Origin of the sequence: Lysinibacillus sp. FSL K6-0075 (assembly GCF_038592945.1) — a bacterium.
GTDB lineage: Bacteria > Bacillota > Bacilli > Bacillales_A > Planococcaceae > Lysinibacillus > Lysinibacillus fusiformis_F.
Genome location: NZ_CP151947.1, coordinates 692,059 through 922,744, shown reverse-complemented (window position 1 = coordinate 922,744; position 230,686 = coordinate 692,059). Strand labels below are relative to the sequence as shown.

Below are 230,686 nucleotides of genomic sequence, written 5' to 3'. Positions count from 1 at the left end.
TAACCCAGTTTGGATGTGTTCTAGCGACATTGTCGGCAGCAAGGTCTGTCAATTTTTGTCCAGACATTGTTACACGATAAGGATTCATCCATGCATGCAGCTCCATACCCCGTTTATGCGTTTCGTCTATCATTATCGCAAGAGGATCGTAACCAGGATTTGTGCCTTGTTTTTTACCTGTTATGTAAGATGACCATGGCGCTAAATCAGACGCATACATTGCATCATTTGTTGGTCTTACTTGATAAATAACAGTATTGAATTTATTGGCTTTTAGTTGATCCAATGTTTGGCGTGTCCAAGCCGTGTACTGCTCCTTTGTCATACCTGCTTTCATATCAAGATTGAGAACGGTTGAAATCCAGACAGCCCGCATTTCCCTTTTCGGCTGTGTCGTGCTCGCCTTCGCTGTATTTACAGGGATTGTCGATAGGCATAATACAAAAATCATCGCGACTAAAGTTAAAAGTTTCCATTTACTATTATTCTTTCTCATATTTCCTCCATTTGCTATTTTTCTATTTTAGTATATGATAAGTGCTCGCTATATGCACGTCTTCGTAGCAAGTTCACCTGATGAAATAAAGCAAATCATACATTTCACTTTTATGCCAAGTTTAATAGATTCATTTTATAATTTCCATATTTTTAAATTTGACCTAGTTTTTGTTTAATTCATTCTTTACGCATAGAAGGACTTTATGCTACAATCAACACAACTTATATAGAACGGAGGGTATTCCAATGACAGCTTCAATTAGACTACGATTTCACATTACTAATTAAATATGTGTACACTTTGCCTGCTGTGCAAGGGAAATGGAATTAGGTCTAGTCTGTTTTAGGAATACTGGAAAAGAGGGGACTTCTACTCCCCTCTTTTTTTGTTGTCTTTTAACTTTCCACACAGGCACTACTGTTAGAAAGGGATGACGAATTTGGAACATTGGAAACGTAATACGATACTTTTTTTAAGTAGTCAAACGATTTCACTTTTTGGCTCTGCACTAGTGCAATATGCCATTACATGGTATATCACGCTTACAACGCAATCAGGCAGCATGATGACCATTGCGATTATTTGCGGCTTTCTACCAACCTTCTTCTTAGCACCTATTGCTGGTGTCTGGGCAGATCGCTATAATCGCAAATGGCTTATTATTTTGGCAGACGGCATGATTGCCTTATCCACGCTAATTTTAGCGATTTTATTTTTAATCGGCTATGATGAGCTTTGGCTACTATTTGTTATCTCAGCCGTACGTGCAGTTGGCGCGGGTATTCAAACACCAGCTGTGGGCGCTATTTTACCGCAATTTGTGCCTGAAGAGCACTTAATGAAGGTCAATGGCGTAAATAGTAGCATTCAAGCTTTTATTATGATTCTTGCACCTATGGCAAGTGGTGCATTATTAACAATGGCTTCCATTGAATCCATTTTCTTTATTGATGTGACAACAGCGGCTATTGCCATCGCTATCTTCTTATTATTTCTGCATATTCCTGCACATGCAAAAGCAACGCAGCCACAAACAACAGGCTATTTTAGTGATATGAAACAAGGCTTCATCTACATTAAAGAGCATGCTTTCTTAAAACAATTGTTCTTGTTCTTTGCCTTTTTCATGCTGCTTGCTGCACCTGCTGCCTTTTTAACACCTTTACAAGTTACACGTAGCTTTGGTAATGATGTATGGCGTTTAACTGCCATCGAAATGGCCTTTGCCATTGGTATGTTAATCGGTGGGATCGCAATCGCAACATGGGGTGGCTTTAAAAATAAAGTGCATACGATGACATTATCTGCTTTATTATTTGGTCTTTGTACAATGGCTCTCGGAATCATCCCTGTTTTTTGGCTGTATCTTGTGATCATGGCCATTACTGGTATAGCCATGCCAATCTTTAATACACCCGCAACGGTGTTATTACAAGAAAAAGTTGAAAGTGATTATATGGGAAGAGTATTTGGCATTCTTAGTATGATATCTACCTCTATGATGCCGTTAGGAATGCTAATTTTCGGTCCAATAGCTGATATTATTGCTATTGAGTGGCTACTCATCGGTACAGGATTATTACTCTTCATCCAAGGATTTTTCCTTCTGGGCAGTAAAGTCTTATTAAAAGCTGGCAAACCTACTCTCAAGCATATGGATGTTGACACGCTAGAAAAAAAGTGAAGATTTCGTTTTGAGATAATTGTTGTTGATAAAAAAACAATTAAAACTTAGCTTATAAACAATCTTAAACGCATACAGATTTTCTCGACGCTAAAAAAGCTCTACTAATATGTAGGGCTTTTTCGTCTTTATCCATCCAAAGATCTGCATATTATAATTTGCAGTTTTTACATGTTGTTGAAAAAAGATCATGTCACTAGCAGAAAAAGACCTTTTAGCAAGGTGAGGGATTGATTTCCGTTCCGCCAGCGTCCTTTCCAGGGGGCGTCCGATGAGCCGCTTCACTCACTTGCGTTCGCTCCAGGGTCTCCTCTGTGACGCTAAATCCCCTAGGAGTGACGCTGGCTCCACTCCAATCAACCATTCTGCAAAGTGTCTTTACTTTTTTCATACTAGCATAGCAATCAAATAGCCCAATAACTGTATTCTTAGGGGGATAGGCCCTTTATTTTCAATGTGGAGAAGTGATGCGTGACATCATAAAGAGTAGTGAACACCTTCACTTTATTAGAAAACCTTTGTTAAAAAGTTAAATATTTATTGGTTGGAGTGGAGGGCTACTTGACTCCCGTGGGATAGCGAGACAGGCAAAACTCTAAACGGAGCGGTAGCGGAGGAAGCGATTCGGCGCTCGCTCACAGGAAAGCAAGTAGCCTGCAACGGAAATTCATTTTCACTTTTCACAAAAATTCTATTGATTGTTTTGTTTTTCAACACTATGAAAAAATTGCATATTATAATATGCAATTTTTATTCCTTTAAAGGAATTTAAAGATATGTATTAGGAAATAGGGCTTCTAGAATTCCTCTGTGCATTTTTCACCATAACTTCATACACTTTCAATAAAACAAAAATACGGGCTTTCAATCTAGTTGAACTAAAATCTATTATCATTAAATATAATAACGATGAATAGGACGTCCTACGTTTCCATATTGTATATCTACTTTTAATAGATTCTGCTTTTCTAAAAAGTCTAGATAGCGTCTAGCTGTAACACGTGCTGTCCCTATATAAGTTGATACCTCCTCCGCTGATACTGCCTCGCCACTTTTCTTTATATATGCAAGTACCTTATCTAAGGTAGCTCGATTAAACCCTTTTGGGAGCTCTTCTATAAGAATGGCATCCATTCCTGTTGTTGATACTACAACTTGCTCGGGAAGACGTTGTTGCATTAAATGATCCACATCATGTTGAGTTAAATCTTGCATACCGCTTATTTTCTTTCTATAGTTTTGGTAATTTTTTAAAGTCTGCTCAATCCGCTCAAACGTAAAAGGTTTCATAATATAATCATAGACACCTAAGTGTAAAATTCGCTGCACAGTGGGCATATCATTCGCAGCTGTTACCGCAATCACATCAACATGAAGATGCTCCTCTCGGATTTTCCCTAACGTAATAATGCCATCTTGCTCTGGCATAAAAATGTCCATAAAAACAAGCTCTGGATTTAATTGTTTAATTTTTTGAATCCCCTCAATACCATTGCTAGCATAGCCGACTAATGAAAATCCTTTGATTTGCTCAATAAATTGCCTGTTCACTTCTCGTACCATTGGATCATCTTCAATTAATAAGACATTTATTACATCCATCTATACTTCTCCTAACTCAAATAAAATTAAGAAACTTGTTCCTTTCATAAATTCACTCACAACTTCAATATCTCCATTGCCCTTTCTTACAATTTCATATACTAAATGCAAACCAATGCCCCGATTTTCACTAGCCTTTGACGAAAATCCATTTTCAAACATACGATCCTGCACCTCTTTGGACATGCCAATCCCATTATCGGAAACCGCTATCGCTAAGACTCCATCATGCTCGTCTACAGAGATGGCTACATATTTATCTTCCTTAGAAAGGACATTTAAAGCCTCAAAAGCATTTTCAATTAAATTGCCGAATAATACAACAAAATCATGATGATCTAATAGAGGTGGAAAGCGTTTAAAATGACTTTTTCGATCAATTTCAACCTCGATCCCCAGCTCTTTGCCATAGCTTACTTTACTTAATAACAAACCTGAAATATTTTCATTATGAAAGCGTTCATTTAAAAACTTCGTCAATGAGGCTTCATTTTCAGTAGTCACTGTAACATATTCAAGTGCTTGCTTTGTATGTCCCAATTGCAGTAGTCCTGCAATCGTATGAATCTTATTTTTATGCTCATGGGTTTGCACACGTAATGCTTGAACAAAAGCCTTTACACCCGTTACTTCCTCCGCAAGCTTTTTCACAGCTGTTAAATCTTTAAACATAGCAACTGCTCCGACTAGCTCTCCATTCACAATAATGGGTACACGATTACTTAAAATACTATGATGATTAATGTAAAGCTCTTGATCATAAACAGGTGTTGCTGTTTCAACAATTTCAGGCAGACGGGTGTCAGGCAAAACATCATAAATCTTTTGTCCAATACAGTCCTCTATTTTCCTAGAAACCCCTAAAATATCGGCCGCTTTTTCATTAAAAATGGTGATATTCATTTCCTTATCAACGGCTATTATTCCCTCATGCATGGCATTAAAGGTTTCTGTTCTTTCCACATACATTTTTGCAATTTCATGAGGTTCAAGCCCAAACATTTGTTTTTTTATATGTCGTCCGAGTGTATATGCACCGAAAATACTGAAAATCAGCGATATAACAATCGTTATCATAATTTCACGCTCATAACTTTGTAACATTTCCAGAAAATCTGGTAATGAATAGCCAACTACTACAATGCCCACTTGTTCCCTTTTATCATTTATAATTGGCACGAAAGCGCGTATCATAACACCGGATTCTCCACGTGCCTTCGATACATAATAATGTTCACTAAACGCTGCGTTTAAATCCTGCGACTCACTGCGCTGTCCTAATTCCTTACTTACTGGGTGTGATAGTTTAATACGTTCCATATTCATCACAACAATATACTCGGCCTTATGAATCACTCTAATGCCATCTACAATTTTATTAATATTTTTTGCAGCTTCTTTTATGTTGTCATTTTCCAAATGTACACTAAGCTCTGGTACATTTGATACAGTTCTTGCCACAAGCATTGCCCGCTGACCAAAGTCTTTTTCCTGTTCAGATAATAGGTTACCCAGTAAAAAAATACCACCTAGTAAAAAGGAGAGTGCAATGATTAAAAATGTCACTAACAGTATTTTGCCGTTCACAGGCATTTTCATCATTAAAAATTCCTTCCTTTCAAATTTGCATTCTCAAAATCAGTGGCATACATATCGATTATATGTTTTTAAGATTATCTGCAAAAAAATCTTTTGACAACACCTTTAGTCTATATAAGTAGCAGAAAATATTGAATTTAATGAACAATATTACAAATTGACAATTTAAAAAGAACTTTTTTATCACTCTATATTTTTGTATTATAACAATAATTAATTAACTATAGCGTACCATAACAGAGATAGTTATTGATATTACTATATTTATATGTAAGGATACGCAAATGTACTTAATGAACGTTATGTTTCTTATTTTCTAAATCTCTTTTTTCAAGAAGTATTCGCTATGATGATTCTATTGAAAGCGATATCAAAGAGAAAATTTAGAAAAGAGGTAGCAAAAAATGAAATTACTGAAAAATTTGACTGTTCAGGTTATAGTGGCTATCATCCTTGGGATAATTGTCGGAGCCATTTTCCCTGAGTTCGGTGCCAGCTTAAAAATCTTAGCAGACCTATTCATTAAATTAATTAAAATGTTAATTGCCCCAATTATTTTCCTAACAGTAGTTATTGGAATTGGCAGTATGGGAGATATGAAAAAGGTCGGGAAAATCGGAGGGAAGGCATTACTTTACTTCGAAATCGTTTCCACAATTGCCCTAGCAATCGGAATTGCTGTAGCTTTAATCGTAAGTCCTGGTACAGGCTTGGATACATCAGGTGCATCTGATGCTGATATTTCGAAATACACAACTGCTGCGGCTGAATCTGAGCAGGGCTTGGGTGCATTCATTTCTAGTATTATTCCAGAAAATGTAGTTGGTGCATTGGCAACTGGGCAACTATTACCAGTTCTATTCTCTGCTGTTTTATTTGGCTTAGCAGCCGCTTCAATCGGTGCACCCGCAAAACCAGTCATCACATTCTTTGAGCAAGTAGCAGAGATATTCTTCAAGATCGTAAGTATGGTGATGAAAATATCACCAATCGGGGCTTTTGGTGCAATGGCCTATACAATTGGGAATTTTGGTTTAAAATCTCTAGGTAATCTAGGTCTATTAATGGCTGCCGTATATATTACAATGTTTTTATTTGTTGTCTTTATTTTAGGTACCATCGCAAAATTCTTTGGATTCAACATCTTTAAATTTATCGCTTACATCAAAGATGAAATTTTCTTAGTCATTGGGACATCCTCTTCTGAATCAGCTCTACCATCTATGATGCGAAAGCTTGAAAATTATGGTTGCTCGAAGCAGGTTGTAGGTTTAGTTGTTCCTACTGGGTACTCCTTTAATCTAGATGGGACTTCCATCTACCTATCAATGGCTGCCTTGTTTATTGCACAAGCATATGGAATGGAACTAACTTGGATTCAAATCATTACACTACTCGGAATTTTAATGATTACTTCTAAAGGTGCAGCAGGCGTAACAGGCTCAGGTTTTATCACATTAGCAGCAACTTTGGCTGCCTTCCCAATGATACCAGTGGAAGGAATAGCACTTTTAATCGGTGTTGATCGCTTTATGTCTGAGGCTCGTGCTGTAACAAATTTAATTGGTAATGGTGTAGCTTGTGTTGTGGTGTCAAAATCTGAAAAAGAGTTTGATGTAACGATGGAAGAACGTGCACTTCAAGGAAAAACCACTATTTCTTCCTAAGAAAAATGGTTGTGATGATAGCCATCGCCGTTTCCTCTATCACCCAAAATGTTTACACTCTAGTAAAAAAGTGAAAGTTAATAGTAAGAGGTGATAGTGTATGACTAATAAAAAACAGGCGAAAACACGTAATACGAACAACCCTGATGTATTGGATACAGATAAAGAAAGCATTTTTGATAAACATGAGGACATGAAAACAGTTGATCCAATACCTGTCGAAGAATTGAATGAAAAAGTGAAAGATGAACAACATAAATCCAAAACAAAGGATTCTTCCGCAACAGATAAGCGCTATCGATCATGTAAAAGTTGAATTTTAAATTATCGTGTTTCAAAATGAATAAACATATAAAGTCGACCTAATCCATTATTATAATAGGTCGGCTTTTTATATACTTTTTGTTAAAGGGGGTAAATCATGAGTAATATACCAATTATGAAAACGGAGAGGTTACTATTAAGACCTATTACACCTCAGGATTTAGAAGCAATGTATGACTACTCTTCCCGTGAAAATGTCGTGCGTTATGTGACATGGCAAGCACATACAAGCTTAGAGGATACAAAGGCTTTTATGGCATTAATTTTTGATGGTTATCAGCAAGGCAATCTGATGTTATGGGGTATTGAATATGCAGGAACAATTATTGGAACAATCGATTTTGTTACGATGAATGACACTCATAAATACGCGGAAATCGGTTATGTGCTTTCTGAGGATTATTGGAACAAAGGCTTCACAACAGAAGCAACGAAAAAACTCATTGACTTCGGTTTTAATGAATTAGATTTAGTACGTATCCAAGCACGATGCTTTGAAGAAAACATTGGCTCCCAAAAGGTTATGGAGAAATCAGGTATGCAGTTTGAAGGGTTATTACGCAAAAGTATGTTTGTTAAGGGTCAATACCAAAATGTGAAAATGTACGCTATAACTGATGATGATGATAGGAAACTCTAGCAAATAAAGCCTTGCTCCGTATGCAAGGCTTTATCATGACAACCATTTTTCTACACAATAAATCTTTTTAGCTGTTGCATCCAGCTTTACTTGTTTCCCTATCGCTATTGGATGCATAGGGTGTGTATGACAAATATCCACCTCTGCTAATATAGGAATTTCTATTCCATCCAACTGTTCAAGTAGAATATCGTAGGGTTGTCGCCCCGTTCCTAAATCATCATAGCATTCATGTTTCCCCAAAATAATCCCACTAACTTTGTTAAAGACACCATGCAATTTCAGCATAGCAAAATTCTTTTCAACAACAGCAGCATTTTTTAAGCAGTCCTCCACTAATAAAATGTCACCTTCCAAAACTTCAGGGAAATAAGGCGTACCAATAAAACCATACATGGCATTAGCATTCCCACCAATTAACCTCCCTTCAGCAACCCCTTGCTGAATCGCTAACCATTCATTCTTTTTGAGCTGCTTATCGACTGTCTTCTCTAGCCAATTAACAGGTTCATCTGACCAATAAGGAGGCATTGGAATTTCATATGGTAATGCTTGCGGCTTCAAGAAATAATGCTCAAAAAATTTGAAGGTATCATTTACTAAAGGTTCAAACTCGCCAAAGGAAGGTACGAGGGCTGGACCATAAAAAGTTGATATACCCGTCTTTGCATAAAGTGCCAGTAGAATGACCGTTGCATCCGAATAACCTACAACAATTTTTGGGTGTTGACGAAAAGCCTCATAATCAATATAAGGTAGCATGCTATTGGCATTGGTGCCCCCGATGGTAGACATAATCATATCCACATTTGGGTTGCGTAGTAACGCATTCAATTCTTCTGCTCTTTCCTTTGGAGAACCTGAACGATAATAATCTGATTTGCCAGTAAGAGAACCTGTCACGATTTGAAAATTTTTCTCCTCCAGAAACGTTTTAGCACGTTCATAACGTTCCAAAGCCGTCACCGTTGCTGGTGAGGATGGTGAATAGATGCCGATGTTTATTTTTGAAGTCATACGCTAGTTCCTCTCCCAATCAATAGTTTTGACATGTAATATTCATTGATATATTGTCCATCTACATACAGCAAATCCCTCTTCGTTCCCTCAATATCAAAGCCCATTTTCTTATACAAAGCAACACCCGACTCATTATTTTCCATAACGGTTAGTTCTAGACGATGTACACCATTATCCATTGCCCAATTTTCTACATGATGAAATAAAGCCGTTCCAATCTTTCTTCCTCTATAGTCACTATGTATGCCTATGACAAGATAAGCACGGTGAGCAATTCTTGTCGGCTCATTGCCCTGTACAATTAAGTACGCCACAACCTGTTCATCTATTTCAGCTACGAACAAAGCCGAGTGTTGACTATGATGTAGCTTGTCTATATACTCCCCAAATGGCTTAGGTGTTAAATTGCGCTCACCTGGTCCAAATAACATAAAATTCGATGCCTCTGCATTTGTCATAACAGCTATAATTTGTTCACTGTCATGTCGGGTTGCTTCTCGTATAATCATGTTGAGCACACTCTCCTTCTAAAATTTCGTCACCTGAATCCACATTTCTTTTGTATTCATTTGGATATTCCCACCGATAGGGAATGTAAAAATCGGCTGTGTATGACCAAAATCCACATCATATAATACAGGGATAGTTTTTAATAGTGGATGCTTGTCTAAAATAAAATGTAATTGTTCTTCTGTCATAGCGGAAGCTCGTTGAAATCGACCTATTGCCAATCCTTTAATTGGAGTCGTTGCTTGCAATAATGACGTGAGATCACGTGCAAAAATAGCAGGATTCACAAGCTCATCATCCTCTAAAAATAAAATACAATTCGATAAATCAGGCATGTAAGCTGTTCCTTGCAATAAATTTAATGTGCATAAATTACCACCATAAAGCTGCGCACTCACTTCCCCTTCCGAATAGACCTTCCAGCCGGCTGCTTCAAAATGACGATTTTCCTGATCTATATACCATGCATCATCACTCCAAACGCTAGATGCTACTAGGGGAAATGGATTCTTCTCCATTAAACATTTTTGAAAATAGGACAGCTGATATTGTTGTGCTTGCGCCATACGAAAGCTAGAAAAGTGTGGCCCTGAATAAGTGATAAAATTGCATTTTTTAGTAATAGCTATAGCTAAGGCCGTGATATCACTAAACCCACAAAGTATCTTCGGATTTTCAGCAATCATTTGATAATCTAAATAAGGTAAAACCTCATTACAGTTGTATCCACCAAGCACCGTCAGTATTGCTTTCACCTGTGGATCTCGAAAAGCTTCATGTATATCCGTAACACGATGCATGATGGATGAAGATTGCTGCAAATCACACTCAAAAATGTGGTGACCAAACGATATGCGAAACCCTAATCTCTCCAGTATGGTCTTCGTTTGTTCAACCATCTCTACTTTTAAAATTTGGGCACTTCTACTTGGAGCAATAACACGTATCTCATCACCCCATGTTAATTTTGCTGGTATTCTCATATTTTCTATGTCCCTTCTAATAGGTTTGAATTTTAGCTACTAATTTTTCATTCCTAAAATGGAGCGACTCTGCATCAATGAGTGTATATGCTGGTAATGTAGGATGATTTCCTGACCAGCGATCAAATGCCCACTTTCTCTCTTGATCATCATAATGAGGACAATAAGTACCTGCTAATATTCCTAAGCCCTTCCATTCCTCAAAATCATTATTTGTGTTTTCACTATAGCATTTATCAAACCAACACATGGCCCCAGCACTGATACCAGCTAATATTACCCCTTTTTGATAAGCTTCCTTTAACAATTCATCAAAACCATATTCTCGCCACTTTTCAAGAAGATAACCTGTATTCCCTCCACCCACATAGATAATATGCTGCGCTAGTACTTTTTCTCGGATATTTTTATCAAGCATATCCTTTTGCAAAATATGTGTTGCTTCACAATGATGGAACGCTGCATAAAATTTCTCGATATATCCTTGTGCATCCTTACTTGCGGTGGGAATAAAACAAATTTTAACTCGTTCATTTACTTGAACTTGACGTAAAATGTATTCGTCGATAATTGACGGGTTTTGCTGAGAAAATCCTCCGCCTGATAGGGCAAAGATTTGTCTTGTCCGTTCATTATTTTTTCTTAATTCATATACAGCTTGTTCATGTCCAAATCTTTCTAACGTCCGAACTTTCTTCATCCCTAATTTTTCAAGTAAGCAACAAGATGCCTTGTTAGCCGTTTGTGTTTCTGCCACAATAGATGCTATATTCAGATAATTCAACCCCTCCTCAATTACCTGTGTAAGCACTTCAAAAGCTAACCCCCTCCCCCAAAACTGAGGTAAAAATTGATAGGAAAGCTCATATAAATCCTTATCATGGTATTCATCGATCGAGACAAGACCTATAAATTCACCTGTCGTCTTTAAAGTGATATATAAATATGTATTAGGGAATGGTGCTTCTAGCATGCCTTTAAAAGATGCTTCTATATAGTTGTTTGATGGAACACCCCCGAGAAAAGTTCGAACTTGTTTATTAGAGTAGAGTATATGTATATCTGTGAAATGCTCTGGTTGTATTCGTTCGATTACACAGTTAGTTGACATGATTTTCATTACATCTAGCCCCCTTCTTTATGTCAAAGTTTAATCTAACTCTCTGAATGAAATCAAATATTTTTTCCAATTTTTCTTAATAATAGAATAAAAAAGTAGTGACCAGCATGAATTGCTGAATCACTACCTATATTATTGTCCGTATTGTTCAAGTAAACGTTGCGTATTGATTGATTGTTCAAGTGCCTTTTTCTCTTTTGTCCAATAGATCAAATATTGTGCATCACCTATAGGAAAAACCATTTGCTGCAACTCTTCATCGAGTTCAGAACTAATGGCCACTTTTAAAATTTCCACCTCATATATAGTCTTATCCTTCATTTTATAAACAATATGATAAGCTGGCTTTTCTTCAAAAATAGTCCTTTCCTTTTTGGAAAGCTTCCTTACATGACTTAATGGATATTTCTCAATAAAATGTTGTGCTTCATCGCCTGTAGCACGAAAAAGTGATTGGTCTCCTTGAAATAAATCAATGTCGTCAATTTCTGTGGCATGATCTAGAACAAGAGAGATTGCCTCATCTTCACTTTTTTCTCTGTTTTGCATGATAAATCCACCAATTAATAATATACCAGCAAATATAACAAGTCTCCATCTGCGTTTTGTCATTTGCTCTTACCCATTCAATGCCTTTTTAACAAAACGATTTATATCCACATCAGCGCCTATAACAAGCATAATATCTCCTAGTAAAATCTTGTCACTTGCCTGTGGAGATACAATAATGTCAGCTCCACGCTTGATTCCTACAATGTTGATGCCATATTTAGCGCGAATATCCAAATCCATAATGGAGTATCCTGCAATCGCATCATTGGCCTTTAATTCCATAATGGAGTGTTCATCTGATAGCTCTAAATAATCTAGTACAGTATTTGATAACATATTATTGGCAATACGAATCCCCATATCTCGCTCAGGATGGACGACAAAATCTGCGCCAATTTTACGTAAAACCTTTTCATGGTAATCGTTTTGAGCCTTTACCGTAATTTGCTCAACACCAATTTCCTTTAAAATGATGGTTGTTAATATACTTGCTTGAATATCTTCCCCAATTGCTACAATTACGTGCTCAAAATTACGAATGCCTAATGAATTCAGTACCGACTCATCGGTTGAATCTGCAATAACAGCTTGTGTAGCAATGGAAGCAAACTCATCTACACGCTCTGAAGAATGGTCAATCGCCATTACTTGTGCGCCCTGACTCATTAATTCACGAACAATACTTCCTCCAAAACGTCCAAGCCCTATGACTGCAAACTCTTTTTTCATCATAAAAATCCCTCCGAAAACTACTATACCACCATTGTAGCGTATTCTCTGCGATATGTATTGTCAAAACAAGAGCCTATTCGTCAATGTTGGACAACAAAAAAGACGAGGACTTAGATCCCCGTCTTCAACATATCGTTATTATTCAGCGTTACGCATCTCATCTAGCACGCGGTTTACACGTTTTTCTAGCATTTTCATACCACTACCACCAGCTTGCATATGACGCAGCTGACCATCTTTATCGAACACAAAATACGCTGGTACATATTGGTTTTCAAAAGCATCTGTTAGTTTCATTTCACTGTCTACAAAGATTGGTTGCACAATATCATGCTCTGCTGCTACTGCTTTTATTGTATCTAAATCAGTATCTGCCTCAGAACGTGGCATATGTACTGCTACAACGTTTAATTCATCTTTATATTGATCGCGGAAATTGTTTACGTCTGGCATTGCTTCTTTACATAAATGGCAGCTTACTGACCAGAAGTGAATTAAAGTTGGTTTTTTGCCTACTAATTCCGCTTTTGATACTTCACCATTTAACCAAGTCGTTGCGCCTACTAATTCAGGCATTTGTTCACGAAGTTTCATAAAAATCCTCCTCTAATAGATAGTTTGTCTTCAGATATTTAGCTAACGGTCTAAAAAATCTTTCCAAAAAGAAAAATTCAGTTAAAAGTCCCCACAAACTTGTCGTGGGGACTGTTAATTTGTTGCATAATGACTGGACTCTATTTAAATTATAGAGTTGCTTGGCCTGGACGCCAGTTAGCTGGGCAAAGACCACCCGTTTGTAGTGCTTGAAGTACACGTAGTGTTTCATCAACATCACGGCCGATGTTGTTATCAAATACTGTTTGGTATTTTAATTCGCCTTCTGGGTTGATGATGAATAAACCACGTAATGCGATACCTTCTTCTTCAATTAAAACACCATATTCTTTAGATACTTGATGGTTAGTATCAGCAGCTAATGGGTATTTTAATTCACCAAGACCATTTTGCGTGCGGTCTGTATTAATCCATGCTAAGTGTGTATGGATCGTGTCAGTAGAAACACCGATTACTTCTGCATCTAAGTCTTCGAACTCGTCATAACGATCGCTCATTGCAGTGATTTCAGTTGGACATACGAATGTAAAGTCCATTGGATAGAAGAAAAGAACTGTCCATTTATCTTGTGCTTTAATATCTTCTAATGATACTTTACCAAATGATTTGTCTGAAAGTACTGCTTCCATTGTAAAGTCAGGTGCTTGTTTACCTACCATGCGTTCTGCCATAATAAATCCCTCCGAATAAATATGTAGTTTATATATTCCATTCGCACTAGCGAACTCGTCTTCTACGATAGCAGAGTAACCGTAGTTTTTCAAACAAGTAAACTCCGCCCGTTTGGATGATTGAAATCGATTGACAAAAATTCGTCAAATCCATCAATGGAATTATCGCTACTGTCTTTCTATCAGCTATTTTTAACAATAATTTTCTACACTATACAATTTTTTTCTCAATTAAATTTATACCTCTTTTTTTAACATTTTATAGCTATTTTTTTCACGAAAAACGATTGCAAATTTTTTATTATTATGTATAATTGTAATGGTTTTAGTAAACTAAAAGTTTCGTTAAAGTAAACTTCATATTTCGAAAGTTTATCATTGCTAAACTTCTCTTAGGAGGGAAAAGATGCAAATAGGAGCAAAAATTAAAGCGCTTCGTTTAAAAAAAGGTCTTACCCAAGAGGAACTTGGAGAACGTACAGATTTAAGTAAAGGTTATATTTCCCAATTAGAACGTGATCTAAACTCACCTTCTATTGAAACATTATTTTCAATATTAGAAGTTTTAGGGTCGAGACCTAAAGACTTTTTTGATGATGAATCACCTGAACAGAAGGTTGTTTATACAGAGGAAGATCAATCTACCTATACGGATGAAGAAAAAAAATATGAAATTCAATGGCTAATTCCTACTTCGAATGAAAAAGAGATGGAACCCATTTTCTTAACCTTTGCCGCAGATGGCGAGTTCAAACAGTTTGAGCCTTCGCTCTCTGAAACATTTATTTATGTGGTTAAAGGACGTATTCGTCTCGTTTTAGGGAATGAACAGTATATCGCAAGTGAAGGCAATGCACTTTATTATGACGCGACAGACCATCATCAGATTTTTAATGCACATGATGATGAAACAAAAATTTTACTTGTCGCAACAGATTCTTATTTATAGCTTAAGGAGGCGCATCCATGACAACAAATTCAATTATCCGCTTTGAAAATGTTTCAAAGTCATATAGTGACGGTACCGTCGTTTTAAAAAATATCAATTTGGAGCTTGAAAAAGGGAAATTTTACACACTCCTTGGTCCATCAGGTTGTGGTAAAACAACCATTTTACGAATTATTGCAGGATTTACGGAACCTACAACAGGGGATGTATTTTTCCATGATAAAAAGATTAATGCAGTTCCTGCCAATGAACGTCAGGTTAATACTGTTTTTCAGGATTATGCGCTGTTCCCTCATTTAAATGTTTTTGAAAATGTCGCATTTGGCCTACGTATTAAAAAGCTCCCTGAAAAGGACATTAAAGAGCGTGTGGCTGAAGCCTTAAAGTTTGTCAATTTGGCAGGCTATGGTAACCGTGAAATATCTGAAATGTCTGGTGGACAACGACAACGTGTGGCGATTGCACGTGCCATTGTCAATGATCCTGAAGTAATTTTACTGGATGAGCCACTTTCAGCTTTAGACTTAAAGCTACGTACAGAAATGCAATATGAGCTTCGTGAACTACAGCAACGTCTTGGCAAAACTTTTGTCTTTGTTACACATGATCAAGAAGAAGCACTTGCAATGAGTGACGAAATTTTTGTCTTAAGTGAAGGACAAATTCAGCAATCAGGTACACCGGTGGATATTTATGATGAACCGATTAACCGCTTCGTTGCTGACTTTATAGGTGAATCCAATATTGTACCTGGTGTAATGATTGAGGATTTCAAGGTTGAATTTGCTGGCAAAGTTTTCGAATGTGTCGACCAAGGGATGAAGCTAAATGAAAAAATAGACATTGTCATTCGACCAGAAGATTTAGAAATGACAACGGTTGATAAAGGAAAACTTGTGGTAAAAGTGGATACACAATTATTCCGAGGCGTACATTATGAATTATCAACATACGATAAAGATGGTAATGAGTGGTTAGTCCATTCATTGAAGAAAGCAGAAGTAGGGACTGAAATTGGCTTAGACTTTGATCCTGAGGCGATTCATGTAATGCGCTTAAACGAAACAGAGGAAGAGTTTGATAAACGATTAGAATCGTATGGGGACGATGAAGATGCAAACTAAAACATCGAAATCAGCGTTATTTCCATATGTGTTATGGATTGCCTTTTTCGTTATCGCGCCGATTGCACTCGTTGTTTATTATTCCCTACTTGATTTACATGGCAACTTTACGCTCGATAACTATAAAGGATTCTTTTCTTCTGTTTACTTAAAAATGACTTTGAGCTCGTTTTGGTATGCATTTTTAATTACATTCTTTACATTATTAATCTCATATCCAACTGCCTATTTCTTAACGAAGACAAAACATAAACAACTTTGGCTTCTGCTTATTATTATTCCTTCATGGATTAATCTTTTATTAAAAACATATGCCTTTATCGGCATCTTTGGGTTATACGGCCCAATTAATGCATTTATCGAAGTATTTGGCTTCGATCCAAAGCAAATGCTCTTTACTGATATTAGCTTTGTTTTTGTATCGGTCTATATTTTTATTCCATTTATGATTTTACCGATTTTCAACTCTTTAGATCGATTAAACCCAACGCTCATTTATGCAGCACGTGATTTAGGTGCTTCGGCTTTTACAACCTTCCGTCGCGTTGTTTTACCCTTGACAATGGATGGCGTTAAGTCTGGAATTCAAGTTGTCTTTATCCCAGCACTATCCCTTTTCATGATTACTCGCTTAATTGCGGGGAACCGTGTCATTACTCTAGGTACAGCGATTGAACAGCAATTCCTTGTGACACAAAACTGGGGCATGGGTTCCACTATTGCTGTATTCTTAATCTTATTCATGGTGATTATTATGCTAATTACGGGACAAAAGGATAAAGGAGGTCGCGTACGATGAACAAACTATCTGCATCAGCCAAAGTTTATTTAACAATTGTCTTTATCGTTCTCTATGCACCAATCCTCTATTTAATCTTTTACTCGTTCAATAGTGGCGGTTCCATGAATCATTTTGAATCCTTTACTTTAGAGCATTATCAAGCCGTTTTCGAAGATTCACGTCTTCTTGTTATATTAATAAATACGGTCATCGTGGCATTACTTTCTGCTCTCATTTCTACTATTATTGGTACGCTAGGAGCAATTGGTATTGTGACGGTTAAGGATTCAAAAATGCGTAATACTTTACTATCCTTAAACAATGTCTTAATCGTCAGTCCAGACGTTATCATCGGGGCAAGCTTCTTAATTTTATTTACAATGGTTGGCATTAAACTGGGCTTTGCATCTGTGTTATTAGCTCATGTCGCATTTAGTGTACCGATTGTTGTACTAATGGTTTTACCCAAACTACTAGAAATGAATAACTCATTAATCGATGCAGCATTAGATTTAGGGGCAACGAAAAAGGACGTTATGATGCGTGTCATTCTTCCTTATATTCAGCCAGGTATTTTTGCAGGCTTCTTCCTTGCCCTTACGTATTCATTAGATGATTTTGCCGTGACGTTCTTCGTAACAGGTAATGGCTTCAGTACCTTATCCGTAGAAATCTATTCAATGGCCCGAGCAGGAATTTCTCTAACGGTGAATGCGATTTCTGGATTAGTATTCTTTGTTACGGTTTTAGTTGTTGTTGGTTATTATTTCATTACAAGTCGTACGAGTAAAAGAATGGAGGGGCAACGATGAAGTCATTAATTCAAGCTACCATCGCCATCCTTGTCGTTTCAGCCCTTTTATTCTATGCGGCTGACGCCTTAAGTGCAGGCGGCGGTAAAAGTGGAAAAGACACGTTAACCATCTTTAACTGGGGAGAATATATTGATCCCGATTTGTTAAAAGCATTTGAAAAAGAAACAGGCATTCATGTCATCTATGAAACATTCGATTCCAATGAAGCCATGATGACAAAGATTCAACAAGGCGGAACAGCTTACGATATTGCTGTGCCTTCTGAGTATATGATTGAAAAAATGAAGGAAGAAAATTTATTGATTCCTTTAGATAAAACGAAAATCCCTAATTTTAAAAATATTGATCCTTACTTTTTAGATTTACCATTCGATGATAACAATAAATATTCTGTCCCTTATTTTTGGGGAACTGTAGGTATAGTCTACAATCCAAGCCTTGTTGGAGACTTAGACTTCTCTTCTTGGGACGATTTATGGGACCCTTCCTTAAAACGAAAAGTGTTTTTAGTGGATGGTGCTCGTGAAGTCATAGGGATGGGCTTAAACAGTCTTGGACATTCTCTGAATTCACTAGATGATCAAGAACTACGTGAAGCTACTGATAAATTAATCACACTCGCACCAAATGTGAAAGCTATCATTGGAGATGAAATTACGCCATTAATGATCAATAATGAGGCGACTGTAGCCCTTACGTGGTCTGGGCAAGCAGCAGACATGATGTATGAAAATGAAGAGCTAGACTTTGCAGTACCTGAGGAAGGCTCAAACTTATGGTTTGATAACATGGTCATTCCCAAAACATCGAAAAATATCGATGGTGCCCATGCCTTTATCAATTTTATGCTAAGTGCTGAATCTGGTGCTCAAAATGCCGATTTTGTAGGCTACTCAACACCTAATATTGCAGCTATGGACTTAATGGATGAAGAAGTTGTTTCTGACGAACGCTACTATCCTTCTGAAGAACAACGCGATACATTAGAGGTCTACAAAAACTTAGGACCAGATTACTTAGGGAAATACAATGAATTATTTTTAGAATTTAAAATGAGTATTCGATAATTAAACTAGCGAATTGGTTTTCACACCCATTCGCTAGTTTTTTTCTGCTTATCTAACTTTCTATTAAATAAGAACCTTTACAATGGATTATTTGCATTATTATATTTAGAAAATAATTTATCTGGATTTCGAGGATTCCTACATCATTTGTTATGGAGTAGCTTTGCATCTAGATATTGTCATCTATCATGCACAACTTTATATTGTTTTATCGAAAAACAAGCCATGAAAGTGTACTTTTTATATTACATAACCTTCACTCAGTATTTCTGATGCCGCTATATCATCGCTAGGATTTATAGCCAACCTTTATGTCATTACAGACTAACTCACATTTTTTTATTCTCTCTACATAAGCGAAGTTCATCCATTGTTGTTGCAACTTAGGAGCTATAAAATTTTCCACCTCCCATTCTACAGCTTCATTTTCATCCATTTTTATTACAAAAATGGATTATTTCGCAATTCGTAGATGCCCGGACGAAAACTTTTGTGGAAAACCATTCTAAATATAGAACCAGTTCTACAATCTTAACTATTAGCCAAGCAATAATTCTTTATGATAGACTGTACTATATTTGATTACAAAAAAAGGGGGTTCATTCGATGACCCAGCAGAAGTCCAATAAGGCGGCTTTGTATATTTTAATGTTTAATATGTTTATCGCAATGGGGAGTATTGGCATAATTATTCCTGTCATGCCGGAGTATTTAAAAATATTTGGTGCAGCAGGACAAGTTCTAGGTATGCTAATTGCAACGTTCGCCTTAGCTCAATTCGTATTTTCTCCTATTGCTGGGAACCTTTCCGATCAGTACGGTCGAAAAAATTTAATTATTTTCGGTCTCATCGTGACAGGTCTTGCACAAATCGGTTTTGGCCTTGCTACAGATGTATGGATGCTCTTTTTAGCACGCTTTTTAGGTGGCCTAGGTTCCGCTTTTGTCGCACCTCCTATTATGGCTTTTGTCGCTGACGTCACAACCTATGAAGAACGCGGGAAAGGGATGGGGATGTTGGGTGCTGCCATGTCTCTTGGTTTTATGATAGGGCCAGGAATCGGTGGTTTCTTAGCAAAGGTTAGCTTACATTTTCCATTTTACACTGCTGGAGCTGCAGCCATCCTAGCTTCTATTTTATCTTACTTTTTATTACCATCTACCAAACCAAACACTGCACAAAAGAAGCAAAAGCAAGACAATCTGGCGAAGCAAATGGCTCGTTCCATACATATGCCTTATTTTGTAATGCTTATCATTATGCTGGTGTTCTCATTCGGAATTGCAAACTTCCAAACGACATTGTCATTATTTGTGACAGAAAAGTTTAATTACACACCTGTGGACATAGCAATTATATTAGTTGTCGGTGGTGCTTTTGGGGTAGTTGTACAAATGTTTATTATTACACCACTATTCAATCGCTTCGGTGAAATGAAGGTAGTCCTTGTCAATTTATTTATTGCATCTGTTGCTATTTTCTTCATATTATTTGTTTCTGGCTTTGCCCTTATATTAGTTGTAGCAACGATTTTCTCTACAGCAACGACATTAATTCGTCCAGCTGTTAATACACTCATCTCAAAGCTTGCAGAGAAAGAACAAGGATTCGCTGCGGGCTTGAATAATGCCTATATGAGTCTTGGTAATATGATTGGACCCGCTTTGGCTGGTTTATTATTTGACTGGAATATGAATAGTCCATATATTTTCGGATCGATCATATTATTAGCTTGCTTCTTCCTTGCACTCATCTGGACATTGAAAAAAGCACCTCATTTAATGCATCCCGATACAAAATAGTCTGAAAAATCATTGACTATTTTTAGCAGTATGTTACATTAATGTTGGTCAACGAAATTGAATGATTTTAACCACTAGGGGAGTCTTTAAAAGGCTGAGACGTATATGGTAATATACGGACCCTTTGAACCTGATCTAGTTCACACTAGCGGAGGGAAGTGGCGCTACTTGCTGTTGTCACTATATACACGCAAGGCCGCTTCCTATTGTTTAAAGGGAGCGGCCTTTTTATTTTTCCTCACGAACTTTATCAAAAGGAGTGAACTTTATGTCAATTCGTAAATTAACAGTCATGGCTTTATTAGTAGCTATTGCTGTTGCAGGCTCTACTTTCGTATCTATCCCAACAGGAATCGCACGTGCTTACCCCGTTCAGCATGCTATTAATGTGATAGGAGCCATTATACTTGGACCCGTACCAACAGTAATAGTTGCCTTTGTCACTGCCGTCATTCGAATCCTTACCGGAACAGGCTCTCTATTAGCTATCCCTGGTAGTGTCATTGGCGCGTTCTGTGCGGCCCTTGCCTATAAATATAGCAATAAAATGTGGTTAGCTGGCATCGGAGAAGTTGTGGGAACTGGCATTCTTGCTTCACTTATTGCCGTACCTTATGCAAAATTATTCATGGGAACATCTGTAGCAGCATTCTTCTTCCTACCTGCCTTTTTAACATCAAGTACAATCGGCGCCATTCTAGGTGTTATGGTTGCTAGCAGCTTGCGTAAAACGGAGCTAGTAAAGAGGTTTAATTCTTCTCTTTATTGAGGGGGGTGGCCAAGATTGGAGCGCTTTTCTTCCTTCTATGAGCGGCGATGGCCTTGGTTGGAGCGCTTTCCGTCTCCTTATGAGCGGCGATAGCTCAACTTAGAGCGCCTTCCATCTCCTTAGGAGCGGCTGCGACTCAATTTAGAGCGCCTTTCTTCTCTTTAGGAGCGGCAGGGACTCAACTTAGAGCGCTTTTCTTCTCCTTAGGAGCGGCTGCGGCTCTATTTAGAGCGTCTTTCATCTCCTTACGAGCGGCTGCGACTCAATTTAGAGCGCCTTCCTTCTCCTTACGAGCGGCTGCGGCTCTATTTAGAGCACCTTCCTTCTCCTTACGAGCGGCATTGACTCAACTTAGAGCGCTTTCTATCTCTTTATGAGCAAAGCTCCCACTTTTTAGATCATCTTGCCACTCTCTACAAAGGGGACAACTCTCTATTCAAACAATACAAAAAAGCAGTGCAAAATCTAATATTTTGCACTGCTTCCACTATTTTAAGATCGTTTTTTCATACCTTTTAATAACTGTGCCACATTTGTGTCTTCTGCCTGTATAGGTTTTTCCTCAACCAGCGGTTCTTTCTTCCTCGCATTCGTTAGGAAGTTCCAACCAAAACGTCTTATGGTAATATCCATAAAGAATAAAAGCATACTTGCTAAGAGAAGCCATGTAGCAATATTTTGTCGATCCGCTCCTTTTGTTGTAAAGTCTCGGAATACATCTTGTGGTTCCTTTAAAACCGCGCCTCCTGTTTGTTGAGTTAACTCTTCTATCAGTTGATCATTGACAGGAAGTAGTTCGTATTCGGAACTATAAGGAACACTTAGTCCTGCCTGATAAATGGCCTGCTTTTCATCTGCTACACGGAAGAATATTAATCCAGGTTCGGCTTGTACTACAGCTCGAACTTGGGAGGCCGAAATGGTTTCAAGTTGTGTTTCTAGCTCTTCCCCAGCCTCATTAACTGCTACAATATCTAAAAATGCAGCTTCGTTTGTAGGGTCGGTAATCATAAAGGAACCATCTGCTTCCAATCTTACATCATAGGCCACATCATTATAGCTTGGTAGCATTTGTGAAATAAGTGTTTGCCAGAATGTTCCCCAATCCTGCCATCTTGCCCAATCTCCTGTCCATTTACCCGTTGAATCAGATGTAAAGGCAAAAGTTTTACCGAGACCATATTGCCACTGCGCTAACACAGGATCATCCTTCTCGCTTTCTGCCACAACAGTAGTCCCCTGTTTTGCCGTTGTGCCAATGTAAGCATTCATTTGTGGGACACCATTGGCAAACAGCGAATTCCATCCTGCTGCATTATAAATCGTGGGATAGAATGGATTATCCTCAATGTAAGTGCGAGAAATCATAGCTGTTTCACGAGATAAAATAGAAGGAATCGTTTGCTCATCTATGACATCATAGAAACGGCCACTGCCCATGTCACTAAGCGCTTCTAATAAGTTCGCATCGGCATCTTGTCCAATCGCTACTGTCGATAAAGTTATACCGTTTTCTTTTCCTTCAGCAATTAGATCCTCGTAATTCCCTGACTGTGATTGCCCATCTGTTAAGAGAATAATATGCTTACGTTGCAGTTTTAAATCAGCTAGATTTTCATAGGCTTTAGCTAATGAACTGTAGATTTCTGTTCCACCACCAGGTGTTACGGATAAAATAGTATCCACTGCCTCTTCTTTACTGCTAAGAGGTCCTGTCTCTATAATCTCCCAAGGACGATCATCAAAGGCAATAAATCCTAATGTATCCTCATCTCGCAACATCTCAACAGAACGTGCTGCTGCTTCTTTAGCAAGCTCTAGCTTCGAGCCTTGCATACTACCAGAACGGTCAAGTACAATCACTAACCCTAAGGAAGGTAATTGCTCTTTGCCCTTAATTTCCATTTCCACTGGCAATAAGGTTTCAATCGGTGTTTTAAAATAGCCGCCTAGACCAAAACTATTTTCTCCTCCAACCATGGTAAAACCAACACCAAAGTTTTTGACTGCTTGCTCAATAACACTCATTTTTGCCTCACCGACTAAATGACCTGGCACATTGTCGAAAATAATAGCATTATACTGCAAATAGCTGGACAGTTCATTTGGTAGACTTTGAGGATTGACAACATCATAGGCAATAGATTGACTGCCAAGTGCTGCTGCGATAGGTGAAGCTGTTTCATAACCATTAACGATTAGTAAATGTGGTTCACTTTGTACCATTGTGACACTAGTTAACTTATTGTTTTCAAAAATAGCATCCTGACCAACTTGAACAACTGCCTCATATTTTACAAGTCCTTCAGCTGTCGCTGCATGTTTATAGGTAAACACATTCGTGCCTTCAGTCAGCTCAACTGCCTCTCGATGAATAAGCTCATCATTTTCATATAATAACAGCTCTCCTTGGCCTGCAGTCGTTGCATGAATTTCCGTCACTAATTGTTGCTGCTCTCCCACATAAGCAACCTGAGGGGATACAAAGCTTTTTAGTGACACATCATTGACAACTGGTTGACTAAAAGGTCTAACATCCACACTAATATTGGAGCCTTTCAGCTTCGTGGCAAATTCTAAAGCATCGCCTTTTGTCTCATTACCATCTGTTAATAGCACAAGACGAGTTGCTTTTTTCGGATCGATAATACCTGCTGCAAGCTGTAGACTTTGTTCAATATTTGTTTGATCGGTTGCTTTAATTTCTGTAAGTTTTGGTACTTCCTTTAAAGTTTTAGACAAAATGGCTTCTGTTTGTAAAGTGGAGGAAAATGAATAAATGCCTGCAAGCTGTGGTTCTTTTTTTGATTGTAGGCTCTCCTGTATAAACTGAACCATTTCATCTTCTGTGCCATTCATGGAAGCAGAACGGTCAACTAAATAGACGATTTGTTCTTCTTTTATTGGTAATAATAGATATGGACCTGCAAGTGCAAAAACTAAACAGCTTACTGCTACTATGCGAATAGCAAGTACAACAATATGACTTTTTTTGAGTCGCTGCCGTTCACGAAAATAAGTCCATCCAAAATACAAGAACAATGGAAGGAGTAGCAACAATACTAATGGCATATCAATTCGTAAATCCACGACGTCGTTGCACCTCCCACTCTGAAACAAGTAATAATAAAATAATCACAATTAGCCAAGGTACGAAAGAGGTCATCGATACTTCTTCTTTCCCATTATCTGAGATATCACCTAATGTAAAGCTTGTTCCTTGTTCAATGACACGTTCTTGGGCTTGCAATTGCACAATCAATTGTTTTTCTTCATTATTTGAACGTATCATATAAATGCCTGGTTGTTTTGGTGCAGTTAGCATGCCCTTCGTAACAGTCGAAAGAAACTCGTCTTCTTGCGAATAAACATTCCACTCTCCTTGCGCTAAAGCTACTGCACGCTGTTCATTGGGTGAAAAAATCCCAAGTGAACCAACTGTTTCTGTTAGCTGCTGCTCAGTACTCCATAGAAATAGAGGGAATGATGGATGTAATGGCCAATCTGTATCGGCAATATCCGCTAAAACAACGATATCTCCTTTAGGGGAGCGTTGGATGAACGGCTCTTCTCCAACAGAAGCAATCGTTTCAAAGTCCGCAAAGCCTGGATAAACAGCACTAACATAAACATCCTTTAGTTCGCTAAAAGCAAACAATGCATCACTTCTAGTGCTTACCAAGCCATTTGCTTCTACTTTTTCTGCATCGTCACGACCAAATAATACAAGGGGTTTGTCCATCTTTTCTAATAAGGCTGTTTGGTTTGTGATTACTGTAGCATCCTGATTGTCAGCTACTTGTAATGATGGAACGATTTTCACCCCATTACTGACCGTTTGAAAACCTTTTTGTATCAATTGATGCATACCTTGATCAACAACAATTTTAGAAGTAGTTGTTTGTAGTAAAACGGTTTGTTGATTGTCTACAGCATAATCATCTTTTGCATCAATAGTAGCTGTCATCGATTTTGCTAAAGGCAAATCTTTGAATGTTTTCGTAATGGCTTCATTTGGAGGCACAACGACACTTTCTGCTACCAGCTCCTCGCCCTCTGCATTTTGCAATGCTAGTGTTACCTTATGCTCGGTATTGGTATCATTATGGAGTTGTACAAGTGCCAGCGTAACTTGTCCATCTGTCGTAGCAGCAAAGCGTGTAATAGCGATATTTGTTAAGTCTTTTGCAGCACCTCTTACTAGCCATTTCACAGAACCCTTGTCCATCGGTAATTGTTTTTTATCAAGTGTATCTGTAAAAACATAGATAGAAGTTGGTGTATCACCCACAAATGCCTGTGCTACATCCAGTGCCTTATTCATTTCAGCTGTTTCATAGGCTACTTGTAAATCTTGAATAGCTTTTTTTATTTCATTCGTGTTTGTTTCTTGCTGTAAAACAGCTTTTGGAGCGGCACCAGTTGTAATCAATGTAACAGGTCGACCATTCAGCTCATCCATCAAGGTCAGCATTTCCTGTTTATGTGTGTCAAAGGTTGATTGACTCTTGCCTGCCAACATTGTAGCTGAAGTATCTACAATAAATATGGTTTGTGCACCCACAATGGTTGATTTCTTTACATATGGATTCATCAGTGCCAATACAAGTAGCAGCAACGCTAGTAGCTGTAAATATAGTAGGGCATTTTTTTGTAAATGCTTTAAATAGGGCGATACACGCGTTTCCTGCATAATCTCCGACCAAAAAAGTGTCGAAGAAACAGTTTGCTCTGTATATTTTTTTCGAAAGAAATAATAGAGTAGGACAATGACCGGGATGATGGCCGTCCAGCTAAATATAATTTGACTAAAGCCCAATACGGCTCACCTCACCTAATCCAATGTGCTTTTAATAATTGCTGGAAAATTGCATGTTGCAATCCATCTTCCACTTTCAATTGTAATTTTCGAACACCAAAGCGACGACAAATGGCATCAAATTCTTCTTCATGTAATACGCGTCTTGCATGATAGGTCTCTAGTACTTTAGAGGACATCGTCACATTCACATCATTACCTGTTTCACGGTCAAGCAGGCGTACATCACCCGAATAATTTGGTGACAGCTCTTCTTGCGTCACAATTTGCAAAATGCGAACATCCCCAGCATAGCGTGGTAGCCTTTTCAATAGCTGTTCCCATTCCTCAATTGGCTCTAATCCATCTGTTACGATGAATAATACGGTACTATCTTTAGGCAAAGCTTTTAGTGCACTCTGGGCAAAACGATTAGAGTAATTAGCTTCCTCTATATCTGTTACTACCTGCAAAAAAGCTCGGCGATACATGGCACCTTTCCGTCTAAAGGGTGGTTTCACTTCATCTTGAACAATAGAAAAGGATAAACGGTCATCTCGACCTAATACCATTAAACCGAGGGAGGCTACGATTTGACGAGCAAATAGCCACTTAGCATGATCCCCCATTGATTTGGTAGCATCTAGTAAAATATGTACACGCATCTCTTGCTCGTCTAAAAACCTTTTAATAAAGTATTTATCTGTACGAGCAAAGACGTTCCAATCTACTTGGCGTACATCATCTCCTAAATGGTATTCTCGAAAATCCGAGAAATCAAGGGAGGCCCCGAAGCGTTGTGAACGATGCGAGCCCTTATGTTGCCCGCGTAGTTTGGAGGCCGTCGCTACTTGAAAGCGACTGATTTTTGCTAACCAGTCTTCGGGCAATAAGTATTTGGCTGTCACTTGCCAACACCTTGCTGAACCTTTTCTAAAATAACATCAATCACATCATCTGCTGTTTTTCCTGAAGCCTCCCCTTCATAATTCAACAGCATCCGATGACGTAAAACGGGCTTTGCAACAGACTTAATATCCGCTACAGAAACATGGAAACGTCCATTCATTAGAGCTCTCGCCTTTGCTAATTTGATTAAGCTCTGCAAGCCACGTGGGCCACTGCCATACATTGCATATTGTTTAACCTCATCAAGTGCATCAGCTCTTTCAGGATGCGTAGCCACCACTAAATCCGTTGCATACTCCAGCATTTCATCAGCAACCATCACTTCTTTCACCATTTGCTGAGCTTCAATAAGAGCCTCCGTATCCATCTGCTTCTGTAAACCAATTTCCTGAGCACCTGTCGTTCGCTTCATAATTTCCATTAGTTCACTTTTTTCAGGATAGGGTACAAGAATTTTACAAAGGAAACGGTCCATTTGTGCTTCTGGTAATGGGTATGTTCCTTCCATTTCGATCGGGTTTTGTGTTGCCAACACAAAAAATGGTTTCGCCATTTTTTTCGTATCCCCTAATATCGTTACCGTTTTTTCTCCCATTGCTTCCAACAAGGCACTTTGTGTTTTCGGTGTTGCACGATTTATCTCATCAGCCAATACCATTTGGCTAAAGATTGGCCCAGGTTGAAACGTAAATTGCTGCTTCCCATCGGGTGTACGTTCAATCATGCTCGTTCCTGTTATATCTGCTGGCATAAGATCTGGTGTAAATTGAATACGTGAAAACGACAGATCCAGTACCTCTGAAATCGTCCGAATTAACATCGTTTTTCCTAAACCAGGTAAACCTTCTAACAATGCATGACCATCCGCTAATACTGCATACAAGGTATAATCAATTGCTTCTTCCTGTCCGACAATGAAACGATGAATTTCTTCTTTAACTTGTTGTAATTTCGTACTCATATCTACATACTGTTGCTCCGTAAAGGCCATTTTTTTTCCTCCTACTGCGACTCAATTGACGTGAAATAAGATTGCACGACATTTTGTAAATCCTTCGGTAATTGCAAACGCTCTGAACTCTCTAAATAGCTGTCTTTATAAGAGCCAATTACTTCCTCATAAGGTCGAATAGAACCCTTTGTTATCGGGCCATTTCCTTGTTGCTCGGATACATGAGAACCGTCTCCTAATGCACCACCATCTACGGATGTCTCACTAGACCCACCAATTCGATTCGGTGTCGTTAACAAATTCCGACTGCCTTGGCCACTCCCTGCTCCTTGACCACCTTGGCCTTGACCCTGTCCTTGTCCTTGTCCTTGCCCTTGACCCTGGCCTTGACCCTGGCCTTGCCCTTGACCTTGACCTTGCCCTTGCCCTTGCCCTTGACCCTGGCCTTGTCCTTGACCCTGGCTATTACCATTTTGCTGTTGAGAACCGTTTTGAGCATTATTCTGACTAGACTGACCTTGTTGATTGCTGGGCTGGGCATTACCAGATGACTGTTGATTATTTTGATTGTGACTGTTTGCATTATTGGCACTGGCAATCGCATTTTGTAAGGAGTTACTCGCTGGTTTACCAAGTTTACTCATAGCGGTTTGTGTAGCATTTGCATTTTCTGTGAGCTCTTGCTGCATTTGGGCAAGCTCTTCTAGCTGCTCAATTTCTTCCTTCGACAAGCCTTGTCCTTCGGCAGCTCCATCTTGGCTAGCCGTTTGCTTATCTTTTAATTGCTGCTCCTTTAGAGCTAACTCCTTTTGCTTCTTCACAACTTCCCGTAAAGCTTCTTCTGCTGTTTCAGCCTCTTTTAAAGTATTTTGAAGTTCTTGCAATTGCTCTTTTACTTCTTTTGTTTCAGCCTTTTTCTCTAGTTCAGCAACTTCCTTCTTCATATCTTCAATTACAGCCTGCTCCTTTTCAACCTCTATTGCTTCGATTTGTGTAGCTGCTGGGAACATATAAAGAATGGCTAGTACAACTGTTGTGCTAAATAGTCCAATAAATGCCTGAGGACGAAATAGATTTTTCTTTCGAGCCTTGAAATCTGCAAAAGCTTTTTCAGCATTTTGCATAGCTTTCGATAATAGTGATTGAACAAGAGGATCCTGATCATCTTTAAATGATAATGCTGTCACTAATTCATTATGTGAAAAATAATGATCGAGTGTGTGCAAAGCCTCTTTCTCGTTGACTCGTTTCCACCATATATAAGCAATGGTTGCAACAATAACAGTAATGAAAACTCCTAACGCTATTTGACGATAATAGGGCCAAACAAATAGTCGAGAAATAAGTACGAGAGAAGCACTCGAAAGCAATGCCAAAAACAAACCGTATTGTGCAATGGGAATGCTTCTTTCAAGAGTTAATCTCGATTTTGCACGCTGAATATATTTTCGTAATTGCTTACGACGCTCCATAACTATTCCTCCTCATCGATTACTTTTCATGTTGGCACGTAATTTTTTAATGGCGATTGTTAGGCATAAAACGATAATCAAGATATACGCTATTAAATAGGTAATCCAAACAGGTAATTTCACGCCTGAAAGTTCGCTAAGCCCATCTCCCATTTCCGGAGAGATAAGTGTCAGCATCAAAGCACCTGGATTAATAGACGCCCAGAAATAGGTCATAAAGGAGGTACCTGTTCCAATGGTGTTGCCCATTTGATGAAAGGCCATTGTTAAAAAGAAGAAGAATGCTGTAATACCACCCAAGAAAATGATTGAGCCATATGTGGCAATCATGGCAACAATGGTTCTTTTTGTAATTGTGGAAAACATCACGCCTATGCTACCAATGGCTACTACAGTGACTAAATAGAATAAAAATATAGAAATAAGCTGTGAAGGCGACACACCACCGAATAGAAACACTAAGCTATATAGTGGCAATCCCGCTACCAGCATCAATACTAGAAATGCTACAGAAGATAGTAATTTTCCAACAACAATTTGTGTAGAACTTTGTGTCGTTGTTAATAAAATATTTAATGTTTGCTTTTCGCGCTCACTACTGATGGCACCTGCAGTCAAACTTGGTGTAATGAAAAGAACTAATGCCATTTGTAAAATGGTTAGCACAGCAAACATCATAAAGCTTGTCTCTGGTCTAAAGAAGCCCCTGCCAGTAAATTCAGTTGTAAGCAATAAAAACCCTGCAATGAAAATACACAATACTGCTAAATAAAACATTAAACCTGAAAAGCTTTTAAAAGAACGGAAGCGTAACTTCAATTCTTTTACAAGTACTGGATTATAAAATCTTTCCATCATTGATTGTCCGCTCCCTTCGTAATCGCCATAAAGACATCCTCTAAATCCTTCTCTTCTTCACTTAAAGCATAAATCGGTAAATCGGCAAGCATCGCCTTTTTCAGCAATGCCACCTGCTCTACATCTGTTCCTCGATAATTAAAGGCTATTTCTAAACGATTGTCGATGACATCAAGAGATGAAATTTGAGGATCTTCCTCTAAAAATGCACGTACTGCATCCAGTTGATCTGTCACTTTCAATACAATACGCTTTTCTCCCTGTAGCTGAGCCTGAATCGCAGCTACATTGCCATGCGCAATTAATTTACCATTATCAATAACACCGATTTCATCACACATCTCAGCAAGTTCTGGCAAAATATGCGACGAGATTAAAATTGTTTTTCCCATGGACTTTAAATTCCGTAAAATATCTCGCATTTCCACACGAGCACGTGGATCTAGTCCTGATGCTGGCTCATCTAGAATTAAAACCTTTGGATCATGGATAAGTGCACGGGCTAAACATAAGCGTTGCTTCATACCACGTGATAATAAATCAACATATTCGTAGCGTTTATTTGTTAAATTCACTAGTTCTAATAGTTGTGGAATTAACACTTGACGCTCTGCTAATTGGATACCGTAGCTCGCTCCATAAAAATCTAAATATTCATCTACTTTTAACTGATCATATACACCAAAGAAATCGGGCATATAACCAATTTGCTTACGAACTTCTTTTGGTTCCTTCACTACACTTTTGCCATTTATTAGAGCATCACCTGAAGTCGGTGACAATAGTGTAGCTAAAATAGAGAAGGTTGTTGATTTACCTGCTCCATTGGCGCCAACAAATCCAAATACAACGCCTTCTTCTAAAGATAAGTTTAAATGATCTAGTGCTGTAAAGGAGCCATACCGTTTCGTTAAATCACGAATTTCAATCATTATTTTGCCACTCCTTTCAGCTCTATGTCTGGTAACTTCGTTTGTTCCCCTGATGGATCGGGACCATACTTTAATTCAATGCGAAGCTCTCCTTCTTGATTAAAGTAAGTTGAAATTTTATCAGTAAACACTTGCTTTGTATCAACCAATGGCTCATATACATTCGTTTCATTATTCCAAATGGAAAGCTGCATACGTGCGACATCCTTATTAGAAATTGTCAGCTCATTAAATGATTTAATAACATCCATAAATTGATCTGGCATGGCCATCGTTACTTCGTACAACCCTTCAGATAGGTACCATTTGTTCAATTCTTCCTCGATCTTTTCATAATACCCATTTGCTGATAGTGGCTCTACTGTATACGAGAAGTTGTTGCGCTTCATTGTAAATGGACCTGATAGCTCTACTTTTCCTTTAAATGGCTGAACAAGCATCGTAATCGGTGACATATTGGCACTTGTTTCTAATTCAACCCCTACAATAGCTTGATCTGTCCAAGCAGTAAGTATTGGCTGTTTATCATTTTCTACAAGCGGCAATGCTAATGTTTTCATTCGTTCAATACGCATTGGGTCTACCTCACCCTTTTTCGATGGGTAACTATAATTATAATTATTGAAGATAGATGGTTTTTGAAGAACCGTTGTTTTCAGTTCCTTATTGATCTGTAATGTTCCGTTTGCTTCAATATCACCCAGTTTTACTTCTTTCACACCAGAGATTAATGTGACATCTTTTAATGCGAACGGGAAATTATTTTTAACTGTTCCTGTTAGTTTTTCATTTTTCAGTGTTATATCTATATCCATCTTGCCAATATTTTGTGCTGATGTTTTTCCACCAAAGGACTGCACAGACCAGTAGCTTAAATCACGTAATGTTAGCGTTGAACCGCTAGCGTTTTCTTTTATATAGGAAGATTCATGTAATGGCCCCATCGTGCCTGTGAAATTATTGTAATTTCTTAATGCAACGGCAGTTGTATTTTGATCAGCATTGACTACAAAATCCCCACTGCGATTCGTTAGAATGGACTCTACATAATAGCCATTTACACTACTATCTTCATTTACTTTATAGAATGCAGATTGTTGCACTTGTGGCTGAACAATACGATCCTTCGCTCCGACAATAAAGAGAACAATGGAAAGGACAACAGAGATGGACGGAATAATCCACCATGCATGCTCACGCTTGTCCGCTTTTTTCAAGACAAAATAAAGCATTGGCCCGATAATTAAAATATAAAGAATAATGACAATTAGCATATAGCTCACAGATACTTCGAAGGATGGAAATAATTCGTTAATGTTACGAAGCTCATAAGAGATTTGATCGAGAGGAGATTGCCCCTGTCTCATCATCCCTTGCTGTGAAATACTTTGAATATTGATCACTTTAGCTAAAAGTGCTGCATAGCCATCCATAGAAGCGAGTGGTTGATCACCTAAAGAGAAGGTTGTTTGAATAACTTCCCCGCTACCCACTTTTTTCTTTGCTGCTAACACTGCATTATTTTCTGTTAATACAGGTAAGCTTCCTTCACTACTAGTAGCTGAGTAAATCGAAATCGGCTGAGTAAAAATGCCGCCTCCTGACAGTTTAGTTAAAGCTTCTGCAGAAATCGAAGTCATTTCTTGTGATAATGACAAAGGTAAATATTCTTTAAAAATACCTGCAGTTGCATCGATTTGGTCAGCAGCACCTAGAAGTAAGGTACCACCATCTTGTACCCATTTAAGTAATGCTTCTTGTTGTTTCTGTGTTAAATCAGCAATCGCCACTTCATCTACAACAATAACATTGGCCATAGCAAGTCCTTGTGAATCTTCTGGAAGTGTATAATCTTTTAATTGATTGATATTGAATACTTCCACATTGCTTTGAGCTACAAATGTTGATAAACGTAATAGCGCTGAAAGTCGATCACTTTTATCTGTTAATGTATAAATGAATGTTGATGAGGGATCTAAAAAATTTGATTGCAGACGCTTTGTTCCTTTATAGGCAATCTTTTTTCCTTTTTCAATGTTTCCCTCATAAAAGGCAAATAAATCTGTGTCCGAATAACTATAGTCAGCTAAACCATTTAGATAGAAAGTAAATGTCTTTTCCTCTCCTGCTGCTATATCAATTGGAACGACGAGTGCTGAAGCAGCCTCATAAGAGTTGGCTGAATTGATCGCCATATCTCCAGAAAAGTCAGCTCCATTATTTTTCACTGTAACTTGTAGTGGCACTACTGATTGATATTTCGCTTTTCCTGAAATACCTGCTGTTGCTTTGACCTCTAGCGTAGCAGCAGCGCTCGCCTGTGTTGTAGGCAAGATAAAGCTCATTACAAGCATAACTAGTAAGGTCAGTGCCGTCCATTTTGTCTTTTTCAAAAGCTCAACCCCTTTTTATGTAAATAGATGGTTACATAATTATACGATTTAGATTGCATTTTGTTCCATTTCTTATGATATCTTCATGAATATTCATAAACTCTTAAGAATTCTACAATGCAAAAAGGCAGCTCCAAAACAACCTAGAGCTGCCTGATTTTCTATTTAGTATAATCAAACAAACACCGTGCATGATCCTGCACCACTTCAACAAAAGCCTCTACCTGTCTCAATTCAAAGGAGGATTCGTAGCCAATTAGCCAAGTATCACGTGTAAGTCCAAATTCCTTTTCATTATTTGTCAGAGGTATTTTATGAATGCCGTCGTGGTCATTTAACGTAATAGAAGGTAAGATCGCATAACCGATACCATTTAAAGCCATTTGCTTACAAATTTCAATTTGATCCACTAAAATTTGTTTTCTAGGATTTGAAGCAAAATGCTGCTGCCACCATTGTTGAATTTCTTGATAATAGTTGGAATCACTCTTATATTGAATAAATGGACGGTCTGTCTTTAACACATCTTCAATTGTTTTAACCTCTTTGTCCACTAAATATAGAGTATCTCTGAAAAGGTGGATCTTTTCTCCTTTCCAGTCAACCTGGCCTCGTACAATGCCTACATGTGCCTCGCCCTCATAAAGTGCTTTCACAATTTCAGAACTCCAGCCCGTCATCAGGGATATTTTAGCCTCAGGATATTTTGCTACAAAATCCTTCAAGATTTTTGGTAGCCAGTTTTGACCAACGATCGATGCACAGGCAATTTTCAATGTCCCATTTACTTTTGTTGTTAAGGATTGTATGGTTTCAAAAATCTCTTCCTTTTTAGCCAGCATTTCCTTTGCATAGGCTATCACCTGTTCGCCAGCGGGTGTTGCTGTAAGACCTTTCTGTGAGCGAATAAATAACTGTGCACCCCAGTCTTTTTCAATCGTTTGCAATCGTTGTGAAAGGGCTGGTTGGGATAAAAATAGACGTTCTGCTGCTTTCCGCATATTACGTTCTTCAGCTAAAATTTTTAAAATTTCTGCTTCTGTTGCCATCAAACAATAAACCTCCAATACAAGCAAAGAGGGCCTCATGATTTTCATCTGAGTTCCCTCTTAAGCTACTACTCTTTTTGATAAATATATTTTTTCAATTGCTTCAAAATAACACGTCTTGTTAATATCCCTGCAAATGTACCATCTTCGTCCACTACACATAAAAAAGCGTGGTTAATGACTAAATCCAAAGCACGCTGGAAAGTATCCGTCAGCTTTAATACAGCGATCTCTTTTTCCATAATAGTGTCAACCTTAATATCAGGTAGCTTTTCATATTCTATATGCTCAAGTCCAAGAATCGATTCGGTAATCATTTTCATGCTTAGTAAACCTTGAAGTCGATATTTCAAATCTAATACAGGTATGGACGAGTACCCTGTACGTGTTAGTACAAGGAGTGCATGTTCCGCACTATTTCCAATTTGTACATGCGCAACTTTTTCAGAGGAAATGATAAACTCACTAATTGGCATTGCTAATAAGTCTTTGCTGTTAGTTGAAATCATGAACTTCTTCTCCTTTTCTGTCCTCACTGTGTAGAACAGTCCTTCCCTTTCATCATATCACAACTTTTCTATGTATGACCATGACCAGGCCGAGAAGAGTTTTTCACGAACAATGAATTATTTTAGCCCATACAGCAAAAACTTAGTATATCTTCATTCAGTCAAGCTTTTTATGACTGAATGAAGATGGTTTCTATCTAGTAGCCAGCCTTACTCCAGTAATAAAAAATCATGATTCCTAAAAAAAGCAAAAAAATTGCATAGACCCAAACAATTGGGTTCAACATCGTTGCATACTCTTCAACTGTTTCTGAAATCGGGGTATCATTTTCAGATTTCCGTTCAGAAGTCATTTTGGCTATTTTTAGCGTATAGACAAACGAAATAGCAGAAATGATCACAATGGCAATAATTGCTGGTATTAACCACATACCCATTGGCAAAACTCCTTTCTTTACCCTTAGTATGCGTCAACCCAGCTCTCTGTTATGCAAACATTTTTAGAATGGATATTGATTGAGCCACTGCCCACCATCCAATGTCACACATTCTCCATTCATATAACTTGCTTTGTTAGACATCATAAACGTAGCTAAATCAGCAATTTCTTCCGGTGTTCCTATACGACCTAGCGGAACAGAATCTAGTGTACGAGCTGCCGCTGCTTCTGATTCCCAAAGCTTATCGGCTCCACCAGTACGCTCGATTGGACCTGGTGCAATCGCATTAACACGAATTCCATACTGTTTTCCCCACTCGACAGCTAGCGTTCTTGTCAATGATAGTACCCCCGCTTTGGCCGCAGCAGAATGGATCACACCAGCGCCCGCATTCCAAGCATAAGTCGCCACCATATTTAATATAGACCCCTTGATTTTATGCTCAATCCAATACTTGCCGACTACTGAAGAACAGTAGAATGTACCATTTAATACAATATCCACGACAGCCTTCCAGCCATTCGGTGATAAATCTTCTGCACGTACAATAAAGTTACCTGCAGCATTATTCACAAGCCCATCCACTTGACCAAATTTTTCTACAGCAAATGCGAGCATAGCCTCAGCATGCTCAGGTACGCGTACATCCATTTGGAATGTCTCGATAGAGGGACCAGCCTCCGCTATAAATTTCTTTGCCTCTGCTAATCGTTCTTCGTTACGTCCCGTTATGACAACATTAGCTCCCTCAGTGACGAATTGCTTAGCCATATACAGCCCCATGCCACTTGATCCACCCGTAATAATAATAGTCTTCCCTTGCAACATTCCATTTCCCCCTTTGTTAAAAATGAATGATGATTCACTAAAATTTTACTATATATTCTCGAATATGTCATATTAATTCTATAGATTGCTAGTTTATTTTCTAAAAAAATATAAGAGAGCTATTCATTAGTTTGAACAGCTCCCTACATAGTGTTGAAAAACAAAACCATCAATAGAATTTTTGTGAAAGGTGAAAATGGATTTCCGTTGCAGGCTACTTGCTTTCCTGTGGGCGAGCGTCAAGCAGCCTTCCGCATTAATCCACACAAATAAATTGAAAGTGCCCACTACTCATTTTATTGATAGTTGTTGTGATTAATAATTCTTCACATTGAAAATAAGAGTCTATCCTCTCTCTAATCATACAAATAATGGGCGATTTTGTTCCCTACTGCTAGTATGAAAGAGGAAAAGACACTTTTGCAGAATGGTTGATTGGAGTGGAGCCAGCGTCACTCCTAAGGGATTTAGCGTCACAGAGGAGACCCTGGAGCGAGCGGAAGTGAGTGAAGCGGCTCATCGGACGCCCCCTGGAAAGGACGCTGGCGGAACAGAAATCACCCCCTCGCCTTGCCAAAAGGTCTTTTTCTACTAGTGACATGATCTTTTTCCAACAACATAGAGAGAGCCATTCATTAGTTTGAATAGCTCTCTTATATTATTAAAACTCATACGTATAGGCCATTTTGTATAGCTCCATTAATTCTTCTTTGGTTGGTATCTTCGGATTATTCCCAGGGCTACCACTTGCAAGAGCATCCTCAGCCATTTTAGGTATGGCCTGATAATAAGCATGCTCCTCTATTCCCCATTGCTTTAAATTGCCTATCTTCATATGCTTACACATTTCTTTAATGGACGTAATGGCAAGCTGAGCAAGCTCTTCTTGTGATAAACTTTCTTTTGTTTTATTAAAAAACTGTCCTAAATCTGCTAATCGATCTATACAAGCTTCTTTTGAATAGTCTAGTACAGCTGGTAAAAGCATCGCATTGGAGATGCCATGTGGTACGTGGAAAAGTGCACCAATCGGACGCGACATTCCATGTACGAGGGCAACAGAAGCATTTGAAAATGACAGCCCTGCCTGCATCGAACCTAATGACATGGCTTCCCTCGCATCAACATCATCCCCATGTTCATAAACCTTTATCATGTTATTAACGATTAATTCCATGGCAGATAAGGCCAGCACATTCGAATAGGGGTGAGCTAAGCGCGATAAATAGCTCTCAATGGCATGGCTCAATGCATCTATTCCCGTTGCTGCGGTAATTGCAGGAGGTGAAGTAATCGTTAAAATAGGATCCACAATCGCAATAGTTGGCATAAAAGCTGGTTGCTTAATCATCATTTTTACATCACTTTTTGTATTGGTAATAACAGTTGCATCTGTTGCTTCAGAGCCTGTACCCGCTGTCGTTGGTATCGCAATGTGTGGAATTGGCGGATAAGCTGCAACCTTTGCCATTTTCATATAATCTCCTATGTAGCCGCCGTTTGTAGCCACTACTGCAATCGCCTTTGCCGTATCAATACAGCTACCACCACCAACAGATATAATGACATCACAGTTTTCTTTCTGCAAAAGCTGCAAGCCCTCTGCTACATACGTATCAACCGGCTCTGTTGTCACCCCTAAATATGAAACGACTTCCATCCCTTGGGTCTTTAACAGCGTATAGCATTGCTTGACAAAGCCTAAGCCGTCCATGATTGGGTCACTAATAATTAATGCCTTGGAGCCTAGTTTTTTTGCATACTCTCCTACTTCTTCAAATGAATCACGACCATACACAATCGTTCCTGGTGAATGAACGGTAAAGATGGTTTTTGTTTGAATCATATTTTCCCTCCTAAGCTATTGAGCTGTATAGCCACCATCTAATAGAATGGCTTGACCGGTTAACCCCTTTGCTACATCACTTGCTAAATATAATGCAAGCCCTGTAATTTCCGAGACATCAAGTAAACGTTTTTGCGGTACAAGTGGATATAACACTTGTTCAAGTACTTCCTCCACTTGAATACCTCGTGTTTTTGCTAAATCCATAAACTGATTACGTACTAATTCCGTATCAACATACCCCGGACAGATGGCATTAACCGTGATTCCATCCGTGGCCACCTCAAGTGCGGTTACCTTGGTAAGTCCAATTACACCATGCTTTGCTGCATTGTAACCAGCCTTACCAGCAAAGCCAATCACGCCATTGATGGATGCCATATTGATAATACGACCAAATTGATTTTTCTTCATATGTGGTAACGCATACTTCATCGCCACAAATGGGGCAACCACCATTACTTTTTGCATAGCCTCAAAAATTTCTGTCTTAAAATCCTCAATAAGCGATACATGTTGAAATCCTGCATTATTGATTAAAATATCTAATGTTGAGAATTTTTTAATCGTAAAATCAATGGCTTCTCGTATGGCTTGTTCTTCTGTCACATCACATATAAAGGAAGTTAAAGAGGGGTTTTGTGAGACGGCTTCCTCTAAAAGCTGTTCATTTTTATCCGTAATCACTACATTAGCTCCTTGCTCAGCAAATGCTTGTGCCATGGCAAGGCCGATACCACGAGCTGCCCCTGTAATAAAAACCGTTTTTCCTTGCAAACTACATCCCTCCCTCTTTTTTAGAAAAAGAGCTGTATGTCTCTACAGCTCTTGGTTTTATTAGTCGTTATTGCTAGGGAATGCAAATGTTGATGCTGTGGATGCATTGCCTGCCATCCATCGCTCTGAAATTGTCTTTGTTTTTGTAAAGAATCGTGCTTGATCTGGGCCAAACATATGCCCCTCGCCAAAACGAGAGCCTTTAAAACCAGCGAAGTTATGATAGCCAACTGGAATAGGAATTGGTACATTGACACCTACCATGCCAACATCAATTTCTGTTGTAAATTTTCGAGCTGCTAGTCCATCATTGGTAAAGATTGTGACACCATTACCTAGCTCATGCTTATTTATAAGTGCAATAGCTTCCTCCAATGACTCAACACGAACAACATTACGAGCTGGGCCAAATATTTCTTGCTCATAAACTTCCATGCCTGGCTTTACATGATCTAATAATGTAGGTCCTACATAAAATCCTTTAGACTCTTTGACAATGTCAAGTTTTCGTCCATCGCAAACTACTGAAGCTCCTTCTGTTTCTCCTCGATCAATTGCAGCAAGTATTGCTTCTTTTGATTGTTGAGAAATAACAGGGCCAAAATCTGAATCAGGGTTTGTATATGGGCCTACCTTTAGATTAGCGATCTTTTCCTTCAGGATCTCCACTAGACGGTCTGCAGTATCTTTTCCTACAGGCATAATGGTAGATATCGCCATACAACGCTGGGATGCTGCCCCATAAGCTGCTCCAATAAAGGCATTAGCTACCTGTTCAAGATCAGCATCTGGCATCACGACCATATTATTTTTACCACCACCAAGTGCTGTTACACGCTTTCCATATTTTGACCCTGTTTCATAAATATACTTTGCTACTGGTGTTGATCCAACGAATGAAATCGCTTGCACAGTTGGGTTTTCTAAAAGTTCGTTGACCGCATCTTTATCACCATTGATCACTGTCCAAATGCCATCAGGCAACCCAGCTTTCTTCCACAGCTCACTAACATACAATGCTGTCATTGGCACACGCTCTGATGCCTTTAAAACAACCGCATTTCCTACAGCAATGGCCATACTCGTTTGTGCTAGAGGCACCATGATTGGGAAATTGAATGGAGAAATTGCCGCCACAACCCCTAATGGATATTTTGCAGAATAGGCATTTATTTGACCTCCAACATTAACAGAGTATTCTCCTTTCATTAAGTGAGGCGCACCGATGGCTAAGTCGACAGATTCAAGTCCTCGTGTAATTTCACCTTTGGCATCTTCAATCGTTTTACCGCTTTCAGTACAAATGATTTGTAATAGCTCCTCCATATTTTCAGTAACAAGGTTACGGAACTTTAGCACAATTTCTGCACGCTTAGCCACTGATGTATCACGCCAAGTTGGAAATGCTGCTTGAGCTTGCTCGATTGCATCTCGTGTTTCTTCTACTGTTGCAAGGGGAACCTTAGCAATGACTTCACCTGTTGTTGGATTAAATACCGACCCAAACCGGCCACTTTTCCCTTCAACCAATTTACCGCCAATAAAATGTGTTAATGTTTTAACCTCTTGCGCTGTTGTCATATCCATTTCCTCCTCTTAAAATTGTTCTAGTTTACATTTTTCTTTTAAGCTTAAATAAGCAGCAGACATATCATTTTCGCCATAGCCCTGCTGAGCAATTTCACTGTAAAGATCCACCAATTTTTCACCGATTCGCAGAGATACGCCAGCTTCATCTGCCATTTCCTTAGCTAACTTCAAATCTTTTAATAATAGATTTGTCGAAAAGCCTGGCTCATAATTATCATTTTTCATATATTCCACATAATTGCGTTCATAAATACGGCTTTGCCCATAGCTATTACTTAAGACTTCATATAGGGTGTCTGCCTGAATACCCATTTTTTCGCCAAGTACAATTGTTTCAGCGACCGCCTCTGTGTAAAAGCCAATCATTAAGTTATTGAGTAATTTAATTCGCGTTCCTACACTTGAAGATGTGCCCAAGTGATAAACATTTTTCCCGACTATTTCGAATATTTTAGCAGCACTTTTATAATCATCTGTGTCACCACCAACCATAATGGTTAATGTCGCATTGACAGCCCCAATTACACCCCCACTGACAGGTGCTCCCAAATAACGTAATCCCAAAGCTTTAGCTTCTGAATGTAACGTATCATTCAATTCGGGATTAACAGTACTAAAATCAATCAGTAGGCTTCCCTTCTTTGCATGTTGTAAAATTCCTTGCTCGGATTGAAAAACCAATTCTACAACGTGAGGGGTAGGCAAACTGGTCATAATAATATCACATTGTTTCGCAATATCCATAGCTGTCTCAAGACCGATACCACCTGCTGCTACGAATTGTTCCATTGCCTTTGTATTTGTATCGAAGCCATACACCTCATAATCTGCTCTTAATAAGTTAATAGACATTGGTAAACCCATATTCCCTAAGCCGATAAAACCTAATTTTTCCTTCATTGTGACCTCCCCCAATTCTTGAAAATACAACAGAAAAGCTTGATGATGCACTAGCCAACTTTCATTTTTTAAAGTAACATTAATAACAAGATATTTTAATGACCGCGGTCACTGACTTCGGTCAATTAAATCATAATCAATAGAAATCCATCTCGTCAATTAAAAATTCGATATTTTCAGAATATTTTTTATGGAAAATATTTCACAATACTTAATATAGGAGGTAATAGTTGACAATGGGAGCACTCACAAGCAGACAGAAAAAGGCATTGGAAACACGTGAAAAATTATTGAAAACCTCTTTAGATTTATTTAATAAATATGGTTATGAACATGTATCTGTTGAACAAATTACGAAGGCTTGCAATGTTTCAAAGGGTACATTTTATACACATTTCCCATCTAAATATGATGTTATTTTAGAAAAATTTATGGAACTTGATCATTTTTATAGTACGGTTGAAAAAAAGATTGATGGTACATTATCAGCAAGTGAAAAAATACTATTAGTGTATCAAGAGCAAATGAAGTATTTAACAAATGTGGTGGGAAAGGATTTATTACGTACAGTATATACCGCTGCCATGACAAACCAAGTAGAACAGGATCATTATTTAATTAATCCCCAACGTAAGATTTTTCAAATAATGAACACATATATCGAGGAAGGCATTCAACAAGGCGAATTTAGACAAGATGTATCTGCCACTACCATACAATCAATTATTCAGCGTTGTATGCGTGCCAATGTTTATGATTGGTTAATACATAGTGAAGATTTTGACCTCGCCTCTGAGATGGCCCAATTTACGGCAATTGTCTTAAATGGTCTTAAAAACGACAAATAAAAAAGTAGCACTTCATCTATTTTGCGATGAAAGTGCTACCTGTTTTCTAGCTGACAAAATATTGTTGTACAATGGTTTCAACGGGTAATGGTTTATTATACAAATAGCCTTGCCCTTTTTGACAACGATGACGTTTAAGAAAATCGACTTGTATTGGTTCTTCAATACCCTCTGCAATGACCTCTAATCCTAAATTATGAGACATTGAAATAATGGCCTTTATGATGGCTTCATTTTTGTCATCCTTTGCTATATCTGCAATAAATGACTGATCAATTTTAATAATATCAATTGGATAACGCTTGAGATAACTTAAGGAGGAATAGCCTGTACCAAAGTCATCCACTGATACATAAACACCTAATTGCTTCAGTTCTGTAAGTATCGAAAATGTTTCATGAACGTTTGTCATAGAACTTTCGGTAATTTCTACTTCTAATAATTCAGGTGGAACATCATATTTTTTTAAAGCTGTTTTAATTTTTCGCGCAAAGTTTTCTTTTCTAAACTGTTTTGGAGATATATTGACTGCAACACGTACAGGACGGTATCCCTTCGATTGCCATTCTCTTTGGTAACGACATACCTCATCAATAATCCAATCACCGATTTCAATAATTAAACCTGAGGCTTCTGCAATAGGAATAAATTGTGCAGGTGATACAAAACCAAATTTACGATTATTCCAACGCAGTAATGCTTCAAAGCTATTGATGCTATTATTTGCTAAATCCATTTGCGGTTGTAAATGGAGACTAAGCTCATTAAATTCGATCGCTCTACGTAAATGTGCCTCCATCAATGCTTCATTTGGAAAAATGGCTGTCATATCTTCACGGTAGTAGCGGTAATGCGATCGACCATGTTCTTTAACAGAAAATAAAGCTTTATCTGCTTTCCGTACAAGTGTCTCGATATCTTTACCATCTGCTGGACTAAGTGAAATCCCAATCGACACGCTAATAAAATATTCCTGTCCATCTATCATAAAAGGCTGTTTTAATACGTCCATGATCAAGTTAGCAGTTCGCTCAATTTTTTGGATAGTTGCATCTTTTAGTACAAATATAAATTCATCACTATTATATCGGTATAGCGAACATTTTGAGTAGCAAAGCTCCCGTAACCTGTGACTAAACATACGCATCAACTCGTCTCCCTTGCTCTCACCAAGGGATTCATTAAACTTTTTAAAACGGTCAATGTCAACTAAAATAAGGGCTGCTTGCTTATGCTCCTGTTTTTTATCATTTAAATGTTGTAGCCAATGTTCCTTAAAAGCTTTTCGATTCCAAATACCTGTTAATTCGTCCATCAGCGCTAGGTAATAGAATGCTTCGTGATCATTCATAAATGAATTAGCATCTTTAACAAATAAGTGTACACCTACAACTTCACCATTATAGTACGTTGGATGCGTTCTTAAATAAAAGGGCTCTTTACTAAGCAATTGACCCTTTAATAAACATTTAGGCATGCCAAACGCTGAACCTTCAATTGTTTTAGTAAATAATAATTTGAATTCATTAAGATATTTACTTTCTAATAATGAAAAAATATCTAGTCCAATTAGACTGTGCTGCTCTCTCGATAGTAGAGCAGTAGCAGCAATATTTTGATGAATGATTCGACCTTGTAAATCTGCCGTTAACACTGGACTTACATGTTGTTCAATGAATTGTAAATAGGGCTTCTCTTCAAATGGTGTTGCTCGAAGAATAATGGCAACCATTGATTCAGAAAAGTGCTGAACATGAAGCACGAATGTTTTCTCTTGAAGACCAGTACCTAATTTTAGGACATGCTGTTTATTGAATTCTTGATTTAGAAGTTCTGACAATTGCAGCCAGCATTGCTTTGTAAAAAAGTTCTCCGCGTTTTTGGCTGTTATATCCTCCAGCTCAATCAATGACGATAGCTTTTCATTAAATTCAACGACCTCAAACGCTGTCGTATCAACTTTTCTCAAACAAGCGACTGCATCAAATGGATTCAGTTGTATGAGCTGTTGATAATCTGCAAATGGCGCTACACTTTCTCTACATTTTTTCATTCTATCCCTCACTAAGTAGCGTGTTTGCTCTATTCTTCATCTAGCGTAGGCTTTAATGCATCCTTCAAGAAAATTTCCTGGCTATTTAATGGATCTTCGCTGCGATCAAACTCTTTGTAATGATACTTACCATTAGAGTCTTGAATACGTGCTTTGGCAGTATCCATTAATTGTGCATTCATTATGTCAATAATACGAGTTTTTGCTTCACTTGCATATACAGGGAATAAAATCTCTACACGTTTAATCATATTGCGTGTCATCATATCTGCGGAGGATAAATAGACTTTGTTTTCCCCATTATGATGGAACCAATAAATACGAGAATGTTCAAGGAAACGACCAACAATACTTGTTACGGTAATGTTTTCACTAATACCTGGGATACCTGGCCTAATACAGCATATACCACGAATAATAAGCTCCACCTTTACACCTGCAATCGAAGCCTCATAAAGCTTCATCATTAAATCCTTGTCGGTTAGTGAATTCATTTTTGCACGAATAAAACCATTACCATATTTTTTATGACAGGCAATTTCCTCATCCATTAAACGAATAAACTCATCTCGTATATCAAATGGTGCCACGACTAAATGATTAAAGGTAGGCTTTTCTGTATAGCCACTTAAGTAATTAAAGAAATTTGTCGCATCAATGCCAAACTCTTTATCTGTAGTTATTATGCCCATATCCGTATAGATTTTTGCAGTAGCATCATTATAATTTCCTGTACCCAGATGGACAAAACGTTCAATTTTGCCATGACGACGACTAACAACTAGTGTGATTTTGGAGTGTGTTTTTAGGTTATTCATACCATAAATCACAAGACAACCCGCTTGTTCTAATTGTTTTGCCCAGTGTACATTATTTTCTTCATCGAAACGGGCCTTTAGCTCAACTAATACTGTTACTTGTTTACCGTTTTCAGCGGCAAGCTTTAACGCTTGAATAATCGGCGAATTCCCACTTACTCGATATAATGTTTGTTTTATTGCTAACACATTCGGGTTGACAGCTGACTCAGAAATAAAATCAACAATAGGGGCAAACGATTCATATGGATGATGGAAAAATATATCTTGTTGAAGTGCTTTTTCAAAAATATTTTCGTCTGACTGTAAATCTAAAGGTGGCTGTGGGATAAAGCTTTCATATTCTAGATGCTCACGACCTACAGAAATACCTTTGACAAAAGAGAACATAAATGTTAAATCCAACGGTCCATCAATATGGAATACATCGGATTCTTCTATTTCAAATTCATCTAGTAAGTATTGCAGCACTTCCTCGTTCATTTCTCCAACTCGAACTTCTAAACGGCTACCTACTCCCCATTTTCGCTTTTTCAGCTCTTTCTCGATCTCCACTAAAAGATCTCGAGCACCCTCTTCATGGATAGTTAAATCCGCATTTCTTGTTAAACGGAAGGCTTGCGCTGATTTTACACTATAGCCATAAAATAGTTTTTCAATATGAGCTACTATTACATCCTCCAATAAAACAACAACTGTTTTCCCTTCTTCAGATGGTACTTTAATATAGCGATCTAAAACAGATGGAACCTGGACAATCGCCACTTTTTCACGACTTTCAAGATCTGTCTCATCCTGCTCTATCAGTACTAGTAAATTTAAGGTTTTACCTAGCAAAGTTGGGAAAGGACGGTATGCATCCACTGCCACAGGTGTTAAAACTGGGAAGATAGTTTCTGTAAACATTTCATTGATAAATGATTTTTGCGTGCTATTTAAATCTTTCATGTCCGCAATATGTACATTATGTTGTGGCAGTAAATCGTAGATTAAATGTCGATATACCTCAGTTTGTCGACGAACTAATGCTTGTGTACGCTCTGCGATTTTAGCCAGCTGTTCTTTCGGTGTTAATCCAGATTTATTTTCGGGCTTATGAAAACCAGCGCGTACTTGGTCCTGTAATCCTGCAACACGCACCATAAAAAATTCATCTAAATTTGAACTAAATATAGCTAAAAATTTTAAACGCTCTAGCAGAGGATTATTAATATCCTCTGCTTCCTCTAACACTCGCTCATTAAAGGCAAGCCAGCTTAATTCGCGGTTATTGTAGTATTGAGGCTTTGCAATTTCCTCTAACAATAAATTGTAGTTTTCGGAAAACTCTTCCTCATGTAGCTCGTTTTTCGTTACTTCAGTTGTCATCCATTGTTCCACCCTTCTTCAATAAAATTGATTTTCATTGGGATTTTTAATGCACGTTCTAAATGCTTCCTATGTCGATTGGCTTGATACTTTTCAGCCTCAGCATTCTTTTTTACATAAATATCAAGCTGAACATGATCTTCTTCCGTGTGCATCTCAATAGCATGTACGATATTGCGCTTTGAAACATTTAATGCATAGACAAATTTTAATAACGCTCCGAAATCTCGTATTTTGCGATATTCCTCTCGACTCATCCATGTTGCAAATGGAGCAGCAAATCGTTCGAAATAATCCTTATTTTTATAGGAGGCAAGAAGTGCTAGTTTTACTTTTTCTAAATGATTTAAACCATCAATGGATTGATTCGCAATTAAGTAAAAGGTATGTTGGCTTGAAGAGCTCAGTTCAATATACTCTCCTATATTAAAAACCTTCGCAGCCTTTGTTAATAAATGTAAATCTTCTGGGTTATAATGCAAGCACCCTAAATGACAACATTCACGATACAATTGATCTGCCAAATGCATTAAGTAATCAACTTCCATTTCACTCCGACCATATTGACGTGCTAATCTTCTAGCATTTCCTTCAAACACATTGTATTTATCAAATGCCTGTGCATCTGTTTGCAAAATCCGTTGAATAATGAGACCTTCACGTAAACCTCGCTTTGTCAGTTGAAATGACTCACTACCAACTACCTCCATCAACACTCTAAATACCTCTAATGCAGGTACAATGATATCTGCACGATCAGATGACAGCCCATCCAATTGTTTCAATTCTTGAAAGCTTAATTGCCCTAAAAATAAGCTTAAATCATCCAAACTTCCCTTTTTCATTTCGTAACCATGAACACTGGCAATAGGATAATCATGCTTTTGTTGATGTATTTGCGCTATATTCCGCGCACTACCACCAATGGCGATAATAGGTAAAGCAACATTCTGGATCCAAGGGAGTGTTTGGAATTGCTCTTTTACAAAGGCAATGAGCTCCTTTTTTTCACTACTATTGATAATGTCACCTTTTACAAAACGTTGCTTTAAAGAAACTGTCCCAAAAGGAAAACTATGTGATTGCTGAATTTCTTTATTTTCAAACAGCGTAATTTCGGTACTACCACCACCGATATCAATCGTCACGGCCGATTTCGTCCCCATGGAATAGGCAACAGCAACGTAGCCAAAATAGGCTTCTTTCTCTTCTGATAAAAGCTCAATTTGGATACCAGTTCGTTCTTTCATTTCCTCAATAATTTTATCTCGATTAGTGGCTTGTCGGATAGCAGCAGTCGCAGCAGCTTTCACATCGGTTACTTCAAAATCCTCAAGCATGGCTTTAAATGTTAATAAAGTTTCTGATAACACTTGAATACCTTCTTCAGACATCTCTCCTGAGGGCTGTATATATGTACGCAAACGTGCTACCGTTTTAATATTTCCAAGCTCTCGAAGTCCCTCATCATTATCATATTGATATAATACTAATCGAATAGTATTGGAGCCGATATCAATAATAGCTGTTTTTAATTCATTCAAATAATCACATCCTTCAAGCATCTACAATTTATTTTGTTCATAATATTTGGACATATACAAAAAAGTCGGACCCTCTTAATTAAGGCATCCGACTTTACTTTCATTTATTTATACTTGCAGGATACCCATTATTAAAATTGTGAAGTATCATGTAAGCCATGGTGTTTACAGAATAAGTTGGTCAACACGTAAAATGAGCTCTGCAATTTCTGGCTTACTTATTTGATCCTCTGCCCCTACTTGATCACCTTTGTGACGAAGATCATCCGTAATTAGACTTGAGAAAATGATGACAGGAAGCTTTTGAAGATCGGGATGCTCTTTGATTTTTCGTGTTAAATGGTGGCCGTCCATTTGCGGCATTTCAATATCAGTTACCACCAATTGAATATGCTCAGCTATATCACTACCACTATTTGCAATTCCCTCTAAGTATTCATAAGCATCGCGACCATTTTCAAAGAATTCAACGTTGTCATAACCAGCTTCACTCATCGTGTCGAATAGTAATTTACGTAATAACGGTGAATCTTCTGCAATTAAAATTCGCTTTCCAGATCGCTCACGTTTGCCGAGCTTTTTAACAGATTCTACACTAATACCTGAAGCAGGATTGATGTCCACCATAATTCTTTCGAAATCTAGTAATAGAATCATTTGTTCATTCTGTTTAATCACACCAATTACTTGTGATGTTCCTCCTTGATACATATCCGAAGGCTTTTCGATTTGATTCCAAGAAATACGATGGATTTGTGTTACATTATCTACATGGAAAACGACACGTTGTTTATTAAATTCTGCCACAATATATTTTTGTTGTGGATTACGCTCAGCACCTTGAATCCCTAATACTCGTAGCATATCTACAACAGGTAATACCTCACCTCGTAATTGAATGATTCCTTCTACATGCGGGTGCGCGTGTGGGATAAATGTTACTGGGATCGGTTGAATAATTTCTTTTACTTTAATCACATTGATACCGAATTTATTGTTTGCTACTTCAAATTCAACGATCTCTAGCTCATTTGTGCCACTTTCTAATAATATTCCTTTATGTTCCAATGCAACCCCGCTCCTTTCTCTACATCTGTTTATAATTCAATTGTATCATAGGCAATACATTTCTCCTACTTGCTATTTCCATTTTTATCATTAACTTTTAGATGTACCAATAGACCAACTACAGTCATAACAATCAATGTTGATAAAGCTACGCGACTAGCAAGAGTACCATAATCCTTCATCCACAATGTAACGGTTCCATATACTGCTGGTCCGATAATGGATGACACTTTACCTGAAAAGGCAAATAAGCCAAAAAATTGTCCACGTTTCTCGTTTGGTGATAATTCAATAATATATGTCCTAGATGTTACCCACATTGATCCAAGAGATATACCAAATAGACTACCAGCAAGCCAGAACATCCATTGTGCTGTGGCAAAAACAGCGAATACCAACGCAACAATCATAATAAGCGAAACAATCGTTATAGCACGTTTAGCTCCTATTGATTTCGTAATATAACCAAATGCAAGGGAACCAATTATTGTGGACACCGTAGATACCAAGTAAAGAACGATAAATTGCCCAGAACTAAAGCCAACAATTGTTGTCGCATAAACAGCCATCATGGCAATCGTTGTAGCAATGGCATCATTTAAAAAGAAATAAGCAATCATAAAGGTAAAGATTGCTTTATATTGCTTCATCTCTTTAAATGTTTGAATGATTTCTTTATAACCATCTAAAAACTTTAAGGATTTCCGCTGTGATTTTGGAATCGGTGTATCTTTATTAATTAAGAATAATGGCAATGAAAAGAGTAAATACAGGATGGCCGTTGGAATAAATGCTCGATGAAAATCGCTATTACCAACATACAAATAAACAAGTAATCCAAAAAGTGTACCAAGATAGCCGATGGCAACACCATACCCTGAGATAAGCGGCATCTCTTCTTTTGTCCCTAAATCTCCCATCATGGAATCGTAAAATACTAAACTTGAATTAAAGAAAAATTTTGCTATAACAAAACTTGCAACTACCAAAAACAAACTAAGAGGCACACCAGAGTAATTGACATTGGTTTGTACATTCGCAAATATGCCCATCATAAACGTAAACAGAATAGATATGGATGCAAACCATACAATAAATCTCTTTTTATAACCTGTGTTATCAATCCAAACACCGAAAAGTGGTGAAAAGATAACGAGTAACAAGCTTGCAATGGCATTTGCATAGGATATAAAGGTGCTCGCAACTTGTTGCATGACTTCATTCGTTCCTAAAACCTCATCCATGTAAAACGGGAAAAATATTGTATTTATATTTGAAGAAAAAATTGTATTCGCAAAATCATAAAATGCCCATGAAAGTATCGGCAAAGATAAATAAATGGCTAATTGACTTCGATGTTGTACGTCTATTGCTGTACTCTTCTTCATAAAACCCTCCCCTCCATTCTCTATAATAATCAATTAATTTCTCTCTGTAATAAAAAATACCTTTTTTTAAAGAAAATTAATATTATTTACAATATAACAGTAATTTCACTGAAAAATAACTGCCAAATGGTCGATACTTGAACACTCGTTTCCCATCGTTTTCCGTGTAAATCAAAAAAAGGTGGTTGATTTCCGTTCCGCCAGCGTCCTTTCCAGGGGGCGTCCGATGAGCCGCTTCACTCACTTGCGTTCGCTCCAGGGTCTCACCTGTAACGCTAAAATCCCCTAGGAGTGACGCTGGCTCCGCTCCAATCAACCATTCTGTAAAAGTGTCTTCTCCTGAACAAAATAGCCCATTATTTATATGATTAGAGAGAGGATAGGCTCTTATTTCAATGTGTAATGACACCCCCCTCCATAAAGAGGAGTGAACACCTTCACATTATTTGAAAACCTTTGCTAAAAAAATTACATTTTGGGGGGGTGAAGCGGAAGGCTACTTGACTCTCGTGGGATAGCGAGATAGGCGAGCCCTTGTATGGAGCAGTAGCTTGCAACGGAAATCCATTTTCACCTTTCACAAAAATTCTAATGATTATTTATTTTTCAACACGATAAAAAGGTATTCAAGCCCCTCGCTTGAATACCTTTTTATCATTCTATATCTATCGTCACCCATTCAGAGGACCATTGTTCAATGGCTTTTAGCACAGGTGCAATAGCATAACCTTTTTCCGTAAGTTCATACTCAATGACGACTGGCGTGGATGGAATTACTGTACGTAGCACAATTTGCTCAGTCTCTAACTCCTTTAAACGTTCCGTTAATACACGACTACTAATATTCAGCTGATTTTTAATGGTTGAATACCTTTGTGGACCATCCAGTAGCTGATAAATAAGTAGGGTATTCCACCGATGATTTAATATCATGAGTGCTTTTTCAAAACGTGGACAAATATTTTTTTGATCCAAATGACTAACCCCCTTTTGTAATTAGTTCCTATTTAACAGTATATCACTTTTTTTAAAAAACCTGTTCTAAAAAAACATTAAGTTACTTGACAAAAGTTATTTTTAAAAATAAACTAAGTTACGAATTGTAAGTAAAAGAAAAGGAGTTACTCTATTATGCAAACTATTGGTTCAACTATTTTACGTGTCGTTCTAGGCATTATTTTTGCCGTGCATGGTTTTCAAAAATTCCAAGGCGGTATCAGCTATACAGCTGACTTCTTTGATAGTCTAGGTATACCAGGATTTATGGCGTATATCGTGGCGATTATTGAATTAGTCGGTGGAATTGCTATTATTTTAGGTTTAGCAACAAGAATTTTTGGTGCTTTACTAACCATTACAATGATCGTGGCTATCTTTACAGCAAAGCTTAGTATCGGCTTTATCGGAGCTGATGGATTGGCTGGTTATGAATTAGATTTAGCTTTAGGAGCCATCGCTCTTTACTTTGCTTTAGCAGGAGCATCTAGCTTCTCCTTAGATTCTCAACTTTTTGGTAAAGAGTAAATAAAAAAACCCGAAGTCTCCCATTTATAAGGGGGCTTCAGGTTTCTATCCATAATTGAATCGTTAACTATTTATAATACTTTAAGAGTGCTTGTGTACCATTATCACCATAGCCTTCTGCGATTAATTTCTCATACATTTCATAGGCTAACGCTAGTCCAGGTAATGTGATGCCCATTCTGTTTGACTCATCTAAAGCTATTTTCATATCCTTTACAAAATGTTTAATATAAAAGCCTGGTGTAAAATCTTCTTTCATCATGCGTGGGGCCAAATTACTTAAAGACCATGACCCTGCTGCACCTGACGATATCGATTGTAATACGGTAGGTAAATCCAATCCTGCTTTTAGTCCATAAGCTAATGATTCACACACCCCAATCATACCAGAAGCAATGACAATTTGATTGCACATCTTTGTATGCTGCCCTGCACCTGCTTCACCTTGATAAACTATATTTCCTCCAAATTGCTTCATAATTGGCAATACCTTGTCATATGTATCATGATCGCCACCAATCATGATAGACAAAGTACCATTTTGTGCACCAATATCGCCACCAGAAACAGGGGCATCTAAAGCCTCAACACCGATCGATTGAGCATGCTTATAAATTTTAATTGCTAAGGATGGCTCTGAAGTTGTCATATCAATGACAATGTTGCCTTGTTCAGCTGTTTGGAAAAGGCCATTTTCCCCAAAATATACTTCCTCTACATCTGAAGGATAGCCTACCATTGTAAAGGCAATTTCATGATTTCTAAATGCTTCCGCAGGCGAGCTTGCCCATGACGCCCCTAAAGCAACAAGAGGCTCTGCTTTTTCTTTCGTACGCGTATAGACGGTTACTTCATGACCATTTTTTAATAAATGCTTAATGATACTAGCACCCATTACACCAGTTCCAATAAATGCAATACGTTTCTTTGTCATATGTACATGCTCCTTTGTTTTAGAATGTATGCACTCTCAGTGAGAGTTCAACTCTATATCTTTTCAGTTTAGGTGAATGAATGAAATAATTCAAACTCTTCCCACAACTTGTACTAAAATTTATATGTAAGGCATATATACCGAATAAGCAAAAAAAAGAGAGCAAGTGATTGGGGGATCACTGCTCTAAAGGGGGAAATGAGAATGTTGCTGTGTTCATAGTAAGTTATTCCCCATTGAAATGCATTTTAAACATATATGTTAAAATGTTTTTACCCTGAATACTGGAACAATCTTTTTAGTCTTCTTGGTCTTTTTCTTCTTCAAATGCCATCTGTCTATAATAAGTATTCATTAACTGATCTAATCTGCGACTCAGTTGAATGGTTTTTGCATTTTGCAACCCGTTTTCTACACCTGAGCGAATCATCATCTCACGAGTTTGTTCCATTTGTTTCAAGAGTAGATTGACCATTCATACAACCCTCCACACACAAATAATCATACCATTATTATACATTTATATTTCATTTCTTACAGCATTAACTTACGACAATGTTCGACAAATTAACTTCTTGGAATTTCAGTATAAGTATAGATAATCCGTCCATTTTGCTTGGCCTCACCTCTGAAATGTTTAAATAATGGATGCCTTACAAGTATTTCGCGAAATTCGTAAAATTCTTCCTTTTGAATTTCAATACTTTCTCTTTCCCCATTTTGTAATTGTTTAAGCATATTTTCGTATTTTTCCATTTACTTTATTCCTCTCTTTTCATTATTTGTGTAATAAATTATGAATTATTTAAAAAAAGCTTTACGTTTACCAATTTTTCATGCAAACTGTATATTATTAGTCGATGAAGGAGCTGACTGTCTGTGAAAATAGCTGAAGTTGGAAATATTATCGAGTTTAAAAATGGTCTCCAAGGTATTGTAGAAAAGGTAAATGAAAATTCGGTGATTGTTAATTTAACATATATGGAGAATTTTGATTCCCTAGAAATTGAAGAGAAAACGGTCGTCAATCATAAACGTTATAAAATTTTATATACTAATGAAGCTTAATAGTCTGAATAGTCCCTTTTTGTCTTAATAGATGATAAGGGACTATTTTTTTGATAAGATTAAGGTATGGAGGTCGAATATGCTAACAAATTCGAAACAAACAATACTATTTCTCCTTTCTTTATTATTCGTTTATGGCATGCTTGCTTTTACCTTTGCTAACCAAGCGGTATTTTGGTACATGTATGCATTCACTCTACTAGTATGTATTGCCATTGCCATCTTAGCTGGCTCCATTGAAGATCAATTACCTACATGGCAATTTTTACTCTTTGGTATTGGATACGGTACCATCACATATGGTATTATTCGCTTCGGTTACTGGCTCGCTCCATATATTAATAATAACTTAGTACAATCCGTTCAAAAATTTTTAGCAAGCTATGGACCACAAAATATTTGGCACTATGTTTTACTCGTATTTATCGTTGCCATAGGTGAAGAATTATTTTGGCGTGGTTATATCCAACAGCAGTTAAAACGCTTTATGCGCCCAACGTTGGCTGTCATAGTTACCGCAGTATTATGTGCTATATCAATTGCCCTAAGCGGATTCATGCTTGGTGTCATTGCCGCACTTGTAACAAGCATTATTTGGGGCTTCTTATATGAATGGCGTAAAAGTATGCCACTTGTTATTGTAGCTCATGTCGTTTTTGTACTATTATTATTTTTAGTGTTGCCTTTAACATCATAACATTAAAATTTGGAAACATTTTATCTTTACTGACGTTTAATTTAGAAAAGGAGGGTTTTTTATGCAAAAAAAATTAGTTTCTATTCTTGCATTATTACTAGCAGCCATATTAGTTGTAGGTTGTAATACATCTGATAAAACAGGGGATTCAGATGCTCAACAAAATGAGCCATCTAATACTGGTGCCGATCAAAAACCATCTGGAGATGATACAGCAGGTGAATCAAATGAGGAAGAAGAAGATACTCCTGCATCAAATGATACAAATACAGAGGATACTTCTAAACAGCCACAACAGGATGTGAAATACGTCCAAAATGGTGTAGATAAAACAGAAAAGGCAACTGAATCAGCAAGTGTTAATCAAAGCTATAAACTACAACAGCTTCCTGGTTTTACACTGACACAAGAAGAGCCTGGTAAAGACATGTTAGTGTCAAATGATGATGATGAAGTGTTTATGCGTATTGAGACGATTGAAGCTTCACAATCGAGCTTTGAAGAAGTAAAAACAACTATGCAAGATTATATGAATGCTGTGGGTGATACAGTAGCATTAACTGCTGATGAATTAGCTGCATTCAAAGATATTCAAAATATCGAGGGTTATGTTGTAGACTACGATACTGAGAAAGTAATTGGGGTTGTTCTTGAAAAAGATGGTCTCATTACAAAATTAACAATTCATGATAATGATGAACAAGATTTAACAGATGCTATGCTTAATATGGCAGCAACTATATCTAAAAAATAATAAAATGCTAAGGACGATAGACATGGTCTATCGTCCTTCCCTTTCTACAAAAAAAGTTGTCTCAAATCAATGAGACAACTTTTTTAATAAGATAAATCCTTTATAGAAAGGCCTATTTTCTTCAACAACATAATAGCTTGTTCTTTTTCTTCTGGTGAAAGCACACTCATTAATTCATGCAAATGCTGTTCGTGTTTTGGGAACAGCTCTCCCATAAATGCTTCACCTTCTGGGGTGATTTCTGCATACGTAACACGACGATCAGCAGGACAAGATACTCGTAATAAGTAACCTCTCTTCTCCAGCTTGTCAATGACATACGTAATAGACCCACTGGCTAACAAAATTTTATTGCCAATTTGCTGTAATGGCTGTCTTCCTTTATGATAGAGAAGCTCTAGAACAGCAAATTCAGTTGGGTTTAAACCATTATCCTGAAATAATTGATGTGTTGTCTCATTAATTGATTTTAGTGCACGTGATAATACAATATATAATTTTAAAGATTGTTTTAGATCTTCTGACGGCATATTCTTTTCCTCTCACTTCGCTCTTTATACATGACATTATAGCGACATTAGAAAAGCATTGTCAAAAGCAATATACGATTTAGAAGGTTTTGTTGCTCATTATGCAACCATTTTTACTCTCTTTATGTTACTAAATAAGCAGAATCTTTTGTGGATACTTCCATTGTATCCATCTGATTAAATGTGTAAATTGGAAACTGCAGATGGAAGCATGTCCCCTTCTGTAATTCGCTACTAACGCCTATTACACCTTCATGCTCTTCAATCACCTTTTTCACGAAAGCAAGGCCCAGTCCTGTCCCTGTTGATTTTGTCGTGTAAAAAGGCTGGAATAGGTTTTGAAGTGTCGTGCTGTCCATGCCAACACCTTCATCTTTTATCATAAGTTCGACAATCGCACAGTCAATCGTTGCCATTTCGACGGTAATCGTACCGCCATTATTCATGGATTCCATTGCATTTTTGATCAGGTTCATCAGCACTTGCTTTAATCGATTCTCGCTGCCGCCAATATATACTTGATTAGAAGTAGAAATATACTGAATCATAATATTTTTCATAAGTGCATCTGGTAGCATAAACTCAATGACTTGCTTTACAATATGATCCAGTTCCAATAATTCCACTTTCATCGTTGTTGGCTTGGACAATACTAAAAGTTCGGATAAGATTTGTTCCATCCGTTGAAGCTCACTGTCAATAACAGAGAGATACATGCGTGATTCATCATCAGCATTCAACTTTAGTAATTCCGTAAAACCTTTTAAAGAAGTTAATGGGTTACGAATTTCATGCGCAATACTCGCAGCCATCTGTCCAACAACATTTAATGCTTGCTGATGCTCGACTTTATGCTGAAGTTGCTTTTTCTCTGTTTCATCATTAATAACAGTGACAATAATATTATTGTATTCATCAAAGATACTGGAAATTTCATAATAGCAAGTTCTGCTCACTTGTGTTTCATCGACTACATGAATGCTTGCATGTTTTTCACCCATTAGTTTAGATAGGTAGGATGTAATTTGTCCTTTTTTCAATGTAAATGAATCGAATATATGTTGATGCGCTTTATGAAGGAGCTGCGAATTTTCAACTTTCAGAAACATTTCTGCATATTTATTAAGCCCAAGAATAATACCGCTAGCGTCACTAACAATGACAGCATAAGGTAAGTAATCATAGGCATTAAAAGATTGCGCTCTCTCATGTGCTTGACTAACATATAATTTATGAGCAACATCATCATTTAATGTTGAAATTTGCGCAACGATTTCTTCTGTATTGGGATCGTAAAAACATTTGAAAGATAACATTTCGTAGTCATTTCCAACTGTGCGAATATTGAAAATTTCTTCTGAACGTAAATCATTTTGTAACTGTTTGACGAACTTAGTCCATTTAAAATTAGATGGCTCGTCCATAGCTAAATAGCCAATATACGTTAAATTAAGATTAAAAAGTTTGATAGCAGCCTCATTGACGTTCAAAATTTTCCCTGCTTTATTGAGTATAAGTGTTGGTGACGAAGTACTTTTCATAAGATTTCCAAAACATTGATTAATATCATTTTGCTTCAACTTTCTCACCGAACCTTTCAAAAGAGTAAAAAACCTCTAAATCGAATTTTGAGTCTTTACTATACTTTATGACCGCACGATTCTATTATTACAAAATTTAGTAAATTTAAGTATTTTAAATTATTTCACGAACCGTTCACAAAATAAATAGGTAAAATGAATTATATTGTATGTCAGATACTTGACTGCTACAATAGGATGTTGAAAGGAAGATTATTGCATGAATACTATTTTAACTACTTTAAATGCAAAGTATATTCACACAAATTTAGCATTGCGCTATTTAAAAGGCGCAGCTTTACCGGAGTTTAACCCAATTATAGCAGAGTATACTATTAAAGATCCTGCTTTTAATATTGTATCAGATTTATTCCAAAAAAAACCTGATATTGTTGGATTTAGTTGCTATATTTGGAACATCGAAGAAACGATTCACGTTATTAAAATGTTAAAAACGGTCTGTCCAAATGTTAAAATTTTGCTCGGGGGGCCTGAGGTTTCTTATGATTCTCACCATTGGTTACGTCGAATACCTGAGGTAGACTTCATTGTGATGGGTGAAGGAGAAACTTCATTTAAACAATTACTGCGCTACTTCCATGGTGACATATTACTGGAAGATGTTCCTGGTATCTGTTATTTAGAGGGCGAGAAAGTCAAGATTCACGCTATGCCACCTAAAATTGATTTGCGTGAATTACCAAGTCCTTTTCGTTTCGAGGAGGATCTTCCCTATCTAGGTAAACGAATTCAATATATTGAAACAAGTCGAGGCTGCCCATTTAGCTGCCAATTTTGTTTATCTTCTATTGAAGTGGGCGTCCGATACTTCAACCGTGAAAAAATAAAAGAGGATATTCGTTTCTTAATGGATAACGGAGCTCGAACAATTAAATTCGTGGATCGTACCTTCAATATCAGTCGTAGCTATGCTATGGAAATGTTCCAATTTTTAATTGATGAACACAAACCTGGCGTTGTGTTCCAATTTGAAATCACGGCCGATATTATGCGTCCGGAAGTAATTCAATTCTTAAATGACAATGCACCAAAAGGTTTGTTCCGTTTCGAAATAGGTGTTCAATCGACGAACGATTTAACAAATACTCTTGTGAAACGTCGTCAAAACTTTGAAAAACTAAAGCGAACCGTAACAATGGTGAAAGATGGCGGAAAAATAGATCAACATTTAGATTTAATTGCTGGATTGCCAGAGGAAGATTATGCAAGCTTCCGTCAAACATTTAATGATGTTTTTGCAATGCGGCCAGAGGAATTACAGCTTGGATTTTTAAAGCTTTTACGCGGTACTGGTCTTCGATTAGAAGCTGAAAAGTTTGGCTATACCTATGTGGATCTATCTCCTTACGAAATCTTTTCAAATAATGTTCTAACATTTGATGATATCGTTCGCATTAAACATGCTGAGGATGTGCTTGAGAAGTATTGGAATGATCACCGTATGGATCATACGATTGAATACTTAGTGACAGAGGTCTTTGATACACCATTTGATTTCTTCCAGAATTTCGGGACGTATTGGGAAACAAAAGGCTGGTCTCGTATTGGCCATCAGCTGGAAGATTTATTCCGCCGTTTATTAATGTTTTTAGAAACTATTGAAGATGTGAATTTAAACATTGTCCAGAGTTTAATGCAGCTTGATTATTTAATGGCTCAGCAGTTCCAACCACGGAAGCTATGGTGGAATGAACGTCCAACAGAAGACCAACAAAAGGCCCTTTATCATGCCTTACGAGAAAATCCAGCTATCGCTGGTGAGGAATTTGCTAACTTTAAGTTATCTGAAAAAGAGTTGTTTAAGCATACCTTGATCATCCCCCATTCTCTTGACTATCAAGATTTCATAAATGGCAAAATTGTACCAAAAAATGGCTATCTGTTAACCTATTTCCGTCACGGTCAAGCGCCCTATTTTGCAACAATCTACTCTAAATAATAAGAAAAGCTAGTCCTGTAATAATTATCAGGACTAGCTTTTTTTCTTACTTAAAACATTCTTAAATCCTCAAAGTAACAATAAAGACTGTAAAATTTGTTCTTTCTCCATATCATTCGTTCCGTTAGTTAAGTATTCATAGCTAGCCTTATCAATATAGGCTAAATTACTTAAACAAAAACTGTTAAATCTTTGTAAAAATACCCAAAAAATGAATTGTTCAATCAGGAAAAATAATTTTAAATTTTTTGAATATTTTATGACAACTTCATGTTTTTATACTTTTTATGGAGTATATGATGGGATGATTTCCTATTAAGCATCATATACTCCTTAAGATTTACCCTATAATTACTCGTTCCTTTGGATAGTGGAAGCCTGATTTTTTACCTCTTCCTCCACCCCCAAGTGTGTAAAGGAATGAAATTAATCCAACTCGACCAATAAACATTAAAATAATGATAATGATTTTACCAATCACTGATAAATCGGATGTTATTCCTAACGACATCCCACATGTACCGAACGCTGATGTGATTTCAAAAATAATCTGAATAAGGGATGCTTGTGGCTCTGTTATAAGCAAGATAAGGGTTGCAACTAACACCATGAAAAAGGCTAATAAAATAACGACAAATGACCTGAAAACATCAATTAAATGAATTTCTCGACCAAATACTTGAATATCCTCTCTTCCCCTAGCAAAGGTAATTAAGAATAAAATGGCCAAGGCAAAAGTTGTGGTACGAATCCCTCCACCAACTGAACTTGGTGAAGAACCGATGAACATCAGGAAGCTCATAAATATATCGGTTGCTTCGCTAAATGTCGTGACATCATAAGTTGTCAATCCAGCCGATCTTGTTGATACGGAATGGAACATCGCTGAAAATAGTGCTTCATGCCAAGACATTTCCTTAAAAGAATGGAAAGATTCAAGGAGTAAAATGACAAGCGCACCAACTATAAATAAAATGGCGTATGTTGAAGTAGTAATTTTAGTAAACAAACTAAAACGAAAATTCTCGCGTCGATTAAGTAAGAAAGTCTTCAATTCAATTAATACTGGAAAGCCGATAGCTCCTAATACGATCAGTACCATGGTAACCATTTGTACAAAATAATCATCATGGAATGGGAGTAAGCTCATTCCCGTAATATCGAAACCACCATTTGTTGTAGCAGAAATAGAAGCAAAAATTCCATGTAAAAAGGCTTCTTCTAATGTATCAAAGTAATTGGTAAAATGTAGCGTTAAAATAATCGTACCTGCTAATTCAATGCCAAATAAAATTTTTAAAATTTCGCGGATTAATTTAACAACACCAGAGACACTGTACTGGTTATGATCTATCATGATTAACTGGCGCTCACGCATGCCAATTTTTTTCCCAACTAGCAACCACACAAAGGTACCAAGTGACATAATACCAATGGCGCCTAACTGTAAAATAACAAGAATCATTATAAGCCCAAAGGTCGTATAAGTTTCCGAAATATTAATCGTCGTTAACCCCGTGACACTTACTGCACTGACTGCCGTAAACAAACTATCTAAAAAAGAAACTTTTACACCTTCTTGATGAACGCCTGGAAGCCGTAGTAACAGGAAGGAAATCGCTATCGCTATAAAATAATAAGAAACAAGTACCTGAAATGGTGTGACTAGTTTATTTGATGATTTTTTCCAAGGCACTTTAACAACTCCTCCCACATATGATGCCCAACTAGATAGATTATAGTATAGAAAAAATACATAAAAAAAGAAAGAGGAATAGTGATAACTATTCCCCTAACGTTCATGTACTTATTTTTTATTTCGAACACCGACTAAATAGCCTGCAAATGCAATACCTACTAGGACAATCCAGAAGGTTAACTCCCATGCAGTGGAATGTGGAAATTCCTTAGGTAATATCCCTACCTTTTCATGAGCCAATGTTAAGACAACCAGCTTCACACCTACCCAGCCAACGATTAGAAATGCCGCTGTTTCAAGTGAAGGATAATCATTTAATATTTTTACAAACCATTGTGCTGCAAAACGCATCATAATAACGCCGATAAATCCACCAAGGAGCATCACAATAAACTGCCCGCCATTGATACCGCCAATATCAAATCCGCCTAAGTGTGGCAAAGTTACAGCAATTGCAACGGCTGCCAGCATCGAATCAATAGCAAAAGCAATATCTGCCGCTTCTACCTTTAGGACGGTTAACCAGAAACCAGAACCCTTTTTTCCAGCTTTTTCAGTTTGTTCTTCTTCTTCATCCTTATGTTTACGCAAATCATATATATTTTTCGCAGACATAAACAATAGATAAGCAGCACCAACTGCTTGTATTTGCCAATAATTTACCAATACCGTAATAACAAACAGCGCGGAGAATCGGAAAATTAGTGCCCCAAATAGTCCATAAAATAACGCCTTTTTTTGCTGCTCTTGTGGTAAATGCTTGACCATAACAGCCATTACTACCGCGTTATCAGCTGCAAGTAACCCCTCTAATACAACTAGGACAATTAATACCCAGCCATATTGTAATAAAATTGCTTCCATTCTAGTGCCTCCTCTAAGCTCTATATACCCACTATGACCATTTCATCCAAGTACAAAAAGAAAAAAACCCCTGCCCTAATTCAGGCAAAGGTCTCGCTAAGTAAATTCATACCTTATTTTCTTTAAGGTACATTAATCTACACGTCATACGTATAGAGCCATTCACTATCACACCCGATGGTAAGTACCATGTCTTGACGAATGTGAAACCAGGTAAAGTTAATTGCCTGTTAGCTACTCCCCTTTGACAAATTGTCGAAGGTATCTTCTTTCAAATATTATAGCACTATCATTTACAGCTGACAAAAATATCTATATGTTTTTCTTTACTTAATCTGAATTTGATAGCTCTTATCTTCTTTATGTGCTAAATAAAACTCAATCATTCTTGGCATCGTCTGTATAAAATCAGGACATGTAATATCGCCTTTTTGTAAAATATGATGTGCTTCAGTCGTGTCAAATGTGGCATTCCATGTTAAATAATCTAATGTTTCTTGTTCGACACCTAATTTTTTCCGAATAAAAGGAAGCTGTAATGATAGTTTCGCCAATATAAATGGTAAACGTCCTTTTGGATAAGAGTTCGTAACTAGTTTCACCATTGTACGGTATACTTCCTGTACAGGGTGAGGATTTGGATCAGTTAAATGAAGTGTCTTCCCTTCTGCACCCTGCTCGTTTACCAGAAAAGTAGAGGCATTTAAAATATAATCGACTGGCACTACATTAATCGTCGATGTAGATTGACCAATATACGGAATAAAAGGTAAACCCTTTAAACGTTCCACTAAGTTTAAAAAGAAATAAGGGCCATCAAATTTAATGGTTTCACCCGTTTCGGAATGCCCCCGCACAATTCCAGGTCTAATAATCGTCAATGGTAATTCTGATTTTAAATCCTCCACTCGAAGCTCAGCCTCATATTTTGTTTCCTCATAGTGGTTTTTAAATGCTTTAGGTCGGATCAATTCATTTTCACGCAGTAGTCCCTCTCGTATACCAGCCACATAGGCAGTACTAAAATACATATAGCGTTGTAAATTTGGTAAGGTGCGGACAAAATCATTCACCATTGTTGTCCCATGAACATTTACTTTCCACGCAATATCACGTGGCACAGCTAAATCATAGATTGCGGCTAAATGCCAAAGCACTTCGATTTGCGGTACAATTTCTTTGAGGGTTTGATTGTCTAATCCCAGATTTGGTAGTGTAATATCGCCCTCCACGATACGAATCGAACAGTCAGGAAACTCCTCTATCAGTTTGTTTTTTTCCTTTTGTGCCTTGATGATTTCACCTGTCAACACGATTGCAATCACTTGTTGCGTCTGTTTCTTTTGGAATAATGCTCGAATTAGTTGACTCGAAATGAAACCAGGAAAACCAGTAAAAAAATGAACCTTCATCTTTCTTTCCCCCTTGAATCTAGCGCATCTTTCTTGTTTCTTTATCCATTAAACTGTAGATAATCGGTACAATATACAGCGTTAGTAATGTTGAAGTCACAAGCCCTCCGATTACAGCAATTCCCATTGGTTGGTTCATCTCTGTTCCTTCTCCAATGCCAAGTGCGAGTGGTAATAGCCCTAAAATAGTCGTTAACGCTGTCATTAAAATTGGACGTAGACGATCTTGGCTAGCGAGTAAAATTGCCTCATAAGCTGGCATACCCATTGCCTTTTGCTGATTAATATAATCGACAAGTACGATGCCGTTATTCACGACAATTCCAACAAGCACTAAAATACCAATAACAGAGGTCACACCAATTAAAGTATGTGTTGCGAACATAGCGATCGCCACACCAATGATCATTAATGGGACAGTAAACATGATAACAAATGGATATTTAAATGACTCAAATTGAGCCGCCATCACAATATAAACAAGCACGATTGCTAGCATCACTGCTAATAGCATATCATCGATTGCACTATCATAAAGCTCTCGATCCCCACTGAACACAACTTGAGTGGTAGGTGGCAAATTGACATGTTCTAATGCTTTATCTACTTTTGCAGAAATTCCTCCCAACGATTCCTTTGTTTCATAATCTACAAAAAAGGCCACTGCTGCTGCTTGATCAGAACGACGAATGGATACGGGACCCTCTTGTATAGATACAGTAGCCACTTCCTCTAATTTTACAAATAAGCCTGCTGGCGAACGAAGCTGCATAGCTTTTAGCGCATCTATACTAGTATTAAATGTCTGTCCATAGCCTGTATAAACGGGTAATACTGCGCCGTCCTCAGTAATTAATTGGGACGTTAATTGACCTTTTGTCATTTGATTCACGGTTTGAGCGATTTGTGCTGGAACAAAACCGTAGTCTTTTGCTTTTTCTCGATTAACCTCAATTTGAATCTCTTGAACAGTATTATCTAAATCTGTAGAGACATTTGTGACTTGCTGAATCGCTAGAAGTTCCTGCTGCACTTTCTTAACAGTCTGCTGTAGCCTTTGTTCATCTGAGTCTGTTAAGCGGAATGTTAAGGTGTGTGGTGACGAGCCTGTAGCTGTTGATACATTCAAAGTAATTTCTGCTTGCTCTCCAAGCTCTCCCTGTATATCTTGTTCTAGCTCTTCCACAAATTCGAAAATGGAACGTTGCCTTTCTGCTAATGGCACAAGTTTTACATACATTTCAGCTTGGTTGGCGCTAGTTTGTCCACGTGCCTGAGATTGTTGTGTACCGCCAATTAAACTAACATAAACATCCACATCTTTTTCCTGTTTCAAACGTTCCTCAATTTGCTTAACAATCTTTTCTGTTTCCGATACAGCAACACCTTTTTCAAGATTGACACTTATAGAAGTGAAGCCCTCATCGGTAGGCGGTAAAAACTCAGTACCTATTCGAGTCAGCCCAAATAAAGATAGACTAAAGCAAACTACTGTGAAAATTAGTATGAGCATTCGATGCTTTAATACCCAGACAATTGAATTTTTGTAATGCCGATAAAATTTGGACTTACTGCGTTCTACATAAAAATTACTGTTTTTCATTTTTAAAAGTCGACTTGCTAGCATCGGCACGACCGTCAACGCCACTACTAGAGATGCAATTAAGCTGAACGAGATTGTTAAGGCGAACTCTGTAAAAATTTGACCAATCAATCCTTCGATGAACATGACAGGAATGAATACTGCTATTGTTGTTAAAGTGGAGGCTGTAATCGCAAGGGCTACTTCCTTTGTTCCTTCCTTTGCTGCAGTAATGGGGTCCTTTTCTAATCCTAAGTGTCTTTCTATATTCTCAATAACGACTATGGCATTATCCACAAGCATACCAATTCCAAGTGCTAAAGCTCCTAATGTCATAATATTGAGGGAAAAATTCGCAAAAAACATCAACACAAATGTCACAATAACCGAATAAGGAATGGCAACACCAATGATGATCGGACTCTTTACACTACGTAAAAAAACAAATAGGATGAACATCGCAAATAATCCACCTAATAGTAAGGAAGAGCCGATGTTGCTAATTGCTAAATCTACATAATTACCTTGATCAACAAGAATATCTGCTGTGATTCCTTTATACTGTTCTTTTTTTAGTAATGCCTCTAAGGCCTTCTGAAACTCCTTCGAAACCTCTGCCGTATTTGCACCAGATTCCTGTAAAACAGACATAAGGACTGCTGGATGCTCATTAGCACGTGTTGTTGTAAGAGATTGTTGTTCTGTCCTCTCGACGGTTGCAAGATCACCAACGGTTAGCAATTCGCCCGTTAAAGGGTTCACCGAAACAATTAAATCGGCTATGCTTTCAGGTGATGATAATGTACTCACAATACGTGTTGATAGCATTTTGCCATCATCTGTTGAAACAGGCTCACCAGGTAGCGACACATTATTCGCTTGAACTATTTGCATCACATCTGTTTGTGTCAAGCCTTTTTCAACTAACTTTGCTTCGTCTAATGTTATTTGGATCTCTTCAATCAATTTGCCAGAAACATTCACACTGGCAACACCCTCTGTCCGTAGCAGCTCTTTCTCTAAGTGCTCAGCTAATAAACGTACATCTACTTGATTATTTTCCGCACGTAAAGACAGCTGAATAATGGGAAATTGAGACGGATCGAATTTTAGAAAACTAGGCTTGCCAGCATCATGAGGCAGTGGGGTCATATCAATTCGCTGTAAAATATCGAGTTGGACCACTTCCATATTAGTGGACCAGTTGAACTCAAGCACAATTAAATTGGAGCCTTCTTGTGAGGTTGATTGGATTTTCTTGATGCCAGGTAAGGTGGCAAGTGTAGCCTCTAATGGCTTCGTTATCTTCTCATTTACCTCCGTCGGGTTTGCCCCAGGATATGAGGTGACAACCACACCAATAGGAGGATTTAACTCTGGAATCAATGTAATCGGTATTTTTAATAATGAGACACCGCCTAGTATGATGACAAAAAGCATAGTAACAATCGTAAAGACGGGTCTTTTAATGGAAAAATGACTAATATTCATATAAAAACAAACTCCTTTTTCTACCTCTTCCTTTCTATGATAGCCGAAAAGGATATTATTTTATAAATAAGCTAGGCTCCCTTTAGCGAAATACTATCCTTAAAAGAAACTTACATTTCCTAATAATGTATATATTCTACAAACAGTGTCAATTTTCCTTGCAAAAAAACACGAATCGCAAAATTGTCGATTCGTGTTTCATGATTATAGAAGGCTATAAAGTTTAATGTTTTCGTTTTTATCGGCAAACCATCGCATAGCAAACTCATTTTCAAATAGGAAAACAAGATTGTCAAAACGGTCCTTCACGAGCATGGAGCGACCTGAGGACATAGACTCTTTAACATCCTCTTCATTTTCAATCCAACGTGCGATTTTGGAACCAATTGGCTCCATTCTTACTTCCACATTGTATTCATTTTTCATACGATGCTCAAATACTTCAAATTGTAATTGACCAACTGCTCCAAGGATAACTTCTTCTGTATGCAACGTTTTATAGTATTGAATGGCACCCTCTTGTACTAATTGTAAAATCCCTTTATGGAATTGCTTTGATTTCATAACGTTCTTCGCTGTTACACGTACGAATAATTCTGGTGTAAACTGTGGTAATTTTTCAAATTGGAATGTTTTCTTGCCACCTACAACAGTGTCTCCAATTTGGTATGTTCCTGTATCATATAAACCAATAATATCTCCGGCAACTGCTTCATCTACTGTTTCACGATCATCTGCAAGGAACTGTGTGGATTGCGTAACTTTAAAGGATTTCCCAGTACGAGATAATGTCATATTCATTCCACGTTCAAATTTACCAGAAACAATACGTACAAAGGCAATACGGTCACGGTGGGCAGGATTCATATTGGCCTGAATTTTGAAAATAAAACCTGAAAATTCATTATGCTCCACAGGATCAATGAACTGCTCATCTTCAGTAATTCTAGGCTGAGGTGTCGGTGCAAATTGTAAGTATGTTTCAAGGAAGGTTTGAACACCAAAGTTCGTTAATGCTGAACCAAAGAATACAGGTGTTAATTCCCCACGACGAATTTTTTCCTCAGAATACGCATTCCCAGCTTCATCTAGAAGGAGAATATCGTCCATTGCTTGTGAATAATAAGAAGTCACTTTCATTGGATGCTCCACAGCAAGCTCTCCATTGTCATCTATTGGTAAGAAACGTTCAGCTTCATCTGTACGGAATTGTTCAATGCGTTTATTATAACGATCATAAATACCAAGGAACTCTTTACCCATACCGATTGGCCAGTTCATTGGATATGCGTTGATACCTAGTACCTCTTCAAGCTCTTCAATCAACTCAAGTGGTTCTTTCCCTTGACGGTCTAACTTATTAATAAATGTAAAAATCGGAATGCCACGCATTTTACAAACCTTAAATAGCTTTAAAGTCTGAGCCTCGATCCCTTTGGCAGCATCCACTACCATGACAGCACTATCTACAGCCATTAATGTACGATATGTGTCTTCTGAGAAATCTTGGTGACCAGGGGTATCCAAAATATTCACACGAGAGCCGCTATAATCGAATTGCATGACGGATGAAGTAACCGAAATCCCACGTTGTTTTTCGATCTCCATCCAGTCCGATGTTGCAAACTTACCTGTTTTTTTCCCTTTGACTGTACCTGCATCACGAATGGCACCACCAAAAAGTAAAAGCTTTTCTGTAATCGTCGTTTTCCCAGCATCAGGGTGACTGATAATGGCAAAAGTACGACGCGATAGTATATCTTTTTCTAAATTTGAATTCATCTCGTCATTCTCCTTTTTTCATACTTAATAATAATAAAAGAAGACTTGCCTTTCGTACAACCTTTTTACATGAAATCTCCAAAAAGAAAACCCTCTAGTTACAACTAAAAGGGTTTCCTAATCACTTAGCTTTCATCATACGAATTTTAATCGGCCAGCTTCTATCGCAATTTCTGCATCACTATGTGGGAATTTTGTATTTTCGATAATTTGATAATCCTCATGCCCTTTACCAGCAAAAATAATCATGTCACCAGGTTCAGCAATTTCAATAGCATGGCGCACTGCTTCTGCACGATCCCCAATACAAGCATAATTGTCATGAAGCATACCTTTGGCAAGATCGCCTGTAATACTAGCATAGTCTTCATAGCGTGGGTCATCTGTTGTCAAAATGACATATTCCGCAGCTGACGCTTTCTCAGCCATGGCAGGACGCTTCGATTTATCTCGATTACCCCCTGTTCCAACTAAGAAAATAAGCTTGCCCTTTTTATAAGGTTGTGCAGCTTCAATCGCCTTTTCAATAGCATCTGGCGTATGCGCATAATCAATAAAAATTTGTACAGGTAGATCTGAACATACTTTCTCCATCCGACCTTTAACTGGTGGTAGTTGCTCAATTTGCTCAATAATAGACTCCATTGAATAGCCACGACCATAAAACGCAATCATGGCTGCCAATACATTATAAATGTTAAATTCCCCAAGTAAATTCATTTTTACGCGATAAATTCCTTCGGGCATTTCCACGTCAAAAGATGTCATATAATCGTGATACTCACAGTTAATGGCACGGAAATCAGCCTTTTCATTTTTTAAACCATATGTCCACACTGGAAATGGTGTCATGGCGGCATACCGCTCTGACCAAGCATCGTCAGCATTCAACACAACAAATTTATTTTTTTCTAAATCTTGTCCAAGTTGGGAGAATAATAAGCCTTTTGCATGGCCGTATTCCTCCATCGTACCATGGAAATCAAGGTGATCATGCGTTAGATTCGTAAAAATAGCGATATCATAATCAACACCTGCTAAACGCCCAAGTGCTAACCCATGTGATGAAACTTCCATTGTCATTAAACGACAGCCTTCCATTTTTGCTCGGAAAATCATTTGTTGTGTCGATAACGCATCACTCGTTGTATTGGCTGATTCATATAAAATACCATTTAAATTAAAGCCAATTGTGCCGGATAAGGCCGATTTTTCGCCCATACCATGCATAATATTTTGAATAATTCCTGTTACGGATGTTTTACCATTTGTTCCAGTTACACCAATCATCGTTATGTCCTTAGAAGGATAATCAAAGAACTTTGCAGCTAGTAAACCTACTGCGCGATCTGTATCTTGCACAATCACTTGTGCAATCGTTTCTCCTAGCGGTAATTCACGCTCCGTTACAACAATTGTTGCGCCGCCATCTACAGCCTTTTGCGCATAATCATGCCCATCTACTGTATAACCTTTGATACAAACAAACATGCTATTTGGTTGCACACTTCTTGAATCTACTACGATATCGCTAACCTGATCTGGCAGCACGCCAATTATTTTTTTCAAAGGTAATGCGCTTAACAATTCCTCTGCATACATTTCATAGTCCTCCAATCAATCTCTACACTCATATCATCACCCTTAACAATCGACAAAAAACGACAATATGAATTCCCCCACATTCTATTGAACTTATTTTACTACTTATTTCATGATAAATAAAATGCCTCAGTTGTGTTTTTTCAACGAAAACGCTTTCATTTGAACAAAAAATCATGTTTTCTTCAAATTTTTATTTATAATCACCAATCGGCATTTTTCGACATAACGAGAAAGGTTTATTTAGAGAACAATCTTCTATGCATATGAGACTTATTCTTAAAATGGAGGCATCATAAGATACCCCCATTGTTAGGCTATTTCATAATTGAACGCACAATTTTCACTTTTTGTTTATATGGTGGGAACAGCACATTTGTCTCCAGTTTGGAAGATTTCTTTAAAATAGATTTGGGGTGTGTAAAGTTTTCAAAGCTCGCTTTGCCATGGTATGCTTTCACGCCTGATGGACCTACACCACCGAATGGTAAATGTAAATTCCCAACATGTGTGATGGTATCATTAATACAGCCTCCACCAAATGGTAATTCTTCTAAAAAGTATTGCATTGCTTTTTCATGTTCTGAGAAGAAATATGCCGCTAAAGGCTTCGGTAATTGGCGAATTTGATGAATGGCAAGTGGCAAATCATTATACATCATAACAGGTAAGATAGGACCAAACAGTTCTTCCTGCATCGAAGGACTTGTCCATTTTACATATTCGACGATTGTAGGTTCAATATATAAATCATCTCGATCCATTCGTCCACCATATGTAATGGCATCACGTTCTTCCACGATTATTTGCTGTAAACGATCGAATTGTTTCAAATTCACAATACGACCGTAATCAGGGCTTTTCAAAGGATTTTTGCCGTAAAACGAACGAATCGTTTCTTTTAAAATTTTCATAAATCGGTCATAAACAACTTTGTGGACAAGTAAATAATCGGGGGCCACACATGTTTGTCCAGTATTTGTAAATTTGCCCCATACAATACGCTTTGCCGCTACTTCTAGGTTTGCTGTTTGATCGACAATCGCTGGACTTTTCCCACCAAGCTCTAAAGCAACTGGTGTCAAACGTTCTGCAGCAGCTTTTGCTACTACTTTACCGACGGCTACACTACCTGTAAAAAAGATGTAATCGAAGGAAGCATGAATAAGTGCCGTAACTTCTTCCTTTTCACCTTCAACAACACGTACGTAGGAAGAGGGGAACGTTTCCTCAATGATTTTTTTCACAATGGATGCTGTGTGTACAGATGTTTCTGACGGTTTGACGATTGCTGTGTTGCCTCCAACAATGGCACCAATTAGAGGCTCCATTACAAGTTGGAATGGATAATTAAAAGGCCCAATTATTAATGTAACTCCATACGGCTCACGTACAATGAAGCTCTTGCCCATTTGATATTGTATCGGCGTTTTGACTGCTTCTGGTTCCATCCATTCTTCCACATGCTTTACCATATATGAAATACTATCTAATACAATGCCAATTTCTGTCGCATATGCTTCAAATTCGCTTTTACGAAGGTCTAAGTGAAGCGCATTCAATATTTCTTTCTCATATTTCAAAATTGAAGTTTTTAATTTCTTTAATTGCTCTTTTCTAAATTTCACACTTTTTGTTGCGCGTGAAAAATAAAATTGACGTTGCGCTGTAATCATATTTTCCACATCTTGTGACGTAAAATTCATCAATAAAGCACCCCTTTTTTAAAATGGCATACATAGTTTTTTCATTTTGAAACAAACTATCTTTGTCTATACGATACAACATCGAGAGGCAAAAATCCTCTTTCTACATCGAGGGGGTGAAATGGCATATGTGAAAATGAAATGTTTTAGTTTTTTCATCTCGGGAAATATACAACTACATATTAAAACCGAAACGGGGGCGTAGATGAATGACAACAACAACAGGAACATGGTGGGAGTCCATTTTTTCTGGACCATTATCGCATGGAATTTGTGAAGAAAAAATAATGCTATTGCAAGATGAAGCTTTCTTATATCTCTCTACAATACCTGTGGAGAATGAAGAAAATCCAGAAGGAAATTAAAAAATAGCGCATTATAGGATGCCCCTATAAATGCGCTTTTATTATTTTAATTAACAATGAATACTTGCTGCAATTGTTCTAATTGTGCTTCAAGTCTGCTGATGGCCTCTTCCTCAATTGCAAAGCCACCCTCTTCCAAACGAATGATCTGTTTATCCACAATGTAAACAGAATTAGTAATGGATGTGGCTCCTAGTACAGCTAAAACTGGCTTTAGTGCATATTCCAATGCCAATAAATGGCTGATTGATCCTCCTACAGCTATGGGTAGTATGGCCTTATCGAGCAAGGCTTTTTGCGGTAGTAAATCCAAGTAAGTCTTCAAAATACCTGTATAGGATGCTTTGTAAATAGGTGTAAGGATGACAATAAGATCTGCTTCCTTAATCTGTTCATTTTCAGATTGTATTTCCTTACTTGAAAAATTCGCCGTTAATAAATCAGTAGCTGGTAGTTCATGTACATAATTTGAGTGAACCTCTATTCCTTGTGTAATGAAATGATTTTCCACCTTTTCATGAATAGCCGTAACTCTTGAATTTTTTGAATTACTTCCATTAATAATGACTGCTTTTGTCATCTTACCCACTCCCTTTATCATTGTTAATAAAAAAGGCCCCTATTCTACAATTCGACGGATAACCGTTTTGTAAAATAGAAGCCTCTAGATGTCTAGTTAACTTAAATACCTAGTATTCTTATAAAATTAATTTAACATAAATTTCTTGAATGTCAACAGCTTTTTATCATTGGTGAATGGCTTTCCCAAAAACAGCTTTTGCCACATCACCAATATGCTCCGACACTGTCGGATGTGGAAAAATCATTTGTGCAAGTGATTGAGCGGTACCACCAGCATTTTTTGTTGCTAATAGCGCATTAAGCATTTCTGTTGCACCATCCGCTACTACACAAGCACCTAAAATTTGACCATTATCCTTGGATGAAATTAGCTTCACAAAGCCTTCTGTATTCCCCTCCATTAATGCCTTTGGATTAGTCTGCAGTGGCATTTTTATTACAGTATATGGCGTTTTGACCTGCTCTTCTAATAAACCAAATGTGGCAATTTCAGGATGTGTATAAACACATCGAGGGATGCACGATTGATCAATTGGTATTGGCTGGTTGCCCACAATATAATCAACAACGTAAATTCCCTCCGCACTGGCAGAATGCGCAAGTTGATAACCACCCACTAAGTCACCAATCGCATACATATTCGGCAGGCTTGTCTCAAAATGCTTATTGACTGCGATTAACCGACCATCAAAAGTTAATCCTAATTGCTCTGCAATTTCTGTATTCGGACGACGTCCAGTTGCAAATAAAAGGTTTTCATATGTATAAGAGCCTTTAGATGTATGAATGGTATTGCCTTCAAATTTTTCAAATTGGAAATCTGTCACAAGTTCAATACCAAGCTTCTTCATTTTTTCTCGAATCAGCGGTCTTGCTTCAGCCTCTTCCGTTTGTAAAATATCCTCGCTATGATTAAGCACTGTTACCTTAGTACCGAGGGGTGCTAAACTAAAAGCCATTTCAATTGCAATTACACCTCCCCCAATAATTGTTAACTGTTCTGGAAGCTCTTCTATATCAAAAAATGTGTCTGTCGTATAGTAGGTAGATGTCTCTAACCCTTCAAATGATGGGACAAAGGGTTTACTGCCTGTGGCTAAAATAATATCTGTAGCCGTTATTGTCTCGTTCTCGATTGTAATTGTTAAATCCTTTGCGACTGAAGCTTCACCACGATATAAAGTAACATGATTGCTGACAATATAATGCTCAATGTTTGTTAATAGTTCATGAATAATTGTATCTTTCCGCTGCATTAATCGAGGAAAATTAATTTCCACTTTGGGCACTTCTATTCCCCAGCTATTCCCCCGTTTTATTTCCTGCACAAGTTTACTATGCTCCAATAAAATCTTTGATGGTATGCAGCCAACATTATAGCAGGCGCCTCCCAATTTATCTCGTTCAATTAGCGCGACTGTTTTGCCATTCTTTGCTGCATGTATGGCTGCTACATAGCCACCTGGTCCCGCTCCAATAATAGCAATATCAAAATTTTCCATAATTTTCACCTCATGTACCACCATATCATTTGCAAATTTTGAATGCAATGACAGACATAGTAAAAGCCTCTCATTCAATGAAAGGCTTTTGACTTACATAGTATTTACTTCTCTTTCACGGGTATTCGACTGCTCTCCGCGGGTATTTGCTTCCCTTTCGCGGGTATTCGACACTCATTGCTCTGTTTAATAAATATTTCGTTGCCAAAATCGTTGCTGGGCAATGGCAGCTACAAACTTTTTCGGGAAATCTTTGTTACCTGTCGCTAACACGATGCCTGGTCCTACATTGGCATTCGACATATTGAAGAAGGTTGTGCCAGTTGCAGCAAATCCTATGGGCTTAAAGTGACGATATGCTTCATTTATATAATTGACGATATAAGTATTGAATTTCGCCTGATTACTTGCTTTTACCCCAACAACATATAACGAGTCGAATAATACAGCATCGGTTGTAATAAATGTGTCAGTAGCCGTTAATTGCACACCATTATTCCCTGTCACAACACCTAGTCGATCAGAGATGATGCTGTAGCGTACACCTTGTCTTGTTAAATATTTCAATACTTCCCCGACTTCATTTGCATCAAAGCCATCACCAATTAAGACACCTACTTTCAGTGTATAAGGTAGTTTAATGGTATTGGCTTGGCTCAGTGCAGGTGAAGAGGCTGTTACCTTGGACTGCTCTCCGCTAGGACGATTTACACCAACATTGTCTGCCACTGTGGTAGCCATTGCTTTATCTACATGGACAAACATATCCACTACTTGCTGACGAACTGATTTACTCTTCACTTTACCTACTTCGAAGCTAAAGGCATCAATAATATGTTGTTTTTCAGGTGGGGACATGCTATTCCAAAAGAGCCTTGCTTGTGAAAAATGATCATCAAAGGATTTACTACGCGCTCTTGTGATTCGTCCCTCAACCTTTTCTTCATAATGAACATATCCACCTTCTCTTGCAGTAGAAGTGGCTGGTGTATTATTGGCTAGTGAATTTTTATGATAGCTTACCCTACCTAAATTAATCGTCTGTCGGCTAAAGCCATTACGTTGATTGTTATGCACAGGGCAAATCGGACGATTAATAGGAATCTCTGCAAAATTTGGTCCCCCTAATCGAATCAACTGTGTATCTAAGTAAGAAAAGAGTCGACCTTGTAGCAGTGGATCATTGGTAAAATCGATGCCTGGCACAACATTACCTGGATGGAACGCAACTTGCTCTGTTTCAGCAAAGACATTATCCACATTGCGATTTAAGGTCATCTTTCCAATCTTCTTCACTGGCACTAGTTCCTCTGGCCAAAGCTTTGTCGCATCTAAAATATCAAAATCAAATTTAAATTCATCCTCAGGTTCTAGTATTTGTATGCCTAACTCAAACTCTGGATAATCTCCAATTTCGATCGCTTCCCATAAATCTCGTCGCTGAAAATCTGGGTCCTTCCCAGCAATTATCTGGGCTTCATCCCAAACAAGAGAATGCACACCTAACACAGGCTTCCAATGGAATTTAACAAATCTTGATCTCCCCTTGTCATTGACGAAGCGGAACGTATGCACGCCAAAACCTTCCATCATACGAAAGCTTCGTGGAATGGCACGGTCAGACATCACCCACATTACCATATGTGCAATTTCCTGATTACTGGCTACAAAATCCCAAAAAGTATCGTGTGCGGAGGCTGCTTGTGGCATATCATTGTGTGGCTCAGGCTTTACAGCATGAATTAAATCGGGAAACTTAATGGCATCCTGAATAAAAAAAACAGGTATATTATTACCGACTAAATCATAATTTCCCTCATCCGTATAAAACTTCGTTGCAAACCCACGTACATCACGAGCTGTGTCCATTGACCCTAAGCTCCCTACCACTGTCGAAAATCTGACAAACACAGGTATTTTCTTTTTCGGATCCTGCAAAAATTTCGCTTTCGTATACTCTGCCATGGATTCATATAATTCAAACTCGCCATGTGCTGCAAAACCTCTGGCATGTACAACACGCTCTGGAATACGCTCATGATCAAAATGGGTAATTTTTTCTCTAAGATGAAAATCCTCCATAATTGTCGGCCCACGAACACCTGCCTTTAACGAATCTTCATCATTGGACACCCTTAGTCCCTGATTCGTTGTCATTTTCGTGCCCTCATTCTCGACACGAAACGGCTCAAGTTGATGATCCTTTGCGTTTCCTTCTACATTATTGGATTGATTTGACTTTGAGTTATCCACGCAATCCCCTTTCATACATGTACTGATTTCGCTCCATATACACTATATGTTTTTGAAAAAGAAACATGCCTTCATTTCGACAAAGCATTATGTAAAGATAAAAACAGGCTTCTATTTGATCATAGAAAACCTGCTAATCTTAAAATATGTATCGTATCATTTCATGTATGTTACAGTATGGATTGTCACGGCTCTCTGACTCTCGGAGAGCCATCATGTCTGTGCAATTTTTAATCGCTACCTCATGTCGTAATGCAATGGGGGCTATGATGGCTTCATCAGCCTTATGACGGAAATAACGACTCACACCAAGGTGCTGTTCCATTTTGTCATTTAAGACCGCACGGGGATATTTTTCTGTACTGTCGACTTCCTCAAAATGCAACAGTAACCACAATTCAAATGCTTCATTTGTATAGGCAATATGAATATTTTTTTCCTCGCAAAATTGATTGACTTCCTCTAATTGCTTATCGGTTAGATCATCCTTATCAAAAACAATCCACACCTCATCAAAGTATTGATAGCTGGAATCTCGATAAGCATGTTGGGCAAGCTTGATTGCTGATCGTTTAACATTTTTTATTTTGACACTAACCATTTTAGAACGCTTTAAAATACGCATTTGTTCAAAATAAATACGTTCAGTTTCACCTTCACAATAAATTAAGATGGTTTTACGCAGTGTTCGGCTCCCTTGTTGACGTACTCTCACTGCTCAGATACCTCCGCTTCTTCTAAATATTGTTCGGATAAATACTCATTAATGACAGGCGTTGCACCAAATTCCCCTTTCATATACCGTTTCGCATAAGAAAGATCCCCACGTTTCTTTTGTAAATCTGCAAAATCAAATAAGGAGTATAGTTCCGATTCATTTTTAAAGCTTTTATTCACAAACCAAATTTGATCGGATCGTAGTGGCTGATCAAGTAATTCTATTTCATGACTCGTCACGACAAATTGATTACTGCTATTGCGTTTGCTATTCATAATAGCCATTAAAAACTCACAAATCGATACATGGAATGCTGTGTCGAATTCGTCTATAAAAATGGTTTTTCCTTTATTATAAGCATCCACCATCACACATGCTAAATGTAGCATTCGTACTGTGCCCTTAGAATCCATTGTCCAATTAATTGTTTCTGTCCCTATCGGTTTACCTGCTTCATCAAATGATAAGTAATGTAGATCAATATCTACTTCTTGAATCACCTCAGGTGTATCAAACTCGTAGCCAATTGTATTTTTCTCTCTGCGTTCCACACGTCTAGCCGTAACATCTTGAATGGAAAGGTCTGCAATTTTAAGAAGTTTGATCACTTCTTTTTTAAAGGGCTCCTCTTCAAGTTTACGAATAAGGGGATGACTTGATAACCGATTTGCTTCATCTAGAAACAGAATTTTATGTAAAAACCAATCGAATATCTTTAATGCATCAGGATCATTAAAAACATGCAATACGGATAAAAAGGCTGTATTGTTTCGTGTGTACTTTGTCAATTCCTGCGCTGTTGTTTGGGCTGTTTCATAAGAATATTCTGTACCGTCCCATTGTCTGACAAACAGTTCTTCCTTCATTGACCTATTCGTTTTCACAAGACGTTCATAAAGAACTTGAGAAGCATTATACTGTATTTCATAATCATACAAAGCTCCGTCTAAAAAAAGCGATATCATAAACTCTGTTGGTTTGTCTTGCTGTCTTCCTAACTTAAATGGTTGATAGGGTAGACGTAATTGCTTTACATTATTTAAGTTTTCAAAATTAAAAAGCAAGGAACGCAATACTTTAATAGCCGTAAAAAGATTGGATTTCCCACTTCCATTTGGGCCAAAAATAAATGCACTTTTTACAAGACGAAGTGTATCAAACTGGATTGTGTGGGTATCCTTCCATTTTCGTAGGCGACTTCCCGCAACCATTGAAAATAACGTATCATCTTTATAACTCAAACAATTTTTCACTCTAAAATCTACAAGCATATGTAAGCCTCCGTCCGCAACCATTTCTTTAATGAATTATTATACTATAGACATAGAAAAAGACATATTACTCAATGTAATACTAATTGAATGCAAAACATTGCTTTAAATGCCTTAGATTCAGTCATATCAAGGGTTTCCATCTTATATATGTTAAATCAATAATGCAGAATAAAGCATAATGAAGTATGTTTTTGGGGCTAAGTGGGGCTAGTTTGGGGCTAATAAAATTCGGTGAGCGTGTGTACAGGAATAGGTGAGTGAGATTGTGGTAATTTACTTCAATGTTTTTTGTTTTTAGCATAATAAAAAAACGTCCCACATTAAATAGTGGGACGAAGAAAAAAAATTAGCTATTCTATTTCTTTTTTTATTGTTTTTTCAAATAAATATTCAACAAGAGAGCGACTTACCTCGTTACTACCGAATCTATCTTCGGCAATATCAACAATTAAATCTTCGGCTTCTTTTTCCCCAAAGTTTAGTTGGTAGCCATTTATTTCTAAAAAAACGTCAAGACAAATTAATGCCGTCCTTTTGTTTGCATTATGAAAGGCATGTGCCTTAGTAATCCCCCAAACTAACGCAGCTGCTTTCTCAATAACTGAAGGATACAATTCAAAATCACCAAAGCCTGCATCCATTTTATTCACAGCAGACTCTAAGGATCCTAAATTTTTTACACCTGTAGTTTCTTTGGGTGCAAATTGGGCTACTATTTCATGTAGACCAATAACTTCTTGCACACTTAATCGATTAATCATCTATGAACTAAATTTTCATATGCTGCTTTCCTATTAAGAATACTCTTAATTGCAGCTGCCTTTACATGATCATCTAAATTTGCATTTAGTGCAACTTCATATGGGGAACGTCTGATATGAGCTCTCGTTTCTGATGTTGAAGGTCTCATTCTTTTTGTCGAATACTGCTGAATACTACCTGCTATTTTAAAGTATTTTTTCTTCATAACAGTAGCCTCCTCTAATAGTAATGACATACTGTGACCTCCTTTCTAATATAAAAGAAAAGGAGAATATTTGTTACACAAATACCCCTTCTATATAAATTTAACACTTATTAGGGTTTTTGGGTAGTAAAAGTTAATTGAAGTATCTCCATCTTTCAGAAAATAAATACAGAAGATGTATTACACTATATATGAATAAAGAGGCTTATTTAATGCCTGTTTTGTTCACAGATATTAAACTAATCCATTTTTTAAAACAAAAACACCTGCCGTAGCAAGTGCTTTGTTTCTCACTTCCTAAAGTTAGAGTCTGCCTCTAATTTCACGTAACTATCAGACACATCAAGCTTTTATTTCATCGGCAGTTGTCTTGCTAGGTTGTCCTGAGGGTTCATCCACTTGTAGATCTCTAAGTACTTTAACTATTTTTTCTAATTCTTCGACTTTCTTTTTCATCTCATATATATAATCTTCCCCAATCCGTGCAATTACTCCGTAGCGATCATAATCCCAAGCTACGTAATAAATTTCTTCTTTTTTCTTTGTTGGTTCCCATTTAGCAAAATAACCGTCATTTAACTCATTTTGCATAAGTTGTACCTTTTCTAACGCAATAGAAATATCCAGTACCACGTCAGTAATACGGTTGAAATTAGTTAAGTGTTGTGAATGTACCTGCATATCCTCATTCTCCTTTTTCTTTTAGTTTTTATTTGTTTGCTCTCGCCTTTAATAGTAATTGTTTATTATGGTCAGACATGACACACCATTCCTTGGCTGTAACTTTCATGTGTCCTCACTTCCTTCTCATTAAAATACTTCTGTTGGTCTATCCCGTTCAGTTAACCAGTTGTAAAACGGTACTGGACGCTCTCTATCAACCGTTTCTTCTATAGATGATGATTTATATTGCTTGTTATTAGACCGCTCTACGGCCTTGTTAAATGCTCCTACAAATACGGCTCTAAGTGTTCTTGCTACAGTTAAAGTACCGTTCGTAATATCACAGATAATGTTAGCTAAAACGTTCTTAGCGTTCACAAAATCACGTATATTGTTTATTTTTGTAGCTAGTATGCATTTGTGTAATTGGTCTTTAAGATTGTCCTGCATAGGCAATGAGTACATAAATTCAAATAGCATTTGTTGATACTCATTCATAAACGCTTTACATGCCGCTGTTCCAACATTAGCCTGGTTATAAGCATCTTGTAATGTAACAACCACATTTTGTTCAAAATGCTTGACAGGGCTTTCACTCGTTTCTAATTGATAAGGCAAAATAATATAGATGTTTGCACCACGTCCTCCCTTTACCTTTGTAGTTGTCTCTCTCTTGATAATGCCTAGTGATTCTAATTTCTTGATAGCACGATAAACTGTCTTAGTGCTGATTTCTAAGCTGTCAGCAATTGTGGAGGCTTTCAGGTGACACACTCCAGGATAATTAAGAGAGTGTGAAGCAAGTTTGAAAACGATGGCACGCTCAGCTGGTGTTAGGTCATAGTAATGAGCCGCAATGTGTTCCTCAACTGCTGTGTCCATGTCTGCTACTGATTCAAATGTTGTGTATTGTGCTAAATATTCAAATGCCATCGTTTTCACCTCGCTTTCACTTACAAGTGTCAAACAAACAACGACTACGAAACGTAGTCATTAAAGAAATAATAAAACGACTACGCTTCGTTGTCAACCACATTCCGTTGTCATAATAAAAACACTTTTATATACTTAAACTAAAAAGAAAGATAAAGGTGAGTATTATGAGAGTAAAATCAACATTAAAAATAATTTTAGATGAACGTGGTATTTCTATTGGAAAATGTGCTGAAATGGCAGGATTAAAGAAGGAAACTGTACGCAGGATGTATAATGACACAACAATGCAGTATCAACGTGATACATTAGGGGCTTTGTGCAAAGCATTAAATGTAGAAATTTCGGATATTTTATCACTTGAGGACAATGAAAAATCTAATTGAGCTTTAAAAATAATTACCTCCAAAAATTTTATTTGTTGTTTTTTGTAAAAAATATTGCAAATCCCTAGAATTAACAAGTAATTTTAGATTGTAGAATATTTATAAAAAATGGAGTGAATATTTTTGAGAAAAGTAAGAGGTGTAGAGGCATTAGTAAATTATCTTAAATCAATCAATTGCCCTATGGGAAAATCAACTATTTATAATTTAATGAGAACTAAGAGTATTCCATTTAATAAGCCAACACCAGGCGTTTTACTTTTTGACTTAGACAAAATAGATCGCTGGCTCGATGGTGAATTATAAAAACAAAAAGGACGCCCAATAATTCGGGTGTCCTTTCACTATTTATCAATCTTATTTTTGATTTTTAAATTATCATACCTTTTATTATTTAATTCATCCCTTCTAACTGTTATCCCACCCACTGTCAAATCCTTTAATTTGATTTTTCTTCCGTATTCTCTAGACAGAATACTTTCAATTAACGGCAGCAACTTTCGAACCTTTTCTTCTGTCATTTTGAAATCCTTAAATCCATCCACATCTATCCCTCCATTCATTTTTATCATTGCCAATTATTAAGTTGTATAAAATAAAAAACACTCTCAGCTTATTTCCCAGCTGAAAGTGCTTTACTAAAAATTTATTTCTTCTTTGTATAACATGTCACCCAACGTCCCTTTTCATTTTTGTATGTAGAGCATTCATACTTTGCTTCAATTTCTTGATTTAATTTCTTACGTTTTTCAAGCATTTCTTCAGTAGGTATTACCCATGCAGGTTCTAATAACTCTGACAAGCCCACAGGGGTAGGAATCTTCTCTCCGCCTATTTCAAGATGAGGAACTACCACCTTTATCCCTAAATCTATTAAATATACTGGTTTATCCAACCTAATCACCTCTAAATTATATATGAAATTTAAAGGTTTACTATTACAAAAAGCAACTACATTCCTGTAGCTGTTAGATTATATATTTAATTATTAAGAGCATGTTTAAAGATTAAAAGAATAAATGATTAATATTCAAAATGTAAGGCTTCACGCTTACTTCCCCATTGGATTTCAACATTTTAACGGTAGGACATTACGGTGGGACAAGTTAAAAAGAATATTAAAGTCAATATCTGGCCAAACTAAAAAATCTGCAAATACGAATATGACTATTGCCGTGACAAAGTCACTTTTAATTGTTGATTAGACAACACTTATTATTCATTATGCATTTAGTATAAAGGATGTTGGTTTTAATGCGTTCCAATAATTTAATATAAAATAAAACGGAACAAAATATTGATAAAACCCACTTTTAATGATATGTTTTATTTGTTCCTTATGAACGGAGGTAAAATTAAATGAAACAAATAGAAAAGCATTTACCTAATTTAGTTAAAGCTGCTTTTGAGAATGATAAAGAAATTATTGAGGCAAGTACACTGAGTATAATGCGCATTTTAAAAAAAGAGAGTCCAGAAATCGCAAGTAGAATTTCTGAAATATTAGCTAATTATAGAGCAGGCGCATCACTAACAAGAGCATATGGACAGGACCCTTTACCGAAAGATGAGGAGTCATTGAATTCCTTAGTGAAATTAGAAGATAGTAGTGTACTACCTTCTGAAATATTTTTATCTGACATGTACAAGAAAACAATCGAAGAATTTTTACAAAACAGAAATCATATGAAAGAGCTATTAGAGTTTGGTATAAAACCTACTAATAGCATATTACTTTATGGTCCACCTGGTGTCGGAAAAACTTATTTAGCAAAATATCTAGCTCACCAAACGAACTTACCACTTTTAACACTTGATCTTTCTTCAACAATTTCTAGTTATCTCGGTAAAACTGGGAAAAATATCAAAGAAGTTTTAGATTATGCTAAGAGATCACCTTCCATTTTATTAATGGATGAATTTGATGCTATAGCAAAGAAAAGAACAGACGCTAGTGATTTAGGAGAATTAAAACGTATAGTTAATGTACTTTTAAAAGAACTCGAAACATGGCCATACGATTGCATCTTGGTAGCTGCTACTAATCATCCAGAAATACTGGATGATGCCATTTGGAGAAGGTTCAATATAAAAATTGAAGTAGAAAAACCAGATAAAAAGCTAAGATTTCAACTATGGAAATTTTATCTAGATAGAGGTGTTGTCGAAATTGATAAAAAGTTTTTGAATTTTTTAAGCTCTACATTTGAAGGTATAACTCCAGCCGACATAGATCAAATTAGTACTCATTCACTACAGAAGCAAATCATTTTTGGCGGAGATATAAAGATAAATGTCTTGAAAAGCTTTATAGATACAAAAATAAGTACTGGCAACATCCCTAAATCAAAATTAGTGAACTCAATAAAAGAAGAATACGGTAAATCTATCACACAAAGAGAAATTTCGGAACTAACAGGGATTTCTTTAACTTCAGTTAATCGATATTTGCAAGAGGGGGATAAATAATGAGTGATAATTTAAGAAGACCAATACTAGGTCGAGGTGAAAATCTGGTTGAACCTATTAATAAAAATAGCGCTGGAGGTCCTAAAGAATTTCCTAGATCTTATGAGGAAGCAAAAAAATTAGTAAAAGAAGAACTAGTAAAAGTGAAAAAAGATATCGATTCTATTCCATTTGAAAAAAAGATGGATGAAGTAGTAATTGCAGTTCGTCTTAATGAAAAGTTTCTCGCAAAATCTTACACTCCCAACAGTTTTTTCGGGGCTTTAGATGTCGAAAATGTTGGATCAAGAAAATGGATTACGGATTCAGGAAAAGAAAGTAAACTTAACTTCGTAAAAATCCAACCTAAAAATATCGATAACGGATTAATGTTACTCGATTCTATTAGATCAAAAAGCTTTAAAGAAGATCTACGAAAGATAGAGGAAATTAATTTACTCAATAAAGATGAAGTGGCTCTCGGATTTGAAGATACTTGGGATAACGGAAGGGTCGAGCTCGTGCTACACCCTTATGAAGAAGCAGAAATTGTTTTAGATAAATTGTTCACTTTATTAAACATCTCTAAAGAACATCGAAGCAAGATTAAATACAAAGCATATGAACACGGACCAATCTTTGTCAGTATCAATTTATCAAGAGAAGATATAAATTTACTGACAGATTTCAACCCTTTAAGAACTGTTCATCCTATGGATTTTGAATTAAACTCTGTCTTTACTGACCTAATTCCTAATAAAGTTAATCCACCAGTAAGCACTGTTACACCAGTTAAAAAGGTTGGTGTAATTGATGGCGGTGTTAATATACAGAATCCATTCTTCCAGCAATCTACCACTCAATACTATGAGGTCGATTCTTTACCAAGTGATAGTTTCATGACTCACGGAACTAACGTATCTAGCCTAATTCTATATGGTGATTTACAGAATTTCCAAGATGGGGTTACTGTTCCAAGTCCAGTACTTGGAGTTGAGAGCATAAGAGTTTTCCCAACATCTAATCCTTCTGATGTAGATTTATATGAATCTATTGATTTAATTGAAAAAGCTGTACCTCAGTTAACAGATATAGATGTTTTTAATGTTTCTGTAGGTCCAAAAGGAAGTATTCTCGATGATGATATTAGTAGATTTACAACCGCATTGGACCAATTAGCTTACGACCATAGAAAGCTGTTCATTGTAGCTGTAGGTAATTCTGGAATGAGTCAAGAACCATATAATAGAATAGAATCACCTTCAGATATGGTTAATGGCATTGGAGTGGGCGCCTATCAGATTAATGTTGATGGAAATTATTCGAGAGCACCATATAGTTCTATTGGTTTTGGGCGTGAAGGCTGTAAAATCAAACCCGACTTTTGTGAACACGGTGGTTCAGCTCTCCACCCTATACAAGTTTTAGGAACAGAAGAATACGCTATGCAAAATGTTCAGGGGACAAGCTTTGCAGCTCCGATAGTCGCAAGAAAGGCTGCAGAGTTAATGTTAAAAAGTAATGATATTGGCGTTTTAACTGCTAGAAGTTTATTGACACAGGCTTCATCCAGTGAAATTGATGAGATAGATCACGAATTTGGATATGGTATCTGTGCAAAAAATGTGGATGATATTCTGTTATGTACTCCAAATAAAGTAACAATTGTCTATAATAATGAAATGTCAGTAAGAAACTATGCAAAGTTAAAACTACCAGTACCACAAACATGTGGTGCAAAGAAAATTAAAATATCTTGGACAGTTGTAGTTGTCACTCCGCCGAATCCATTATTTGCAGAAAGTTATACATCTACTGCGATTGAGGATGCACTGCATCCACACGAAGATAAATATAATTTATACAAGAATAGTAGAACTCTGAAAAGAAATATAATAACAGATGCTGATTCTATACAAGAGTTATTAGATGATGAATGGAAACTAGGCTCTATACCAGCTAGTGTGACACCAAATAAATTTGCCACAGAATCTGAAAGACGTGATGATTTAAAGTGGGATACAGTAGCAAAAAGAAGTAAAGTTTTCCAAGCGAACTCCCTAAAAAACCCTTTTTTAACATTCCACGCTCTAGATAGAGATACTGATAAAAAACGAGTACGATATAGTGTTGCTGTAACAATTGAGGCAATAGAATACCAGGGTGATTTATATCAAGAAATCCTAAGTGAATACCCAGTACTTCAACCAATTAACGTGAGACTAGAACAAGAAATTAGAACATCTATTCAAGGTAACTAACGATTATATAAGGCAATCAAAATATTACTTTACTTATTAACTTTAAACCTTGCCACAGAGATCACTTTCGTGATCTCTTTTTTATTAATTTTCAAGTACATGCTAATTTTCAACAGAAAATTCCAATAAAAAACACCTACCGAAGTAAGTGTTCTATCCACTCAACACCTTATCAATTTTAGAAATTAACTCTAACAGTCTATTATTGCATCCGACTCGTACACTAGATGTTTTATAAGCTGGATTCTCTACTATACTTATTTCTACTAAATCTGCACGTTGTATTAACCTAAACTTTTTACTTCCTCTTTTTGTCTCTTTATATTCTGCATTTTTAAATCCCACTGAAACATGACTTAATTGTCCATCCCTTACTAAGTTGTATAAGAGACGATTTTCATGGTTGTTTTCTAATTCAATACGAAATGACAAACCTTTTTCATCTTCGAATAATGTAAGTTGTCCAGCTTCTGCACTAGCAAAATCTAGGGAACTCAAGTGAGAATATCGAACCGTTTGATTCCGCTTTTTTATAGAGTCTACAAAGGCACCTGGTAGAAACTGTTCGTAAAATCTTCCTTGGTCATCATGGATACACGCTCGTTCATTCCAACAAAGCGCGTATCCACTAATAACTAAAGGTTTTGTCATGGCCGTTTCATAACCTCATTTGTGATTTGACCGTGAAAATCAATAATTCGTTCAATATGGCCTTCTCTAATACGTGGATCAAATTCCAGTGTTACAGGAATGGTAAATCTTTTACTTGGTTGGTTCGGATAAGATGGATTTTGTGAAGCAGCTGCTACCTTCTGATACTCGCTATCAATGATGTTTTTAATTTCATTACTAAAATGACTTGCTGAACGCTTTATCTCGCCATACTGTTTCAAAAGGTCGAAATATTGCTTTTGTGCAGTTAATACTTTCTCAGCCATTTCATCGAGCTTACTTTTTGAAGTGTTTAATACTAACTCCATTTCAGTTGAGATTTTCGATACATCATACAGTTCAATTGATTCAACAGCTTGCAAATTCTTAATTTCAGTTTCTTCATTGGATATTTCACGTTGTAATTTCTCAATTTTCCTTGCACATTCTTCTGTAGAAAGTTTGTTAAAGAATCGTTTAGGATTAAGTAAACTATAGCTATTATTTAATTGAATCCCTTCCAATTGTTTAATTTCTTCCTGAAGCTTTTTAATTGCTTTCTTCTTTTTTTCTATTAAAGCTGGCTTATCATCCACTAACATTAGTAACTCAGCAAATGAAGGTACCATTTTTAAAAGGTCTTTGCTTTTAGATTGCAATAACAATTCTGCTTTACTTAATTGTGGTCTTTTTGGACCGTCAGCCGTAAACATTCCATTTTTAAGTAGTGACAGTGCTGTTGTAAAGGCATGTGTTTTCTCCATATATTCCTTTTGTGCCTGTTGGCGCATATTCTCATTCTTGTGTTGTATTAATTTACTAGAGGCATAGTATTCTTCTTCAATCTTTAAAAATGCTTCTCGATCTCTTTTAGGTAATTTATCGACTAATGCTTTATATTCAATCATCCTTATTTCATCTCCTTGAAATTGGAGCGTGTGCACAACCATACACGCTCATTGTTGGGTTATTTCTTCAACACTTTATTAATCTTAATAATTAGTGCATGTCGCTTTTCATAAAGCTCTTTTTCGCGTTTAAACGTTTCAATAGTAGCTGCACGTGACTCAGTAAACTTTGAAGCATATTCAATTCGATTCATAACTTTCACCTCCTTTCAGGACTTTGTCACAACGGAACACTGTGACAAGTGTGACAAAATGGTACACCTCTCTAAGTAGCATGAAATCAGGATTTTACTTTGCTCACTGCCTTTGTCACACTTAAAAATTTTTCAAAAATTAATTTGAGGCGCGCAATTACATGCTCATACGGTCTACAGAAAAATGGCCAAAATTATAATTTGGTAGGGGGGGCTATCGCCCAAGTGTGACAAAAAATAAAAGCCCAATAACATACACATCACTGTGCTGCTACTGGACTTCATGAGTCTCTATGATTATTTAACTTTGAATTGATTGATAGTCTTGCAACCTGATCGTGTGCATTGTACTTCTAAGTCACATTGGATATGTACAGCACCAGCTTCATATTCACGTGAAGCTTTTAATAATAGCTTTCCGCATTTTGTGCATCTTAGTTCTTTCATAAGTTCACCTCACTATCTTTTAAGTATTGAGAGAATCATGCGTGTGTAACTATTTCATTTTTTCATCACGCCTATAACGTTCACCAATTAATGTTAGATTGTTTATCACCGCTTTCCTTAAGGTTTCATAAACCACCTTCTGAGACTGCTCAAAATAGCTTATAAACAACTTTCTATCTTCTACACTAATTAGTTCACATATCTCCTTGAAACGCTTGTATTGAAGCCGTATACGTTCTAAACGTTTCTTATATGATGCTTTCTCGTCAATAATCATAAATGACAGAATATCCGCCCTACTCGAAAGAGATTGATCGTTATCATACATAGACACGCCATAACTAAATTCATACAGCTGAGCAAAGTGTGCTGCTTGTCTTTTCTCCAAATAGTTTGCTAGTTTGTTGGCCTGAGCATCCATCCACAATGAATACATATACTCCCTAACTTTATGTTCTAGTTCTGAAACAAAATTATCTGAATTACTTTCAATTGCATAAGGTGTGTTAGCTGTAATAAGCGCTAATTGTTCACCGAAAGCTTCCGAAATAATAGTTTGATTCATGCAGCACAACCTCCTTTCAACTAAACCTAGCAGGATAGTTTGTTAGAATTAAATGTTCAATTTCCACACCTGTATCAAGATTTAAAAACAATGAAATCTTTATCATAGCTGTATCTCTAATCTTTGTGTAAGTCATTGAACTTATTGGTGGATCAAACTTTAAATTGTAGACATGATAATCTGTCAAGTATTCGCTATTAGCTGACAAATACCTTGCTTCAATTAGAAAACGTTCTGGTGTTGGTAATCTCTCAATAGCACGTTCAATCTTTTGATGAAAGGCAACATTATCATTATCTGAATTCTCTGCTGCTAATTTGGAAATTCGATATCGTGCCAATTCTTTTACAACAGCTTTACGAATTTTTACTTTCTCTGCTCTTGTTAAGTGTTTTAATAGTTCCATTGATATCATCCTCGCTTCTTACTTTTGATAATCTATATTTCAATCACTCCAATCAAAATTATCTGGATCATTCCCATCTTGTAACCAACGCTGGAACTCTATTTCTTTATCTCTCGGATCATATTGAGGCTTTTGCTTTGGTTGAGAAAGCTTTTTATCAGCATTCATTTTTATAGCCAGTTCCATAAATCTCTCACGAAGCTTTTTGGCTGATAGTACATTTGTTTTCCAAAATGAATCTTCTGTTACCCAATCCATGACTTGTTTAGCCTGGTGCTTATCAACTTGATCTATTTCAATAAGCTTTCGCATATCATCAGCCCAAGATTGCATGTTGGACTTTTTAATCAAATGAGATATTCCAGCTTCATTTGCAACCACAGAAACTTTCTCATGAAAGTAGATTGCCATTTTGTAATAGGTACTGTCCTCGTCATATTTTTTTTGACGAGTAGTATTTATATCTTTTATATCTTTTATATCTTTATTACATCCCTCAAATCTGAGGGTTCTCTCCATCAAATTTGAGGGTTCTCTCTCTAAATCTGAGGGTTCTCTACTTACAGAACTGTCATTTTTGAGGGTTCTATTTTTATGGAATTTCTTTGAGTTTTTCACTTTAAAAATATTTCCATAGGGTGTTCGCTTTGTGGTTATATATCCTTGTTTTTTTAATGTTGAAATATTCCGTTCAACTTTCGCCAGACTGTAACCTAACGATTCGGACAATTCAATATTTTTAACAGGTCTACCGCCAAGGACAATGCCGATAGTTTCATCATTCTCAACAATTTCTTTTGTAACTTTAGATATTAACCACAAAAACTCCCATAAAGCGGAACCAATTTTTTCGACATGTTCTGGCTCGAGTAGACCCGTGAAAACTGGAAAAAAGAAATTATCAGACATCGTCACCACCACCTTGTCAATGCCTATATTGCTTAAACTGTTCAGGTGCTCTTTTATTCATCATTTTCTAATTCAAGCTGCAAAAATGCTTGTGTAGCTTGCTCATGAGTTATGAACCCTTGCTTAAGGGCAAACATTACTTTACTTATTTTTAGGTTTTTTTCCGTTAAAACTGCTAGTTTGTTTCCTTGAGGGTCTAGCTTCACCCTAACTTGAGCACCTTCATAAATTGACGAACCGTGATTCCATATCTGACTTGAATCGTGTTCAACAATTTTATTTAATATATCTTTAATAGTAATAGTCTTGTATTGGTCATCCTCCTTTACTTCGATAAGATCACCTTCTACTAAATCCATGTACGAATAACGGCCATGGACTTTGTGCACTAAGGAAACAATATCCACTCCAAAATACACAGTTATACGTCCAATTAAATATTCTTCATTCATTTTTCTCGCCACCTTTAATTTCACTCGTGTTAAAATCACTTATTCCTATACACACGCTTCGCCCAAGCATATTTTAATTACCATTCACTTGTAATCTCACTTATTACTTCAAAAGCCTGTCTCGCTGGCCACCAGCGTTTACGATTTTTCTTGACCTCAATGGCTCGCATACGAACATCACATACAAGTTCACTTTCTAAAAATCTTTGTGACATGTTCGTTAGTTCTGCCATTTTGTTTAGATCGATCCACCACAATACTTCTCTTATTTCTTCATCAAGCCGCTTTTCGATATACTGCCGAATGGCTTGCTTATCAAGATTTATTTCAATATTCGCTGGTAACATTTATTTTCACCCTCACCATTCTTTGTATTTCTTAGTTTTTAACTAAAAAAAATATCCTCAATTGTTATTTTAGAATTTTTTCGACTAAACACTTCATAAAACAATTTCATTTCTTTGTCTTTAAAAGCACTAATTCCCTTCTCTTTATTTCTATACGTAACCTCAGAGATATTCAAGTATCTAGCCATTTCTCCCTGTGTCAAACCTAACATTTTTCTATAGCCTACTATTTTATTCATTCTCTCACCCCTTATTTTTCTTTGTATTTCTTAGTTTAAAATAAACTTCCTAAAAACACAATAAATTCTTTGTATTTCTTAGAAAATTAATTTATCATTAAAAAAAACAATTAAAGGAGATTAAAATGGAGCAATCATATGACTTGAAAGAAGTTGGAAAAAGAATACGAAAAATACGAATTTCTTTAGGTTTAAGCATGGAAGAATTCGCTAAAAAAATTGACGAGAAAGCAAAAAGCGGAACGGTTAGTAATTGGGAAACGGGAAAAAATTTGCCTAATAATGAACGCTTAAAAAAGATTGCTGACTTAGGGAATATAAATGTTGAATATCTTTTAAGTGGGAATCCTTTTGATAATTTATCTATAGAGGAGCAGAATAAATTCATTGAGAGTCAGGTTGAATCATATTTACTAGCTGAATTCAAAGAAAAACATTATCCCCAATTAGAAAGCTTTTTGGAGGTACCTGGGAATTTTTATGTAAATCAATATAAGTTAAATAGTGAAGATAAAAAGTTATTATATAATGTTGCAATGGCTTTATTTGGTGATAGAGAAAAAAACTATCCTTCTGACGAACAAATAAAAAAAGAACATGAAGAAGTTCTCCATCATATAGCTCAGCAACGAAAAAGTTAAATAATTATTCACACTCACCTATTCCTGTACACACGCTTCGCCCAAGCATGAAAGGAATGGACAAGGTGAAACTATATAAATCAGCAAAAGAACCTGAAATATATCACTATTTCAATGCAAATAAAGAAAAACTGTGGATGTATCGACATAAGTATTATGATGCTGCTAATAAACGGAGAGAAAAGAAGAAAAGTGGCTTTAAAACAGAAAAAGCAGCATTGAAAGCCCTGTTGGAAGTTAAGGCTCAAACGCTGCGCGGTGAAACAAAGTATATTGAAAATGATAACCTAACTGTTGGCCAATGGCTAGATATTTGGTACGAAACGAACCATAAAAAGTGGAAGGTCAATACCCGTCTTCAAAGAGAAGCTGCCATTCGCCTTCACTTAACACCTATTTTAGGCCATTATAAACTTCAAAAGCTTGATAAAATTACTTATGAACGCGAATTTATCAATAAACTAGATGGACAGTTTAACCAAAGCTCCATTCGATTGTGGCATACAATTTTCAAAATAGCTATGAATGCAGCTGTGGAGAATGAATTAATTTCACGTAATCGCATTACAAAAATATCTTTTGCTACAGTAGAAGAAGAAAAACAGGAATTGAATTATCTCACTCCTGACCAACTAGTTACATTCCTAGATGACGCAAAACAAAATGAAAGCATCACTAGCTACAGTTTTTTGTTGACTATCTCCTATACTGGTATTCGTAAAGGTGAAGCTATGGGTTTGCAATGGAGAAATATCGACTTTGTTAATAATACAATTAAAATTGAACGTACCCGCGATGATCGAGGAGCTCGCTCACCAAAAACGAAAAATAGCTATAGAACAATTTTAGTTGATCCTGTAGTTATAAAACAATTAAAGACATATCAAAAATGGTGTAAACAAAAATTGTTATCGTATGGGAAAAAGCTAAACGAAAATGACGAAACATATGTATTTATTTCTGAATATACCGCTGAACCTGTTCTAGCTGGACAATCAAAAAGAATTGTCGACAGAATTACTAAAAGAACATCGCTTCCTAAAATAACTGTACATGGTTTACGTCATACACACTGTACCGTTTTGTTGAATCGAGGAGTAAATGTGAAGGTAATAGCTGAAAGATTGGGTAACACTGCTGATATGGTTTATAAGGTGTATGGCCATGTATTAAAAGAAATGGAAACTGAATCTGTATTGTTATTTAGTCAAAGTTTACAAACAATTGGGGCCAAAGGTGGGGCTAATCAATAGAAAAACGGGCTAGAAACATTGATACAATAGGGTTTCTAGCCCATGCAACATATTACTCAATGTAATATGCCCACATACTTTATTGCCTTTATCCACTATTTTGTTGAATTTCTGCTAACTTTTCATTTTGTAGCGCATGCAATGTACGTTCGATTCCTTCTGCAAATGAAGTTTTGGGCTTCCAACCAATGGCATTGGCTAATTTGTCATTATTTAAAAACGAGTGTTCAATATCTCCTTCTCGTGCTGGGGCATATTGAATTTCAAGTGGATGATTTAAATGTTGGAGCAGTAAGATGACTTGGTGAATAGACCAAGCCTCATTGGTGGATACATTATACGTACCTTGTAAACGTGCAGATACACCTGCGTAAATAGCATCTGCAATATCATCAACATAAATGAAATCACGCGTTTGTTCACCATCACCATAAATCGTAAAAGGTTTACCTGCCATACTGCTTTTTAACATACTTGGAATCACAGCTGCTTCACCTTGCATTTGCTGTCTTGGACCGAAAACATTGGCAAATCTATAAATGAGAACGGGCAAACGATAATCTTTTTGCCATTTCTCACAGTAGGTTTCGCCAATGCTCTTATTTAATCCGTACATAGATATTGGTTCACAGACATCTGATTCTTCTAATGGAGGATAGTGACTATCTCCATAAACAGCTGCTGAGGAGGCAAAGACAAAGTGCTGTACCTTATACTTGGATGATAAAAAAAGCATTTGGCTGAGCCCAACTATATTGGTCAAAATATCCTTTACTGGCTCCTGGATAGACTGTTGCACGCTCGTTTGCGCTGCACAATGGACGACCACATCAAAGTTTATTTCCTTAAAAAGATGCTCGCAAACCTCATCCTCAACATTTAACAGATAGGATTTATGCTCAAAGTCAACATTCCGTAAATGCCCCGTACTTAAATTATCAATAATATAAACCGTTGCACCTTCTTCAAAAAAACGCCTACCTACTGCACTGCCAATAAAACCATAGCCACCTGTCACTAATACATTCATCCTATCGCCCCCAAAAACAATATGATGATTTATATGCAGTAATTACTAAAAATATGCAAGAAACTTATTTGTTGGTAATTTTTCACAAATTCTTTTTACAAGATTGCTTCATTAACAAGTATCTATCTTGGGCTATATAAAAAGCATGCTTGAAGATTACTTCAAACATGCCCTAGCTATCTATTTTTAAGCTGGATTAATTTCTAATTCAACCGTTACTTTAATATCTTTCCCAACAAGAACGCCACCAGTTTCTAATGCTGCGTTCCAAGTTAGGCCAAAGTCTTCACGATTAATTGTTGTTTCAGCTTCAAAGCCATATACTTCTTGACCCCATGGATTTGTGCCTTTTCCATTAAATTCTGTATCAAACGTTACTGATTTTGTAACGTCTTTAATTGTTAAATCACCAGTTACTGCATATTCATCGCCTGCTTTTTTAGCAATGTTTGTAGATTTAAACGTAATCGTTGGATATTTTTCTGCATCAAAGAAATCTGCTGCTTTTAAATGATTATCGCGGTCTTCACTACGTGTATTAATGCTCGCTGGATCAATTGTAAAACTAATAGTAGCAGTTGTTAAATCTGCAAGATCTGCTGCCTCAATATCTGCTGAGTAACTGTCAAATACACCTTTAACTTTTGATACCATCATGTGCTTTACTTGAAAGTTAATTGCTGAGTGTCCTAAATCAATGTTCCATTTTGCCATTATAAATTCCTCCAATTGGTTGATTTTATCTCGATTTCGAGATATATTTTAAAATATGAAGCAACTACAGTTTTTATGTTACCCAAAATTGGTTAGGGTAAACATTTGTAGTTACTTATTTGTTTACATCTTAGCTTATAAAAAGTTTTAATTACTTTCTGTAACCTACTATATATTAATAATTTAGTTACGTCAAGTAATTAAAATAAATTTTTTATACATAAAAAGGATGTCCGAGTCATCGGTACATCCCTTTCTATTCTTTCCCTCAACGTTTTACTAATTTGCCTTGCACGACAAAGCGATGATCATCACTCATGACAGCATCCTTACATGTAGATAAAGTAAGGATTTTATCGTCTGGACTTATATCAACATCCATCTGAATAGCAGACCGCTCCTGTATTTCCTCCAAAAATTGTTGATAAGCCTCCCTGCCAGTAAAGTCAGTCTCAATATAATAGAAATCAATCGTTGTCTCATATGCAGCAAAAACCTCAATATCATAGCCCTCATATAAGGTATCAAGGTATAGGATTGGATGTTCATCTGCATAGTCTTGCTTTAAGTAATTTTTAAGACTTCCAAACATTGTATTATTCTTCATAGCATGTCCATACAAAACCGTGTTTTTGTCCATTTCCAGTATATTATTTCGATAATCCATGAACACACTCCCGGCCCGACTCTCCTGATCTTTATAGTTATGATTTAAATAAAAGTCATTGTTATCAGCTTGTAATATTGGATTATTAAGTTTTGTCCCATCCACTGAAATCCACCCAACAATATGAGAATTGATCGCTAATAAATCATGAAACTGTGGTCTTATAGGTAACGTGGATACATCATCTGTCGTTTGATTTTCCGTCATTTGATCTGCTGGCTGTTCTTTAATAGCTGTCAATGTGGCTTGATAAATGGCTTGTACTTCCTTTAACGATTTTGATGTTTCATAATACGTATAGAGGTACTTAGCAAGTGAAAAAGCCGAAAATAAAAATATTGCTAAATATACAAGTGTTAACAACTTTGATGCCTTTTTTTTCATCCGATCACCATCTTATATCCCCATTGGCATCATATAATAGCCAAGCTGTTTATCTTCATTAAATATCGCGTCAACTCCATAGACTTCTTTAATCACTTCTTTTGTAATAACATCACGTGGAGCACCCTCTGCGAAAATTTGACCTTCCTTCATCAAAATAATATGGTCACTATAGCGAATGGCTTGGTTAATATCATGAAGCACCATAATAATCGTTAAACCATGCTGCTCGTTTAATGTTTTCACCAGTTCTAACAATTCAATTTGATAGTAAATATCCAAATAGGTTGTGGGTTCATCTAAACACAATATTTCTGATTGTTGTGCTAACGCCATCGCAATCCATACACGCTGCCTTTCCCCACCAGATAATGCCTCTAAATTGGTTGTGCCTTTATGTTGTAAATTTGTACAGGCAAGTGCCCATTCAATTGCTTTCGTATCTTCATCGTGATTTTTTTTCAGCATTGTTTGATGAGGTAAACGACCGAATCCTACTAATTTTTCTATTGTTAAATCTTTTGGTATATCATTTTGCTGATACACGATGGCCAGTTTTTTAGCAAATTCCTTTGGCTTATAGTGCAGTAAATCTTTATTTTCTAACGATACAGTCCCTGCTTTAGGTGAATGAAGGCGAGAAATGACACTTAATAATGTTGATTTCCCACAGCCATTCGGACCAATGATAGTCGTAATTTTACCTTTGACAATTGTTGTTGAAACACCATTTAAATGGTTACGTGTATTATCATGCGAAACAATGATGTCTTGTATATCCATGTTCGTCACTCTTTTCGTAATAGGAATATTAAGAATGGGCCACCGATTATTGCCATAATTGTGGAGGCTGGAATTTCAATAGGTGCAACAATTGTACGGCCAATCGTATCTGCCAGTAAAATTAATAGTGCACCTGCTAATGCTGTGAATGGAATGAGCACGACATGATCATGCCCAACCAATCTTCGAGCAATGTGAGGTACTAGGAGACCCACAAACGAAATGACGCCTGCCACCACAACTGATACAGCTGCTAATAAAACAGCGACAGCTGCAATGAGTAACCGCGCACGAGCTACTTGAAACCCTAAACTTTTAACTGTTTTGTCTTGCAGTACTAGCAAATTACACCAGCTATATAAAGCAAATGCACCAATCAATCCAATTGTCCCATATGTCACAATTGTAGAGACATCTTTCCATGTACGCATCGTTAAATTAGAGCCAATCACACTGGATGCTGATGTATTTAGAGAACCACCCAAGCTAATAAGTGCCTCTGTTAATCCTGTAAACATAGCGTTAATGGCAATACCCACTAAAATTAGTTTAAGCGGACTCAGGCCAGATTTCCAGGAGAGCGCAAATACAAGCGAACAAGCCAATGCACCACCCATAAATGCTAAGACGGGTGTCATAAAAAATAATGTAGGGAAAAAGGCAATGATAGAAAGCTGTACAAATGCTGCACCAGAAGATATTCCGATTACCCCAGCATCAGCCAATGGATTACGCATTACGGACTGTAAAAGCACCCCAGATACTGAAAGTGCCGCACCTGCAAATAATGCTACAATGATGCGTGGGAAACGTAAATCTCGAATTGCCTCCATTTGACTATTTCCTTCTTCAAATAATGCTCCTATAAATTCAAAAAAGCCCATTTTAATGCTACCTGTTGTGGCTGAATAAACGACTGTCACAAGTAATAAAACAATTACAATTAAAAAACTGACGATTCTTTTTGTCATATTGGACTTCCTTTTTCTATGTTTAAATTCTATAAAGATAAGAAAAACGCTCTATGATAAGTACAAATACTGATCATACGAGCGACAATTCTAATTACTATTTACGATAGAAGATTTCCATCAGTTGTCCTAAAGCTTGTGGTACTTGTAAGGAGGCTGTCGTCCCGAATAATTCTTCCTCTAAATCATAGACTTTTCCGTTTTTCACTGCATCAAAATGTTTCCAAATATCATTTGTTTTAAATTCCTCATCGAACATTTTCACAACTTCATCTGGCATACCATGTGATAAACGTAAAATAATATCAGGATTACTGTTATGTAGATACTCTGTATTGGAAGATAAATATTCAGCGTCCTGACCTTCCATTACATTGATTCCCCCTGCTCGCTTAACAAGATCACCTGCGTAGGAATTTTCAGTTGCCACTAAATAGCTCCCTGGAATACCAAGTAAGATTAAAACACGAGGGCCTTCTTTATTTGCCGCAACACTTTGTACCGCTTCAATATTTTTCTGTAGATCCTGTACTAGGCCCTCAACTTGTGTTACACGATTATAGCGTTCACCAAGTGTTGTGATTTCCGTAAACATGGCATCCACACTTTGAAAATTTAAAAAGTCGACAGGGATATTCAATTGTTTAAACTTATCCTGCAAATCGTATTCTAATGTCGATACAGATAATACTTCTGTCGGATTTAATGATTTCACAATTTCCATATCAGGCTCCATTGCATTGCCGATAGTCGGTAGACCTTCAAAACGTTTTGCTAATTGCTTTTCCGTTTCTGGTACAGCGATCGCATCCAAATCCAGCTTATCTAGAATATCTGCCACCACAACTGTTCCAGCAATGATACGTTGCTCACTCTCTTCTGTTCCTTGTTCTTCTTCAGCAACCGTTTTCTCCTTCACTGCTGGCTTGTCACTGCCACTACAAGCTGCAAGAAGCAGAGATAGTAATGTCAACAACAGTAGCCCTATTTTCCAATCCTTTTTCATTGTGTCATCTCCCACTTATTTTTGCTTCACTCTGTCATTTTTTATTTTTTTAAGACGTCGAATGAGTAGCCAGCCTGATACTAGGCAAATAACGATAAGCAATATAATTTTCACTATATTTAACGGTTCAATCTGCTGGGGTGTCGTAGAAGTATTCATTACCTTTTCAGTTGTGGCTTCATCTTTTATGTCTTCCTCTGGTTCATCTTCTTCCCCTTTATCCACTGATTCATCAAGTGTCCGATCAAATGCTAATTTTTCATCCAGTGGCACAACGAGCATCGTCTGGGAAGTTGGTTCTTCTGATTTAGCAGAGTTTGTTTCCTCCACAATAGTGGCTTGTATAGATGGTTTTTTCACTTGTTCTTTCACTACTCGATTCGCCGCTTTATCACTGACAACGGGTTTAGAAGCTGTTACTTTAGAGGGCTTATCTAAAACCTTTGCAACTTGTGTTTCATCAAATACTAACTGAACAAAATATTGATGGTGATAAGAAATGTCAAGAATATCGATCTTTACCCACATTCGTAATGCTTGTGCTAAATCTTCAACCTCAAATTCCACAATCCGTACATTATCTAAAAGTGAAAGCTGTTTAGGTTCAACTTGCTCCCCTTTATAATCTACCTTTAGCCCTGTGACCCAAGCTGATTGTAAAATCGTCATTTGCGCATAGTATCTACCATCTTTTTCAATCACTTTTGCCACAGGCTTTACATAACTATTCATAATAGAAGGTTCTTGTTTACCATCTACCATTAAAACATAATTTAAAGCCCATTCCTGACCCGTTATTTCCTCAGCATCTATTTCCTCCACTACTTCTTTATCGTCTTCACCTTGCGAAATATTTGGTGATAATGTCTGCATGTTTAGGTGAAGCTCTTGGGAAAACGAGGCATATTGTTCTTCTGTTGCAAGCTCTACACTGCCATTGATGATAATTGGTTGTTGTAACGCTAAAACATCAAACTGAACTAAATTTTCTATTTTATCCAATGTGAAAGAAAGATCATGGCCTAGCTGTTCGATATGTATATCGCTGATAGGACTTAGCTCTTCAAGAGCCATTGTTAATTGATAGTGCTCATTCTTAACTGAGAGCATTGCTACATCTTTAAAAAGGCTTCCTTCAAAGCCTTCGATAGGAGAAAAACTTAGTTCAACTTGATAACTACCATCTGCGATAGCAGAATCCTCAGCTTTTGCTTGTAGAAAAAGGGACGGAGAAAAAAAGAACAATATAATTGAAAAAATAACCACTAGGCAAAGGTTACTTCTCTTTTGTGTCATTACATGCTAGCCTCCCATTTCTTTAAAAGCACAGGAACTTCCTTCCCCATAAATGTGAGAAAGGAAGTTGCTGTTAAGATCATTATTTATTCAAGTATTGCAATGAGCCATTTAAAATTTTCGCCATATGTGAACGTTTTAATGGGCTATTCGCATCGATAACAGTTTTACCATCTGCAGTAGGTGAACCAGTCATGACTTTACCTGCATACAGAAGTGCAAAGGCTTTTTTCGCTTCTTCATCTTTCACTTTTGCTCCATCAGCATAGTAAGTAAGACTTGGGTCACCAAAGTTCATTTCTTTACCTGCTACATGTGTTACTGTACGATAGATCATTACAGCCGCTTGTTGACGAGTTAATGTATCATTCGGATTAAAGTTCGTTGCTTTTTTAACAATTCCTGCTTCAGCTAATGCATTAATTGCTTGTACTGCTTCAGCGCTAAGTTTACCTGTATCTTTAAACCCAGCATCTTTTGTAGAAGTTACGTTCAATGCACGTGCCACCATTAAAGCAAATTGAGAACGTGTAATATTGTCGTTTGGTTTGAAGTAGTCTTGACCTTTAACAATTCCTAAACTGTAAAGTGATAAGATTGCTTCTTTATTTGCATCTTTACTAATATCTTTAAATGGATTTACAACTGGTTTTACTGCACCTTCGACAGCAAAGCTAAATTGTACTGTATGATTTGAATCATATTTCACACCTTGTGCTGGCTCATCAACAACGATGTGTAATTGAGCATTCACAAGTTTCTTTAAATCTGCTACTTCAAATGAGTATGTGCGTGCATTTGTAGCATCGTCTTGTTTCACTAAAGTTGCTTCTTTGCCCTCTACAGTGAAACCTTTTACATATTGCCCTTGAGGGAATGTCATTGTCACGATGTTTTTACCGTCTTTAGCAGAAATGCCTACTTTTGGTGCAATATATTGTTTCATGATCGATTCTTCTGTTGTACCATTTTTATAAACAGTGACAGCTACTTCGTTCACTTTAACTTCTTCTTTTACTTCTTCTTTAACATCTTCTTTCACTGCTTTTAAATCAAATTCATACCATTTGTCCATATTTGCAGAAGGAACGACTACATGGATTTTTGCTGATTTAACTTCATCAACAACCACAGGGAAACTGTATGTAATTGTGCCGTCGCTATTTTTCACTTCAGTTGCATCTACATATTTATCGCCCTGCTTTGTTTGTAGACCCGCAATCATTGGTGCCGATTTTGCTGTAACCGTTAAAGTTGCTTCAAATTTCCCGTCTTTTTCAACGATTGAACCCTGTGGTACTAGATGAGAACTAATAGCAGGCTGATCTTCTGTTGTACCAGGTTTGAAGATTTTGAAATTGATAACTGATGCCGTTTTGTCAGCTTTCGTTGCTTCTGCTTTTACTTCTGTATTTGTTGTTACTACCTCTGCTGCAGATGCAAAGGATGGAACTGAAAGAGATGCAGCTAGCAATGAAGCTAGTACTATTTTAGTTGCGCGAGATTGACGTTTTTTAGCCATTTATTGACCCTCCGTTTTTGTTTGTAGTTTTTTTCTATAAAGTAAAAATGCTGACCCCACTAAAGCTACAATTAATAGGTAAGGTGTTGCATCACCTGTTTGTGGATTCGACACTTGACTTTCTGTAGTAGAAGCTGTGGACGCTTTGGATTCATTTGACGTTGTTTGTTGAGTCGAAGCTGTAGAGCTAGCAGTCGATACGGCATCAAATACAAGCGACACGCTATATTCATGGTGATAATTAATATCATCAATATCAATTTTCATGGATGTTACTACTGGTTGGGATAAATCTTTAACCGTGAATTGTACAGTACGTGTGTCTGCCGCTTTATCTTCACTGACAACAGTTGCGCCACCAGGCGGTTGAAATTTTGTAATCCATGCACTGTTTTTTAGGGTAATTTGCACAGTAGCTGTGCCATTTTTCACCGTTACGTTTGCCGGTTTTACAAAATAGTCGTTTGCAATAGATGCAGAGTTACTATCAGGTTTATTGACCTGATACTTTATCGAATGTGTGCCATCAGCCAGTTGAGCAGATGCTTGTGTCAGCCCTAAGTTAACAACGACAATACTAACAAGCATGATCAACATGAGCATTTTCTTCATGTGTTGCACGCCTCCTTTAGTCATAGTAAAACATCATAATTGAAAAAATATTCGTATGAAAGCACTTCCACCTAAACGAAAATTATTCTCAATTACGATTCTACTCCCAAGAATAATCGCTGATACCAGTGTATGTCAACTGTTTAACCAAATTAGTCCTCAATATGTCAAATTTTCCTCCTAATAAAAAGAATATAACCAAAATATGGTTACATTCTAAGGGTGATGTATTCATTTAATGCACAAGAAATATTTTTTCAATACTTACTAATGGTTACCCATTCTCTTAATTAAAGATTTTGTTAGCAGCATAGATATTGTTTATAATCTGTAAAATATGGTGATTGACCATCACTTTTATACGTTTTAGATGTTATTTTGCAAAAACCTCAAAAATACCAATCATAATTAGTAGCCATCCTGATATTGCTGTAGAGTGCTTGCCAATATACGTTTTTGATAGTAAAGAGCCACATCTACTTCCCACCCCAACTGTGATAAACGAAAACACGCCGATGGAAATGACCGTCCAAAGGGCAGAGATGCCATTTGCACCTATTGCAATACCCCCTGCTAAACAGTTCGCTGATAATACGAAACCAAGTGCCATTGCCTCACGCGTTGAAATCACTAAATTTTTATCTTCATCAAATAATTCAGGATTGCCAGCTATCCGTTTATTAGAAAAATTATTGGACATTAACGTCCATACACCAATGACACACAATAGTAAACTTCCTAATAAATTGGCAGTATGCGGTGAAATATACTCAACAACTGTGCTACCTGCTGTTACTGCGACATATGTGACAATCATTGACATAACAGCAATCACGGCATTCGATAAAATTGGAATTTTAACTTGTTTGACACCATAAGCTAAGCCGATCCCCAAGTTATCTAAATTCGCAGCGATTCCTATTAGAATAATTGTAATCCAATGCATACTAAGCCTCCTCGCACCCCAGTCTCCATTTTCACCTATCATATGTCATCAATAGAAAAATTTATGGGCAGCCCGATATAGACTGCACGGCCAATCCCATGATTCCCGTAATGATTTGCACAGCATCCATTTGACAAAAGTAACAACTTGTTTTTAAAATAAAGTTGTTACTTATTTATTTTTTAATTTTTACAATAATTCAAGAGTTGATGGAGAGGGGAAATTTATGAGATATCTAAGATTATGGAAAATTGGTTTCGCTTTAGCCTGCCTACTAGTTTTATCTGCATGTGGTTCAGCAAGTGAGGGTACGCAGAATAATAATAGAAATGAAATCAATTTAGCCTATGTTGAATGGGATACTGAGGTTGCTTCTACACATGTAGTAGGACAAGTATTAGAGGATTTAGGATATAAGGTAACATTGACACCTTTAGACAATGGGATCATGTGGGAGGCACTTGCAAACGGAGAGGTTGACGGTATGGTATCTGCCTGGTTACCGCAAACACATGCCCCACAAGTAGAGAAATACAAAGATAAAATAGAGAATTTAGGTGAAAATCTAACTGGTGCTAAGATTGGTTTAGTCGTTCCAAGTTATATGGATGTCGATTCTATTGAAGATTTAACAAACCAAGCTAATCAAACAATTACAGGAATTGAACCAGGAGCTAATATGATGGCTACGACAGAAAATGCCTATAAGGAATATAAAAATCTGGAAGGTTGGCATGTATTGACCTCGTCTGCCGGTGCAATGACCGCAGCCCTTAGCCAAGCCATCTCCAATAATGAAGAAATCATCATCACAGGTTGGTCACCACACTGGATCTTTAACGCCTATGATTTAAAGTATTTAGATGACCCGAAAGGTTTATATGGGACGGAAGAATATATTGGCACTTTTGCCCGTAATGGCTTGAAAGAGGATGCCCCTGAAGCCTATCGTGTCCTTGATCGTTTCCACTGGACTGCTGAAGACATAGAAAGTGTGATGTTTGATATTATGGAAGGTATGAGTGCCACGGAGGCTGCTAAAAAATGGATTGATAACAATCAAGATAAAGTAGCCGAATGGACGAAAGATTAAAAGTATAATGACTAAAAAAAATCCATTTACTAATGTCTAGTAAATGGATTTCATAATGTAGACAGCTACATTCTATTATAGAATGAACCATCTGAAATTTTTAACGTTCCCAAAAAATGAGGGGGGTTTCAGGAGCGTAATCATGAACTAGCAAACTTCTGGAGAAAAGTAGCTAAAGTTCATCCTCTCTACACTGTATTGTAGTCGAGGAATATTCTTTATATGATAATGATAATCATTATCATTTATTTTGTCAACATATAAATAAACTTTTTTTTCGTAGCATTCTCCCACTTAACTTAAGACGCCTTCGCTGTATGATAAAGAGGTTGAAATCCCTTTTTCATTTGTAAAGCCAATCTCGCAGTCTAAAAGACTACCAAACATTATGGCAATGGCATTTGAAAAAGCCGCCGCCTGTAAAATACAAACAGCAACTTCAACTATAGTAGCTGTTATCATCTGTGCAAGCTACAATAAATAATTTAATTGTCTATTAATTTTTATGACAGCTTTTTTTCGGAATGCTTTTTTCAAAAAAATTTAAGCTAATAAACAGCGATTGGCCCATAAGGTCCTTCGATAATTTCTATTTTTGTTTCAAAAATATCTGTCAAAATTTTTGAGTCCATAACCTCTTCTACTGTCCCAAAAGCAGCAATTTGTCCATCTTTCATAGCACAAATTCTATCAGAATATTTGGCTGCAAAATTTATATCATGCATAACAGTCAGAATTGTTCTTCCAAATTCATTGGCCGCGCGTCTCAAATGCTCCATCATTTGAACAGAACGAGCAACATCAAGGTTATTCAAAGGCTCGTCTAAAAGTACATATTCAGTTTCTTGGCATAAAACCATCGCTACATATGCCCTTTGTCTTTGGCCACCAGAAAGCTCATCTAAATATCGATTTTCTAAATCCGTTAAATCTAAGAAATCGATATATTTAGAAATAATCATCTCATCCTCTTTAGTTAATCTTCCCTTTGAATAAGGAAAGCGTCCAAATCCAACTAGTTGTCTAATCGTAAGCCTAGTGACAAAATGATTTTCTTGTCGCAATATAGTTAAAATTTTTGCTAAGTCTTTTGATTTGGATTCAGAAATATTCATATTTGCTACCTGAATTTGACCTTCTTCCATATCCAAAAGTCTTCCAATCATCAAAAGTGTCGTAGACTTTCCGGCACCATTTGGTCCAATTAATGAAGTAAAACCAGCTTTTGGTATTTCAATATCCAAAGGTCCAATTTTCACCTTATCAGTATAGAACTTTTTAACATTATCAATTTTTATCATAAAGCCCTCTTCCTTAAAATCACAGTTAAAAATATGATTCCACCAAATAATTCAATAATAACTGAAACTACACCTTGAGCATGGAATACATGATACATCAAAAAGTATGCACTCGTTATGATCAAAAAGCCTATAGCAAGAGCCATTGGAAAAATATATCGATGATCATAAGTCGATGCTGCCTGATAGCTTAGAGTGGCTACTAAAAAGCCATAGAAAGTAAGTGGTCCAATCAAAGCCGTTGAAATGGACATTAAAATGGCAACTAATACAAGTGTATAAATGACACTAGGTTGATATTTAACTCCAAAAGTAGTAGCAACATCCTTGCCTAATGATAATATATTCAAATTCTTAGAATGAGCAAGAAGTAATATCGCTACAATGATTACCATAGGAATGACAATAGGAAAATAGGCAGAATCCGCATTATTAACAGAACCAAACAATCTCGCCTGTAAAATATCAAACTCTGAAGGCGCAAGTAGTCTTCTCATGAAAGTTGACACAGAATTTAGCCCAGTCCCTATAATAATGCCAACTAAAAGCATCAATTGTAAATTTCCATATTTACCGGAAAGCAACCATCCATACAAAATCAAACTCATCAAGACCATAACAACAACCTGAAATAAAAATGATCCAATACCACTAAAATTTATTAATGCACTAGCACCAAAGAAAAAGATTGTACTAGTATGAATTGTTGAATAAAGTGATTCGAAGCCTAACAGCGAAGGCGTTATAATCCTATTATTTGTAATCGATTGAAAAGCAACAGTCGACAGGCTCTGACAAACTGCAGCAATAATCATGGCGACAAGGGCTACTATTCGTCTCATTACAACAGGAATAAATGAAGGCGAATCTATTGGAACCGGATTGTTATACACTAAAAGTCCATATGAAGAAAGGATGCCTAAAGCAATCAATGTTATCAGTATAATCCAATAGCGTCTTTCCTCCTTCTTAGTACGAAAAGCCCTAGCTGATCTATTTTCATTCTGAAGGCTAGCATCGATTTCGACATTATCTTTATTTCTATATTCGAATGTGGTCATCGTAGCCTCCTCGGTTTTCTTTGTCTCAATAAAATCGTTATAAATACGACCGATCCTACTGTTCCAAGTATTAAAGAAACAGGTACTTCAAAAGGCATAATAATTGTACGGGAAATGATGTCACAGGCAGTTATAGTCCCCATTCCAATCAAACATACCCAAGGTAAATTACTTCTAAGATCATCGCCTCTAAACATTGACACAATGTTTGGAACAATTAACCCCAAGAAAGGTAAGTTTCCAATAACAGCTGCAACAATTCCAACTGCAAAAGAAATAAGGGCTGTCCCCAAAAGAACAATCCTATTGTAATTAACGCCAAGGCTTGTTGCGACATCTTCACCTAGTCCAGCTAAGGTTAATCTATTTGCATAAATAAAAATAAGCAAAGTAACGATCACAATTAGCCATAAATATTCATATCTTCCCACCTGAACGGCCGCAAAAGAACCTACAAACCAAGTTTCAATGCTCTGCGTCATTTGAAAAAGAAGTCCCATAAAAGTGGACACTGCAGAAATGACTGCTCCAAGCATTAATCCAATAATTGGAACAATTAAAGACGAACGAAGCTTAACTCTTCTTAAAAATAAAAAGAAAATCATCGTTCCTATAAAAGAAAAAATGATTGCACCAGTCATTCTTTGAACTAAAGTTGGGGAAGGAAATAATAAATAAACTAGGAGCAGTCCTAATCCTGACCATTCAATAGTCCCCGTTGTAGTAGGTTCAACAAAGCGATTCTGTGTAATCAGTTGCATGACGAGTCCCGCCATTGACATTGCAGCTCCTGTAAGCATCAATGCAGCTGTTCTAGGAACACGAGTTATGAAAAACATCTCCATTCCATCCTCTTGTCCACGTATATCATAAACTCCAGTAAACAGTGATATAATGCCTAAAATAATAACAACTATAATCGCTAATATAAAAGGTTTTGTACATATCTTATTATGGTTATAAAACTGGGGTTGAGAAAAATTCTCAACCCTAGAAATTATATTTTTTGGCACTATTTCATACTCCTTTACACTACTTAGCTAAAGTATTTGCAAGATTTTCAAATAACTCTATATAAGTCTGAATTGATTCATTCGTGTAAGTATCTGCCGGTGCATAAATAATCTGTTCTTTAGAAACAGCCGTTGTTTTTTGGAGAGCAGGTGCGTTAGCAATAACATCCTGGGCAGGCGCTGATGTTGCTGCATCAGATGTTGCTGCATCACGGTCTAATACGAACAACCAATCCGGATTACTTTGTGCAATTGCTTCAACAGAAACTTCATCACCTTTATGATCAGTCGTAGAATCAGCAACTTCTAGTGCTGGAGCCCAACCGAAAATTTCATACATTGGTCCCCACACACGTCCAGAATGTGGAGCTGCAAAACCAATATCCCCACCAGAAACAATAACACTCATCACTTTATCTGTTCCATTATAAGCAGATTTTGCATTTTCGATTACTTTATCAAAATCAGCTACCACTTGTTTCGCTTCTTCATTTTTATCGAAAATTTGTCCTAAAGCAATTGTAGAATTTTTAAGTCCATTTACTAAGTTTTCACCAGGCGTTGCAGTTTCCTCAGAAACATCAACATTCAGATCAATAACAGCTGCATTTGGCACTAATTTTTTGATATCTTCATAAAAGCCAGCAAACCTTTGACCAATAATTACTAGCTCAGGGTTTGCAGCTGCGATAATTTCAAGATTTGGTTCGCGGTGATTTCCAATATTTTGAACTGAATCGTCCTTTACATATGGTGAATCCGCAGGCATTACATCCTTTGGAACAGCTACTAGTTCAATATTCCAATCAGCTAACGTTTCAAAAGTTCTATTATCCAAAGCAACTACATTCTTTGGGTTTACAGGAACAGTAACAGTTCCATGGGCATCAGTGATTTCAACCGTCGTAGGCTTAGCAACCTCTTCACTTCCGTTATCTTTAGGCGTTGACTCTTCGTTCGTTTTATTACTTGAATCTGAACAAGCTACTAGCATCAAAGTCAAAACTGCCAAAATACCAACAAATTTTAAAAACATAGATTTCTTCATACATATACTCCTTATACTGTAATTTATTTTGAAAATGATGACCTCTATAGATTGAGTTGGATTGTAGTTGCTTGCCATCCTAATCGCTATTGATAATCATTTTCATTTGTTCGTCCTGTGGAATAGTATAGTGATTAATTATGTGAAAATCTTGTGAAGGATATAAATTAATAAATAAAGTTACATCAAGCATAAATTGGATACAAAAAAGGAAAATATGTTTCTGCCTCTTCAATACCTTCAAAAAACTGTTTGCTTACTCGATTTAATAGAACAAAAAAAAGAGCAAAACGGTTGAAACTGTTTTACTCGTTTATTTCGATTATGTTTAATATTGCTTACTGTGACAAACTGCACGATACCTATTATCTTCTTGTTACTATTCAATCATTGAATAACCTCTACCATGGATTGTTTGAATATATCGATCTTTCTTCTCGCATTTTAGCTTTTTCCTTAAATACCCAATATATAAATCCACTACATTTGGATTGACAGCTAAGTCATATCCCCAAACCTGATTCAATAGCACTTCACGGCTCAATATTTTATTTTTATTTTTGATTAAAAATACTAGTAAATCATACTCGCGCTTAGTAAGCGGGAGATTTTCGCCACCTTTTGCCACAATATTGCATGATGCATCAACGAAGATATCCTTAAACCGATAGAAATCAGTCTCGTTTGTCTGGATAACGTCCCCTCTTCTTAGAATAACTTTTATCCTTGCTACTAATTCTTCTTTTACAAACGGTTTTCTTATATAATCATCTGCGCCTGCTTGCAATCCGGCTATGCAATCCTTGCTAGACACATTATCGGTAACAATAATGATCGGTGTCGTTTTAACAGCCCGTATTTGTCTGCAAATTTCGGGTCCAGATATACTTAACGAATCCCAATCCAATACGATAATATCCCAATCTTGCTCATATACTATATTTAAACCTTTATTTTCATTGTGAAGTGTTAAAATGAAATAGCCTTCTTGCTTTAGCCCGCTTACAATTTTTTTTGCCAAAGACCTTTCATTCTTAATTACCAACACCTGCTTCACTTATGATTCACCTCTACTTCATTACATAAATAATCTATTACAAAAAAATATTGGATTTATCAATCTTAAATTTCTCAAAAAACTATTATAACAAATTCATAGGATAGATTTATTTACAATACATATGTAAAAATACTAAATATAAATTAGTCCCCTCACGGTAAAGCCATTATAATTATTGTATATCCTTCTTCATAATTTTTACAGTAATATAAACATAAATTTCAATTAGAAAAATCATCTCACCTTTTAATATCTATAGGCGTGAGATGATTTTATTCAAACTTTATTATAAAAAATTACTCTTTTTATAAAGCTACAATTACCATGTTTCGTCATCTTTTATTTGTATGGCACGATCACATATTTCCTTTATATCGGCTTGATCATGAGAAACAAGCAAACAAGTAATATTTGTCTTGTGTAAAATTTGTTTAAGTTCCCTGCGAATAGATGACTTCAAATGAGCATCTAAGCTGCTAAACGGTTCATCCATCAGAAGTACTGAAGGTTTTGGGGCAAGAGCTCTTGCCATTGCAACTCTCTGTTGCTGACCGCCACTTAGTTCATGAGGATAGCGGTTTGCATATTCCTTCATCTGCACTAGCTCTAACATCTCTTCCAGACGTATGTGACGTACTGATTTCTTTAATTTATGGAGACCAAAAACGATATTCTCAGCAATCGTCATGTTCGGAAATAAAGCATAATCTTGAAAAATCATACCAATCCCACGTTTTTCAGGATTGACGAAAGTATGACTATCTACTATTATGCGACCATCAATAGAGATTTTTCCATTCTCAGGAATTTCAAGTCCTGCTATCACTCTAAGGAGCGTACTCTTCCCACTTCCACTTGCTCCCAAAACACCGACAATCTCGCCTTGGGATACAGTGAATGATAACTCATTAATCACTGCTGGCTGGCCTCCATTGAAACGGAAAGTTAAATGTTCTATATTTACATAACACATAAGATCATTTCCTTTCAGGATTAAGTATAAATAGTACAGAAACTAATCCAATTACTATTAACAATAAAGATGGCAATGCAGCATCAAATATGCGTTCATCCGTCGCGTATTGATATGCTTTAGTCGACAACGTATTATAATTAAAAGGTCTAAGTAATAAAGTAAGTGGTAACTCCTTGATGATTTCTACAAAGGTTAAGATAAATCCACTGAGCAACGATCCTTTAATCAATGGAATTTCTACTCTAATAAAAGTTACAAAACTATTTTTCCCAAGTGTTCTGGATACTTCTGAATATGCTCGTGGCATTTTTTCATACCCTGCTTCTAGCGCATTATAGCCAATTGCCATAAAGCGAATTATGTATCCAGTAATTAACATCACTAAAGACAAACTAAGTACCAGTACACCATCACCTTTTCCTATAGCTATATAAAGTGGATTAAGCAAATCATCCAATGAGATGAAAACAGCCAATACTCCAATTGCAATAATTGCTCCTGGCACAGAATACCCAGCTGTTAAGAGACGTGTCAAAACCTGCATAAAAGTAGAATCAAACATTCTGGCAGCCCTAGTAGATATAAGTGCAACCATAAGAATGATTACTGTACCTATAGATGCACCTGTAATAGTATTTAGAATCAAATCAAGAAAATCAGCATTTAGTTGGATACTACCATACTGAATTGACCAAATAAATAATTGAATAATCGGAGCCAGAAATGAAAGTATAAAAATAATCGTGCAAAATATAGTTACTCCCCATGCAGTGAATCCCTTCAGTTGTTGAGGATTAAGTAAATTGCTCCTTTTCGTAGTATTCACATATCTCCTATTTCGGCGTAGGAAGCGTTCAACTATAAACAAACTAATTACACCTAGCATGAGCCAGGCAGCTAACTTCATAGCAGATTGTATATCATACATACCAAACCAAATTTGGAAGATAGCCGTTGATACCGTTTGAACACCGAAATAATTAGCTACTCCATAATCGCTCAAAACCTCGAATATAATTAACATCATTCCTGCTATAATAGCAGGCCTTGCAAGCGGTAGAATCACCTTAAAAAATACAGAAAGAGGTCTATGTCCTAGTAGCCTTGCATTTTCAATAAATGATGCACTCTGATTCTCTAAAAACACTCTTGTCAATATGAAGATGTATGGGAATAAAAATAACGTTAATATGAAAACTGTTCCACGGACTGACATAACCTCAATAGTACCAGGCGATAATATAATGTCAAAATGATTACGCAGTGTCGCTTGAATAATTCCTGTATAACCAGTCATTGAACTATAAGTGTAAGCCGCAATATATGGTGGAATAGCAAGTGGTAGTACAAATGCCCACTTAAAAAAATTACTTAAAGGAAACTTATAACAAGCAACAAGCCAAGCAAGCACAACCCCGATTATTCCAGCCAAAAAGCCAGTATAAAGTACTAGTTTTATTGAACCTAAAATATAATCAGTTAGAAAAAACTGTTTAATTTTTCTCCAATTTTCTGTTGGAGGAAAAAACATCCCCGATAGTACATAAAAGATGGGCAGCAATACAACTGCTGCCCCTAAAAAACTAGTGATTGTCCATCCATTAATATGTTTCCTAACAAAACTATGAAGCAGATTGAACTTCATTTGCTATTTCCAGCCTACTTTATTTGCTATTTCTACAGCTTTTGGATTCAATTCACCATATTTAGCAAAATCAACGTTCTGATGTTTGAAAGAACCCCAGCTTTCCAATAACTCAGGGAGTGTTGCTTCACTGTTGACTGGGAATTCAAAATTAGCCTGAGAAATTTTTGATTGAGACTCAGATGCTGTTAAAAACTCCAATAGTTTAACTGCATTATCTTTATTTTGGCTATGTTTGACGAGACCCGCTCCACTAATATTGATGTGTGTACCGCTTGTTTGTTGATTTGGGAAAAATACGCCAATCTTTTCTGCAACTTTTACTTCTTCAGCATCCTCTGAAGCTGCAAGCTGACCCACATAGTACGTATTCATAAGAGCAACATCTCCTACACCTGATACAATAGCTTTCGCTTGATCACGATCGCCACCTTCTGGTTCACGAGCAAGATTTGCGACAAGTCCTTTTGCCCAATCTTCAGCCTCTTTCTCACCCATAATATCTACAAACGAAGCAAGTAATGATTGATTGTACAAATTTGTCGATGATCTTACGGCAACCTTACCTCTCCATTTATCTGACGCTAAATCTTCATATGTAGACAAATCGCTTGGATTCACTCGGTCCTTGGCATATACGATTACCCTAGCACGTGTAGATAAACCAATCCAATGATTTTCTTTGTCACGTAAATCAGAAGGAACTTGCTTATCTACAACATCAGATACAACTGGTTGCAATATTCCTTCTATTTTTGCAGAATTTAAGATACCACCATCTACAGTTACGAACAAGTCTGCAGGCGTACTTTCTCCTTCACGTTTCAGACGCTCGATTAATTCAGGAGCCTTTCCTTCTACTACATTTACCTTAATACCCGTTTCCTTTGTAAACATATCGTATAGTTCCTGATCAACATCATAATGACGAGCAGTATAAATATTAACCTCACCACCGTTTTCGGTAGTTTTAGATTCGGCCGGTTGTGTAGTCTCCTTCGTCTTAGTATCTTCAGTGTTATTTTTTGCTACATTTTCTGAGCCACAGCCTGTCAAAATCGCTATTAAGCTAATTAGCAAAAATGTTAGTAAAAATGAACTGCGTTTGTTGAACATGTTTTTTCTTCCTCCCTAACTAAATTATAGATGACAATAATTTTCATTCTCATTTATATTTAAAAAAATATATTCATCACCAAATTGAAAGTGAGAATCATTATTACTTAGGTCATCTATAAAATATACTAACAAGGAAAAATGAGAAAACGCTGTGAAAATTAAAATTTAATCAGAATTTAAATTCCCTATACTATTCCCAACCTACTCTTTCAAAAATTTCAGTAGCTTTTTTATGGAAATCACCAAGAATTTCTATATTAATAGACTGTTGTTTAAAATCCCCCCAGGTTCTTAGAATTTCAGGCATTTCCGCCTCTATATTCACTGGGAACTCGTAACTACCTTGAGTAAGCATTGTTTGTCCCTCGCGACTCGTTAAAAACTCCGCAAGTTTAATTGCATTTTCCTTATTTGGAGAATGTCTGGCTAATCCGATTCCGCTAATATTCATATGAGCTCCTGTTGTTTCTTGATTTGGAAACAAGACACCTAGTTTACTCACAATTTCTCTTTCCTCTGAATCTGACGATGCTGACATTTGACCTATATAATAGGTATTCATAATTGCCACATCTCCGACCCCTGTTGCAATTGCCATGGCTTGCGCTTTATCCCCTCCTTCTGGATTCCGAGAGAGATTTCGCACAATACCCTCTGCCCACTTTTCAGCCTCTTTCTCTCCAGATAGCTCAATAAAGGAAGCAAGCAAAGATTTATTGTATAAGCTTGACGAAGATCTAACTAACACCTTTCCTTTCCATTGACTATTCGTCAAATCCTCGTAGGTAGTTAACTCGTTCGGATTTACTCGTTCCTTTGCATATACAATAACTCTAGAACGTGTGGCAATTCCAACCCAATTGTTGTCTTTGTCTCGCCACCCCTTAGGAACATTCCGAAGCAAAGTATCCGAAGTAATTGGTTGAAGTACCCCGCTTTGCTTAGCAAAATTAAGGACACCTCCGTCAACAGCAATGAATAAATCTGCTGACGAATCTTTCCCTTCTTGTTTCATTCGTTCTATAAGTTCCTCTGCTGTCCCTTTAACTTCTTTAACTTGTATACCTGTTCGATTCGTAAACTCCTTAAAAATTTCGTTATCAATTTGATAATGCCTTGCCGTAAACACATTGACTATTGGCTGCTCATCCTCTAAGCTTTCTCCTCTTATTAATTGGAAAATAAAATAAATTGTTATGAATAAGATTGAGGAAACCACTATTAAGAATCTCTTCTTAATCCGCTGTTTCATTGAAGTCAACCTCCTGTTTATTTAGTTGAGAACGACTTGTAAATGAGATAGTCACAGTCGTTCCTGTTCCCTCCTTACTTTGGATAGACATACTACCGTTATATCGATCTACTAGTCGCTTAGCAATGGACAAACCTAGACCTGTCCCTCCTTGCTTCCGACTACGTGCCTTTTCAACTCGATAAAAACGATCCATTACATATGGTAAATCCTTTTCAGGAATACCTATCCCATAATCTTTAACTGTAAAAACAGCCTCATCTTTATGTATAGAACCTGAAATTCTTATAGGTGAACCTTCTGTAGAATATTTAACTGCATTATCCAGTAAGATCGTTATCAATTGTTCCAAATGCCTTTCAGAAATGAATACCTCATAACCCTTAAAATTAAAAAAAGCTGTTTCAAATGTGAATTTAGGGTAGAGTTGTTCCCATTGGCTGATTATATGAAGAATTACCAGATCCGCTCTAAGCGTTACATCAACAGATTCTCCTTCTTCTTTCTCTATTCTTGTTAGAGTAAGTAGTTCATGAACAAGTGTCTTTAGGCGGGTTAACTCATAATAAGAAATGTTCAAAGACTCCTCTAAAGCTTCGGGATCATCCTTACCCCATCGAAGTAAAAGGGACAAATGTCCATCCATAATGGCGATTGGTGTTCTTAATTCATGTGAAGCATCCTCTACGAATTGGCTTTGTCTAGTGAAAGAAAGCTCGACTTGATCCATCATATTATTAAAGATTTTCATTAAAGTGGTGATTTCATCTTCCTTGTCAGGAACATTCATTCGTTCCTGCAGTCCTTTACGTTCGACGTTTTTCATCGTCTTTGCCATAGCCTGAAGGGGCTTCAATAACTGATGCACAAGTAATCCTCCACCTAAACCGCTAAGGATAACCGCCCCTATACCAGATACAATAAATACACGAAATAAAGCTTCCGTCATCTTCTGGAATTGATCCATATTTTTTACGATCTCGATTGTTCCATTAAACGTATGAATTGTAATTGGGCTTCTCATCACAAGTAAGGAATGTTCATATTCATCGACAATGATGATTTCGGTTTCCGCCTTTTGCACTGGATTGATCCAATTTTCAGGGATACCTTCAGACACAGAGATTACCTTATTCCCTTGCTGATCAATAATTCGTATCATTTGATCATTCTGGTTATGTTTGTTTAAATAGGTTCGAACTTTGGGCAGCTCTTCTTGAGTAAAACCAATCTCCCTTTCCAGCAAACCATTCAGGATGCCATTCATATGTTGTTCCACCTGTTTTTTCTCTTGGGCTATCATCCAGTTTTCGACGAAAATATATTGTATGGCATTATAGGCTATGAAGAGTACAAAAATAATGAAAGCAGACCAAAGAGTTAATATCCATTTAATAGGAATGCGTGACAGCTTATGCTTCAATATAAATTGAATCATTTTTTCATAATATAACCAATTCCACGCAAAGTTTGAATATAACTGGCTTTTCCTTGCTCGTCGATTTTATTACGCAAATATCGAATATACACATCCACTACATTAGTATCAACCACAGTCTCAAACCCCCATACTTTATCAAGGAGTTTCTCTCTACTCATCACACGATTAGCGTGTTCCATAAGTGCTGCTAACAAATCAAACTCTCGCTTAGTTAGGCCAATTTCATCGTTCCCTTTCTTGACAATTCTCAAATCAGAATTTAGGTACAAATCCCGAAATGTTAAAATAGCTTGGGGGGCTTCTGTGGCTTCTCTTCTAAAAATAACTCTCATCCGAGCCTTAAGTTCTTCAATTGAAAAAGGCTTGAGCATATAATCGTCAGCACCGCAATCTAGACCAGTTACTCGATCCTTAATACTATCTTTGGCTGTTAACATAATGACTGGTGTATTTTTAGCAGTACGAATCTTCCGACATACTTCCATACCATCCATTTTTGGTAGCATCAGATCCAGTAAAATAACGTCCCAATCTTCAGCAAGTGCAAGATTTAGCCCAGTTACCCCATCATAAGCTAACACCACTTCATTCTTTTCACGTCGCAGCTCCATTTCAACAAAGCGTGAAAGATGCTGTTCGTCTTCAATAAATAATATCCTCTTCATTTCGTTTATTCCTCTCTCAAAGTTTCCTACTAATCTAGTTTAAATAATTATATATATAATGAGAATGGTTTTCAATTAGTGCAATTAGTATAACTATTTATCTCCAGATCTAAAGAACCTATGCTAGCAGGTAGCATAGGCAAAATTAATTGATTCTACAGCTAAGTGAAAATATTATCTTTTAGTCAAACCATTTCTTTCCCTACTACCTTCTAATTAACATCGGTTTAACAATAATGACAAAAACCCTTATAACTACTATTTTCATATTTATGAAAGAAAACTTTATTAAGAGCCAACAGGTGCATTAGTTTAACAAGAATTAAACAACTTTAATATCATATTAAGCAACATAATACGATTAATTTAATTCGTTTTTAAACAACTTTTAAGAGCCTTATTACATATCAAATGTAGTAAGGCTCTGTTTATTATTGAGAAATTAAAAACCATTATTATCTTTTTACATCTAGGGTTCCCTGCGTACTAACGGTTCAGATTAAATCTAAGATTTAAGATTAAATAGAGAATACATTAAGTTTAAAACGCAGAAATTGACCCTTATAATTAAAAAACTACCCATTTTGATATTAGCCTAATCAAAATAAGTTGGTTTGATTTAATATAAATGTATTTTAATTTAATTACTTTATAAATCTTGCCTCAAACATATATTGATCATATAATTTACCACTTTCAAACTGGATTATTGCATCAAGAACGGACTCTAACATTCCAATTTTCCAGATAGTCTCTATTACTGGAACTGTTCCTACTGTTTCAATAGTTCGTTTATATTTTTCTAACTCTAAACTTCTTTCAATCAGTTCTTTAAACGCCTTAAGGGTATTCCCTTCATGCTCAAATGGTCGCTGTAAATTAATATCATTTAATTCGTCTTTATACTTTTTAGTTGTTTGATTTCTCATTTTTTTAGCTTGATCTGCTTGAATTTGCATTGGTCCGTAACGAAATCTTGAGCGCCATGCTACAAAAGTTTTTACTGGAACACCTAGTAACTTAGCACCATCCCACTTCTCCAATTCTTTTTCTACACAAACTTCATACATAACATCCTTTAAAGGCTTCCCGAATTTTTCTTCTACAATGATTTTGTAATCCAAATCTATCACTCCTAAACCATTCGTAATTTCATTAAACCTTTTTTGATTCAAAGTACAATTTTAAATTACTTTTTCTTAATTTATTAGCTTCTTTAATTAAGTTGATTTTTTTCTCATGTATTTTTTTTAGTGAGCTTATTGCATTTTCTACGATTGCCGGAGCATTATTTCCTAAGTTTGGTAAATTCTTATTTAAATATTCATATATAGCTTTTTTTTCAATATCGGATGGTACGGTTGGCGCTAGAGGCAACTCGAATGGTGATTTGGTATCTACCAATTCTTGAGGCGTATTATATAGAAACTGAAAAGCATTTTGTAGCATCCTTCGTTGCCTTTCATCAGTCACCTCATAGACCCCTTTTGAATCAAGAGTAATTCGATCAAATTCAACCATTACTAGTTTGTCTGGTTTTCTATTTTTTGTTCTGTAATACAACATAACCTTTAAGACGTCCTGTTCTGAAAGCTCCTTTATTTCTTTGAATCTCCCATTTTTAGGGTTAGGAACCTTATAAATTTTATTCTCTTTTGAAATATACAACCATTTTATACCACCCATAATCAATCCCCCTAAAAATAATAGAACATTTGTTCTTTTTTAGAATTATAACGAACAGATGTTACACGTTCAATTTATAAATAACTTATTTGACTTTATCTTTACAAAACTTTCAAATAGAAGAAACTCTACTAATTGACATGCAATTTAGTTAAAAAACTAAAATTGGACATTCGTATAATCAATGCTTTGGAAAAAAATCCACGAGGATTAATACCTCATGGATTTCGTTTTAAGTAAAATAATATTTTTTGCTTCAAGTGTTACTTCTGCATATCTTTAGGTTAAGCAACCTTAATAGATCGTAAAGTTAAAACGATTACGATATCATGTAAATCAAAAATAAATTCATCTCCTTCTATATGTTATTGATAATCATTTTCATTTGAATGTTCTATGGAGAAGTATAACTTTATTTTATGTGAAAATCCTGTGAAGGGTAAACTTGTTACATTACTAAAGAAGCTAGGAAAAATCGATGTATTTTGAAGTATCATTAAGGAATGAAAGAATAATTAATAAACCTATTTGTGTGGGGAGACAACGAATAACTGAACAAACATCTTATTATGCTAAAAATAAGTTTTGTATAGCTAAAGAGGAGTAGGTTGAACTATTTCTAGTTCATATTAACATTTCCAAATCAAAGGTTATTTTTAAAATAATTGATTCTTCATCGTAACTCTTGGCTGATTTTATAGTAATTCAATGATCAACTATTTTTGTGACATTTAGTGTAGCTCTCTTTCTGTACTTGGTCAATGGCTATATACTTACTGCTTCAACCCCATCTTGACATCACCTTTAATACTGTACAAAAGTTGAAACGCCACTATCACCAAAATGGGACTTGCCAATCAATGTCGTGTCGAGGAGTCTATTGGAGCTATGCTCACTTTGGACATTTTAAAGAAGAAGTAAACATCAAAGAATACGAAAAGTTAGAAGAGGTAAAACAAGAAATAAAGGAATTTAAAAAGCTGCTACCTGTAAGATACAGACAGCAGCTTCCTAGCCTTTTTGAAATTGTCTTTTAACAAGCGGCTTTTTAGATTATTGAACTACTTCCGGATGGAATCCATCTTTTTGGAAGTAATCATCATGTGACCAAATATTTAATTTTGCATCCTGTGCTTTTTGCTGAATAGCTCTAAAGGCATCTTCAAATGTGTTGTTTGGCTTATGAATATAACGTACAACTGCTAGACCTTCCTTTAATAAAGATTCCTGCAATAACACATCATCTACAAAAACATAAGCTAATAAGCGATCATAATTGTCTGTTTCTGGTCCAACATCATAGACCGCTTCAATTTTTTGAGCCTTTTCCAATAAATTGATCGTGTACTCTTTTGCTTGTTCAGCATATGGCTGGGCGCCACCTTTATTGTAATTCATTTCAGGTGTATCCACCATTAACAGACGAATTTTTCGTTTCTCATCATTAATTGTCGCCTGAATCGTATCCCCATCATATGCTTTAATATAGTCTATCTCAAAGCGTTTATTTCCTGTTTTTTCTTCCACTTGTTCAATGGATATAGTACCTTGCTGATCTGTAACTGATTTTGTATCTTGATCTTCTGCAGGAGATCTGCCAAATATCATATACAATGCTACAGCCAGAATAATCGTACCACTTGTTATTAATGTTTTTATATCTTGCATTTTCATGTAGTAGGCCCCTCACAACTCATCATCTTTTCTTATACCTACGACTCGTATAAGTTGTGTAACTCATCATCAGGAAGACAAAAAGTTTCACGATGTTTCTATTGTAAAATATCAAGCTACTACATTCAAGCTATCACATTGTCACAGCTACCCAATGATTAGGAGAAACCTCTACTAGCTGACTATTTTCTACCTCATAACGTACTTTTACATCTTCTGCATGTTCAGCATCGCTATATTTCTGCTTCTCTATTGCAGGATCTGGAATAGGAATGGAGCGTAATAATGCACGTGTATAAGGATGCTGTGGATTAGCATATAGCTCTTCACTTTCTGCCAATTCAACAATTTTCCCACCATACATGACCGCAACACGATCACTGATATGCTTCACCATGGATAGATCATGGGCAATAAATAAATAAGTCAAACCAAGTTTTTGCTGTAATTCCTTTAATAAATCAACAATCTGCTTTTGAATAGAAACATCCAGTGCTGATAAGGGTTCATCACAAACAATAAAGTTTGGCTCGACTGCTAATGCTCTAGCAATCCCAATTCGCTGACGTTGACCACCTGAAAATTCATGAGGATAACGCATCGCATGTTCTTTCTTCAAACCGACAAGTTCAAGCAATTCCTCTACTCGTTGTCGTCTCTCTTCATGTGTCTTCACCAGACCATGAATATCAAGAGCCTCTCCAATAATATCTAAGATTTTTTTGCGAGGATTTAACGATGAATAAGGGTCTTGGAAAATAATTTGCATATGACGACGCATTGCCTTTAGCTGTTTTTTCGTTAGTCTTGTTACAGGTATTCCTTGATATAGAACCTCGCCATTTGTAGGCTGATGAAGCTGGAGAATCGTCCGACCTGTAGTCGATTTACCTGAACCAGATTCACCAACCAAGCCTAATGTTTCACCAGGATATATATAAAATGATAAATCATTCACAGCTTTCAGCGTTTGACCACGGCCTAATGGAAATTCTTTCGACAGATGGGTTACTTCGATTAAAGGCTTATGTCGATCGATACCTGGCTGAATAGTAGCAATCTCTTTTGGTTGCTTTTTCTCATGCAGCTTTGGTAACGCATTCAATAATTTCTGGGTGTACGGATGCTGGGCATTTGCAAAAATTTCTTCCGTTGTGCCCTGTTCAACTATTTCTCCTTCTTTCATCACAATGATGCGATCACACATACCTGCAACAACGCCTAAATCATGTGTAATTAAAATAATAGACGTCCCCATTTTCTTTTGCATGTCGCGCATCAATTTTAGAATTTGAGCTTGAATAGTAACATCCAGTGCTGTTGTTGGCTCATCCGCAATAAGCAGTGATGGATTACAAGCAAGTGCCATAGCGATCATCACACGTTGACGCATACCACCTGAAAATTCATGGGGATATTGTCGATACCGTTCTTCTGCATCTCCAATACCAACCAGTTTTAATAACTCTATTGTTTGTTGATAGGCTTCGGTTTTTGACATTGACTGATGCTTGATTAAACTTTCAGCCACTTGATCTCCTATTCGAATAGTAGGGTTTGTGGATGTCATTGGATCTTGAAAAATCATACTAATATCTTGTCCACGAATCCCTTCCATTTGTTTTTCACTAAATTCAGTGAGTTCTTGCCCTTTAAACACAATAGTACCAGATTTCAGAAATGAAGGTGGAGATGGTAATAAACGCATAATGGAACGAGCCGTTACACTTTTCCCGCTACCAGACTCTCCTACAATTCCGAGTGTTTCACCTTTATTTAGATGGAAGCTAACGTCCTTAACAGCTTCGAATTCTGTCTCCCCTGTGATAAAGGACACGCGAAGATTATTGATTTCTAAAAGCTTTTCATTCATTCGACCCATCCTTTTTAAAATTTGTGATTGACTTACTTACAAGTATAATCCATACTTTACAATACTGATAGGAATTATACAATATAATGCTGAATATTTTATTTACGTTTGGAGGAAATGCATGGTTACTTCAAAAAATCATTTAAAACCTGAGAAATTTATTTTCTTTTCTACGGTTTATCAAAAACTAATGCATCAAAAGCCTTATCATCTCATTCTTTTTCTTTTAAGTATTTTAGTTCACCCTTTTACATACTTTATCTATCGGAAAAGAAAACATTCTAACACTTATGATCAGGCTTTTGCATTGCGTAGTCAATACTATCTAGAGCATGGGCTGGTTGCACAATGGCAAAAAGAATTTGAGCAACAAGAAATAGCAAAAGCTACATTTTTTAAAGATGCTGTATTGGAGTCACAAATTCAGGCAACAGCCAAGCAATTAGCTCAAAGAAAACTACAACAGCTAGTGGATCAAGATTTACAAAAAGAGGGCATACAACAACTATCCTATGACCAATTTTTTAATCAGCAACTAACAAACAAACGTTTTGTAGCCCTTACCTTTCTACCAGCTGTTTTATTTTATGTAGTACTGATCTTATTTGCGAATCCATTTCTGCAATTTATCATTGAACGTATTTTACAAAGCTTCATTGTGATTGTTGGTGTGGCTACATTAGTGTTTACCATTTTATATTTATCACCATTTGATCCAGCAAGAAACTTACTTGGAGTTGAAGCAACACCTGAGCAAATAGCAAACTTTAATCGCATTCACGGTTTGGATCAACCTTATTTATCGCAGCTTTGGAACGCATTATCTGGCCTATTTACATTTGACTTAGGTACATCCTTTGCAGGTAAAGAAGATATAACACACAGCATTGCTACAAAATTCCCTGTCACACTTGAAATAGCCGTGTTGTCATTGTTAATGGCTATCGCCATAGCTATTCCAGTCGGTATTATTTCAGCTGTTCGTCCAAATTCATATTTGGATTATACATTTATGTTCATTGCTTTAATCGGCTTATCCATTCCAAGCTTTTGGCAAGGTTTAATTTTTATTTTGACATTTGCTCTAAAGCTACAATGGTTTCCAGCCACCTATAACCCTCATAATTGGTTATCGCTCATCATGCCCATTATCGTCTTGGGAACATCCATTACAGCATCCATTGCTAGGATGACAAGGTCGAGTATGCTTGAGGTGATTCATGAGGACTACATTATTACTGCAAAAGCAAAGGGCTTAAATGAATTCAAAGTCATTTCAAAACATGCCATTCGCAATGCCATGATTCCGATTATTACGGTGATTGGACTTCTTTTTGGGGGTATGTTGGGAGGCGCATCTGTAACAGAAAAGGTATTCAACATTAGTGGGATTGGCAGCTATATCGTCGATAAGCAATTTATCCCTGATATTCCGGCCATTCTTGGCGGCGTTGTTTATATCGCCATCACCATCTCGATTGTCAATTTATTTATTGATATCATGTATGCCTTTTTTGATCCACGCATTCGCTCGAAAATGAAGAAGTCTTAAAGGAGGATCACCTGTGAAAAACATCTTACATGTCAAACTACTTTTGAAGATTACACAGGAATATGTCAATTCTCATTTTACTTTTGTCTTTTCCTTACTGTTTTCTTTACTATTTCTAGCCTATAGCTATAATTTTTCCAGCAATAGCTGGCGACCTGTGGTTCTGCTCTTTTTTGTTATTTATGCCATTACCACGGCATATGTTGCCTTCGTCAATTTACGAATTAAAAAGGATTTAGCAAAGCATGGTGACATTCAAAAAAGCACTCGAATGTTTGGCTATCCCCTTTTAGTAACGATACTGTCAGGCAATATTTTTTCGACATCCTTTGCATTTATGCTTGTGTCAAAAAGAAAGACTGCAGAATATACTTTTGCTGCTTATGCCTTTATCACACAACTATTTATCTTAGGTATTGCAGCGTTGAATTTATTTAAGCCATATGTAACAGATACCTTTTTACTGGCAATGGGCGTTTTTTTGGTACTCTCGCTTCTTTATATCGTGATGGCCGTTTTATGTACAAAATATGTCACAGCAACTGAGGCACCAAAATGGATGCTCATTCCAGGTATTGTCCTGCTATTGGCCACTTTCACTGGTAATCTATTTGCGACTTTACTAGGATATAGCCTTATTCAAAAGGCTCGAAAGGCTAATCCATCTTCTATTGAGAAGTGGCAAAAAATATGGGAAAAGATTTTACGCAATACGATGGCTGTGTTCGGCTTATTCTTTATTATTTTCATGTTTTCGTTGTCCGTTACAAGCTCTTGGACTTTTGACTATGACTTCGCTACGGAAAATAACTATGGAGCATTGCTACAAACACCGACATTAGAATATCCACTAGGTACAGATAATTATGGCCGAGATTTATTTTCTCGTATTGTATTTGGAGCACAAATATCGTTAATCGTCGGATTTTTCTCAACGATTATCCCCGCAGTTATTGGTGGAGCATTAGGAGCATTTTCAGGCTATTATGGTAAATCCACTGACAATATCATCATGCGGAGTCTCGATATTTTATATGCCATTCCTGGGATATTGTTAGCCATTGCAATTATCGCCGCTTTTGGTGCTAATACGGTGAATCTCATTATTGCACTTAGTGTTGGGGCAATTCCAACCTATGCTCGTACAATGCGGGCAAATGTTATGCAGCTTGCCAATTATGAATTTGTAGAATCGGCTAGAGCTTTAGGTGCATCTGATGCTGCTATTATTTTCAAGCACATTGTTCCCAATTCTTTAGCACCCATGATTGTGAAAGCAACATTAACGATTGGCGGAGCTGTTATTTCAACAAGTAGTTTAAGTTTTTTAGGGCTAGGTATTGAGCCGCATATTCCCGAATGGGGCAATATTTTAAAAGTTGGTAGTACGTACCTGGAGACACATTCATATGTCGCTATTTTCCCAGGTCTTTGTATTATGCTTCTTGTCCTCTCCTTTAACTTCTTAGGAGACGGTTTACGAGATGCTTTAGATCCAAAAACAAATTAATCGGAGGTAACTATGAAGAAATTACTTGTATTTTTATTCGTTGCAGTACTAGCTTTAGCTGGCTGTGTACAAACAAAAACTGACGTAGAAGGCAGTAAAGATTCAAAAGATAGTGACAAGAGCAATGGCAAGATTGCCATTGAAGTATTAGGAATGGCAGCTTCTGAAGAAGATATGAATATTGTACGTGACCAATTAGTAAAAAATGGTTTTGACGTAAAGCTAAATATTCAACCAGATTACGGTTCTTTCTCTGCTCAAAAAGAAGCAGGTAACTATGACCTTGCCCTATCAAGCTGGACGACAGTTACAGGGAACCCTGACTATGCTGTTCGTGGTTTATTTAAAACTGGCGGTGACTACAGTGTGGTGGCAGATTCAAAATTAGATGCATTAATTGATGAAGCGAGCACATTGACTGGTGAAGAAGCAGCAGCCAAATATAAAGATTTAGAGCAATTATTAGTATTTGATCAGGCTTATATTGCGCCTTTATATATTTCCAATAAGTATCAAGGGATCTACTCTGAACTAGTAAACCCTAAAACAGTTCTTTTACCAAAATCTCGTGCACAAGTTTGGGAAAAAATCGAATTTAATGATACATCTAAAAATGCAACAGAACCTTTAATTTTACACCAAACAATCAATTCTCTTACTTCACTTGACCCAATTAAAGGGAATGATGGTTCAATCAACACATTAAACACAAATATGTATGTTCGTCTTGTTAACTTAACAGACACAGATGAAGTTGTTTCAGATGGTTCACTATCTTATAACCATGTAATGGCTGAAGGTAATCAAGAATATTACTTCATTTTACGAGATGATATCCACTTTGCAGCTGTGAAAGATGGTGCTGCTGTTGATACGGGGGAATTAGTGTCAGCTGAAGATGTAGTCTTCTCATTAAATCGTGCAAAAGATGCTAACTCAGTACCAGATCACCGTACTTATAGCATTCATGAAAATATTGAAACAGTGGAAATCGTTTCAGATTTAGCTGAATTAAAAGATAAAAAAGTATCTGGCTCTGAGCAATCCGTTTTAGATGCATTATCTCAAAGCCTACCTGCTTCTGTAGCTCAGTTAGCAAAAGAAAAAGGTACTGTTAATAATGCGGCAGGTGCATACCAAGTTGTTAAAATTACAACACCTACACCTTTCCCACAAGTATTAAATTATTTAGCACACCAATCTGGTGGTATCGTGTCTGAAAAACAAGTAACAAGTATTAATACGTATGATGTGGCTAACTACAACCCTGACAAGGACATTGCCTATGGTGATCAAGCTACTGTAACAGAGGGTTCAGCAACATTCAATAACCAGCTATATGCAAGTGGTCCTTACATTTTAGTGAAGAAAAATGATTATGAAGCACAGTTTGTGAAAAACCCTGCATATCGTGCTGGCAGTGAATACGAGCCAAAAATTGCTAAAATCAATGTCCGTTTCATCTCTGATGTTGATAGTGCCCTATCTGCATTACGTAATGGTGAAATTCATGTTCTTCAAACAGTACCAGAAACGAAACTGGATATTGTAAAATCAGATGCTAAATTAACATTAAATACGGCAGATAGTAATGCTGTTTCCTACCTACAAATGAATACATCTGGCCGTGCAGTTTCTGATTCAGCAGATTTACGTAAAGCAATTCTATACTCTATTAACCAAGACGAATTTATTAGCTATTACCAAGGCAATAAAAAACCAGCTGTATCTACAGTCTCTCCATTAGTTGATACTGGTTTAAAACTTGAAGCAGATAGCGACAAGGTAAAAGAATTTGTAAAAGCATATAACGATAATAAGTAGTACAAATTAGAGCCTTCTCAAAATTTGAGAAGGCTCACATGTTGTTGAAAAAAGATCATGTTAACGGCAGAAAAAGCAACTTTGCAAGTGAGAGGTTGATTTCCGTTCCGCCAGCGTCCTTTCCAGGGGGCGTCCGATGAGCCGCTTCACTCACTTCCGTTCGCTCCAGGGTCTCCTCTGTGACGCTAAATCCCCTAGGAGTGACGCTGGCTCCACTCCAATCAACCATTCTGCAAAAGTGTCTTTACTTTTTTTCATAGGAGCATAGCGATTAAATCGCCCATTATCTGTATTCTTAGAGAGAGGATAGGCTCTTATTTTCAATGTGGAGAAGTGACGCGTGACAACACCTCCTCCTAAAGAGTAGTGAACACCTCCACTTTATGTGAAAACCTTTGCTAAAAAGATTACGTTTTTTGGATTGGAGTGGAAGGCTACTTGACTCCCGTGGGATAGCGAGACAGGCGAGCCCCTGCACGAAGCGGTAGCAGAGGAAGCGGCTCGGCGCTCGCCCACAGGAAAGCAAGTAGCCTGTAACGGAAATTCATTTTCACTTTTCACAAAAATTCTATTGATTGTTTTGTTTTTCAACACTATGAGAGCCTTCTCAAAATTTGAGAAGGCTCATTTTTAATAGTAGAAACTCATTTTATATTTCATTATGTGATTTTGGTTTTGGCCCTAGCTCTTCAGGTTCGATATCAGCAAATGTTTCGCCTTCCTCTTCTAAATCACGCATACGATGTGCAATACGTGAAGCCGCTGAAGCTGCTATACTACCAACCAAATCATCTAAGAACGTGTTGACATGATGTCCAGGTTCTGTATCTAGTTTTTTGATAATCCCTATTTTTTGCTTGTCTAAGTGACCAAAAGTGGTAACGGCAATGCTGCCATATGTAAAAACAGATCCTAGTGCGATTGTTTCGTCTACACCAAATAAACCTTCATCTGATTCGATAATTTGCTGTAGTGGTGAAGATAATAATTTCTTCTCTGCTAATTCATCTAATTCAATTCCTACTAATAAAGCATGTTGTACTTCTCGCTTACGTAATACACGTTCAACAGAATGAACACAATGCTCCAGTGTTAAACCTTCATTATAGGTTTTTTGCATTTCGTAAACAATTTGCGCGATATCCTCTATCGCTACACCTCTACGAATTAACGCGGCTTGAGCTGCCTTTGCTACTTCGTCAGAGTGCACACGAATACTTTTATTATGCATAATTAACCCTCATTTCGATTTTTATTGCTAGTATAATGCTAGCCCAACCTATTATACCTTTACTTACGTAATATGGTACAATTTTGTTACAAACATAAGAAGGAGTGTCATCATTGGATAAGGGAACAGTACAGGATTTAACATTTTACAGTGAGTCATTACAGGAGGAATTACAGCTCTATATTTATGTTCCTGCAAATTATTCTCCACTATATAAATACAATATTTTAATCGCATCAGACGGTAAAGACTACTTCCAACTTGGCGGTATTACAAAGCTAGCTGATGAACTGATTGATGACTATGAAATCGAAAATTTAATTATTGCATTTGTTCCTTACAAAGACATAAAAGATCGACGACATAAATATATTCCGAGCGGTGAGCAACATGAAGCCTATCTTCGCTTTTTAGCACATGAGCTAGTACCGTATTTAGATCGTGAGTATGCCACTTACCAAATGGGTATGAGTCGTGGAGTGATTGGTGACTCTATGGCTGCTACAGCTTCCTTAATGGCTGCTTTAAAGTACCCAAGCATCTTTGGCAAAGTCATTCTACAATCACCATACGTTGACGCTGATGTGTTAAAGGCTGTTGAAAATTTTAAAGATCCAGGGTCCATTTCTATCTACCATATTGTCGGCAAAGGCGAAGATCAGGTTGTGACAATGGATAAAACCATCAAAGATTTTTTAACACCTAATCGTCAATTGCATGATCTCATGATCAGTAAAGGGTTTACTACATTTTATGACGAGTTCGATGGCAATCATACATGGAAATATTGGAAACCAGATCTTCGACGTGCATTAATCGAAAATTTCAATTAATATTAGGCGATTCAAATTACGAAAACTGAAATTTCTGTTATACTTAATTAGAAAAATTGTTTATTTTCGGGAGGTAATGGACTATGAAGTACGGTATTGTGGCATTTCCATCAAAAAAATTGCAAGATTTAGCGAACACTTATCGCAAACGATACGATCCTCATTATGCGAAGATTACACCGCATATGACATTAAAGGACAGCTTCGATGCGTCTGAAGAAGAGATTCAAACCATCGTCAAGCAATTAGATGAACTTGCTGCTAAATATGCACCTTTAAACATTCATGCATCTCGCATAAGTTCGTTTTTCCCTACAACAAATGCGATTTACTTCCGCATTGAACCAACAGAACAATTAGCGGCATTCCAACATGCACTTCAAGACAGCATCCCTAAAGGGGAAATGAAACATGTATTTGTTCCTCATATTACAATCGCTCAAAAAATGTCAGCCTCTGAGCATGACGATATCTTTGGACAATTACGCATGACAGGCGTTGATGAAAAAGATACAATTGATCGCATTCATCTTTTATATCAACTAGAAGATGGTTCATGGACAACATACGAAACATTCCGTTTATCTGGAGCTGAGTGATTGTTGTATAACGTAAAAATTGTTGAAACAAAGCAAGAACACGATGATGCCTTTGCTATTCGCAAAAAAGTGTTTGTTGAAGAGCAAGGTGTTCCGCTTCATCTAGAATGTGATGCTGAGGATGCAACTGCAACACATTTCATTATGTATGATAACGATGAGCCTGTAGGAGCAGCACGTTTACGCAGTATTGACAACAAAACAGCTAAAATTGAACGTGTTTGTATTTTACAATCTCAACGTGGCAAAAAATTGGGCGCTTTAATCATGAGGGAAATGGAGAAGCATGCCATTTCTATCAATAAAAAAACCTTAAAACTTCATGCACAAAGCTATGCTATTCCCTTCTACGAAAAGCTGGGCTTTACAGTTACCTCACCTGAGTTTATGGATGCAGGTATTCCACACCGTGCTATGGAGAAGAACATTTAATGAAAGGGTGTTACGATATTTACAATGTCGTAACACCCCTTTTTTAAGAGACGAATTCGCTTGCCACCATTTATCTACTCTATCGTAACAAGCAGCATTGCCAAGTAGATATGCCATGCGCTACTTCATCATTCTAGTGATTTTATCTAAATCTAGTGATGCGCCATCTTGAATAATAGATTGTACTAATTTATCTTCTAACTCTTGCGTAATCGATCTGTTAGATATTTTAGCAACACGTCGTACAATTTTTCTTACTTGTTTTTCACTGGTAAAATCCGCATGTTGAATGGCATTGGCTAATGCGAAGATTTCATCCATCGATACACCTGTTTTTTTCTCAATCGAATTAAAAAACGAGCGATGCATGTTTTCCCTCCTATCATTAAAACTCAATATGACCTTGCATCTTGCACGAAACATTTCGCAAATGGTGGAGGCCTTAACTTTATTTAGCATTTCCTAAATAAAAGCTAAAGCCTTTATTATGTTCATCAAATTAGATGTAAGTAGCGCCAACAATAATTAATAGAATGAATAGTACAACAATTAGAACAAATGTAGAACCATAACCATAGTTGTTGTTGCCTCCAGAGTATCCTCCGCAATAGCTATTGTTCCACCCACCAACGTTAGTTCCATACGGTTGTGAGCCCCAGCCTTGGTATCCCATAAAAGCACCCCTCCCTTCTACAACCTATAATATGTTTCGGTCGTAAAAATGGGAGGGGTATTCGTCTAGTCAATATTTCCTTTTGGTCTAAATATTAATGCACCAATAAAGCCAAACACGATAGCAGCACTGATTCCTGAGCTTGTTACTTCGAACATGCCTGTTAATACGCCAACAAGTCCATGCTTCTCTGCCTCTGCTAGGGCACCATGGGTTAATGAATTCCCGAAGGATGTAATGGGTACTGTAGCTCCTGCTCCAGCAAAATTAATTAGTGGCTCATATAAACCCATACCATCTAATATGGCACCGAGGACAACTAACGTACTTAGTGTATGCCCTGGTGTTAAATTGCCAACATCCATTAATAATTGGCCTATGACGCAAATAATGCCTCCAACAATAAATGCAAATACAAATGTCATAACCATGTTTTTTGCCTCATTTCATCGTAATTTCTATTGCATGTGCCGTACATGGAATTGTCTCGCCTTGCTGATAGGACAGAGGAGATAATAACGCCCCTGTTGCTACTAGTAATACACGCTTATAGCTCCCTGCACGCATTTGTTGAATAACATAACTAAAAAAAACAGCTGCTGAACAGCCTGCTCCACTTGCACCCGACTGGAATGCTTCATCCTGTCCATAAAATTCGGCACCTGCATCACGCAATAACGTGAGCTCTTCATTTTTCACGCCATTTTCAACAAGCATTCCTTTCAATAGCTTTAACCCAAGCTGTCCTAAATCACCTGTTAAAATTAAATCGTAATGATAAATTTTTTGGTTTCTTTGTTGTAAATGAGATTGAATCGTTTGAAAGGCAGCTGGTGCCATCGCTGCACCCATATGGAAAGGATCATCCATACCATAATCAACGGACTTGCCAATTGTTGCTGCTTCTATTGAAGGATACTCCTCGCGATGCTTCCCAATTAGTGCATATCCAGCAGCGGTTACAGTCCATTGAGCTGTTTGTGGTTTTTGCGCCCCATAATTGATGGGATAACGAAATTGACGTTCAATTGCATTATGTTGACTGGAGGCACCTGCTAATGAAAAATTAGCAGCACCTAACTCTGTTAACAGGCATGCAATAATGACTGAAGATACTGATGTGGCACAAGCCGAAAATAGTCCAATAAAGGGGATTTCTAAATCTCTAGCCGCAAAATTAGTCGGTGTCATTTGATTGACTAAATCCCCACCCATCAAATAGGCGATATCACCTTTTTGTACGCCCACTTTTTTCATAGCAAATTCACAGGCTTCTTCGATCATTTTGCGATGCCCCTGTTCATTTGTTTTCATTTGCCAACGTTCATCATCATAAACAGAGTCAAAATATTGACTAAAAACACTCCGATTCTCTAAAGGACCTGCTACCACTCCACCCGCTAAAAGAGAGGGCTTCGTTTGAAATACAATTACCATGAAACCACTCCTATCGTCACAAGGATGTATTTAATAAGCGCTACAAAAAACGCGGACACTACACCAAATAAAACAACCGACCCTGCTAATTTAAATAAATTTCCGCCGACTCCCAATACTAACCCTTCTGAACGATGCTCGATAGCCGCCGAAATAACGGCATTCCCAAAGCCTGTTACTGGTACTGCCGATCCTGCTCCAGCAAATTGACCAATTCTTTTATAAAGACCAAGACCTGTCAAAATCATGGCAAAGAAAACCATCGTTGCAACAGTTGGATTTCCTGCTGTTGCCTCCGTAAAATTGAAGAAAATAATATAAAAAAGAGACACAGCTTGACCAATTGCACAAATAAAACCGCCAACGAAAAAGGCTTTTGCTATATTTTTTAAATAAGGGGGCTTGGGTGTAACATTTTGCTCTAACTGTTGATATTGCTCTTTTTCCATTTATGTCTCCTCCTTTGCAAGCTCTATTAGTTCTGTAATTTTATCGCTCAATTTATTATCTTCCACTTGATCCTTTTTTATTTTATTGGCTTCATAAAAAATTTTATAATCAGCGGAGACAAACACATCCTTGTTTGGATATTTCTCTTCAAGTTTTTTTTGCAACTTTTTCTCTAGCTTAGTCTTTTTCCACTTTTTCCATGGTTCAATTTGTACTGCAACAAGCATACTATCGTCATATTGGATAACCGTCGAACGATCAACATAGTCTTCTTCTTTTATAAGGGCTTCGACTTCACTTTCATTTTGCGGCGACCCATAGACAATAAATTTTTCCTTTTCAGCACAACCATTTAACAGCGATAAAACAACTAAGAGCGGTAACGTCATTCCTAGTAGCCTCAAGTTTTACCCTCCTTTTCTTTACAGTTTCTCCACACATAAAAAAACTATTCATTCAAAGATATACACAAAAGCCCGAGTCCAGTTTTCAAAAGTACATATTGTAGAAGTAGTAACAAGGAAAGGGGGTGACAATATGGGTTGTGGTAAGCCAACAAATCCTATTGGACCAATCCATTCAGCAGGCTGCGTTTGTGACGTAGTTCGCGCTATTTTAGATATTCAAAATCAAGCGGTGCGAGATGAGTGTTCTCCATGTACAGCTAACTGTTTCTTAGAGCCACTAGGTGGGATTGTTAGTCCTGCACGCTCTCAAGCAGATACACGTGTATTCATGTTAATTACGAAAGATGGTACTCCTTTCAAAGCATTCTTTAACTCTCCAACAGCAGATCCTTGCATTTGTACATCCGTATTCTTCCGCGTAGAAGATATGTTTGATGAATGCTGTGCTACTTTACGTGTTTTAGAGCCATTATGTACATTTGACTCTAGTGAAAGTACAGTAGACTTACTAAGCAAAGACGGTTGTTGTATAAACATGAAGAAAATCTGTAAAGTAGATGACTGGAGCTCAACTGATAGCTGTATTACTGTAGACTTATCTTGCTTCTGCGCTGTACAATGTATCGCTGATGTTGACTTAGGGATTTGTGACTAATTCTTTCACCTTTGACACACACACACATAAAAAAAGTGTACGGCATCCTCTGCTGTACACTTTTTTATGGTATCGGAAAACAAAACCATTCATAGAATTTTTGTGAAAGGAGAAAATGGATTTCCAAATTAGGCGAAGGTGTGCTAATGCCATTTTCTTTTTTCAGCAACATGAAAAAAGAAAATATCACTAACAGAAAAAGATCTTTTAGCAGGGTGAGAGGTTGATTTCCGTTCCGCCAGCGTCCTTTCCAGGGGGCGTCCGATGAGCCGCTTCACTCACTTCCGTTCGCTCCAGGGTCTCCTCTGTGACGCTAAATCCCCTAGGAGTGACGCTGGCTCCACTCCAATCAACCATTCTGCAAAAGTGTCTTTACTTTTTTTCATAGGAGCATAGCGATTAAATCGCCCATTATCTGTATTCTTAGAGAGAGGATAGGCTCTTATTTTCAATGTGGAGAAGTGACGCGTGACAACACCTCCTCCTAAAGAGTAGTGAACACCTCCACTTTATGTGAAAACCTTTGCTAAAAAGATTACGTTTTTTGGATTGGAGTGGAAGGCTACTTGACTCCCGTGGGATAGCGAGACAGGCAAAACTCTAAACGGAGCGGTAGCGGAGGAAGCGATTCGGCGCTCGCCCACAGGAAAGCAAGTAGCCTGCAACGGAAATCCATTTCTACCTTTCACAAAAAATCTATTGATGGTTTTGTTTTTCAACACTATGAAAAGGTGTACAGCATCCCCTGCTGTACACCTTTTTTATAATGTTGGCAATTTTCTTCCACGCCAAAGTATTTGCTGTATATCTTCAAAATGAATGATTTCCTGTATTTTTAATTCTAATGATGTAAGCATTAAAGAATCACTCTGTACATCTGAAGCAGTACCAGTTAATTTTCTACCATCCTTTAAACAAACTAATAATGGCTGGTAGGCTCTCTGACGAAATGGCTTTTCTAAAAATTGGAGCTGTTTCAGTAAATACGGATCTATTTGTACATCATCTACTGTATCATTTTTTTCTTCAGCCGTTTGCTCATCGAACATATTGTCCTTTACATATACAGATGTACTTTCATCCAAATCAAGTTCATGTAACACCTTAGAAATATTCAAAAAATATGATGGTGACTTTATAAACAAGCGTGGTTCTTGATCCACTTTACTCACTTCCCTTTTTTCCATACAATATGCGAAAGTAAGCAAATTGGTTCTTAGCCTATTTGGCTTAAAAAAACTGTCGCTAAGCCCAAGTAAATTAAAATACTTGTAATATCATTTAAAGTTGTAATAAATGGTCCTGATGCAACAGCAGGGTCTATTTTTAGTCGATGCATTAACAATGGTATAAATGAACCTGCTAAAGTCGCCACTAAAATGGAACCACAAAGTGCTGCTCCTACTAACATACCTAGGACAAGTTCATGTTTCCAAAAATAAACGATCCCAATCACAATTAATCCACAAACAACGCCTGACATTAAGCCAGTACCTGCTTCACGTAAGAGTAACTTGAATTTACTATGTTCCTCTACGTCTCCTGTTGCAATCCCTCGAATCGCCACGGCTAATGCCTGTGTTCCACTATTTCCTGACGTTCCTGAAATTAAGGGAATAAAGACTGCAAGTAAGGCAACCTTATCTAAAGTATCCTCAAATTGGCCCATTAGGTTAGCTGTTAACATTCCTAAAAACAGTAGAACCACTAGCCAAGGCAAACGTTTTCTTGCTGCTTGGAATGGTGTTACATCAAATTTATCCATATCCGAAATACCGGCTAATTTAGAGTAATCCTCAGAAGCCTCTTCATCAATTACATCAATAATATCGTCAACCGTGATAATACCAAGTAATTCCCCTTTATCATCAATAACAGGTGTCGCTAAGAAATTATAATCCTTCATAATTTGTGCGACTTCTTCTTGGTCATCACCCACATGTACCATCACGACACGTTCATTCATAATGGAACGAATAAGTGTATCCTCGTCTGCAATTATCAAATCTCGTAATGATATGACACCCGTCAGACGATGCTCTTCATCCACTACAAAAATATAATAAACAGTTTCTGCATCGGGTGCCTCTTTACGCAAAATGGCCATTGCTGAACGTACTGTTGAATTTTCTGGTATAGCGACGTATTCAGTTGTCATGATAGAACCAGCTGTATATTCATCATAGCTTAGTAGCTCATTAATATCTTCAGCCGCCTCTTCATCCATCATTTCCAAATAGCTTTCGCGCTGTGCCGTATCTAGTTCGTTTAAGACATCTGCCGCATCATCTGCGTACATATGAGAAAGCATTTCTGCACCGTACGATGGATCCATTTCAGCTAGATATGCTTTATACTCATCATCTTCGATATCGATTGCCTCAAAAATATCAGCCATTTCTGTCGGAGACAAGAACGAATAGATGATCTTCCTTATATCAGGTTCCACCTTTTCGTAAAACGTTGCCTGATCATATGGATGAAGTTCTAAAAACTCATCACGGAATGCGTCAATATCATGTGCTTCTAGCATTTCTCGTAGATGTGCCTCATCAAATTGCACATCATCCTTTTCATTTCTTTCCTCTATCATGCTTGTCCCCTCCTTCCGAGCTTTCAATCATTTTACGGGCAATGCCGTAAATCTACCTTCTATATAATAGAGTGTATTGTACCTTTTCTGCAAACCCTTTTTTAAGTTATATTCATGAGTAACTGGGCAGAATTTTATAAATTTCAATAATACGCCTAAAAACATAACGATTTCTATTTTACTATACCTTACCTTTGTCACTTTGTTATGAATTAGGTGTAAAAATAATCTACTTACTATATCCTTTCGCCTCAGGATAATTATCGCTGACGCACAGATAAACAATACGTCCAATTTTCCCCTAGCTCTCGACCTCAAATCATACGACATGTGACAACTGTTAACGATCTCCCTCGTGAAGAAAGTCGCCAGCTCAATCTAGATCAAAAAATGATAAGGAGATGCTCGTTTGTGCGAACATCTCCTTCTATCAAAAATTTATGCATAAGCTTCCTTCAGTAACCTTTGCATGTCATCATTTAGCATACATGTAAATTGTAATGGCACACTCGTTAAAGGATGTTCCATACTCAATGATACACAATGTAGTGCTTGTCGATCAATCTGATGACGGCTACCACCATAAAGGTCATCACCAACAAGTGGATGCCCAAGATGCGACATGTGCACACGAATTTGATGTGTACGCCCTGTATGCAATTGAAGTCGTACATGTGTCATTGGTTCAGCATCGACTATAAAGTGCTTTAGAACCGTTACATCTGTATGCGCATATTGCCCATCTTCTCGTACTTCTCTTTCAATAATACTGGCTTCTTTACGTCCAATTGGAGCTATAATCGATTGAAAATTGTGTTCGACATGTCCATGGACAATCGCTTCATATTGTCTTGAAATTTCCCTATTACGCTGAGCTAGACCTGTTAAATGATGAATATGAGCATGCTTAGCAATACAAAGCAAGCCTGATGTATCTCGGTCTAGCCTTGTAACAATATGAGCCGTAGAGGCCAATCCTTGCTGCTGAAAATAGCCACAAACTAAATTAGCAATGCTGTTGGTCGGATGCTCACGTGAGGGAATCGTACTTTGGTGTGCTGGCTTATTGAGCACTAAAATGGCATCGTCCTCGTAGACAATGGTCAAATCGCCATGCTCGACAGCAAGACCATCACTTTTTACTTCAGGAGGAAACGTCACTTTCACACAATCTCCAGCTTGCAGGATATGCCTCACATTACGTTCGACACCATTCACAGTCAACATGCCACCATCGAACTTAATAGCGGTTAGGGCTCGCTTAGAAATACGCCACTCTTGTAGAGCTTCTCGTAATAATTGGCCATCTTTCTTAGCCATAAATTGCAATGTAAAGCTTGTATCCATGTTATTCATTTGCGACAAACGATTCATGCACTCGCTCCCAAAATGGGAATGGTCGGAAACGGGCAAAACGTACTCTTTCATTTGCTACATTAAACGCTATGGCTTTGACATCACCTTGCGTAATTTGCAAGTGATCAACAGTCATATTAAAATTCTGTTCATTTACAGGACGTAACACACAATGGTGGTGTGCTGGCAAGATTAATGGTGATCCTACTGTCCTGAAAACACGGTTATTAATTGAGGCAATTTCAGTGACTTGGAGTGCCGCTAATGTGGGATGTATGATGGCTCCACCAAGTGCTTTATTGTAAGCCGTACTCCCAGAAGGAGTGGATACACAAAGTCCATCTCCACGGAAACGTTCAAACTGATTGCCATTTAATTCAACATCCATCACAAGTGTAACATCTGGCGATTTGACTGTTGCTTCATTTAAAGCCAGATACGTATTTGATTCGGCATTATGATGCTCCACCTTTACTTCTAGCAGTGGATATTCCACAACATTAAAATCCTTTTTAGCAATGGACAAAACTAGTTTTTCTAATTCAGATGGTTTCCAATCCGCATAAAACCCTAGATGGCCCGTATGAATACCAACAAAGGCTACCTGGTCTAATAAATGAGAGTAGCGATGAAAGGCATGCAAAAGCGTGCCATCTCCTCCAATCGAAACAACGATTTCTGGCGTCTCTTCATCATATGTTAAGCCAAAATCCTGTAAATAGGTTTTAGCAAGTTCCATCAGCTCGTTGGATTGTGCATCTCTACGTGATTGAATCGAAAATTTCATTGTGCGTCACGCTCCTTCTCTGTTAGTAAATTAGGATTCGATGCTTCTTTATATTCGCTAAAGTAGGCCTGTGCCTCTTGAATCTCACTACGAATGGATGACATTTCCTCATCCAACCGAAATGCTGCCTCTGCAGCACTTTGCAAGCGATTCTTAATTTCCTCTGGGAACATGCCCTTATATTTATAATTTAAAGAATGCTCTATTGATGCCCAGAAATTCATGGCCAGTGTTCGGATTTGTATTTCCGCCAATACTACTTTTTTTCCTTGAATCGTTTCAACAGGATACTCCACGATCATATGGTAGGAGCGATAACCACTAGGCTTATTATGTGTAATATAATCGCGTTCTTCCACTACGCGCATATCTTTTCGCTGACGAATAAGCTCTGTTACCGTTGCGATATCATCAACAAATTGACACATAATCCGAAGGCCAGCAATATCGCCAAGTTCATCACCAAGTTGTTTAGAAGGCTCAAAAGCTAATCCTTTTTCTAACGTTTTATCATATATACTTGCTAAAGGCTTAACACGTCCTGTGACAAATTCAATTGGTGAATTGGCATTAACAATACCAAATTGCGAACGCATACCCTTTAATTTTACTTTTAATTCATCTACTGCTTGTTTATAAGGACTTAAAAATATTTCCCATTGTCCCATTGTAAAAACCTCCCGACATTCGGTATCGAACACCACCGTCTGTTCGTTTTGTCTTTCTATTCAGCGAGAATTGCCTTGAAGTGTTGCTCCACTGCTTGGACAAATTCTGCCCCATAATTGTAATTTCCTTCAATATTATACACGAGCATTTCCAATTCCTCGTAGAAATTTGTCAGCTCAATCGCTTCTTCACCAATTCGTAGTAATGGATTTTTCCCTTTTTGTAAAATATGTACAAGATTCTCCCAACTACTCGGTGGAAAACGCAAGTAATGATAGTCGTCACCTGCATCAAGTAAATAAATAAATGCAAAATCATCTGAATCTGCAATGAGTTGTCCAGCAGGTTTTAACTGTAAATTTACTTCATTGTCGTTTAAACTAAAATGAAGTTGATCTTGTTCAAAGTTCGATGTTTCTATTGTATAAATTTTACGCACGTGCGGTTCCCCTTTTCGTTGTACTCTTCCTCTTATTTTAGCACACAGGGTAAATAGTTGCAGTGTGTAAATATTAAATCAAGCGAAACAACGGATGAAAAATAAAAAATAAATAGGTGACGATAAATGACACAAGAAATTGAAATTGAATTTAAAAATCTATTAACAAAACAACAATACGAGCAATTATTACAAGACTTCCACATTAGCCAAAATGCTATTCATCGTCAAACAAATCATTATTTCGACACACCTAATCAAGCCATTCGCAAACTACAAAGTGGTCTTCGTATTAGACAAATTGATGATTATTACGAATGTACGCTCAAAGAAAAAAATGCTGAGCATGCACACCTTGAAACAACGGATGAAATAACAGCAATACAGGCGCAGCAAATGTTAGATGGCAAAGGATTTTATGCTCAAGAGGTAGCTAAAAGATTAGCTCTCCACCATATTCCTTTAGAACAATTGCATGTATTTGGTTCACTCACTACAGATCGTGTCGAAATTCCATACAAAGAGGGGCTTCTTGTTTTTGATCATTCTTTCTATTTGCAGTGCGACGATTATGAGGTAGAATATGAAGCAAAAGATGCAATAAAAGGAAATAAAATTTTCGACGAATTTTTACAGCAATATGGTATTGAAAAGCAGGCTACTGATAAAAAAATTGCCCGTTTTATGAAAGCACTAAAAGCACAAAATTTATACAAGTATAAAAAGGAAGGTGTCTGACTCCTTGGATATTCAATCATTAAAATCTTTACTTGAAATTCAGGCATTGCAAACACTTGGATCTAGTGAGGGTTCATCAACAAACAATTTGACAGACAATGATTCTATTTTTTCTGACATGATTAACGAATTATTAGGAGAAACTTCGACAGCAAGTAATGCCAAATTAGCAAGCTTGCTTGCTTCAGGCACATCAAATACTTCAAATTTCGTCAATCAACTGGCTACTTCGGAACAAGGTACATTAGAATCCTTACTTTACAAAGGCTCTAATGCTGTGTTTATACCTGAATCAGTCAAACAAGCATTAGCAAACACATATGCTAATACAAAGCTTGATTCCTATGTTTCAGATGATGTAATAGGTTCTACAGCTTATGCCAATTCACTAGCAGGTGCAAATGAATATACAGCCATTATTGAAAAAGCAGCTGCTACTTACCAGATACCCGCGAAGCTTATTGCAGCTGTTATCAAGCAAGAATCTAATTTTAATCCAACCGTAGTGAGCCATGCGGGAGCGCAAGGCTTAATGCAACTCATGCCCACAACAGCACAATATTTAGGTGTGACGAACGCTTTTGATCCAGAGCAAAATATTATGGCTGGAGCAAAATATTTGCGTCAAATGCTAGATAAATTTAATAATGATCCTACTCTAGCATTAGCTGCCTACAATGCTGGCGCATCTCGTGTTACAAAATATGGAGGTATCCCTCCTTTTAAAGAAACACAGAATTATGTCAAAAAAGTGATGAATTACTTTACAGTGTAATCGCATCTTTCCTGTTATCCATGCTTTTTCCAACAAATTTCACCCATTGTGGTGAAATTTGTGCTTTTGTAGCGAACAGCAATTCGAAAGAGCTCTTTGTTTGTGTTAACGAAAAGACGTTGATAGAATGAAGGTAGTCACAAGAATTTCACATTTTGATGAGGATGAAGTATACAAAGTGGTACTTTACGATATAAAGAATTAAAGGAGCATATAACTTATGAGTCGAAAATACACTGTTCCTTATGAGGAGCTGGGAGCTGAAAAACTGTCAGAACTCATTCATGCGTTCTATAAAAGAGTTGCTCAGCATCCTGATCTTATTCCAATCTTTCCAAAGGATTTAACAGAGACAGCCCGTAAACAAATTCAATTTCAAACACAGTATTTAGGTGGACCAAATCTTTTTACTGAAGAACATGGACATCCGATGATGCGTGCACGTCACATGAATTTTCCTATTACACCTGACCGCGCTCAAGCTTGGCTAGAGTGTATGTCAGAAGCAATGGATGAGGTAGGTTTGGAAGGGAAGTTCCGTGAAACTTATTATCAACGTTTAGTATTAACAGCTCATCACATGGTTAATACGCCAAATGACGATGAGGGGGAATTGTTACGTGAATAATATTCAAATGTTGCAAGAGCCAACGCCAACGATTTCTACTGCAAACAAGCCAATTGAATTGTATATTTTCGTAGATCCACTTTGCCCTGAAGCTTTCAGTATGCAAGCAACTCTTCGTAAATTACAACTTGAATACAACCATTACTTCACATGGCGCTTTGTTTTAAGCACAGAACTTACTTCTTTAAACTGCTTAAGTAAACGTGTCAAAGGTTGTATCTCAGGAATCGAACTTGATATTAATCACCCTGTTTTACCTTCTATCGCTATTAAAGCAGCTGAATTACAGGGGAAACGTGCAGGTGCACGTTATTTATCAAAACTACAAGAATATGTATTATTAAGTCATCAAGATGTAAACTCCTATGCAACGCTTTTAAAAATAGCTGAGGATGTTCAACTCGATATGAATGAGTTTACTGTTGACTTTGGTTCAAAGGAGGCAGCACGTGCTTTCCAATGCGATTTATATATTAAACGCGAAATGGAAGTGGAAGAAGTACCAAGTATCGTATTTTTCAATGAATGTATTGAAGATGAGGGACTAAAAGTTAGTGGTAGCTATTCCTATGAAGTTTATGAACATATTTTACAAGAAATGCTGAACGAACAGCTTGTCCGTCAGCCATTACCATCAATAGAGGACTTATTTTCTAAATTCCATACTCTTTCTACAAACGAAATAGCTTTTATCTATTCATTAACAGAGCAAGCAGCAGAGCGTGAACTAAAGAAACGCATGCTGCAACAAAAGCTCGAACGAATCCAAACTACTCACGCTACGTTATGGCGTCTTAAATAATACAATAAACCAAAGGGACTCCAATCATCATGATGGAGTCCCTTTCATGTTGTTGAAAAAAGATCATGTCAATAGCAGTAAAAGACCTTTTGACAAGGTGAAGGGTTGATTTCCGTTCCGCCAGCGTCCTTTCCAGGGGCGTCCGATGAACTGCTTCACTCAATGCGTCTCCTCTGTGACGCTATCTACAATGCTGAAAAAGTGTCATTTCCTTTTCTTTCATACTGACAGTAGAGAAGCGATGAGTGACAACACCTCTCCAAAATGAGTAGTGTACACCTTCTCCTTATTTGGAAATCGCTAAAAAGTTAACGTTTTCGGCGCTCGCCGACAGGAAAGCAAGTAGCCTGCAATGGACTTCCATTTTTACCTTTCATAAAAATTCTATGGATGGTTTTGTTTTTCAAGATAACGCAAAATACAAAGAAGCGCCTCTATCCTCGACCGATAGAGACGCTTCTTTTTCACAAAGGGGATGGGAGAAATGTTCACGTTCAAACAAAGGGGTGTATGTTTGTTTTGTGATTTATTTCACAAGAATTACTCTATCATGGAATAATATATTTAGCAATGAAACCAATACTAGATTCACAAATTTGTCAAATAGAAAGCGATTACAAACAGTATTTTTCCAAGATGCACACTTTTAAACTATTTAGAAATCAAAAAAAATCATTATTCTTTCATTTCAAATCACACGCATGCTAAAAGAAAAAGGGCTGTAGGAATATTTCCCCAGCCCTTTTAATTAATTATTCAACAATAATTTTTCTAATTCATTTAAACGCTCTTCAAATACTTTACAAGCATCTTCAATTGGCTTAGCTACGTTCATATCAACGCCTGCTGCCTTTAACACTTCAATAGGGAAATCAGAGCATCCTGCTTTTAAGAAGTTATTAATATAACGTTCTACAGCTGGTGCACCCTCCTCTAAAATTTGTTTACTCAATGCTGTAGCGGCTGATTTACCAGTCGCATACTGATAAACATAGTAATTATAGTAGAAGTGTGGAATACGAGCCCATTCTAAGCCAATTTCCTCATCTACCACCATATCATCACCGAAGTACTTTTTGTTTAATTCATAATAAACCTCTGTTAAACGATCTGCTGTTAATGACTCACCATTCTTATCCATTTGATGAATAAGATGTTCGAACTCTGCAAACATGGTTTGTCTGAATACAGTACTTCTGAAACCATCTAACCAATGATTTAATAAGTATATTTTTTGTTGAGGGTCATCAATTGTTTTCAGTAAATAGTCATTTAATAGCTCTTCATTGCATGTAGAAGCAACCTCTGCCACAAAAATAGAATAATCTCCATAAACAAATGGCTGGTTGTTGCGTGAATAATAACTATGAACACTATGGCCAAATTCATGTGCTAAAGTAAATAGATTGTTCACGTTGTCTTGCCAATTCATTAAAATATACGGATTCGTACCATAGGCGCCTGATGAATAGGCTCCACTACGCTTCCCTTTATTCTCTAAAACATCGACCCAACGGCTATCCAGTCCATTTTGGACGATGTTTTGATATTCTTCCCCTAATGGAGCTAAAGCTTTTACTAAAATATCTTTCGCTTCATCATAAGTGACCTTCATTTCCACCTCTTTAACAAGTGGCGCAAATAAATCCCACATATGCAATTCGTCTACACCTAATAATTTCTTACGCAACGAAATATAACGCTGCATAGCTGGTAAATGCTTATGAATTGTTTCCACCAGTTGATCATATACATTTTCTGGAATGAAATTATTAGACATGGCTGCGTGTCGTGCAGATTCATAATGACGAATACGTGCACTCACATTATGCTTCTTCACGTTACCTGTTAGCGTCGCCGAGAACGTATTTTTAAACTTGCCATATGTTTCATACATAGCTTTAAATGCGCCTTCACGTACTGAGCGATCCTTGCTCTCTAAAAACTTGATATAGTTACCATGCGTAAGTTGTACCTCTTCCCCCTCTTCATTTTTCACATGAGGGAAAACCATATCCGCATTGTTTAACATGCTGAATGTATTCGAAGCTGTACCTGTTACCTCAGACATTTGCGCTAGCAATGCCTCCTGTTCGGCTGGTAATACATGTGGACGTGCCATCGTAATTTCTTTTAATGATTGCTTATATAGTTGTAGGTCTTGATTTTCTGTTAAGTAGCCTTCAATCGTTTCTTCACTTAATGATAAAATTTCTGGCGTTAAATAGGAAAGGCCAGCTGAGATACTCGTTGCCAATGTTTGAATACGGCTGTTCATATCTTGATAAAAGCTATTTGTCGTATCTTGATCATAGCGCATATGTGCATATGTGTAGAGCTTCATTGCACGTTCATATATATGATCATGATACTGCAAAGCTGCTAATAATGCCTCTGCCCCATTATTTAAAGTACCTGCATAGCTAGGTGCCTGTTTAGCAAGCTCTGCAACCTCCTTCAATTCCTCTTCCCAAGCTGCATCTGTTGCAAAGATATCCTCTAAACGCCATGTTAATTCTTCTGGTACTTCTTTTCTAACCAAAACCTGATTACTGTTACTAGCCATGTATGCCAGCCCCCTTTATATGTGCTTTTTTCCTTTTACTCTCATATTTTCTCAGTATATTGTGGCAATTGCAAATAAATGTACATAGACTTGCTCACAATTATCTAGTGAACCATCTTCATGATTCATTCGCTGAAGAAGTTGTCCATAATTTTGAATAGCTCTTACTGCTTGTTCGGTTATTTCTAACTGTTGCTGACATAAAAAGTTTTTAATCTGATGCTTGGTTAATTCAAATGGTTGACGTCCTAACTGTTTACTAAAATACAACAGCATCGTTTGCCATTCACTCGTGAATAAAGAGATAGACGCTCCTTCTTGCACTGGAATACCAATGTATGGCGGCATAGCAGTAAGAGAAAGATTTAATTCATAGCAATTGCGTAAAAATGGATCTTGTGCCCCCTTCTTATTATGTAAAAGACGACTATACGCAAATTGCCTACAAGTCTGTTTATAGAGCTGCCAATAGCTTTGAAATTCTTCTTTGGTAATACGCTTTGGTATATAAAAAGGAAAATGCTGTTGATTGACCGGAATTTTTTGTACTTTGCCTATGAAAGTATGCCCGTGAACATGAAGAAGATTCGTCCAATAAATAAAATGGGCTGTCACCGCGTTGTACGTCAGTAAATAAGGCAAATCTGTTGTCGTTGTTATAAATGCTTTTTGCAGCAATGGGGAGATTCTAATTTTTCTGATGCCGTTGATTGCTTCTTTGCTTTGAGGAGTTTGAAAAAGCCAAATAGCTTGTATATCGTTTTTTTCATAGCCCATTGTTCGTTGATGCCATTTTTCATGAGAGATTGTGCTACATTGAAATTCAACTGCGAAATGCCCCTCATCGATTGTAACGAGCAAATCAGGGCGCTGAGAAAGCTGCTTTAAAAATGGCTCTAGTTCCACCTGATGTCCATGTTTTTTGAACCACTCATATAATTGCATTTTACCTTGTAAATGTAGTTTAGATTCACCTTCTGCGAATAGCTGTGAACATTGATTTTTAGTGAAGTGTGCAAAGTGGGGAATATTATAGTTACCTATTTTCAATTGAACTTGTTCCAAACATTGAGGACAAAAAAATTTCATCTGCCGCCTATATCGCTGTAAAGCTTTCCTCGTATATTGATATGGGAGAAATAGCTGCTGTTGATTGTTATAGGCAATAAGCATATAATCAGCTCCTTTTTAGCCAACTATAATAGAATTGGGTTGCATGAACAAAAATAAAGCCGTTTTTTCTTGAAATTTTAAAAATGCGACCTTATTCAGAAATCCGTGATGTTGAACGCATAAAAAAGGACTGTAGCAAAACTCGATTCTTTTACGAGTTTCACTACAGTCTAAAATAATTAGGTGATTCATTGCTTATGCAAAGTATTTTCGAACTGTTTCAAAGCAATTGAATTCCATAATTTTTTCACCGTACTCCTCTAGACGATGAATTGTAAAATTGGATGGTGTTAAAAATTCCTTGATAACTGCATTTCTATCATGACGATTTAAATCCTCATCTGCGTTTCCGAAATCAACAACTAGATAGTACCAATTTTCATATTTGAATAATGAGGAATCCACTAATTCGTCTGTCATTCGTTTTGCGACAGGGATTAACTCATCAATATCTTTAAATTTATAAACATAAATGTCTGTATCCATAAATAATTCTGACTCATCCATGTCACCAAATTGAGTTAGTTGGCTAAGAAGATCCTCTCCAACTTCATCGAATGGTGCAAACATATCTTTGTGTTCATCAAAATTCGAATGACCATCTAATGTTTCACCGTCTTTTAAAATATGTGCACGTGTGACAATGATTTCTAAGCCAACTTCAGATGCATTGATATGAATCCAAATCGGACCCTCTACATCAAAATAATCCTCCGTGTTTACTTCATCAATCATATCCCAAAAAAGTTGCTCACCCTTTGCTCGATTGTACCAAATTTCTTCACGACTATAGCCGCGATCCTCTATATCATTGTACGTAATAAAGAGCTTGAGTGTATTTTCATTTACACGTTCGATGTCCACTAGACCTCATCTCCCTTCACTGTCATATGTCGAAAAACAGTTTTGTTTCATTAGTATGCTTTTATTCTTTGTTTTTAACCTTCATACTGCATTTGTTTTTCAACCTTTGACCACACTACAGTAAAACCATCGAGTAACCGTAAACATGAATTTTTGTATTCACAGTTGTCTCTAACTCTATTGTATGCTGTTCTGTCATAAAATGAAAAGGATATACACCGTTTCACAGAAGATATTTGAATTATTGAAATTGTAGTAAACTATTTAACTTAAATCAAGTTTAACATACTTTTACGGAAATATATGACTTTTCCCTATTAATTATTATACTTCATATAGAAGGTTTTACAGAAGTAAAACATAAAAAAAAGATGTCACAACATGCATTCCACATCTGTAACATCTATTACATATATTATTCAGAATAGAAAGGTTTAATTCACCATTCGTTGCGCTTCTTGTAATTGATATGCTCGAACTTTTCGAGGTAAGAAACGGCGAATTTCATCTTCATTGTAGCCAACCTGTAGACGTTTTTCATCTAAAATGATTGGTCTACGTAATAAGCCAGGATATTCCTGAATTAATTCATATAAACGTTGTAATGGTAAACTTTCAACATCCACATTTAATTTTTGGAATATTTTTGAACGAGTAGAAATAATTTCATCAGTTCCGTCTTCTGTCATACGTAAAATTTTTTTTATTTCACTAATGCTGAGCGGTTCAGAAAATATATTACGTTCTGTATATGGAATTTCGTGCTCCTCTAACCAAGCTTTCGCTTTACGACAAGAGGTACAACTTGGTGATGTAAATAGGGTTACAATCATTCTGACACATCCTTTCATTTCGAATCATTATCTATAAACCAGAACCAGTGTGTTAAATTAGAATTAATGTAATGTAAAATACACAGTACCATTATACAGTACTCCGCTGTATTTGAATATAGTTCCAATAAAAAAAGTCTGAACCTATCCCTAAATATTCTGTCTATTTATACAGCTTTTTAATGTAGTGTATTTTCTTCAAACTTATGTGCTACTACTACCATTCCCACTTTTCAAGCATTTTAAACATCCAAACATCTATCTTACTTGTTCTCATTTAAGAAAAATAAACGAGAAAATTGTCAATTCGACGTGTACACCTCAACAATATTTTAATAAAAAAATTTATATTTATAACAAAATTACACAACAAAAAAAGCATATAATTTTTTCTCGAAAAAAAACACCGTCAAAAGTCTGACTTTACATAAAGAAATCTTTATAATATAATTCTTTGCAATCAAATCAATTTGAACAATTTAAATTGAGAAAAACGCTGACGAAGAGTAGTACATGTGCTAATTCACGTATAGAGAGTCTGTGGTTGCTGCAAACAGATCGTGGAGGCATGTGGAATGGACTTCCGAGTTAGCTTTGTGAACGCTTCTTAAAGCTAATAGCAAAGCTCGTCCCTTCACGTTACGAAGCTGAGTGGCCTTTTTAGGCAAGCTGGGTGGTACCGCGGATTCAAACATCATTCGTCCCTTCATTAGAAAAAATCTAATGAGGACGCATGATGTTTTTTTGTCTTCATCAAACAGATTGAAAGATGAAGGTAACGCTGCTGACAATTGTCACAGAATTTGAATTCGAGGAGGAAATTTTAATGACAACTATTTTTTCTGGCGTACAGCCTACAGGTATCGTAACTTTAGGGAACTATTTAGGAGCATTCAAGCAATTCCCTGCACTACAAGATGAAGGAAATGCGATTTATTGTATCGTTGATCAACATGCCATAACTGTTGCACAGGACCCTAAAGAATTACGAGAAAGTATTCGTAAGCTAGCTGCTACCTATATTGCTACAGGCATTGACCCTAAAAAATCTACGTTATTCATCCAATCAGAGGTGCCAGCGCATGCTCAGGCAGGATGGATGTTACAATGTGTTGCGTCTATCGGAGAGCTAGAACGCATGACACAATTTAAAGATAAATCACACGGTAAGGAAAGCGTATCTGCTGCTCTTTTAACATACCCACCTTTAATGGCTGCAGACATACTACTTTATAACACAAATATTGTTCCTGTCGGCGATGATCAGAAGCAGCATATCGAGCTGACTCGTGACCTAGCAGAACGCTTTAACAAACGCTTTGGTGATGTTTTAACGATTCCAGAAATTCAATTACCAAAAGCAGGCGCTCGTATTAAATCCTTACAAGAGCCAACAAAGAAAATGAGTAAATCAGATCCAAATACGAAAGCGACAATCCGTTTATTAGATACGGCGAAAGAAATTGAGAAAAAAATAAAATCAGCCGTTACAGACTCTGACGGTATCGTTGCATTTGATGTGGAAAATAAACCAGGCGTTTCAAATTTATTGACAATCGAATCGGCTATTTCAGGTATAGCGATTGAAGATTTAGTCAAAAAATATGAGGGAATTGGGTATGGTGGATTCAAGCAAGGTGTAGCAACAGCAGTGATTGAACACCTAACACCTATTCAAGAAAAATTCTATCATCTAGTAGAATCATCCGAATTAGATGTCATTCTAGATGAGGGTGCTGAAAAGGCGAATGCGATTGCCAGTGCTACATTAAAACGTATGGAAGATGCCATGGGTCTTGGTCGCGCACGTCGCTAAACTTACGGCTTGTCTGAGGATCGATCAAAGCCTAGATCAAGCACAACTGCACAGATGATAATACAGGCTCCTACCGCCATATAAAATTCTGTTGTTTGAAAAATAAACTTGAAAACAACCTTCCATGAATAACCTAGTGTGCGGTAATTTAAATACAATATGAGATTCCCTACTGAGAGGATCATTAAGCCATAACTTACTAAAAATAAAAAGAGACGAAACATCGTAGTGGCATCCTTTCTATTTCTTCTTACTTATCATTTATTCACAAAACTATAAAAAAAGACGTCAGCCATTTAAATTCGGCTGACGTTTTTTATGTTTACATATTAGGCTTCATATTTTTTGAATAGAAGACTTGCGTTGTGACCACCAAAACCAAGAGAATTACTCATTGCGTATTGAATACTTGCTTCTCTTGCTTCGTTTGGAACATAATCTAAATCACATTCAGGATCAGGATCTTTTAAATTGATTGTAGGAGGTAAAATCCCTTCTTTAAGGGCTAATGCTGTGAAAATCGCTTCCACACCACCAGCTGCTCCTAATAAGTGACCCGTCATCGATTTTGTAGAGCTCATTGCAAGCTTATACGCATGCTCACCAAAAGCAGTTTTAACAGCTTGTGTTTCAAATAAATCATTGTATGGCGTACTCGTACCATGAGCATTAATATAATCAACTTGTGATGGCTCTACGCCACCATCTGTTAATGCTTGCGTCATCGCACGTGCTGCACCTTCACCCTCTGGAGCTGGAGCCGTAATGTGATGTGCATCACCTGTTGCACCATAACCTAAAACTTCAGCATAGATTTTGGCACCACGAGCTTTTGCATGTTCATATTCTTCTAAAATAACGATACCTGCACCTTCTCCGATAATAAAGCCATCGCGGTTTTTATCGAATGGGCGACATGCTGCTTGTGGGTCTTGATTTAATGATAAAGCTGTATTGGCACAGAAGCCTGCCACAGCCATTGTTACGATTGGTGATTCAGCACCACCCGAAATCATGACATCTGCATCCCCACGTTCAATTACTTTAAAGGCATCCCCAATAGAGTTTGTACCCGAAGCACATGCCGTTACAGAGCAAGAGTTAATTCCCTTTGCACCAAAGTGAATAGAAACTTGGCCCGAAGCCATATCAGGAATCATCATTGGAATAAAGAATGGACTGACACGTCTTGCACCACGCTCTTGGAATGTTAAAAATTGTTGTTCATATGTTTCCATTCCACCGATACCAGAGCCAATCCATACACCTGCACGTGGAGCTAGCTCTTCATCAATTGTTAGCTGTGCATCTTCCATTGCCATAATGGAAGCAGCTAATGCGTATTGTGTGAAACGATCCATTTTACGTGCTTCTTTACGATCAATATATTTTTCAATATCGAAGTCCTTCACTTCTGCTGCGATTTTTGCTGCAAAAAGATCTTTATTTAAACGTGTCAGCTCACCTATGCCAGATTTACCAGCTTTAATGTTTGCCCATGTTTCTTCGATGTTATTTCCTAGTGGTGTAACTGCGCCAATTCCTGTAATTACTACTCGTCGTTTACTCATTGTCTTACTCCCCTCAAGCATTTTTCCTACTTATTTTCCCCATCTCATGGCTACGGCACCCCATGTTAAGCCGCCACCAAAACCTACAAGGACTAATAAATCATCCTCTTTAATCTTACCTGCTTCGAGCTCATCTACCAAGGAAATCCCAATAGATGCTGCTGAAGTATTTCCGTATTTATGAATCGTTTTTGACATTTTTTCTGGTGGTAGCTCTAATCGTTCACGAGCAGATTCCATAATTCGTATATTTGCCTGATGCGGCACTAAAAAATCAACATCTTCTTTTGTTAATCCCGCTTTTTCTAATACATTAACAGCCGATTCACCCATTTGACGCACAGCAAACTTAAACACTTCACGACCATTCATCGCAATTGTGTCTTGCTTCGATAAGTAAAGATTCTTTCCGCCTGTACCGTCTGCACCAAGTTCGAATGATAAAATACCTCTACCTTCAGATACTGGCCCAACGATAGCTGCACTAGCACCATCGCCAAATAATACAGCTGTATTACGATCTTCCCAATCAACGACTTTCGACAGCTTTTCTACACCTACTACTAAGACATATTTATAAGCATTCGCCTCAACAAAATGCTTTGCTGTCACTAAGCTATATATAAATCCTGCACATGCTGCTGCTTGATCCATCGCTGCAGCATTCACTGCTCCGAGTTGTTCCTGAACCATACAAGCTACACTTGGAAAATTTTGATCCTGTGTGACAGTTGCTACAAGAATTAAACCAATTTCCTCAGGCGTAATCCCCGCATTTGCAATAGCTTCTTTTGCAGCAGCTACTGCTAAATCTGAAGTTTCCTGATCATCTGCCGCAAAATGACGTTCTTCAATGCCTGTTCGAGTACGAATCCATTCATCCGAAGTATCCATTATTTTTTCCAAATCAAAATTTGTAACGACCTTCTCAGGAACATATTTGCCTATTCCTATAATACCAGCGTTCATATAGCAACCCCTCAGCTTTCTTACTATCAATTATTAGTAACTGGTCATAATTATAACGCATACAAAAGGAAAGACGCAAGATGATTTAAATTTTATGTGTATGAGGGTGGTGTTGTTTGATTATCGAGGTGAAGGAATTTGATGAAATGAGGGCCTTCTATTTTAGAGGGTTTATTATCCTTTGTTGAGCAGGTTCTTTAGTTTTTGGAGCGCTTTTAGTGAACCTAGAGCGGGGTTCACCTATTTTGGAGCGCTTTCCATCCATCTTTGAGCGGGGCCCTTCTTTTTTGGAGCGCTTTTTATCCATCTTTGAGCGGGGTTCTCCCTTTTTGGAGCGCTTTCCATCCATCTTTGAGCGGGGGCCTCCTGTTTTGGAGCGCTTTCTATCCATCTTTGAGCGGGGGCCTTCTTTTTTGGAGCGCTTTCTCTCCATTTAGGAGCGGGGCCCCTTTTTTTTGGAGCGCCTTTCATCCATCTTTGAGCGGGGTTCTCTCTTTTTAGAGCGCTTTCTATCCATCTTTGAGCGGGGGCCTCCTGTTTTAGAGCGCTTTCTATCCGTTTAGGAGTCAAGTCCTAATTATTGTGTAAAATTCTATACAGAAGTTTTCAACCTAGCGTTTATTCATAGCTCTTGATCGATGTAGCCAAATTTTGTTTATCCATTTAACAACACTACCATTTTTTTGCCCGTAACTTCCATGGGTTTATATCTCCACAGGCAGTAAAGGCTGTCAAAGGCTCTTTTCACTTTGATAGCCTTTACTGCTTGTGGAATACTCCATGAATGGAAGATACGTTGAAAAAAACTTGTTCTATTTGGTTAAACCTTTTTTCTTTGAGTAAATCGTTTCTTGATACTGCATTAAAATAGCACCTACCAATCGAAAGGCAGACTGCGTATTTGGAAAGATTCGTATGACCTTTTCTCTTCTACGCACTTCTTGATTTAATCGTTCAAGTGAATTTGTACTTCGAATATGACAGCGTATATCTGCTGGATAATTCATGTATTGGATGGTATCTTCGAAACCTTCATCTAAGATAGTAAGAGCTTTTTCGTACTTTGGATTATTTCCAAATTGGTCCATTAATTCATCTTTAAACTTTCGAATATCTTCAAGGGTTACGGCTTCAAAAATGCGCTTCATCATCATTCGGATATCAACGAAGTCTTTTTTAGGAAGCTTCTCGATAATATTTCGTTTAAAATGCACATTACATCTTTGCCAAGCAGTACCGATAAACTCACGCTGTATCGCTTTTTGAAGCCCTTGATGAGCATCTGAAATCACTAGTTGAGGTGATTGAAGTCCACGTGATTTGAGTTGTTTAAAAAAAGAGCTCCAACTATCAAAACTTTCAACATGATCCACACTTAAACCGATAATTTCGCGTTTATTTTCTTCCGTAATGGCCGTAGCGATATAAACAGCTTTTGATACGACACGTTGATGTTCACGTACTTTTATGTACATGGCATCTACAAAAACAAAAGGATAATACATGGTGTTTAATGGACGATTTGCCCATTCGTTCACGATCGGATCCAGTTTCTGTGTGAGTGAAGAAACAAAAGATTTAGAAACGGATTCGCCGCAAAGTTGTTCTACAATATGTGTGACTTTTCGTGTAGAGACGCCATTAATAACCATCTCCAGCATAGAAAGAACAAATGCCTGATCACAACGTGCATACTTGTCAAAAACAGTAGGAGAAAATTCACCATGACGCGTTCTAGGAACTTTTAGTTTTATCTTACCAATACTCATAGTCAGTTCACGTTCATAGTACCCATTACGGTAATCACGACGCTCATTAGAACGTTCATAGGCAGATGCATGTAGGAAGGCATCTCTTTCTTTTTCCATAAATTCATTTAAGACTAAAATAATAGCTGACTTTACAACAGCATCAATAGTGGAATTCATAACGGAATCTTTTAAAAGATCCATGTCTAGGTTAAACTGTAATTGGGTCATTTTTAATCTACCTCTCTTAAAATGTGTTCGTGGTTGAAAACATTCTAACCAAGAGGAGAGAAAATGACCCCTTTTCTTTTTACACAATTATATGGACTTAATCCGTTTAGGAGCGGATTTCCACTATTTCTGAGCGCTTTTCACCAGCTTAGGAGCGCATTCCCCTATTTCAGAACCATTCGTAAATACTTTAGCATCACCAAACATAAAATACAAAAACTCATATTTGTTGTGACAAAATCGCCATGTTTCACATAAATGGTTCATTTTTTTTTGATTTATGTTATGATATGATAATGAATATGAGTAAAACCTTATGATGAAAAAAGTTCGGTTGAGGTGAAATTAATGCAATATATCGTAACGTTCATATGGTCATTCCTACTAGTTTCTATGTTAAACTACGTAGTCAGCTCTGTACTTGGTGTACCATTTGATTTCAAAACAGGGGCAATCGTTTCGGTTGTATTCTCCATCCTTATCTTTATTATTGGAGCAATCATTCCAAACGACCCTACACCAGAAGCTGCAGACCATCATTAATTCAGCTAGAAAAAACCTGTTCAGCTTCATGCCGAACAGGTTTTTTCTGTTATTTCTCCACAACACATTGGCCATCACGCATTTTTACATACAATGTCTCCTCTGGTAAAACTTCTCCGCGTAAGAGTTCTTTAGCAACGGCTGTTTCAATATGTCGCTGTACAAAGCGTTTTAGTGGTCTTGCTCCAAATTGGGCATCTGCGCCTTGCTGTACTACCCAATCAATGACTTCTTGCTCGACAGATAAAGTAATTTCTTGCTCTGCCACACGTTGAATCAATTGCTCCACATACTTCCAAGCAATCGCTGTAAAATGTTTAGTAGATAAAGCATGGAAGAAGATGATATCATCCATTCGGTTTAATAGCTCTGGTTTAAAATGTTGTCTTAGAGCTGTCATGACTAAGTCTTCTACAGTAGCATCATTTTCTTTTGCTTCCATTAAATAGCTAGAACCAATATTCGAAGTTAAAATGACCACTGTATTTGTAAAATTCACCATACGTCCCTGACTATCTGTAATACGTCCATCATCTAAAATTTGCAGTAAAATATTCGCCACATCAGGATGAGCTTTTTCAATCTCATCTAGTAGCACCACAGAATAAGGATTTCGGCGAACGGCTTCTGTTAGTTGTCCACCTTCCTCATAGCCTACATAACCTGGAGGAGCACCAACAAGACGGGACACACTATGTTTCTCCATGTATTCACTCATATCAATACGAATAAAGTGATCCTCTGAATCAAATAACTGTGCAGCAAGTGCCTTGGCAAGTTCTGTTTTACCTACACCAGTTGGGCCTAAGAATAAAAAGCTACCAATAGGTCGGTGTGGATCTTTGATGCCTGCACGTGCACGCCATACAGCTTCTGTCACTAATTGAACAGCTGTATCTTGCCCAACCACACGTTCATGTAATGTATCCTTTAAACGTAAGAGTTTTTCACGCTCACCCTCCACTAATTTTGTAACAGGAATTCCTGTCCAACGTGAAACGATTGCAGCGATTTCATCTGCTGTTACCTCTTCACGTAAAATGCGAGATTCTGCACCGTTCTCTAATTCCTTTTCAAGTGCCTGAATGTCTTTTTCAAGTGTCGGAATTTTACCATGACGTAATTCAGCAGCTTTATTTAAATCATATTTACTTTCCGCCTCATCTAAATCACGACGATATTTATCCAATGTTTCCCGTTTTTTCTGGATATCGTGAAGCTTTTCTTTTTCTGCTTCCCATTGTTGTCGCATGCCCTCAGAGGATTTTTTTAACTTTGCTAATTCCTCACGTAATTGCTCTAGACGCTTTTTACTTGCCTCGTCTTTCTCCTTACGTAAAGCCTGTTCTTCAATTTCTAGCTGCATAATACGACGAGTGACTGCGTCTAACTCCTGTGGCATGGAATCAATTTCCGTACGTATCATCGCACAAGCCTCATCAATTAAATCAATCGCTTTATCAGGTAAAAATCGCTCTGTAATATAGCGATTGGATAGTTCTGCTGCCGCAACAATGGCTCTATCATGAATACGTACGGCGTGATGCAACTCAAAGCGTTCTTTTAAGCCACGTAAAATGGATACTGTATCCTCTATAGAAGGCTCACGCACTAGTACTTGCTGGAATCGGCGTTCTAACGCGGGATCTTTTTCAATGTACATACGATATTCATCTAAAGTAGTAGCACCAATACAGTGTAATTCACCACGTGCTAGCATTGGCTTCAGCATATTTCCTGCGTCCATAGCGCCATCTGTTTTTCCTGCGCCTACGATCGTATGAATTTCATCAATAAATAGAATAATTTGTCCTTCTGAATCTTTTACTTCTTTTAGCACACCTTTTAAGCGTTCTTCAAATTGTCCACGATAGCTTGCACCAGCGATTAGCGCACTCATATCCAGTTCATATAGCACACATTCTTTCAAGCCTTCTGGTACATCACCTTTTACAATACGCTGTGCTAAACCTTCAACAATCGCTGTTTTACCAACTCCTGGTTCACCGATTAATACAGGATTATTTTTCGTTTTCCGTGTTAAAATACGAATGACATTTCGGATTTCTTCATCACGCCCTATAACAGGGTCCATCTTGCCATTTTTCACTTCTTCAATTAAATTACGTCCAAATTGCTCTAATGGTTTTTTATTGTCTGTTTGTTGAAATTGCATAGCTAGCACTCCTTTACTTTCATGTTTCTCATTATTTATATACCCTATCTTATTTACTTGAAAAAGTTTGACCTTTTTTGACTAACTTTATTTTACATCACTCGACAATGCTTAGCAAAGAAATTGCACTAAATTTTTTTCACTTATTATGGAAATCTACGTTATAATAATGATATGTTTCTATGTTTTAGTATCGAAATCCACTATCCTTTTGTAATAATCGCCATTTATTACAAAAAGAAAGCGATGTGTTGGAGATATGGTTTTAATGGATAATATGTTTGAAAAAATTAAGGATCTTTTTCAAAAGCACGGTGTTTTTATCAAAGTGAATAAAGGAAATAAAATTTTTCTAGAGGGAGAACGGGCAAAAGAAATTTATTACATCCAATCAGGTGTTATTTCGATTAGCCAAGAATCCGAAACTGGCAAGGAATTAACCATTCGTATTTGTGGTCCTGACAGTATAATAGGAGAAGGTTCATTATTTTGTAATCTCGTCTATAATTCGATGACTGCCAAAGTTTTAGAACCCTCTACGCTGTATGTTTTGAGTCGTAAATCTTTGGAGCATTTACTAGAAGAGCAGCCGACAATTATGGTGGAATATATGAAGTGGTTGCAAACAGAAAATTTAAAGCATCAAAGTCGTTTGCGCGATTTAGTGTTAAACGGTAAAAAAGGTGCTCTATTTTCAACGCTCATTCGACTTTCTAATACGTATGGTAAACCTTTAGAAAATGGCTCGATTTTTATTGATTTTCAGCTAACCAATACAGAAATTGCGAATTTGTGTGCAACAAGTCGTGAAATGATCAATCGCATGCTGAATGATTTAAAAAAACATGAGATTATCACTTTTGATAAAGGATTTATTACCATTCATGATTTACAATTTTTAAAAAATGAAATTGCCTGTGAAAATTGTCCATTACAAATATGCCGTATCGATTAATTTCGTTACAAGCAAAAACCCTGCTTATTTTTGAATAAGCAGGGTTTAATATTACATTTTAACGTACACCTAATGCCATTTTTGCATAGCGTGACATTTTATCTTTTGACCAAGGTGGATTCCATACAATATTCACATTTGTACTTTTCACTTCAGGAAGTTCACCTAATGCTGTATTTACTTGATCCACAATGACTGGTCCAAGTGGACAGCCCATCGATGTCAAGGTCATTGTAACAGTTGCGACACCTTCATCATCTAAATCCACATCATATACTAAACCTAAGTTGACGATATCAATGCCAAGCTCAGGGTCAATTACATTTTCTAAAGCACCAAACATGCTGTCTTTCATATCTTGATCCATTCGTATTTCTCCTTCCATCATAGTGTTAACCTTATCATAGCAGATGCATCCTGTTATGCCAAATGCTGTGCAAGCCATTCTGTTGCTGCTAGCATACCGTCACGCGGTACGGCATGTCCAGCTCTTTTGTTCACCATGAACTTTAAATATTCAGGGTTTGCTTGATAGTATTCCCGTAATGTTTCATAAAATTTATACGTTTCGTTGAAAGGAACTGTTTTATCTAATTCACCATGCCAAAAGAATACAGGGCGACCCGCGAATTTTTCTGGTGTTAGACTGACATCATATTTAGCAAGGACATCATTAATTTTTTCTACGTCTTCCTCTGACATAGGCCAGTTTACTCCGCTTTTAGCAAATTGCTGTAATTGATATTCACCCAATTTAATAAAACCAGGTGCGCCCATACATATTGCAGCTGTTTGTATCCAATCATAAAGTTTCAGACAGCCTGATGTCACGATGCCACCCATTGAAGTACCTGCTATGCCAATATTATGACTAGCTAATAATTTTTTATTCTTTAATTCATCATATAATTGTTGCACTTCATGAATAGAATTTAAAACAATGTCCCAAAAATTTAAGTTCATTTGCATTTCTGTTAGGCCTTCGCTACGCTCACCATGAAATTTTGCATCTGGCAATAGGACACGCACCCCTTTATGCACCAATTGGTATGCATAGTGTAAGTTATGTTCTTTTGCACTCATAAAGCCATGCAAAAAAATCACTACCGGGGTTTCTTCATTCATATTGTCTGTATGTATATGTAATAAAGGAATAGTTCCCCACACTTCTTTTTCTACAAACATTATTGTCACTCCCAACTCTTGTCTCATCTTTATGTTAGCAAACTTTTTTCACTGTGACAAAATTTTGACGAATGTAAGACAAAGAGATACTATTCAAACTATAGGAAAGGGGCAACGAGCTATGAAACCGCATTTAATCGTATTAGACTTAGATGGAACTTTATTAACAGATCAACAACAAATTACAGCAAAAACGAAAAAAACATTATTGCAGGCTAAGGAACAAGGGCATCAAGTGATGATTGCGACGGGGCGCCCATACCGTGCAAGCGATCTTTATTATCATGAGCTTGGGCTCACTACACCCATTGTCAATTTTAATGGCGCATATGTGCATCATCCTAAAAACATCTCTTGGCAACATATGCACACACCGATTGATTTAAGTGTTGTACATGATGTCGTTGATTCTATTAATAGCTATGAGTATGAAAATATTATCGCTGAGGTAAAAGATGATATTTATGTTCACACAGAAGATGATCGTATCTTAAATATTTTTAATATGGGAAATCCCAAAATTACACTTGGGGATTTATACACACATCTCTTAGAAAATCCCACAAGTTTGCTGATTCAGGCAAATGAAGCAAATTCGGTTATTATACGTGATCATTTACAGGCGGTGCATGCTGAAGTCATCGAGCATCGTCGATGGGGCGCACCTCTTCATATTATTGAAATTGTGCGTCGGGGTTTAAATAAAGCTGTTGGTATAGCGCATGTGGCAAAAGATTTAGGTATCCCACGTGAGCGCATCATCGCGTTTGGCGATGAAGACAATGATTTAGAAATGATTGAATATGCTGGACTTGGCGTAGCGATGGGGAACGGTATCTCAAGTCTTAAAAACATTGCTAATGAAGTAACTGCAACGAATAATGATGATGGAATTGCAAAAATACTCATTGAACGCTTGAAATTATCATAGTTAAGTAGTAAGTTCAAGTTAACATTCCATTTTTACCAGTTTAACTTTATTCAGTGGTACCCCTTCCATTTATCTAAAGTGAGTATCTACTGAATAAAGTTAAAAAGCTTGAAAAGTAAGTTGAATTTAGGGGGACAAGAGAATGAAGATTTTTACGGATAGTGGATGTGATCTACCGAAGTCTTACTATGAAGAAAATGATGTCGTGCTACTCCCTTTACGAGTGCAATTGAACAACAAAGAATATGAAGATGTGATTTCAATTGATTCCAAAGAGATTTATGATGCGATACGTCAAGGTGCTCAGCCAAAAACATCACAAGTGTCACCTGAGCTGTTTTTGAAGCATTTTGAGGAACTAGCCAAGAATGATGAAGAAGGCATTTATATCGCGTTTTCATCAGAATTATCAGGCACATATAGTACTGCTCAAATGATTCGCAATCAAGTACTTGAGCAGTATCCTTCCTTAAAACTAGTCATTATCGACTCTAAATGCGCCTCATTAGGACATGGCCTTGTCGTGGAAGAAGCTGTTCGACTTCGAAATATGGGCGTATCCTTAGAAGATACGGCATCTAAAATAACTGCACTTGCACCTCAGGTCGAGCATTTATTTACAGTGGAGGATTTAGATTACCTTGCTAAAGGTGGTCGTGTATCCAAAGCCAGTGCATTTTTAGGTGGCCTACTTAGTATTAAACCTATTTTAAATGTAGAAGATGGCAAACTTGTACCGATTGAAAAGTCACGCGGTCGAAAAAAGGCACTTAATCGTATGTTAGATTTAATGCAGGAGCGTGGCGGCAGCTTTACAAATAAAATCATAGGTATTAGCCATAGTGATGATGCTGCCTTTGCAAATGAAGCAAAAGCCTCTATCCAGGAGCGTTTTTCACCTCAAGCTGTGCAAATTACTATGATTGGCTCCGCAATTGGCTCACATGTAGGACCAGGGACTATTGCGATTTTCTTCACAAATAAAAGCTTTGAAGGCTAATAAAAAGCATGCTAGGATGGCTCCTAGCATGCTTTTTTCGTTGTGCTATTATTGTTGGACGTCTTGCTCCTGACGGCGAACTTTTCCTCGTTTAATGATGATGACAACAAAGCCAATAAAGATCAACCATACTAAGCCTAAAGCCACCATATAGGGCGTGTTTAAGCCTTCATCATTGCGAACCTGATAAATCTCGACCATTTCTCGGTCTAAAATAACAGGATAGACTTCTTTTTCATTTATGCGAACTTTTTCCTCATGTAAAATACCGTTCAGCATTTTCCCTTCACCAAGTTGTTCAGGTGTTAAGTCGACGCGTTGTGTTTTACCAGTATTATTAACCATGATTACCCACTTTTCTTCGTCAGAAGAACGTGTAAAGACAAGAAGGCCATTTTCATTTGTAATGACTTCAAAATCACCATTACGTAAAGTAGCTGATTGATTACGTAAAGATTGAACATTTTTAATATAATCTATCAGTTCCTCGTCTGTTTTAAAGTTATAAAGCTGGTGTGTATCTGGTTTTGCTTCCCCGTTCATAGCAATTTCTGTCCCGTATTGTACGACAGGAATTCCTGGGAGCATAAATAAAGCACCCATCGCCATTTTTAAGCGGGTAGGTGGGAACATATTTTCATTAGCAGAGTCAAATGTAAAACGATGGGTTTCAAGTGAATCCACCATAATTTGTGTCGGTTTTTCTCCTGTGAAGGGTTCCATTAATTTAGAAGAATCCATATCCACGTTTTTAAATATATTACGATAGATATCTGCCGTTACAGGTGAGAAAGTTGCATCAAAGTCAGCATCGCTTTCTTCATTTGCTATCACATAAAGTGATGTTTTTGTCTCTTTTAATGCTGCTATTACTGTATTGATAAACGCTGTATCAGCCCCTGCGATATTTGTTAAACGAATACCACCGATGTCATATGTAGAAACAAAATCAGTTACTGCTTGAATAAGTGCTTCTTGCACATCCTTATTCGATAAATCCCACTGTACTTGTCCATTATCGGTAGATGCAATCCAATCCGCTTTCGATGCATCCTTTGCCCACTCATGATTTGGACTCACATTTGTAAGTGGAAAATCCACCATAATGGACATATTTTTAGTTTTGTAGGCCTCTACAATACTTTGGAATTCTTCCGTTGTTCCAAAATGACGTTCAATTGTAGTATAACTTGTGGGCATTGATCCATCATACTTCTCTGTAGAAAAAATAGGCCCAATGGAAACAATTGTATAGCCCATCTCACCGATAAATTTCAGTTTATCCTGTAAACCTGTAAAATCGCCCCCCGCAAATTTCGAAGGGTCCTGCGTATTTGTATCAAAATCGTTTGTGCCCGAGCCATTAAAGAAACGGTCAACGAGTAAATCATAGATGCTTTCTTCTGCTATTGTTCTAATCGCAGATTCATCTGCATGTGCTACTGGTATAGTACTTACTAATGAAGTTGCTAATAAAAGTGATGCAGCCGTCGCACTTATCCACTTCTTAAATTTCACTGTTATTCCCTCTCTTTCAAACCAATCAACGTCATTTTACCAAATAATTCTGTCACGTCGCTATCTTTTCCAAAGATTTTGCGCAAATTCGAAATGAATTACGACAAAAAGGTGTCATTTCCCTCTTAATTGAATGTGACTTTCCTTTTTACAAAATAAAAGCCGTGAAGCAACTACTTCACGACTTTTAAATGAATTACGCTAAGAAATTAATAAACATTGGTAGTTTAAAACCTAGGTACAGCGTGATAAATAGGCATACTGCGAATAATGTCCAAAACATGCCTGTTGGTTTGTTTTTCTTTTTACGTACTAACACCATTTCCATCATGCCAATTACTAAAATACCAAATAAAAATTTCAGACCGTACAACATTGGGTCTCCAGCCTGATATTTAAAGAATAATGCTCCACCTGTGATGATTATTAATACATAAAACAAACGTAATGTCATATGTAAGCCTTTTGATTGCTTGCCCATTAGTGCCGCAATTAAAAAGATAACAATAGCCACTACCCACGTAGTAATATGCAAATGCGTTTGGCTAGTTAAAAAACTCATGTTTGTCCCACCTCATTCTTTTTCTATCAAACTCTATCCTACCATGCGATGGAAAGGGTTTCAAATATTACAATAGTGTTCACATAATTTACATCAATTAAGATTCTACATCGTTAGATCTAACAGCTTTAACTTCTGTTACCTTCCCTTAAAGAAGTAAAAAATCCGCGGAGTATGGACTCCCGCGGATTGATATCATCATTATTCAAAATGGTTGACTAATGTACCGATTCCTTGAATGGATACTTTTACTGTATCTCCAGCTTTTAAGAATTGTGGCGGGTTCATACCTTTGCCAACTCCTGCTGGCGTACCTGTTAAAATAACATCTCCTGGCTCTAATGTCACATGCTTTGATAGGATGGATACTAGTGTTTCAACAGTGAACATCATATCTTTCGTAGAGCCGTTTTGACGTACTTCATCATTAACCTTTGTAACAACTGTTAAGTCTTGTGGATTTGGAATTTCATCCTTTGTCACAAGGTATGGTCCAAGAGGGCAAGTACCGTCTAAGCTTTTACCCAAGAAGAATTGTTTATGATTCTCTTGTAAATCACGAGCTGTTACATCATTGGCAATTGTGTAGCCAAATACATAATCAAATGCTAAATTTTTAGGAATGTTTTTGCCACGTTTCCCAATAACGATAGCTAGCTCACCTTCATAATCCATTTTTGAAGAAAGATCAGCATGAATAGAAATTGTTTGTCCATCAGCGGCAATTGCAGTTGGTGATTTTGTAAATACCATTAAATCCGTTGGTGCTGCTTCTGCACCCATTTCCTTCGCATGTTCATCATAGTTTTTACCAATACACATAATATTTTTAGGTGTACGTGGAATTGGTGAAAGCCATTCAATCTCTGTAAATTCACGTTTAAAACTATTAGCATTATCTGATTTTTCTGCTGCTTCTACTAATTTACGAATCTGTTCCACAAAATCAAAGCCTAAAGCAATGCCATCCACGATTGAACTTGAAAAAGAAGGGAGAACTTGAAGTTCATTTTGAATAGCGAGTACGTCCCATACCGCTTCTTCTTTTTTTACTTTTGGTCCAAAGCTTACATGTCCACCTAATTTGAATGATAAAATTTTCATGATTGAAAGAGCTCCTTCTTTTTTCTACATAATACAACAATATGATAGAAATTACCTCATTTTTGCGACAACATTTTTATAAGTTGTTATATCTTCTTAAAATATGCATGTGAAGAGGAATATATTAACGAACTTCCACCTTTTGCTTATATGTTAATTTACGCCATATTGCCTCTAGCGGCCCTTGTTTCCACTTAGATAGCCAAATTTCTGCTATGATCATTTGTACAACAATAATGCCAATAGCAATTAATACCCCAGTTTCCACACTTACTTTGCCATACCAGCCAAAACCAAATTGATAGAATAAACAAGTGCCTATAATCGATTGAAGAATATACATCGTTAATGACATGCGCCCAATTTTAGCAAAAGGACTAAGTAGCTTTGGCACAATTGGCACTAAGCAAAGTAACACAATCACCCCGATATAGCCCACCGATAGCATTGGACCCCCTATGTATACCTTTAAATAATCTAGTAAATAAGTTCTTGTAAACATAATAGATAGGCTTTTCATACCAATCCCGATGACTAATCCGGCAATTGCTAATGTCAGCCATAACCACTTCAATTCTTTAGCTCGTTCTACTAAACGCCATTTAGAGGCAGCGGCACCTATTAACATATACGGTAAAATGGTGAACAGTGCGACAAACCACATCTCGATGCCTGCCTGCGTCGATAAATCTGTTAAGCGTTGCATAAAGGCATCTACCCAGTCTCCTGTCCCATAAGCCGTGATGGCCTTCTCTACTGATACGATATCTAAGTAATCATCTACTTTTGTATTAAAATTAACAATCCCTACCACAAAGAGCATAAAAACTTGCATCAAGCCATTAATGATCAAAGCACTAGCTAATAGCCAGATAGGACTCAAACGTAGTAAAAGCACTAAGAACACGCCACAAAATGCATACATCATTAATATGTCGCCCCACCAAATTAACACAGCATGGACAAAACCAAAGGCAAACAGGATGGACAGTCTACGAAGCCCTAGCGTATAAAAGTTTTGTTCACGACTCTGAGCCTTCTGCCACTGCATAGCCAGTCCATAACCAAAAAGCATGGCAAAGAGCGGGTAAAAGCTACCTTGCACATAAATATCTATATTTTTCTGCCACACAATATCCGATGGGGTTGTAAACCATGATGCCAAATCAATATGCGGCATTGGCAAATAAAAGGTATACATATTTACAAGTAAGATACCTACTAAACTAATACCTCGTAAAATATCTAATGTTGCCATTCGTTCCTGCAACATTGTCGGTTTTAACTCCACAAAATAGCCTCCTCTTGACTAGTAGCTATGGTGAAAGCAGGACAAATAAGCCCTACTTTTCCCATAACAAGCTCTTTATGCCTGTATGATCTGTTCATTATCGAATAAATATAATACTTTATCGCTCACCTTGATGTGTAAAATGGATTCAATGGCTTCACTATAAACACGAAGCTGTACGGCATAACGACCTAGTATTTCTTTTGACAGGGCAGGCTCCTGCGCAAAATGAGATTGTATACGATCCGTTTTATAATCCAACAAGACCCAATTACCGTATTCATCCTCAAATAAGCAGTCAATAATCCCTTGCACAATTTGAGCATCGCCATCTTCATCGATTCTACTAATGGTAAATGGCATTTCCCTACGTATTTGACTCGCTCGTTGAAAGCGTTGCCCTATTTCTGTCTCAAAGAAATGATAAATCTTCGCTTGTGGAACCACCATACCCTCCGCCTCTGTTAAAAGCTGCCTTGCGACTAAATCCTCTACAAAGTCCTTTACATCATTGATATGACCAAAACCAAACTGAGGGACATGCTGCATCACTGTGTGCACAGCGGTACCAATTTCAGCACCTGTTAACTGTTGTTCCTGTAAAAAAGCTGGTCGAGGTGCAATAGATGAAGCCTTTAGCTTGGTAGGAGAGGCAAAATAAAATTCGGGTTCCTCCTGACGCTGTAGATTTTCTAATCGCTTTATTTCACTAACAGATGTTTTAGAGCGCTTTCTTGTTGATTTTTGATAGGCATACTGTGCTTGAAAGCGGGTCGTGATTTCAGCCAGCAAGTCCTCATCCTCTGGCATCGCAAGCGCTTGCTGTACTTCATCGCCCATCGCCTGTAACTCATACGAGTAATGCTTTGTATCGATGGCTTGAACCCACCAATGTGATGGATCCTCTAATTTCTTATAAGAATTGGTTGCTGCTGCTGCAAAGTCCGCATGCCTTGCCACTGCTGGGCCTATCCAGTCCAAATAACTATTAGCTCTAGCACGTAAATATTCTTGAAGCGGTGCATCCAAAGGCAAACTTTGTGCGTCCTGCCAGTTGTCGCGTGTTTTCTCCCAGTTCTTCACTGAGCCTACTAAAATCAAACGCTCCTTCGCACGAGTCATCGCAACATATAAGACACGCATTTCTTCTGCACGCATCTCCAGTTCTTTTTTCTCCTTCAATGCTAAAAACGGTAACGATGTATAGGTGATACGATTTTCAGGATCAATGGCCTTAACAGCTAGTCCAAAATCTTGATCGAACAAATAAGGTTGATGAAAATCCATTTTATTAAACGGACGTCCCATTCCTGCAACAAAGACGACTGGATATTCTAATCCCTTGGAAGAGTGAATTGTCACCAGGCGCACCACATCGTCCTTTTCGCCAATTGATTTGGCAGTGCCTAAATCATCACCACGCGTACGCATACGATCAATAAAACGTAAAAAACGGAATAGTCCACGAAATGCCGTTTTTTCATACATTAACGCACGATCATGTAAAACGCGTAAATTTGCCTGACGCTGTTTGCCATTCGGCATTGCCCCAACCATTTCATAATAATGTGTATCTAAATAAATTTTCCAAATTAAATCTGACAATGATCCACGACGTGCTAAATCTCGCCAATTTTCAAAGGCCAGCATAAAGCGTTGCAGCTTCTCAAATGTAGTGGTTTGCACACCATGTCCTTCACTGCGAATAAATTGTCGTAAAGCATCATAAAAAGGTACCTTTTGATCGGCTAAACGGATTTTCGCCAGCTCATTTTCCGTTAAACCAACAAACGGTGCGCGCAGTACAGAAGCTAAGGGGATATCCTGATAGGGATTATCGACTACCTTCAGAACATTTAACATAATCATTACTTCAAGTGCATCAAAATAGCCTTTAGACGATTCTGCATAGAGTGGAATCCCTGCCAGCTTAAATTCCTCCACTAAATCTGTCGACCATGTCATCGAACGCATTAAAATCACAATATCACTATACTTTAATGGTCGCTCTGTTTTTGTTTTCGTATCATAAACGGTTGTTCCATCTTCCATCATCTGACGTATACGATCGATAATAAAGCGTGCCTCATATTGTGATTTTTTTAATTCCTCTAGCTCAGCAGCCTCGTTGTTTATTTCTTCCAGTTCTTCTGTTGTTTCCTCTTCCGGTGGTGGATGCATTACGACTAGCTCAACAGGTATTTCTTTATCATCATAAGGCGCAGCGGGCTTTAATGATGCATTGTCGTCATAAAGAATTTCACCAACACGCTCGCCCATAATTTGTGCAAAAACGTAGTTTGTCGCATTCAACACTTCTTTTCGACTACGGAAGTTAGCATTTAAATCAATTCGCATCCCCGTTACCTCAGGAGTCTCCACATACTCACTATATTTTCGCATAAAGAGCTTTGGTTCAGCTAATCGGAAACGGTAAATACTTTGTTTTACGTCCCCAACCATAAAAAGGTTGCCATCCTGTTCCTCACCTGTTTTGACAAGTTGTAAGATGGTTTCCTGTAGCATATTGGTATCCTGGTATTCGTCCACCAGCACTTCTTTAAAGCGTTTTTTCATATCTAGTGCAACTGGTGACGGCTGAAGCTCTCCATCTACCTCTACCGTTAAAATTTGAAGTGCATAATGCTCCAAATCTGAAAAGTCAATGATTCCACGTTCTAGCTTGGCTAGTCGGAATTGTTCACTAAAAGTAGTGGTCAATTCCACTAACGTAGCAATCGTCGGTGCCATTAATCTTATTTCCTCAAGTAGGCGTGCAGGCGTACGAACAAAAAACGCCTCTTTGATTTTATTCATCATTTTTTTGGCTGCTTCTCGTTTTTTCTTCGCAAGCTCTTGTAGCTCTACATCTACTAATGCATCCTTTGATACTCGTTTTAATGTAGACCATTTGACCTTTGCAAAATAATCAAATAGCTCCTGCCATGTACCGCTTTGACTAATGCGAATCCCTTCCTGAATCATAGCAAAATCAATTTCTGCCGTTTCAGCATAGGGGGCAGGTCCGTCTGGCTGTAATGTAATCGCCCGCATTTCTGAAATTAATACAAACGCCTCTTCCAGACTATGGCGTACGGTCAATTTGACGTATTGAGATAGCTCTAAATCATCAATCGTCACTTCATCAGCTAAATCATATGCTTGTGGAAGGCTCCATAGCCATTTTTGAGGTTCTGCATGTACACGAGAAGTATCATAAAGTTTACTAATCAGCGTTTCGATGGCTTGATCATCACGATCTGAGGTAAAGCTATCAACAAGACGATAAATAGCCTGTACGCGAGCCTCATCCTCAGAATCGTAGGCATCTTCTAGAACTTCTGCTAAAACATCATCTCTTAATAATGCTATTTCTGCTTCATTGGCAATACGAAAGCCTGGATCTATCTCAAGTAAGTATGCGTATTGTTTCACAATGGCTAAACAGAAGGAATGCAGGGTGGAAATTTGTGCTTTATTCACAAGACTAAGCTGCCGTCTTAAATGATTAGATGTTGGATTTTCTGCTATCGCCTTTTCTAATGCCTCAGACATACGATGGCGCATTTCAGCGGCTGAAGCATTCGTAAAGGTCACTACCAATAGTTCATCTACATTGATGGGATTTTCAATAGCAATGACTTTTTCAATCATACGATTAATCAGGACTGCTGTTTTCCCAGACCCTGCCGCAGCCGATACAAGTGTATCTTGACCGCTAGCATAAATTGCCTTCCACTGATCGTCTGTCCATGTGACATCTGCTGGCTTAATAGGAATTGTTTGTACCATGCTATTCTACCTCCTTCCGAATTTTATCAACAATATCATTCGGCTTTGCTTGCATCAATTGACGATAGCTTTGTTTACCATCAGATGGATCAAATTGGCAAACCGCAGCAAATTGACAATAATCACATGCCGTTTTGGCTTTCAATTTATAGGGGCTAATGGCGGTATCACCAGATAAGATACCATTCCCTGCCTCCTGATGTTTACGACGAACGAAATGCTGTAATTTTTTCATATCATTGACAGGAACTATGCGGGATTGTGATTCAGAAGGTGTTCCATCTTTTTTCATATAGACAGGAATGATTTTTGAATGCCCGCTACTTTCCTCCAATTGTTCGTCCATCGATAATATCGCCTCAGCGTTTTCAGACAGTAAACCTTTCATTTTATACTGCTTTAAACGATCCTCTTCTATTTCACTGTCCGTCAAATCCTTATCCAGCTTTAGCATCGGATTATGGACATGGACATATAGTACCCCTGCTGGCTCTGCCTCACCTGATAGCCAGTAAGAGCTATTTTCCATTGCCACATCTAAATACGTTAGGACCTGTAAGGATAATCCGTAATAAACCTCATTTAAATCAAGGTCACGAGCTGAGGATTTATAGTCAACAATCCGCAAATAAGAGCGGTCATCTATCGTTGCACTATCCACTCTATCAATACGTCCTCGCATAAACATTTTCTTACCACCAGTCAAATCAATCTCTAGTGGAGGTAGCTGTTCATGTTGTCCAGGACCAAATGATGCCTCAATCGCAATTGGTTTGAAGTGAGATACATTAGCATGCTGTGTCAATGCCGTCATTGTGCGCTCGACAATTCGAATAAGCTTACGCTGAATATAGCGATAACGGGCACTAGATAATAGGATTTGATGGGAAAAGACTGGTACAATTTGTTCTACTGCTTGCCGTGCTAATTGTTTAATTTGCTTTGTTGTTAAACGAATCCATGATAATTGCTGACGATGTGTTTCCTCTGTAATCCACTTTAACGCCTCATGGAATAAGTCACCCATTGCAAAGGTTTCTAGACGATACTCAGCACGTTCTTCTAGACGTAGACCGTACGTAGTGAAATGAGAAAAAGGACATCTGAAGTATTTCTCAATTCGCGACACACTGGATGTTAGCTTCTGACCATATAATTCCTGTGTAATATAGGTTTCAAGTGGTTCAGCCTCATTTTTATGGGTAATTGGATAAAGGACACGGTCGAAAATGAGTGCCCAATACGGATCTTGTTTATAAAATCTTTGTAAAGCTAGCCATTCTGGAGCTAGTTCACGGCTATGTTCAGCTTGACGTAGCTGCACCATCAGATGTGCTAATGCGGTACGTGGATGGCGTAAATATGGCAAAACATCTCCGTCTAGTAATTCAATCGGATCGATTACCACTCGTTCTATGGAAACATCACTTAATAAACCCGTCTTTTTGTCATTCCCTATTATTTTCTTAATATAAAGTGAGGATAGCAGTGCCTTGCCTTCCTCATCCGCCGTAGGGTACGTCATATACAATTTGTTAGATGGCGTTGTAATAGCGCGATAGAACAAGAAATTTTCTTGTAATAAACGATTAGTAGAGGTAGGGGCAAGCTCATAGCCAATTTGACTAAACCATTCACGCTCGCTATCTGACAACAAGCCTTCATACTCCATACGAGTTGGATAAACACCATCATTCATCCCTATAACAAAGGCAACTTTGATATTGGATAAACGGGCTAAATCAACAGTAGCCACCATTACCTCATCAAGGGTTGGCGGAATTCTTGAAAATTCTAATGTATCAAAACCTTCATCAAGAATTTTGGCTGCTTCCTCTACAGTCATCTCCTGCTCACCAAACATATAAACGAATTGATCAAGAACAGCAACCCATTCATTCCAAGCTTGTTCATGTTCACTTGCTGCTAATGCGTCACCCCGCTCTAGCTCACGATCTTTCATTGCTTGCAGTTTATCATATACCTGTAATGACTCTATTAGCTCAAATAAAGCAGTCGCCATATCTCTGCCATTCTTCGCGCTATCAAGCTTGTCTTGTAAAAGTTTTAGAGGGAGGCGAATTTCATCTCGAATGGCCTCGATTTCTGCCTGCATTGCACGCTCTTCGTCTGTTTGTACACGCGAATGGAATTCTAGACCTCGATATTTTTTATAAAACCAACGTGCCTCCTCAAACCATCGTTCACCATAGATGCCTTGTGCCAAGCAATAATTTTCTAATCGATCTGCTCGCTCACGCCAAATCGTTAGCTCCGCTTGTAAAGGGAAAAACAAATCTGTTTTCACACTACGAAAAACAGGTTCATATTTCCAGTTCGAGGTCATAACCTCCAAGGCTGAACGACTTAGCTCTATTAATGGATGATGTAACATCGTCTTTTTTGTATTTGTAAAAATAGGAATTTCATATTGTTGGAAAATACTTGTAATAAGTGGATCGTAGAGATCTGCTTGTCTATACAAAAGAACGATATCCTGATAGCGAAAACCGTCTTCCCTTGTCAGTTTTGTTATTTCCCGGGCAATTGCATGTACCTCTGCTCGACGATTTGATGCTTCAAGTACGGTTACATCTCCAGAAGTTTTTTTCGTTTGAGGCTCCAAATCAGCAAACTTTGCCTCCACATGCTGTAAATCTTCAGAATGAAATCTTTTAGTATTATAAAAATGGTATGGTAATTCAACATCAATGCCCTCTTCTTTTGCAATATCATGAAGTCGTTGATTCGTTAAAGCTGCTTCATGGAATAGAGCTTGTTCATCAAAGGCTTCATCTATATGATCAAACGGAAGTACAACGGTTACTTGCTGTGTTACCTTTAACAACTCACGAACCAGTTCTAACTCTCGCACAGTGAAAGCAGTGAATCCATCAATATAAATGGTCGCTTGCTTCATCGTTTCAGCATACTTCAATTGCTCCGTTAAAATCGGATAATAGCCCTCGCTGTCAACATATGTCGTACCCAGTCGTTCCTCTAATGCCTGCAAAACAACATGTAAATCATTAGCTTTCGCCTGCAAGGTATTGGGTGCATCGATCGCCTTCAAAGATTCCGTTACCTCTGCCAAGACTGAGCTATTGACGCTATAGCGACTAAATTCTTTTAAAAGGGTTTCAATCTCCTCCGTAAAGCCACGTTTTCCTGCTGCTTGTCGAAATAAGGAAAATTCACTTTTTTGCTCCTCTAAAAGTTTACGAATGAGCATTCGATAGCCATAGCCATTCACTTCTTTACGAGCAATACCACCTGTTTCCTGTAACACCAACCATGCTAAACGTTTAAACGTCATCACCTGTGCTCGAATCAAGCCCTGTAAACCATGCTTATTCGTCAGCTCATATTCCGTAGAATAAGACATCTGGTCAGGCACTATAATGAAAATCGGATGCCCCAACGGATCTGTCTTAAGCTGCTCAACAATTTCCTGATGAATAAATGCCGATTTCCCTGTTCCCGAACGTCCTGAAACAATACGCAATGCCATATGCTTTCCCCTCCTCATTAACTTGCTGTTTTCGGGTGACTCTTTTAATGAATTAATTATTTTGTACTTTTATTTGAGCGATTTTTTTAATGGATTGATTTCTTCTTATCAGTTTTGGAGCGGTTTCTCCATCTCATTAATCACTTCTCACTTATTTTGGAGCGGCTCCTTCACCTCATTGATCACTTCTCGCTTATTTTGGAGCGGTTTCTCTATACAATTGAGCACTTCTCACCTATTTTAGAGCGGCTACTTCATCAAATTGATCACTTCTCGCTTAACTTGGAGCGGCTTCTCCATACTATTGATCACTTCTCACCTATTTTGGAGCGGCTTCTCCATCTCATTGATCACTTCTCGCTTAATTTGGAGCGGCTTCTCCACTTCATTGATCACTTCTCTCCTATTTTGGAGCGGCTTCACTACTTCATTGATCACTTCTCACCTATTTTGGAGCGGTTTCTCCATCTCATTGATCACTTCTCGCCTATTTTAGAGCGGCTACTTCATCAAATTGATCACTTCTCGCTTAATTTGGAGCGGCTTCTCTATACTATTGAGCACTTCTCACCTATTTTGGAGCGGCTTCTCCATACTATTGATCACTTCTCGCTTAATTTAGAGCGGCTTCTCCATACTATTGATCACTTCACTCCTATTTTGGAGTGGCTTCTCCACTTCATTGAGCACTTCTCGCTTAATTTGGAGCGGCTTCTCTATACCATTGATCACTTCTCATTGATTTTGGAGCGGTTTCTCTATACAATTGAGCACTTCTCACCTATTTTGGAGCGGCTTCTCCATACTATTGATCACTTCTCGCTTAATTTAGAGCGGCTTCTCCATACTATTGATCACTTCTCACCTATTTTGGAGCAGCTACTTCATCAAATTGATCACTTCTCGCTTAATTTGGAGCGGCTTCTCTATACAATTGATCACTTCTCATTGATTTTGGAGCGGCTTCTCCATACAATTGATCACTTCTCACCTATTTTGGAGCGGCTCCTTCATAAAATTGATCACTTCTCACCTATTTTGGAGCAGTCCCCCAGCCCTCTAAAACAACATAAATCATCTATCTTAAATTCTATCGAAAAAAACTAGTAAATACTATCTATCAACCTTCATCTACCTATAAAAAGGTTACACAAAAAAGCAGCCTCTTCAGACAATGAAAGAGGCTACAGATAATTTACTTAACTGGCATGGTGGTCCTGCTTTTTCGTCAAATTTCGCGCTTGCTTTAAATCTCTTTCTACACGGGCATTCAAACGCTTCTCTATCAACTTACCGACCCACCACAAAATAACAATGGCAACAGCTGCAATTATTAATCTGACTGGGCTTGTCAAGAGCGATTTTAAATCATAGCCCAATACACTCATGCCTAAAATCATGACAAACTTTCCTGCCAGTAAAACGATTAAATAAAACTTTTTATGGATATGTGACAACCCCGCTACAATATTGACAATAACAGATGGTGTAAAAGGGAAACAGAGGAGGACAAAAAGAGGGCTGATGCCATTCATATCCACCCATTTAATAAGCTTCTGTACTTTTTTACTACCTGTTAAAAATTGTAGCCTTGGATGCTTGCCAAAATGTCGTACAAGTAAGAAAACCGCATAGGAGCCAGCTACAGAGCCTAACCAAGATAATAAAAATCCTAACCATAAGCCAAATGCACTTGCATTCGCCACAACGAATACGACTAAAGGTAGGAATGGTAAAAATGCCTCTAAAAATGGTAGCAGTAAACCAATGATTGGGCCAAATGTTCGATACTGTGCCGCAACCTGTTCAATATTTTCTACAGTAAACCATTCACTCAACTTCGACACCTCTATTTATACTGTAAAATTAAATGAAAAATTGTTAGCCCTTCTGAAGTATTGCGATATTCATGGGGCTGATGCCCTGAGAATACTAGTGTATCCCCTTCATCCAGTAATTCATGCATGTCTCCGGCAGAAATAACTGCTTGTCCTTTGATGACCATTACAGTTTCCTCTACCCCTTCTGTATGGGCTTCACTCCTACTCACTGCTCCTGGCTCCATTTCAACCTTATAAAACTCCCAGCCTCGCTCTGGATTATAGGGAATAATGGAGTAGACACGATAGCGTCCCTCATCTTCATCGACATGTGGTACATCTTTACTGCTATAACGCATGTAATGAGCAGTTGGCGGCTGTAATAATGAAGAGAACGACATACGCATACCAGCAGCGATTTTCCAAATTGTTGAAACAGTCGGATTGGCCTCACCTTTTTCAATTTGTGCAAGCTGTGCTTTACTGACGCCAGTCGCTTTGGCCACATCATCGAGACTTAAATGACGTTGCTGTCTAATTTTCTTTAATTGAAATGCTAAATTTCGACTCATTTGTTCCATTTTTACTCACCAATTTCTATTGTTTATTTTATCAGACATATGTATACTTTAATAAACATCAAGAACTATCAAACAATTCCATCAATAGTATACATGGAAATTATCAAGAAAGGATGACCTATTTATGACAAGTACAACAGAGCTTCATCATGATGATACAACAAGCTCTTCCAACGACAGTTTTTTACAAGGCGTGAAAGATTGCGTACCTACATTACTCGGTTATATTAGTATAGGACTTGCATTTGGGGTTGTAGGTTCCGCTTCAGGGTTGTCTGTCCTTGAAATTGCACTATTAACGATACTGATTTACGCAGGCTCTGCACAATTTATTTTTTGTGCACTGCTTTTAACAAGTAGTCCTGCCTCTGCTATCATTGTAACCATTTTTGTGGTGAATCTACGCCATTTATTAATGAGTTTAACATTAGCCCCTCATTTTACGCGCTACTCTATGCTTAGAAATGTTGGATTCGGTACATTATTAACGGATGAAACCTTTGGTGTAGCTGTAACAAAGCAAATGCAAACAGGTAAATTATACGGTAAATGGATGGATGGGTTAAACTTAACAGCCTACATCTTCTGGATCCTTTCTTGTGTTACGGGTGCCTTTTTAGGACAGTGGGTAGCAAATCCTGAAAAATGGGGTTTAGATTTTGCCTTAATTGCCATGTTTGTTGCACTTTTAGTTTTGCAATTGAGCAGTGTTGGCAAAAGTAAAATCATGCATTATATCAAGTTAATCGGCTATATGGCGGTTATTATGTACGGTCTTTCTTATATAGTCCCTTCCCATGTGGCTGTGCTACTGGCAACCGTGATTGTCGCAACAATTGGGGTGGTGACAGATAAATGACGACAACTTCTTATATGGTCTGGCTTATAATCGGCTGTGCACTTGTAACATGGCTACCGCGTGTCATTCCATTTATCTTTGTACGCAGTGTAACACTCCCTGATGTTGTACTCAAATGGCTTAGTTTTATTCCTGTTTGTATATTAAGTGCTCTTGTCATTGAAAATTTAATAGATACTGAAAGTGGCAAAATAGTAACGCTTGATTGGCCAGTCTTTGTTACATTTGTTCCCACTCTAATTATTGCCCTTGTCACAAAAAGTTTATCCATTACAGTAGTTGCAGGCGTAATCATTATGGCAGCAGTACGATTTTTCATGTAAAAAGGTCAGTCCCATTGCTTGGACTGACCATTCTTATTTATTCATTTTACTTGCTAACCAAAAGCCTACCGTTAATGAAAACGCGTCGATTACAAAAATAATAGGTGGGGATGTATAGCCTGCATATACAGAGGCGGCGATTAGTGCAATGGCTAATAACAATGCAACATAGCGATTATACGTAATTCTAGTGAATAATAACACCAGTATGGCTGGTATAAATAACGCTAACATCATTTTCCCAAAAACGTCCATTATACTTCCCTCGGCTCCGCAAGTAATAACCCAATACGGTAATGATCATTGCTATAAATCACATGCTGCGTTAAACGTAATTCATTGTTTCGGTCTAAAACCTCTAAACGACAATGAGCTGCATTTAATTGCAGCGCCTCATATAATTCATTTTCTGTAAAAATGGACACACCATTTACTTTGCGTATACATTCCCCTGCCAGTAAACCCATTTTCTCTGCAGGTGAATCAGGAAGAACCGCTGCGATAATAGCACCTTTCGTACTTGGCGCAACCGCATAATGATCTGTTTTGTCCTGCTGTGCAAAGTAAATAGCAATGATGATTCGGATAATTGCACCAACAGCAAGTGTGATGAAACCAATCAATGGTTCAAAATATGCAGCCAGTCCTCCTACTAAAATAAGCTGTCCTAGTAAAAAGACAGGTCGCCCAATTTTAGCATACGTTAATGCTGGTAATTCCTTTCTAGTCAGCTTTGCAAAGCCAATGACAAGAGGAAATAACACGAGTGCAAAGCTACTATGACCTATCGTAAACTGTGGCCAGTACGGGAATATAGCTGAAATAGCATCACCTGGAATGACAAAGAAAATAGGTAATACCCATACATTTCTTGAACGATAGACAATTGCCTGCATACCTCGCTTCGTTTTCTCAATGCAAGGTGTTGTAACCTTCATCGCCACACGTCGAATTAATAGTCCTTCTGCAATGACACAAAGGCCCGCAAGAATGGTAATTGTAACAATGGCGCCATCCTCTAAATTGACACCAGCTAATGAAATTTTCCACCAAGAAAAGGTCCAATTGTAGTAGGACATTCCCCATATGGCCAGTGTGGCAATGCCCATTGTCACAATAGGTGACATTGCGTTCATGACATATAAGACAAGTGCTACTATAGAAACTGCTGTTAAAATGATTAAAAATTCTTTTGGTACAGTAAGCCCTGCTCCAATACCGATAAGAGAAATAATTAGTGCATAGAGCCACCCATCTTTCCATTGTCCGATTAACTCCGTCCAGCCCCAAATAATTCGTCTATTAAAGTATTTACGCTCCTGTTTTACACGACGATAACCTAACATAATAGCAAATATTATGACTATATACAGTAATGGGTTGAGTAAAAAGCGGCCAATCGCTGTTACAATTTCTAATAAAATCTCACTAACCATACGAACACCCGCCATTTCTATCTTGAATACTATGAATTTATTGTATCAAACGACTACACGCTTGCGTAGTACAAACTCATAGAAAGCTTTAGATTATGGTATTTTTGTTCTTTCAGCCAGTTTTATTGTTCAATTGTGTGCAGTAAAAAACTAGTGGCCATTTGAAATTGCTGGTCATTTTGACGATCGGTTTTAAAGTCTTTTAACGTTTCATTTAAACTATTAAAGAAAGTTGTATCCATATAAAATTCATCTTCTGCTAGCTTTAATTTTTTCTGTTTGCGATAAAGGTTCACAGCCTCTGCGGTTGTTTCATCCAAATAGCCATCTAAACGATCTATTTGATAGCCTAGTTTCTGTAAGGCATTTTGTGAATAGGAAATCTCCTCACTCATATCACCCACTTTAAACTTACCTGTTAGTGGATGAAGTTGAAAAGCAAATAATTCATTTTGCTCAATCATTAAACTTGCTTCAATGCCCTGCCCATGAATCCATTCGCGTTTTGGTGTTAGCCATTTATTGGTTGATAATTTAAGTTCACCACCGTTGGAAAGCTCCCAAGATTCTTGTACAGTCCCTTTTCCAAAGCTTTTAACCCCAACAAGTGAAGCGCGTCCCCAGCCTTTTAAAGCACCGCTTAATACTTCACTAGCAGATGCACTACCTTGATTTTGTAACACCACAATGGGAATTTTATTCATCGTTTCTATATATTTTTCATCGAAGCCTTTTGTTTGTGTTTTTAATGGTTCCATAGCACCTTCCGCATTTTGCATATATGCAAATACTTTGCCATTGTCCAATACTGTGCTCAGTAGCGCTGCGACGCTATGTAAATAACCACCTGGATTATCCCGTACATCGATCACAATTCCTTCCACATCTTTACGAAGCAATTTACTCGTTTCTGCTACCCATTCATTGGCCGTTTTTTCACCGAATAATGAGATTACCACATAGCCAATGTCTGTATCCTCTACCTTCACAACTTCACTAGTAACCGTTTTATTAGAAATTGCTGCGCGCTCCATCGTCATCTTAATATGCTTATCTTCACTTGGACGATAGACAACAATGGTTACTTTCGTTCCCTTTTCACCTTGAATTAAATGCATTAATTCACTCATCGTTTTTCCATCTATTCGTACCCCATCAACTTGTACAATTTCATCGAGTGAACGCATGCCTGCTTTCTCTGCTGGTGATGAACGAACAGGTGACACAACGATAAACTTCCCTTTATTTTCCGTTAGTTCAATACCTATGCCTACTCGTTCCTCAGCCAACATTTGCCGATGTTGCTCAGCCTCTTCCTTGGAGTAATACGTGCTATAAGGATCTTTAATGGCATCAGCCATACCACGAAGAGCCCCCTCCACCAATGCATCCTTTTTTGTACTGTATACTGATTTTTCTTCAATAATTGTCATAGCCTCACCAATAGTATCAACCTCCGTAACAGGCTCCTTTTTATCGCCAATATTAAACCAATCAAAGTAAATACCACTCCCCACCACCAAACTACTAAGTAGGACTCCGACACCGGCTGTTAATTTGCGCAAATCTTCCCTCCTCCGTCTCTTTTACTGTATGACTCTATTTTTTCAAACATACAAAATTACCTTTCAAATTTATGAAGAGAGAATATTGCATATTACTCACGCATGTTGTTGTTGATTCGAGGGTATTCACCTTGCTTCCGCGGGTATTCATCCTTGCTCCGCGGATATTCACCTTGCTCCGCGAGTATCCATCCTTGCTCCGCGGGTATTCATCCTTGCTCCGCGGGTATTCATCCTTGCTCCGCGGGTATTCATCCTTGCTCCGCGGGTATTCACCTTGCTTCCGCGGGTATTCACCTTGCTTCCGCGGGTATTCATCCTTGCTTCCGCGGGTATTCATCCTTGCTTCCGCGGGTATTCATCCTTGCTTCCGCGGGTATTCATCCTTGCTTCCGCGGGTATTCATCCTTGCTTCCGCGGGTATTCACCTTAGCTTCATGTAAAATAAAAAAACCTGCTCGTTTCTACTATAGAAAACGAGCAGATTTTTTATGAATCAATCTAGTGCATCTACATAATCATTTAACATATCCACGTCCATTGGTCCTCTGATTGCACGTTGGATATAGCCGTTGGAATCAATAAAATAAGTGGTTGGAATCGTGATGACTTGATAATTTAAGCCAGCCTCATTGTCTGGGTCCAATAAGATGGGAAACGTGAGCTCAAAGCTATCTCTAAATGTCATCACAGTGTCCACTTTAGCATCGGCGGTCACATCACGTTCGGCATCTGTTAAATTGACCGCTATGATTTCAACGTTTTTTTCTTTAGCATATTCATCGTAGAAGCTTTGCATATGCGGCATCTCAGCCTTACAAGGTGGGCACCATGTAGCCCAGAAATTTAGTACAACTTTTTTTCCACGCAAATCACTTAATGTGATATCTTCCCCGTCTAAGCTTGTTAAAGTAAAATCAGGCGGGATATCTCCTTTTCTTAAGCCCGTCTCTAGCTCCTCCATATCCTTACCAAGAGCTGATTTTTCAATGGCACGTTCTTCGTCAATTTGTTGTTTTACATATGTACCAATCATCGCAACCACTAATAGCACAACAATCAGTAGCCCAATATTTTTTTTCATTCTTTACCTCCCACATTGATTCGTTCATGCTGAATGGTTAATCCCAAACAAAGTAGTATTACACTAACAGCCACAGCTGTTTGCCATATACCAAGTGGCTGTAAGATAGCCACTATTAAATAGCTAACTGTATAGAGGAATAAAGCTTGTTTCATCGCTGCTAATTTCCATAATATGAAGAGCGTGACTACACTTAGCACAACTAATGTTATAACTTCACTCGTTGTGTTATTGTCATTGAGTAGCACAACAAGCATTTGATAAATGGATTGCGTTAAAATAATGGCCCAGCTACAGGCTGTCATATCTTCTCCCTCAAGCTGTAGCCTATTTCTCCTTCTCCATATTTGCAAGGATGCTACGATGACGCCAAGATAAACACCAATTGTTCCGCCATTAAAATAAAACACCGTAATTGGATTGCTTACAACAGTCTTGAAATCAGTTACAAGCAAGCTCAGCTTCCAAACAATGATAAACGTAAAAATGGCATCACTATATAGCTCAGACCACTTTTTAGAAAATTGTAGGCGCAAGATAAGCCATACAATAAAAAAGGTAATGAGTAAAGCGACTGCGGTAGCTGGTAAAGTTAATGTTCGGATCGAGTACCACTCTGTATTTATCACCCCAACGAAACCTCCTCCGAAAGCATAGCATAGAACCTTTTTAAAATTAGAATATTTCACACTGTTTTAAGAAAATCTTCAGAAATAACAACAATTAAAATACCCCACTATGTATATAATCATCATAACATCAAACAGAATCTTATAATAGCAATGAAACTTTTATTGGAATATTTCGTAAAATGATAAAAAGGGGGAGGAATTATGCTTTCAAAGCGACTTATACTATGGATCGCCGCTATTTTTCTCGGCATAAGTATACTGATGCTGTATACAGAATATCGAACGAAGAATTTGCTACATGATTTTTTACCTAATAAAGATCTTGAAGAAATATTAAATAAAATGACGATATGGGAAGTGGACAATGGTACCAATAAAACCTTAGCCATTATCAATCGTGGCGATCCACGATTAGATGAAATGCGTTTAGCCTTGAACTCTTGGGAAGTAAAAAGAACCTTATTAAATAACAAACAAGCTGATGTTGTCTATCAATTGGATATTACTTATTATGACCATACATTAAAAATACTGTTCATCCAAAATGGCTTATTGGCTATTGATGGGCAAACCTATAAGCTGGTGAATGGTGAAACACTAGATAAAATATTAAAAGCTATACACTAGAAAACGCTAGTGTATAGCTTTTTATTTTTACAATGGAATATATTTCAGTGGATTAACGCTGCCGACTGCTTGTCCTTTCCAAGCACCAATATGCACTTCAAAGTGTAAGTGTGGACCAGTAGAGCGACCTGTACTACCCATCGCTGCTATTTGATCACCTTGTGATACTTCTTGTCCTACACTAACATTAAACGCACTTAAATGTGCATAAACAGTTGTATAAATTTGTCCATCGATAGAATGCGTCAGAATGACAACATTACCATACGAACTAAGTGGTGCAGCGTAAGAAACAACGCCATCTGCTGCTGCCCATATTGGTGTTCCTGTTGCATTTGCAAGGTCAACACCATAATGGAATTCAGGGCCAGCACCAAGATTTCGCCAACCATATGGTGATGTTAAGCGACCATTCGTCGGTTTAATCCAAGTCCCATTTGATTGAGGCGCATGGACTGTACCACCAGATGATCCGCCACCATTGTTGGCAGCAGCTGCTGCCGCGGCCGCCGCTGCGGCTGCTTTACGTTTCGCCTCTTGCTGACGAGCAATTTCAGCCAAACGATTTTGTTCAGCAATAATTTGATCTTGTAATTCCTGACTTACTTCCAAAGCTTCTGAGTACTCTTTTTCAAGTAATACCTTTTCTGTTTTCAGTTTTTCTTGCTCTTTTTCTAATTGGTCGACTAGTTTATTTTTTTCAGCTTTTTGGCTATCTAAAGATGCTTTTAATCGTTCAAGCTCAGCTTTTTTGTCTTCCAAGTTTTTACGTTTTTCTTCGATAATTTGCTTTTGCTCTTCTAATTTTTGTTTATCATCTTTTTGATCTTGGATAATTTGTCGATCTGCTTCCAATAATGCATTAACTGCAGAGAAACGATCAATAAAGTCTACAAAACTATTAGAGCCAAGCAATACATCCAAATAACTAACAGAGCCTCCTGCTTGAATTGCTCGTGCGCGTTCTTGTAACAATAAATCGCGCTCCTCAATTTTATGCAAAAGCTCTTCGATAGACGCTTCTAACTTTTTTATTTCCTCATTTGTTGCCCGAATATCTGCTTGTACCTTTTTAATATTACTATTGGTTTTGTCGATTTCAGCGTTCAATGCTTGAATTTGATCTAAGATTTTTTGTTGCTTTTCTTGATTAGCTGTAATGGCATTTGATTTATTGCTGATAGATGAATTTAACTGGTTCTTCTTTGTTTCAACTTGTTTCTTTTCTTCTTTTAAATCCGATAAACTTGTTGCATATGCTGATGGAGTTTGGATAAAAAGAATTAGAGCAGACGCTGCTGCAAGTGTTTTCAATGTTTTTTTCGCCTTACTTTTCACCGATTGAACTCCCCTTCGACTATTCTTTTTCTTTTTCACAAATATCCGTTGTGACTAAATTTTTAAAAACTTACGAACTGACATGAAGCTTCCCCAAATACCAATAAGTACACCAATAAGTAACAGAAGACCGCTTACCTGATACACAAGTGGAGAAAAATCTAGTAATTGAATAAGCTCACCTTGTAAACGTGGTGCAATAATTTTATATATATTGTGGTAAATGGTTGTGACAACCGCAATCGGAATAATTGAACCTAAAATTCCGAGCCACATACCTTCTAATAAGAATGGGATACGCACGAATGAATTCGTAGCCCCTACAAGTTTCATAATTTCTATTTCATCACGACGAGCAATAATCGTTATACGGATAGTATTCGAAATTAAGAAAATCGCTGTAAATAATAACCCTAAAATAAGTACGATTCCTACATTACGACTAATATTTAAGAAGTTAAATAGTTTTTCAACTTTTCCTTCGCCATACATCACGTCATATGTATACTCATATTTATCAATGGCTTTCGCAACTTTTGCTGTTTGCTGTGGATCAGCAGCTTTTACATAAATTACATTACGTAAAGGGTTACTTTGTTCAAATAGTTTAAAATCATCACCGAAGTCTTTTACTAGCTTGGTTAACTCGTCTTCCTTAGTGGAATAAGTCATCTCGGAGACACCAGGCAATTTTTTGACTTTTTCAATGAGTGCTTTTTCTGCAGCTTCATCTGCTGTCTCATCAATTAACACTTTAATTTCGACATCGTTTTCTAAATCCGTTGCTACTTTATTTAAATTCATCATAATAAGCGCAAAAACGCCTACTAGTATGAGCGTAACGGTTACGGCACTGACGGACGCAATGGTCATCCAGCTATTTCGACCAAGTGATTTAATACTTTCACGGAAGTGGCGCTTTACTGTACTAAATTTCATAGCCGTAATCACCTCCGTGTTCATCACGGACAATTAAGCCACCTTCAATTGCGATTACACGACGACGAATCGTATTCACAATTTCACGGTTGTGGGTCGCCATTACAATGGTTGTCCCACGTGCATTAATTTCCTCAAATAAATTCATGATTTCCCATGATGTTTCAGGATCAAGGTTCCCTGTAGGTTCGTCAGCAATCACCACTTTGGGAACATTGACGATCGAACGAGCAATCGATACCCGTTGCTGCTCTCCGCCTGAAAGCTCATTTGGAAACATTCTTGCTTTATGCTTCAATCCAACTAGTTCTAACACTTCCATAACCCGACGTCGGATTTCATCTGGCTTTTCCTCAATTACTTCAAGCGCAAACGCTACGTTCTCATAAACGTTCAAACGAGGTAGTAATTTGAAATCTTGGAAAACTACGCCAAGTTGACGACGCAAAAAAGGGACCTTCTTATTTTTTAAAGTTGCTAAATCAATACCATTGACAATGATTTGTCCTGATGTTGCCTTTTCTTCACGGTACATCAATTTAATAAAAGTAGATTTACCTGCCCCACTTGGACCGACTACATACACAAATTCGCCTTGCTTTATATTAACGGAAATACCATTTGTCGCAACAACACCGTTTGGGTATTTCTTTGTCACATTTTTCATTTCTATCATGATTAAACCACCTAAAACTCTCATCTATGTAAGAGGTATTTCTTTTACTATTATAGCACTCTATTTCTGTTTTTTTATTACAGTTTCATTTCAATCCGTGGCAGTTCCTTCTATTTCGTTCTTTCCTTGCCATTATCCTTAAGAAAATGACAAAAATAAAAACAAGATTCGCCTATATATGCAAGGTCGAATCCTGTTTGATAAGAAAAAAGCACTCAAGCCTAAATTAGCTTGAATGCTTCTCCTGTTAAATTTGTTGTTCATCCGTTGTTGTGTAACGCACTAAAACGGCACCTGTTTTCGATTCACCTTCGATAAATAGGCGATTCGCATTTTCTACTTCTTTGTCAAAACGGACTACTTTGGATAAGAATTGATCTTGTGACTCCATTTTGGAAACATCCTGAATACCCACATCCACTTTTCCAAAATTTGTTACCACTTTGCCGCTCAATGAAATTGTTCGCGGGACATATAATTCCACAGCTCCAGCAACTGTCTGAGCTTTAATTTTAGAGGAGTTTGTCGAGCATGTTGTTACGACTACATGTCCATTGACTGACTTAGCTTCAACTTCATCCAGAGCACCATCCAAATAAACACGTCCATTCAATGTTTCAGCCTCTAAATCCTTACCTCGAACATTCGTTAATTCAATGGAACCATTAGAAGAATCCACTTCCGCTTTCCCGAAATTAAACTTCGTTCCTTTAATGGCACCGTTTAACGTTTTTACTTTTAATTCTTCAAATGCTGTATCCTGTAATGAAACACTACCGTTCATTAGACGCACAGATAATTTTTCAAGTTTATCCTTAGGTACTAACACCTTCACATTGACTTGAACAAGCTTTAATTGGCTCAAAATACGAAGAGATTGAGCTTCCTCTTTCACAACAAATTGCTCTAAAAAGTGATTGCGTGTTTCTTCTTCACTATCGTTCATCAAAGGTGCCTTCACCTTGCAGATCACTTGAATAGTGTCGCCTTCACCAGATTCCAATGAGAAGTTACCATTTGGTAATTCAACGATAATATTGTCTACATCGGCTGCAGCAACTTCTTCTGTATGTGTAAACTCAATTTTATCTCCAAATGGAGAAGCTACATCAAATTCCTTCACTTTTTTAACAGCTGTATTCATCATATCCATAAAAAGAGAACCGATTTGCGTTAAATCCTTACGAAAATCTTGCATTTCATCTTGGAAGTATTTCATAAAATCATCTTTTTTCTTGTCACCATCTTTTTGTTTTTCTTCAAATAGTGACTCTTTTTCAGTTGAAAAGGATTGCGTCTCTTTCGACACATCATTCATAACATGTTGAGTAGACTTGCCAGGTTGCTCTAATGCTTCTAATAATGTAATCGCCTCTTGTGCCGAAATTGTTCCTTTTTCTACAAGTTCTAAAATACGTTGACGTTCATTTTGCATAAATAAATAGCCTCCCTCAGTTCGTTATACTATTTATACGATTCATCATGTGAAAAGTTTCACTGCAAAATTGAATAAATTGGGTCTTTTCAATACAAAATCATTGGTATTTTACCTATTACAAATTATGTCGCTTGTTTATTAGATCGGTTTTTCTTTGAATAGAGCGGAGGCCGCACTTTTTGGATCACTTCTGAACTCTGTTTGAGCGGGTTCTTCTCCTTTTGGATCACTTCCGGCCTCTGTTTGAGCGGGTTCTTCTCCTTTTGGATCACTTCCGGCCTTTGTTTGAGCGGGAACCTCACTTTTTAGATCACTTCTGAACTCTGTTTGAGCGGGTTCTTCTCCTTTTAGATCACTTCCGACCTCTGTTTGAGCGGGTTCTTCTCCTTTTAGATCACTTCCGGCCTCTGTTTGAGCGGGAACCTCACTTTTTGGATCACTTCTTACCTCTGTTTGAGCGGGTTCTTCTCCTTTTAGATCACTTCCGACCTCTGTTTGAGCGGGGTTCTCACTTTTTAGATCACTTCTGACCCCTGTTTGAGCGGATTCCTCTCCTTTTGGATCATCTTTCAATCTGGATTGAGCGGCTTTCTCCACTTGAAGATCACCTTTCAATCCAGATTAATCATTTCCATTCGATTGTAAATCCATTAAGATTTAGAAGCTTCTGCTAGCAATGCATCCATTCTCATACGATCTCGTTCCAGAATTGGTTTTAAGTATTTTCCTGTGTAGGAGCCAGCAACTTCTACTACCTCTTCAGGTGTACCAGTTGCAACGATCGTGCCACCTTTGTCTCCACCTTCTGGACCTAAGTCGATGATATAATCAGCTGTTTTAATCACATCTAAATTATGCTCAATAACTAATACAGAATCACCGTTTTCAACTAGACGCTGTAACACGACAAGTAATCGAGCAATATCATCGGCATGTAATCCTGTCGTTGGTTCATCCAAAATATAGAACGATTTCCCTGTAGAACGTCGATGTAATTCAGAGGCTAGTTTTACACGCTGTGCCTCCCCACCCGATAAGGTTGTCGCTGGTTGTCCTAATTTCATATAGCCCAAGCCCACATCGACAATCGTTTGTAGTTTACGTTGAATCTTTGGAATATTTTCAAAGAACACTACTGCATTTTCAATCGTCATATCGAGAATATCAGCAATACTCTTATCTTTATACTTCACTTCAAGTGTTTCACGGTTATAACGTTTGCCGTGACATACTTCACATGGTACATAAACATCTGGAAGGAAATGCATTTCAATCTTAATAATGCCATCCCCACGACATGCTTCACACCGACCACCCTTGACATTAAAGCTAAAGCGTCCTTTTTTATAGCCTCGTACCTTGGCTTCATTTGTTGCCGCAAAAACATCACGAATATCATCAAAAACACCTGTATATGTTGCTGGGTTTGAACGAGGTGTACGCCCAATTGGTGATTGGTCAATATCGATTACTTTTTCAAGCTCATCAATGCCCGTCACTTCTTTATGCTCGCCAGGCTTGACCTTTGAACGATTCAGCTTCTGTGCCAATGATTTATATAAAATTTCATTAATCAATGTAGATTTCCCAGAACCAGACACCCCTGTCACTGCAACAAATAAGCCAAGTGGAACATCTACTTTGACATTACGTAAATTATTTTCCTTAGCACCTTTAATGGAGAGCTTTCGCCCATTTGGTTGGCGTCTTTCAATTGGCAATGGAATAAACTTTCTACCGCTTAAATATTGTCCTGTTAAGGATTTTTCATTATTCATAACTTCCTGTGGTGTACCTGCTGCCACAATTTGACCGCCATGGACACCTGCTCCAGGTCCTACATCGATAAGATAATCGGCAGCAAGCATTGTATCTTCATCGTGCTCTACGACAATCAACGTATTCCCAATATCACGCATATTTTGTAACGTGCTAATCAGACGATCATTATCCCGTTGATGCAAACCAATCGAAGGCTCATCTAAAATATAAAGGACCCCCGTTAATCGTGAACCAATTTGCGTAGCAAGACGAATACGTTGCGCCTCCCCACCAGATAATGTACCCGCTGCACGACTCAATGTTAAATAGTCTAAACCAACATTAACAAGGAAGCCCAATCGTTCTTCAATTTCTCGTAAAACCAATCGTGCTATTTGCATATCCTTTTCAGTGAGATCAAGCTCTTTGAAGAATGTGTCCGCTTCCTGAATCGAATATTGTGTAACCTCACCAATATGCTTATCGGCTACTTTCACTGCTAACGTTTCAGGCTTTAAACGATAACCTTTACATGAAGGACAAGCTTGCTGTGCCATGTATTTTTCCATTTGCTCACGAACATAATCGGATGTTGTCTCTTTAAAACGTCGCTCAACATTGCGCACAACACCTTCAAATTCAATCATTTGATCTCGCACATTACCAAATTCATTTTCATAATGGAAATGTATTTTGTCTTTCCCAGACCCATATAAAACCTTATCCATCTTTTCCTTTGGCAAAGCCTTCACAGGTACATCCATTGGGATATTATAATGATTACATACAGCTTTCAGCAATTGTGGGTAATACTGAGAGCTAGTTGGTTCCCATGGTGCAATGGCATGCTCTAATAAGGAACGATCCCAATCAGGCACCACTAAATCTAAATCCACCTCTTGCGTTGAACCTAAGCCATCACAGCTTGGACAAGCACCAAATGGACTATTAAATGAAAACATACGAGGCTCCAATTCACCTATAGAAAATCCACATAATGGGCAGGCATGATGCTCACTAAATAGTAACTCTTCATGCTCCATCACATCGACAAGCACACGTCCATCTGCCAAACGTAAAGCCGTTTCTAACGAATCACTCAGACGAGCAGCAACCCCTTCCTTCATAACAACACGGTCCACCACTACTTCGATTGAATGCTTTTTATTTTTATCAAGTTCGATAGCATCATCTAAATCACGTAATTCCCCATCAATTCGGACACGAACAAAACCCTGCTTTTTTAAATCTTCTAGCAATTTAACATGGGTTCCCTTACGTCCAGAAACCATTGGTGCAAGAAGCTGCATTTTTGTTCTCTCTGGATAAGTTAATAAACGGTCCACCATTTGCTCAATCGTTTGGGAAGTGATTTCTATGCCATGATTTGGACAAATCGGTTTACCAATGCGTGCATAAAGTAAACGTAAGTAGTCATAGATCTCCGTTACCGTACCTACAGTAGATCGTGGGTTACGACTTGTCGTTTTTTGGTCAATTGAAATAGCAGGCGATAAACCTTCTATGGCATCAACATCTGGCTTATCCATTTGCCCAAGAAATTGGCGGGCATAGGCGGAAAGGGACTCAACATAACGACGTTGGCCCTCCGCATAAATTGTGTCAAATGCTAGAGAAGACTTTCCTGAACCTGATAAACCAGTTAATACGACCAATTGGTCACGTGGAATTGTGACATTAATATTTTTTAAATTATGAGCACGTGCGCCTTGCACGACAATTTCAGTATTTTTCACAAGTCATTCACCCTTCTACCTTCAATTCAAATATTGTATCTCGCAACTCAGCCGCACGTTCAAAATCAAGCGCTTTTGCTGCTTCCTTCATTTCTACTTCTAGGGAAGCCAAGAGCTGTTCTCTTTCCGCCTTTGTTAGCTTTTTGCCTTTTGTTGCCTTTATTACATAGGATTCCTCTTCTTCTGCTACTTGTGTTGCACGAATCACATCTGGGATTTTCTTAATGATCGTTTGTGGTGTTATGCCATGCTCCTCGTTATAAGCCATTTGTAACGCACGGCGACGTTTCGTTTCATCAATCGCCTTTTTCATCGAGTCTGTTACATGATCTGCATACATAATGACATGACCATTCGCATTACGAGCAGCACGACCAATCGTTTGAATCAATGAACGCTCTGAACGTAAAAACCCTTCTTTATCAGCATCTAAAATTGCAACAAGGGACACCTCAGGAATATCAAGACCTTCACGCAATAGATTAATACCAATTAGTACGTCATACGTTCCTTTTCGTAGTTCACGGATAATCTCTATACGTTCTAGTGTCTTAATTTCTGAATGTAAGTATTCGACTTTTAAGCCCATTTCCTTCAAGTATGCCGATAAATCCTCAGACATTTTCTTCGTTAACGTTGTCACTAAAACCCGTTCATTTTGTGCAATTCGATCTTGAATTTCATCGATCAAATTATCGATTTGCCCTTCAATAGGTCGCACCTCAATTAACGGATCCAATAATCCAGTAGGTCGAATAATTTGCTCAACCATTTCGGGTGTGTGCTCCAGCTCATACGGACCTGGTGTGGCTGATACATAAATGGCTTGATGCACTCTTTTTTCGTATTCTTCAAAACGTAGTGGACGGTTATCAAGTGCTGATGGCAAACGGAAACCATGTTCTACGAGTACACCTTTACGTGCTTGGTCACCATTGTACATGCCACGAACCTGAGGAAGTGTGACGTGACTTTCATCGACTACAAGCAAAAAGTCATCTGGGAAATAATCTAGCAATGTATAGGGAGTGGCACCTGCTCCACGCAATGTTAAATGACGTGAATAGTTTTCAATCCCTGAGCAAAAGCCCATTTCACGCATCATTTCTAAATCATAACGTGTACGTTGTTCTAAACGCTGAGCCTCTAGTAATTTATCTTCTGATCGTAATAATGCAAGTCGTTCCTCTAATTCTTTTTCAATGTTTTCAATTGCTTTACGCATTTTTTCTTCTCGTGTAACGAAGTGGGATGCTGGGAAAATAGCAACATGCTCTCGATCCGATAAAATTTCTCCCGTAAGTGCATCTACCTCACGAATGCGATCAATTTCATCACCGAAAAATTCCACGCGAATACAATGCTCATCACGAGAGGCTGGGAAGATTTCCACTACATCTCCACGTACCCGAAATGTTCCGCGTGTAAAACTAATATCATTTCGCTCATACTGAACGTCTACAAGCTTACGCAGTAGCTGATTACGTTCTATTTCCATACCTGTGCGAATGGAAACAACCATTTCTCGATATTCTTCAGGAGAACCTAAACCATAAATGCAGGACACAGATGCAATAATAATGACATCCTCACGCTCAAACAGTGCAGAAGTAGCAGAGTGACGCAGCTTATCAATTTCATCGTTAATGCTAGAATCTTTTTCTATATAGGTATCTGTCTGCGGTACATAAGCTTCTGGTTGGTAGTAATCATAGTAGCTGACAAAGTATTCAACAGCGTTATTTGGGAAGAACTCTTTAAATTCACTATATAACTGGCCAGCTAATGTTTTATTGTGTGCCATGATTAGTGTTGGTTTTTTAACCTGCTGGATGACATTAGAAATGGTAAACGTTTTACCTGTTCCCGTAGCACCAAGTAATGTTTGATGACGTTTGCCTGCATTCACACCCTCCACTAATTCCGCAATGGCCTGTGGCTGATCCCCATTAGGCTGATATGGCGCTTGTAAATCAAATGTTTGCACTCATGTCCCCGTCCTTTCCTTCCAATTTGTACATATATTTTAGCATAGCAATATTAAAATTTCGAACATTTAACGAACGAATGTTTGTAAAAATTTTTTTCATCTCTAAAATTCTTAATAAATAACGATACGGCCAATTTAACTTGTCACTCTTATAATAGCCGTTTTATCAGGTTTTCAAGCTTCATGAGGTTCCTTATTTAGGAGTGACGGTTATTGCTTTTGGAGCGGCTTTCACTCTTTTAGGAGCGGAGTCCTGTGCTTTTGGAGCGGTTATCGTGCGGTTACGAGCGGGGGGCGTCACTTTTAGAGCGGTTATCTCACCTTTATGAGCGGGTTCCCATGCCTTTGGAGCGACTCTCTCTCTTTTTGGAGCGGATTCCATCATTTTCGGAGCAACTCTTCCACTTTTAGGAGCGAGGCCCATGCCTTTGGAGCGGCTCTCTCTCTTTTTGGAGCGGAGTCCTTCACTTTCGGAGCGACTCTCACTCTTTTATGAGCAGAGTCTCAAACTGTTCGAATGAAAACAAACACTCTTCACATCCCCCGCAACTATTTTCAAAGTCAAAAAAATCCCGCTCTCCAATAGATGTGGAGAGCGGGTTCGTCAATATGATTCATCTTCTGTTTGCTGTAAGGAAATTAGTTCGGATGCGTATTGATAAAATGCGTTTTCATCTTTTTCATCGAGTGCTCTATCTATCAGAACCATGAGCTGCTCTTGCCGATGCATACGCTGGATACGATTTAAAAATAAATCTAAATAAATCTCGTTTAATAATTTCTCTGCCTCATCAACTTTTTTCGACTGACCAACGGCTTTTAGAAAATCTGTATACGAATAATATTTATCCAACGATCTCACCTCGATCCTTTTCTAAATTATATGAAAATTGAAATTAAAAAGCAATGCTTACGAATCGAAAATATCTTGGATTAGCTCTAAATCACGAGACATTTGGAGCAAATTCTCTAAGCATTTCGTGCTTTTCTGAATGATTTTCAACTTTTTCATCTAATTTATGAAAGTCATTTTCTGTTCTACACTACCGTTAATACTAGAAAAAAGGAGGCACTCCCTATATGACAACTAATTTTGTAAACGGCTACTTAATTTCATTCAACACTTATTTACTGCAGCCCATTCAGCATGACTCCAAAGTATTCACGCATGTGATTGATAAGCATAATGAGCTGATTGTTACGCGCAAACCGATGCATGTCCTTCGAAAATCCTGTATCTCTTTAGGCTCCACCTATGAAGCCGCAAAACAATCGGCTAAGCGTTTCTTCGGCAATCAACACAAGTTACCAGTCGTCGTGGCCTTTGATTACGGTTATCCCTGTATTTTTTTACCAACTTATTCACCAAGCTCCATTCACAATATATGGATTGGGCTTCATGCAATTATCAATATTACACCTAGTGAAATGGGGTGTACTGTAACGTTAAAAAATAATAAACAAATTGAACTACCTATTCGATATGCATCCATTAGTAAACAATTTCTTAACGCATCTATGCTGTATAAATACTACATGAATGAACGCAAACAGCTTAGCCAAGATGCACCCTATCATCCGCCCTTTTAACAAAAAATTCCCCAAGAGCATCTCACTCTTGGGGAATCTGTGTATTAATTTATTTTTGAACGTAAATAAGCATTAATAAATGGATCTAAATCGCCATCCATCACTGCTCCCACATTACCTGTCTCTTCATTTGTACGATGATCCTTTACCATCGAGTATGGATGGAAAACATACGAACGAATTTGTGAGCCCCAGCCTATTTCTTTTTGTTCACCACGTATTTCATCTAGCTGTGCCTGCTGTTTATCAAGCTCTAGTTGATATAGCTTCCCTTTTAACATCGTCATCGCTTTTTCACGGTTTTTAATCTGGGAACGCTCAGCTTGACATTGTACGACCGTACCAGTAGGGATATGCGTAATACGAACAGCAGAATCTGTCGTATTAATATGCTGACCACCAGCACCTGTTGCACGATACGTATCAATTTTTAAATCCTCTGTACGAATATCGATTTCAATATTGTCGTCGAACTCTGGCATAACATCGCAGGAAACGAAAGACGTATGACGGCGGCCAGAAGAATCGAATGGAGAAATACGTACTAGACGATGGACACCCTTTTCTGCTTGTAAATAACCAAAAGCATTGTGACCTTTAATCGACAATGTTACAGATTTAATCCCAGCTTCATCTCCAGGCAGATAGTCCACCGTTTCCACTTTAAATCCGCGCTTTTCCGCCCATCTCGTATACATACGTAAAAGCATTGAACCCCAATCCTGTGATTCCGTACCACCAGCTCCAGGATGCAGCTCTAAAATGGCATTGTTTTGATCATATGGACCACTTAACAGCAGTTGCAGCTCAAAATCAGCTATCTTTTGTTGGAATTCTGCTAGTTCTTTGCCTAGCTCTTCCTGTAATTCTTCGTCTGATTCTTCACGTAAAAGCTCCAGTGTCATATCTAAATTTTCATGTGTTTCCACTAAATCCTTATATTCATTGGCAATGGCTTTTAAGGCATTGCCTTCATTGATAATCACCTGTGCACCTTGCTGATCATCCCAAAAGCCTGGCTCTAGCATCATTTCATCTAGCTCCTGAATACGTGCCTCTTTGTTTTCTAAGTCAAAGAGACCCCCTAAAGTCCACCAATTTTTTGGCTGTAGTGTCTAACACATTGCGTACATCTGCTAATTCAATCATCGTTAAATCCTCCGAACGTTAGTCATGGAGCTAACACTTCATTCACAAAGCCCCGTATCTTTTTATTATAACGTTTTTACAAAGGAAAACATACTATCTAGCAGATGTTTTATGGTATTAAGTCAACTATCTTGCGTCTCGTCCTCCACCATATTCTTGGCAAGACGTTGAAATACTTTCACACGATCATACTGAACAAGTAAATATTTTGTTCGTTTCTCTAGTCTATATTTTAATAAAAAAGCTCTTTGAATTCGAGACTCTAAAGCATTAACACTGACATCCACAATAAATTCCTTGCCATTCATAAAAGTGACCTTTGTCCTCTTTTTATCCACAGCGTTATATTCATCAATATGATGGACAGCGAACCAGATACATTCGGGATGTAGAGGAGATCTACTAGGGAACCATAGAATATTACATCGTTCATCCACCACTATAGGATTTTTATTAAGCTTGCCTAGGATCATTTTTGAACCATCGAATGCTCCTCTTAAACTAGAACCAAAATAACGCAGATTAAAGTCCAATAATTTCGTTGGTGGTAGCGTAGATATATACTCATTATTTTTCTCATACACCTGCGTACATAAATTTCCAAAGGAATCATACACAGGCATATACATCATTGTTTCACTATTCATAATATCTTTTTTATGCATCTATAGTCCCCCTTTATACATTTTATGTTGCTTCCAGTCATAATAAAAAGGAATATACCAATATCCGTACATTCCCGATATTTTCAACGAGTAAGATTGCTTGAAATTTTTTTCAACACACCTACCCATTTCTCCAAGAAACCTTCTTGAAAATCCCGATCCTCCTTAAGTCTTGGTCTTATAATTAATAATTTAGGATAATAATAGGATAAATTACTTGTACTATATGCCTATTATTACAGCTATTGTATACCCATATTTTTCAATTGTCTATAAATTCTGACTTTTTATAATAAAATTTCTTCAATTTTGAGTTATTTTAAAAAGAAAAAATCATTTTAACACGTAGTTAAAATGATTTTTTCACCTAGATATTATTGAGCCGTACCATGACAGTTTTTAAATTTCTTACCGCTTCCACATGGACATAAATCATTACGGCCAATGTTTTCAGCCTTACGAACTGGTTGCTTTTTCGGAGCAGAGCCACCTTCTTCTTTCGGATTAACAGCCTGCCCCTTCGCCACCTCTTCACGCTCAAGATTATTGCGGATTTCTGCTTTCATCGCATATTTCGCTACATCCTCACGAATAGAGGCTACCATATCCTCAAACATCGCAAAGCCTTCTTGTTGATATTCACGAAGCGGATCGTTTTGACCATATGCACGCAGATGGATACCTTGACGTAGTTGATCCATTGCATCAATATGATCGATCCATTTTGTATCGATTGATCGTAATAAAATGACCTTTTCAAACTCACGCATACGCTCTGGTGTCAGTTCTACCTCTTTTTCATCATAACGAATATGAACAGCATCAGAAATCAACTGATTAATATCTTCAACAGACTTGCCTTGGAAATCAGATACTTTAAGTTGACCTTCCTCTAAAAGATTGGCCGCTACAAAGTCTTCAATTGCCTTTAAGTTCCAATCCTTCTGTTCACCTTGAGTATACAGGCTGACAATATTATCAATTGTTTCTTGAATCATAGACTCAACAAGCACACGCATATTTTCTGTTTCCAGCACATCATAACGCTCTTTATAAATAATCTCACGTTGCTGACGTAAAACATCATCATATTGTAATAATCGTTTACGCGCATCAAAGTTATTACCTTCGACACGTTTCTGCGCTGATTCTACAGCTCTCGACACCACTTTCGATTGCAATGGCTGGGAATCATCCATACCTAAGCGCATCATCATAGACTTCATATTGTCAGAGCCAAAACGACGCATTAAATCATCCTCTAGGGATAGATAGAATTGTGTAACCCCAGGATTCCCTTGACGACCAGAACGTCCACGAAGCTGATTGTCAATACGACGGGATTCATGTCGCTCTGTACCGATTACCGCTAAACCACCAATTTCGAGTACGCCTTCACCAGGTTTAATATCTGTACCACGACCAGCCATGTTTGTTGCAATTGTCACGGCACCCTTTGAACCAGCATTGGCAATGATTTCAGCTTCACGTTCATGGTTTTTCGCATTTAATACATTATGTGGAATTTTATACTTATCCAATAATCTTGAAATAATTTCAGACGTTTCAATGGCAACTGTACCTACAAGCACCGGTTGACCCGCTTGATGTCGCTCTGCAATATCTGCAGCTACCGCTTTATATTTTCCTTCCATAGTGGCAAAAATTAAGTCAGCACGGTCATCACGAGCAATCGGTTTATTCGTAGGAATAGCCACAACATTCATATTATAAATATTACGGAATTCCTCTTCCTCTGTTTTCGCTGTACCTGTCATCCCTGCTAACTTTTGATACATACGGAAATAGTTTTGGAAGGTAATTGTCGCCATTGTCATCGATTCATTTTGAATCTCTACGCCTTCCTTGGCTTCAATTGCCTGGTGTAAACCGTCAGAATAACGACGCCCTTTCATCAAACGACCTGTAAAGCCGTCAACGATAACGATCTCGCCTTCCTGCACAACATAATCTACATCATTATGCATACTCACATGTGCTTTTAATGATTGATTAATGGCATGGTTTAAACGAACATGTGTCAAATCAAATAGATTATCGATGCCGAATGCTTTTTCCGCCTTCTCTACACCTGCATCGGTTAACGTAACACCTTTTGTTGATTCTTCATACGTATAATCTGTCTCTGCATTTAACATACGTACAAATGCATTGGACTGTTTATAAAGCTGTGCTGATTTCCCAGCTTGACCCGAAATAATTAATGGCGTACGCGCTTCATCAATTAAGATTGAGTCGACCTCATCGATCACCGCATAATGCAATGGACGTTGTACACGTTCTTCTTTATACAGCACCATATTATCACGTAAGTAGTCAAAGCCTAGCTCATTGTTTGTACTATACGTAATATCAGCCTCATAAGCAGTACGTTTTTCATCTTTTGAGAGGCTATTTAAATTAAGCCCAACAGATAAGCCTAAGAAATTATAAAGTTGTCCCATTTCAGCAGCATCACGACTCGCTAGGTATTCGTTGACTGTTACAACATGTACACCTTTACCAGTGATGGCATTCAAATAAACAGCCATTGTCGCTGTTAATGTTTTACCTTCCCCGGTCTTCATCTCTGCGATATTCCCCTCATCAAGAGCAGCAGCCCCCATGATTTGAACGCGGAATGGGTACATCTCTAATACACGTTTTGCCGCTTCTCGACAAACAGCAAAAGCTTCGCCACGAATCGACTCTAAATGTTCGCCATCAGCATAGCGTTTTTTAAATTCATCTGTTTTCGCTTGTAATTGATCATCTGAAAGCTGTTCCATTTGAGAAGCGAATCCCTCAACTTGGTCAGCGATTTTTTCTAATTTTTTTAGCTCACGTTTATTGAAATCAAATAATTTATTTAATAGGTTTGCCATGAATGTTTTTCACTTCCTATATAGATTCAACTTTCATTTTACCATTGTGTAACAGTTTCATGCAAACTGTCACCCCGGCTACATATGATTGTCATACAAAAAAAGACCCTCGCCATCGCGAGAGCCTTTGTCATCATGAAGTTTTAAGTTGTTTCAATTAAGCCATATTTTCCATCTTTACGTTTATACACAATATTTGTGCCGTTCGATTCAGCATCTGTAAAGACATAGAAATCATGTCCAAGCATATTCATTTGTAGAACTGCCTCTTCTTGATCCATAGGTTTTAAATCAAATTGCTTTGTACGAACAATTGAATATTCTTCTTCCTCTGATACTGCATCAGCGGCTGCTTGAGTAGTAGCAAAATAAAGGCCTGCACCTTCACGCTCGCGGAATTTACGGTTTACTTTTGTTTTATGCTTGCGAATCTGACGCTCTAATTTATCAACAATTAGATCAACAGCAGCATACATATCATTATGACGCTCTTCAGCACGAAGAGTTAGGTTCTTCATTGGAATAGTGACTTCCACTTTCGTTTGTTTGTCATTGTAAACCTTTAAATTGACATTAGCGTTGGCATTAACATCTTCGTTAAAATAGCGTTCAACTTTATCGATTTTGTTCTCAACATACTCTCGAATAGCTGGAGTTACCTCAATATTTTCACCACGAATGTTAAAGTTTAACATGTAAACTCCTCCTTTATAACTGCTATACTATCTATTTCTACACAAGTGTGTGAAATTCCTCTAAAATCATTCTTTTTTTTACAAAAAATTTTTATAAATTTTATAAATTATTATTTTGTTTTTTCGCTTCAGCTGCTTCCTTTTTGCGTCGAAGCTTTAGTTCTTCAACAATCAAATCTTCCACCGGTCCTTGATTATTGAAATAGATGCCGTATTGCTTGCCGTTCCCAAATGGACGACTCCAAATCACTTCTCCATAAGCGCGAACTTCTTGTGTATCAAGCACAAAATGGATATCTAATGGTGGAGGGTTTATACCTAAATCTACTTCCGTAAACATCTTTAACCCACGTGGACTAATATCCAACAAGTCAGCCATAGCCGTTTGTCCATGATTGACCTTTCCATTCTCATAAATAGCAAAAGTTATCTGAATAGGCTCCTCAAATTTAAATCGGAAACCTTCTTGACGCTTAAAAATCATATTCCCACCCCAGTACTCTTTTAAACATGTTTATTGCTTTGATTATGCCATGATGCCCAACTAACAGCCACAGGGAATAAGTAACATATTTTACCGATCAATAGCCTAATTTATGACTATTTATCAATAATTTCTAGATAATTACTCTGTCATAAAGAAAAGAGACCATCTTTTGATGATGGTCTCTAATTGTGTCTAAATTTGTCCGCTGTTTCCCTGACCAAATTGCTGTTGTCGATTAATGCGAATAACTTCCTTCCACGTATTGCGAAATTCCGTCACAAATCCTTCCACTTCCTCAATAATGGCTACATCATTTTGAATGTTGGCTTCAATTAAACGACGATTTAAAAATTCATAAAGAGGTAACAATTGCTTCGACACCTCTATGTCCATATTGAGTGTCGACATCAGTTCACCAATAATGGACTGTGCTTTTTGAAGGTTCGTATTTTTTTCTTGAATATTCTTCTCTTGAATAGCTAGTTTCGCCTTATGCAAGAATTTTAGGCATCCATTATAAAGCATTAATGTTAGCTCGCCAGGAGAAGCTGTAGTCACACTATTTTGTTTATACGCGTTTTGTGCTGTTAAATTTGCTGCCAATAAAGGACAACTCCTTTGAAAGGTTACTTATTTACTAGTTTAAACCATTTTACGAAGAAAAGCTATTTGATCAATTAAGCCTCGGCGTAATTGTGTCTGGATTTTGAATTGTGCAATCACAATTCACTCCTTTTAAAATCCATGACATCCGCCAGGGCTTTATCTTCCATTCAGCAGGCGACTTGCACCACGCTGAATGAAGATAAACTATTAATTCTTTTTGTCATAATACATGCCATCCATTACGCGAACATTCGAGTAAGGATTGAAATATTGCTGTTCACTTTTTTTCGTTTTTTGTAGGTTTGCCATGTCTTGTTTAACTGCATCCATAACAGCTGCTAACCGCTCTTTAATGCCATTATCCAATTCAAACAATGTAAGATGAATACGATTTTCTTGATTAAATTGAAAGTTCTCCTGCTTTAATACTTCCATTATTTGTCCACGTTTATTTAGCAGATCATTAATCTGATTAATGTACTCATCACGCTCTTCTCCTGCTGGAATTTCGCCTAAAATCTTATACAAATTCGCCGACACCTGTAATAATTGCTCGATTGGTTGCATCATAATCTCCTACTTCAACTTATTAATTGCCACCCGCAAATTGCGCAAACATGCTAGATTGCTCGTTTGCTTTATTAATCGCTTTCTCCATCGCAGAAAACTGCTTCCAATACCGAGCTTCGATATTTTCAAGCTTCGTTTTCCAAGTGTCCATTCGTTGATTAATTCCTACTAATTCTTTACCAAGAGCATATTGTTGGTCTGTCATCGTGGCACGACCAGCTTTTTTCTCTATAGATTGACTAAAGTCAGTAATAGCACTACGTAATCTTTGTACAATACCACGAGTATCTGTTCCATCTGATTTTTTCTCGCCCTGTTGTGTTAATGTACTAATTACACGCTCTGGATCATCTGTTAATGCTTTACGTAGCTGATTTTCATCAATTTGTAACTTACCACCATCACTATAATTACTTGTCGTAGTAATCCCCATTGCTGATAATGCATTATAAGCACCATCACCAAAGCCGCCTACATGTCCTCCTATTGCATAACGTATATCATTCATGCCTTGGCGTAATAAAGAATCACTACGCAATAAGCCACTTTTTGCCTTTTCATCCCATAATTTTTGCTCATTTTCACTCATATCTTTACGTTGCTCATCTGTTAAAGGAGTAAAAGAACGATATTTGGTCTCTTTTAATTGATCGTTAATACCACCAATCAGCTCATTATACTTATTTACGAATTCTTTAATTTTATCAACCATATGATCTATATCATGTGTGGATTTTACAGATACAGTATTAGCTGTACTTTCAGTAAATTCTCCTTTTAATGTAATTTCATAGCCTGAAACATTGACTAAATTAGAAGCACTTTCCATGTCTAGCCCATTAATTTTATAAATAGCATTTTGACCTTCTTGACCTATCCTAACACTATTTTCTACAACATTTGTTAAATCAAATGTTGCAACATTATTATCTTTAGTGTGACCTGTTTCTGCAGCACCAAATCCTAATTTCCCCAGTAAAGCTGAAACATTCGCATCATCATTACCGTCACCGTCACCATCTTTTAAAACTTGAATACTGCTTGTACTACCATCACTGGTTTTACCAGAGTTATTAGCCCCAATTGTTAGCTTACCATTCGAGAATAGGGCTGTAACCCCTGCACCAGAACGATTAAGATTATTAATAAATGACTCAATTGTATCTGACTTGCTATAAGAAATTTTTGTTTGCTTTGTTTCACCATTCGACTGAATAACATTAAATGTTAAAGAGCCATCCTCAAGTCCTAATTCTCCTAAAAGTGTGTTGCTTTTAGCACCATTGCCACCGCCGGCTACAAATTGTGCAGTACTTTCACCCTTTTTTGAAAAACCTAGCTTCTCCGCATTTGTTTGGCTAGTCACCTCTACATTATTACCTGCAAAAATTCGACCTGTGGTAGCATTGAATTTTGCATCTTTTAATCCTTCCTCATTCATCCTCTTTACAAAGTCAGAAATTTTGTCTCCTGTTGTAAAAGTAACTTCTTTCTCTGTAACACTCCCTTTATCATCAGTAACTTTAAATTTGATACTACCGCCTTCACTGACGCCAATAGCACTCAACTCATCATCTGCAGTTGCTAGTCTATGCGTTGTATCGCTTACATTCATCACACCTGTTTTTGCATTCGATGCCAATTTTGTAACAGATTGAATCTCTAAATTACCTGCTGCGCCTGCGCCAGCTTTAATAGATACTTTGTCACTACTACCGCCACTAACAGATGCTGTTTTTTTCAAGAAATTGCTTGATAACAAAATATTATCGAACGAGAAATCACTGAATGTTTTCAACTTTGTATTGATAGATCGATAAGCATCTCTTTGCCATTCTGCAATTTGTTTCTTTTGAAAAAGTTTATCCATCGGCATTCTTTCTGCCTTCATTAACTTTGCTACCATAGCATCAATATCCATACCTGATGCTAAACCACCAATTCTATTTACCATATCCTATTCCTCCTAAATTTAGATTTTTTCATCAACAATCATACCAGCTAGTTTTTGCATTTGATAAAATGCATCTAATAATCGTTCAGGTGGTATTTCTTTAATAACTTCATCTGTTTCTGCATTAACTAAGCGAACATAATATTTATGCAATCCCTCATGAAAGACAAATTTAGACGTTTTTCGATCCGTTTGTAAAAATTCATTTATGGAATCTACGGCTTCTTTAAGCTTTTCTTTCATTCCTTCTTGGCTAAGTTCGCCCTTTGAATCTATTAATTCATCTACTGGTTTTAGATTAGCTGTAGTAGATCCTTCTTCTTTTAGTTTATTACTCGCAAAAGCTGCTTTAGCAGAATCAGTAGACACTTGCGAGTTTTGGAAACTTTCTACTGTTTGTTGTGCATTGATGCGCATCTTATTAACCCCCTAACTTAAAAATCTAACTATAGTTATTATCGGCACTAAATCTTTGCCTTACATAGGTAAATTAGGAAATAGTCTTAAATTAGGATTCATAAGGTGTTTATGAAATAGTACTTGTTTTAATACTAGGTTTGTTGCGCTAAAAACTGAAGTAAAAAACCTACCATTCTAAATGAATAGCAGGTTTAAAAAATAGCAGAAATCTCGCTCATTTAGTTTTCAATTTTTTCAAATGTCCACTCTGACGCGCTCATAAACATAGGTGCAATTTCATATTCAAATAAGTCCGCCACCGTAACAGAATCGCCAATTTCTAATGCTTGACTAACTTCTTTTAGCATATCAATCATGTCGTTCAGACAACTATTGATACGATAGTGATTTTCAAGCATGTGTTTTTCCACAGTTACAAGCCACTCTATACCTTCACTTAAATCCGCAATCATTTCAAAAGCTTCTACCTGTTTGCCTGTACGCAAATTATTGGCTATTTGCTGGCAACCTCCTTTAATTTTGACTACATAGTCGTAATATGAATGCTGTGTTTCTTGTAATAATTCGTTTTGCATAGTAAGTCCTCCTAATTATATGTATTAATTTTCAATTAAACGTAATTGAAATAAAGGTAGTCCCTGGCTAAAGTCCACATGAATTTCCGTTTTGGAACTACTAATTTTGTAATAAGTACTTTTTTCATTTGTGTTAATATGACTAGGCTTCATTTTCAATACATAATTAACAAGTTCGATAAAATCAGCATCCAACCCATGATTTGTGGATTTAAAAACAATATCGTCGAATTTTTTTCTATCGATTATTTCAAACTTAACGTGCTGTAGTTTACTTAAACTTATTTGTTTATCATTAACGCCAATTAAATTATCAGTTGTACCTACACAAGAATAAATATAAGCCCATTTTTAAAATTTTTATATAATTGATGGAGAGAAAGCGCTAATTAATCTTTAATTATATCTTTCACCAAGTAACCAAATTCAACACATAATGTTGCGTGATGATTTTGTAAATACAAAAATCGATTAGTGTATAAATAAGCGGGCGAAACCCAAGCCGCTGTATCAATAATCTGAGAAAATAGATGTGAAGCTAACCAATTACAAAGATGTAATAAATATGCGCCTTGAGATTGCCCAAAGCCGATTATTCGTTTTTCATTATAATCTTAGTTGATTTTCCTCTAAAATAATTTTTATAGCTTCAATTGCAGTAATAATATCGATTGCTTGCATATATGCCATATCAGCAAATTCATTTATTGTTTCATTTTGTTTCGCTATAACTGAACCTGCACTGGCTTTTTAGATAATATTGGGAGGAATTTATCAAAATTTCGTTCAATTTCATTTAACTCTTCATGTGTAAATATACCAGATATGGATAACTTATTCTCCTTTAGGTTTATCCTTTCTGGTCCTTGCATAAACTTGCTTCCAAAATAATCACATTGTACAAATCAGCAAAATGATTACGCATTTTTATATATTTGAATCAATATGACCCCCAAAACCTGGAACAAAAATAAAAATACCTGTCTCAGTATTCGTACCTTTTTCAGAAATAGCAAAATCAATTCTTAATTCTCTCTCAGAGTATTGATTATATATATATTATGGTGAGCTGGAATTGTTAGAGACTCTATATGTGCCATTAGTCCCAACCTTTCTTATTATTATAAATAATAAGAAATCACATAAAAATAATGATGATATAAAAGAAAATTTTCTCTAAATAAAAATTTAAGATTTCACTTAATTAAGGACTTAAAATATTACCTATTTTCGTAAAATAGCTTAAATAATTCAACTAGATATATTTGGACATCAGTAAATATTCACAAATTTCAAAATCGAATATTGTATCAATATCGTAAGATCGTTCTTGAGGCATAATATAACCTATTGTTTCTTTAGACATGAAATTACGTGTTTGTTGCAACCAAGGAATTTCAGCAATATACAAAGCTCCATTCAATGAATATGTCTTTGGAAGTGCCTGCCTTCTTGGTATTAGTGAAAATTCTGGCAAAATAGGCTTCAATAATTCGCTTGCTTCTTCAAGTCTATACATCCAATAAGGGGTTTTTGTTGGTTCACAAACACTTACACATGATTTAGAATTTTTTTTAAATGTCCACTCTATAAAACTATCAATATCCTCTACAATACGTAATGGAGATGTGGGTTGCAGCATCATTACATAATCATAACCTTCACATTCACCGACTGCATGTAAAATTGGCTCAATTCCATGAGTATCATCTTGTGCCAGTTCTTTGGGACGTTTAAATGGGACATCATAACCAATAGATTTAGCAATTTCTATAATTTCATTATCCTCAGATGAAAGTACAATTCTGTCTATATATTTTGATCTTCTTGCTTCTATTAATGTCCATTCAATTAATGGTTTCCCTGCTAATAATTTTATATTTTTTCGTGGAACACCTTTAGATCCTCCTCTTGCTGGAACTATCGCTAGTATTTTCTTTTCATTAAACATTCTTTTCACCTAATATCTCTATATTTGCTCTTTTATAATCTTCTATTTGTCCAATATCAATCCAGTAATCATTAATTGTGCAAACATTGATTTTTTGTTTTCGATTTAATAATTTTATTAGTAAATCAGGCATATCAAAAAGAGTATTTTTTGGAATATCCTGTATTATTTCTGGATTTAATATATAAATACCTGCATTCATTAAATATTTGTGAATAGGTTTCTCTTGAATATCAACTAAATGATTATTTTCAGTAATTACTACACCGTAAGGTATTTGATAATCATATTCTCTAACACAAACCGTAGCACAAGCTTTTGACGAAATGTGATTCTCAATAAGATTATTAAAATTCACGTTTGTTAATATATCGCCGTTCATAATAATAACAGGTGAACTAAACTTATCTTGAATCAGAGATAATGCTCCCGCAGTACCTAACCTCTGATTTTCTTCAATATAGTCTATATTTACATCAAAAGATTTACCATCTTGTAAATAATTTTGTATTACTTCTTTTTTATAATTTACTGCCAGTATAAAATCCTGAAATCCTTGTTCCTTAAAACGACGTATAATAGTTTCAATAATAGGTGCTTTACCAACCTTTAGCATAGGTTTTGGTATTTCATTTGTTAATGGTCTTAATCTAGTTCCTAGTCCACCTACCATTAGAATTACTTTTGAATTAGATATCCCTATTGTCTCCCAATCTTCTAAAAAAAACACATCCACCACTCTATTATTCTCGTCTACTATAGGCAGTTGTTTACGCTGTACTTTTTTTAAAGTATTAATATAATGTTGCTTATCAAAACCCCTTCTTTCTACAATAGGGTTTTGGTTCATAATTAATGAATTTGGAGAACTTAAAGAAATATCGTTTAAAATCGCTCGACGAATGTCACCATCCGTTAATGTTCCCAATAGTTTATTTTCTTCATTTACTACTACTAAAAATTGCTTAGAAGTATCATTTAACAGTTGCATTGCCTCTTTGATTGATTGCATAGGAGCTATTTTAATCAAACTAATATCTTTCAAGTCATCCACCTCAATTATTTAGCAGGTACTCCCTTTACAATGGTATGAGCAGGTACATCTTTAACCACTACAGCACCAGCTCCAACAGTTGCATATTCACCTACTATAAGTTTTTCTTTAAGATTTTTTCCTTGTAAAATTGTAGAGCCTGTCCCAATATAACTTCCCTTCTTCAAATGTACATTTCCTGATATGTTCGCACCTGGAGAAATAGTCACAAAATCTTCTATAAGACAATCATGGCCAATTGTAGTATTCAAGTTAAACAAACCAAAATCTCCAATTACCACATTATTAGTTACACGAGTTCCGGCACAAAATATATTACCAATGGAATTATCGACAGTTTCTTTTTGTTTATTTCCAAAAGTGACTGAAGGGTGGATTAAATTTATATAATTTAGATTAGGAAACTTATTATATAATTTCTCCCTAGTTTCCCCTTCTCCAATGCCAATAATAAAGTCTATATTTTTTTGTTTTGATAGAATTCTGTCTTCAGAAATAATTTGATAACCACTAATTCCCTCAATTGCATTTTCTAATCCAATAAAAAATAATTCCTGATACCCTATTTCAATGGCTATATCAACTACTTCTCTGGCTAAACCAGACGTTCCGAATATTCCTAATTTACGCAAAAAATCACCCTATTCTAAAAATCATTCAAATCTATTACAGTATCATATTTGACAGTCTTTTTCACTTTTTTTCCGATAATAAAATCAATGTATTTTGGTGGAATTCCTGTACCTGGTCGTTTAAAATCTAAGTCTGTTAATTCAATTACTTTTCCCTCAGGAATCTCCTTTGCAGCTACTATACTTCTTCGAAATGCTGGAATCTTCTCTTCATCAAACTTAGTTAACTTTCTTCGATAACTTCCTAATGCTTCAACTATGCGTTTACTACCTTGTACAATTTGAACTAAATCATTATAGTTAGCGGATACCTTATGATCCCATCCAAACATATCTTTATCTAAAGTAAAATGCTTTTCAATAACAGCTGCACCCAATGAAACTGAAGCTAAAGGAATTTCAACACCTATTGTATGGTCGGAAAAACCTACACTATATGGTTTAAAATAATCTTGTAACATAGTAATATTTCTCAAATTAACGTGTTCATCTAGAGGAGGATAATTTGATACACAATGCAACAAGATTATTTCAGAATGAAACTTTTCGATTGTACGAATTGCCTCATCTATTTCTGACATCTCAGATAAACCAGTCGCTAAAATTAAGGGCACTTGCTTTGAAGCCAAATATTTTAAAAAAGGTATATTATTCAAGTCCATTGATGCAATTTTCAAGAATGGTAATTTTAGCTCATCTATTAAAAAATCTACTTCTTCATTAGAAAAAGGCGTACATCCAAAATCAATACCCTTTTCATCGCAGTATTTCTTTAATTCAATAAATTCCTCCTTACCTAAACTAAATTCTTCTACTATCTCTTCTAAAGTATAATCATCTCTTTCTCTGTAATCATCTGCTAAAAAATAGTTTTCTTCATAAACTTGTTTTGCAAAAATAGAGCTCTTTGTCCAAGACTGAAACTTTGCGCAATCAGCACCCGCAGCTACAGCTTGATCTATTAACTGTTTGGCTAAACTTAAGTCTCCATTATGATTCGCTCCAATTTCAGCAATAATATATGGTTTGTTAAAATTTTTTATATGATCAAATACAAAGTTCATTTTTCATTTCCTCACTATTTTTTATTTGAGCCCACCACGGATAATGTACTCTTTTCTTCAAAGAATAAACGCTTATAAACCGTTTCTTTATATCTTCATTCGATTCTATCAATTTCCTTATTCTAGAAAGTTCCCTTATTTCATTTTCGTACCAATTATCTAATTCTATCAATTGTAAATATGTAGAGATTTTAATGTGGATTGAAAAAAGTAAATTTTCTAAGGAATTCCCATCATATAAAGCTAGATTATCTTCATGAAAAACATAGTTTGTATATGTTCTGTTTTCAAAAAATGCTATATGCTCTTTTAATATTTTTGACATAACAACCCAATCAACGACCTTTACTGAACTATCACATTTTAAATTAGATAGCTTATCTATTATGGTTTTACTTATAGACAAGTGAGAAAATCCAATTAAATTTTGTTCCTTAATCATCTCCAAAGAAACATATAATTTTGAACCAAGATATGGGCTAATCATATTTTTTTGAATTATTTTCAAATCTTTATCACATAAATGTAACTCATTGAAAACAATATCGTGTACTTTCAGTGCTTCTTTTATAACCTCTACCCTGTTCTCTGCAAATGTGTCGTCTATATCCCCAAAAATGAAATTATTAAAAGGTTGTTTAGACAAGTATTTAAAAGCATTCATTCTATTATCTGCTAATGAATTACAATTATTATCTATTATCTCCATTTCATATTGACAGTCTTTTAAGAAGTGACCTATTTCAGCTTCATTACATGCATCATTAAAAATTAATAACTTGAAATTTTTATCTGACTGGTTGTTTAAATTACTTAAAAATACTTCAAAAAATTTTAGTGCTTCAGGATATATGAAAGTCACAAACACTGTATCCATTATTTCACCCCAACTGGTGTACTGGTAATATTAATAATACTTTGTTCTAAGCGCTCCGTTACTGTCAAATCCATCTTCGGACATTCTGTAAACATTTCAAGTTCATGCATCGGTTTCCAAATAGGACGACTCATAACACCATTTTCATTTAGAAAATCTAAAAGTTCATCACGTTTATATCGTTCATCAAGCATAATCGTCTGTAACCAGTAGTTACTTTGTGCATAAGCAGGTTCTTTGAGTAACTCCACGCCTTCAATATTCATAATTACTTTTTGATAAAATTTCGCTAAATCACGCTTTTGCTCAATAAATTTCGGTAATTTTTCAAGTTGAGCGCATCCTAACGCTGCATTAATATTAGGCATACGATAATTAAAGCCAATTTCATCATGTACAAATTCCCAACGATGTGGAACCTTTGCTGTCGTTGTTAAATGCTTCGCATAATCAGCAAGTTTCTCATCATCAGTTAAGATGGCACCACCACCACCCGTAGTAATGATTTTATTCCCATTAAAGCTCATTGCACTTACTTTACCAAACGTTCCTGTATGTTTACCTTTATAATAACTACCTAACGACTCTGCTGCATCCTCCACGAGTACAAGCTTAAATTTATCACATATTGCAACAAGCTCATCCATCATACAAGGATGGCCGAATGTGTGCATTGGCACTAATGCTTTTATACGACGTTTTGTTTGCTTATTGTATAAATCGCCTTGGTGTAGTTCAGCAATTTCCCTAAGATAACTCTCCAATTTAATCGTATTTATTCCCAATGTTTTCTCATCGACTTCCACAAAATGAGGAATAGCTTGTAAATAACTTACTGCATTCGCTGTCGCAATAAAAGTTAACGATGGTATTAATACTTCGTCATTTGCCTCAACACCTACTATTTTTAAAGCTATGTGCAGCGCTGCTGTGCCGTTGACAACAGCAACAGCACGCTTAACACCCACAAAATCTGCTAAGCCTTCTTCAAAACGTGTAACATATGAGCCTACTGAGGATACCCATCCTGTGTTTATACAGTCTGTCACATAATTCACTTCATGACCATTAAATGTAGGCTCATGTAAAGCGACAAAATCCTTTTTATATAATCGTTTGATGTTTTCCGTAAATTCCATCCATTGTCTATTCATATATTATAAACATCTGCCTTATATTGAGATAAATTTTTAGGATTTGTAAACCATTGGATTGTCTCTTCTAAACCTTTGCGGAAACCTTCTGTCCCACTGAATTTGGGCTCCCAACCTAGAAGATCTTTAGCCTTCTTATTTTCTGCCCAAAGACGCTCCACCTCACTTTTTTCTGGACGAAGTCGTTGTTCATCTGTTTCAACTTTTAAATCAACACCCATAATATCTGCAATCATTTCTGCTGTTTCACCAATTGATACTTCATAATTGGAACCGATATTAATCACTTCACCGATTGATTTTTCTGAATTCATAACGGAAATAAAGCCCTGTACAGTATCCTTTATATAATTAAAATCACGCGTTGGACTAATAGCACCTAACTTAATAGTTTTTTGACCGCTTGCCAATTGACTAATAATCGTTGGAATAACAGCACGTGCCGATTGACGTGGTCCATAAGTGTTGAATGGGCGAATAATAGATACAGGTGTATCAAAAGATCGATAGAACGATAAAGCCATTTGGTCAGCCCCTATTTTTGAAGCTGAGTAAGGAGATTGCCCCTGCAGTGGATGCTCCTCATCAATTGGTACATACAAAGCAGTACCATATACTTCACTTGTAGATGTATGAACGACTTTTTCTACACCTAATTCTTTCGCAGCCTGCACGACATTTAATGACCCAATAATATTTGTATCTACATATGTCGCTGGTGAATGATATGAATATGGTATTGCGATCAATGCAGCTAAATTTAAAACATGTGTACAACCCTTCATTGCTTCTTTTACACCGTAAGGATCACGAATATCACCAGCAAAGACATCTATCTGTGATTTAATTTTTCTTTGAGACTGATCGAGCCATCCCCAGGAATTAAAGGAATTATAATACACAAATGCTCGGACATTATAGCCTTGTTTTACTAGTTGCTCTGTTAAGTGGGAACCGATAAAACCATCTGCACCTGTCACTAAAATTTTCATACTGCATCTCCTTAAAATAATACTAGTTTAGGTCTATATCCTGTCATTTTCAACGGTTCAGATATAGGGCTTGTACAAATATAATCAAATCCATTATCTAATTGAAGCGAACCATCCTCACCTATATAACTACCTCTCAAAATGCCTTGTTCATTTTGATTACAATCTATATCTTCAACCCAGCTAGCTGTAAATGAATCTGCATGCCAATGTAAATTATCACACTTTACATATGGTTGCTCCACTAAGTAACGATCCCATTCACTATTTTCAGTAGATATAGAACTTGACAATAATGTAATAATGCCTGTTTTCCCATCCATAGTTAGTTTTTTATCCTTTATTACGTTTTTACTGATTCGATTTTGTAATACTCGATCTGCTATTAATATCTTCCTTCCATCCCTTTCATCCACCATAATAAAGTAAAAGTCACCATTTGGATTAACTGTTGCTTGAGTAGGTAAATATGCTGTTGTCGCTTCGCCTAAGTTTCCAAAATCACCGTGTAAGTTATAGTTTGCTTGATAATGGCAACGAATACGTTTTCCAATTGTTAAGTCCTCTATTTTTTCCACTTCATCAATATGATAGACTCTTTCTGCCTTATTAATGCAAATTCCAAGTAAGTTAAACTGCACTTTATCAGATAAAATTTCCACAGTCACTTCATGTAATCCCTCCGAAAGTGCTGAAGTTTCAAAGATTACTTGATGATGGAACGTAGAGAACTTTTCATCAATATGTTCATAGATAGTAACAATTTGCTCTTGTTGATCTATTCTAATTTTTAGTTTTAAAGCTGAATTGATAGCGTTTGTACCAATCAATTGAAAAGCTGTTCCTGTAAATTTAAAGAGGAATATTGCCCCTTTCTTCATTGTTTCTGCACTCGCCCCATAACTGTCAATTTCTCCATTGTCTTCTTTTCGTAAGAACCATTTCTTTTGCCACTGTCGCTGGTAATTTATTACACCACATGTTGCTTCATAGTATTGCCATTGCTCATTTGACTTTAAATATGGAATCAGTTGTAGCTGTATAATCGGATTAATTTTTCGATATATATCTAAAGTTAATAGCATATAGTTACGATAAATATTTGTAACTTTTTGTAACTTTTCATTATTATCTTTCATACGTTGACATAATTTAATATCCGAATAAAATCGATTTGAATGGACACTAATAATTGGGTCTATCATTAGTTGGAATAATTGATTACTTGTTAATTTGCCAAGTAATTTATACATTTTATCTAGCATTTGATTGATTTTTTTCCCAACTAAACCATTCCCCTGCTTTTCCAGTCTTTCTAATAATATAAATATATCATTATACAATGTTCTATAATCAAAGGAAGCTTTCTGTAATTGTTTAATTTTCTTATTTTCTATAATTGTAGAAACTACACTTAATGCATCCCACCAATTTTCATTTACAATCTTAAGTGTTAAATCATTTTGTATAGTTTCTTCTAAAGATTGAAAAACAGTTCCTGAAATTTTTGCCCCCCCCTGTGTTGTATTAATTATTTTTATTTGTGGCATACGCTCAATATACCATTCCATCTCCTGGCGCATTTGATTATATCCATGTATAGTCTGTACAAATCCCCCTTTTACATCCTCAACTAAAATTGTTTGATCCAATTCAATTTTCTTTAAGACACTAGTAATATACTCCGGACTGTCATAACGATCAATTCCTTTAGCATAATATTCATCTTTTTTATAAGCAAAATTTTGCCCTACTAATATCACCATACCTACATTTAATTGTCCTAGTAGTTGTAATGTAACATTGGAAATCGTACTAGAATCGTTGACCATCTTAAATCCTCTATTCTGCAAATACGGTGTAAATTTATCTCGATTCATCACCATATGAACTTTAGGGCCTGAAAATAAAGGCAGTGTTTCATGTCCCACAGTGGTCCCGAAGATTACTGGAATATTAGTGATATGTTGTTTAGCTAGCTCAATAAATACTTGATAGTTAATAATCGATGGATCGTAAGAAAGTACTGCATCTGGTAAAATATTATTTTTGATTAATACTTCATTAGCTGAGCCAACAGCAAAAATAAAAGCCAAACCTTTCTTCTTAATAATTCGTAATTGTTCCAACTCTTCCGTTAATGATGGTCCAGCCGCGACCAAAACAACTGGCTTACCTTCGAATAGTTTACTTTCTTGTATACATGGTGTAGTAAATATCCAAGGTGTATTCATTATCATATTAATAATCCAACGATCATTATACACAAGATTTGCCCATGTATTGGAACGTATATCTTTAATAAATTGCTGGAATGTTACTGAAAATTCTCGGAAAGAATCTCGTGCAATTTTCTCATAAACAGGAAGAATAATTATAGCTATTTTCTGTGCTAAATACGGTTTAAAATGTGTTAAATTATTTAAAATCTCTTCCTTGGATTCACCCACATACTGATTCAATATATCAGAAACATTCACGCCTATTTGTTTGGAGTATTCTTTGAATTTATTATAGACACCATTTATTGGCTCATAGGTAGAAATGATTTTTTCAGGATAACGTTGTTGGGTAGTCCTTATATGATAGCCTAAACCAACACCATAGAAAAAAATATGATCTGCTTGTTCAATTTGCTCTGTATAAGAATCAATTAATCTTTCTGCTTCAGTGACAGGATTGTATTTACTATGTATAGGAAGCATATTTCCAACATGTTCTATTTGAATAATTGGGAGTTGTACTTTGCTAATTAAAATTTCAATTGATTTATCTTTCATATAGAAAACTCCTTTATTACACTCATTTAATAAATATATCGGCTTATTTTTCATTTTATATAGAAAAAACCTTCCGATAAAAATATCGGAAGGTTTTTAGTATAAAAATTAACCTAATAATTGAAGGACACCTTGAGGTTGTTGGTTTGCTTGAGCTAACATAGACTGAGCCGCTTGAGTTAAGATATTATTTTTTGTAAATTCCATCATCTCTTTAGCCATATCTACATCACGGATACGAGATTCAGCAGCTGTTAAGTTTTCTGCTGTTGCACCTAAGTTGTTAATTGTATGTTCTAAACGGTTTTGAACCGCACCAAGACTAGAACGTTGTGCAGAAACTTTAGCGATTGCTTTATCTAATGTATCAAGTGCATTTTGAGCACCAGCAGATGTAGATACATCTACACCTGTAATGCCTAATGAAGCCGAACGCATATCATCGATACCAAATGAAATAGTTTGCCCTTTATTTGCACCGATTTGTAGCGTCATACCACCATTACCAGCAGCATTGGTTTGAGCACTTGATAAACCTAAATCTTTAACAAATGTATTGCCTGTTTTATCGCTTAAGTTTATTGGTCCTGTTTCGCTAACAACTTCAAAGCGACCATCATCAGTTACATTCACTTTTACTTTCGCAATATATCCAGGATCTCCAGGATTTACAGCGCCAGCTGTAGTGTTAGCACCTGAAATAGCTTCGTTTAAAGCATCTTCTAAAATTTTAGCTCCCGATGCCATAGTTGTTGAACTATCAATATCTGCACCAGTTGTAACTTTCATTGTCACACCATTGATTTCTGCATTAAATTCTGAACCACTTGCTACTGTTGAACCATTATAGTTTGTAGTACCATCAGTTACAACACCCGTAGTACCTAGGGCTTTTGAAAGCACTGTTGTACCAGAAGTTACTTCAATCTTAGAATTAATTCCTTCTGAGCCGCTTGAAAGTACTAATTTACCATCACTACCTACATAACCAGAAACATGATCAACATTTGCACCTGATTTATCGATAGCTTCATTAATTTTGCTTACAATTAAATCAGCAGCTTTTTTCTGAGATGTAGAATCCGATCCAACACCTGTAAGAATATTCTTTTCATCTTGTGTTAGTGAACCCCAGTTTACTTTAATATCAGTACCATCAATTTTAATTGTTTCTTCTGAGAAAATTCCAGATTGTCCTGCTAATCCAGAAGTAATTGTACCGCTACCTGTTACTTTCCCAGCAGTTAACTTCGCAACTTGTGAACCAGTTGTTGTGTTTTGGCCAACAGTTGCGCCACCAGCAGATTTTAGGTTACCGTTAAGTAATTTTTGAGTATTGAACTCAGTTGTGTTACCGATACGATCGATTTCGTCTTTTAATTGTTTTACTTCGTTTTGGATTGCCTCACGGTCGATACCAGTGTTTGTACCGTTTGCAGATTGGTCTGCTAAAACACGGATACGTTGTAGAATATCGTGTGTTTCGTTTAATGCACCCTCAGCTGTTTGGATTAAAGAGATACCATCTTGAGAGTTTTTTGTAGCCATTTCAAGACCACGGATTTGAGAACGCATTTTTTCAGAGATAGAAAGACCAGCTGCATCATCACCTGCACGGTTAATTTTGTATCCTGAAGATAATCTTTCTAAGTTTTTTGCAGAAGCTGTATTATTAGCTCCTAAGTTACGGTGCGTATTTAACGCAGCAATATTATGTTGAATTCTCATAATGGAATTCCTCCTTGAATGTTATTTTACTCCACATCCTTGTGGAGCAAATTATGTAACGGTTGAATCACCATAGTGGTTCGCTGTTACATAGTTTATATCGTATGTGATTTGAATTATTTAATAGTTTTATAGATAATTTATAAAAAAATTTTTAAAGAATTACTTTTTTGTCAAACCTTGAAGAATACTAGGTTCAATATTCAATGCAGCTTGATTTTGTGCCTGGATGGCTTCAAAAATTTCAGTACGATGAACCTTCACACTTTTAGGTGCAACTATCCCAATTTTCACCTGTTCTCCATCTATAGATAAAACTTTTATTTCAATATTGTTATCAATCATTATAGACTCATCTTTTTTTCTAGATAAAACTAGCATGTTTTACACCTCAATTTTAGAAAGTGGAAAGTGTAATGGATAGGCTACATTATCATTAAGAACAATTTGCTTCCCAAATTTCTTCTTTATATTAAAAATAACTGGAGCTAATAGATTCATTGTTGAATCATTTAAAGATTCTTTCAATGTAACAATTGCATACGTAGCAATATCATCCGCATTTTCAACTTGCAAATCGGTAATATCTTCTTCACTGATATCAAATGCATAGTCATTCTTAAATGCATAGGGATAAGCCACAACGAAACCTATTTTAGCATCTGTTATAGATTGTAATACGGCAATCGGAAGTTCCGAATCTATTGGTAATAAAACGAATCTTTTTTCATTTGGAAAACCAGGCAATCCACATTCAAAAGTTAAAATCTCTTTTTCATCAATTGTTACTTCGCCTAATAATTTTGTTTGGATTTGCATACAAATTCTCCTTTAACTTTTAACATCAATGGTAACAGATGGTCTTTGTATCATTGTACCAGTTACTTTTCCAGGTGTATATTCAAGGATAGGCTTGTTCACTTGAGTGTCAATTTTAGGCTCCTGACGCGTAATGTTTACATCTGTAGTACCTGGCGTATAGTCAATTTTCACAGAACCTACAGATGGCACAAATTTTATGTTATAAGGACCTGGACGTTTTGGACCTGTATTTTGCTTGGCAATACTTTGCATGACAGAACGCCCCTGGTCCTTACCTGCGGCGTTCATCATTTGATATCCCTCCTTGACTCTTCTTGAAATCCCTTTGAGAACTCCTTCTTTTCCAGCCTGTGCATATTTTTCGATTGACTCTTTATTCGTTAACATCCCAATATCACTTCGTGCCTGAGAAGAATCTATTTTCAAGGTACTGTCAGTCGTGTGAATTTCCAAAATTGCCGGGGGCTGAGAAATGGTTTGCTTTGCTCTTGGTTGGTGTATGCGTTGAACAGGATCTTTGATACTCCAATCCATTTTTATATCATTTGTCGTTATTTGGATTTGTGGAATTTTCATAGTATCACCCTCTCTTTTAAAAAAGCGTTTGAACATAAACTAATGTTCAAACGCCTTAAATTTGTAATCAAGAAAATATTCTACATATAACAAACCAATCATCTATATCTTATTGACAATACTATATTAACGAATAAAATCCACTAGTGTTTGTTGAATAATTTTAGCACCTACTGAAAGAGCTGCTTGATGGATAGATTCACTAGTAACTAGCTCTGTAATAGCCTTTGAATAATCTACATCTTCGTTATTAGATAATTGTTTTGTAACACTAACCTCCCGGATTGATAAACGATTTTCCATCATTTCAACCCGATTTTGACGAGCACCAATATCAGCCTGAGCCTCTAGCACTTTATTGTGTAAAGTTGTAATATCATCAGAAGTACTAGTGGAGGAGAATCCTCCTAATGCACTACTAATCTCTTCACTTGTTGCTAAAGGACTGCGTTTAGGATCTAAAAGATCTGATATTTTCCCCATTAACGCATCTAGATTTCCAAATAAATCAGCACCTGGTGTATTAACCTGTATTTGAAGGTCGTCATAGATTTCTATTTTCACTTCACCATTCGGAGCATTTATTTTTTGATCTGCTGTTGCTCCTGTAGTAATAACCGTATTATTCACCAAATTTGTATAATCAGCATTTATCGTTTTATTGCCATTTGCATCTGTATCTGGTCCAAATAATGCTTTTCCAGTATTTGTTCCGCTGAAAATATATCTATCAGCAATTTTCGTATTACCTACTTCTTGTAGGTGCTTGCGAATTTGATCTATTTCTGTTTTGATTTTTTCACGTTCGTCAATAGAATTCGTTCCACTAGCTGCCTGAATTACTAACTCCCGAACGCGCTTCATTTGCTCCCCTACTTGATTTAATGATTCATCAGAAGCATCTAGCCAGTTATTAACTTCATTCATATTACGTGTATATTGTTCAACCCTACCTAAATCTCGACGATAGCCCATCCCTTTTACAGCAATAACAGGGTCATCTGAAGGTCTAGTAATTTTTGAACCCGAATTAAGTTGATCTTGCAACTTTGACATCTTTCCGTAACTTCTATTTAAGTTTAATAACATGTTATTAGATAACATAGATTGCGTAACACGCATTTTTATAAAAACCCCTTTCTAATAAATATTTATAATCCTACACGGCCCATGCCATTAATAATCTTATCTAATGTTTCATCTACGACTGTAATCATACGCGCATTGGCGTTATAAGCCTGTTGGAACGTAATCATATTTGTCATCTCTTCATCTAATGACACCGAACTTACCGAATCACGATTATTAGAAAGTGTTAGCAATAAGCTTTCAGACGTTTTATTTAATCGATATGCCTCTTCACCATCAGTTCCTAACTTTCCTATCATGCCTTGATAGAACGTGTTAAATGTCGCACCATCTAGGTGTTCTGCTGAGGGTGGAATTACTATAGTGTTTGCACCAACTGTAATCGTTAGCCCACCTGCGCCAATTGATTTGGATTGGAGATTTGCAAGTTCAATAGCCCATTTACCATTTCCTTCTTCACCTTTTACAGATGACGCTGCTAATAAGGATGAATTTTTTTTCAAATCTTCATTTACTTTAATATTTGCAGCTGTAAACGTTTCTGGCGTCCCGCCATCACCAGTGAAAAATGCAACTCCTGCATCTCCATTTAAATCAAAGCCACCTTTATGTACTTCATTAAATGTATTAGCAAAGCTGCTTGCTAGTTTATTTAGATCTGCTAATGTTTCTAGATAGTATCCTTTTTCACTAATCAAAGTACCACCTGCATCATATTCACCATAACCATATGAATTAATTAAAGATAGTAACTTTCCTTTTCCTGGTTCAAGATCACCATGTTTAATCGTTTTAACTCCTGCACCGGCTGCTGGTTTTGTAGGTGGATCATCTAAATCTGAAATTTCAATTTGCTTAAATACGTTAGTCAAATCATTGCTATCAATAGTGCTAGATTTTTCACCAGTTGTATTCATTGCAACGTAGTTTTTGCCATTAACAAGTACAATCGGGTCGCCTGTTGAATATGATTTAAAAGAGATTGTTATACTTCCTTCCGCTACATTACTAGCATTACCACCTGAAGGAACACGTTCAATCGAAATAGGGATGTAATTATTTAGTTCATCGATTAATACATCTCGGGCATCGTATAAATCATTTGGCACAAGTCCATTTGGTTCAACTTCTTGTACTTGTTTATTAATTGCAGCAATCTGTCGTAAAAGTGAATTAATTCGGTCTGTAGCAACATTGATTTCATTCCCTAAGTTACCTTGAATCGTTTTTAACTGTGTATCCATATAATTAAAGGATTCTGCAAGGTGGACAGCACGTTGGATAGCTACTTTTCGTGACGATGCATTTTCTGGATTAGTACTAACATCCTCTAGTCCCTTCCAAAATTGCTCTAACGCTGCATTTAAACCAAATTGGGATGGTTCATCAAGGATATCTTCCATTTGTGAAATCGCATTGGAACGAGATTCCCAATACCCCAGCTTATTCGTTTCTTGACGATATTGGCGATCAATAAACTCATCACGAATACGTTGAATAGATGTCGCTTCGACACCAGTACCTAGGTGCCCAGGATAGTAAGGTGAATTTAGTCCGGCAGTTGGAAAACCTTGTGTAGCCTGCATATTAACTCGTTGGCGTGAGTAGCCTAGTGTGTTAGCGTTGGAAATATTATGTCCTGTTGTGTATAAAGCTGTTTGCTGTGTGAAGAGGCCACGTTTACTAGCTTCTAAACCCATAAATGTTGAGCGCATGTTTCTTCCTCCCTTGTTATGCTTGTGAATCAAAATATGATTTTTTAGCGATGGTATTCGTTCCGCGTACCTCGTTGCTGGAGTAGTTCATTTGCTCTGTACGAGGTCTTACGGCATCTAATGTTAGGTTGACGATTTGTAGTGATTGGAAAACGAGTTTTTGATTTAAGTCGTTTTGTTTTCTGAGGTCATTGATAATTTGCATTAAACGATCGCGAACTGCTGAGAGTGTTGCTTTGTCAGCTTGGTGTTCAGCGGCCTCAATGATATCTGCGACAGTCGTTTTGTCAGATGAAGCAAGTCCCTTTGCTTCAAGGTAGTCCGTTACCTGTTTCTGACGCTGTTGCTCGAGCTTATCGATGGCCGCTACGTGTGCCTGCTCGTCCTTGAGCAATTGGTCTAGAGCTTCGATATCGCCAGCTTTAATGATTTCAGTTTTTTTAAAGGCTAGTTCGAGTAAGCTTTTATGCATTCTCTCTAGCATTGTTAGTGTAGAACTAATTGCTTCTACAGACATATCGTTATACACCCTTTCTGCTATTCCCTAGAAACGATAATATTTCAGCATATCCTCTGCCACTTTACGTGCATCTACTTTATATTCACCAGAAGCAATATCCTTTTTTAACTGTTGAACATGGTCTGCCCGCTCCGTACTGTATGTTGAAACACCTTGCATTTCCTGTGCAGCCTTTGAAATTTCAATTTTATCGGCGAAAGATGCTTTGTTTGTATCTGATTTCACATTGCGTACTTGGTTTTTATAGGCGTTTACTGCATTAATTCCATAAGATGTAATTTTCATTTCAATACCCCCCATCTCTAAATCCTATCTTACTATTATTTCGGATTGTCTCACATAATGTTAAGTTTTCACATAGAAAAAAGTGTGCTAATTTTGTTTAAAATTAACACACTTGGAGTAATTAACGTTTACGTTCTGAGTGATATGTTACTCGATCACGTTCCTCAACACTTTGGCGAAACTCTTTGGCAGCTTCGAAAGTCCTTAACTCAGATTTTAAATCATCCTGACATTTCGAGCAGAGCTTTCCTGTCGTCGTTAGATGGCCACAGTTATCACATGGGTAGCCAAGGTTAGGGAACATAGCTGGCTGTAAACGACCTTTACGAACCCATTTAAACAGTAAATCCTTATCTGCTCCCGTTGCTTCCACAATACGTTCTACAGTTGCCGCACGGTTTTCACGTTTACGTAAGAAACGATAAACGATTTGATAAAGTTCCTCCTCTGATTGTGCACACTTATGACACACTTCTCGGACTCCTGTATAATTAAAAAATTCATTACATTTTGGACAATTACGAACCTCTGCCATTGGCCTTTCCTCCTCTTTCTAGTAAATTTATCTACGAATGCTGTCTCATTAACTATTATACATAATGTATTGGCATTTTCATCCTTCAATTAATGTGAAGTATTGGACATTTTTAGCACCTGCTTGCATTAAAACATTTTCAGCATGCTGTAGAGTCGTCCCTGTGGTTTTTATATCGTCAAAAAGAAGATAATTTTTATGTTCGACTTGAGCACCCTCCTTTAAGCGAAAAAGTGGAGCTACATGTAGACGTTGCTCTCTATTTTTGGAGCTTTGTGTTTCTGTCGTTGTCTTTTCTAATAATTGAATAAAAGGAATATAAGCTGCCTTTAATAGTTCATCAGTATGTGAGAAGGTACGCTCCTGTTGTTTAAGAGGGTGCATTGGAATGGGTAGAATTATCGCTTTTTCTTTGGTGAGACGATTATGAAGCTCCTGTCGAAATACCTTTGCAAGGGCTACATCCTGAAGAAATTTTAACTGGTGTAAGTAATCTTTCATTGCCTCATTATATTGATAGAGGGATGTAGTAGAATGTGAAGGTGCAAAACGAGCAGCACATCTTTCACATAGAGTCGGTGAGAATTGCTTAGTTAAAATCATTTTCCAGGAAATAGTTATTTTTAACGGCTGTGTACACATTAAACAATGGGATTCCATTTTATTCATTCAGAAAACCCCTTCTTATTATAAAATTGAATTTTCGCACATGCCTCATCCATCTCTGCCGTAATACCATGATGAAAGAAAAGGACGTCCCCATAAGGAAATTGAACATTTCGTCCAACTCGACCTGCGATCTGAATGAGGGCACTGGCAGTAAAAATCAATGACTCTGCCCCTATAACGGCCACCTGTACATTGCTAATTGTAATGCCTCTTTCTAATATGGTTGTTGTTAATAAGCCGGGAACTTCTTTATTTCGTAGCTTTAACACCTTCTCCTTCCGCTCTGGATCTGCAGCATGCACAGCTAATATGTTTTCATTTACCTCTTGTACAAGAGGTGTTGCACTATTCATTAAGGCAATTGTCGGGAAAAATAATAAAAAGGGTTCCTTGTGGTGTAAGCGTTCTTCTATCCATTTTTTCAACCTGCTGGGGATTTTACCTCTCTTGAAGCATTTATCATAGCCCCATAAAGATCGAACTTGTGGAACTGGTAATGGATGATTATGATAGCGTTTTGGAATAAAAGAGTAACTTTCTTGCTGGTAAGTATGGAGTAAGGATGATGATGGGGTTGCTGTCACAAATACGAGAGGAGCATTTTCCTTTTTAGCCTTTCCTACTGCTCTTTGTAGGGTTTCATCAAATGTATAAGGAAAAGCATCTGCCTCATCTACAATCATGACATCAAATGCCTTATCAAATCGGTAGAGCTGATGAGTCGTTGCTATAATAAACTGTGCATAGCCATTTTGGTGAGGTGCTCCACCGTATAAAGCATGAATAACTGTTTCAGGAAAAGCCTGTTGAAAGCGTGGATACAGTTCTAACACTACATCTGTACGTGGTGTAGCAATACAAACACGTAGCCCTCGCTTTAATGCATCATAGACAGTAGGAAAAAGTAGCTCTGTTTTCCCTGCACCGCATACAGCATGGATTAAATGCGATCGTTTTACTTTCACACTTGCTAAGGTTTCATTAGCAGCCTGTTGCTGGAGTTCGGTGTATTGACCTGACCATTTTAATGCATGCTTATTAAGCTTTATCGACTTTGGGCCAGTCCAAATGATTAATTGTGTACAGCTACTTACTCTACCCATCTTTATACAGTGTCGGCAATACACACATTTTCGTCGACATTTTGAGCAATCGAATTTTGTGAATAATTGCGGGTCTGTATTGTGGCAACGATTGCATTTCATAACGGGCTTCATTTGAATTCCTTCTATTATACTGACGTATTTTCGCTGTATCGCTTTATCAATATCTTCTGCTGAAAATGGTGAATGATCTTTTAACCAAATGCGTCCTTCATGAAAATCACGTAATGCTGGTGGCAACAACCAACCTCTATATCTCATTACATTTTCTCCTTTCATAGAAAAAAGCCTCTACTTTTTCTGTAGAGACTTCCTTACAATTCGTTATTTTTTTGTCCATCCTAATCCCATTGAGCCTTCACCTAAATGGGTACCGATAACAGGACCAAAATAGCTCAATTTAAAGTTTACGTTCGGGTAAGTTGAGGCTAATTGCTCTAGCCATTCTTGCGCTTCAGCAGGGCAATTCCCGTGAATGACAACAGCGTCCATCGCTTCATACTTTCTTGCATCCTCTGCTAGCAATTCCTCAGCGCGTTTCAATGCCTTTTTACGTGTACGGATTTTTTCGAAAGGTACAATTACCTTGTCCACAAAATGTAAAACAGGCTTTACTTGTAATAAACCACCAATTAATGCTGCCGCAGAAGATAAACGCCCACCACGCTGTAAATGCGCTAAGTCGTCTACTATGAAGTAAGCACGAATATACTGCTGCATGTCCGCTAATGCTGCAAGTATGTCTTTTGCTGAATGGCCCTCTTTCGCCATTTCAGCCGCTTTTAAAACGTAAAAGCCTTGAACAGCACAGGATATTTCACTGTCGAATGCATAAACTTCAATACCTTCCACCATTTCGCCTGCCTGCACTGCACCTTGGTATGTTCCACTAATACCACTCGATAAATGGATGGAAATTACCTCATCATAATCCTTTGCTAGCTCATCAAAAAGAGCGACAAATTCTCCGATTGGAGGCTGCGTTGTTTTGGGAAATTCTTTGGTACCACGCACCTTATCATAAAATTCAGATGCTGTGATATCTACTTCTTCTGCAAATAATTGACCTGAGATATTGACACTTAAAGGTATCATGTGAATGTTTAAGCGTGCACGTTCCTCAGCTGTAATATATGCAGTACTATCTGTTACGATTGCCGTCCTCATCCATGTCCACTCTCCTATGATTCTTAGTTTACAATCTATTTCTTCTTGGTGCAATTGTTGTTCGTTTGTACTGTCGCTTCGGTTTCGCATAAACTACGGGAAACAAAAAGAAATGAATGTGAAATGAATGACGAACGTGGGATTCACGTTCTCGTCCTTCTAGAGTTATGCTAGTAAGCTAGCTTCCATTTCACATTCATTGTCTATGTATAATAGGCATATCTTCACTCAATTCTTATGTTGAATGAAGATAGCTTCTGTTAATTTCCTGTACTTGACTGCGAGTCATCACCAATATAAAAGACACTTGTCACTTTCCAATCGTTGTCCTCTTTGACAAAGACTGTTACCTGACGTCCTGCACTTTCATGTTCGACATTTGTCTCAAGCTGAAGTGAGTGCATTTTCATGTTGGCAAATACTTGCGCCTCTTTTGATTCATACTTGGCAATTGTTACATTTTCTACTTCACGCTTAATATCAAATTGTTCAAATACTTCTGTTGCATATGTTTTTTCTTCATCGTATTTAAAACCCTTTGGATTTTTCGAGATAGTATTCATATAACGATCAATTTCTTCAGCATTTAATGCAGCAATATACTCATCAAAAGATGCTAAAATCGCTTTTTCATCTCCCGCTGGTACATTATCAGCCTTTTCTACGTTTCCACCCATCATTTCAAAGCCAACTGTACCATCCTCTATTACTTTATCTCGTTCTTCATCACTCATCTTCTCATCTTTATTACCACAGGCAGTTAACACTAATAAGATTAGAACTGCTAGAAAACTTTTCTTTAACATCAAAAAACCTCCCGCGCATATTGTAGCATATAAATGCTTTCGTAGGAATTTTGTTGTGCATTTTCAACATTTAGGTGCTACATCTTCCTTATGACGCATTAGGCTGTAAAATGTTGCATGATCTGCTAGTTATCATGTTTATACGTACGAATAGTAATGTTACAAAATTGTGAATAACCTGTTCTTCATCAAGTAAGCTCAATACAAATTATTACCAAAAAACAATAAAAAACTGTTTTAAAAACTACTTCAATAGAAAGTAGCTTTTAAAAACAGTTTTAGCAATTATCGCACTTCAACCCAACCATTTTTGATAGCTGTTACAACGGCTTGTGTACGGTCATTCACATTCATTTTTTGTAGAATACTTGATACGTGGTTTTTAACCGTTTTTTCAGAGATAAAAAGTGTCTCGCCGATTGTACGGTTTGATTGGCCATCTGTTAATAGCTGTAATACTTCACATTCACGTTTCGTTAGCAAATGGAATGGTCGACGAATTTCCGTTTGGTGGAAGTTACCTTTATTTTCGTGTTCTGAAAGTCTTTTGAACTCTGCCACTAAATTTTTTGTTACTTTTGGATGTAAGTAAGATCCACCGTTTGCAACAACTTTAATCGCCTCAACGATTTCATCTGCATCCATTTCTTTTAACATATAGCCAAGAGCACCTGATTTTAATGCATGTGTAACATATGTTTCATCATCATGTATGGACAGCATAATCACTTTGGCATCTGGAAATTCAGAAATTAACTCTGCCGTTGCTTCTACGCCATTTTTACCTGGCATGTTAATATCCATAAGTACTACATCTGGTTCGTTTTCAGCATATAACGTAACCACATCTGTGCCATCGTCACCTTCTGCTACTACATCAAACGTATCTTCAAAATCTAAAATGCGTTTTACTCCTTCGCGGAATAGCTGGTGATCGTCTACAATAATAATCTTTGTCATTTGTCTTTACCCCCTAAATTTCTGCAACAGTTACATCATTTTACTTCTAATGGTATTTTAAATAACACCGTCGTACCTCGATTGATTTCACTAGTAATGGTGATAGTACCATTTAAAATTTCAATACGTTCTTTCATTCCTAAAATCCCAAAGGAATGGTCCTTCACTACTTGTGGGTCAAATCCTATCCCATCATCTTTTACAACAATATTGACGGCATCTTTTAACCATTCAAGCTTCACCCAAATGTCTTTACACTTTCCATGCTTCATGGCATTTGTTACACATTCTTGCACTAATCGGAAAATGGATACTTCATAATTTGAAGGTATACGTTTTTCTGTACTTCTCGATTGGAAATGAATTTCAACACCTGGATTATATTCAGTTACTGTCGATAAATACTTCTTTAATGTCGGAATAATTCCCAAATCATCAAGTGCCATTGGTCGTAGATCATAAATAATACGTCGCACCTCAGATAAAGCATTGCGTACCGTTTTCTTTAAATCGGCAATTTCAGCCAATGCTTTTTCAATACCTTTTTCACGATACGTTCTATCTATTAAATCAGTGCGCATAAGTACATTTGCAAGCATTTGAGCAGGTCCATCGTGAATCTCTCTCGATAAACGCTTCCGCTCTTCTTCTTGAGCTGCAATAATACGTATCCCAAAATCTTGCTTCATTTTTGCTTGTTCAAGGGCTAAACCAACATTTTTTAAATCTGAAGTTAAGTAATTCAAAACGACATTTACCTGATTGACAATATGATCAGCACGTTCAATCGTATCGAGTAATCCTCTTAATCTTCTCTCTAGATCATCTCTTTTATCCCGTAGCTGTTTTTCTTGTGTTCTAATAACGGAGAGCTTTACTTGAAAATCATGTGCAGTTTCATATGCTTCTCTAACTTGTTCTTCGGTATAATTATCAAAAGCTTTACTCACTAATACAAGTCGTTGCTTAGCAAGCTGCGTACTTTTTTCCAATGCATCGCCATCATCAATTACGATTGATATTTGTTTTCGAACAATTTCTAGCTCTTTTTGCATATCTTCAAAGCTTCTGCGGCTTTGTTCACTTATAATAAAGATATCATCCTTTGAGCTCATGATTGTATCTAACATTCGATTGAAAATGTCATCAAGCGACTTTAAATCGAAGGTATCATTTGAAAACATAGTATACTCCCCAGTCTAATGTCTTATGATTACTTACTAATTTAATAGACTAAAATCACATATTCCCTAGTCTACACCTATTATAGCATTACCATGCTAAAATTTAATGCTTTTTCTTCATGAAAATTATAGAATAGAACTCTAGTTAAAAGGAGATTGATACGAATGAGAGAAAACTATTTAACTGTAAAAGGATATGGTGAAAGCGAAATCGTCATTTCCAAATCTCGCTTTCTCACTTATATAGAACGTGCAGAAACGGAAGAGGATGCAATTTCTTTTATAGATGGTATAAAAAAATTGCATCATAATGCAACACATAACTGCTCTGCTTATATCATTGGCGAGCATGATCATATTCAAAAGGCAAATGATGATGGGGAACCTAGCGGTACAGCAGGCGTCCCAATGTTAGAGGTCTTAAAAAAACAAGGGTTAAAAGATACGGTCGTTGTTGTGACTCGCTATTTTGGAGGCATTAAGCTCGGTGGTGGTGGTCTCATTCGTGCTTACGGAAAAGCAACTACAGAGGGATTGATTGCTGCACAGGTAGTTGAACGTAAACTGCATCATTTCATGAAAGTGGCTATTGATTATACATGGCTAGGAAAAGTCGAAAATGAAATAAGAAGTTCATTATATACTTTAGAGGAAATACGCTATTTGGAGGGTGTTGAAATCATTGTTTCTGTGCCAAAAGAGGAAGAGGAACAGTTCCGAAGTTGGATAACAGAAATGACTAATGGACAGGCTTCCACCATTTTCGAAGATGCTCAATTTGTAGAATTTATTGTCAATTAAATAGTTTTAATTGTCGAAACTAAATATGCATAGTATAATTTTTTTGTTAAGCTATTTTATTGTCCACACAATTACTGAGTTAAAATTGAATAAAATTTAGCTTCATCGCATTATTATTCCCAATAATTAGAGGAGAATATATCTATTATGAAAAAAAGATCTGTTAGTCCAAATAAAAAGAGATCTTCTAAAGCTTCCTTAATTATAAAAGTTACACTACTCCTTGTTGCCAGCTTGGTGATTTGTGTAACGGCTTATGCTGTTTACCTTACAAAACAGGTAGAGCATGCTGCAGACTCAGCATATGAGGAGTTAGAAGGTCGAGAGGTTTCTACGCAACGTGTAGAGAAAGTAGAGCCTGTACAAGATAATGTATCTATTTTATTTGTAGGGGTTGATGATAGTGATAATCGCGGGCAAGGTTCAGACCATTCACGCTCCGATGCACTCGTTTTAGCTACATTAAATAATAAAACCCATACAATTAAAATGCTAAGTATTCCTCGTGATTCATACGTTTATATTCCTAAAGTAGGTTATAAAGATAAAATTACTCATGCTCATGCTATGGGTGGAACACTTACTACGATTGAAACAGTAGAGGAACTATTTGATATTCCTATCAATTACTATGTACGTATGAATTTCAATGCCTTTATTGATGTAGTCGATGCTTTAGGTGGTATTGAAGCTGAAGTACCATATGCTTTACATGAATTAGATGAGTTTGATAAGTTTACAATTAACTTACAGCCAGGCTTACAGCATTTAAATGGTAGTGAGGCACTTGCACTCGCAAGAACACGTAAACAAGATAATGATATTGAGCGTGGTAAACGTCAACAAGAAATTCTTTCTGCGATTATTAAAAAAGTCGCTTCTGTTAAGTCCGTTACGAAATATGATGATGTCATTAAAGCTCTTGGTGATAATATGAAAACAGATATGACATTCACTGAAATGAAGTCCTTCTTATCTTATTTATCAAAAGGTGCACCACGTATCGATTCCTTAACATTAGATGGCACGGATGATACATCTACTGGTATTTATTATTACCAGTTAAATCAAGATTCTGTTGAAGAAACAAAAGAGATTTTCAAAAACCATCTTGGCCTAAATGAACAATCATCGAGTCTAACAAGTGGCAATACTGGAACAGATAGTGCTGCTAGTAGCGATGACAATTCAGTTATTGAATAGACCTTTCAGACCATAGACTAACAACTTGTCTATGGTCTTTTTATACGGCTTCTCCATTTGTTTGATTACCCTTTTCATTTACCCCGCCTAGTAATCGATAAACAAGCTTATTTAAGTTTCCCTTCTCTTCCATTCCCTATACATAAACAACGGATTAGAAAGCGTTTCTCGGTGTCTAGCAACTCACCGTTAAAGTCTTTTTAACAACAAAAAAGCAATCACACAAATTGTATGATTGCTTATATTTTATTTACTAAATATCCGTACAAAATTCAATAATGGTTTATAATTTTTACCAGCCAATCCGATAACCTCTACAAAGATTTCAATAGCTGTTAGGATGACCGCTACAAGTAAAATAGCTCCCCAAACCTTTGCCATAGAGAAAATGATAGCTGCTAAACCAAACATCACTGCAATTCCGTAAATGATTAGGACTGTTTGTCGATGTGTAAAGCCCATATCGAGTAAACGATGGTGTAAGTGTGATTTATCTGGATCAGACCATTTCTTTTTCATACGAACACGACGAACAATCGCAAAGAACGTATCAGAGATCGGAACACCAAGAATAATAATTGGGATGATTAAAGCTACAAATGTAATATTTTTAAAACCAAGTAACGCTAACACAGAAATCATAAATCCAAGGAACAATGCCCCTGTATCACCCATAAAGATTTTTGCTGGGTGGAAATTATAAAATAAGAAACCAAGTGAAGCTACAGCTAAAATGGCTGCTAACGCTAAAACAAACACATTACTCATAATAAACGCCATGACAGCTAATGTAATAAGTGCAATTGTAGAAACCCCTGCAGCTAAACCATCTAAGCCATCAATTAAATTAATGGCATTTGTAATACCGATAATCCAAATAATCGTTAATGGAATACTTAGTAAACCAAAGTCTAATGTACCTAAGAACGGTAGATTTACCATTTCAATTTCAATACCGCCTACAAAAACAACAATCAGGGCAGCAACTAGCTGACCAAGCATTTTTGCTTTAGCAGAAATCTCACGCATATCATCAATAACACCCGTGATCACGATTATACAAGCACCAATAATGATAGCTAATAAAGCTTCGTTACTACCATGTTTCGTATGGACTAAAAAAGAATATAAAATCGTCACGCCAATTATAAAGGCAAGGAAAATGGCTAAACCGCCAAGTCTTGGCATAATTCGAGCATGTACTTTTCGATAGTTTGGTGCGTCAACTGCACCTATTCTAAACGCTAAACGTTTCACTAATGGAGTTAACAAAATGGATGCAACGAATGCTGCTATTAAAGACACGTAAAGCATGTCTCTCCTCCTCAAATAAATAATCTACATTGAAATCCAAATTGATTATAGCATGAACAAGCATTGAAATATACTTTTTCTAAACATTTTCCACGATTTCACAAATATTTTGTACATTTTAGCATTAATAGATTCCTATATAGTCAATTGTAGTCACCATTCGCAAAATTTGATAGAATAATGGAGTGTCTAGCATGTAGACAACATTAAAGGAGCGTATATTTCATGTTCTCAATTTTCAAAAGTAACAAAGAGCAAACAAGTGCTCGTCAATTAAAACGCTACTATAAAATAGTAGATC

Annotated in this window: 221 protein-coding genes, 1 riboswitch and 1 other annotated feature (2 of these 223 running past the window's edge); of the genes, 50 read left to right on the top strand and 171 right to left on the bottom strand. The window is 37.0% G+C overall.

Going from position 1 to position 230,686, the window contains the following annotated elements:
* On the bottom strand, positions 1 to 496 hold the 5' end (the start) of the coding sequence (locus MHB65_RS04260; protein WP_342442598.1) for a family 10 glycosylhydrolase. 1,073 nt of this gene lie to the left of the window's left edge; the window shows 496 of its 1,569 coding nt (coding positions 1-496); it begins with the start codon at positions 494 to 496; its stop codon lies beyond the left edge, outside the window.
* A 433-nt stretch (positions 497 to 929) separates the two neighbouring features.
* Between MHB65_RS04260 and MHB65_RS04255 the strand changes: the two genes are divergently transcribed.
* Positions 930 to 2,183 carry an MFS transporter gene (locus tag MHB65_RS04255; RefSeq protein ID WP_205441620.1) on the top strand — a complete coding sequence of 418 codons (1,254 nt, stop codon included), beginning with the start codon at positions 930 to 932 and terminating at the stop codon, positions 2,181 to 2,183.
* 894 nt (positions 2,184 to 3,077) lie between these two features.
* Here MHB65_RS04255 and MHB65_RS04250 read toward each other — a convergent pair.
* Complete coding sequence (locus MHB65_RS04250) at positions 3,078 to 3,785, bottom strand: response regulator (protein WP_342442597.1); 708 nt, start codon at positions 3,783 to 3,785, stop codon at positions 3,078 to 3,080.
* Entirely contained in the window at positions 3,786 to 5,387 is a 1,602-nt protein-coding gene (locus tag MHB65_RS04245) for a sensor histidine kinase (RefSeq protein WP_342442596.1), read from the bottom strand.
* A gap of 401 nt (positions 5,388 to 5,788) precedes the next feature.
* Between MHB65_RS04245 and MHB65_RS04240 the strand changes: the two genes are divergently transcribed.
* From MHB65_RS04240 to MHB65_RS04230, 3 genes are all read left to right on the top strand, one after another.
* Positions 5,789 to 7,051 carry a dicarboxylate/amino acid:cation symporter gene (locus MHB65_RS04240; protein ID WP_342442595.1) on the top strand — a complete coding sequence of 421 codons (1,263 nt, stop codon included), beginning with the start codon at positions 5,789 to 5,791 and terminating at the stop codon, positions 7,049 to 7,051.
* Positions 7,052 to 7,151: 100 nt separating this feature from the next.
* Positions 7,152 to 7,367 carry a hypothetical protein gene (locus MHB65_RS04235; protein ID WP_342442594.1) on the top strand — a complete coding sequence of 72 codons (216 nt, stop codon included), beginning with the start codon at positions 7,152 to 7,154 and terminating at the stop codon, positions 7,365 to 7,367.
* Positions 7,368 to 7,472: 105 nt separating this feature from the next.
* Positions 7,473 to 8,015 carry a GNAT family protein gene (locus tag MHB65_RS04230; RefSeq protein ID WP_342442593.1) on the top strand — a complete coding sequence of 181 codons (543 nt, stop codon included), beginning with the start codon at positions 7,473 to 7,475 and terminating at the stop codon, positions 8,013 to 8,015.
* 33 nt (positions 8,016 to 8,048) lie between these two features.
* On the opposite strand, the gene MHB65_RS04225 is transcribed toward MHB65_RS04230, so the two are convergent.
* The 8 genes from MHB65_RS04225 to MHB65_RS04190 all read right to left on the bottom strand — a co-directional run bounded on the left by MHB65_RS04225 (position 8,049) and on the right by MHB65_RS04190 (position 14,218).
* A complete protein-coding gene (locus tag MHB65_RS04225; protein WP_342442592.1) occupies positions 8,049 to 9,032 on the bottom strand; it encodes a S66 peptidase family protein in 984 nt (327 codons plus the stop codon).
* Positions 9,029 to 9,544, bottom strand: a complete 516-nt coding sequence (locus MHB65_RS04220) for a GNAT family N-acetyltransferase (protein ID WP_342442591.1) — start codon at positions 9,542 to 9,544, stop codon at positions 9,029 to 9,031. Before MHB65_RS04220 ends, MHB65_RS04225 begins: the two co-directional genes overlap by 4 nt.
* Positions 9,545 to 9,562: 18 nt before the next feature.
* Positions 9,563 to 10,528, bottom strand: coding sequence for a S66 peptidase family protein (locus MHB65_RS04215; RefSeq protein ID WP_342442590.1), 966 nt, complete (start codon positions 10,526 to 10,528; stop codon positions 9,563 to 9,565).
* Between the two features lie 16 nt (positions 10,529 to 10,544).
* On the bottom strand, positions 10,545 to 11,648 hold the full coding sequence (locus tag MHB65_RS04210; protein ID WP_342442589.1) for a GNAT family N-acetyltransferase: 1,104 nt from the start codon (positions 11,646 to 11,648) through the stop codon (positions 10,545 to 10,547).
* Positions 11,649 to 11,780: 132 nt separating this feature from the next.
* A complete protein-coding gene (locus MHB65_RS04205) occupies positions 11,781 to 12,260 on the bottom strand; it encodes a hypothetical protein (protein ID WP_342442588.1) in 480 nt (159 codons plus the stop codon).
* A 6-nt stretch (positions 12,261 to 12,266) separates the two neighbouring features.
* Complete coding sequence (locus MHB65_RS04200) at positions 12,267 to 12,929, bottom strand: TrkA family potassium uptake protein (protein WP_004224679.1); 663 nt, start codon at positions 12,927 to 12,929, stop codon at positions 12,267 to 12,269.
* Between the two features lie 141 nt (positions 12,930 to 13,070).
* Positions 13,071 to 13,526, bottom strand: a complete 456-nt coding sequence (locus tag MHB65_RS04195; protein WP_205441599.1) for a redoxin domain-containing protein — start codon at positions 13,524 to 13,526, stop codon at positions 13,071 to 13,073.
* 149 nt (positions 13,527 to 13,675) lie between these two features.
* Complete coding sequence (locus tag MHB65_RS04190) at positions 13,676 to 14,218, bottom strand: peroxiredoxin (protein WP_004224676.1); 543 nt, start codon at positions 14,216 to 14,218, stop codon at positions 13,676 to 13,678.
* A gap of 406 nt (positions 14,219 to 14,624) precedes the next feature.
* On the opposite strand from MHB65_RS04190, the gene MHB65_RS04185 reads away from it, so the two are divergent.
* The 7 genes from MHB65_RS04185 to thiW all read left to right on the top strand — a co-directional run bounded on the left by MHB65_RS04185 (position 14,625) and on the right by thiW (position 21,526).
* Positions 14,625 to 15,167, top strand: coding sequence for an XRE family transcriptional regulator (locus MHB65_RS04185; RefSeq protein ID WP_004224674.1), 543 nt, complete (start codon positions 14,625 to 14,627; stop codon positions 15,165 to 15,167).
* Positions 15,168 to 15,184: 17 nt separating this feature from the next.
* A complete protein-coding gene (locus tag MHB65_RS04180; RefSeq protein WP_205441597.1) occupies positions 15,185 to 16,291 on the top strand; it encodes an ABC transporter ATP-binding protein in 1,107 nt (368 codons plus the stop codon).
* A complete protein-coding gene (locus MHB65_RS04175; protein WP_205441595.1) occupies positions 16,281 to 17,090 on the top strand; it encodes an ABC transporter permease in 810 nt (269 codons plus the stop codon). The genes MHB65_RS04180 and MHB65_RS04175 overlap by 11 nt, the downstream gene beginning before the upstream one ends.
* A complete protein-coding gene (locus tag MHB65_RS04170; protein WP_205441593.1) occupies positions 17,087 to 17,884 on the top strand; it encodes an ABC transporter permease in 798 nt (265 codons plus the stop codon). Before MHB65_RS04175 ends, MHB65_RS04170 begins: the two co-directional genes overlap by 4 nt.
* Entirely contained in the window at positions 17,881 to 18,954 is a 1,074-nt protein-coding gene (locus MHB65_RS04165) for an ABC transporter substrate-binding protein (RefSeq protein ID WP_205441591.1), read from the top strand. The genes MHB65_RS04170 and MHB65_RS04165 overlap by 4 nt, the downstream gene beginning before the upstream one ends.
* Before the next feature lie 606 nt (positions 18,955 to 19,560).
* Positions 19,561 to 20,757, top strand: coding sequence for an MFS transporter (locus MHB65_RS04160; protein WP_342442587.1), 1,197 nt, complete (start codon positions 19,561 to 19,563; stop codon positions 20,755 to 20,757).
* Positions 20,758 to 20,823: 66 nt separating this feature from the next.
* A riboswitch (TPP riboswitch) is annotated at positions 20,824 to 20,931 on the top strand.
* A gap of 94 nt (positions 20,932 to 21,025) precedes the next feature.
* Positions 21,026 to 21,526, top strand: a complete 501-nt coding sequence (gene thiW, locus MHB65_RS04155; protein WP_342442586.1) for an energy coupling factor transporter S component ThiW — start codon at positions 21,026 to 21,028, stop codon at positions 21,524 to 21,526.
* 492 nt (positions 21,527 to 22,018) lie between these two features.
* On the opposite strand, the gene MHB65_RS04150 is transcribed toward thiW, so the two are convergent.
* The 16 genes from MHB65_RS04150 to MHB65_RS04075 form a co-directional block, all read right to left on the bottom strand.
* Positions 22,019 to 24,616 carry a VWA domain-containing protein gene (locus MHB65_RS04150; RefSeq protein ID WP_342442585.1) on the bottom strand — a complete coding sequence of 866 codons (2,598 nt, stop codon included), beginning with the start codon at positions 24,614 to 24,616 and terminating at the stop codon, positions 22,019 to 22,021.
* Positions 24,600 to 26,345, bottom strand: coding sequence for a BatA and WFA domain-containing protein (locus MHB65_RS04145; protein WP_342442584.1), 1,746 nt, complete (start codon positions 26,343 to 26,345; stop codon positions 24,600 to 24,602). The genes MHB65_RS04150 and MHB65_RS04145 overlap by 17 nt, the downstream gene beginning before the upstream one ends.
* An 11-nt stretch (positions 26,346 to 26,356) precedes the next feature.
* On the bottom strand, positions 26,357 to 27,232 hold the full coding sequence (locus tag MHB65_RS04140; protein WP_342442583.1) for a DUF58 domain-containing protein: 876 nt from the start codon (positions 27,230 to 27,232) through the stop codon (positions 26,357 to 26,359).
* Positions 27,229 to 28,224: a MoxR family ATPase gene (locus MHB65_RS04135; protein WP_205441573.1), complete on the bottom strand. Its 996-nt coding sequence runs from the start codon at positions 28,222 to 28,224 to the stop codon at positions 27,229 to 27,231. The genes MHB65_RS04140 and MHB65_RS04135 overlap by 4 nt, the downstream gene beginning before the upstream one ends.
* A gap of 11 nt (positions 28,225 to 28,235) precedes the next feature.
* Complete coding sequence (locus MHB65_RS04130; RefSeq protein ID WP_342442582.1) at positions 28,236 to 29,657, bottom strand: hypothetical protein; 1,422 nt, start codon at positions 29,655 to 29,657, stop codon at positions 28,236 to 28,238.
* A gap of 12 nt (positions 29,658 to 29,669) precedes the next feature.
* Positions 29,670 to 30,515: an ABC transporter permease subunit gene (locus MHB65_RS04125; RefSeq protein WP_342442581.1), complete on the bottom strand. Its 846-nt coding sequence runs from the start codon at positions 30,513 to 30,515 to the stop codon at positions 29,670 to 29,672.
* On the bottom strand, positions 30,512 to 31,447 hold the full coding sequence (locus tag MHB65_RS04120) for an ABC transporter ATP-binding protein (protein WP_205441567.1): 936 nt from the start codon (positions 31,445 to 31,447) through the stop codon (positions 30,512 to 30,514). The genes MHB65_RS04125 and MHB65_RS04120 overlap by 4 nt, the downstream gene beginning before the upstream one ends.
* Positions 31,447 to 33,840, bottom strand: a complete 2,394-nt coding sequence (locus MHB65_RS04115) for a hypothetical protein (protein ID WP_342442580.1) — start codon at positions 33,838 to 33,840, stop codon at positions 31,447 to 31,449. The genes MHB65_RS04120 and MHB65_RS04115 overlap by 1 nt, the downstream gene beginning before the upstream one ends.
* A 161-nt stretch (positions 33,841 to 34,001) precedes the next feature.
* Positions 34,002 to 34,889: a LysR family transcriptional regulator gene (locus MHB65_RS04110; RefSeq protein WP_205447275.1), complete on the bottom strand. Its 888-nt coding sequence runs from the start codon at positions 34,887 to 34,889 to the stop codon at positions 34,002 to 34,004.
* A 68-nt stretch (positions 34,890 to 34,957) separates the two neighbouring features.
* The gene (gene cbpB, locus MHB65_RS04105; RefSeq protein ID WP_205441563.1) at positions 34,958 to 35,398 is read right to left on the bottom strand and encodes a cyclic-di-AMP-binding protein CbpB; all 441 of its coding nucleotides are present in this window, start codon (positions 35,396 to 35,398) and stop codon (positions 34,958 to 34,960) included.
* 197 nt (positions 35,399 to 35,595) lie between these two features.
* Entirely contained in the window at positions 35,596 to 35,835 is a 240-nt protein-coding gene (locus MHB65_RS04100) for a hypothetical protein (protein WP_048391979.1), read from the bottom strand.
* Between the two features lie 63 nt (positions 35,836 to 35,898).
* On the bottom strand, positions 35,899 to 36,666 hold the full coding sequence (gene fadH / locus MHB65_RS04095; RefSeq protein WP_342442579.1) for a 2,4-dienoyl-CoA reductase: 768 nt from the start codon (positions 36,664 to 36,666) through the stop codon (positions 35,899 to 35,901).
* A gap of 661 nt (positions 36,667 to 37,327) precedes the next feature.
* A complete protein-coding gene (locus MHB65_RS04090; protein ID WP_342442578.1) occupies positions 37,328 to 38,512 on the bottom strand; it encodes an iron-containing alcohol dehydrogenase in 1,185 nt (394 codons plus the stop codon).
* Positions 38,513 to 38,527: 15 nt separating this feature from the next.
* The gene (locus MHB65_RS04085; protein WP_342442577.1) at positions 38,528 to 39,289 is read right to left on the bottom strand and encodes a 3-hydroxybutyrate dehydrogenase; all 762 of its coding nucleotides are present in this window, start codon (positions 39,287 to 39,289) and stop codon (positions 38,528 to 38,530) included.
* 60 nt (positions 39,290 to 39,349) lie between these two features.
* A complete protein-coding gene (locus tag MHB65_RS04080; RefSeq protein WP_342442576.1) occupies positions 39,350 to 40,870 on the bottom strand; it encodes a CoA-acylating methylmalonate-semialdehyde dehydrogenase in 1,521 nt (506 codons plus the stop codon).
* Positions 40,871 to 40,885: 15 nt separating this feature from the next.
* The gene (locus MHB65_RS04075; RefSeq protein WP_205441553.1) at positions 40,886 to 41,779 is read right to left on the bottom strand and encodes an NAD(P)-dependent oxidoreductase; all 894 of its coding nucleotides are present in this window, start codon (positions 41,777 to 41,779) and stop codon (positions 40,886 to 40,888) included.
* Positions 41,780 to 42,015: 236 nt separating this feature from the next.
* On the opposite strand from MHB65_RS04075, the gene MHB65_RS04070 reads away from it, so the two are divergent.
* Positions 42,016 to 42,627 (top strand): TetR/AcrR family transcriptional regulator, encoded by a 612-nt coding sequence (locus MHB65_RS04070; protein ID WP_342443695.1) that lies wholly within the window; start codon positions 42,016 to 42,018, stop codon positions 42,625 to 42,627.
* Between the two features lie 46 nt (positions 42,628 to 42,673).
* On the opposite strand, the gene MHB65_RS04065 is transcribed toward MHB65_RS04070, so the two are convergent.
* The 6 genes from MHB65_RS04065 to MHB65_RS04040 all read right to left on the bottom strand — a co-directional run bounded on the left by MHB65_RS04065 (position 42,674) and on the right by MHB65_RS04040 (position 51,841).
* Positions 42,674 to 44,680, bottom strand: a complete 2,007-nt coding sequence (locus tag MHB65_RS04065; protein ID WP_342442575.1) for an EAL domain-containing protein — start codon at positions 44,678 to 44,680, stop codon at positions 42,674 to 42,676.
* 29 nt (positions 44,681 to 44,709) lie between these two features.
* A complete protein-coding gene (locus MHB65_RS04060) occupies positions 44,710 to 46,866 on the bottom strand; it encodes an RNA degradosome polyphosphate kinase (protein WP_342442574.1) in 2,157 nt (718 codons plus the stop codon).
* Positions 46,863 to 48,410, bottom strand: coding sequence for a Ppx/GppA phosphatase family protein (locus MHB65_RS04055; protein ID WP_342442573.1), 1,548 nt, complete (start codon positions 48,408 to 48,410; stop codon positions 46,863 to 46,865). The genes MHB65_RS04060 and MHB65_RS04055 overlap by 4 nt, the downstream gene beginning before the upstream one ends.
* A 165-nt stretch (positions 48,411 to 48,575) precedes the next feature.
* Positions 48,576 to 49,478: a chemotaxis protein gene (locus tag MHB65_RS04050; protein WP_205441546.1), complete on the bottom strand. Its 903-nt coding sequence runs from the start codon at positions 49,476 to 49,478 to the stop codon at positions 48,576 to 48,578.
* 65 nt (positions 49,479 to 49,543) lie between these two features.
* Entirely contained in the window at positions 49,544 to 50,866 is a 1,323-nt protein-coding gene (locus tag MHB65_RS04045; protein WP_342442572.1) for an MFS transporter, read from the bottom strand.
* A 654-nt stretch (positions 50,867 to 51,520) separates the two neighbouring features.
* The gene (locus tag MHB65_RS04040; RefSeq protein ID WP_016992449.1) at positions 51,521 to 51,841 is read right to left on the bottom strand and encodes a helix-turn-helix domain-containing protein; all 321 of its coding nucleotides are present in this window, start codon (positions 51,839 to 51,841) and stop codon (positions 51,521 to 51,523) included.
* A gap of 156 nt (positions 51,842 to 51,997) precedes the next feature.
* On the opposite strand from MHB65_RS04040, the gene MHB65_RS04035 reads away from it, so the two are divergent.
* On the top strand, positions 51,998 to 52,390 hold the full coding sequence (locus MHB65_RS04035; protein WP_342442571.1) for a DoxX family protein: 393 nt from the start codon (positions 51,998 to 52,000) through the stop codon (positions 52,388 to 52,390).
* Between the two features lie 67 nt (positions 52,391 to 52,457).
* Here MHB65_RS04035 and MHB65_RS04030 read toward each other — a convergent pair whose 3' ends face one another.
* From MHB65_RS04030 to MHB65_RS04020, 3 genes are all read right to left on the bottom strand, one after another.
* Positions 52,458 to 53,324, bottom strand: coding sequence for an NAD(P)-dependent oxidoreductase (locus tag MHB65_RS04030; protein ID WP_342442570.1), 867 nt, complete (start codon positions 53,322 to 53,324; stop codon positions 52,458 to 52,460).
* A gap of 298 nt (positions 53,325 to 53,622) precedes the next feature.
* Positions 53,623 to 53,799 carry an aspartyl-phosphate phosphatase Spo0E family protein gene (locus MHB65_RS04025; protein WP_004224595.1) on the bottom strand — a complete coding sequence of 59 codons (177 nt, stop codon included), beginning with the start codon at positions 53,797 to 53,799 and terminating at the stop codon, positions 53,623 to 53,625.
* Positions 53,800 to 53,891: 92 nt separating this feature from the next.
* Positions 53,892 to 54,080, bottom strand: a complete 189-nt coding sequence (locus MHB65_RS04020) for a hypothetical protein (RefSeq protein WP_205441536.1) — start codon at positions 54,078 to 54,080, stop codon at positions 53,892 to 53,894.
* A gap of 123 nt (positions 54,081 to 54,203) precedes the next feature.
* Here MHB65_RS04020 and MHB65_RS04015 point away from each other — a divergent pair, with 123 nt between their 5' ends.
* The 3 genes from MHB65_RS04015 to MHB65_RS04005 all read left to right on the top strand — a co-directional run bounded on the left by MHB65_RS04015 (position 54,204) and on the right by MHB65_RS04005 (position 55,843).
* A complete protein-coding gene (locus MHB65_RS04015) occupies positions 54,204 to 54,392 on the top strand; it encodes a DUF2187 family protein (protein ID WP_004224583.1) in 189 nt (62 codons plus the stop codon).
* 79 nt (positions 54,393 to 54,471) lie between these two features.
* On the top strand, positions 54,472 to 55,089 hold the full coding sequence (locus MHB65_RS04010) for a type II CAAX endopeptidase family protein (RefSeq protein ID WP_205441534.1): 618 nt from the start codon (positions 54,472 to 54,474) through the stop codon (positions 55,087 to 55,089).
* Between the two features lie 61 nt (positions 55,090 to 55,150).
* On the top strand, positions 55,151 to 55,843 hold the full coding sequence (locus MHB65_RS04005) for a hypothetical protein (protein ID WP_342442569.1): 693 nt from the start codon (positions 55,151 to 55,153) through the stop codon (positions 55,841 to 55,843).
* Positions 55,844 to 55,926: 83 nt separating this feature from the next.
* Here the strand turns inward: MHB65_RS04005 and MHB65_RS04000 are convergent, their stop codons facing one another.
* Positions 55,927 to 56,373, bottom strand: coding sequence for a MarR family transcriptional regulator (locus tag MHB65_RS04000; protein WP_342442568.1), 447 nt, complete (start codon positions 56,371 to 56,373; stop codon positions 55,927 to 55,929).
* A gap of 122 nt (positions 56,374 to 56,495) precedes the next feature.
* Positions 56,496 to 57,863, bottom strand: coding sequence for an ATP-binding protein (locus MHB65_RS03995; protein WP_342442567.1), 1,368 nt, complete (start codon positions 57,861 to 57,863; stop codon positions 56,496 to 56,498).
* A 310-nt stretch (positions 57,864 to 58,173) separates the two neighbouring features.
* Here MHB65_RS03995 and MHB65_RS03990 point away from each other — a divergent pair, with 310 nt between their 5' ends.
* Positions 58,174 to 59,913, top strand: coding sequence for a B12-binding domain-containing radical SAM protein (locus MHB65_RS03990; protein WP_342442566.1), 1,740 nt, complete (start codon positions 58,174 to 58,176; stop codon positions 59,911 to 59,913).
* Between the two features lie 340 nt (positions 59,914 to 60,253).
* Here MHB65_RS03990 and MHB65_RS03985 read toward each other — a convergent pair whose 3' ends face one another.
* From MHB65_RS03985 to MHB65_RS03955, 7 genes are all read right to left on the bottom strand, one after another.
* Positions 60,254 to 61,609 (bottom strand): potassium transporter TrkG, encoded by a 1,356-nt coding sequence (locus tag MHB65_RS03985; RefSeq protein ID WP_205441516.1) that lies wholly within the window; start codon positions 61,607 to 61,609, stop codon positions 60,254 to 60,256.
* Between the two features lie 111 nt (positions 61,610 to 61,720).
* On the bottom strand, positions 61,721 to 62,476 hold the full coding sequence (locus MHB65_RS03980) for a TerC family protein (RefSeq protein ID WP_205441514.1): 756 nt from the start codon (positions 62,474 to 62,476) through the stop codon (positions 61,721 to 61,723).
* 326 nt (positions 62,477 to 62,802) lie between these two features.
* A complete protein-coding gene (locus tag MHB65_RS03975) occupies positions 62,803 to 63,888 on the bottom strand; it encodes an SDR family oxidoreductase (RefSeq protein WP_342442565.1) in 1,086 nt (361 codons plus the stop codon).
* 19 nt (positions 63,889 to 63,907) lie between these two features.
* Positions 63,908 to 66,961 (bottom strand): efflux RND transporter permease subunit, encoded by a 3,054-nt coding sequence (locus tag MHB65_RS03970; protein WP_342442564.1) that lies wholly within the window; start codon positions 66,959 to 66,961, stop codon positions 63,908 to 63,910.
* A gap of 204 nt (positions 66,962 to 67,165) precedes the next feature.
* The gene (locus MHB65_RS03965) at positions 67,166 to 68,743 is read right to left on the bottom strand and encodes a peptide chain release factor 3 (protein WP_205441508.1); all 1,578 of its coding nucleotides are present in this window, start codon (positions 68,741 to 68,743) and stop codon (positions 67,166 to 67,168) included.
* Between the two features lie 135 nt (positions 68,744 to 68,878).
* Positions 68,879 to 70,345: a UDP-N-acetylmuramoyl-L-alanyl-D-glutamate--2,6-diaminopimelate ligase gene (locus tag MHB65_RS03960; RefSeq protein ID WP_205441506.1), complete on the bottom strand. Its 1,467-nt coding sequence runs from the start codon at positions 70,343 to 70,345 to the stop codon at positions 68,879 to 68,881.
* 317 nt (positions 70,346 to 70,662) lie between these two features.
* Positions 70,663 to 72,051: an aldehyde dehydrogenase gene (locus MHB65_RS03955; RefSeq protein WP_342442563.1), complete on the bottom strand. Its 1,389-nt coding sequence runs from the start codon at positions 72,049 to 72,051 to the stop codon at positions 70,663 to 70,665.
* A 209-nt stretch (positions 72,052 to 72,260) separates the two neighbouring features.
* Here MHB65_RS03955 and MHB65_RS03950 point away from each other — a divergent pair, with 209 nt between their 5' ends.
* Positions 72,261 to 72,416, top strand: a complete 156-nt coding sequence (locus MHB65_RS03950) for a hypothetical protein (protein WP_205441502.1) — start codon at positions 72,261 to 72,263, stop codon at positions 72,414 to 72,416.
* A 46-nt stretch (positions 72,417 to 72,462) separates the two neighbouring features.
* Here the strand turns inward: MHB65_RS03950 and ssuE are convergent, their stop codons facing one another.
* The 9 genes from ssuE to MHB65_RS03905 form a co-directional block, all read right to left on the bottom strand.
* Positions 72,463 to 72,996 (bottom strand): NADPH-dependent FMN reductase, encoded by a 534-nt coding sequence (ssuE, locus tag MHB65_RS03945; protein WP_342442562.1) that lies wholly within the window; start codon positions 72,994 to 72,996, stop codon positions 72,463 to 72,465.
* Between the two features lie 166 nt (positions 72,997 to 73,162).
* Positions 73,163 to 74,500, bottom strand: a complete 1,338-nt coding sequence (lpdA, locus tag MHB65_RS03940) for a dihydrolipoyl dehydrogenase (RefSeq protein WP_342442561.1) — start codon at positions 74,498 to 74,500, stop codon at positions 73,163 to 73,165.
* 186 nt (positions 74,501 to 74,686) lie between these two features.
* Positions 74,687 to 76,768, bottom strand: a complete 2,082-nt coding sequence (locus MHB65_RS03935; protein ID WP_205441496.1) for a catalase — start codon at positions 76,766 to 76,768, stop codon at positions 74,687 to 74,689.
* Between the two features lie 124 nt (positions 76,769 to 76,892).
* Entirely contained in the window at positions 76,893 to 77,468 is a 576-nt protein-coding gene (locus MHB65_RS03930) for an RloB family protein (RefSeq protein WP_342442560.1), read from the bottom strand.
* Positions 77,465 to 78,742, bottom strand: coding sequence for an ATP-binding protein (locus MHB65_RS03925; RefSeq protein ID WP_342442559.1), 1,278 nt, complete (start codon positions 78,740 to 78,742; stop codon positions 77,465 to 77,467). The genes MHB65_RS03930 and MHB65_RS03925 overlap by 4 nt, the downstream gene beginning before the upstream one ends.
* A gap of 353 nt (positions 78,743 to 79,095) precedes the next feature.
* On the bottom strand, positions 79,096 to 79,506 hold the full coding sequence (locus MHB65_RS03920) for a type II toxin-antitoxin system death-on-curing family toxin (RefSeq protein ID WP_342442558.1): 411 nt from the start codon (positions 79,504 to 79,506) through the stop codon (positions 79,096 to 79,098).
* Positions 79,503 to 79,742 (bottom strand): hypothetical protein, encoded by a 240-nt coding sequence (locus MHB65_RS03915; RefSeq protein ID WP_342442557.1) that lies wholly within the window; start codon positions 79,740 to 79,742, stop codon positions 79,503 to 79,505. Before MHB65_RS03915 ends, MHB65_RS03920 begins: the two co-directional genes overlap by 4 nt.
* A gap of 312 nt (positions 79,743 to 80,054) precedes the next feature.
* Complete coding sequence (locus tag MHB65_RS03910; RefSeq protein WP_342442556.1) at positions 80,055 to 80,393, bottom strand: hypothetical protein; 339 nt, start codon at positions 80,391 to 80,393, stop codon at positions 80,055 to 80,057.
* 129 nt (positions 80,394 to 80,522) lie between these two features.
* A complete protein-coding gene (locus MHB65_RS03905; RefSeq protein ID WP_342442555.1) occupies positions 80,523 to 81,308 on the bottom strand; it encodes a helix-turn-helix domain-containing protein in 786 nt (261 codons plus the stop codon).
* 167 nt (positions 81,309 to 81,475) lie between these two features.
* On the opposite strand from MHB65_RS03905, the gene MHB65_RS03900 reads away from it, so the two are divergent.
* Both MHB65_RS03900 and MHB65_RS03895 read left to right on the top strand, forming a co-directional pair.
* Positions 81,476 to 81,694, top strand: a complete 219-nt coding sequence (locus tag MHB65_RS03900) for a helix-turn-helix transcriptional regulator (RefSeq protein WP_036075214.1) — start codon at positions 81,476 to 81,478, stop codon at positions 81,692 to 81,694.
* 123 nt (positions 81,695 to 81,817) lie between these two features.
* Entirely contained in the window at positions 81,818 to 82,000 is a 183-nt protein-coding gene (locus MHB65_RS03895; protein ID WP_036075216.1) for a hypothetical protein, read from the top strand.
* Between the two features lie 38 nt (positions 82,001 to 82,038).
* Here the strand turns inward: MHB65_RS03895 and MHB65_RS03890 are convergent, their stop codons facing one another.
* Entirely contained in the window at positions 82,039 to 82,239 is a 201-nt protein-coding gene (locus tag MHB65_RS03890; protein WP_036075217.1) for a hypothetical protein, read from the bottom strand.
* Between the two features lie 101 nt (positions 82,240 to 82,340).
* Positions 82,341 to 82,589: a hypothetical protein gene (locus MHB65_RS03885; protein WP_342442554.1), complete on the bottom strand. Its 249-nt coding sequence runs from the start codon at positions 82,587 to 82,589 to the stop codon at positions 82,341 to 82,343.
* Between the two features lie 464 nt (positions 82,590 to 83,053).
* Here MHB65_RS03885 and MHB65_RS03880 point away from each other — a divergent pair, with 464 nt between their 5' ends.
* Both MHB65_RS03880 and MHB65_RS03875 read left to right on the top strand, forming a co-directional pair.
* Complete coding sequence (locus MHB65_RS03880) at positions 83,054 to 84,163, top strand: AAA family ATPase (protein ID WP_141903877.1); 1,110 nt, start codon at positions 83,054 to 83,056, stop codon at positions 84,161 to 84,163.
* Positions 84,163 to 86,403: a S8 family peptidase gene (locus tag MHB65_RS03875; RefSeq protein ID WP_342442553.1), complete on the top strand. Its 2,241-nt coding sequence runs from the start codon at positions 84,163 to 84,165 to the stop codon at positions 86,401 to 86,403. Before MHB65_RS03880 ends, MHB65_RS03875 begins: the two co-directional genes overlap by 1 nt.
* A gap of 153 nt (positions 86,404 to 86,556) precedes the next feature.
* On the opposite strand, the gene MHB65_RS03870 is transcribed toward MHB65_RS03875, so the two are convergent.
* From MHB65_RS03870 to MHB65_RS03825, 10 genes are all read right to left on the bottom strand, one after another.
* Complete coding sequence (locus MHB65_RS03870) at positions 86,557 to 87,054, bottom strand: HK97 family phage prohead protease (protein ID WP_342442552.1); 498 nt, start codon at positions 87,052 to 87,054, stop codon at positions 86,557 to 86,559.
* Entirely contained in the window at positions 87,051 to 87,962 is a 912-nt protein-coding gene (locus MHB65_RS03865; RefSeq protein WP_342442551.1) for a hypothetical protein, read from the bottom strand. Before MHB65_RS03865 ends, MHB65_RS03870 begins: the two co-directional genes overlap by 4 nt.
* Positions 87,963 to 88,021: 59 nt before the next feature.
* Positions 88,022 to 88,156, bottom strand: a complete 135-nt coding sequence (locus MHB65_RS03860) for a hypothetical protein (protein WP_342442550.1) — start codon at positions 88,154 to 88,156, stop codon at positions 88,022 to 88,024.
* A gap of 297 nt (positions 88,157 to 88,453) precedes the next feature.
* Entirely contained in the window at positions 88,454 to 88,603 is a 150-nt protein-coding gene (locus tag MHB65_RS03855; RefSeq protein ID WP_342442549.1) for a hypothetical protein, read from the bottom strand.
* 49 nt (positions 88,604 to 88,652) lie between these two features.
* On the bottom strand, positions 88,653 to 89,168 hold the full coding sequence (locus tag MHB65_RS03850) for a hypothetical protein (protein ID WP_342442548.1): 516 nt from the start codon (positions 89,166 to 89,168) through the stop codon (positions 88,653 to 88,655).
* Positions 89,169 to 89,184: 16 nt separating this feature from the next.
* A complete protein-coding gene (locus MHB65_RS03845; RefSeq protein ID WP_342442547.1) occupies positions 89,185 to 89,574 on the bottom strand; it encodes a hypothetical protein in 390 nt (129 codons plus the stop codon).
* A gap of 39 nt (positions 89,575 to 89,613) precedes the next feature.
* Positions 89,614 to 90,483, bottom strand: a complete 870-nt coding sequence (locus MHB65_RS03840; RefSeq protein WP_342442546.1) for a hypothetical protein — start codon at positions 90,481 to 90,483, stop codon at positions 89,614 to 89,616.
* A 53-nt stretch (positions 90,484 to 90,536) separates the two neighbouring features.
* Positions 90,537 to 90,935 carry a hypothetical protein gene (locus MHB65_RS03835; RefSeq protein WP_342442545.1) on the bottom strand — a complete coding sequence of 133 codons (399 nt, stop codon included), beginning with the start codon at positions 90,933 to 90,935 and terminating at the stop codon, positions 90,537 to 90,539.
* Positions 90,936 to 91,012: 77 nt separating this feature from the next.
* Entirely contained in the window at positions 91,013 to 91,282 is a 270-nt protein-coding gene (locus MHB65_RS03830; protein WP_342442544.1) for a hypothetical protein, read from the bottom strand.
* Positions 91,283 to 91,320: 38 nt separating this feature from the next.
* The gene (locus MHB65_RS03825) at positions 91,321 to 91,521 is read right to left on the bottom strand and encodes a helix-turn-helix domain-containing protein (RefSeq protein ID WP_342442543.1); all 201 of its coding nucleotides are present in this window, start codon (positions 91,519 to 91,521) and stop codon (positions 91,321 to 91,323) included.
* 125 nt (positions 91,522 to 91,646) lie between these two features.
* On the opposite strand from MHB65_RS03825, the gene MHB65_RS03820 reads away from it, so the two are divergent.
* Complete coding sequence (locus tag MHB65_RS03820) at positions 91,647 to 92,162, top strand: helix-turn-helix transcriptional regulator (protein WP_342442542.1); 516 nt, start codon at positions 91,647 to 91,649, stop codon at positions 92,160 to 92,162.
* A gap of 56 nt (positions 92,163 to 92,218) precedes the next feature.
* Positions 92,219 to 93,415, top strand: coding sequence for a tyrosine-type recombinase/integrase (locus MHB65_RS03815; protein WP_342442541.1), 1,197 nt, complete (start codon positions 92,219 to 92,221; stop codon positions 93,413 to 93,415).
* A gap of 88 nt (positions 93,416 to 93,503) precedes the next feature.
* On the opposite strand, the gene MHB65_RS03810 is transcribed toward MHB65_RS03815, so the two are convergent.
* The 10 genes from MHB65_RS03810 to MHB65_RS03765 form a co-directional block, all read right to left on the bottom strand.
* Positions 93,504 to 94,445 (bottom strand): NAD-dependent epimerase/dehydratase family protein, encoded by a 942-nt coding sequence (locus tag MHB65_RS03810; protein ID WP_205441490.1) that lies wholly within the window; start codon positions 94,443 to 94,445, stop codon positions 93,504 to 93,506.
* Positions 94,446 to 94,631: 186 nt separating this feature from the next.
* Positions 94,632 to 95,159 (bottom strand): YceI family protein, encoded by a 528-nt coding sequence (locus MHB65_RS03805; protein WP_205441488.1) that lies wholly within the window; start codon positions 95,157 to 95,159, stop codon positions 94,632 to 94,634.
* Between the two features lie 268 nt (positions 95,160 to 95,427).
* Positions 95,428 to 96,210, bottom strand: coding sequence for a class B sortase (srtB, locus tag MHB65_RS03800; RefSeq protein ID WP_342442540.1), 783 nt, complete (start codon positions 96,208 to 96,210; stop codon positions 95,428 to 95,430).
* A 12-nt stretch (positions 96,211 to 96,222) separates the two neighbouring features.
* Positions 96,223 to 96,993, bottom strand: coding sequence for an ABC transporter ATP-binding protein (locus tag MHB65_RS03795; protein ID WP_342442539.1), 771 nt, complete (start codon positions 96,991 to 96,993; stop codon positions 96,223 to 96,225).
* A 5-nt stretch (positions 96,994 to 96,998) separates the two neighbouring features.
* Positions 96,999 to 97,964 carry an iron ABC transporter permease gene (locus tag MHB65_RS03790; protein WP_342442538.1) on the bottom strand — a complete coding sequence of 322 codons (966 nt, stop codon included), beginning with the start codon at positions 97,962 to 97,964 and terminating at the stop codon, positions 96,999 to 97,001.
* Positions 97,965 to 98,061: 97 nt separating this feature from the next.
* A complete protein-coding gene (isdE, locus tag MHB65_RS03785; RefSeq protein ID WP_342442537.1) occupies positions 98,062 to 98,970 on the bottom strand; it encodes a heme ABC transporter substrate-binding protein IsdE in 909 nt (302 codons plus the stop codon).
* 15 nt (positions 98,971 to 98,985) lie between these two features.
* Positions 98,986 to 100,266: an NEAT domain-containing protein gene (locus tag MHB65_RS03780; RefSeq protein WP_342442536.1), complete on the bottom strand. Its 1,281-nt coding sequence runs from the start codon at positions 100,264 to 100,266 to the stop codon at positions 98,986 to 98,988.
* Between the two features lie 82 nt (positions 100,267 to 100,348).
* A complete protein-coding gene (locus tag MHB65_RS03775) occupies positions 100,349 to 101,788 on the bottom strand; it encodes an NEAT domain-containing protein (RefSeq protein WP_205441472.1) in 1,440 nt (479 codons plus the stop codon).
* Positions 101,789 to 102,400: a heme uptake protein IsdC gene (isdC, locus tag MHB65_RS03770; protein ID WP_342442535.1), complete on the bottom strand. Its 612-nt coding sequence runs from the start codon at positions 102,398 to 102,400 to the stop codon at positions 101,789 to 101,791.
* 373 nt (positions 102,401 to 102,773) lie between these two features.
* Complete coding sequence (locus MHB65_RS03765) at positions 102,774 to 103,346, bottom strand: manganese efflux pump (RefSeq protein ID WP_205441455.1); 573 nt, start codon at positions 103,344 to 103,346, stop codon at positions 102,774 to 102,776.
* A gap of 226 nt (positions 103,347 to 103,572) precedes the next feature.
* On the opposite strand from MHB65_RS03765, the gene MHB65_RS03760 reads away from it, so the two are divergent.
* A complete protein-coding gene (locus MHB65_RS03760) occupies positions 103,573 to 104,439 on the top strand; it encodes a glycine betaine ABC transporter substrate-binding protein (protein WP_342442534.1) in 867 nt (288 codons plus the stop codon).
* A gap of 294 nt (positions 104,440 to 104,733) precedes the next feature.
* Here MHB65_RS03760 and MHB65_RS03755 read toward each other — a convergent pair whose 3' ends face one another.
* The 14 genes from MHB65_RS03755 to MHB65_RS03690 form a co-directional block, all read right to left on the bottom strand.
* On the bottom strand, positions 104,734 to 104,901 hold the full coding sequence (locus MHB65_RS03755) for a hypothetical protein (RefSeq protein ID WP_342442533.1): 168 nt from the start codon (positions 104,899 to 104,901) through the stop codon (positions 104,734 to 104,736).
* 86 nt (positions 104,902 to 104,987) lie between these two features.
* Complete coding sequence (locus MHB65_RS03750; protein ID WP_342442532.1) at positions 104,988 to 105,740, bottom strand: ATP-binding cassette domain-containing protein; 753 nt, start codon at positions 105,738 to 105,740, stop codon at positions 104,988 to 104,990.
* Positions 105,737 to 106,801 (bottom strand): iron chelate uptake ABC transporter family permease subunit, encoded by a 1,065-nt coding sequence (locus tag MHB65_RS03745; protein WP_342442531.1) that lies wholly within the window; start codon positions 106,799 to 106,801, stop codon positions 105,737 to 105,739. Before MHB65_RS03745 ends, MHB65_RS03750 begins: the two co-directional genes overlap by 4 nt.
* A complete protein-coding gene (locus MHB65_RS03740; RefSeq protein ID WP_342442530.1) occupies positions 106,798 to 107,814 on the bottom strand; it encodes an iron chelate uptake ABC transporter family permease subunit in 1,017 nt (338 codons plus the stop codon). The genes MHB65_RS03745 and MHB65_RS03740 overlap by 4 nt, the downstream gene beginning before the upstream one ends.
* Positions 107,815 to 107,833: 19 nt before the next feature.
* Positions 107,834 to 108,862 carry a siderophore ABC transporter substrate-binding protein gene (locus MHB65_RS03735; RefSeq protein WP_342442529.1) on the bottom strand — a complete coding sequence of 343 codons (1,029 nt, stop codon included), beginning with the start codon at positions 108,860 to 108,862 and terminating at the stop codon, positions 107,834 to 107,836.
* A gap of 379 nt (positions 108,863 to 109,241) precedes the next feature.
* Positions 109,242 to 109,919 (bottom strand): response regulator transcription factor, encoded by a 678-nt coding sequence (locus MHB65_RS03730; RefSeq protein WP_342442528.1) that lies wholly within the window; start codon positions 109,917 to 109,919, stop codon positions 109,242 to 109,244.
* A 322-nt stretch (positions 109,920 to 110,241) separates the two neighbouring features.
* Positions 110,242 to 110,838, bottom strand: coding sequence for an ABC transporter ATP-binding protein (locus tag MHB65_RS03725; RefSeq protein ID WP_342442527.1), 597 nt, complete (start codon positions 110,836 to 110,838; stop codon positions 110,242 to 110,244).
* Between the two features lie 61 nt (positions 110,839 to 110,899).
* Positions 110,900 to 112,543 (bottom strand): iron ABC transporter permease, encoded by a 1,644-nt coding sequence (locus MHB65_RS03720; RefSeq protein ID WP_342442526.1) that lies wholly within the window; start codon positions 112,541 to 112,543, stop codon positions 110,900 to 110,902.
* Between the two features lie 3 nt (positions 112,544 to 112,546).
* Positions 112,547 to 113,659 (bottom strand): Fe(3+) ABC transporter substrate-binding protein, encoded by a 1,113-nt coding sequence (locus MHB65_RS03715; protein WP_342442525.1) that lies wholly within the window; start codon positions 113,657 to 113,659, stop codon positions 112,547 to 112,549.
* Positions 113,660 to 113,852: 193 nt separating this feature from the next.
* Complete coding sequence (locus tag MHB65_RS03710) at positions 113,853 to 114,914, bottom strand: Fe(3+) ABC transporter substrate-binding protein (RefSeq protein WP_342442524.1); 1,062 nt, start codon at positions 114,912 to 114,914, stop codon at positions 113,853 to 113,855.
* The gene (locus MHB65_RS03705; protein ID WP_342442523.1) at positions 114,898 to 116,352 is read right to left on the bottom strand and encodes a HAMP domain-containing histidine kinase; all 1,455 of its coding nucleotides are present in this window, start codon (positions 116,350 to 116,352) and stop codon (positions 114,898 to 114,900) included. Before MHB65_RS03705 ends, MHB65_RS03710 begins: the two co-directional genes overlap by 17 nt.
* Positions 116,349 to 117,020 (bottom strand): response regulator transcription factor, encoded by a 672-nt coding sequence (locus MHB65_RS03700; RefSeq protein WP_342442522.1) that lies wholly within the window; start codon positions 117,018 to 117,020, stop codon positions 116,349 to 116,351. Before MHB65_RS03700 ends, MHB65_RS03705 begins: the two co-directional genes overlap by 4 nt.
* 644 nt (positions 117,021 to 117,664) lie before the next feature.
* Positions 117,665 to 118,144, bottom strand: coding sequence for a hypothetical protein (locus MHB65_RS03695; protein ID WP_342442521.1), 480 nt, complete (start codon positions 118,142 to 118,144; stop codon positions 117,665 to 117,667).
* 31 nt (positions 118,145 to 118,175) lie between these two features.
* Positions 118,176 to 118,706 carry a hypothetical protein gene (locus MHB65_RS03690; RefSeq protein ID WP_342442520.1) on the bottom strand — a complete coding sequence of 177 codons (531 nt, stop codon included), beginning with the start codon at positions 118,704 to 118,706 and terminating at the stop codon, positions 118,176 to 118,178.
* 860 nt (positions 118,707 to 119,566) lie between these two features.
* Between MHB65_RS03690 and MHB65_RS03685 the strand changes: the two genes are divergently transcribed.
* Positions 119,567 to 119,743, top strand: coding sequence for a hypothetical protein (locus tag MHB65_RS03685; RefSeq protein ID WP_342442519.1), 177 nt, complete (start codon positions 119,567 to 119,569; stop codon positions 119,741 to 119,743).
* A 16-nt stretch (positions 119,744 to 119,759) separates the two neighbouring features.
* Here the strand turns inward: MHB65_RS03685 and MHB65_RS03680 are convergent, their stop codons facing one another.
* Together MHB65_RS03680 and MHB65_RS03675 are read right to left on the bottom strand one after the other, a co-directional pair.
* Positions 119,760 to 120,380 carry a thermonuclease family protein gene (locus tag MHB65_RS03680; protein WP_342442518.1) on the bottom strand — a complete coding sequence of 207 codons (621 nt, stop codon included), beginning with the start codon at positions 120,378 to 120,380 and terminating at the stop codon, positions 119,760 to 119,762.
* Positions 120,381 to 120,513: 133 nt separating this feature from the next.
* Complete coding sequence (locus tag MHB65_RS03675) at positions 120,514 to 122,253, bottom strand: ABC transporter ATP-binding protein (protein WP_205441435.1); 1,740 nt, start codon at positions 122,251 to 122,253, stop codon at positions 120,514 to 120,516.
* Positions 122,254 to 122,374: 121 nt separating this feature from the next.
* On the opposite strand from MHB65_RS03675, the gene MHB65_RS03670 reads away from it, so the two are divergent.
* From MHB65_RS03670 to MHB65_RS03660, 3 genes are read left to right on the top strand one after another with little or no spacing between them, the layout of a single operon-like run.
* Positions 122,375 to 123,805: an ABC transporter permease gene (locus MHB65_RS03670; RefSeq protein WP_342442517.1), complete on the top strand. Its 1,431-nt coding sequence runs from the start codon at positions 122,375 to 122,377 to the stop codon at positions 123,803 to 123,805.
* 13 nt (positions 123,806 to 123,818) lie between these two features.
* Positions 123,819 to 125,315: an ABC transporter permease gene (locus tag MHB65_RS03665; RefSeq protein WP_342442516.1), complete on the top strand. Its 1,497-nt coding sequence runs from the start codon at positions 123,819 to 123,821 to the stop codon at positions 125,313 to 125,315.
* Between the two features lie 12 nt (positions 125,316 to 125,327).
* Complete coding sequence (locus MHB65_RS03660) at positions 125,328 to 127,139, top strand: ABC transporter substrate-binding protein (RefSeq protein ID WP_342442515.1); 1,812 nt, start codon at positions 125,328 to 125,330, stop codon at positions 127,137 to 127,139.
* A 649-nt stretch (positions 127,140 to 127,788) separates the two neighbouring features.
* Here MHB65_RS03660 and MHB65_RS03655 read toward each other — a convergent pair.
* Positions 127,789 to 128,370 (bottom strand): phosphatidylglycerophosphatase A, encoded by a 582-nt coding sequence (locus MHB65_RS03655; RefSeq protein ID WP_054549790.1) that lies wholly within the window; start codon positions 128,368 to 128,370, stop codon positions 127,789 to 127,791.
* A 113-nt stretch (positions 128,371 to 128,483) separates the two neighbouring features.
* On the opposite strand from MHB65_RS03655, the gene MHB65_RS03650 reads away from it, so the two are divergent.
* The 3 genes from MHB65_RS03650 (at position 128,484) to MHB65_RS03640 (ending at position 130,234) form a co-directional block, all read left to right on the top strand.
* The gene (locus tag MHB65_RS03650; protein ID WP_342442514.1) at positions 128,484 to 129,203 is read left to right on the top strand and encodes an alpha/beta hydrolase-fold protein; all 720 of its coding nucleotides are present in this window, start codon (positions 128,484 to 128,486) and stop codon (positions 129,201 to 129,203) included.
* An 83-nt stretch (positions 129,204 to 129,286) separates the two neighbouring features.
* The gene (locus MHB65_RS03645; RefSeq protein ID WP_205441425.1) at positions 129,287 to 129,802 is read left to right on the top strand and encodes a YjcG family protein; all 516 of its coding nucleotides are present in this window, start codon (positions 129,287 to 129,289) and stop codon (positions 129,800 to 129,802) included.
* 3 nt (positions 129,803 to 129,805) lie between these two features.
* Positions 129,806 to 130,234, top strand: a complete 429-nt coding sequence (locus MHB65_RS03640; protein ID WP_205441423.1) for a GNAT family N-acetyltransferase — start codon at positions 129,806 to 129,808, stop codon at positions 130,232 to 130,234.
* Between the two features lie 120 nt (positions 130,235 to 130,354).
* On the opposite strand, the gene MHB65_RS03635 is transcribed toward MHB65_RS03640, so the two are convergent.
* From MHB65_RS03635 to MHB65_RS03610, 6 genes are all read right to left on the bottom strand, one after another.
* Positions 130,355 to 130,603 (bottom strand): stage VI sporulation protein F, encoded by a 249-nt coding sequence (locus tag MHB65_RS03635; protein WP_141904781.1) that lies wholly within the window; start codon positions 130,601 to 130,603, stop codon positions 130,355 to 130,357.
* Between the two features lie 130 nt (positions 130,604 to 130,733).
* The gene (locus MHB65_RS03630) at positions 130,734 to 130,907 is read right to left on the bottom strand and encodes a YjcZ family sporulation protein (RefSeq protein WP_205441421.1); all 174 of its coding nucleotides are present in this window, start codon (positions 130,905 to 130,907) and stop codon (positions 130,734 to 130,736) included.
* Between the two features lie 65 nt (positions 130,908 to 130,972).
* Positions 130,973 to 131,332, bottom strand: coding sequence for a stage V sporulation protein AE (gene spoVAE, locus MHB65_RS03625; RefSeq protein ID WP_205447265.1), 360 nt, complete (start codon positions 131,330 to 131,332; stop codon positions 130,973 to 130,975).
* A gap of 16 nt (positions 131,333 to 131,348) precedes the next feature.
* Positions 131,349 to 132,344, bottom strand: coding sequence for a stage V sporulation protein AD (locus MHB65_RS03620; RefSeq protein ID WP_342442513.1), 996 nt, complete (start codon positions 132,342 to 132,344; stop codon positions 131,349 to 131,351).
* Positions 132,338 to 132,793 carry a stage V sporulation protein AC gene (gene spoVAC, locus MHB65_RS03615; protein ID WP_205441410.1) on the bottom strand — a complete coding sequence of 152 codons (456 nt, stop codon included), beginning with the start codon at positions 132,791 to 132,793 and terminating at the stop codon, positions 132,338 to 132,340. Before spoVAC ends, MHB65_RS03620 begins: the two co-directional genes overlap by 7 nt.
* Complete coding sequence (locus MHB65_RS03610; protein ID WP_342442512.1) at positions 132,794 to 133,198, bottom strand: YhcN/YlaJ family sporulation lipoprotein; 405 nt, start codon at positions 133,196 to 133,198, stop codon at positions 132,794 to 132,796.
* Between the two features lie 133 nt (positions 133,199 to 133,331).
* Here MHB65_RS03610 and MHB65_RS03605 point away from each other — a divergent pair, with 133 nt between their 5' ends.
* Complete coding sequence (locus MHB65_RS03605; protein ID WP_004230953.1) at positions 133,332 to 133,856, top strand: CotY/CotZ family spore coat protein; 525 nt, start codon at positions 133,332 to 133,334, stop codon at positions 133,854 to 133,856.
* 761 nt (positions 133,857 to 134,617) lie between these two features.
* Here MHB65_RS03605 and MHB65_RS03600 read toward each other — a convergent pair.
* The 6 genes from MHB65_RS03600 to MHB65_RS03575 all read right to left on the bottom strand — a co-directional run bounded on the left by MHB65_RS03600 (position 134,618) and on the right by MHB65_RS03575 (position 139,700).
* Positions 134,618 to 135,019 carry a hypothetical protein gene (locus MHB65_RS03600; protein WP_243456009.1) on the bottom strand — a complete coding sequence of 134 codons (402 nt, stop codon included), beginning with the start codon at positions 135,017 to 135,019 and terminating at the stop codon, positions 134,618 to 134,620.
* A 53-nt stretch (positions 135,020 to 135,072) separates the two neighbouring features.
* The gene (gene mgtE, locus MHB65_RS03595) at positions 135,073 to 136,449 is read right to left on the bottom strand and encodes a magnesium transporter (RefSeq protein ID WP_205441406.1); all 1,377 of its coding nucleotides are present in this window, start codon (positions 136,447 to 136,449) and stop codon (positions 135,073 to 135,075) included.
* Between the two features lie 438 nt (positions 136,450 to 136,887).
* On the bottom strand, positions 136,888 to 137,823 hold the full coding sequence (locus MHB65_RS03590; protein ID WP_342442511.1) for an RluA family pseudouridine synthase: 936 nt from the start codon (positions 137,821 to 137,823) through the stop codon (positions 136,888 to 136,890).
* Positions 137,798 to 138,592 (bottom strand): NAD kinase, encoded by a 795-nt coding sequence (locus MHB65_RS03585; RefSeq protein ID WP_205441402.1) that lies wholly within the window; start codon positions 138,590 to 138,592, stop codon positions 137,798 to 137,800. Before MHB65_RS03585 ends, MHB65_RS03590 begins: the two co-directional genes overlap by 26 nt.
* Positions 138,589 to 139,260, bottom strand: a complete 672-nt coding sequence (locus MHB65_RS03580; RefSeq protein ID WP_205441400.1) for a GTP pyrophosphokinase family protein — start codon at positions 139,258 to 139,260, stop codon at positions 138,589 to 138,591. Before MHB65_RS03580 ends, MHB65_RS03585 begins: the two co-directional genes overlap by 4 nt.
* Before the next feature lie 56 nt (positions 139,261 to 139,316).
* Positions 139,317 to 139,700 carry a hypothetical protein gene (locus tag MHB65_RS03575; protein WP_205441398.1) on the bottom strand — a complete coding sequence of 128 codons (384 nt, stop codon included), beginning with the start codon at positions 139,698 to 139,700 and terminating at the stop codon, positions 139,317 to 139,319.
* A gap of 126 nt (positions 139,701 to 139,826) precedes the next feature.
* On the opposite strand from MHB65_RS03575, the gene MHB65_RS03570 reads away from it, so the two are divergent.
* From MHB65_RS03570 to MHB65_RS03555, 4 genes are all read left to right on the top strand, one after another.
* Positions 139,827 to 140,438, top strand: coding sequence for a CYTH domain-containing protein (locus MHB65_RS03570; RefSeq protein ID WP_342442510.1), 612 nt, complete (start codon positions 139,827 to 139,829; stop codon positions 140,436 to 140,438).
* 4 nt (positions 140,439 to 140,442) lie between these two features.
* Positions 140,443 to 141,213 (top strand): lytic transglycosylase domain-containing protein, encoded by a 771-nt coding sequence (locus MHB65_RS03565; RefSeq protein WP_205441376.1) that lies wholly within the window; start codon positions 140,443 to 140,445, stop codon positions 141,211 to 141,213.
* A 220-nt stretch (positions 141,214 to 141,433) separates the two neighbouring features.
* Positions 141,434 to 141,841 (top strand): hemoglobin, encoded by a 408-nt coding sequence (locus tag MHB65_RS03560; RefSeq protein WP_004227447.1) that lies wholly within the window; start codon positions 141,434 to 141,436, stop codon positions 141,839 to 141,841.
* On the top strand, positions 141,834 to 142,643 hold the full coding sequence (locus MHB65_RS03555) for a DsbA family protein (RefSeq protein WP_205441374.1): 810 nt from the start codon (positions 141,834 to 141,836) through the stop codon (positions 142,641 to 142,643). The genes MHB65_RS03560 and MHB65_RS03555 overlap by 8 nt, the downstream gene beginning before the upstream one ends.
* Positions 142,644 to 143,391: 748 nt before the next feature.
* Here the strand turns inward: MHB65_RS03555 and pepF are convergent.
* From pepF to spxA, 4 genes are all read right to left on the bottom strand, one after another.
* Positions 143,392 to 145,209, bottom strand: coding sequence for an oligoendopeptidase F (gene pepF, locus MHB65_RS03550; RefSeq protein WP_342442509.1), 1,818 nt, complete (start codon positions 145,207 to 145,209; stop codon positions 143,392 to 143,394).
* 51 nt (positions 145,210 to 145,260) lie between these two features.
* Positions 145,261 to 146,382: a competence protein CoiA family protein gene (locus MHB65_RS03545; RefSeq protein WP_342442508.1), complete on the bottom strand. Its 1,122-nt coding sequence runs from the start codon at positions 146,380 to 146,382 to the stop codon at positions 145,261 to 145,263.
* Positions 146,383 to 146,577: 195 nt separating this feature from the next.
* The gene (mecA, locus tag MHB65_RS03540) at positions 146,578 to 147,246 is read right to left on the bottom strand and encodes an adaptor protein MecA (RefSeq protein WP_004227456.1); all 669 of its coding nucleotides are present in this window, start codon (positions 147,244 to 147,246) and stop codon (positions 146,578 to 146,580) included.
* A gap of 434 nt (positions 147,247 to 147,680) precedes the next feature.
* Entirely contained in the window at positions 147,681 to 148,076 is a 396-nt protein-coding gene (spxA, locus tag MHB65_RS03535) for a transcriptional regulator SpxA (protein ID WP_025116803.1), read from the bottom strand.
* Between the two features lie 490 nt (positions 148,077 to 148,566).
* Positions 148,567 to 148,788: a binding site (T-box leader), on the top strand.
* A 117-nt stretch (positions 148,789 to 148,905) separates the two neighbouring features.
* Between spxA and trpS the strand changes: the two genes are divergently transcribed.
* Positions 148,906 to 149,895 (top strand): tryptophan--tRNA ligase, encoded by a 990-nt coding sequence (gene trpS, locus MHB65_RS03530; RefSeq protein ID WP_342442507.1) that lies wholly within the window; start codon positions 148,906 to 148,908, stop codon positions 149,893 to 149,895.
* Positions 149,896 to 149,897: 2 nt separating this feature from the next.
* Here trpS and MHB65_RS03525 read toward each other — a convergent pair whose 3' ends face one another.
* The 4 genes from MHB65_RS03525 to MHB65_RS03510 all read right to left on the bottom strand — a co-directional run bounded on the left by MHB65_RS03525 (position 149,898) and on the right by MHB65_RS03510 (position 154,414).
* Positions 149,898 to 150,119 (bottom strand): hypothetical protein, encoded by a 222-nt coding sequence (locus MHB65_RS03525; protein ID WP_016994330.1) that lies wholly within the window; start codon positions 150,117 to 150,119, stop codon positions 149,898 to 149,900.
* A 105-nt stretch (positions 150,120 to 150,224) separates the two neighbouring features.
* Positions 150,225 to 151,466 carry a beta-ketoacyl-ACP synthase II gene (gene fabF / locus MHB65_RS03520; RefSeq protein WP_342442506.1) on the bottom strand — a complete coding sequence of 414 codons (1,242 nt, stop codon included), beginning with the start codon at positions 151,464 to 151,466 and terminating at the stop codon, positions 150,225 to 150,227.
* Positions 151,467 to 151,496: 30 nt separating this feature from the next.
* Positions 151,497 to 152,435 carry a beta-ketoacyl-ACP synthase III gene (locus tag MHB65_RS03515; protein ID WP_205441364.1) on the bottom strand — a complete coding sequence of 313 codons (939 nt, stop codon included), beginning with the start codon at positions 152,433 to 152,435 and terminating at the stop codon, positions 151,497 to 151,499.
* An 812-nt stretch (positions 152,436 to 153,247) separates the two neighbouring features.
* The gene (locus MHB65_RS03510; RefSeq protein WP_342442505.1) at positions 153,248 to 154,414 is read right to left on the bottom strand and encodes an IS256 family transposase; all 1,167 of its coding nucleotides are present in this window, start codon (positions 154,412 to 154,414) and stop codon (positions 153,248 to 153,250) included.
* Between the two features lie 348 nt (positions 154,415 to 154,762).
* On the opposite strand from MHB65_RS03510, the gene MHB65_RS03505 reads away from it, so the two are divergent.
* On the top strand, positions 154,763 to 154,957 hold the full coding sequence (locus MHB65_RS03505) for a YjzD family protein (protein WP_004227469.1): 195 nt from the start codon (positions 154,763 to 154,765) through the stop codon (positions 154,955 to 154,957).
* Between the two features lie 49 nt (positions 154,958 to 155,006).
* On the opposite strand, the gene MHB65_RS03500 is transcribed toward MHB65_RS03505, so the two are convergent.
* Positions 155,007 to 157,133, bottom strand: a complete 2,127-nt coding sequence (locus MHB65_RS03500; RefSeq protein WP_342442504.1) for an AAA family ATPase — start codon at positions 157,131 to 157,133, stop codon at positions 155,007 to 155,009.
* Positions 157,134 to 157,401: 268 nt separating this feature from the next.
* Here MHB65_RS03500 and MHB65_RS03495 point away from each other — a divergent pair, with 268 nt between their 5' ends.
* Positions 157,402 to 158,088 carry a Crp/Fnr family transcriptional regulator gene (locus MHB65_RS03495; protein ID WP_205441358.1) on the top strand — a complete coding sequence of 229 codons (687 nt, stop codon included), beginning with the start codon at positions 157,402 to 157,404 and terminating at the stop codon, positions 158,086 to 158,088.
* Between the two features lie 58 nt (positions 158,089 to 158,146).
* Here MHB65_RS03495 and MHB65_RS03490 read toward each other — a convergent pair whose 3' ends face one another.
* Positions 158,147 to 158,455: a metal-sulfur cluster assembly factor gene (locus tag MHB65_RS03490; protein WP_036120908.1), complete on the bottom strand. Its 309-nt coding sequence runs from the start codon at positions 158,453 to 158,455 to the stop codon at positions 158,147 to 158,149.
* Positions 158,456 to 158,508: 53 nt separating this feature from the next.
* The gene (locus MHB65_RS03485; protein ID WP_342442503.1) at positions 158,509 to 159,273 is read right to left on the bottom strand and encodes a prolyl oligopeptidase family serine peptidase; all 765 of its coding nucleotides are present in this window, start codon (positions 159,271 to 159,273) and stop codon (positions 158,509 to 158,511) included.
* Between the two features lie 121 nt (positions 159,274 to 159,394).
* On the opposite strand from MHB65_RS03485, the gene MHB65_RS03480 reads away from it, so the two are divergent.
* Positions 159,395 to 160,204, top strand: a complete 810-nt coding sequence (locus MHB65_RS03480; RefSeq protein WP_342442502.1) for a Cof-type HAD-IIB family hydrolase — start codon at positions 159,395 to 159,397, stop codon at positions 160,202 to 160,204.
* 142 nt (positions 160,205 to 160,346) lie between these two features.
* Positions 160,347 to 161,204 (top strand): DegV family protein, encoded by an 858-nt coding sequence (locus MHB65_RS03475; protein WP_342442501.1) that lies wholly within the window; start codon positions 160,347 to 160,349, stop codon positions 161,202 to 161,204.
* A gap of 48 nt (positions 161,205 to 161,252) precedes the next feature.
* Here the strand turns inward: MHB65_RS03475 and MHB65_RS03470 are convergent, their stop codons facing one another.
* From MHB65_RS03470 to addB, 6 genes are all read right to left on the bottom strand, one after another.
* Positions 161,253 to 162,722 (bottom strand): alpha-amylase family glycosyl hydrolase, encoded by a 1,470-nt coding sequence (locus MHB65_RS03470; RefSeq protein WP_342442500.1) that lies wholly within the window; start codon positions 162,720 to 162,722, stop codon positions 161,253 to 161,255.
* Positions 162,723 to 162,918: 196 nt separating this feature from the next.
* Entirely contained in the window at positions 162,919 to 163,284 is a 366-nt protein-coding gene (locus MHB65_RS03465) for a YisL family protein (RefSeq protein ID WP_342442499.1), read from the bottom strand.
* A 201-nt stretch (positions 163,285 to 163,485) separates the two neighbouring features.
* Entirely contained in the window at positions 163,486 to 164,388 is a 903-nt protein-coding gene (locus MHB65_RS03460) for a fumarylacetoacetate hydrolase family protein (protein WP_342442498.1), read from the bottom strand.
* Positions 164,389 to 164,512: 124 nt separating this feature from the next.
* Positions 164,513 to 165,679 (bottom strand): DUF418 domain-containing protein, encoded by a 1,167-nt coding sequence (locus tag MHB65_RS03455; RefSeq protein ID WP_342442497.1) that lies wholly within the window; start codon positions 165,677 to 165,679, stop codon positions 164,513 to 164,515.
* 75 nt (positions 165,680 to 165,754) lie between these two features.
* Positions 165,755 to 169,471: a helicase-exonuclease AddAB subunit AddA gene (gene addA / locus MHB65_RS03450; RefSeq protein ID WP_342442496.1), complete on the bottom strand. Its 3,717-nt coding sequence runs from the start codon at positions 169,469 to 169,471 to the stop codon at positions 165,755 to 165,757.
* 1 nt (position 169,472) lies between these two features.
* A complete protein-coding gene (gene addB, locus MHB65_RS03445; RefSeq protein ID WP_342442495.1) occupies positions 169,473 to 172,982 on the bottom strand; it encodes a helicase-exonuclease AddAB subunit AddB in 3,510 nt (1,169 codons plus the stop codon).
* A gap of 114 nt (positions 172,983 to 173,096) precedes the next feature.
* Between addB and MHB65_RS03440 the strand changes: the two genes are divergently transcribed.
* On the top strand, positions 173,097 to 174,089 hold the full coding sequence (locus tag MHB65_RS03440; protein ID WP_342442494.1) for a hypothetical protein: 993 nt from the start codon (positions 173,097 to 173,099) through the stop codon (positions 174,087 to 174,089).
* 92 nt (positions 174,090 to 174,181) lie between these two features.
* Here the strand turns inward: MHB65_RS03440 and MHB65_RS03435 are convergent, their stop codons facing one another.
* Both MHB65_RS03435 and MHB65_RS03430 read right to left on the bottom strand, forming a co-directional pair.
* The gene (locus tag MHB65_RS03435; RefSeq protein ID WP_081977475.1) at positions 174,182 to 174,820 is read right to left on the bottom strand and encodes a TVP38/TMEM64 family protein; all 639 of its coding nucleotides are present in this window, start codon (positions 174,818 to 174,820) and stop codon (positions 174,182 to 174,184) included.
* Positions 174,821 to 174,831: 11 nt separating this feature from the next.
* Positions 174,832 to 175,383: an XRE family transcriptional regulator gene (locus MHB65_RS03430; protein WP_048392043.1), complete on the bottom strand. Its 552-nt coding sequence runs from the start codon at positions 175,381 to 175,383 to the stop codon at positions 174,832 to 174,834.
* 124 nt (positions 175,384 to 175,507) lie between these two features.
* On the opposite strand from MHB65_RS03430, the gene MHB65_RS03425 reads away from it, so the two are divergent.
* Positions 175,508 to 176,242, top strand: a complete 735-nt coding sequence (locus MHB65_RS03425) for an AzlC family ABC transporter permease (protein WP_342442493.1) — start codon at positions 175,508 to 175,510, stop codon at positions 176,240 to 176,242.
* Positions 176,239 to 176,565: an AzlD domain-containing protein gene (locus MHB65_RS03420; RefSeq protein WP_205441334.1), complete on the top strand. Its 327-nt coding sequence runs from the start codon at positions 176,239 to 176,241 to the stop codon at positions 176,563 to 176,565. Before MHB65_RS03425 ends, MHB65_RS03420 begins: the two co-directional genes overlap by 4 nt.
* 33 nt (positions 176,566 to 176,598) lie before the next feature.
* Here the strand turns inward: MHB65_RS03420 and MHB65_RS03415 are convergent, their stop codons facing one another.
* From MHB65_RS03415 to MHB65_RS03395, 5 genes are all read right to left on the bottom strand, one after another.
* Positions 176,599 to 176,820 carry a DUF2198 family protein gene (locus tag MHB65_RS03415; protein WP_016991517.1) on the bottom strand — a complete coding sequence of 74 codons (222 nt, stop codon included), beginning with the start codon at positions 176,818 to 176,820 and terminating at the stop codon, positions 176,599 to 176,601.
* Positions 176,820 to 178,001 (bottom strand): PDZ domain-containing protein, encoded by a 1,182-nt coding sequence (locus tag MHB65_RS03410; RefSeq protein ID WP_342442492.1) that lies wholly within the window; start codon positions 177,999 to 178,001, stop codon positions 176,820 to 176,822. Before MHB65_RS03410 ends, MHB65_RS03415 begins: the two co-directional genes overlap by 1 nt.
* A gap of 122 nt (positions 178,002 to 178,123) precedes the next feature.
* The gene (locus tag MHB65_RS03405) at positions 178,124 to 179,566 is read right to left on the bottom strand and encodes a S41 family peptidase (protein ID WP_342442491.1); all 1,443 of its coding nucleotides are present in this window, start codon (positions 179,564 to 179,566) and stop codon (positions 178,124 to 178,126) included.
* A 496-nt stretch (positions 179,567 to 180,062) separates the two neighbouring features.
* On the bottom strand, positions 180,063 to 180,650 hold the full coding sequence (locus MHB65_RS03400; protein WP_205441328.1) for a redoxin domain-containing protein: 588 nt from the start codon (positions 180,648 to 180,650) through the stop codon (positions 180,063 to 180,065).
* A complete protein-coding gene (locus tag MHB65_RS03395; protein ID WP_342442490.1) occupies positions 180,647 to 181,279 on the bottom strand; it encodes a hypothetical protein in 633 nt (210 codons plus the stop codon). Before MHB65_RS03395 ends, MHB65_RS03400 begins: the two co-directional genes overlap by 4 nt.
* A gap of 204 nt (positions 181,280 to 181,483) precedes the next feature.
* Between MHB65_RS03395 and MHB65_RS03390 the strand changes: the two genes are divergently transcribed.
* Positions 181,484 to 181,909 carry a hypothetical protein gene (locus MHB65_RS03390; RefSeq protein WP_342442489.1) on the top strand — a complete coding sequence of 142 codons (426 nt, stop codon included), beginning with the start codon at positions 181,484 to 181,486 and terminating at the stop codon, positions 181,907 to 181,909.
* Positions 181,910 to 181,936: 27 nt separating this feature from the next.
* Here the strand turns inward: MHB65_RS03390 and MHB65_RS03385 are convergent, their stop codons facing one another.
* The 8 genes from MHB65_RS03385 to MHB65_RS03350 form a co-directional block, all read right to left on the bottom strand.
* The gene (locus MHB65_RS03385; protein ID WP_342442488.1) at positions 181,937 to 183,247 is read right to left on the bottom strand and encodes a peptidoglycan DD-metalloendopeptidase family protein; all 1,311 of its coding nucleotides are present in this window, start codon (positions 183,245 to 183,247) and stop codon (positions 181,937 to 181,939) included.
* Between the two features lie 54 nt (positions 183,248 to 183,301).
* A complete protein-coding gene (gene ftsX / locus MHB65_RS03380) occupies positions 183,302 to 184,186 on the bottom strand; it encodes a permease-like cell division protein FtsX (protein ID WP_342442487.1) in 885 nt (294 codons plus the stop codon).
* Positions 184,176 to 184,862 (bottom strand): cell division ATP-binding protein FtsE, encoded by a 687-nt coding sequence (gene ftsE, locus MHB65_RS03375; RefSeq protein WP_205441319.1) that lies wholly within the window; start codon positions 184,860 to 184,862, stop codon positions 184,176 to 184,178. Before ftsE ends, ftsX begins: the two co-directional genes overlap by 11 nt.
* Before the next feature lie 247 nt (positions 184,863 to 185,109).
* The gene (locus MHB65_RS03370; protein ID WP_205441317.1) at positions 185,110 to 186,297 is read right to left on the bottom strand and encodes a DUF4097 family beta strand repeat-containing protein; all 1,188 of its coding nucleotides are present in this window, start codon (positions 186,295 to 186,297) and stop codon (positions 185,110 to 185,112) included.
* 141 nt (positions 186,298 to 186,438) lie between these two features.
* Entirely contained in the window at positions 186,439 to 186,897 is a 459-nt protein-coding gene (locus tag MHB65_RS03365) for a hypothetical protein (RefSeq protein ID WP_342442486.1), read from the bottom strand.
* Positions 186,898 to 186,950: 53 nt separating this feature from the next.
* Positions 186,951 to 189,818: an excinuclease ABC subunit UvrA gene (gene uvrA / locus MHB65_RS03360; protein ID WP_342442485.1), complete on the bottom strand. Its 2,868-nt coding sequence runs from the start codon at positions 189,816 to 189,818 to the stop codon at positions 186,951 to 186,953.
* Positions 189,819 to 189,825: 7 nt separating this feature from the next.
* On the bottom strand, positions 189,826 to 191,805 hold the full coding sequence (gene uvrB, locus MHB65_RS03355; RefSeq protein ID WP_342442484.1) for an excinuclease ABC subunit UvrB: 1,980 nt from the start codon (positions 191,803 to 191,805) through the stop codon (positions 189,826 to 189,828).
* A 607-nt stretch (positions 191,806 to 192,412) separates the two neighbouring features.
* On the bottom strand, positions 192,413 to 192,661 hold the full coding sequence (locus MHB65_RS03350; protein WP_205441309.1) for an IDEAL domain-containing protein: 249 nt from the start codon (positions 192,659 to 192,661) through the stop codon (positions 192,413 to 192,415).
* Positions 192,662 to 192,888: 227 nt separating this feature from the next.
* Here MHB65_RS03350 and MHB65_RS03345 point away from each other — a divergent pair, with 227 nt between their 5' ends.
* Positions 192,889 to 193,398, top strand: coding sequence for a competence protein ComK (locus MHB65_RS03345; RefSeq protein WP_205441307.1), 510 nt, complete (start codon positions 192,889 to 192,891; stop codon positions 193,396 to 193,398).
* Between the two features lie 44 nt (positions 193,399 to 193,442).
* Here MHB65_RS03345 and prfB read toward each other — a convergent pair.
* The 33 genes from prfB to MHB65_RS03180 all read right to left on the bottom strand — a co-directional run bounded on the left by prfB (position 193,443) and on the right by MHB65_RS03180 (position 227,067).
* Positions 193,443 to 194,544, bottom strand: a protein-coding gene (prfB, locus tag MHB65_RS03340) for a peptide chain release factor 2 (protein ID WP_342443694.1) whose coding sequence is annotated in 2 segments (ribosomal slippage) — positions 193,443 to 194,471 and positions 194,473 to 194,544 — 1,101 coding nt in all. Because the reading frame shifts where the segments join, the coding sequence is not laid out codon by codon here.
* A 125-nt stretch (positions 194,545 to 194,669) separates the two neighbouring features.
* Positions 194,670 to 195,212, bottom strand: coding sequence for a competence protein ComK (locus tag MHB65_RS03335; RefSeq protein WP_205441305.1), 543 nt, complete (start codon positions 195,210 to 195,212; stop codon positions 194,670 to 194,672).
* Between the two features lie 374 nt (positions 195,213 to 195,586).
* Positions 195,587 to 198,097: a preprotein translocase subunit SecA gene (secA, locus tag MHB65_RS03330; RefSeq protein WP_205441303.1), complete on the bottom strand. Its 2,511-nt coding sequence runs from the start codon at positions 198,095 to 198,097 to the stop codon at positions 195,587 to 195,589.
* A 143-nt stretch (positions 198,098 to 198,240) separates the two neighbouring features.
* Positions 198,241 to 198,792 (bottom strand): ribosome-associated translation inhibitor RaiA, encoded by a 552-nt coding sequence (raiA, locus tag MHB65_RS03325; RefSeq protein ID WP_004227537.1) that lies wholly within the window; start codon positions 198,790 to 198,792, stop codon positions 198,241 to 198,243.
* 100 nt (positions 198,793 to 198,892) lie between these two features.
* Positions 198,893 to 199,276, bottom strand: coding sequence for a PilZ domain-containing protein (locus MHB65_RS03320; RefSeq protein ID WP_205441292.1), 384 nt, complete (start codon positions 199,274 to 199,276; stop codon positions 198,893 to 198,895).
* Positions 199,277 to 199,471: 195 nt separating this feature from the next.
* Positions 199,472 to 199,882 (bottom strand): flagellar export chaperone FliS, encoded by a 411-nt coding sequence (gene fliS / locus MHB65_RS03315; RefSeq protein ID WP_342442483.1) that lies wholly within the window; start codon positions 199,880 to 199,882, stop codon positions 199,472 to 199,474.
* 210 nt (positions 199,883 to 200,092) lie between these two features.
* Positions 200,093 to 200,452 (bottom strand): flagellar protein FliT, encoded by a 360-nt coding sequence (locus tag MHB65_RS03310; protein ID WP_342443693.1) that lies wholly within the window; start codon positions 200,450 to 200,452, stop codon positions 200,093 to 200,095.
* Positions 200,453 to 200,474: 22 nt separating this feature from the next.
* Complete coding sequence (gene fliD / locus MHB65_RS03305; RefSeq protein WP_342442482.1) at positions 200,475 to 202,409, bottom strand: flagellar filament capping protein FliD; 1,935 nt, start codon at positions 202,407 to 202,409, stop codon at positions 200,475 to 200,477.
* Positions 202,410 to 202,427: 18 nt separating this feature from the next.
* The gene (locus MHB65_RS03300; protein ID WP_342442481.1) at positions 202,428 to 202,826 is read right to left on the bottom strand and encodes a flagellar protein FlaG; all 399 of its coding nucleotides are present in this window, start codon (positions 202,824 to 202,826) and stop codon (positions 202,428 to 202,430) included.
* Between the two features lie 221 nt (positions 202,827 to 203,047).
* Positions 203,048 to 203,404, bottom strand: a complete 357-nt coding sequence (locus MHB65_RS03295) for a hypothetical protein (protein ID WP_342442480.1) — start codon at positions 203,402 to 203,404, stop codon at positions 203,048 to 203,050.
* 1,255 nt (positions 203,405 to 204,659) lie between these two features.
* Positions 204,660 to 205,355, bottom strand: coding sequence for an acylneuraminate cytidylyltransferase family protein (locus MHB65_RS03290; protein WP_342442479.1), 696 nt, complete (start codon positions 205,353 to 205,355; stop codon positions 204,660 to 204,662).
* Positions 205,348 to 206,400: a nucleotidyltransferase family protein gene (locus MHB65_RS03285; protein ID WP_342442478.1), complete on the bottom strand. Its 1,053-nt coding sequence runs from the start codon at positions 206,398 to 206,400 to the stop codon at positions 205,348 to 205,350. Before MHB65_RS03285 ends, MHB65_RS03290 begins: the two co-directional genes overlap by 8 nt.
* A 14-nt stretch (positions 206,401 to 206,414) precedes the next feature.
* Entirely contained in the window at positions 206,415 to 207,041 is a 627-nt protein-coding gene (locus tag MHB65_RS03280) for a NeuD/PglB/VioB family sugar acetyltransferase (protein ID WP_342442477.1), read from the bottom strand.
* A gap of 14 nt (positions 207,042 to 207,055) precedes the next feature.
* Complete coding sequence (locus tag MHB65_RS03275) at positions 207,056 to 208,105, bottom strand: N-acetylneuraminate synthase family protein (protein WP_342442476.1); 1,050 nt, start codon at positions 208,103 to 208,105, stop codon at positions 207,056 to 207,058.
* Positions 208,089 to 208,982, bottom strand: coding sequence for a hypothetical protein (locus MHB65_RS03270; RefSeq protein ID WP_342442475.1), 894 nt, complete (start codon positions 208,980 to 208,982; stop codon positions 208,089 to 208,091). Before MHB65_RS03270 ends, MHB65_RS03275 begins: the two co-directional genes overlap by 17 nt.
* Positions 208,982 to 210,136, bottom strand: coding sequence for a LegC family aminotransferase (locus tag MHB65_RS03265; RefSeq protein WP_342442474.1), 1,155 nt, complete (start codon positions 210,134 to 210,136; stop codon positions 208,982 to 208,984). Before MHB65_RS03265 ends, MHB65_RS03270 begins: the two co-directional genes overlap by 1 nt.
* Complete coding sequence (locus MHB65_RS03260; RefSeq protein ID WP_342442473.1) at positions 210,133 to 211,128, bottom strand: NAD-dependent 4,6-dehydratase LegB; 996 nt, start codon at positions 211,126 to 211,128, stop codon at positions 210,133 to 210,135. Before MHB65_RS03260 ends, MHB65_RS03265 begins: the two co-directional genes overlap by 4 nt.
* Positions 211,129 to 211,139: 11 nt before the next feature.
* Positions 211,140 to 213,908 carry a 6-hydroxymethylpterin diphosphokinase MptE-like protein gene (locus tag MHB65_RS03255; RefSeq protein WP_342442472.1) on the bottom strand — a complete coding sequence of 923 codons (2,769 nt, stop codon included), beginning with the start codon at positions 213,906 to 213,908 and terminating at the stop codon, positions 211,140 to 211,142.
* A gap of 108 nt (positions 213,909 to 214,016) precedes the next feature.
* Positions 214,017 to 215,636 carry a flagellin gene (locus tag MHB65_RS03250; RefSeq protein WP_342442471.1) on the bottom strand — a complete coding sequence of 540 codons (1,620 nt, stop codon included), beginning with the start codon at positions 215,634 to 215,636 and terminating at the stop codon, positions 214,017 to 214,019.
* 162 nt (positions 215,637 to 215,798) lie between these two features.
* Entirely contained in the window at positions 215,799 to 216,017 is a 219-nt protein-coding gene (gene csrA, locus MHB65_RS03245) for a carbon storage regulator CsrA (protein ID WP_259420191.1), read from the bottom strand.
* Between the two features lie 3 nt (positions 216,018 to 216,020).
* A complete protein-coding gene (gene fliW / locus MHB65_RS03240; RefSeq protein WP_342442470.1) occupies positions 216,021 to 216,455 on the bottom strand; it encodes a flagellar assembly protein FliW in 435 nt (144 codons plus the stop codon).
* 12 nt (positions 216,456 to 216,467) lie between these two features.
* Positions 216,468 to 217,034 carry a DUF6470 family protein gene (locus MHB65_RS03235; RefSeq protein WP_342442469.1) on the bottom strand — a complete coding sequence of 189 codons (567 nt, stop codon included), beginning with the start codon at positions 217,032 to 217,034 and terminating at the stop codon, positions 216,468 to 216,470.
* A 126-nt stretch (positions 217,035 to 217,160) separates the two neighbouring features.
* On the bottom strand, positions 217,161 to 218,156 hold the full coding sequence (gene flgL, locus MHB65_RS03230; protein WP_342442468.1) for a flagellar hook-associated protein FlgL: 996 nt from the start codon (positions 218,154 to 218,156) through the stop codon (positions 217,161 to 217,163).
* A 29-nt stretch (positions 218,157 to 218,185) separates the two neighbouring features.
* Complete coding sequence (gene flgK, locus MHB65_RS03225; RefSeq protein ID WP_342442467.1) at positions 218,186 to 219,838, bottom strand: flagellar hook-associated protein FlgK; 1,653 nt, start codon at positions 219,836 to 219,838, stop codon at positions 218,186 to 218,188.
* A gap of 16 nt (positions 219,839 to 219,854) precedes the next feature.
* On the bottom strand, positions 219,855 to 220,355 hold the full coding sequence (locus MHB65_RS03220; protein WP_342442466.1) for a flagellar protein FlgN: 501 nt from the start codon (positions 220,353 to 220,355) through the stop codon (positions 219,855 to 219,857).
* Between the two features lie 27 nt (positions 220,356 to 220,382).
* Positions 220,383 to 220,643 (bottom strand): flagellar biosynthesis anti-sigma factor FlgM, encoded by a 261-nt coding sequence (gene flgM, locus MHB65_RS03215; RefSeq protein ID WP_342442465.1) that lies wholly within the window; start codon positions 220,641 to 220,643, stop codon positions 220,383 to 220,385.
* Between the two features lie 121 nt (positions 220,644 to 220,764).
* Positions 220,765 to 221,178 carry a TIGR03826 family flagellar region protein gene (locus MHB65_RS03210; RefSeq protein WP_342442464.1) on the bottom strand — a complete coding sequence of 138 codons (414 nt, stop codon included), beginning with the start codon at positions 221,176 to 221,178 and terminating at the stop codon, positions 220,765 to 220,767.
* Between the two features lie 78 nt (positions 221,179 to 221,256).
* On the bottom strand, positions 221,257 to 221,847 hold the full coding sequence (locus MHB65_RS03205; RefSeq protein WP_342442463.1) for a ComF family protein: 591 nt from the start codon (positions 221,845 to 221,847) through the stop codon (positions 221,257 to 221,259).
* A complete protein-coding gene (locus tag MHB65_RS03200) occupies positions 221,844 to 223,229 on the bottom strand; it encodes a DEAD/DEAH box helicase (RefSeq protein ID WP_342442462.1) in 1,386 nt (461 codons plus the stop codon). The genes MHB65_RS03205 and MHB65_RS03200 overlap by 4 nt, the downstream gene beginning before the upstream one ends.
* 45 nt (positions 223,230 to 223,274) lie before the next feature.
* Positions 223,275 to 224,117 (bottom strand): DegV family protein, encoded by an 843-nt coding sequence (locus tag MHB65_RS03195; RefSeq protein WP_342442461.1) that lies wholly within the window; start codon positions 224,115 to 224,117, stop codon positions 223,275 to 223,277.
* 260 nt (positions 224,118 to 224,377) lie between these two features.
* Positions 224,378 to 224,923: a DUF3225 domain-containing protein gene (locus tag MHB65_RS03190; RefSeq protein ID WP_205441224.1), complete on the bottom strand. Its 546-nt coding sequence runs from the start codon at positions 224,921 to 224,923 to the stop codon at positions 224,378 to 224,380.
* 285 nt (positions 224,924 to 225,208) lie between these two features.
* Positions 225,209 to 225,883, bottom strand: a complete 675-nt coding sequence (locus tag MHB65_RS03185) for a response regulator transcription factor (protein ID WP_342442460.1) — start codon at positions 225,881 to 225,883, stop codon at positions 225,209 to 225,211.
* A gap of 35 nt (positions 225,884 to 225,918) precedes the next feature.
* Positions 225,919 to 227,067 (bottom strand): sensor histidine kinase, encoded by a 1,149-nt coding sequence (locus MHB65_RS03180; protein WP_205441222.1) that lies wholly within the window; start codon positions 227,065 to 227,067, stop codon positions 225,919 to 225,921.
* Between the two features lie 165 nt (positions 227,068 to 227,232).
* Between MHB65_RS03180 and MHB65_RS03175 the strand changes: the two genes are divergently transcribed.
* Complete coding sequence (locus MHB65_RS03175) at positions 227,233 to 227,868, top strand: YigZ family protein (protein WP_342442459.1); 636 nt, start codon at positions 227,233 to 227,235, stop codon at positions 227,866 to 227,868.
* 147 nt (positions 227,869 to 228,015) lie between these two features.
* Positions 228,016 to 229,071, top strand: coding sequence for an LCP family protein (locus MHB65_RS03170; RefSeq protein WP_205441218.1), 1,056 nt, complete (start codon positions 228,016 to 228,018; stop codon positions 229,069 to 229,071).
* Positions 229,072 to 229,317: 246 nt separating this feature from the next.
* On the opposite strand, the gene MHB65_RS03165 is transcribed toward MHB65_RS03170, so the two are convergent.
* Complete coding sequence (locus tag MHB65_RS03165) at positions 229,318 to 230,385, bottom strand: MraY family glycosyltransferase (RefSeq protein WP_004230902.1); 1,068 nt, start codon at positions 230,383 to 230,385, stop codon at positions 229,318 to 229,320.
* Between the two features lie 225 nt (positions 230,386 to 230,610).
* Here MHB65_RS03165 and secA2 point away from each other — a divergent pair, with 225 nt between their 5' ends.
* On the top strand, positions 230,611 to 230,686 hold the 5' portion of the coding sequence (secA2, locus tag MHB65_RS03160) for an accessory Sec system translocase SecA2 (RefSeq protein WP_342442458.1). It continues 2,288 nt past the right edge of the window; only the first 76 of its 2,364 coding nucleotides appear in the window; its start codon is at positions 230,611 to 230,613; the stop codon falls past the right edge of the window.

Bases quoted from the DNA above. Each gene is read 5' to 3' on its own strand.
- secA (WP_205441303.1), bottom strand. From the start codon at position 198,097: ATGGCAAACCTATTAAATAAATTATTTGATTTCAATAAACGTGAGCTA.
- MHB65_RS03370 (WP_205441317.1), bottom strand. From the start codon at position 186,297: ATGCAAAATGAACGTCAACGTATTTTAGAACTTGTAGAAAAAGGAACA.
- MHB65_RS03195 (WP_342442461.1), bottom strand. From the start codon at position 224,117: ATGAGGACGGCAATCGTAACAGATAGTACTGCATATATTACAGCTGAG.
- MHB65_RS03560 (WP_004227447.1), top strand. From the start codon at position 141,434: ATGAGTCGAAAATACACTGTTCCTTATGAGGAGCTGGGAGCTGAAAAA.
- MHB65_RS03700 (WP_342442522.1), bottom strand. From the start codon at position 117,020: ATGAAGAGGATATTATTTATTGAAGACGAACAGCATCTTTCACGCTTT.
- MHB65_RS03485 (WP_342442503.1), bottom strand. From the start codon at position 159,273: ATGTTTGTAGAAAAAGAAGTGTGGGGAACTATTCCTTTATTACATATA.
- MHB65_RS03300 (WP_342442481.1), bottom strand. From the start codon at position 202,826: ATGCGCATCAATGCACAACAAACAGTAGAAAGTTTCCAAAACTCGCAA.
- MHB65_RS03900 (WP_036075214.1), top strand. From the start codon at position 81,476: ATGAGAGTAAAATCAACATTAAAAATAATTTTAGATGAACGTGGTATT.
- MHB65_RS03585 (WP_205441402.1), bottom strand. From the start codon at position 138,592: ATGAAATTTTCGATTCAATCACGTAGAGATGCACAATCCAACGAGCTG.
- MHB65_RS03335 (WP_205441305.1), bottom strand. From the start codon at position 195,212: ATGCATAAAAAAGATATTATGAATAGTGAAACAATGATGTATATGCCT.
- MHB65_RS03835 (WP_342442545.1), bottom strand. From the start codon at position 90,935: ATGAATGAAGAATATTTAATTGGACGTATAACTGTGTATTTTGGAGTG.
- MHB65_RS04225 (WP_342442592.1), bottom strand. From the start codon at position 9,032: ATGACTTCAAAAATAAACATCGGCATCTATTCACCATCCTCACCAGCA.
- MHB65_RS03735 (WP_342442529.1), bottom strand. From the start codon at position 108,862: ATGAAGAAATCTATGTTTTTAAAATTTGTTGGTATTTTGGCAGTTTTG.
- MHB65_RS04245 (WP_342442596.1), bottom strand. From the start codon at position 5,387: ATGATGAAAATGCCTGTGAACGGCAAAATACTGTTAGTGACATTTTTA.
- MHB65_RS04045 (WP_342442572.1), bottom strand. From the start codon at position 50,866: ATGAAGAAGAGTACAGCAATAGACGTACAACATCGAAGTCAATTAGCC.
- MHB65_RS04010 (WP_205441534.1), top strand. From the start codon at position 54,472: ATGCTAACAAATTCGAAACAAACAATACTATTTCTCCTTTCTTTATTA.
- MHB65_RS03170 (WP_205441218.1), top strand. From the start codon at position 228,016: ATGAAAAAAAGATCTGTTAGTCCAAATAAAAAGAGATCTTCTAAAGCT.
- MHB65_RS03880 (WP_141903877.1), top strand. From the start codon at position 83,054: ATGAAACAAATAGAAAAGCATTTACCTAATTTAGTTAAAGCTGCTTTT.
- MHB65_RS03250 (WP_342442471.1), bottom strand. From the start codon at position 215,636: ATGAGAATTCAACATAATATTGCTGCGTTAAATACGCACCGTAACTTA.
- MHB65_RS04080 (WP_342442576.1), bottom strand. From the start codon at position 40,870: ATGACAACAGCGCAAGAGGTTAAAACATTAACACATTTTATTGGCGGT.
- MHB65_RS04065 (WP_342442575.1), bottom strand. From the start codon at position 44,680: ATGAAAAAATGTAGAGAAAGTGTAGCGCCATTTGCAGATTATCAACAG.
- MHB65_RS04170 (WP_205441593.1), top strand. From the start codon at position 17,087: ATGAACAAACTATCTGCATCAGCCAAAGTTTATTTAACAATTGTCTTT.
- MHB65_RS03755 (WP_342442533.1), bottom strand. From the start codon at position 104,901: ATGATAACAGCTACTATAGTTGAAGTTGCTGTTTGTATTTTACAGGCG.
- flgL (WP_342442468.1), bottom strand. From the start codon at position 218,156: ATGCGTGTTACGCAATCTATGTTATCTAATAACATGTTATTAAACTTA.
- MHB65_RS04185 (WP_004224674.1), top strand. From the start codon at position 14,625: ATGCAAATAGGAGCAAAAATTAAAGCGCTTCGTTTAAAAAAAGGTCTT.
- ftsE (WP_205441319.1), bottom strand. From the start codon at position 184,862: ATGATAGAAATGAAAAATGTGACAAAGAAATACCCAAACGGTGTTGTT.
- MHB65_RS04100 (WP_048391979.1), bottom strand. From the start codon at position 35,835: ATGGGTATGTGGTTAATACCAGCAATTATTGCCATTGTGATCATTTCT.
- MHB65_RS03865 (WP_342442551.1), bottom strand. From the start codon at position 87,962: ATGATTGAATATAAAGCATTAGTCGATAAATTACCTAAAAGAGATCGA.
- MHB65_RS03845 (WP_342442547.1), bottom strand. From the start codon at position 89,574: ATGGAACTATTAAAACACTTAACAAGAGCAGAGAAAGTAAAAATTCGT.
- MHB65_RS03465 (WP_342442499.1), bottom strand. From the start codon at position 163,284: ATGAGTTTTTTAACTAGCCAAACGCATTTGCATATTACTACGTGGGTA.
- MHB65_RS03935 (WP_205441496.1), bottom strand. From the start codon at position 76,768: ATGAAAGGGGATTGCGTGGATAACTCAAAGTCAAATCAATCCAATAAT.
- MHB65_RS03855 (WP_342442549.1), bottom strand. From the start codon at position 88,603: ATGAAAGAACTAAGATGCACAAAATGCGGAAAGCTATTATTAAAAGCT.
- MHB65_RS03525 (WP_016994330.1), bottom strand. From the start codon at position 150,119: ATGTTTCGTCTCTTTTTATTTTTAGTAAGTTATGGCTTAATGATCCTC.
- MHB65_RS03950 (WP_205441502.1), top strand. From the start codon at position 72,261: ATGACAACAACAACAGGAACATGGTGGGAGTCCATTTTTTCTGGACCA.
- fabF (WP_342442506.1), bottom strand. From the start codon at position 151,466: ATGAGTAAACGACGAGTAGTAATTACAGGAATTGGCGCAGTTACACCA.
- flgK (WP_342442467.1), bottom strand. From the start codon at position 219,838: ATGCGCTCAACATTTATGGGTTTAGAAGCTAGTAAACGTGGCCTCTTC.
- MHB65_RS04210 (WP_342442589.1), bottom strand. From the start codon at position 11,648: ATGAAAATCATGTCAACTAACTGTGTAATCGAACGAATACAACCAGAG.
- MHB65_RS03655 (WP_054549790.1), bottom strand. From the start codon at position 128,370: ATGCATAATAAAAGTATTCGTGTGCACTCTGACGAAGTAGCAAAGGCA.
- MHB65_RS03790 (WP_342442538.1), bottom strand. From the start codon at position 97,964: ATGACAAAAAGAATCGTCAGTTTTTTAATTGTAATTGTTTTATTACTT.
- MHB65_RS03185 (WP_342442460.1), bottom strand. From the start codon at position 225,883: ATGACAAAGATTATTATTGTAGACGATCACCAGCTATTCCGCGAAGGA.
- MHB65_RS04165 (WP_205441591.1), top strand. From the start codon at position 17,881: ATGAAGTCATTAATTCAAGCTACCATCGCCATCCTTGTCGTTTCAGCC.
- MHB65_RS03495 (WP_205441358.1), top strand. From the start codon at position 157,402: ATGGATAATATGTTTGAAAAAATTAAGGATCTTTTTCAAAAGCACGGT.
- MHB65_RS04130 (WP_342442582.1), bottom strand. From the start codon at position 29,657: ATGGAGCGTCGTAAGCAATTACGAAAATATATTCAGCGTGCAAAATCG.
- MHB65_RS03165 (WP_004230902.1), bottom strand. From the start codon at position 230,385: ATGCTTTACGTGTCTTTAATAGCAGCATTCGTTGCATCCATTTTGTTA.
- MHB65_RS04215 (WP_342442590.1), bottom strand. From the start codon at position 10,528: ATGAGAATACCAGCAAAATTAACATGGGGTGATGAGATACGTGTTATT.
- MHB65_RS04060 (WP_342442574.1), bottom strand. From the start codon at position 46,866: ATGACAACTGAAGTAACGAAAAACGAGCTACATGAGGAAGAGTTTTCC.
- MHB65_RS03200 (WP_342442462.1), bottom strand. From the start codon at position 223,229: ATGAAAGGAGAAAATGTAATGAGATATAGAGGTTGGTTGTTGCCACCA.
- MHB65_RS03765 (WP_205441455.1), bottom strand. From the start codon at position 103,346: ATGCATTGGATTACAATTATTCTAATAGGAATCGCTGCGAATTTAGAT.
- MHB65_RS04235 (WP_342442594.1), top strand. From the start codon at position 7,152: ATGACTAATAAAAAACAGGCGAAAACACGTAATACGAACAACCCTGAT.
- MHB65_RS03760 (WP_342442534.1), top strand. From the start codon at position 103,573: ATGAGATATCTAAGATTATGGAAAATTGGTTTCGCTTTAGCCTGCCTA.
- thiW (WP_342442586.1), top strand. From the start codon at position 21,026: ATGTCAATTCGTAAATTAACAGTCATGGCTTTATTAGTAGCTATTGCT.
- cbpB (WP_205441563.1), bottom strand. From the start codon at position 35,398: ATGATTTCAACTAACAGCAAAGACTTATTAGCAATGCCAATTAGTGAG.
- MHB65_RS03235 (WP_342442469.1), bottom strand. From the start codon at position 217,034: ATGAAAATTCCACAAATCCAAATAACGACAAATGATATAAAAATGGAT.
- MHB65_RS03680 (WP_342442518.1), bottom strand. From the start codon at position 120,380: ATGAAAATGCAAGATATAAAAACATTAATAACAAGTGGTACGATTATT.
- MHB65_RS03220 (WP_342442466.1), bottom strand. From the start codon at position 220,355: ATGTCTGTAGAAGCAATTAGTTCTACACTAACAATGCTAGAGAGAATG.
- MHB65_RS03420 (WP_205441334.1), top strand. From the start codon at position 176,239: ATGACGACAACTTCTTATATGGTCTGGCTTATAATCGGCTGTGCACTT.
- fliW (WP_342442470.1), bottom strand. From the start codon at position 216,455: ATGCAAATCCAAACAAAATTATTAGGCGAAGTAACAATTGATGAAAAA.
- spoVAE (WP_205447265.1), bottom strand. From the start codon at position 131,332: ATGACATTTGTATTTGCATTTATTGTTGGAGGCATTATTTGCGTCATA.
- MHB65_RS03410 (WP_342442492.1), bottom strand. From the start codon at position 178,001: ATGGTTAGTGAGATTTTATTAGAAATTGTAACAGCGATTGGCCGCTTT.
- MHB65_RS03905 (WP_342442555.1), bottom strand. From the start codon at position 81,308: ATGGCATTTGAATATTTAGCACAATACACAACATTTGAATCAGTAGCA.
- fliD (WP_342442482.1), bottom strand. From the start codon at position 202,409: ATGGTAAATAGAATTGGTGGTTTAGCATCAGGTATGGATATTGATGCT.
- srtB (WP_342442540.1), bottom strand. From the start codon at position 96,210: ATGAAAAAAAAGGCATCAAAGTTGTTAACACTTGTATATTTAGCAATA.
- MHB65_RS03810 (WP_205441490.1), bottom strand. From the start codon at position 94,445: ATGAATGTATTAGTGACAGGTGGCTATGGTTTTATTGGCAGTGCAGTA.
- MHB65_RS04180 (WP_205441597.1), top strand. From the start codon at position 15,185: ATGACAACAAATTCAATTATCCGCTTTGAAAATGTTTCAAAGTCATAT.
- MHB65_RS03775 (WP_205441472.1), bottom strand. From the start codon at position 101,788: ATGGCTAAAAAACGTCAATCTCGCGCAACTAAAATAGTACTAGCTTCA.
- MHB65_RS03320 (WP_205441292.1), bottom strand. From the start codon at position 199,276: ATGATTTTTAAGCGTCAAGAAGGTTTCCGATTTAAATTTGAGGAGCCT.
- MHB65_RS04120 (WP_205441567.1), bottom strand. From the start codon at position 31,447: ATGATTGAAATTCGTGATTTAACGAAACGGTATGGCTCCTTTACAGCA.
- MHB65_RS03750 (WP_342442532.1), bottom strand. From the start codon at position 105,740: ATGATAAAAATTGATAATGTTAAAAAGTTCTATACTGATAAGGTGAAA.
- MHB65_RS03605 (WP_004230953.1), top strand. From the start codon at position 133,332: ATGGGTTGTGGTAAGCCAACAAATCCTATTGGACCAATCCATTCAGCA.
- MHB65_RS03190 (WP_205441224.1), bottom strand. From the start codon at position 224,923: ATGTTAAAGAAAAGTTTTCTAGCAGTTCTAATCTTATTAGTGTTAACT.
- MHB65_RS03390 (WP_342442489.1), top strand. From the start codon at position 181,484: ATGCTTTCAAAGCGACTTATACTATGGATCGCCGCTATTTTTCTCGGC.
- MHB65_RS03915 (WP_342442557.1), bottom strand. From the start codon at position 79,742: ATGTCATTACTATTAGAGGAGGCTACTGTTATGAAGAAAAAATACTTT.
- MHB65_RS03570 (WP_342442510.1), top strand. From the start codon at position 139,827: ATGACACAAGAAATTGAAATTGAATTTAAAAATCTATTAACAAAACAA.
- pepF (WP_342442509.1), bottom strand. From the start codon at position 145,209: ATGGCTAGTAACAGTAATCAGGTTTTGGTTAGAAAAGAAGTACCAGAA.
- MHB65_RS03825 (WP_342442543.1), bottom strand. From the start codon at position 91,521: ATGAATAAAATAGTAGGCTATAGAAAAATGTTAGGTTTGACACAGGGA.
- MHB65_RS03290 (WP_342442479.1), bottom strand. From the start codon at position 205,355: ATGTTTAATGAAAAGAAAATACTAGCGATAGTTCCAGCAAGAGGAGGA.
- MHB65_RS03705 (WP_342442523.1), bottom strand. From the start codon at position 116,352: ATGATTCAATTTATATTGAAGCATAAGCTGTCACGCATTCCTATTAAA.
- MHB65_RS03780 (WP_342442536.1), bottom strand. From the start codon at position 100,266: ATGACACAAAAGAGAAGTAACCTTTGCCTAGTGGTTATTTTTTCAATT.
- MHB65_RS03275 (WP_342442476.1), bottom strand. From the start codon at position 208,105: ATGAACTTTGTATTTGATCATATAAAAAATTTTAACAAACCATATATT.
- MHB65_RS03635 (WP_141904781.1), bottom strand. From the start codon at position 130,603: ATGCATCGCTCGTTTTTTAATTCGATTGAGAAAAAAACAGGTGTATCG.
- ssuE (WP_342442562.1), bottom strand. From the start codon at position 72,996: ATGACAAAAGCAGTCATTATTAATGGAAGTAATTCAAAAAATTCAAGA.
- MHB65_RS04025 (WP_004224595.1), bottom strand. From the start codon at position 53,799: ATGGTCAATCTACTCTTGAAACAAATGGAACAAACTCGTGAGATGATG.
- raiA (WP_004227537.1), bottom strand. From the start codon at position 198,792: ATGTTAAACTTTAACATTCGTGGTGAAAATATTGAGGTAACTCCAGCT.
- isdC (WP_342442535.1), bottom strand. From the start codon at position 102,400: ATGAAGAAAATGCTCATGTTGATCATGCTTGTTAGTATTGTCGTTGTT.
- MHB65_RS03460 (WP_342442498.1), bottom strand. From the start codon at position 164,388: ATGAAAATTTTATCATTCAAATTAGGTGGACATGTAAGCTTTGGACCA.
- MHB65_RS04090 (WP_342442578.1), bottom strand. From the start codon at position 38,512: ATGATTCAAACAAAAACCATCTTTACCGTTCATTCACCAGGAACGATT.
- MHB65_RS03795 (WP_342442539.1), bottom strand. From the start codon at position 96,993: ATGGATATACAAGACATCATTGTTTCGCATGATAATACACGTAACCAT.
- MHB65_RS03875 (WP_342442553.1), top strand. From the start codon at position 84,163: ATGAGTGATAATTTAAGAAGACCAATACTAGGTCGAGGTGAAAATCTG.
- mgtE (WP_205441406.1), bottom strand. From the start codon at position 136,449: ATGATAGAGGAAAGAAATGAAAAGGATGATGTGCAATTTGATGAGGCA.
- MHB65_RS04020 (WP_205441536.1), bottom strand. From the start codon at position 54,080: ATGGAAAAATACGAAAATATGCTTAAACAATTACAAAATGGGGAAAGA.
- MHB65_RS04175 (WP_205441595.1), top strand. From the start codon at position 16,281: ATGCAAACTAAAACATCGAAATCAGCGTTATTTCCATATGTGTTATGG.
- MHB65_RS03175 (WP_342442459.1), top strand. From the start codon at position 227,233: ATGAGAGAAAACTATTTAACTGTAAAAGGATATGGTGAAAGCGAAATC.
- MHB65_RS03745 (WP_342442531.1), bottom strand. From the start codon at position 106,801: ATGACCACATTCGAATATAGAAATAAAGATAATGTCGAAATCGATGCT.
- MHB65_RS04230 (WP_342442593.1), top strand. From the start codon at position 7,473: ATGAGTAATATACCAATTATGAAAACGGAGAGGTTACTATTAAGACCT.
- MHB65_RS03675 (WP_205441435.1), bottom strand. From the start codon at position 122,253: ATGAATGAAAAGCTTTTAGAAATCAATAATCTTCGCGTGTCCTTTATC.
- MHB65_RS03925 (WP_342442559.1), bottom strand. From the start codon at position 78,742: ATGCTTGTAGATTTTAGAGTGAAAAATTGTTTGAGTTATAAAGATGAT.
- MHB65_RS03965 (WP_205441508.1), bottom strand. From the start codon at position 68,743: ATGAATTCAAATTTAGAAAAAGATATACTATCGCGTCGTACTTTTGCC.
- MHB65_RS04005 (WP_342442569.1), top strand. From the start codon at position 55,151: ATGCAAAAAAAATTAGTTTCTATTCTTGCATTATTACTAGCAGCCATA.
- MHB65_RS04205 (WP_342442588.1), bottom strand. From the start codon at position 12,260: ATGACAAAACGCAGATGGAGACTTGTTATATTTGCTGGTATATTATTA.
- MHB65_RS03990 (WP_342442566.1), top strand. From the start codon at position 58,174: ATGAATACTATTTTAACTACTTTAAATGCAAAGTATATTCACACAAAT.
- MHB65_RS04240 (WP_342442595.1), top strand. From the start codon at position 5,789: ATGAAATTACTGAAAAATTTGACTGTTCAGGTTATAGTGGCTATCATC.
- MHB65_RS04190 (WP_004224676.1), bottom strand. From the start codon at position 14,218: ATGGCAGAACGCATGGTAGGTAAACAAGCACCTGACTTTACAATGGAA.
- MHB65_RS03620 (WP_342442513.1), bottom strand. From the start codon at position 132,344: ATGGTAATTGTATTTCAAACGAAGCCCTCTCTTTTAGCGGGTGGAGTG.
- MHB65_RS03870 (WP_342442552.1), bottom strand. From the start codon at position 87,054: ATGACAAAACCTTTAGTTATTAGTGGATACGCGCTTTGTTGGAATGAA.
- MHB65_RS03475 (WP_342442501.1), top strand. From the start codon at position 160,347: ATGAAGATTTTTACGGATAGTGGATGTGATCTACCGAAGTCTTACTAT.
- MHB65_RS04000 (WP_342442568.1), bottom strand. From the start codon at position 56,373: ATGCCGTCAGAAGATCTAAAACAATCTTTAAAATTATATATTGTATTA.
- lpdA (WP_342442561.1), bottom strand. From the start codon at position 74,500: ATGGAAAATTTTGATATTGCTATTATTGGAGCGGGACCAGGTGGCTAT.
- MHB65_RS03490 (WP_036120908.1), bottom strand. From the start codon at position 158,455: ATGGATCAAGATATGAAAGACAGCATGTTTGGTGCTTTAGAAAATGTA.
- MHB65_RS03975 (WP_342442565.1), bottom strand. From the start codon at position 63,888: ATGAAGGTTCATTTTTTTACTGGTTTTCCTGGTTTCATTTCGAGTCAA.
- MHB65_RS03345 (WP_205441307.1), top strand. From the start codon at position 192,889: ATGACAACTAATTTTGTAAACGGCTACTTAATTTCATTCAACACTTAT.
- MHB65_RS03980 (WP_205441514.1), bottom strand. From the start codon at position 62,476: ATGGAAGCAATTTTATTACAATATGGCTGGGTATTAATTGTCCTAGTT.
- MHB65_RS04135 (WP_205441573.1), bottom strand. From the start codon at position 28,224: ATGGCCTTTACGGAGCAACAGTATGTAGATATGAGTACGAAATTACAA.
- MHB65_RS03805 (WP_205441488.1), bottom strand. From the start codon at position 95,159: ATGGCAAAATGGAACATTGATTTAGGACACTCAGCAATTAACTTTCAA.
- MHB65_RS03840 (WP_342442546.1), bottom strand. From the start codon at position 90,483: ATGTCTGATAATTTCTTTTTTCCAGTTTTCACGGGTCTACTCGAGCCA.
- MHB65_RS03545 (WP_342442508.1), bottom strand. From the start codon at position 146,382: ATGCTTATTGCCTATAACAATCAACAGCAGCTATTTCTCCCATATCAA.
- MHB65_RS03500 (WP_342442504.1), bottom strand. From the start codon at position 157,133: ATGCAATTTCAACAAACAGACAATAAAAAACCATTAGAGCAATTTGGA.
- MHB65_RS03260 (WP_342442473.1), bottom strand. From the start codon at position 211,128: ATGAAAATTTTAGTGACAGGTGCAGATGGTTTTATCGGTTCCCACTTA.
- MHB65_RS03210 (WP_342442464.1), bottom strand. From the start codon at position 221,178: ATGGCAGAGGTTCGTAATTGTCCAAAATGTAATGAATTTTTTAATTAT.
- MHB65_RS03415 (WP_016991517.1), bottom strand. From the start codon at position 176,820: ATGGACGTTTTTGGGAAAATGATGTTAGCGTTATTTATACCAGCCATA.
- MHB65_RS03480 (WP_342442502.1), top strand. From the start codon at position 159,395: ATGAAACCGCATTTAATCGTATTAGACTTAGATGGAACTTTATTAACA.
- MHB65_RS03580 (WP_205441400.1), bottom strand. From the start codon at position 139,260: ATGGGACAATGGGAAATATTTTTAAGTCCTTATAAACAAGCAGTAGAT.
- isdE (WP_342442537.1), bottom strand. From the start codon at position 98,970: ATGAAAAAGGATTGGAAAATAGGGCTACTGTTGTTGACATTACTATCT.
- csrA (WP_259420191.1), bottom strand. From the start codon at position 216,017: ATGCTAGTTTTATCTAGAAAAAAAGATGAGTCTATAATGATTGATAAC.
- MHB65_RS03645 (WP_205441425.1), top strand. From the start codon at position 129,287: ATGAAGTACGGTATTGTGGCATTTCCATCAAAAAAATTGCAAGATTTA.
- MHB65_RS04200 (WP_004224679.1), bottom strand. From the start codon at position 12,929: ATGAAAAAAGAGTTTGCAGTCATAGGGCTTGGACGTTTTGGAGGAAGT.
- MHB65_RS03400 (WP_205441328.1), bottom strand. From the start codon at position 180,650: ATGAAAAAAAATATTGGGCTACTGATTGTTGTGCTATTAGTGGTTGCG.
- MHB65_RS03630 (WP_205441421.1), bottom strand. From the start codon at position 130,907: ATGGGATACCAAGGCTGGGGCTCACAACCGTATGGAACTAACGTTGGT.
- MHB65_RS03265 (WP_342442474.1), bottom strand. From the start codon at position 210,136: ATGAATAGACAATGGATGGAATTTACGGAAAACATCAAACGATTATAT.
- MHB65_RS04030 (WP_342442570.1), bottom strand. From the start codon at position 53,324: ATGACAAAGAAACGTATTGCATTTATTGGAACTGGTGTAATGGGTGCT.
- MHB65_RS03815 (WP_342442541.1), top strand. From the start codon at position 92,219: ATGGACAAGGTGAAACTATATAAATCAGCAAAAGAACCTGAAATATAT.
- flgM (WP_342442465.1), bottom strand. From the start codon at position 220,643: ATGAAAATTACATCTTATGGAATTAATGCAGTAAACGCCTATAAAAAC.
- MHB65_RS03205 (WP_342442463.1), bottom strand. From the start codon at position 221,847: ATGAATAAAATGGAATCCCATTGTTTAATGTGTACACAGCCGTTAAAA.
- MHB65_RS03425 (WP_342442493.1), top strand. From the start codon at position 175,508: ATGACAAGTACAACAGAGCTTCATCATGATGATACAACAAGCTCTTCC.
- MHB65_RS03295 (WP_342442480.1), bottom strand. From the start codon at position 203,404: ATGCAAAACGAATTATTACAAGAAACACAGCATTCATATTACGACTAT.
- MHB65_RS03820 (WP_342442542.1), top strand. From the start codon at position 91,647: ATGGAGCAATCATATGACTTGAAAGAAGTTGGAAAAAGAATACGAAAA.
- MHB65_RS04255 (WP_205441620.1), top strand. From the start codon at position 930: ATGACGAATTTGGAACATTGGAAACGTAATACGATACTTTTTTTAAGT.
- MHB65_RS04075 (WP_205441553.1), bottom strand. From the start codon at position 41,779: ATGAAGGAAAAATTAGGTTTTATCGGCTTAGGGAATATGGGTTTACCA.
- MHB65_RS03960 (WP_205441506.1), bottom strand. From the start codon at position 70,345: ATGTATGCAGAGGAATTGTTAAGCGCATTACCTTTGAAAAAAATAATT.
- MHB65_RS04070 (WP_342443695.1), top strand. From the start codon at position 42,016: ATGGGAGCACTCACAAGCAGACAGAAAAAGGCATTGGAAACACGTGAA.
- MHB65_RS04160 (WP_342442587.1), top strand. From the start codon at position 19,561: ATGACCCAGCAGAAGTCCAATAAGGCGGCTTTGTATATTTTAATGTTT.
- MHB65_RS03270 (WP_342442475.1), bottom strand. From the start codon at position 208,982: ATGGATACAGTGTTTGTGACTTTCATATATCCTGAAGCACTAAAATTT.
- MHB65_RS03515 (WP_205441364.1), bottom strand. From the start codon at position 152,435: ATGAACGCTGGTATTATAGGAATAGGCAAATATGTTCCTGAGAAGGTC.
- MHB65_RS03310 (WP_342443693.1), bottom strand. From the start codon at position 200,452: ATGCAACCAATCGAGCAATTATTACAGGTGTCGGCGAATTTGTATAAG.
- MHB65_RS04110 (WP_205447275.1), bottom strand. From the start codon at position 34,889: ATGGCAACAGAAGCAGAAATTTTAAAAATTTTAGCTGAAGAACGTAAT.
- MHB65_RS03850 (WP_342442548.1), bottom strand. From the start codon at position 89,168: ATGAATCAAACTATTATTTCGGAAGCTTTCGGTGAACAATTAGCGCTT.
- MHB65_RS03180 (WP_205441222.1), bottom strand. From the start codon at position 227,067: ATGTTTTCAAATGATACCTTCGATTTAAAGTCGCTTGATGACATTTTC.
- addB (WP_342442495.1), bottom strand. From the start codon at position 172,982: ATGGCATTGCGTATTGTTTCAGGACGTTCGGGAACAGGGAAATCGGCA.
- MHB65_RS03690 (WP_342442520.1), bottom strand. From the start codon at position 118,706: ATGGGTGGTATAAAATGGTTGTATATTTCAAAAGAGAATAAAATTTAT.
- fadH (WP_342442579.1), bottom strand. From the start codon at position 36,666: ATGTTGCAAGGGAAGACTATTATTATTACGGGTGGATCAAGTGGCATG.
- MHB65_RS04250 (WP_342442597.1), bottom strand. From the start codon at position 3,785: ATGGATGTAATAAATGTCTTATTAATTGAAGATGATCCAATGGTACGA.
- trpS (WP_342442507.1), top strand. From the start codon at position 148,906: ATGACAACTATTTTTTCTGGCGTACAGCCTACAGGTATCGTAACTTTA.
- MHB65_RS04195 (WP_205441599.1), bottom strand. From the start codon at position 13,526: ATGAAACTTCGTGAACAAATGCCTGAATTAGTAGGCGCAACGACTTGG.
- MHB65_RS03920 (WP_342442558.1), bottom strand. From the start codon at position 79,506: ATGATTAATCGATTAAGTGTGCAAGAAGTTATTGGTCTACATGAAATA.
- MHB65_RS03720 (WP_342442526.1), bottom strand. From the start codon at position 112,543: ATGAAGTTCAATCTGCTTCATAGTTTTGTTAGGAAACATATTAATGGA.
- MHB65_RS03430 (WP_048392043.1), bottom strand. From the start codon at position 175,383: ATGGAACAAATGAGTCGAAATTTAGCATTTCAATTAAAGAAAATTAGA.
- MHB65_RS04035 (WP_342442571.1), top strand. From the start codon at position 51,998: ATGCAAACTATTGGTTCAACTATTTTACGTGTCGTTCTAGGCATTATT.
- MHB65_RS03590 (WP_342442511.1), bottom strand. From the start codon at position 137,823: ATGAATCGTTTGTCGCAAATGAATAACATGGATACAAGCTTTACATTG.
- MHB65_RS03715 (WP_342442525.1), bottom strand. From the start codon at position 113,659: ATGTTCAACAAACGCAGTTCATTTTTACTAACATTTTTGCTAATTAGC.
- addA (WP_342442496.1), bottom strand. From the start codon at position 169,471: ATGGTACAAACAATTCCTATTAAGCCAGCAGATGTCACATGGACAGAC.
- MHB65_RS03660 (WP_342442515.1), top strand. From the start codon at position 125,328: ATGAAGAAATTACTTGTATTTTTATTCGTTGCAGTACTAGCTTTAGCT.
- MHB65_RS03830 (WP_342442544.1), bottom strand. From the start codon at position 91,282: ATGTTACCAGCGAATATTGAAATAAATCTTGATAAGCAAGCCATTCGG.
- MHB65_RS03910 (WP_342442556.1), bottom strand. From the start codon at position 80,393: ATGCAGGTACATTCACAACACTTAACTAATTTCAACCGTATTACTGAC.
- MHB65_RS03970 (WP_342442564.1), bottom strand. From the start codon at position 66,961: ATGAATATTAGTCATTTTTCCATTAAAAGACCCGTCTTTACGATTGTT.
- MHB65_RS03255 (WP_342442472.1), bottom strand. From the start codon at position 213,908: ATGAAAGATAAATCAATTGAAATTTTAATTAGCAAAGTACAACTCCCA.
- MHB65_RS04125 (WP_342442581.1), bottom strand. From the start codon at position 30,515: ATGATGGAAAGATTTTATAATCCAGTACTTGTAAAAGAATTGAAGTTA.
- MHB65_RS03670 (WP_342442517.1), top strand. From the start codon at position 122,375: ATGGTTACTTCAAAAAATCATTTAAAACCTGAGAAATTTATTTTCTTT.
- MHB65_RS03510 (WP_342442505.1), bottom strand. From the start codon at position 154,414: ATGACCCAATTACAGTTTAACCTAGACATGGATCTTTTAAAAGATTCC.
- MHB65_RS04220 (WP_342442591.1), bottom strand. From the start codon at position 9,544: ATGATTATACGAGAAGCAACCCGACATGACAGTGAACAAATTATAGCT.
- MHB65_RS03710 (WP_342442524.1), bottom strand. From the start codon at position 114,914: ATGAAACAGCGGATTAAGAAGAGATTCTTAATAGTGGTTTCCTCAATC.
- MHB65_RS03955 (WP_342442563.1), bottom strand. From the start codon at position 72,051: ATGAATTTTACGTCACAAGATGTGGAAAATATGATTACAGCGCAACGT.
- MHB65_RS03505 (WP_004227469.1), top strand. From the start codon at position 154,763: ATGCAATATATCGTAACGTTCATATGGTCATTCCTACTAGTTTCTATG.
- MHB65_RS03685 (WP_342442519.1), top strand. From the start codon at position 119,567: ATGTCGTGTCGAGGAGTCTATTGGAGCTATGCTCACTTTGGACATTTT.
- spoVAC (WP_205441410.1), bottom strand. From the start codon at position 132,793: ATGGAAAAAGAGCAATATCAACAGTTAGAGCAAAATGTTACACCCAAG.
- ftsX (WP_342442487.1), bottom strand. From the start codon at position 184,186: ATGAAATTTAGTACAGTAAAGCGCCACTTCCGTGAAAGTATTAAATCA.
- MHB65_RS03860 (WP_342442550.1), bottom strand. From the start codon at position 88,156: ATGAATCGAATTGAATATGCTTCAAAGTTTACTGAGTCACGTGCAGCT.